Source organism: Arthrobacter sp. 2MCAF15, assembly GCF_052115605.1.
In the GTDB taxonomy this organism is placed as follows: Bacteria; Actinomycetota; Actinomycetes; order Actinomycetales; family Micrococcaceae; genus Arthrobacter.
In genome coordinates this window covers 281,780-494,747 of record NZ_JBFRGZ010000003.1, presented here as the reverse complement: position 1 = coordinate 494,747, position 212,968 = coordinate 281,780, and the positions used below count along the sequence as shown (strand labels likewise).

At 67.8% G+C, this 212,968-nt stretch carries 192 protein-coding genes, 1 tRNA gene and 3 pseudogenes (1 of these 196 only partly in view); 112 read left to right on the top strand and 84 right to left on the bottom strand.

What is annotated here, in order from left to right:
* Positions 1-427: pseudogene (locus AB4089_RS05950) on the bottom strand (ABC transporter permease); the annotation flags it as partial.
* A 5-nt stretch (positions 428-432) separates the two neighbouring features.
* Complete coding sequence (locus tag AB4089_RS05945) at positions 433-1,365, bottom strand: ABC transporter ATP-binding protein (RefSeq protein WP_441408355.1); 933 nt, start codon at positions 1,363-1,365, stop codon at positions 433-435.
* A 234-nt stretch (positions 1,366-1,599) separates the two neighbouring features.
* Between AB4089_RS05945 and ykgO the strand changes: the two genes are divergently transcribed.
* The 4 genes from ykgO (at position 1,600) to AB4089_RS05925 (ending at position 4,167) form a co-directional block, all read left to right on the top strand.
* Complete coding sequence (ykgO, locus tag AB4089_RS05940; protein ID WP_011693081.1) at positions 1,600-1,722, top strand: type B 50S ribosomal protein L36; 123 nt, start codon at positions 1,600-1,602, stop codon at positions 1,720-1,722.
* A 254-nt stretch (positions 1,723-1,976) separates the two neighbouring features.
* On the top strand, positions 1,977-2,522 hold the full coding sequence (locus tag AB4089_RS05935; protein ID WP_441408354.1) for a copper resistance CopC family protein: 546 nt from the start codon (positions 1,977-1,979) through the stop codon (positions 2,520-2,522).
* Between the two features lie 91 nt (positions 2,523-2,613).
* A complete protein-coding gene (locus AB4089_RS05930) occupies positions 2,614-3,258 on the top strand; it encodes a hypothetical protein (protein ID WP_441408353.1) in 645 nt (214 codons plus the stop codon).
* A 126-nt stretch (positions 3,259-3,384) separates the two neighbouring features.
* Entirely contained in the window at positions 3,385-4,167 is a 783-nt protein-coding gene (locus AB4089_RS05925; protein ID WP_441408352.1) for a YcnI family copper-binding membrane protein, read from the top strand.
* A gap of 155 nt (positions 4,168-4,322) precedes the next feature.
* Here AB4089_RS05925 and AB4089_RS05920 read toward each other — a convergent pair whose 3' ends face one another.
* On the bottom strand, positions 4,323-4,832 hold the full coding sequence (locus AB4089_RS05920; protein ID WP_441408351.1) for a hypothetical protein: 510 nt from the start codon (positions 4,830-4,832) through the stop codon (positions 4,323-4,325).
* Positions 4,833-5,062: 230 nt separating this feature from the next.
* On the opposite strand from AB4089_RS05920, the gene AB4089_RS05915 reads away from it, so the two are divergent.
* On the top strand, positions 5,063-5,890 hold the full coding sequence (locus tag AB4089_RS05915) for a VOC family protein (protein ID WP_441408350.1): 828 nt from the start codon (positions 5,063-5,065) through the stop codon (positions 5,888-5,890).
* 24 nt (positions 5,891-5,914) lie between these two features.
* Here AB4089_RS05915 and AB4089_RS05910 read toward each other — a convergent pair whose 3' ends face one another.
* Entirely contained in the window at positions 5,915-6,727 is an 813-nt protein-coding gene (locus AB4089_RS05910; protein WP_441408349.1) for an alpha/beta fold hydrolase, read from the bottom strand.
* A gap of 57 nt (positions 6,728-6,784) precedes the next feature.
* Between AB4089_RS05910 and AB4089_RS05905 the strand changes: the two genes are divergently transcribed.
* On the top strand, positions 6,785-7,441 hold the full coding sequence (locus AB4089_RS05905) for a DUF998 domain-containing protein (protein ID WP_441408348.1): 657 nt from the start codon (positions 6,785-6,787) through the stop codon (positions 7,439-7,441).
* Positions 7,442-7,450: 9 nt separating this feature from the next.
* Positions 7,451-8,206: a phosphotransferase gene (locus tag AB4089_RS05900; RefSeq protein WP_441408347.1), complete on the top strand. Its 756-nt coding sequence runs from the start codon at positions 7,451-7,453 to the stop codon at positions 8,204-8,206.
* Between the two features lie 76 nt (positions 8,207-8,282).
* On the opposite strand, the gene AB4089_RS05895 is transcribed toward AB4089_RS05900, so the two are convergent.
* Positions 8,283-8,660 carry a MarR family winged helix-turn-helix transcriptional regulator gene (locus AB4089_RS05895; RefSeq protein WP_441408346.1) on the bottom strand — a complete coding sequence of 126 codons (378 nt, stop codon included), beginning with the start codon at positions 8,658-8,660 and terminating at the stop codon, positions 8,283-8,285.
* Between the two features lie 84 nt (positions 8,661-8,744).
* On the opposite strand from AB4089_RS05895, the gene AB4089_RS05890 reads away from it, so the two are divergent.
* Positions 8,745-10,226: an MFS transporter gene (locus AB4089_RS05890; RefSeq protein WP_441408345.1), complete on the top strand. Its 1,482-nt coding sequence runs from the start codon at positions 8,745-8,747 to the stop codon at positions 10,224-10,226.
* A gap of 73 nt (positions 10,227-10,299) precedes the next feature.
* On the opposite strand, the gene AB4089_RS05885 is transcribed toward AB4089_RS05890, so the two are convergent.
* Both AB4089_RS05885 and AB4089_RS05880 read right to left on the bottom strand, forming a co-directional pair.
* The gene (locus AB4089_RS05885; protein WP_441408344.1) at positions 10,300-12,531 is read right to left on the bottom strand and encodes a putative bifunctional diguanylate cyclase/phosphodiesterase; all 2,232 of its coding nucleotides are present in this window, start codon (positions 12,529-12,531) and stop codon (positions 10,300-10,302) included.
* Positions 12,532-12,875: 344 nt separating this feature from the next.
* Positions 12,876-13,346 carry a DUF4383 domain-containing protein gene (locus AB4089_RS05880; RefSeq protein ID WP_441408343.1) on the bottom strand — a complete coding sequence of 157 codons (471 nt, stop codon included), beginning with the start codon at positions 13,344-13,346 and terminating at the stop codon, positions 12,876-12,878.
* Positions 13,347-13,578: 232 nt separating this feature from the next.
* Between AB4089_RS05880 and AB4089_RS05875 the strand changes: the two genes are divergently transcribed.
* From AB4089_RS05875 to AB4089_RS05860, 4 genes are all read left to right on the top strand, one after another.
* A complete protein-coding gene (locus tag AB4089_RS05875; protein WP_441408342.1) occupies positions 13,579-14,562 on the top strand; it encodes a helix-turn-helix transcriptional regulator in 984 nt (327 codons plus the stop codon).
* A complete protein-coding gene (locus AB4089_RS05870; protein WP_441408341.1) occupies positions 14,555-15,478 on the top strand; it encodes an SDR family oxidoreductase in 924 nt (307 codons plus the stop codon). The genes AB4089_RS05875 and AB4089_RS05870 overlap by 8 nt, the downstream gene beginning before the upstream one ends.
* A gap of 200 nt (positions 15,479-15,678) precedes the next feature.
* Complete coding sequence (locus AB4089_RS05865; protein ID WP_441408340.1) at positions 15,679-16,443, top strand: SDR family NAD(P)-dependent oxidoreductase; 765 nt, start codon at positions 15,679-15,681, stop codon at positions 16,441-16,443.
* Positions 16,444-16,598: 155 nt separating this feature from the next.
* Positions 16,599-17,825, top strand: coding sequence for an MFS transporter (locus AB4089_RS05860; protein WP_441408375.1), 1,227 nt, complete (start codon positions 16,599-16,601; stop codon positions 17,823-17,825).
* A gap of 66 nt (positions 17,826-17,891) precedes the next feature.
* Here AB4089_RS05860 and AB4089_RS05855 read toward each other — a convergent pair whose 3' ends face one another.
* Positions 17,892-18,353, bottom strand: a complete 462-nt coding sequence (locus AB4089_RS05855; protein ID WP_441408339.1) for a hypothetical protein — start codon at positions 18,351-18,353, stop codon at positions 17,892-17,894.
* Positions 18,354-18,790: 437 nt separating this feature from the next.
* On the opposite strand from AB4089_RS05855, the gene AB4089_RS05850 reads away from it, so the two are divergent.
* A complete protein-coding gene (locus AB4089_RS05850) occupies positions 18,791-19,693 on the top strand; it encodes a GAF domain-containing protein (RefSeq protein WP_441408338.1) in 903 nt (300 codons plus the stop codon).
* Here AB4089_RS05850 and AB4089_RS05845 read toward each other — a convergent pair.
* Positions 19,690-20,283 (bottom strand): NADPH-dependent FMN reductase, encoded by a 594-nt coding sequence (locus tag AB4089_RS05845; RefSeq protein WP_441408337.1) that lies wholly within the window; start codon positions 20,281-20,283, stop codon positions 19,690-19,692. The genes AB4089_RS05850 and AB4089_RS05845 overlap by 4 nt on opposite strands.
* Positions 20,284-20,402: 119 nt before the next feature.
* On the bottom strand, positions 20,403-21,428 hold the full coding sequence (locus AB4089_RS05840) for an acetylxylan esterase (RefSeq protein ID WP_441408336.1): 1,026 nt from the start codon (positions 21,426-21,428) through the stop codon (positions 20,403-20,405).
* Between the two features lie 185 nt (positions 21,429-21,613).
* Here AB4089_RS05840 and AB4089_RS05835 point away from each other — a divergent pair, with 185 nt between their 5' ends.
* Positions 21,614-22,345 carry a FadR/GntR family transcriptional regulator gene (locus AB4089_RS05835; protein ID WP_441408335.1) on the top strand — a complete coding sequence of 244 codons (732 nt, stop codon included), beginning with the start codon at positions 21,614-21,616 and terminating at the stop codon, positions 22,343-22,345.
* Between the two features lie 61 nt (positions 22,346-22,406).
* Entirely contained in the window at positions 22,407-23,189 is a 783-nt protein-coding gene (locus AB4089_RS05830) for a glucosamine-6-phosphate deaminase (RefSeq protein WP_441408334.1), read from the top strand.
* Between the two features lie 81 nt (positions 23,190-23,270).
* Here the strand turns inward: AB4089_RS05830 and AB4089_RS05825 are convergent, their stop codons facing one another.
* The 15 genes from AB4089_RS05825 to glyA all read right to left on the bottom strand — a co-directional run bounded on the left by AB4089_RS05825 (position 23,271) and on the right by glyA (position 42,086).
* Positions 23,271-24,509 carry an N-acetylglucosamine-6-phosphate deacetylase gene (locus AB4089_RS05825; protein ID WP_441408333.1) on the bottom strand — a complete coding sequence of 413 codons (1,239 nt, stop codon included), beginning with the start codon at positions 24,507-24,509 and terminating at the stop codon, positions 23,271-23,273.
* Between the two features lie 11 nt (positions 24,510-24,520).
* The gene (locus AB4089_RS05820) at positions 24,521-25,207 is read right to left on the bottom strand and encodes an N-acetylmannosamine-6-phosphate 2-epimerase (RefSeq protein ID WP_441408332.1); all 687 of its coding nucleotides are present in this window, start codon (positions 25,205-25,207) and stop codon (positions 24,521-24,523) included.
* A gap of 71 nt (positions 25,208-25,278) precedes the next feature.
* The gene (locus tag AB4089_RS05815) at positions 25,279-26,217 is read right to left on the bottom strand and encodes an ROK family protein (RefSeq protein WP_441408331.1); all 939 of its coding nucleotides are present in this window, start codon (positions 26,215-26,217) and stop codon (positions 25,279-25,281) included.
* A 42-nt stretch (positions 26,218-26,259) separates the two neighbouring features.
* Complete coding sequence (locus AB4089_RS05810) at positions 26,260-27,189, bottom strand: dihydrodipicolinate synthase family protein (protein WP_441408330.1); 930 nt, start codon at positions 27,187-27,189, stop codon at positions 26,260-26,262.
* A gap of 45 nt (positions 27,190-27,234) precedes the next feature.
* The gene (locus AB4089_RS05805; RefSeq protein WP_441408329.1) at positions 27,235-28,041 is read right to left on the bottom strand and encodes an ATP-binding cassette domain-containing protein; all 807 of its coding nucleotides are present in this window, start codon (positions 28,039-28,041) and stop codon (positions 27,235-27,237) included.
* Positions 28,038-30,149: a dipeptide/oligopeptide/nickel ABC transporter permease/ATP-binding protein gene (locus tag AB4089_RS05800; protein WP_441408328.1), complete on the bottom strand. Its 2,112-nt coding sequence runs from the start codon at positions 30,147-30,149 to the stop codon at positions 28,038-28,040. Before AB4089_RS05800 ends, AB4089_RS05805 begins: the two co-directional genes overlap by 4 nt.
* Positions 30,150-30,152: 3 nt before the next feature.
* Positions 30,153-31,109 carry an ABC transporter permease gene (locus AB4089_RS05795; protein ID WP_441408327.1) on the bottom strand — a complete coding sequence of 319 codons (957 nt, stop codon included), beginning with the start codon at positions 31,107-31,109 and terminating at the stop codon, positions 30,153-30,155.
* Between the two features lie 125 nt (positions 31,110-31,234).
* Positions 31,235-32,881, bottom strand: coding sequence for an ABC transporter substrate-binding protein (locus AB4089_RS05790; protein ID WP_441408326.1), 1,647 nt, complete (start codon positions 32,879-32,881; stop codon positions 31,235-31,237).
* A 403-nt stretch (positions 32,882-33,284) separates the two neighbouring features.
* Entirely contained in the window at positions 33,285-34,160 is an 876-nt protein-coding gene (gene purU / locus AB4089_RS05785; RefSeq protein WP_441408325.1) for a formyltetrahydrofolate deformylase, read from the bottom strand.
* Positions 34,161-34,162: 2 nt separating this feature from the next.
* On the bottom strand, positions 34,163-35,578 hold the full coding sequence (locus AB4089_RS05780; RefSeq protein WP_441408324.1) for an L-serine ammonia-lyase: 1,416 nt from the start codon (positions 35,576-35,578) through the stop codon (positions 34,163-34,165).
* Positions 35,578-36,213, bottom strand: coding sequence for a sarcosine oxidase subunit gamma (locus tag AB4089_RS05775; protein ID WP_441408323.1), 636 nt, complete (start codon positions 36,211-36,213; stop codon positions 35,578-35,580). The genes AB4089_RS05780 and AB4089_RS05775 overlap by 1 nt, the downstream gene beginning before the upstream one ends.
* Entirely contained in the window at positions 36,206-39,172 is a 2,967-nt protein-coding gene (locus AB4089_RS05770; protein ID WP_441408322.1) for a 2Fe-2S iron-sulfur cluster-binding protein, read from the bottom strand. The genes AB4089_RS05775 and AB4089_RS05770 overlap by 8 nt, the downstream gene beginning before the upstream one ends.
* On the bottom strand, positions 39,169-39,498 hold the full coding sequence (locus AB4089_RS05765) for a sarcosine oxidase subunit delta (RefSeq protein ID WP_441408321.1): 330 nt from the start codon (positions 39,496-39,498) through the stop codon (positions 39,169-39,171). The genes AB4089_RS05770 and AB4089_RS05765 overlap by 4 nt, the downstream gene beginning before the upstream one ends.
* Positions 39,499-39,528: 30 nt before the next feature.
* The gene (locus AB4089_RS05760; protein WP_441408320.1) at positions 39,529-40,749 is read right to left on the bottom strand and encodes a sarcosine oxidase subunit beta family protein; all 1,221 of its coding nucleotides are present in this window, start codon (positions 40,747-40,749) and stop codon (positions 39,529-39,531) included.
* Positions 40,746-42,086 (bottom strand): serine hydroxymethyltransferase, encoded by a 1,341-nt coding sequence (gene glyA, locus AB4089_RS05755; protein WP_441408319.1) that lies wholly within the window; start codon positions 42,084-42,086, stop codon positions 40,746-40,748. Before glyA ends, AB4089_RS05760 begins: the two co-directional genes overlap by 4 nt.
* 159 nt (positions 42,087-42,245) lie before the next feature.
* On the opposite strand from glyA, the pseudogene AB4089_RS05750 reads away from it, so the two are divergent.
* The 4 genes and pseudogenes from AB4089_RS05750 to AB4089_RS05735 form a co-directional block, all read left to right on the top strand.
* Positions 42,246-42,734: pseudogene (locus AB4089_RS05750) on the top strand (GntR family transcriptional regulator); the annotation flags it as partial.
* A 666-nt stretch (positions 42,735-43,400) separates the two neighbouring features.
* Complete coding sequence (locus tag AB4089_RS05745; protein ID WP_441408318.1) at positions 43,401-44,810, top strand: MFS transporter; 1,410 nt, start codon at positions 43,401-43,403, stop codon at positions 44,808-44,810.
* 59 nt (positions 44,811-44,869) lie between these two features.
* Positions 44,870-46,126 (top strand): aminopeptidase P family protein, encoded by a 1,257-nt coding sequence (locus AB4089_RS05740; RefSeq protein WP_441408317.1) that lies wholly within the window; start codon positions 44,870-44,872, stop codon positions 46,124-46,126.
* Positions 46,127-46,285: 159 nt separating this feature from the next.
* Positions 46,286-47,098: an IclR family transcriptional regulator gene (locus AB4089_RS05735; protein WP_441408316.1), complete on the top strand. Its 813-nt coding sequence runs from the start codon at positions 46,286-46,288 to the stop codon at positions 47,096-47,098.
* Positions 47,099-47,134: 36 nt separating this feature from the next.
* On the opposite strand, the gene AB4089_RS05730 is transcribed toward AB4089_RS05735, so the two are convergent.
* On the bottom strand, positions 47,135-48,688 hold the full coding sequence (locus AB4089_RS05730; RefSeq protein WP_441408315.1) for a PucR family transcriptional regulator: 1,554 nt from the start codon (positions 48,686-48,688) through the stop codon (positions 47,135-47,137).
* Positions 48,689-48,796: 108 nt separating this feature from the next.
* Here AB4089_RS05730 and AB4089_RS05725 point away from each other — a divergent pair, with 108 nt between their 5' ends.
* Entirely contained in the window at positions 48,797-50,332 is a 1,536-nt protein-coding gene (locus tag AB4089_RS05725; protein ID WP_441408314.1) for a purine-cytosine permease family protein, read from the top strand.
* A gap of 14 nt (positions 50,333-50,346) precedes the next feature.
* Positions 50,347-51,309, top strand: coding sequence for a polysaccharide deacetylase family protein (locus AB4089_RS05720; RefSeq protein ID WP_441408313.1), 963 nt, complete (start codon positions 50,347-50,349; stop codon positions 51,307-51,309).
* A gap of 130 nt (positions 51,310-51,439) precedes the next feature.
* On the opposite strand, the gene AB4089_RS05715 is transcribed toward AB4089_RS05720, so the two are convergent.
* Positions 51,440-52,300 carry a M20/M25/M40 family metallo-hydrolase gene (locus AB4089_RS05715; protein ID WP_441408312.1) on the bottom strand — a complete coding sequence of 287 codons (861 nt, stop codon included), beginning with the start codon at positions 52,298-52,300 and terminating at the stop codon, positions 51,440-51,442.
* 10 nt (positions 52,301-52,310) lie between these two features.
* Between AB4089_RS05715 and AB4089_RS05710 the strand changes: the two genes are divergently transcribed.
* From AB4089_RS05710 to AB4089_RS05685, 6 genes are all read left to right on the top strand, one after another.
* On the top strand, positions 52,311-52,538 hold the full coding sequence (locus tag AB4089_RS05710) for a hypothetical protein (protein ID WP_441408311.1): 228 nt from the start codon (positions 52,311-52,313) through the stop codon (positions 52,536-52,538).
* A gap of 697 nt (positions 52,539-53,235) precedes the next feature.
* Positions 53,236-54,330 (top strand): extracellular solute-binding protein, encoded by a 1,095-nt coding sequence (locus tag AB4089_RS05705; protein WP_441408310.1) that lies wholly within the window; start codon positions 53,236-53,238, stop codon positions 54,328-54,330.
* Between the two features lies 1 nt (position 54,331).
* A complete protein-coding gene (locus AB4089_RS05700; protein ID WP_441408309.1) occupies positions 54,332-55,219 on the top strand; it encodes an ABC transporter permease in 888 nt (295 codons plus the stop codon).
* A complete protein-coding gene (locus AB4089_RS05695) occupies positions 55,206-56,033 on the top strand; it encodes an ABC transporter permease (protein ID WP_441408308.1) in 828 nt (275 codons plus the stop codon). The genes AB4089_RS05700 and AB4089_RS05695 overlap by 14 nt, the downstream gene beginning before the upstream one ends.
* A 9-nt stretch (positions 56,034-56,042) precedes the next feature.
* Positions 56,043-57,191 carry an ABC transporter ATP-binding protein gene (locus AB4089_RS05690; RefSeq protein ID WP_441408307.1) on the top strand — a complete coding sequence of 383 codons (1,149 nt, stop codon included), beginning with the start codon at positions 56,043-56,045 and terminating at the stop codon, positions 57,189-57,191.
* Between the two features lie 452 nt (positions 57,192-57,643).
* Positions 57,644-58,063 carry a DUF7793 family protein gene (locus AB4089_RS05685; protein ID WP_441408306.1) on the top strand — a complete coding sequence of 140 codons (420 nt, stop codon included), beginning with the start codon at positions 57,644-57,646 and terminating at the stop codon, positions 58,061-58,063.
* Between the two features lie 84 nt (positions 58,064-58,147).
* On the opposite strand, the gene AB4089_RS05680 is transcribed toward AB4089_RS05685, so the two are convergent.
* On the bottom strand, positions 58,148-59,050 hold the full coding sequence (locus AB4089_RS05680; RefSeq protein ID WP_441408305.1) for a helix-turn-helix transcriptional regulator: 903 nt from the start codon (positions 59,048-59,050) through the stop codon (positions 58,148-58,150).
* Positions 59,051-59,194: 144 nt separating this feature from the next.
* Here AB4089_RS05680 and AB4089_RS05675 point away from each other — a divergent pair, with 144 nt between their 5' ends.
* On the top strand, positions 59,195-60,238 hold the full coding sequence (locus AB4089_RS05675) for an NAD(P)-dependent alcohol dehydrogenase (protein WP_441408304.1): 1,044 nt from the start codon (positions 59,195-59,197) through the stop codon (positions 60,236-60,238).
* A 57-nt stretch (positions 60,239-60,295) separates the two neighbouring features.
* Positions 60,296-60,703 (top strand): (R)-mandelonitrile lyase, encoded by a 408-nt coding sequence (locus AB4089_RS05670; RefSeq protein WP_441408303.1) that lies wholly within the window; start codon positions 60,296-60,298, stop codon positions 60,701-60,703.
* Between the two features lie 170 nt (positions 60,704-60,873).
* Here the strand turns inward: AB4089_RS05670 and AB4089_RS05665 are convergent, their stop codons facing one another.
* The 3 genes from AB4089_RS05665 to AB4089_RS05655 form a co-directional block, all read right to left on the bottom strand.
* A complete protein-coding gene (locus tag AB4089_RS05665) occupies positions 60,874-61,482 on the bottom strand; it encodes a hypothetical protein (RefSeq protein WP_441408302.1) in 609 nt (202 codons plus the stop codon).
* 25 nt (positions 61,483-61,507) lie between these two features.
* Positions 61,508-61,795, bottom strand: a complete 288-nt coding sequence (locus AB4089_RS05660) for a DUF4190 domain-containing protein (RefSeq protein WP_441408301.1) — start codon at positions 61,793-61,795, stop codon at positions 61,508-61,510.
* A gap of 141 nt (positions 61,796-61,936) precedes the next feature.
* Entirely contained in the window at positions 61,937-62,257 is a 321-nt protein-coding gene (locus AB4089_RS05655) for a GYD domain-containing protein (RefSeq protein ID WP_441408300.1), read from the bottom strand.
* Positions 62,258-62,488: 231 nt separating this feature from the next.
* On the opposite strand from AB4089_RS05655, the gene AB4089_RS05650 reads away from it, so the two are divergent.
* Positions 62,489-62,818, top strand: coding sequence for an antibiotic biosynthesis monooxygenase (locus AB4089_RS05650; RefSeq protein WP_441408299.1), 330 nt, complete (start codon positions 62,489-62,491; stop codon positions 62,816-62,818).
* Between the two features lie 11 nt (positions 62,819-62,829).
* Here AB4089_RS05650 and AB4089_RS05645 read toward each other — a convergent pair whose 3' ends face one another.
* The gene (locus AB4089_RS05645) at positions 62,830-63,432 is read right to left on the bottom strand and encodes a DUF6919 domain-containing protein (protein ID WP_441408298.1); all 603 of its coding nucleotides are present in this window, start codon (positions 63,430-63,432) and stop codon (positions 62,830-62,832) included.
* Positions 63,433-63,996, bottom strand: coding sequence for an SRPBCC family protein (locus AB4089_RS05640; protein WP_441408297.1), 564 nt, complete (start codon positions 63,994-63,996; stop codon positions 63,433-63,435).
* Between the two features lie 284 nt (positions 63,997-64,280).
* Between AB4089_RS05640 and AB4089_RS05635 the strand changes: the two genes are divergently transcribed.
* A complete protein-coding gene (locus AB4089_RS05635; RefSeq protein ID WP_441408296.1) occupies positions 64,281-65,264 on the top strand; it encodes an ABC transporter substrate-binding protein in 984 nt (327 codons plus the stop codon).
* Between the two features lie 225 nt (positions 65,265-65,489).
* Here AB4089_RS05635 and AB4089_RS05630 read toward each other — a convergent pair whose 3' ends face one another.
* Genes AB4089_RS05630 through AB4089_RS05600 form a run of 7 tightly spaced genes read right to left on the bottom strand, consistent with a single transcriptional unit; the run spans position 65,490 to position 73,288 of the window.
* The gene (locus tag AB4089_RS05630) at positions 65,490-66,923 is read right to left on the bottom strand and encodes an NtaA/DmoA family FMN-dependent monooxygenase (RefSeq protein WP_441408295.1); all 1,434 of its coding nucleotides are present in this window, start codon (positions 66,921-66,923) and stop codon (positions 65,490-65,492) included.
* A gap of 10 nt (positions 66,924-66,933) precedes the next feature.
* Positions 66,934-68,133, bottom strand: a complete 1,200-nt coding sequence (locus tag AB4089_RS05625) for an LLM class flavin-dependent oxidoreductase (protein WP_441408294.1) — start codon at positions 68,131-68,133, stop codon at positions 66,934-66,936.
* Entirely contained in the window at positions 68,130-69,089 is a 960-nt protein-coding gene (locus AB4089_RS05620) for a DUF1684 domain-containing protein (RefSeq protein ID WP_441408293.1), read from the bottom strand. Before AB4089_RS05620 ends, AB4089_RS05625 begins: the two co-directional genes overlap by 4 nt.
* Positions 69,073-70,233, bottom strand: a complete 1,161-nt coding sequence (locus AB4089_RS05615) for an LLM class flavin-dependent oxidoreductase (RefSeq protein WP_441408292.1) — start codon at positions 70,231-70,233, stop codon at positions 69,073-69,075. The genes AB4089_RS05620 and AB4089_RS05615 overlap by 17 nt, the downstream gene beginning before the upstream one ends.
* Positions 70,230-71,279 carry an ABC transporter substrate-binding protein gene (locus AB4089_RS05610; RefSeq protein WP_441408291.1) on the bottom strand — a complete coding sequence of 350 codons (1,050 nt, stop codon included), beginning with the start codon at positions 71,277-71,279 and terminating at the stop codon, positions 70,230-70,232. Before AB4089_RS05610 ends, AB4089_RS05615 begins: the two co-directional genes overlap by 4 nt.
* Before the next feature lie 9 nt (positions 71,280-71,288).
* The gene (locus AB4089_RS05605; RefSeq protein ID WP_441408290.1) at positions 71,289-72,149 is read right to left on the bottom strand and encodes an amino acid ABC transporter ATP-binding protein; all 861 of its coding nucleotides are present in this window, start codon (positions 72,147-72,149) and stop codon (positions 71,289-71,291) included.
* Positions 72,146-73,288: an amino acid ABC transporter permease gene (locus tag AB4089_RS05600; RefSeq protein ID WP_441408289.1), complete on the bottom strand. Its 1,143-nt coding sequence runs from the start codon at positions 73,286-73,288 to the stop codon at positions 72,146-72,148. Before AB4089_RS05600 ends, AB4089_RS05605 begins: the two co-directional genes overlap by 4 nt.
* Before the next feature lie 244 nt (positions 73,289-73,532).
* Here AB4089_RS05600 and AB4089_RS05595 point away from each other — a divergent pair, with 244 nt between their 5' ends.
* Both AB4089_RS05595 and AB4089_RS05590 read left to right on the top strand, forming a co-directional pair.
* Positions 73,533-75,581, top strand: coding sequence for an FAD/NAD(P)-binding protein (locus tag AB4089_RS05595; protein ID WP_441408288.1), 2,049 nt, complete (start codon positions 73,533-73,535; stop codon positions 75,579-75,581).
* Positions 75,578-76,138, top strand: a complete 561-nt coding sequence (locus AB4089_RS05590; protein ID WP_441408287.1) for a GNAT family N-acetyltransferase — start codon at positions 75,578-75,580, stop codon at positions 76,136-76,138. Before AB4089_RS05595 ends, AB4089_RS05590 begins: the two co-directional genes overlap by 4 nt.
* On the opposite strand, the gene AB4089_RS05585 is transcribed toward AB4089_RS05590, so the two are convergent.
* Positions 76,135-77,160 carry a bile acid:sodium symporter family protein gene (locus AB4089_RS05585; RefSeq protein WP_441408286.1) on the bottom strand — a complete coding sequence of 342 codons (1,026 nt, stop codon included), beginning with the start codon at positions 77,158-77,160 and terminating at the stop codon, positions 76,135-76,137. The two genes, AB4089_RS05590 and AB4089_RS05585, sit on opposite strands and share 4 nt — an antisense overlap.
* A 269-nt stretch (positions 77,161-77,429) precedes the next feature.
* Between AB4089_RS05585 and AB4089_RS05580 the strand changes: the two genes are divergently transcribed.
* Positions 77,430-78,953 carry a SulP family inorganic anion transporter gene (locus tag AB4089_RS05580; protein WP_441408285.1) on the top strand — a complete coding sequence of 508 codons (1,524 nt, stop codon included), beginning with the start codon at positions 77,430-77,432 and terminating at the stop codon, positions 78,951-78,953.
* An 86-nt stretch (positions 78,954-79,039) separates the two neighbouring features.
* A pseudogene (locus AB4089_RS05575) lies at positions 79,040-80,272 on the top strand (IucA/IucC family protein); the annotation flags it as partial.
* Between the two features lie 579 nt (positions 80,273-80,851).
* Here the strand turns inward: AB4089_RS05575 and AB4089_RS05570 are convergent.
* Entirely contained in the window at positions 80,852-81,958 is a 1,107-nt protein-coding gene (locus AB4089_RS05570; protein ID WP_441408284.1) for a GTP pyrophosphokinase, read from the bottom strand.
* 245 nt (positions 81,959-82,203) lie between these two features.
* Here AB4089_RS05570 and AB4089_RS05565 point away from each other — a divergent pair, with 245 nt between their 5' ends.
* The 11 genes from AB4089_RS05565 (at position 82,204) to AB4089_RS05515 (ending at position 93,176) form a co-directional block, all read left to right on the top strand.
* Positions 82,204-83,001, top strand: coding sequence for an alpha/beta hydrolase (locus AB4089_RS05565; RefSeq protein ID WP_441408283.1), 798 nt, complete (start codon positions 82,204-82,206; stop codon positions 82,999-83,001).
* Positions 83,002-83,135: 134 nt separating this feature from the next.
* A complete protein-coding gene (gene nhaA / locus AB4089_RS05560) occupies positions 83,136-84,488 on the top strand; it encodes a Na+/H+ antiporter NhaA (RefSeq protein WP_441408282.1) in 1,353 nt (450 codons plus the stop codon).
* Between the two features lie 143 nt (positions 84,489-84,631).
* The gene (locus tag AB4089_RS05555; protein ID WP_441408281.1) at positions 84,632-84,934 is read left to right on the top strand and encodes a rhodanese-like domain-containing protein; all 303 of its coding nucleotides are present in this window, start codon (positions 84,632-84,634) and stop codon (positions 84,932-84,934) included.
* Between the two features lie 29 nt (positions 84,935-84,963).
* Positions 84,964-86,325, top strand: coding sequence for an MBL fold metallo-hydrolase (locus tag AB4089_RS05550; RefSeq protein ID WP_441408280.1), 1,362 nt, complete (start codon positions 84,964-84,966; stop codon positions 86,323-86,325).
* A gap of 71 nt (positions 86,326-86,396) precedes the next feature.
* Positions 86,397-87,350 (top strand): carbohydrate kinase family protein, encoded by a 954-nt coding sequence (locus tag AB4089_RS05545; protein ID WP_441408279.1) that lies wholly within the window; start codon positions 86,397-86,399, stop codon positions 87,348-87,350.
* A gap of 13 nt (positions 87,351-87,363) precedes the next feature.
* A complete protein-coding gene (locus AB4089_RS05540) occupies positions 87,364-87,876 on the top strand; it encodes a YbhB/YbcL family Raf kinase inhibitor-like protein (RefSeq protein WP_441408278.1) in 513 nt (170 codons plus the stop codon).
* Between the two features lie 257 nt (positions 87,877-88,133).
* Positions 88,134-88,952 carry an HAD family hydrolase gene (locus AB4089_RS05535; protein WP_441408277.1) on the top strand — a complete coding sequence of 273 codons (819 nt, stop codon included), beginning with the start codon at positions 88,134-88,136 and terminating at the stop codon, positions 88,950-88,952.
* A 179-nt stretch (positions 88,953-89,131) separates the two neighbouring features.
* Complete coding sequence (locus AB4089_RS05530; RefSeq protein WP_441408374.1) at positions 89,132-89,380, top strand: hypothetical protein; 249 nt, start codon at positions 89,132-89,134, stop codon at positions 89,378-89,380.
* A gap of 100 nt (positions 89,381-89,480) precedes the next feature.
* A complete protein-coding gene (locus tag AB4089_RS05525; protein ID WP_441408276.1) occupies positions 89,481-90,323 on the top strand; it encodes a glycerophosphodiester phosphodiesterase in 843 nt (280 codons plus the stop codon).
* Positions 90,324-90,374: 51 nt separating this feature from the next.
* Complete coding sequence (locus AB4089_RS05520) at positions 90,375-91,499, top strand: glycerate kinase (protein WP_441408275.1); 1,125 nt, start codon at positions 90,375-90,377, stop codon at positions 91,497-91,499.
* A 132-nt stretch (positions 91,500-91,631) separates the two neighbouring features.
* The gene (locus tag AB4089_RS05515; RefSeq protein ID WP_441408274.1) at positions 91,632-93,176 is read left to right on the top strand and encodes an MFS transporter; all 1,545 of its coding nucleotides are present in this window, start codon (positions 91,632-91,634) and stop codon (positions 93,174-93,176) included.
* A gap of 56 nt (positions 93,177-93,232) precedes the next feature.
* Here AB4089_RS05515 and AB4089_RS05510 read toward each other — a convergent pair whose 3' ends face one another.
* Positions 93,233-94,588 (bottom strand): uracil-xanthine permease family protein, encoded by a 1,356-nt coding sequence (locus tag AB4089_RS05510; RefSeq protein ID WP_441408273.1) that lies wholly within the window; start codon positions 94,586-94,588, stop codon positions 93,233-93,235.
* Positions 94,589-94,852: 264 nt separating this feature from the next.
* On the opposite strand from AB4089_RS05510, the gene AB4089_RS05505 reads away from it, so the two are divergent.
* The 3 genes from AB4089_RS05505 to AB4089_RS05495 all read left to right on the top strand — a co-directional run bounded on the left by AB4089_RS05505 (position 94,853) and on the right by AB4089_RS05495 (position 97,524).
* Positions 94,853-95,458 (top strand): malonic semialdehyde reductase, encoded by a 606-nt coding sequence (locus tag AB4089_RS05505; protein WP_441408272.1) that lies wholly within the window; start codon positions 94,853-94,855, stop codon positions 95,456-95,458.
* A gap of 223 nt (positions 95,459-95,681) precedes the next feature.
* Positions 95,682-96,221 carry a hypothetical protein gene (locus AB4089_RS05500; protein WP_441408271.1) on the top strand — a complete coding sequence of 180 codons (540 nt, stop codon included), beginning with the start codon at positions 95,682-95,684 and terminating at the stop codon, positions 96,219-96,221.
* A gap of 148 nt (positions 96,222-96,369) precedes the next feature.
* Positions 96,370-97,524 (top strand): GGDEF domain-containing protein, encoded by a 1,155-nt coding sequence (locus tag AB4089_RS05495; RefSeq protein WP_441408270.1) that lies wholly within the window; start codon positions 96,370-96,372, stop codon positions 97,522-97,524.
* Here AB4089_RS05495 and pgm read toward each other — a convergent pair.
* Positions 97,521-99,182, bottom strand: a complete 1,662-nt coding sequence (gene pgm, locus AB4089_RS05490) for a phosphoglucomutase (alpha-D-glucose-1,6-bisphosphate-dependent) (RefSeq protein ID WP_441408269.1) — start codon at positions 99,180-99,182, stop codon at positions 97,521-97,523. The genes AB4089_RS05495 and pgm overlap by 4 nt on opposite strands.
* Positions 99,183-99,331: 149 nt before the next feature.
* Between pgm and AB4089_RS05485 the strand changes: the two genes are divergently transcribed.
* Positions 99,332-100,162 (top strand): DUF4190 domain-containing protein, encoded by an 831-nt coding sequence (locus AB4089_RS05485; RefSeq protein WP_441408268.1) that lies wholly within the window; start codon positions 99,332-99,334, stop codon positions 100,160-100,162.
* A 44-nt stretch (positions 100,163-100,206) separates the two neighbouring features.
* Here the strand turns inward: AB4089_RS05485 and AB4089_RS05480 are convergent, their stop codons facing one another.
* The 4 genes from AB4089_RS05480 to AB4089_RS05465 form a co-directional block, all read right to left on the bottom strand.
* Positions 100,207-101,061, bottom strand: a complete 855-nt coding sequence (locus AB4089_RS05480; RefSeq protein ID WP_441408267.1) for a phosphotransferase — start codon at positions 101,059-101,061, stop codon at positions 100,207-100,209.
* Between the two features lie 4 nt (positions 101,062-101,065).
* A complete protein-coding gene (locus AB4089_RS05475; protein WP_441408266.1) occupies positions 101,066-102,571 on the bottom strand; it encodes a peptide MFS transporter in 1,506 nt (501 codons plus the stop codon).
* A gap of 151 nt (positions 102,572-102,722) precedes the next feature.
* Entirely contained in the window at positions 102,723-103,844 is a 1,122-nt protein-coding gene (locus tag AB4089_RS05470; RefSeq protein WP_441408265.1) for an alcohol dehydrogenase catalytic domain-containing protein, read from the bottom strand.
* Between the two features lie 575 nt (positions 103,845-104,419).
* Entirely contained in the window at positions 104,420-105,862 is a 1,443-nt protein-coding gene (locus AB4089_RS05465; protein WP_441408264.1) for an amidase, read from the bottom strand.
* Positions 105,863-106,149: 287 nt separating this feature from the next.
* On the opposite strand from AB4089_RS05465, the gene AB4089_RS05460 reads away from it, so the two are divergent.
* The 3 genes from AB4089_RS05460 to AB4089_RS05450 all read left to right on the top strand — a co-directional run bounded on the left by AB4089_RS05460 (position 106,150) and on the right by AB4089_RS05450 (position 107,794).
* Positions 106,150-106,476 (top strand): rhodanese-like domain-containing protein, encoded by a 327-nt coding sequence (locus tag AB4089_RS05460; protein ID WP_390201660.1) that lies wholly within the window; start codon positions 106,150-106,152, stop codon positions 106,474-106,476.
* A gap of 18 nt (positions 106,477-106,494) precedes the next feature.
* Positions 106,495-107,478, top strand: a complete 984-nt coding sequence (gene pheA, locus AB4089_RS05455; protein ID WP_441408263.1) for a prephenate dehydratase — start codon at positions 106,495-106,497, stop codon at positions 107,476-107,478.
* A 94-nt stretch (positions 107,479-107,572) separates the two neighbouring features.
* Positions 107,573-107,794, top strand: a complete 222-nt coding sequence (locus tag AB4089_RS05450; protein ID WP_390201662.1) for a hypothetical protein — start codon at positions 107,573-107,575, stop codon at positions 107,792-107,794.
* 23 nt (positions 107,795-107,817) lie between these two features.
* Here the strand turns inward: AB4089_RS05450 and AB4089_RS05445 are convergent, their stop codons facing one another.
* A complete protein-coding gene (locus AB4089_RS05445) occupies positions 107,818-108,882 on the bottom strand; it encodes a diacylglycerol/lipid kinase family protein (RefSeq protein ID WP_441408262.1) in 1,065 nt (354 codons plus the stop codon).
* 78 nt (positions 108,883-108,960) lie between these two features.
* Between AB4089_RS05445 and serS the strand changes: the two genes are divergently transcribed.
* Positions 108,961-110,241 carry a serine--tRNA ligase gene (gene serS / locus AB4089_RS05440; protein WP_441408261.1) on the top strand — a complete coding sequence of 427 codons (1,281 nt, stop codon included), beginning with the start codon at positions 108,961-108,963 and terminating at the stop codon, positions 110,239-110,241.
* A 162-nt stretch (positions 110,242-110,403) separates the two neighbouring features.
* Positions 110,404-111,324, top strand: a complete 921-nt coding sequence (locus AB4089_RS05435) for an HAD family hydrolase (protein ID WP_441408260.1) — start codon at positions 110,404-110,406, stop codon at positions 111,322-111,324.
* 43 nt (positions 111,325-111,367) lie between these two features.
* Here the strand turns inward: AB4089_RS05435 and AB4089_RS05430 are convergent, their stop codons facing one another.
* The 3 genes from AB4089_RS05430 to AB4089_RS05420 all read right to left on the bottom strand — a co-directional run bounded on the left by AB4089_RS05430 (position 111,368) and on the right by AB4089_RS05420 (position 113,410).
* Positions 111,368-111,967 (bottom strand): hypothetical protein, encoded by a 600-nt coding sequence (locus tag AB4089_RS05430; protein ID WP_441408259.1) that lies wholly within the window; start codon positions 111,965-111,967, stop codon positions 111,368-111,370.
* Between the two features lie 92 nt (positions 111,968-112,059).
* A complete protein-coding gene (locus AB4089_RS05425) occupies positions 112,060-112,818 on the bottom strand; it encodes a DUF429 domain-containing protein (protein WP_441408373.1) in 759 nt (252 codons plus the stop codon).
* A 100-nt stretch (positions 112,819-112,918) separates the two neighbouring features.
* Entirely contained in the window at positions 112,919-113,410 is a 492-nt protein-coding gene (locus tag AB4089_RS05420; protein WP_441408258.1) for an inorganic diphosphatase, read from the bottom strand.
* 151 nt (positions 113,411-113,561) lie between these two features.
* On the opposite strand from AB4089_RS05420, the gene dacB reads away from it, so the two are divergent.
* The 15 genes from dacB to AB4089_RS05345 all read left to right on the top strand — a co-directional run bounded on the left by dacB (position 113,562) and on the right by AB4089_RS05345 (position 129,021).
* On the top strand, positions 113,562-115,091 hold the full coding sequence (gene dacB, locus AB4089_RS05415) for a D-alanyl-D-alanine carboxypeptidase/D-alanyl-D-alanine endopeptidase (RefSeq protein WP_441408257.1): 1,530 nt from the start codon (positions 113,562-113,564) through the stop codon (positions 115,089-115,091).
* A gap of 96 nt (positions 115,092-115,187) precedes the next feature.
* Complete coding sequence (locus AB4089_RS05410; RefSeq protein WP_441408256.1) at positions 115,188-116,339, top strand: zinc-dependent metalloprotease; 1,152 nt, start codon at positions 115,188-115,190, stop codon at positions 116,337-116,339.
* A 98-nt stretch (positions 116,340-116,437) separates the two neighbouring features.
* Positions 116,438-117,475 carry a tRNA lysidine(34) synthetase TilS gene (tilS, locus tag AB4089_RS05405; protein WP_441408372.1) on the top strand — a complete coding sequence of 346 codons (1,038 nt, stop codon included), beginning with the start codon at positions 116,438-116,440 and terminating at the stop codon, positions 117,473-117,475.
* A gap of 30 nt (positions 117,476-117,505) precedes the next feature.
* Entirely contained in the window at positions 117,506-118,057 is a 552-nt protein-coding gene (gene hpt / locus AB4089_RS05400; protein WP_091255514.1) for a hypoxanthine phosphoribosyltransferase, read from the top strand.
* 199 nt (positions 118,058-118,256) lie between these two features.
* Positions 118,257-120,323 carry an ATP-dependent zinc metalloprotease FtsH gene (ftsH, locus tag AB4089_RS05395; RefSeq protein WP_441408255.1) on the top strand — a complete coding sequence of 689 codons (2,067 nt, stop codon included), beginning with the start codon at positions 118,257-118,259 and terminating at the stop codon, positions 120,321-120,323.
* 9 nt (positions 120,324-120,332) lie between these two features.
* Positions 120,333-120,977 (top strand): GTP cyclohydrolase I FolE, encoded by a 645-nt coding sequence (gene folE / locus AB4089_RS05390; RefSeq protein WP_441408254.1) that lies wholly within the window; start codon positions 120,333-120,335, stop codon positions 120,975-120,977.
* Between the two features lie 11 nt (positions 120,978-120,988).
* Positions 120,989-121,933: a dihydropteroate synthase gene (folP, locus tag AB4089_RS05385; protein WP_441408253.1), complete on the top strand. Its 945-nt coding sequence runs from the start codon at positions 120,989-120,991 to the stop codon at positions 121,931-121,933.
* Between the two features lie 13 nt (positions 121,934-121,946).
* A complete protein-coding gene (gene folB, locus AB4089_RS05380; protein WP_441408252.1) occupies positions 121,947-122,306 on the top strand; it encodes a dihydroneopterin aldolase in 360 nt (119 codons plus the stop codon).
* Positions 122,303-122,869 carry a 2-amino-4-hydroxy-6-hydroxymethyldihydropteridine diphosphokinase gene (gene folK / locus AB4089_RS05375; protein ID WP_441408251.1) on the top strand — a complete coding sequence of 189 codons (567 nt, stop codon included), beginning with the start codon at positions 122,303-122,305 and terminating at the stop codon, positions 122,867-122,869. The genes folB and folK overlap by 4 nt, the downstream gene beginning before the upstream one ends.
* Positions 122,866-123,390: a DUF3180 domain-containing protein gene (locus tag AB4089_RS05370; RefSeq protein ID WP_441408250.1), complete on the top strand. Its 525-nt coding sequence runs from the start codon at positions 122,866-122,868 to the stop codon at positions 123,388-123,390. Before folK ends, AB4089_RS05370 begins: the two co-directional genes overlap by 4 nt.
* Positions 123,371-123,883: a PH domain-containing protein gene (locus AB4089_RS05365; protein WP_441408249.1), complete on the top strand. Its 513-nt coding sequence runs from the start codon at positions 123,371-123,373 to the stop codon at positions 123,881-123,883. Before AB4089_RS05370 ends, AB4089_RS05365 begins: the two co-directional genes overlap by 20 nt.
* Positions 123,884-123,901: 18 nt before the next feature.
* On the top strand, positions 123,902-125,533 hold the full coding sequence (locus tag AB4089_RS05360; RefSeq protein WP_441408248.1) for a PH domain-containing protein: 1,632 nt from the start codon (positions 123,902-123,904) through the stop codon (positions 125,531-125,533).
* Positions 125,526-126,446 carry a Rossmann-like and DUF2520 domain-containing protein gene (locus AB4089_RS05355; RefSeq protein WP_441408247.1) on the top strand — a complete coding sequence of 307 codons (921 nt, stop codon included), beginning with the start codon at positions 125,526-125,528 and terminating at the stop codon, positions 126,444-126,446. Before AB4089_RS05360 ends, AB4089_RS05355 begins: the two co-directional genes overlap by 8 nt.
* A gap of 1 nt (position 126,447) precedes the next feature.
* Entirely contained in the window at positions 126,448-127,350 is a 903-nt protein-coding gene (gene panC, locus AB4089_RS05350; RefSeq protein ID WP_441408246.1) for a pantoate--beta-alanine ligase, read from the top strand.
* A 183-nt stretch (positions 127,351-127,533) separates the two neighbouring features.
* Entirely contained in the window at positions 127,534-129,021 is a 1,488-nt protein-coding gene (locus tag AB4089_RS05345; RefSeq protein WP_441408245.1) for a DHA2 family efflux MFS transporter permease subunit, read from the top strand.
* Positions 129,022-129,105: 84 nt separating this feature from the next.
* Here AB4089_RS05345 and AB4089_RS05340 read toward each other — a convergent pair whose 3' ends face one another.
* The 3 genes from AB4089_RS05340 to AB4089_RS05330 form a co-directional block, all read right to left on the bottom strand.
* Entirely contained in the window at positions 129,106-129,939 is an 834-nt protein-coding gene (locus AB4089_RS05340) for an alpha/beta fold hydrolase (RefSeq protein ID WP_441408244.1), read from the bottom strand.
* Between the two features lie 139 nt (positions 129,940-130,078).
* Positions 130,079-130,705, bottom strand: coding sequence for a thymidine kinase (locus AB4089_RS05335; RefSeq protein ID WP_441408243.1), 627 nt, complete (start codon positions 130,703-130,705; stop codon positions 130,079-130,081).
* A 46-nt stretch (positions 130,706-130,751) separates the two neighbouring features.
* On the bottom strand, positions 130,752-131,663 hold the full coding sequence (locus tag AB4089_RS05330; RefSeq protein WP_441408242.1) for an alpha/beta fold hydrolase: 912 nt from the start codon (positions 131,661-131,663) through the stop codon (positions 130,752-130,754).
* Between the two features lie 111 nt (positions 131,664-131,774).
* Between AB4089_RS05330 and lysS the strand changes: the two genes are divergently transcribed.
* From lysS to dhaM, 9 genes are all read left to right on the top strand, one after another.
* A complete protein-coding gene (gene lysS, locus AB4089_RS05325; protein WP_441408241.1) occupies positions 131,775-133,307 on the top strand; it encodes a lysine--tRNA ligase in 1,533 nt (510 codons plus the stop codon).
* A 2-nt stretch (positions 133,308-133,309) separates the two neighbouring features.
* The gene (locus AB4089_RS05320; protein ID WP_441408240.1) at positions 133,310-133,492 is read left to right on the top strand and encodes a hypothetical protein; all 183 of its coding nucleotides are present in this window, start codon (positions 133,310-133,312) and stop codon (positions 133,490-133,492) included.
* Between the two features lie 154 nt (positions 133,493-133,646).
* Complete coding sequence (locus AB4089_RS05315) at positions 133,647-133,973, top strand: histone-like nucleoid-structuring protein Lsr2 (RefSeq protein ID WP_390201687.1); 327 nt, start codon at positions 133,647-133,649, stop codon at positions 133,971-133,973.
* Between the two features lie 413 nt (positions 133,974-134,386).
* Complete coding sequence (locus tag AB4089_RS05310) at positions 134,387-136,879, top strand: ATP-dependent Clp protease ATP-binding subunit (RefSeq protein ID WP_441408239.1); 2,493 nt, start codon at positions 134,387-134,389, stop codon at positions 136,877-136,879.
* 214 nt (positions 136,880-137,093) lie between these two features.
* Complete coding sequence (locus AB4089_RS05305; RefSeq protein WP_441408238.1) at positions 137,094-139,217, top strand: prolyl oligopeptidase family serine peptidase; 2,124 nt, start codon at positions 137,094-137,096, stop codon at positions 139,215-139,217.
* Positions 139,218-139,333: 116 nt separating this feature from the next.
* A complete protein-coding gene (locus tag AB4089_RS05300) occupies positions 139,334-139,867 on the top strand; it encodes an amino-acid N-acetyltransferase (protein WP_441408237.1) in 534 nt (177 codons plus the stop codon).
* A gap of 546 nt (positions 139,868-140,413) precedes the next feature.
* Positions 140,414-141,415, top strand: coding sequence for a dihydroxyacetone kinase subunit DhaK (gene dhaK, locus AB4089_RS05295; protein ID WP_441408236.1), 1,002 nt, complete (start codon positions 140,414-140,416; stop codon positions 141,413-141,415).
* Between the two features lie 2 nt (positions 141,416-141,417).
* Positions 141,418-142,044: a dihydroxyacetone kinase subunit DhaL gene (gene dhaL, locus AB4089_RS05290; protein ID WP_441408235.1), complete on the top strand. Its 627-nt coding sequence runs from the start codon at positions 141,418-141,420 to the stop codon at positions 142,042-142,044.
* On the top strand, positions 142,041-142,724 hold the full coding sequence (dhaM, locus tag AB4089_RS05285) for a dihydroxyacetone kinase phosphoryl donor subunit DhaM (RefSeq protein WP_441408234.1): 684 nt from the start codon (positions 142,041-142,043) through the stop codon (positions 142,722-142,724). The genes dhaL and dhaM overlap by 4 nt, the downstream gene beginning before the upstream one ends.
* Positions 142,725-142,749: 25 nt before the next feature.
* Here the strand turns inward: dhaM and AB4089_RS05280 are convergent, their stop codons facing one another.
* On the bottom strand, positions 142,750-143,247 hold the full coding sequence (locus tag AB4089_RS05280; protein WP_441408233.1) for a hypothetical protein: 498 nt from the start codon (positions 143,245-143,247) through the stop codon (positions 142,750-142,752).
* Positions 143,248-143,263: 16 nt separating this feature from the next.
* The gene (locus AB4089_RS05275) at positions 143,264-144,100 is read right to left on the bottom strand and encodes an A/G-specific adenine glycosylase (protein ID WP_441408232.1); all 837 of its coding nucleotides are present in this window, start codon (positions 144,098-144,100) and stop codon (positions 143,264-143,266) included.
* 404 nt (positions 144,101-144,504) lie between these two features.
* On the opposite strand from AB4089_RS05275, the gene AB4089_RS05270 reads away from it, so the two are divergent.
* The gene (locus tag AB4089_RS05270) at positions 144,505-145,092 is read left to right on the top strand and encodes a hypothetical protein (protein ID WP_441408231.1); all 588 of its coding nucleotides are present in this window, start codon (positions 144,505-144,507) and stop codon (positions 145,090-145,092) included.
* A gap of 32 nt (positions 145,093-145,124) precedes the next feature.
* Here AB4089_RS05270 and disA read toward each other — a convergent pair whose 3' ends face one another.
* On the bottom strand, positions 145,125-146,201 hold the full coding sequence (gene disA / locus AB4089_RS05265) for a DNA integrity scanning diadenylate cyclase DisA (RefSeq protein ID WP_441408230.1): 1,077 nt from the start codon (positions 146,199-146,201) through the stop codon (positions 145,125-145,127).
* Positions 146,202-146,586: 385 nt separating this feature from the next.
* Between disA and AB4089_RS05260 the strand changes: the two genes are divergently transcribed.
* The gene (locus tag AB4089_RS05260) at positions 146,587-148,200 is read left to right on the top strand and encodes a peptide chain release factor 3 (protein WP_441408229.1); all 1,614 of its coding nucleotides are present in this window, start codon (positions 146,587-146,589) and stop codon (positions 148,198-148,200) included.
* Between the two features lie 174 nt (positions 148,201-148,374).
* Positions 148,375-149,736 (top strand): protein kinase domain-containing protein, encoded by a 1,362-nt coding sequence (locus AB4089_RS05255; RefSeq protein ID WP_441408228.1) that lies wholly within the window; start codon positions 148,375-148,377, stop codon positions 149,734-149,736.
* Between the two features lie 66 nt (positions 149,737-149,802).
* Here AB4089_RS05255 and AB4089_RS05250 read toward each other — a convergent pair whose 3' ends face one another.
* Positions 149,803-151,011 carry a helix-turn-helix domain-containing protein gene (locus tag AB4089_RS05250; protein WP_441408227.1) on the bottom strand — a complete coding sequence of 403 codons (1,209 nt, stop codon included), beginning with the start codon at positions 151,009-151,011 and terminating at the stop codon, positions 149,803-149,805.
* 97 nt (positions 151,012-151,108) lie between these two features.
* Between AB4089_RS05250 and AB4089_RS05245 the strand changes: the two genes are divergently transcribed.
* Together AB4089_RS05245 and AB4089_RS05240 are read left to right on the top strand one after the other, a co-directional pair.
* Entirely contained in the window at positions 151,109-152,191 is a 1,083-nt protein-coding gene (locus AB4089_RS05245; RefSeq protein WP_441408226.1) for a ferredoxin reductase, read from the top strand.
* Between the two features lie 13 nt (positions 152,192-152,204).
* On the top strand, positions 152,205-153,422 hold the full coding sequence (locus AB4089_RS05240; RefSeq protein ID WP_441408225.1) for a fatty acid desaturase family protein: 1,218 nt from the start codon (positions 152,205-152,207) through the stop codon (positions 153,420-153,422).
* A 139-nt stretch (positions 153,423-153,561) separates the two neighbouring features.
* Here AB4089_RS05240 and AB4089_RS05235 read toward each other — a convergent pair whose 3' ends face one another.
* The 6 genes from AB4089_RS05235 to AB4089_RS05210 form a co-directional block, all read right to left on the bottom strand.
* The gene (locus AB4089_RS05235; protein WP_441408224.1) at positions 153,562-154,197 is read right to left on the bottom strand and encodes a class I SAM-dependent methyltransferase; all 636 of its coding nucleotides are present in this window, start codon (positions 154,195-154,197) and stop codon (positions 153,562-153,564) included.
* Positions 154,198-154,213: 16 nt separating this feature from the next.
* Positions 154,214-156,394: a copper-translocating P-type ATPase gene (locus tag AB4089_RS05230; RefSeq protein ID WP_441408223.1), complete on the bottom strand. Its 2,181-nt coding sequence runs from the start codon at positions 156,392-156,394 to the stop codon at positions 154,214-154,216.
* Positions 156,395-156,479: 85 nt separating this feature from the next.
* Entirely contained in the window at positions 156,480-157,961 is a 1,482-nt protein-coding gene (locus tag AB4089_RS05225; protein ID WP_441408222.1) for a multicopper oxidase family protein, read from the bottom strand.
* Complete coding sequence (locus AB4089_RS05220; protein ID WP_441408221.1) at positions 157,961-158,287, bottom strand: SHOCT domain-containing protein; 327 nt, start codon at positions 158,285-158,287, stop codon at positions 157,961-157,963. The genes AB4089_RS05225 and AB4089_RS05220 overlap by 1 nt, the downstream gene beginning before the upstream one ends.
* A gap of 157 nt (positions 158,288-158,444) precedes the next feature.
* Positions 158,445-159,818, bottom strand: a complete 1,374-nt coding sequence (gene radA, locus AB4089_RS05215; RefSeq protein ID WP_441408220.1) for a DNA repair protein RadA — start codon at positions 159,816-159,818, stop codon at positions 158,445-158,447.
* Between the two features lie 77 nt (positions 159,819-159,895).
* Complete coding sequence (locus tag AB4089_RS05210) at positions 159,896-161,023, bottom strand: FUSC family protein (protein WP_441408219.1); 1,128 nt, start codon at positions 161,021-161,023, stop codon at positions 159,896-159,898.
* Between the two features lie 346 nt (positions 161,024-161,369).
* Between AB4089_RS05210 and pstS the strand changes: the two genes are divergently transcribed.
* The 4 genes from pstS (at position 161,370) to pstB (ending at position 165,560) form a co-directional block, all read left to right on the top strand.
* The gene (gene pstS, locus AB4089_RS05205; protein WP_441408218.1) at positions 161,370-162,491 is read left to right on the top strand and encodes a phosphate ABC transporter substrate-binding protein PstS; all 1,122 of its coding nucleotides are present in this window, start codon (positions 161,370-161,372) and stop codon (positions 162,489-162,491) included.
* Between the two features lie 198 nt (positions 162,492-162,689).
* Positions 162,690-163,622 carry a phosphate ABC transporter permease subunit PstC gene (pstC, locus tag AB4089_RS05200; protein WP_441408217.1) on the top strand — a complete coding sequence of 311 codons (933 nt, stop codon included), beginning with the start codon at positions 162,690-162,692 and terminating at the stop codon, positions 163,620-163,622.
* Positions 163,623-164,732 (top strand): phosphate ABC transporter permease PstA, encoded by a 1,110-nt coding sequence (gene pstA / locus AB4089_RS05195; RefSeq protein ID WP_441408216.1) that lies wholly within the window; start codon positions 163,623-163,625, stop codon positions 164,730-164,732.
* 48 nt (positions 164,733-164,780) lie between these two features.
* Positions 164,781-165,560 carry a phosphate ABC transporter ATP-binding protein PstB gene (gene pstB / locus AB4089_RS05190; RefSeq protein WP_441408215.1) on the top strand — a complete coding sequence of 260 codons (780 nt, stop codon included), beginning with the start codon at positions 164,781-164,783 and terminating at the stop codon, positions 165,558-165,560.
* Between the two features lie 12 nt (positions 165,561-165,572).
* Here the strand turns inward: pstB and AB4089_RS05185 are convergent, their stop codons facing one another.
* The 3 genes from AB4089_RS05185 to AB4089_RS05175 all read right to left on the bottom strand — a co-directional run bounded on the left by AB4089_RS05185 (position 165,573) and on the right by AB4089_RS05175 (position 168,187).
* Entirely contained in the window at positions 165,573-166,586 is a 1,014-nt protein-coding gene (locus AB4089_RS05185; protein ID WP_441408371.1) for an anion permease, read from the bottom strand.
* Positions 166,587-166,590: 4 nt separating this feature from the next.
* Positions 166,591-167,208, bottom strand: a complete 618-nt coding sequence (locus tag AB4089_RS05180) for a DUF47 domain-containing protein (RefSeq protein ID WP_441408214.1) — start codon at positions 167,206-167,208, stop codon at positions 166,591-166,593.
* 325 nt (positions 167,209-167,533) lie between these two features.
* Positions 167,534-168,187, bottom strand: coding sequence for a hypothetical protein (locus tag AB4089_RS05175; protein WP_441408213.1), 654 nt, complete (start codon positions 168,185-168,187; stop codon positions 167,534-167,536).
* A gap of 204 nt (positions 168,188-168,391) precedes the next feature.
* Between AB4089_RS05175 and AB4089_RS05170 the strand changes: the two genes are divergently transcribed.
* From AB4089_RS05170 to AB4089_RS05160, 3 genes are all read left to right on the top strand, one after another.
* Positions 168,392-168,464: transfer RNA gene (locus tag AB4089_RS05170), tRNA-Lys, on the top strand.
* 146 nt (positions 168,465-168,610) lie between these two features.
* The gene (locus AB4089_RS05165) at positions 168,611-169,102 is read left to right on the top strand and encodes a MarR family winged helix-turn-helix transcriptional regulator (RefSeq protein WP_441408212.1); all 492 of its coding nucleotides are present in this window, start codon (positions 168,611-168,613) and stop codon (positions 169,100-169,102) included.
* 341 nt (positions 169,103-169,443) lie between these two features.
* Positions 169,444-170,403, top strand: a complete 960-nt coding sequence (locus AB4089_RS05160; protein ID WP_441408211.1) for a serine/threonine-protein kinase — start codon at positions 169,444-169,446, stop codon at positions 170,401-170,403.
* Here AB4089_RS05160 and AB4089_RS05155 read toward each other — a convergent pair.
* The gene (locus AB4089_RS05155) at positions 170,387-171,481 is read right to left on the bottom strand and encodes a lactonase family protein (protein ID WP_441408210.1); all 1,095 of its coding nucleotides are present in this window, start codon (positions 171,479-171,481) and stop codon (positions 170,387-170,389) included. The two genes, AB4089_RS05160 and AB4089_RS05155, sit on opposite strands and share 17 nt — an antisense overlap.
* A gap of 240 nt (positions 171,482-171,721) precedes the next feature.
* On the opposite strand from AB4089_RS05155, the gene AB4089_RS05150 reads away from it, so the two are divergent.
* The gene (locus tag AB4089_RS05150) at positions 171,722-172,606 is read left to right on the top strand and encodes a putative protein N(5)-glutamine methyltransferase (RefSeq protein ID WP_441408209.1); all 885 of its coding nucleotides are present in this window, start codon (positions 171,722-171,724) and stop codon (positions 172,604-172,606) included.
* Positions 172,607-172,643: 37 nt separating this feature from the next.
* Here the strand turns inward: AB4089_RS05150 and AB4089_RS05145 are convergent, their stop codons facing one another.
* The 5 genes from AB4089_RS05145 to AB4089_RS05125 all read right to left on the bottom strand — a co-directional run bounded on the left by AB4089_RS05145 (position 172,644) and on the right by AB4089_RS05125 (position 175,733).
* On the bottom strand, positions 172,644-172,931 hold the full coding sequence (locus AB4089_RS05145; RefSeq protein ID WP_441408208.1) for a YtxH domain-containing protein: 288 nt from the start codon (positions 172,929-172,931) through the stop codon (positions 172,644-172,646).
* 90 nt (positions 172,932-173,021) lie between these two features.
* Positions 173,022-173,285, bottom strand: coding sequence for a GlsB/YeaQ/YmgE family stress response membrane protein (locus tag AB4089_RS05140; RefSeq protein WP_441408207.1), 264 nt, complete (start codon positions 173,283-173,285; stop codon positions 173,022-173,024).
* A gap of 153 nt (positions 173,286-173,438) precedes the next feature.
* Entirely contained in the window at positions 173,439-174,410 is a 972-nt protein-coding gene (locus AB4089_RS05135; protein ID WP_441408206.1) for an aldo/keto reductase, read from the bottom strand.
* 98 nt (positions 174,411-174,508) lie between these two features.
* Positions 174,509-174,718, bottom strand: coding sequence for a dodecin (locus AB4089_RS05130; protein ID WP_441408205.1), 210 nt, complete (start codon positions 174,716-174,718; stop codon positions 174,509-174,511).
* 52 nt (positions 174,719-174,770) lie between these two features.
* Positions 174,771-175,733, bottom strand: coding sequence for an SGNH/GDSL hydrolase family protein (locus AB4089_RS05125; RefSeq protein ID WP_441408204.1), 963 nt, complete (start codon positions 175,731-175,733; stop codon positions 174,771-174,773).
* Between the two features lie 137 nt (positions 175,734-175,870).
* Between AB4089_RS05125 and AB4089_RS05120 the strand changes: the two genes are divergently transcribed.
* Positions 175,871-176,128 carry a metal-sensitive transcriptional regulator gene (locus AB4089_RS05120; protein ID WP_441408203.1) on the top strand — a complete coding sequence of 86 codons (258 nt, stop codon included), beginning with the start codon at positions 175,871-175,873 and terminating at the stop codon, positions 176,126-176,128.
* Between the two features lie 68 nt (positions 176,129-176,196).
* Here the strand turns inward: AB4089_RS05120 and AB4089_RS05115 are convergent, their stop codons facing one another.
* Entirely contained in the window at positions 176,197-176,907 is a 711-nt protein-coding gene (locus AB4089_RS05115; RefSeq protein ID WP_441408202.1) for a FadR/GntR family transcriptional regulator, read from the bottom strand.
* 203 nt (positions 176,908-177,110) lie between these two features.
* Between AB4089_RS05115 and AB4089_RS05110 the strand changes: the two genes are divergently transcribed.
* From AB4089_RS05110 to AB4089_RS05070, 9 genes are all read left to right on the top strand, one after another.
* Positions 177,111-178,610 carry a four-carbon acid sugar kinase family protein gene (locus AB4089_RS05110; protein ID WP_441408201.1) on the top strand — a complete coding sequence of 500 codons (1,500 nt, stop codon included), beginning with the start codon at positions 177,111-177,113 and terminating at the stop codon, positions 178,608-178,610.
* A 31-nt stretch (positions 178,611-178,641) separates the two neighbouring features.
* Complete coding sequence (locus AB4089_RS05105; protein WP_441408200.1) at positions 178,642-179,541, top strand: NAD(P)-dependent oxidoreductase; 900 nt, start codon at positions 178,642-178,644, stop codon at positions 179,539-179,541.
* A gap of 125 nt (positions 179,542-179,666) precedes the next feature.
* Positions 179,667-181,133, top strand: a complete 1,467-nt coding sequence (locus tag AB4089_RS05100; protein ID WP_441408199.1) for a GntP family transporter — start codon at positions 179,667-179,669, stop codon at positions 181,131-181,133.
* Complete coding sequence (locus AB4089_RS05095) at positions 181,133-181,993, top strand: class II fructose-bisphosphate aldolase (protein ID WP_441408198.1); 861 nt, start codon at positions 181,133-181,135, stop codon at positions 181,991-181,993. Before AB4089_RS05100 ends, AB4089_RS05095 begins: the two co-directional genes overlap by 1 nt.
* A 107-nt stretch (positions 181,994-182,100) precedes the next feature.
* Positions 182,101-183,441 (top strand): acyltransferase family protein, encoded by a 1,341-nt coding sequence (locus AB4089_RS05090; protein WP_441408197.1) that lies wholly within the window; start codon positions 182,101-182,103, stop codon positions 183,439-183,441.
* Complete coding sequence (locus AB4089_RS05085) at positions 183,438-183,782, top strand: GNAT family N-acetyltransferase (protein ID WP_229995895.1); 345 nt, start codon at positions 183,438-183,440, stop codon at positions 183,780-183,782. The genes AB4089_RS05090 and AB4089_RS05085 overlap by 4 nt, the downstream gene beginning before the upstream one ends.
* Before the next feature lie 127 nt (positions 183,783-183,909).
* Positions 183,910-184,602, top strand: coding sequence for a hypothetical protein (locus AB4089_RS05080; RefSeq protein WP_441408196.1), 693 nt, complete (start codon positions 183,910-183,912; stop codon positions 184,600-184,602).
* Between the two features lie 25 nt (positions 184,603-184,627).
* Complete coding sequence (locus AB4089_RS05075; RefSeq protein WP_441408195.1) at positions 184,628-185,410, top strand: SDR family NAD(P)-dependent oxidoreductase; 783 nt, start codon at positions 184,628-184,630, stop codon at positions 185,408-185,410.
* A gap of 167 nt (positions 185,411-185,577) precedes the next feature.
* A complete protein-coding gene (locus AB4089_RS05070; protein WP_441408194.1) occupies positions 185,578-188,334 on the top strand; it encodes a hypothetical protein in 2,757 nt (918 codons plus the stop codon).
* Here AB4089_RS05070 and AB4089_RS05065 read toward each other — a convergent pair.
* Together AB4089_RS05065 and AB4089_RS05060 are read right to left on the bottom strand one after the other, a co-directional pair.
* The gene (locus AB4089_RS05065; RefSeq protein ID WP_441408193.1) at positions 188,331-189,422 is read right to left on the bottom strand and encodes an FUSC family protein; all 1,092 of its coding nucleotides are present in this window, start codon (positions 189,420-189,422) and stop codon (positions 188,331-188,333) included. The genes AB4089_RS05070 and AB4089_RS05065 overlap by 4 nt on opposite strands.
* Positions 189,423-189,584: 162 nt before the next feature.
* Positions 189,585-191,186 carry an MFS transporter gene (locus tag AB4089_RS05060; protein WP_441408192.1) on the bottom strand — a complete coding sequence of 534 codons (1,602 nt, stop codon included), beginning with the start codon at positions 191,184-191,186 and terminating at the stop codon, positions 189,585-189,587.
* Positions 191,187-191,556: 370 nt separating this feature from the next.
* Between AB4089_RS05060 and AB4089_RS05055 the strand changes: the two genes are divergently transcribed.
* On the top strand, positions 191,557-191,814 hold the full coding sequence (locus AB4089_RS05055) for a hypothetical protein (RefSeq protein ID WP_441408191.1): 258 nt from the start codon (positions 191,557-191,559) through the stop codon (positions 191,812-191,814).
* 36 nt (positions 191,815-191,850) lie between these two features.
* On the opposite strand, the gene AB4089_RS05050 is transcribed toward AB4089_RS05055, so the two are convergent.
* Positions 191,851-194,505 carry an ATP-dependent DNA ligase gene (locus AB4089_RS05050; protein WP_441408190.1) on the bottom strand — a complete coding sequence of 885 codons (2,655 nt, stop codon included), beginning with the start codon at positions 194,503-194,505 and terminating at the stop codon, positions 191,851-191,853.
* A 40-nt stretch (positions 194,506-194,545) separates the two neighbouring features.
* Here AB4089_RS05050 and ku point away from each other — a divergent pair, with 40 nt between their 5' ends.
* On the top strand, positions 194,546-195,538 hold the full coding sequence (ku, locus tag AB4089_RS05045) for a non-homologous end joining protein Ku (protein WP_441408189.1): 993 nt from the start codon (positions 194,546-194,548) through the stop codon (positions 195,536-195,538).
* 32 nt (positions 195,539-195,570) lie between these two features.
* Here the strand turns inward: ku and AB4089_RS05040 are convergent, their stop codons facing one another.
* From AB4089_RS05040 to AB4089_RS05015, 6 genes are all read right to left on the bottom strand, one after another.
* Complete coding sequence (locus tag AB4089_RS05040) at positions 195,571-195,858, bottom strand: DUF7218 family protein (RefSeq protein ID WP_441408188.1); 288 nt, start codon at positions 195,856-195,858, stop codon at positions 195,571-195,573.
* Positions 195,859-196,091: 233 nt separating this feature from the next.
* Complete coding sequence (locus tag AB4089_RS05035) at positions 196,092-196,373, bottom strand: HPr family phosphocarrier protein (protein WP_018774864.1); 282 nt, start codon at positions 196,371-196,373, stop codon at positions 196,092-196,094.
* Positions 196,374-196,442: 69 nt separating this feature from the next.
* On the bottom strand, positions 196,443-198,524 hold the full coding sequence (locus tag AB4089_RS05030) for a PTS fructose transporter subunit IIABC (RefSeq protein ID WP_441408187.1): 2,082 nt from the start codon (positions 198,522-198,524) through the stop codon (positions 196,443-196,445).
* Positions 198,525-198,526: 2 nt separating this feature from the next.
* Positions 198,527-199,513 (bottom strand): 1-phosphofructokinase family hexose kinase, encoded by a 987-nt coding sequence (locus AB4089_RS05025; RefSeq protein ID WP_441408186.1) that lies wholly within the window; start codon positions 199,511-199,513, stop codon positions 198,527-198,529.
* Complete coding sequence (locus AB4089_RS05020) at positions 199,510-200,328, bottom strand: DeoR/GlpR family DNA-binding transcription regulator (RefSeq protein ID WP_441408185.1); 819 nt, start codon at positions 200,326-200,328, stop codon at positions 199,510-199,512. The genes AB4089_RS05025 and AB4089_RS05020 overlap by 4 nt, the downstream gene beginning before the upstream one ends.
* A gap of 535 nt (positions 200,329-200,863) precedes the next feature.
* A complete protein-coding gene (locus AB4089_RS05015) occupies positions 200,864-201,127 on the bottom strand; it encodes a DUF6458 family protein (protein WP_390201757.1) in 264 nt (87 codons plus the stop codon).
* Between the two features lie 273 nt (positions 201,128-201,400).
* On the opposite strand from AB4089_RS05015, the gene AB4089_RS05010 reads away from it, so the two are divergent.
* The 8 genes from AB4089_RS05010 to narH form a co-directional block, all read left to right on the top strand.
* Positions 201,401-202,018 (top strand): alpha/beta hydrolase, encoded by a 618-nt coding sequence (locus AB4089_RS05010; RefSeq protein ID WP_441408184.1) that lies wholly within the window; start codon positions 201,401-201,403, stop codon positions 202,016-202,018.
* A 101-nt stretch (positions 202,019-202,119) separates the two neighbouring features.
* Positions 202,120-203,211 carry a LacI family DNA-binding transcriptional regulator gene (locus AB4089_RS05005; protein ID WP_441408183.1) on the top strand — a complete coding sequence of 364 codons (1,092 nt, stop codon included), beginning with the start codon at positions 202,120-202,122 and terminating at the stop codon, positions 203,209-203,211.
* A gap of 165 nt (positions 203,212-203,376) precedes the next feature.
* The gene (locus tag AB4089_RS05000) at positions 203,377-204,120 is read left to right on the top strand and encodes an HAD family hydrolase (RefSeq protein ID WP_441408182.1); all 744 of its coding nucleotides are present in this window, start codon (positions 203,377-203,379) and stop codon (positions 204,118-204,120) included.
* A gap of 60 nt (positions 204,121-204,180) precedes the next feature.
* Positions 204,181-206,511 (top strand): glycoside hydrolase family 65 protein, encoded by a 2,331-nt coding sequence (locus AB4089_RS04995; protein ID WP_441408181.1) that lies wholly within the window; start codon positions 204,181-204,183, stop codon positions 206,509-206,511.
* Positions 206,512-206,681: 170 nt separating this feature from the next.
* Positions 206,682-207,569, top strand: a complete 888-nt coding sequence (locus AB4089_RS04990; protein WP_441408180.1) for a hypothetical protein — start codon at positions 206,682-206,684, stop codon at positions 207,567-207,569.
* Positions 207,560-208,309 carry a 5-oxoprolinase subunit PxpA gene (locus AB4089_RS04985; protein ID WP_441408179.1) on the top strand — a complete coding sequence of 250 codons (750 nt, stop codon included), beginning with the start codon at positions 207,560-207,562 and terminating at the stop codon, positions 208,307-208,309. The genes AB4089_RS04990 and AB4089_RS04985 overlap by 10 nt, the downstream gene beginning before the upstream one ends.
* 174 nt (positions 208,310-208,483) lie before the next feature.
* On the top strand, positions 208,484-212,194 hold the full coding sequence (locus AB4089_RS04980) for a nitrate reductase subunit alpha (RefSeq protein WP_441408178.1): 3,711 nt from the start codon (positions 208,484-208,486) through the stop codon (positions 212,192-212,194).
* Positions 212,194-212,968: the beginning of a nitrate reductase subunit beta gene (gene narH, locus AB4089_RS04975; RefSeq protein ID WP_441408177.1), read on the top strand. Its footprint extends 926 nt past the window's final position; the window shows 775 of its 1,701 coding nt (coding positions 1-775); it begins with the start codon at positions 212,194-212,196; its stop codon lies beyond the right edge, outside the window. Before AB4089_RS04980 ends, narH begins: the two co-directional genes overlap by 1 nt.

Here is a 212,968-nt window from a genome sequence, read left to right as displayed (position 1 = left end):
AGACCTTCACCGGCTGCGTGGCCGGCTCGGCGGGGTAGGCGAAGTACGCATCCGTCGTGCCCGTTTTCACGTCCTGCAGGGCCTGTTGCGGGTCGGCCGCTTTCCGCCCGCCCATGGCCGTCGCGATGCCATCCGAGATCAGCCCGGAGTCATCGGTGTAGGTGAAGGACATGGCCGCGGTCTTCTGGGCGTCCTCGCTGGCCGCGGATGAGGAGTTGCTGAGGTAGACCAGGCCGAACACGATCGCCATCAGCACGGGAATCGCCAGGGTGGCGATCCAGAAGCGGCGTTTTTTGACGGTGCGGGTGAATTCGAACCCGACCACCGTGCCGAGGTTGTGCCGGGCGAACGGGCGGCCCGCCGGTGCCGGCGGCGCGGGCGGTACCGGCGCGGGAGCGGTGGGCTGTGTTGAGGTGTGCTGGGTCATGGGGTTCAGGCCTCCGCCATGTCGTGGGACTCGCCGTAGACCTTGATGAAGACCTCGTCCAGGGATGTCCTCGCGGTGGTGAAGGACTGGACGGCTACGCCGTTGCCGACGAGCTCGCGCAATACTGCCGCCTCGTCAGCGCCAGGGCGGGGTGAGAGTTCGGCAGCGCCGCCGGCGTCGATGACGACGTCGTACAGGGCCGAGGGCGGCAGTACCCCGGCGTAGGAGAGCCGGTAGACGGTTCCGCCGAACTGTTCCTGGACTTCCGCGACGGTGCCGTAGGCGCGGGAGGTCCCGTCTTTGAGCAGGATCACCCGGTCGCAGAGCCGTTCGACTTCTTCCATCTGGTGGGTGACCATGATGACGGTCGCGCCGGCGAGTTTTTGTTCCTCGATGATGTCCATCAGCAGGCGCCGGTTGACCGGGTCGAAGCCCTTGGTCGGCTCGTCCAGGATCAGCAGCTCTGGGTCGTTCATGATGGTCACGCCGAGCTGGATTTTTTGCTGCTGGCCGCCGGAGAGCTTGTCCAGCCGTGTGGTGGCCTTGTCGGCGAGGTCGACCCGTTCGAGGTAGTCCCGGGACCAGGTTTTTGCGTGGGTTTTATCCAGGCCTTTGAGGCGGCCGAAGTAGACCATCACGTCCAGGACGGACTCTTTCTTGTACAGGCCGCGTTCCTCGGGCAAATAGCCGAGGCGGGCCCCGTCCTGCGGGGCGAAGGGTTTGCCGCCGATGTGCAGGGTCCCGGCGGTGTGCTGGTAGATGCCCAGCAGCGCCCGGAGCGTGGTGGTTTTCCCGGATCCGTTGCTGCCCAGGAACCCGAATGTTTCCCCGGCCCGGACATCGAAGGAGAGGTCTTTGATGACCGTCGTGTCCCCGAAGTCCATCCGGAAGTCTTTGATGTGTACCAGCGGCTCGGCGGCCGGGTCCCCCAGATTCATGGCACCACTGTATCCGGCCCACCGCCGGGACGGCGGCAACCGGCTGACAGTGCCGAAGCGGCGATCCCGGGTCCAGGGGGAGTTCATGGTCTCCCGAAGTCAGCGCCTCCGGTTCCTTGTAATTGAGAATGATTCTCATGTAGAATTGCTGCCATCGGATGGACTCACACAATCGTGCTTCCCGACCCCCTTCCGCCGATTCCACCCACACCAAACACCACCAAGGAGCCACCCATGAAAGTCAGGAATTCGCTGCGGGCACTCAAGAAAATCCCGGGAGCCCAGATCGTTCGCCGCCGTGGGCGCACCTTCGTCATCAACAAGAAAAACCCGCGAATGAAGGCCCGCCAGGGCTGATTCCCGGCGCGGCGTTGCCGACGGCGGGATGCCGACCCGAAATCTGGACGTCACCGGCCCTCTGGTGGCGTCCAGATTCACGTCGAGGCGGTTCAAGGTTTACTGCGGGTGGGCGGGGATACTCTGTGGTCGGCCACCGGTGCCGGGTGTTCGGCCGGAGAGTGTCACCCGGCATCATTGGTTCCACCTTGGGGCAGGGACGTCGTTGAGGGCAGGGGGTGGTTGGCGTGGACGCCGGCTTCGCACGTGCATTCATGCGGTCTGCTGCCGCTGCGGCGCTCGTGGCCGCCCTCGGGACGGTTCTCGCGCCCGCTTCACCGGCAGCGGCCCACGACGTGCTCGAGGCCACCGAGCCGGTCGCCGGAGCCACCGTCGCATCGGTTCCGCCAACCATCCGACTGACGTTCCTGCACACCCCGATCGCCTTGGGCTCGCAGATCCTGATCCGGGACGAGGCGGGCACGAACCAATCTGACGGCCCGGTCGCCGTCGTCGACAATCACGTCTCCCAGCCCGTCAAGGCCGGCGCACCGGCCGGCCACTACACGGTGGCGTGGCGGATCGTGTCCGCGGACTCCCATCCGATCGAGGGGACCTTTTCCTTCACCGCCGGTGCGGGCCAGCCGGCTGCCTTGTCCGTCCAGGCAAAGCCGGCTCCCGCTCAGACGCCCGGGGGAACGGGTGCGCCGCTGTGGGGACTGGCCGCCGGCGGTGCCGTGCTGGCCGCGGGACTGGCCGGGACAGCGCTCCACGTCCGCCGCCGGCTGTCCGTGAACGACGCCGACGGTCCAGAGTCATGAATGCCCTGCGCGGGTGCCCTGTCGCCGGCCGGCCCGTAGAATTTGTAGCGCATCCCCGTCTGCCCCTGGATTCCGGAAAGGACCGCTCTCGATGACGCGTGCTCCGTTCCGGTTGTTCCGTACCGGGTTGATCGGTTCTGTGATTGTGGCGCTGGCGGCCGGCGGGCACCTGGCCGGCGGGGGCCAGCTTCCGGGGCCGGGGATCCTGGCGGCGGTGTGTGCGGTGGCGCTGGTGCCGGTGGCGGTGCTGACCCGGTTCCGGTTGTCCTTCCCTGTTTTAGCCGGGCTGCTCGGCGTGGGGCAGCTGTGGCTGCACTGGTCGTTCGACGCCCTCTCCGCTGCGGTACCGGTGAGGATTCCGGCGGGGATGTCCGGCCATGCCCATGCGGTCTCGGGCCTGGCGCCCGGACTGGCGGGCCAGGCGGCGGCTCCCGGTTCCCTTGATGCGTCCTTTGACGCGGCCATGGCCGGCCCCGGTGCGGGGATGGACGCGGCGATGGTGGCCGCGCACGCGGTCGCGACCCTTCTGACTTCGCTGCTGCTGGCCCGCGGCGAGCGGGCCCTGTCCGCGCTGGCGTCCTGGCTGCGCCCCCTGGTGGACCTGCCGGCGCCCGTCACGATCGTGCCGGCCCGGGTCCCGGGTCCCTGCACGGTGCATCTGATTCTTCCCCTGGAGCGGCCGGGCCGGCGCCTGCCGACAAGGCGCGGACCGCCCGCACCGGTGCCCGCCGCCTGAGACCGCCCTTTCCTTTCACACACGGACCGGGGAGCGCGGGCGGCCACCGCTGCTTACCGCCGGGCCGGCATCCGTGCCGGCCGGCACCTCTATGACCCGTTATTTTTTGTGAAAGGCCCTCTTGCCATGAAACCCTCCCTTCGCCGCACCCTCACGGGCGCCGCTGCCGCCACATTGACCGCCGGGCTGCTCGCCGCCGGCGCCGCGGCCGCGTCCGCGCATGTCCATGTCGACTCCGATGACCCGGCCGCCGGCGGCTACAGCCACCTGACCTTCAACGTCCCGAACGAATCCGCGACCGCCAAGACCAGCAAACTCGAAGTCACCCTGCCCACCGAGACCCCGCTGACCTCGGTCTCGGTGAAACCGGTCGAGGGCTGGACCGCGGTGATCACCATCGCCGAGCTGCCCACGCCGGTCACCATCGCCGGGGCGACCGTCACCAAGGCCCCCCGAACGGTGGTCTGGACCGCCGACGCCGCCCACCAGATTGGCCCGAACGAATACCAGGCCTTCTCCCTCTCCGTGGGCGTCCTGCCCGAGGCCGGCACCACCGTGACCCTGCCCGCCACGCAGACCTACACCGACGGCACCGTCGTGGCCTGGGACCAAAAAGCCCTCGAGGGCCAGCCCGAACCCGAACACCCCGCACCCTCCTTCGTGACCACCGCCGCAGACACCGAACCCGCCCACGGCGCGGCCCCGGCCACGGCGTCCCCCGCGGCCGTGGCGGAACCGGCAGCGTCCCCGGCCCCGGCCGCCGCTCCGGCCACGGCGGCGAGCACCACCGATAACAGCGGCTCCATCGCCGGCTGGATCGGACTCGCCGCAGGCCTGGCCGGACTTGCCGCCGGCGTCACCGCACTGGCCCGCACCCGCACCGCCAAGGGCAAAACAACCGCCAAGTAACAAGGCAAGCAACACACCGGCCTGGTAGCCACCGATTAGCCAGGCAACAGACGTCCCGGACAGGCTGCGCTTGTCCGGGACGTCTGCCTCGGAGCACAAGACGCCGCCTTTGGAAGACAGGACTTTCCTGGGTGGGCTGGGGGTTGCCGGGCGGCCTAGCGTCTGTTCCGGGGCGCAGCCGGCGGCATCTCCGCGCCCGCGCGGTGCAGCAGGGCCAACGCCCTCGAAACAGACGTGTCCGTCTTGGCAACGAGGAGCGCGGTCAGCAGGGCGGCGGCGACGTGGGTGTCCAGCATCAGTTCCTGCCCGTGCCCGTGCCCGGGCACGCCCGAAAGGACGGCGGTCAACTGCCCCGGCTGCAACGCTGCCGCTGCGTGATGACCGGGCGGCAACGTCCCGGAAAACGTCCCGGTGAACCGGTCGAACGCCAGGTGCAACACCTGCTGGGCCAGGCCGCAGAGGACCACAAGCAACCAGCCGGGGAGCCTCGCCCGGGCGGCCAATGAAGCGCACATGCTCAGCAGCGCCATCAGGGCTACCAGAACTGGGACCGGAGGGGCGCCGCCACCCGAGAGAAGGTGGGCGGCCAGACCCAGCCCGACCGACACCGGACCCACTTCCCAGGCCGCGAAGCCGCGCCCGCGGACGAGTCTCAGCTCTTCCATGCCGGCACCTCGCCGCGGCCCTGGATGGATTCCTCCATGTCAACCACAAGAATCGCCAACCCCTCAGGAGCGGAAAGGGAGAACGTGCGCCTTTCCCCTCCATCGTGCCGCGGATTCGCGCCCAAAGAAACAGCTATCACAAGCCAACCCCCAGACCACCGGTATGCCAAGGACGGGGTACCCGGCCGGATCCCGGCTCGCTAGGCTGTCTCCATGGACGGGAGCGAGAGATGACCCAACGAACCTACCCGCAGGGCGTCCCGTGTTGGATCGACACCGAGCAGCCCGACCTCGAGGCGGCCGCCGAGTTCTACGCCGGAATCTTCGGCTGGACGTTCGAAGACGCGATGCCGGCGGGAGCGCCGGGCCGTTATTTGATTGCAAAGCTCCATGGGCAGGATGTCGCCGGGATGGCCAGCACCCAGGCGGGCCCGGCGGCATGGAGCACCTACGTATCCGTCGATAACGCTGATGCCGCGGTCCAACGGATGGTTGACGCCGGCGCTACGCTGCGATCGGCACCCGCGGATGCGGGAGAAGGCGGACGCAGCGCGGCGCTGGCCGATCCGGAGGGAGCCGAGTTCCGCATCTGGCAGGCCAGGCGACGCTTGGGGGCACAAGTGGCCAATCAGCCCGGCGCCTGGAATTTCAGCGACCTTCACACGCCCAACCCAAGCGCAGCCATTGCGTTCTACGAGGACGCGTTCGGCTGGCAGGTCGACGACCTCGGCTTTGCGATGATGATCCGCAGGCCCGGTTATGGTGATCACCTTGAGGCGACAGTCGATCCGGGCATCAGGGCGAGGCAGTCTGGGGTGGCCGCCCCACCTGGCTTCGAGGACGCGATCGCCTGGATCGCGACCACCGCCCCCGACAAACTGCCGCGCTGGCACGTCTCGTTCACGGTTGCCGACCGGGACCAGACGGCGGCTGATGCGCGGCGGCTCGGCGCCCAAGTCCTAAGCCAAGGCGACACCGAATGGACGCGCACGGTACTGATCCGGGACCCGCAGGGAGCCGAGTTTACGGCGAGCCAGTTCACGCCGCCGTCGGGGTGAACGGCCCTTCGAAGGACGGCTACGTCATGTCGCGGAGTGCTCACGCACCCGGGCGAGCCATTCGACCACCAGGGCGTGCGTGAGGGTGGGTTGCTCGTGCAGCAGGGCGTGGCCGGCACGATCGAGCACAGCAAAGGTGGCGCGGGGGTAGTGCTCGATCAACTCCCACGAACCTGTGAACCCGGCCGTGGCATCCTGTCGCCCCGCCAGAATCAACACGGGATGAGGATACGTCTGCGCAGACTCCGGGCGGTCCCGCAATTCCCACTGCGAAAAGATTCGCATCAGGCCCGGCTCGTCAACCAGTGACGCTGCAGGTGACACAACCTCCTGGAACCGGCCTAGCGTTTCAGGTGTCTGCACAACGAAGTAGCTCCGGTAGGAAGCCTCGGGCTCCGGCTCCAGCCCGGCGGTCAGACCGGCCGACGAAACAAGGACCTCATGCTCAGGCACGTTCCGGGTATGCGCGCCAACCGGGCAGATTAGTGCCAGCCCAACAACCTGCTCAGGTCTAAGATTGGCTACCGCACGGGCAAGATACCCGCCGTACGAATGGCCCAAGACGAGCATCGGTTCATCCCCGATGGTCGCGTCGATCACGCCGAGCAGAAGGTCCAGGACGTCATCATTGCTCGCGATCGTCCCGGGCGCCGGGGTGCGGCCCATCCCCGGCAGGTCCGGATAGAGGCGCCTGAAGCCGGAAACGTTGGCGAAGATCGGTTCAAGGGCGCCCGCGATCTCGCGATGATCCACACCGGCGCCGTGCAGAGCGAGAACCGGTGTGCCGCTGCCGTGCTCGGCGTAATGCACAGGGACTCCGCTGACCGTGGCCTCCATCCAGACAGTGTAGATCGCAACCGGACGACGAGGCTTTGACGCACTAGGCTTCAGGTTGTGACTTCGAGTTCTGTCCCCGGCCGCGCTGCCGCTGGACGTCGGCGCGTGGAACTGGCCGCCGTGGCGGGCATGGTGTGCCCAGTCCTTTTTGTCACCGTTTTCACCGTCTACGGGTGGCTGTGCCCGGGTTACTCCCCGACGAGCATGTTCGTCAGCGAGCTGTCCCTTGGCCCCTACGGCTGGGTCCAGATGCTCAACTTCGTCCTGACCGGTGCCTTGATGGTTGTCTTCGGTCGCGGCCTCGCGGTGCACTTCACTACCGGGGCGGCTTCCCGGGCCGGGCCGGTGCTTGTGCAGTGCATGGGGGTCAGCCTGATGGTGTCCGGACTGTTCGCCACCGATCCGTCGGCGATGTTCGACCAGGCCAGTGCGCATGGTGTGGTGCATGGAATCTTCGGGGCGATCTTCTTCACGCTCGCGCCCGTAAGTTGCTTCGTTTTCTACCGGCGCTTCCGTAGCGACCGGCCCTGGCGCCCACTGGCCGCGTGGACCCTGGCCGCCGGCATCATCCTGACCCTCGGAATTGGCGTGCTCAAGTTCAGCCAGCAGCCCGGGGGCGTGCTGTTCGACTGGAAGGGCCTGGTGCAACGGGTCATCCTGATTGCTTTCATGGCCTGGATTTTCGCGGTCGCCTCCCGGCTGCGCACCCAGTAGCGTGATGGGATGGCCGACGACGAGCAGGAACTGACAGGTGGCAATGCGTCGGAAAGTGTTGTGCGCATTGGCGGCACCGTCCGAAAGCCGTGGTTGGAAAACTCCTCCGCGGTGCAGGGCTATCTAGGTGCCCTCCGGTCCGCCGGGGTGGATGTTCCGCAGCCCCTGGGCCGGGATGACGACGGCCGATGCGTGGTCGAATATGTTGAGGGCGCACTGGCGATGGACCGGCTGCCGCTCGGGCTGGCGGATTTGCTGCGGGTGGGCCGGATGATTCGGCAAATCCACGATGCCAGCGAATCGGTAGTGATCCCGAATCCGGGCGACGCAAAGATGCTGCTGCCGGCAGAGAATCCGGACCTGATGTGCCATAACGACCTCGCCCCGTGGAACCTCATCATGGGAGAGCGCTGGGTATTCATCGATTGGGATGGTGCCGGCCCCAGTACGCGATTGTGGGATCTGGCGTACGCCGCGCAGTCCTTCGGCCTACTGTTTGAAGGGCAGCCGGTGGACGACGCCGCCTTGAGATTGCGTGCCGTGGTTGACGGTTACGAAGCTGACGACGCACTGCGCAAGGCGCTGCCGGCCGCCATGGCGAGACGGACCGAGGCGATGTTCAGTCTCCTGATGTCCTCGAACGAGACCGGGTTCCAGCCGTGGGCCGACATGTATGCCAACGGACACGGCGAGCACTGGCGCGCCGCGGCTCAATACGTCGTACGGAATCTAGCGGCCTGGGAACAAGCCCTCGCGCAGGAATAAGAATCGGGAAGGCCGCGGCCCTCGCCGCGTCGGCGCCCGCCTGATTGTGTCGCCGCCTCAAGCGACGGCGCAACGGTCAGGCCAGGTTTTCCTTGAGCAGGGCGCGGTGTTCGATGGCGGCTTCCCGGTGGAGTGCGCGGCCGGCGTCGGTGAGTTCCAGGAAGAGCGAGCGGCGATCATCTGCGCAGGAGTGGCGGGAAATGAGTCCGGCCTTGTCGAGCCGGTCCACCACCTTGGACATGGCGCTTTGGGTCATGGGCGTCCGCTCGCCAAGCTGCTTCATCCGGCACGCGGCATCCGCGCTTTCGGCCACGAGATCCAGGATTTCAAACTCCGTCAGGCCGATGCTGAACCGCGCTTCCAGGGCACGGTCGATCGCGCCGGCGGTACGGAAGTAGGTGCTCTGGATGTTGCGCCACTGCTCAACCAGCTGTCGGTCCTGCGCTGTTGCCATGCAGCGATTCTAGTTGATGCCGCATTAAAAGTCCACGTCATAATATTCCTTGTCATTCAATGACGCGTCATATAAGTTGGTGTCATGACCTCAACTTCCACCCTCGAAAGATCCGCCGGCGAACGGCTTGACCCGGTCCGCTGGACCCGTGCGCAGTGGATGCTTCTCATGGTCCTGTGCACCGTGCTGGCGCTCGACGCGCTGGACGTTTCCATGGTCGGCGTGGCCCTGCCCTCGATCGGCACCGAACTCCACCTGGGAACCGAATCCCTCCAGTGGATCGTCTCCGCCTATGTGCTCGGTTACGGAAGTCTGCTCCTGCTGGGCGGCCGGATGGCGGACCTCCTCGGCCGGCGGCGCATCTTCCTGATCGCACTGAGCGTCTTCGCCGCCGCGTCCCTGCTCGGCGGGCTGGTGGATGACCCGGCCCTGCTGATCGCTACCCGGTTCGTCAAGGGGCTGGCCGCCGCGTTCACAGCTCCCGCCGGCTTCTCCATCATCACCACCAACTTCGCGGAAGGGCGCGAACGAAACCGCGCCGTCTCCATCTTCACCACCTTCGGCGCAAGCGGCTTCTCACTCGGCCTGGTCGTCGGAGGCCTCATGACGGCCATGAGTTGGCGCTGGACCTTCCTGGTCTCCGTGCCGGTGGCAGTCGCCGTCGTGCTTCTTGGCCTCAAGTTCATCCCCCGGGACGGCGCCGCAGGCAAGGAACAAGGCAAAGAGCAGGACAGCGGGCACGACGTTTGGGGCGCCGTGACACTCGCGGCAGGCATGCTGGGGCTCGTCTACACGCTCGTTTCGGCACCCGGAAACGGCTGGGGATCTGTGGCAACTATCGCCGGATTCGTGGCCTCTGCAGTGGTGCTGGCAGCCTTCGCGGTGATCGAGAACCGAGTCAGGCATCCCTTGATCAGGTTCAGCATCCTCAGGGAAGGCTGGGTGGCGCGGGCGAACCTCAGCGCCGTCGGGCTTTTCGGCTCATACCTGAGCTTCCAGTTCATCCTCACGCTTTACCTGCAGTCCGTGCTGGGATGGAGTCCCCTTGGCATGGCCCTCGCGCTGCTTCCCACGGGCCTGCTGGTGGCTTCGAGCGCGCCTTTCGCGGACCGGCTTATCGACAAGTTTGGCGCCCCGCGGCTGATCCTGACCGGGTTGGCCTCGCTGGCGCTCGGCTACGTGCTGTTCCTGCGGGTGGGCACCTCGCCGAACTACGTTACGGACATTCTGCCCTCCGTTCTGCTACTGGGTGTCGGCTTTGCCCTGGCCTTCCCGTCCATCAACGTGCAGGCCACCGCGGGCATCCGGAACTCTGAACAAGGCCTGGCGGCCGGCCTGATCCAGACCAGCACCCAGGTGGGGGCAGCGCTGGTTCTCGCCGTCACCACAGCCATGGTCAGCGGTCACGGCGGTGCGTCCGACGGCGGCGCCAATGCGGCGGCCATGCTGGAACAGTACCGGCCCGGCCTGATCCTGAGCGCAGCCGTGGCGGTTGCGGCCCTGATCGTCGCCGCGATGCCCACCCGCAGCCGGAAGCGGGCGGAAGCAGAGCTCCAAACGGCCTGAGACTGATCACGGGTGAATACGGATCCCGTGGCGGGAGCATTCGGCGCTCCCGCCGGCCGGGGTGAGGGCGTGCCTAGGTGGCCGACGAGCCGGGGTAGAGAATCGAAAACAGGCCCGTCCGGGGCGGGTGATGGCGGCGGACCGCGAGCCAGGCGTCCAGTTCTGCGGCGGGGACCGGCCTGGACATGAAGAAGCCTTGGGCCACGTCGCAGCCGTAGTCGCTGAGGGCACGGAAAGCGTCCTCGCTTTCCACGCCTTCGGCCGTCATGTCCAGCCCCAGGCTGTGGGCCAGATCGATCGTCGAAACCACCAGGGCCGTGGCGCGGGAGTCATCGGTCATGGACAGGATGAAGGACTTGTCGAGTTTGAGCTCGTCGATGGGCAGTTCGCGCAGGTAGGACAGCGAGCTGTATCCCTTGCCGAAATCGTCGACGGCGATCCGGACACCCATGCCGCGCAGCGCCGTCAGCACCTCGCAGGCCCGGTCGCGGTCACCCACCAGGACGTCCTCGGTGATCTCCAGTACGAGGACGGAGGGTGAGAGTCCGCGTTCCGCGGCCATGGCGCCGATTTGGTCCGGCAGGCCGGAATCGATGATTGAGGGCGCGGAGAGGTTCACCGCGACGGACAGCGGCCGGCCCGTCTCTGCCCAGGCGGCTGCCTGGTCCAGTGCCTTGCCCAGGACGATGCCCGTCAGGTCCGGCATGAGCCCGGCTTCCTCGAACCTTTTCAGGAAGTCGTCGGGCTGCAGGAGCCCCAGGTCCGGATGTTGCCAGCGGACCAGGGCCTCCACGCCCCGGACGTCGCCCGTGCCCAGATCGATCTTTGGCTGGAAGTGCAGGAGCAGTTGGTCCTTGCGCAGGGCCTGGTTCAGCATCTGGACGGGGTGGGACTGGGTGGTACCGGAGATGACCTCCCCGCCGTCGTAGACGCATTGGCCGCCGTGCGTCGATTTTGCCGTGTACATCGCCATGTCTGCCCGGCGCAGCAGCATGGTCAGGTCCTGCCCCTGGTCCGGGCAGCAGGAGATTCCGATGCTGGCGTTCACGTGGACGGTGACGCCGCCCAGATCATAGGGTTCGGCCAGCGCAGCCCTCAACTTCAGGGCCACGGCCTGCGCCTCCTCGACTCCGCAGTTATCGATGTGCGCGACGAATTCGTCGCCGCCCATTCGGGCCAGCAGGTCCGTGGGCCGCAGCTGACCGGACAGGCGCGCCGCGACCTGGATCAGGAGGGCGTCGCCCACATCGTGGCCGAGGCTGTCGTTAATCTCCTTGAACTTGTTGAGGTCCAGCAGCAGCACCGCACTGTGCCGCCGGCCGTTTGAGGCAAGACGCCTCGGCACGTCGGTGTAGAGGGCCCGCCGGTTCGGGAGCCCGGTCAGCTCATCAGTCCTCGCCTGGCGCTGCATATCGGCCAGCCGGATCCGCTGCCGAAATACCAGCGGCAGCGCCGCCAGTGCCAGGGTCAGGCTCGCCAGGACAACGGCGAGCATGGCCACGCGCACCTGCGTTCCCAATATCAGGACCACCAAACTGGCGACCGTAGCCAGGGCAGGAACGGCCTGGGACGGAACGGGCCGTGATTCGTTGCCGGACGCGTCGTTGCGGGCCTGCGTGACAACCCAGATCCCGATCAGGGCGATGCCCAGCGCCCAGGCGGCGTCCAGGGGCGTTCCGACGACGTAGACACCGTTCAGCTCCAGCAGGGCGTAGCCGATGTCGGCGCCGGTGAACATGAGAAGCCCCAGGACCAGAAGGCCCCATCCGCGGCCAACGCTGTGTCCCGTGCTGGCTGCGATCCCAATCACTGCAGCCACCAGCAGGAGGTCCAACAGGGGATAGGCGGCACCCAGAGCCATGGCCACGGAATGCGGACCGTCGAGGACCGAGCTCAGGATGGGGTCCAGGACGACAGCGAGCATGGCGGCTGCCCCGAGGGCTCCGACGGCACTGTCGAGGACCACCGCCCAGGTCATGTCGGGCAGGCGGCGGCGGATGACCACGGCCAGGGTGGCCAGCATCAACAGGTAGAAGCCCAAGTAGCCAACGTCGGCCGGCGAGGGCAACGGAACGTCCTCGCCGGCGGCTGATTTCACCACGTAATAGGTTTCCCCGGCGGCCTGGAAGGACAGCGCGCCCGCGGCGAGGATGATCTCTGGCCGCCTGCGCCTGGTGCGGTGCACCATCAGCCAACCGACGACGGCGGGCACCCAGACTGTAAGCAGGTCAAGGAATCCGTCCACCAGCGGGCTGAAATCCCCACTGGAGCGGAAGGCAAGACCGGCCGAATAGGCCGCGGCCACTGTAAGGAGTCCAAAGCTCAACAACCGGGAGAGACGCCCGTCAATCCCGGGGGCTCCCGGGATGGAAGGTCGGCCAGCGGGCTCTTCGGTAACCATGGATCCCCATCTCGTTCCTGCCCTGCCTCCGCTGTTCGAGGACAGGAACCGATGGAGTGCAACTGGAGACCATCGATTGCACTGTCCACTATGCATTAGTGAAGGCGCAGGTCACAGTCACAAGGTAACGACGCGCGGAGCCGTCAGCCTGCTGGCCGGGCGCAGGAACTGGCAATGCCGCTGACACAGGACATGGCGGCGCCGCCGGCGCAGCCGACGGCGTCCGCTCTACGAACCTGGGGTAGACGCTAGGAGGTGCTTGCCCCAGCCTCGGCTTTGACGTCCCGGCCTAGCCAGACGCCCAAGCCGATCATGGCGGCGCCGAGCAAAAGATGGAGCCAGTTGTCGGCAGAGTTAAACGGGACAAAATTGGCGCTGGTGTTCATGCCGATTATCAGGCCGTAGATCCAGAGCACGAGGTACACGATGCCGCCACCGAGCAGGAAAACCCGGGCCAACCGGTCTGTGCGGGCCATCAGAATGCCTGCCACGCCGAACAGCATGTGGACGATGTTGTGGAGCACGGACACCTGGAAAACGCCAAGCAGCAATGCCCCTGACTCGGGTCCCGCGAAACCCATTGCCACGTAATTTGTAGTGATGCCCGGAATGAACCCGAGAATTCCAACCAGAAGGAAAACCCCGCCAATTGCCAGGGTGGTGTTGTGAAGCGTCAGCCCCATCGCGTGGTGCTGGGCTGGGTGTGAAGCGGTAGTCATGGCCTTCCCTTTCACGCAGAATACCGGCTCTTCGGGTGGAAAACCGGCCACTCGGCAGGGAGTCGCAGGAACCCTCCCGACGCCCACATTTTACTCCTGATGCTCGTCAGTGAGCAGGGAACCTGTGCACCAACTGCCCTGTCCGCGGCAGCCGGCGGGCGAGAATTCACGTGGTTTGGGGGTGTCTGATAGACACTGCCACCGGCGTCTTTGCCTGCGTAGCGTGAAGGGTGTGGACGGAAAAGCAGAAATTCGAGAGTTCCTGATCTCGCGACGCGCGAAGATCAGCCCTGAGCAGGCCGGTATACCCACTTACGGGGAGCTGCGCCGTGTGCCGGGCCTGCGCCGTGAGGAAGTGGCGCAGCTCGCCGGGGTGAGCACGGACTACTACACGCGGCTGGAGCGGGGCAGCTTGCGCGGGGTCTCGGACGCGGTGCTCGAGGCCGTCGCCACCGCACTTCAGCTTGACGAGGCCGAGCGGGCGCACCTGATGGATCTGGCACGGACGGCCAACATACCGTCGCGTCGGGTGCCGGGGCGGCCGCCGCAGCAGCGGGTCCGTCCCGGGGTGCTGCGTCTGTTGGACGGCATGACCGTAGTGGTCGCGCTCGTGCAGAACGGCCGTTCGGACGTGCTGGCAGCCAACCTACTGGGCCGCGCGCTGTACGCGCCCGTGTTCAGCTTCGCCGCACAGCCTGGGCCGGACACGCCAGGGCGGCTGCCGAACCAGGCGCGCTACCTTTTCCTCGATCCGGGCGCGGCAGACCTCTACCCGGATTGGCGGGCGATCGCGGCCACCACAGTGGCGATGCTTCGTTCCGAAGCCGGACGGAACCCGCACGACAGGGCGCTGAACGAGCTGGTCGGGGAGCTGACCACCCGCAGCGGCCTGTTCTCCGCGCTGTGGGCCGGGCATGACGTACGCATCCACACCGCAGGGACCAAACGCTTCCACCACCCCGTCGCGGGCGACCTGTCCCTGCAGTACGAGACGCTCGACCTTCCCGGTGACGAGGGACAGACCCTGTCCACCTTCACCGCGGAGCCCGGCTCTGCGTCCGAAAACGCGCTGGCGTTCCTCGCCAGCTGGGCGGCATCGCCTCCCGAAACTACGACCGCCGGCGGCCCTGCCGGCGGATCCACAGTCCCGGGGATGCGCCCCCACGCGCGACCGGGAACACGTAACCCAGGAAAGACAGAACCAACACATGACTGAACAGCACGAATCTGAACGGCACGACTCGGAACAGCACGACTCTGAACAGCACGACTCCGACCAGCACGAATCGGTGCAAGGGAAGAAGGTCTGGTTCATCACCGGCGCCGGCCGCGGCATGGGGACTGACATTGCGAAGGCGGCCCTGGCCGCCGGCCACGCAGTGGTTGCCACCGGCCGCAACCCGGAGAAGGTCGCTCAGGCCGTGGGCGAGAACGAGAACCTGCTGGCCGTGCAACTCGACGTCACCGACCCTTCGGCGGCGGAAGCGGCCGTGCAGGCCGCCGTCGACCGGTTCGGCCGGATTGACGTCCTCGTCAACAACGCCGGCAATTTCTACGCCGGGTTCTTCGAAGAAATCACTCCGGAGGACTTCCGGTCACAGATCGAAACCACCATGTTCGGGCCCATGAATGTCACCCGCGCGGCCCTGCCGGTCCTGCGTGCCCAGCGCTCGGGGCTGGTGGTCACGATCTCCTCGACCGCCGGCATCGCGGGAGGGGAGTTCTTATCTGCCTATGCCGCGTCGAAGTTCGGCGTCGAGGGGTGGGCGGAGTCCCTGGCCCCCGAAGTCGCCCCGTTCGGCATCCGCACCATGCTCGTGGAGCCGGGGTTCTTCCGCACCGAGCTGCTCACACCGGAATCCACGCGCTACGCCGAATCCACAATCGAGGACTACGCCGAGCGCACGGAACAGACCGTCGCGGCCTGGCAAAGCATGGACGGACAGCAGGGCGGGGACCCGGCCAAGCTCGCCGATGCCCTGATCCACCTGGCCGAACTGGACGAGCCGCCGCTGCGCTTTGCCGCCGGCTCCGACGCCGTCGGGGTCTTCGAGACCCGGGCCAAGGAACTCCGGGACCAGGCAAACGCCCATCGCGAACTCTCCAGCAACCTCGCCCACGACGACGCCTGACGTAACGCAAACGGACGACGGCGGGAGATCCCGCCGTCGTCCATCAAACCCCACCACCAAGTCCGCCACCACCAAGTCCGCCACCACTAAGTCCGCCACCACTAAGTCCGCCACCACTAAGTCCGCCACGACAGCTAAGCCGGACGCCGAGGACTTGCCCCGGCCCACAACCGGCCCATCGTTTTGAGGAAAAAACACTCATGACACCACCACTGAACGGGACCGTCGCCCTCGTTACCGGGGCGAGCAGCGGCATCGGCGCGGCCACTGCCCGCCAGCTTGCCGGCCTCGGCGCCTCTGTGGCGCTCGTGGCCCGCCGCCGCGCCCGCCTGGAAACCCTCGCCGCCGAGATCGCAACGGTTGGCGGCACCGCACTGGTCATCGAGGCCGACATCACCGACCGCGCCCAGGCGCAGTCCGTCGTCGACCAGACTGTTGAACGCTTCGGACAACTGGACATCCTGGTCAACAACGCCGGGCTGATGCTGCTTGGCCCGGTGGTTGGCGCCGACCCCGAAGAGTGGGACCGAATGATCGCCATCAACGTCCAGGGCCTGCTCCACACCACGCACGCCGCTCTGCCGCACCTGCTCAAGGCCGCCGGGGGCAGCCCGCGCCGAGTCGCCGATATCGTAAACATCAGCTCGATCGCCGGCCGCGTGGCCTGGAACGGCTACGGTGTTTACAACCTCACCAAGTTCGGCGTCAACGGATTCACCGAAGCCCTCCGTCAGGAAGTCACCCAGCGGCACGTGCGCGTCGGCGTCCTGGAACCCGGCGGCGTCGACACCGAGCTCGGTTCCCACAACACCCCCGATATCCGGGGCGAAATGATCGACCCCTTCTATGAACAGACCGAAGTGCTCGCACCCGGGGACATCGCCGACGGCGTCGCCTATATGGTCACCAGGCCACGCCACGCCTCTGTCGCCGAGCTGTGGATCATGCCCACCGACCAGGCCTGACGGCCGCGAACCGACCCCTGTCCTAAGCCCGCCGCCCCACCGGCCGAACCCACCCGGACACGAATGATGAGGACGCCCCCTTGACGCCAGATCCTTCCATTGCCGAGACACCGGCTGCCGCATCGCCGCAGTCCGCAGCGGTACAGACCGCATCGATGCCGACCGTATCGACGCAGTCCGCATCGCCGCAGTCGCCGAAGTTCCCGCGGGGAGCCCTCCTGATCCTCGCCGCGGCGGGCTTCACCGCCGTCACCACCGAGCTCCTGCCGTCCGGTTTGCTGCCGCAGATCAGCCGCGACCTGGGCGTGGAGGAATCAGCCGTGGGCTCCCTGACGGCCGCCTACGCCGCCGTCATCGTGTTCACCGCACTTCCCCTGTCCAGGCTGCTTGGCGGCCGGGTTCCCCGCAAAACCCTGCTGATCGCTACCGTGCTCACGTTCGCCGTCAGCAACGTGCTGCTGGCCTGCAGCCCGGTCCTGGGCCTGGCCATTGCCGCGCGGCTTCTCGGCGGCGTGGCCCACGGGATGCTGTGGTCAAACATGGCCCCGTATGTGGCGCGGATCGTTCCGGCGCACTCGGTCGGCAAGGCAATGGCCATCGTCTTCAGCGGCAACAGCATCGCCCTGGCCGTCGGTGCCCCGATCGGCACGGCAATGGGCACAGTGCTGACCTGGCGTGACTCGTTCCTTGTCCTGGCAGGGGTCGGGGCTATCCTCGCGTTGCTGGCGATGTGGTTGCTTCCGGCCGCTCCGGAGAGCGGCGGGAATGTCACGCCCTCGCTTCGCGGAGCCCTCAAGTTGCCGGGCGTGGTAGCCGTGGCCACCGCCTGGCCGCTCCTGCTCCTGGGACACTTCACGCTGTTCACATACATTGCCCCGTTCCTCCAAAGCATTGGCCTGCCGGGTGCCTTCACGGGAATTTCCCTCTCCGTGGTGGGGGTCGCCAGCCTGGTGGGCATCTGGATCGCGGGTCTGACGGCGGATTCCCGTCCGCGGCGCTCCCTGCTGTGCGCGGTTGCCCTGCTCGTCGGCGCCTTCGGCCTTTTGCCCGTGCTGGGCGGCAGTTGGGCGGGCGAACTCGCGCTGGTGACGCTGTGGGGAGCCGCATTCGGGGCCATCGGCATCTACAACCAGGCAGCGATCCTCCGGGCCGGTGGGGAGCACAAAGACGCGGCCAACGGCCTGACGGTCGTGACGATTCAGCTGGGCATCGCCGTCGGCGCCGGGTACGGCGCCCTGGCCCTGACCACCGTCGGTGCCCAGTTCGTGCCGCTGGCCGCGGCGGTCCCGACGGCGGCGGCCCTCGTGATCATCCTGGCCAGCCGGCGCGGCGGCTACCCCGCCGGTCCCCGCGAGCTGAGGGCCGCGGACCGTCCTTCATAAACCCGGTGAATCGGCGCCGGACCGGGACAGGCCAGCGCGCCGGCACATGGGGTCGGGACTAGGGCCCTAGCACTTGACCTCGGCGCGGACGTCGCGGATCGCGGCCTCGACGTTGGAGGCTTCGTCCCGGAGGGAATCGGCTGCCTGGGTCAAGGTGGCGTTGTCAGGTACGGCCGCGACGGCGGCATTGAACTTGGCCTCGGCGGCCTTGACGGCATCCGCCCGTTGTTGCGCGAGGTTCGCGGTCTCCTTTTCGAGATCCGCGTAGGTCTTCGCGACTTGCTCTTGTGCCGCGCGGACCTGATCGACCGTGGCGTCAGGCTTCAGCGTGTTCTTGAAATTTGCCAGGGCCGCGGCATGGGCATCCACGGCGGCGCAGAGCTGCGAGACACTCGCGGGCGGGCTCGACACGGCCGAAGTGGGGCTGGACGTGCCAGCCGGCGGGTTTGCGGGGCTGCAGCCCGTGAGCAGTGCGACGGCGGCGCCAAGCGCGATTGTTCCGACGAGTATTGCATGCGGTCTGGACATTGGAAGTTCCTCTCCAGCTGGGCTGGCCCCCGAGCATCCGAGCACCGGAGAGCATTTCCATCCTGTGCCCTGGCGCGGTCGCGGGGCCTCATCCGCCGGGGGTGAAATGACAGGGTGAATTGAGGTCTGAAATGGGTGGACGCGCCGCACCGGGCGGCAGGGGCCAAAGGTCTCTTTTGGGTCCGGGCGAACGCGGGTATTAATAGGTTTGCCACGGCGGACGGGTCCTCCGCGACTGGTGTTGGAGCCGGGGCGGGCGGTCCAGGGCGGTTCGTTGGAACTTCCCTGGGCCGCTGCGGAACCGCGGGGGTTGAGCCAGGCTCCGCGGGCGCCGCAGCGTTCCCGGCAAGATGAGTGGTGCCGCGATTTCCGCCCGGACGTATGCTGTTTTCATCGGTTCAGCAGTGAGCTGCGTGCTTTGATCTCGAGCGTGGAACATGACCCAAGGAACTGCAGGAGAGGGCCGGCCGGATCGGCATGACTCCTTCTGGGAGCTGCACTTCAACGACCCGGATATCGGTGCCTTCCTCAGCGCCGCCGTGGGTGAGTTCGTCCACGACATCGACGGTCCCGCCCGCGGGATCAGCTGGGCCATCACTCTGCTCGGGTCCGGGGAGGCCCTCACCCTTACGGCCGGCAGCGCACCGGCGCGGGCCGCGGACGAGGCGCAGCGCTCCTTCGACGACGGCCCGGCCCGCACGGCTGTCCGCGGCGGTGAATTTGTCTCCGTGGGCGACACTTCCCTCGAGCGCCGATGGCCCGGGTATGCCAGCGCCGCCGCGGCTTTCGGTGTCCGGTCGGTCCTGTCTGTGCCGCTGGTCCCCGAAGCGGTCTTCCAGGCTTCCGTGAATCTGTATGCGCCGTGGCCGCATCTGTTCACCAGCGCAGACATCACGGCAGCGGCTCGACTGGCCCGGCACGTGTCCCGCGCACTGCTTCTGGTCCAGCAGTTGGCCCTGAGGTCCGGAAGCGGTGCCGATCTCTCCTCGGCCCAACTCTCCCGGGCGCTGGCCGGCCTGGCGATGCGGACGCTCGTGCGGGAGTATGGATTTACTGAAGAGGGAGCCCTCGACTATCTCCGAAGCGTCGCGGGCGGCGCCACAGGCGAAGCGTCCGGAGGCTCCCGCGGGACAGTCGGCGCTACCCGGGAAGCGGTTGGCGTGACGCGGGAAACCGGCCGCGCCACGCGGGAACCCGGCGGCGGCACGGTCCATGTGCTCGTGCCGGATTCGGTCCAAGGCCCGAGAGAGCCCCCGCCCGGCCCCTATGCCCCGGCGCCACACGCCGGGGACGCACCTCCTGCCCGTCGACGGCGGCGGAGGACGGAAACCCCGGCCTAGGCGGCGCTGGCGTCGTCTGTCCGGTGGGCGTGGTCCGGGCGGAGGGTCTTCAGGGCGCCGGCCCACGCAACCACCTGGTCAAACAGGATCTGCAGTTTCTGCTCCGCGGACTCAGTCGGGACGAAGGCGCGGTAGTGCACGAATTCCGTGGCCAAAGGCAGGGCGACCTGCGCCCGGACATCTGCCATCTGCAGTTCTGCGGCAACTCCGCGGAAGTGCTCGACGGCGCGGATCCCGCCGCTGCTGCCATAGCTGACAAACCCGGCGGCCTTGTTGTTCCACTCCTTGTAGAGGTAGTCCACGGCGTTTTTCAGCGCCCCGGGGATCGAGTGGTTGTACTCGCCGGTGACGAAGATGTAGCCATCGAATCCGTCGACAGCCTCGGACCAGGCCTTCGTGTGCCCGAGGCTGTACCGGCCCAGGGATGGCGGCAGCGGCTCGTCGAGCAGCGGCAGGTCGAAATCGGCGACGTCGAGGACGTCAAAGGTGGCATCGCCGCGCTCTGACGCCCGTGACTTGACCCAGTCGGCGACCGGCTTTCCGAGGCGTCCGGGCCGGGTGCTCCCGAGCACGATTGCAATGCGGATCATGGCGGACTCCCTTCCGGATGGTGTATCTGCCTACAATCAGAACAACAATCCGGACGCCCCGAAACTTCCGCACCCGCGGCCCCCGGCCCTGACTCAGTAGGCCCCGTCTGAACCGGCCCTCAGCGGCCCAGTCGGTCCGCCACGTAGCGAAGCTGCTTCACCCAGTGATGTTCCTGCCCGCCTTCATGGTTGTTGAAACGGTAGACCTCCATGGCTTTCGCCGGGACAGCCTGCGGGGCTGCCGCGCCGGCTCCCGTGCCATAGGCGTTGAAGGCGGCGAAGACGGTGGACGGCGGGCAGACATCGTCCATCTGCGCCACCGAGAACAGCGCCGGCGCCGTGGCGCGCCGGCCCAGGTGCACGCCGTCGAAGTAGTTCAGCACGGCAAGGGCGGGCTCGTAGCGGTCGCGGTGGCGGCCCAGGAAGGCTGCGATTTCCGGGTAAGGGCCGCGCGGGGTGATGTCGATGGCACGGGCGAAGTCCTGCAGGAAAGGCACGTCCGCCAGGGTACACAAGATGCCGTCCAGGCGCGCGGCCGCCAGTCCGGCGGCCGCGATGGCCAGGCCGCCGCCCTGGCTCACGCCCGACAGGATCACCTTGGTGGCATCCACCTCGGGATGAGCCTGCGCGGCCTCGATGGCCCGGAAGGCGTCAACGAAGACGCGGCGGTAGTAGTAGTCCTCCCGGGCGGAAATCCCGCGCGTCATCAGCCCGGCGTAGGCAACGTCGCCGGCCGACGGGTGCGGATCCGCGGTTTCTCCGAGGCTGCCGCCGTAGCCCTGGCCGCGGGTGTCCATGATGAAGTGCGCGTACCCCGCCTGCGCCCACCTCGTGTCCTGCTGGACCAGGCCGCGGCCGCCGGAATAGCCGGCGAACTGCACCACCACGGGCAAAGGGTGGCCGGTGATCCGGTTCGCCGGCAGGTGCAGCCAGCCCTTGATCCGGGCTCCGCCGAATCCCGCGAACGAGACATCGAAACTGTCAATGACGCTGAGGTGGTTCTCCACCGGTGCGTAGACATCGTCCAGCGGGAAGTCCCGGGCTTCGGCAAGGGTCCGGTCCCAGAACTCGTCGAAGTCTTCGGGTTCGACGGCGGCCGAGGTGTACGTGCGCAGCTGATCCAGCGTCAGGTCAAAGAGGGGCATGAGGTCTCCGGGGGAGTGAGGCGGGCTGTCAGTAGGTGATCCTACGTCCGATATTCGAATCAGCCGAGCACCACCGGGAAAATTCTCGCCGACGCGCAACAAGAAACCCAGACATTGGACATCCCATCTCCTGTACGCTTGAATCAGGAGTGGCCATGTCCGGCTGCGGCCAGAAGGAGAGAGTCATGAGCATAGAATCCCGCGTTGTGTCGCCGGCCCGTTTCAGCGCTCAAATCAGGTCCCATGTGCTGCAAACGCGCATCATGGACCTCATCCTGGAACAGGGTCTGGACGTCGGTGACGCCATGCCCACCGAGACTGAACTTTCTGCCGTGCTCGGCGTCGGGCGCAACACTGTGCGGGAGTCCTTGAAGGTCCTCCAGGCGCTCGGCGTGATCGAGATCCGCCACGGCTTCGGCATGTTTGTCGCCCCCAACAACTTCAGCGCGCTGACCGACGGCTTGGCCTTCCGGGGACGGCTGTCCCTCCGGCACCGGGGTGAGGAAGCGATGGAGCTCATTGACGTGCGGCAGGCGCTGGAATCCGGCCTGATTGGATCTGCCATCGACCTCATGACAGAGGAGCACCTCAGTGATCTCCGCAGCACCCTGGAACAGATGGAAACAGCCGGGGACGCCGGGCAGGCCTTTGCCGAACTGGACGCGGAATTCCACCGTGGACTCTATGCACCCCTGAATAACGAGCTGCTGATCGATCTCATGGATGTCTTCTGGAAGGTCTACCGGCAGATCCACCAGGCCCTTGGAACGGGTCCGGTGGACCTGCCGGAACTGGCCCGTGTCCACCGGGAAATTTATGAGGCCGTTGCGGACAAGGACAAGACGCTGGCCTCCGAACGCCTGCAGCGCCACTTCGACGGCATCCGCCAAAAACTCAAGGACGTCGCCGCCCGCTAGGCAGGCCGCCGCGGGCGAGCCGCCACGCACCACGCCAGACCCACAGAAAGCGCCTCCCGTGATGGAAATTTTTGTAGTACCCAACGCTGAAGGAACCGGGGCCGTCGCCGCCGGAATCCTGGCCGCCGTCGTCCGCAACAGGCCCGACGCCGTCCTGGGCCTGGCCACCGGCGGCTCACCGCTGCCGGTGTACGAGGCCCTCGCCGGCCACCGGCTGGACATGTCCGGTATTCGCGGATTCGCCCTGGATGAGTACGTGGGGCTGCCGGCCGGCCATCCGCAGAGCTACGCGGAGGTAGTGCGGAGGGAAGTGACGGAACGGCTGCTCCTAGACCCGGCCAACGTCTTCATTCCCGACGGCGGCTCGGAAAATCCCGAAGCGGCGGCGCGGGACTACGACCAGGCGATTGCGCGGGCGGGCGGGATCGACGTGCAGATCCTCGGGATCGGGCACAACGGGCACCTGGCCTTCAACGAACCCGGCTCACCGCTTGATTCCCGTACCCGGGTTGAGGTGCTCACAGAGCGTACCCGGCAGGCGAACTCCCGCTATTTCGACAGCGGCGAAGAGGTCCCCGAGCGGTGCATCACCCAGGGCCTGGGAACCATCCTTGAAGCGCGGCAACTGCTGCTGGTGGTCAACGGGGCGGACAAGGCCGAGATCCTCCGCGAAGCGCTTGCCGGACCCGTTTCGCCGGCGTGCCCTGCTTCGGTACTGCAGCTGCACGGGCACGTGACGGTGGTCGCGGACGAGGCTGCTGCCGCCCGGCTCGCAGCCCTCCCGGCAGGATCAGTCCACGGGACCGGAGCAGTCAAAGTGCGTGCCGGAGCAGCCGCCGGCTGAACCCGTGCCCTGACCGGCCCTGACCGGCCCTGACCGGCCCTGACCAGCCCTGACCGGCCCTGACCGGTGCTCGTGCGCGGCTCAGGCGGGGGCGGCCAGGACCCGCCCGCCGCGCAGGACGGTCACCAGCTCGAAGCCCGGTCCGACCGCGACGATGTCGGCGCGCATTCCCGCCCGGAGGCCGCCGACCTCGGATTCCAGGCCCAGGATGCGGGCGGGGACCAAGGTCGCGGCCAGGACGGCGTCGGCGGGACTCACGCCAGCCGCGATCGTGGTGCGGACAACGTCCAGCAGGGTCGCCGTGCCCCCGGCGAGGGCGCCGCTGCTCCTCAGGGTGGCCACGCCGTCGAGCACCACCACCTCCGAGGGGCCGAGTTCGTAATCGCCGTCGGGCAGCCCGGTGGCCGCCATGGAGTCCGTCACCAGCGCGATGCCCCCGGCCCCGACCAGATCAAAGACCATCCGGACCGTCTCTGGATCGAGGTGGACGCCATCGCCGATCAGCTCGACCGCCACGGTGCCCGCGGCCGACATCCGCAGGCATGCGGCGACCGGCCCGGGACTGCGGTGGTGCAGGGGCGGCATGCCGTTGAACAGATGGGTGACCGTGGGCCGGGCATGCGGCCCGAAGCCCCTGCCCTCTCCGGCGCTGCCGATCAGCTCCGCGGCCTCCGCCAGCGAGTCAGCCATCAGCCGGGCGTCGGCATCGGTATGGCCCAGCGAGGGGGTGACCCCGTGGTCGGTGAGCACCCGGAGCAATTCACTGGCTCCCGGCAGTTCGGGGGCGTAGGTCATGGTTCGCAGTGCGCCCCCGGCGGCCGCGAGCATCTGCCGGAGCAGCTCAGGATCGGGGTCCCGCAGCCAGAGGGGGTTCTGTGCGCCGCACCGGACGTGGGAGAGGAAGGGCCCCTCGGAATGGATGCCGGCGATCAGCCCCTCGGCCGCCAGGACCTTCAGGACGCCAAGGGAGCGCAGCAGCTCCTCGGCGGAGGCCGTGACCAGGCTGGCGAGCAGGCTGGTGGTCCCGCTGCGGTGCAGGAAGTCCACCGCGTCCCGGCAGGCCCGGTCATCGCCCGTCGGGAACCCGCCGCCCGCGGCGCCATGGCAGTGCAGGTCAACGAGCCCGGGAAGCAGCGAACTCCCGGCCGGCAGCGGGAGCTCCTCCGCGCCCGGGAACTGCGCGGCGTCAAAGCCGCTGTCGGGTCCCGCGTAGGCGATCCGGCCGCCCTGCACCGCCACCACGGAGTCGGCGGTGGCAGTGCCGTCCGCGACGAGGGTGCCGCGCAGGACGTAGGCGGGGGCTTCGCGGGATTCCGGCATCGGGACAGTCCTCAGGAGTGCAGAGCGGCGGCGAACCAGCCGCTGATGGTGGCCGGGTGGGTGATGGCGGTGCCGACGACGACGGCGAACGCGCCGGCGTCGAGCGCCTGGCGGGCCTGGACAGGGGTGTGGATGCGGCCCTCGGCAATGAGCGGCTTGCCGAGACCGGCAGCGGCGATCTTTTCCAGCAGGTCCAGATCGGGGCCGGGAGTCTTGGGGCGTTCACCGGTGTAGCCGGCCAGCGTGGTGCCGATCAGGTCGGCGCCGGCCTCGACGGCGGCTGCGGCGTCCTCAAGGGATCCACAGTCGGCCATGACCAGGGCATGGGAGCCGGCATGGATGCCGGCCACCGTCGCGGCCAGGCTCAGGCCGTCCGGGCGTTGGCGCCGGGTGCCGTCAATGGCCACCACATGCGCCCCGGCGTTGGCCACTGCCAGGGCATGGCGCAGCGTCGGGGTGATGAACACGCCGTCGTGGCCGTCCTTCCAGAGCCCGATCACCGGGACCTCGACGGCGGCGCGGGTGTGCTGGATATCGGCCAGCCCCTGGACCCTAACGGCCGCTGCGCCCCCGATGACGGCCGAAGCCGCGAACTGCGCGGTGGTGCGGGGATCCCGCATCGGTTCGCCGGGGTAGGCCTGGCAGGAAACGATGAGCTGGGAGCGGAGGGATTCGAGGCCCTCGGGAGTCAGGAGCATGGTGCCTGTTTCTGTGGTTCTGGGTGGTTCGCTGTGGTTCTCTGTGGTTCGGTATTCGCGGACAGAAGCGGTCAGTTGAAGACTAGCCTTGCGGCCCCGACGATGGCCGCGGAGTTCGCCAGCGAGGCCCGCAGGACCGGCACACGGACCAGCGGGTCCAGCAGTTCCCGGCGCAGGGCGGCCTTCATGGGTTTCCACCAGAGCTCTCCGGCGTCGGCCAGGCCCCCGGACACCACCAGGACCTCGGGGTCCAGGACGTTGACCAGGCCGCCGGCCGCCTGCCCGGCGGCCTCGGCGGCGGTGTGGACGGCGCGGTTGGCCGCAGGATCGCCGTCGCGGGCCAGCGCGAATACCGCACGGGTGTCCGGTACGGCGGGGGATCCGCCCAGGCGGAGGAATGCCGCGTGGATGCCCGGGCCGGAGGCCGCTGCCTCCACATGGCCCGAGCCCCCGCAGGAACAGGGCAACGCCCCGCCGTCGGCGTACGCGTAAGGGGAGGCGGTGTGGCCGACGTGGCCGCCCACGTACCGGTGGCCGAGGACCGGCCGGCCGGCCAGCACGAAGCTTCCGCCCACACCGGTGCCGAAGGCAACCAGCAAGGAGCTCGCCGTCCCGGCAGCTGCCCCGCGCCAGGACTCGCCGAGCGCATGGGCGTGGACGTCGTTCACGGCGCTGACCGCGCCGGGCGGAAGGCCCAGCCGACGGGACAGGCCTTCGGTCAGCGCGGTCCCGGCCCAGCCGTGGATGGCGTCCGTCGCGGACACCACGACGCCCCGGCCGGCGTCGATCACGCCGGCCGAGCCGACGCCGATGCCGGCGACGGCGAGGCCCTCCGCCTGCGCCCGCGCCCGGAGCCCGGCGACCAGGGCTGCGGTGGCGTCCAGGACCGCCTCGCCGCCGGCGCGGCTGGGGGTCGGGGCGGTTTCCGAAAACAGCAGTTCGCCGTCCTCCGAGACCACCCCGGCCGCCGTCTTGGTGCCGCCAAGATCGACCCCAATAGCGTGGGCCATGTTCCTCCTCCGTCGGGTATCTGCGGGCGTGGTGCCCGGAGCCTAGATCAGGCCGTTGCGTTCGAGGATGACCTTGATGGCCGTGGTTTCGTCCTCATTCAGGGACGGCATGGGCGCGCTCATGGTGTTGGATTCGATGACGCCCATGAGCTGGAGGGCGGTCTTGAAGGCCCCGAGCCCCGCGGCGCCGCCCGAGACCCTGCCGTTGGGGGTGTAGACGATCTCGAAGAGGTCGGCGAGGCGGTCCTGCTCTGCGGCGGCCTTGGCCCAGTCGCCGGCGGCCGCGGCGTCCATGAGGTTCCGGTAGCCGCGGGGGTCCACGTTGCCGAGGCCCGGGACGACGCCCTGCGCCCCGCCGAGGAGGGCGCCGTCGACCACGACCTCGTGGCCGGTGAAGATGTCGAAGTTGGGGATGTCGCGGGCAGCCAGCAGCAGCTGGCGGAAGCCGACGTCGTCACCGGAGGAGTCCTTCACGCCGGCGATCACGCCGTCCCGGCCGAGCCGGACCAGCAGGTCCGTGGGCAGCTTGAAGTGGGTGCGGACCGGGACGTCGTAGGCGAAGATCGGCGTGCTGACGGCGTCGTGGATGGCGCGGAAGTGGGTTTCCGTCTCCTCGGCGTTGCCGATCGCGTAGTACATCGACGTCACGACGATCGCGTCGGCGCCGAGGTCGATCACCTTCCGGGCTTCTTCGATGACGCGGTTGGTGGTCTGTTCGTTGGCGCCGACGATCAGCGGAACGCTCGCTGCGCCAGCAGCAGCATTCTCGGCGGCGATGGTGCTGACGACGAGTTCGCGCTCGGCGTTGCTCAGGTAGGGGACTTCGCCGGAGGAGCCCAGGACGAAGAGCCCGGACACGCCGCCGTCGAGGAGGTGGCGCGTGAGGTTCTTCAGCGAATCGGTGTCGACGCTGCCGTCGGCGTGGCGGGGGGTGACGACCGGGGGAATGACGCCCTGGAATTGGGTAGGCACAGGTAACTCCAATGATGGTTTCTTGAATGCGGAAAAGTGTGGGAATCAGGGGTGCAGCAGGCTGGGAGCGGCGCCGAGCAGTTTCTTCGTGTAGTCGTTGGACGGGTTGTCGAAGACCTGTCCGGCGGGTCCTTCCTCGACGATTTCGCCGAAGTACATGACGCAGATCCGGTCCGAGACGTAACGGACGGTCTGGATATCGTGCGAGATGAACACCATGCCCAGGTTCAGCTGGGTCTTCAGGTCCGCGAGCAGGTTCAGCACCTGTGCCCGCACGGAGACGTCCAGCGCAGACGTGGGCTCGTCCGCCACGATGATGTCCGGGTCCAATGCGAGGGCCCGGGCAATGGCGACACGCTGGCGCTGGCCGCCGGAGACCTGGGAGGGCGTGACCTCGGCGGCGGAGTACGGCAGCCCAACGAGGGCCAGCAGATCCTTGACCTTCGCCGCCCGGGTGGCCGCGGTGCCGATCCCATGGATCTGGAGCGGATCGGTGAGGATGTCCTGGATGGTCATGCGGGGGTTCAGCGCGGTGGACGGGTCCTGGAAAACCACCGAGACGGCGCGGCCGAATTCCTTGCGCAGGGCGGCATTGCGCCTGCCGGCGGGCTTGCCGTGGAACAGGACCTCCCCCGAGGTGGGGGCCTGCAGGCCCACCAGCACCGAGGCCAGGGTGGACTTGCCGCAGCCGGATTCGCCCACGATCCCCACGGTCTCCCCGCGGCTGATAGTGAAGTCCACCCCGTTGACGGCCTTGACGAACGTGGGGCGGAACAGCCCGCCGGTACGGGCCCGGTGGTGGACCTTGACGTTCTTCAGTTCAATCACCGGTTTGCCGGTTGATGTGCTCACTTGGCGTCCTCCTTGAGGTGGCTGGCCCAGTAGTGGTCGCTGTCCGGGTCAAAGGGGGTCAGGACGAGCCGCTGGTCCGGGTCGGCGTCGGGCCGCAGCGAGCGGGCGGCGAACCTGTCGCCGGCGGCGAAATCCCGGGGCGAGGGCACGGTGCCGGGGATCTGGTGCAGCCGGTCGGCGTCGGCCTCGATGGAGAGGACGGCGCCGAGCAGGCCGCGGGTGTATTCGTGCTGGCGGTTCTGCAGCAGCGCGGACGCCTGGGCGGATTCGACCACCTGTCCGGCGTACATCACGGTGATGCGGTGCGCGAGCGAGGCCACCAGGGCCAGATCGTGGCTGACGAACACCATGGCGAAGCCCAGCTGTTCGCGCAGTTCGTTGAGCAGTTCCACCACCTGGTGCTGCACGGTCACATCCAGCGCCGTGGTGGGCTCGTCCGCGACCACGATCCGGGGCGAGCGGGAGAGCGCCATGGCGATCAGGACGCGCTGGCGCTGGCCGCCGGAGAGCTCATGCGGGTAGCTGGCCAGTGTGCGGACGGGATCCAGCTTGACCATTTCCAGGAGCTCCGCGGGGGTCTTGCGGCCGCCGCGGCGGGTGAGCTGCTGCAGCTGGTCCTTGATCTTCATGGAGGGGTTGAGCGAGCTCAGCGCGTCCTGGTACACCATGGCGATCTGCTGGCCGCGGAGCCCCTCGTAGGCTTTGGCGCTGCTGTTGCCGGTGGAGGGGTCCAGCAGTTCCTTGCCGTCGAACGTGATGGAGCCGGAGATCACGGCGGTCTTGGGCAGCAGGCCCACGATGGCCAGCGACGTGATGGACTTGCCGCAGCCGGATTCGCCCACCAGGCCCATCGTTTCGCCTTCGCGGACGCTGAACGAGACGTTGTCCACGATCGCGGTGTCGCCAAAGCGGCCGGGGAAGCGGATGGACAGGTTCTTGACCTCGAGGACTGTGGGGGCGGTGTCCGGGACCTGGGGGAGGCGGTCCGTGCGGCCGGCCTCGACGGCGGTCAGCAGGTTCAGCCCCTCCTCCAGCAGGGCATGGTGGCCGGCGTTCTTGTCCTGGGGGTAGCCGGCCGGGGGGAATCCGGCCTGCGGGAATCCGGCTTCCGGGACCGCATCGCCAGCGGCGGCGCGGACGCCGTCGAGTTCGTGCAGCTCCACCACGGAGCCCTGGGCCACGGACGTGCCGATCTCGGCGTCGACGGCGGCGATGGGGGAGGAGAAGCCGTCGTCGTCCTTCACTACCGGGGCCTTGCGGAGTTTGGGGTTGACCATGGCATCCGTGAGTCCCTCGGCCAGGATGTTCAGGGCGAGCACTGTGAGCAGGATGGTCAGGCCCGCGAAGGTAGTGGCCCACCAGCCGCCGGAGAGGACCAGGTTGCGGCCGTAGGAGATCACGTTGCCCCACGACGGCGCGGGATCCTGGACGCCGGCGCCCAGGAAGGAGAGCGAGGCCTCCAGGATGATCGCGTCCGCGACCATTACCGTGGCGAACACCAGGACGGGAGCCGCGGTGTTGCGGACAATGTGCTTGAGCAGGATGTAGGAGCGGCCGGCGCCGATCACCCGGGCGGCCCGGACATAGTCCTCGCCGTACTGGGAGAGCACGTTGGCGCGCACCACCCGGGCCAGCTGGGGCGTGTAGATCACCGCGATGGCCACGATGATGGTGGGCACGGTGTTGCCGAAGACGGCCAGCAGCACAGCGGCCAGCGCGATGCCCGGGAAAGCCATGAGGATGTCCATGAGGCGCATGATGACCTCGTTGACGCCCTTGCCGGAGGTCGCGGCGAGGGCGCCAAGCACGGCGCCGGCGATCACGGCCAGCGCCACCGCGCCCAGGCCGATCATCAGGGAGGACTGGGCGCCGTAGAGCAGGCGCGAGAAGATATCGCGGCCCAGCCGGTCGGTGCCGAACAGGTTCTCACCGCCCGGAGGGGTCGCCGGAATGAAGGACTCCAGCGGGTCGTGCGGGGCGATGACGGGCGCAAAGACGGCGGCAAGGGTGATGGCCGCAAGGAAGACGAGGGCGAGCCGGGAGCTCCAGGGGAGGGCCTTGAACCGGATCCCCGGGGCGCTGAGGCGTTCAGCGAGTTTGCTGCGCATGGGTCAGACCGTCCTGATTCGGGGGTTGATGAGCAGGTACAGAAGGTCGACGGCGATGTTCACGAGCACGAAGGTCACGGAGATGGTCAGGACCACGCCCTGCACGAGGTTGACGTCGAGGTTGGTGATGCCGTTGAGGATCAGCTGGCCCATGCCGGGCAGGGCAAAGATCATCTCGATCACGACGGCGCCGCCCAGCAGGTAGCCGATCCGCAGTCCCAGCACGGTCACCGGGGTGACCAGGGCGTTGCGGAGGACGTTGCGGGACACGACCTCGCGGTAGGGGACGCCATTGCCGATCGCGGTGCGGACGTAGTCCCGGTCCAGTTCCTCGACCATCGAGGTGCGGACCACCCGGATCAGGGAGGCCGAGACCGGGATGCCGAGGGCCAGGGCCGGGAGCGTCATCGAGTTCAGCCAGCCGCCGAAGCCCGATTCCGGCGTTGCGATGCCGCCGGAGGGGAAGAGCGGGTTGGCGCCGAGGGCGAACCACTGGATGAGCAGGATGCCGAGCCAGAACGAGGGCGTCGCTACCGCGGCGATCGAGAAGACCCGGACCAGCTGGTCGGGCCACTTGTCCCGGTAGAGGGCCCCGGCGATGCCGAACGGGAGCGAGACCGCGACGGCGATCAGCACGCCCAGGAACGTGAGTTGGAGGGTCAGCGGGAAGGCCGCGGCGATCATGTCGGCCACGGACTTCGCCGGCGGGGTGGTGACTCCGAGGTCAAACTGGAGCAGCTTGCCCAGGAACCGGAAATACTGCAGGACCACCGGATCGTTGAGCCCGTTGCTCTGGCGGTACTGTTCCTTGGCTTCCGCGCTGGCTCCGTCGCCGAGGGCGCTGCTCGCCTGGTCACCGGGGGCGGCCTGCAGGACGAGGAACACCAGCAGGGTAATGCCCAGGATCATCAGGGGCAGCGCCGCCAGCCTGCGGCCCAGCAGGCGCAAAATTGTGACCAATGTTGTCTCCGGAATTCGTGGAAGGTTGTCCCGGCCTCAGCCGGCACGGGTGGCAGTGCAGGCCGGTCCGGGCGGGAGGGGGACCCGCCCGGACCAGCGGTTGGCAATACTTAGATTGGCATGCCTCAGGCAGTGCGGCCGACGCCCACGAGGCCGATGCCGGTGGTGGGCAGCGGCTTGAAGCCGCTGAGCTTCTTGGCATCCCACGCGCTGGGCAGCTGCCGGTGGAAGATCGGGTACAGCGGGAGCTCCTCGGATACCAGATCCACAATGTCGCCGGTCAGTTTCTTGGCCTCTGCCGGGGCGGACTGGCCGGCCTTGGCCATGAGGTCCACCAGCGTGGCCCGTTCCGGTGTGGCGGCCCAGTAGGCGCGGCCCTTCATCCACGTGTCGCCGGCGTAGAACCAGCTCAGCAGCAGGTCGGCGTCGTTGCCGAAGACGGACGGGTCGCCCGGGGCGGCGACCACGGAGAAGTCGGCCTTGCCCACGCGGTCGGTGTACAGCGCGCCGGACTGCAGGTTCTTCAGGGTGACCTTGACGCCGGGGATCTTGTTCCAGGATTCCAGCATCAGCGGGGCCACATCCTTGACCCAGGCGGTGTCTGTGGTCAGGAGTTCGAATTCCAGGTTCGTGACGCCGGCCTGCTTCAGCAGGTCCTGGGCCTTGGTGGGGTCGTAGCCGTAGACGTTCTTGGCCTTGACGTAGTCCGGGTGCCCCTCCTGGAAGTAGGAGCTGGAGGCCTTGGCGTTGCCGAACAGCGCCTTCTTGATGATGGAGTCCTTGTCCAGGCCGTAGTGCAGGGCCTGGCGGACCAGCTTGTTGTCGAACGGGGCCTTGGCGCAGTTGAACATCAGGAACAGCATGCCGAAGGACTGGACGGATTCCACGGTGGCCTTGGACTTCAGCCCCTCGATGTCCAGGTAAGGGACGTCCTCGATGGCCTGCACGCGGCCGGACTGCATCGCCGTGACGCGGGCGGCGGCGTCGGAGAGCAGCAGCCAGGTCATGCCCTTGGCCAGGGCGGGCATCGGTCCGTTGTAGTCGGCGTTCGCCTCGAACACGATCTTGTCGTCCTTGACAGCGGAGATCAGCTTGTACGGGCCGGTGCCGACGGGCTTGGCGTCGAAGGCCTTGAGCTGGTCCGAGCCGAGGGGGAAGTTGGCGAGGGCCTTGGGCACGATCTTGACCACGGAGATGCGTGAGGGGAAGGCGGGGAAGGCGTACTTCAGCGAGAACTCGACGGTCTTGGCGTCGACGGCCTTGACGTCCTTGATGAACGGGATGAACTGCGAGAACAGCGACTTGTTGGCCGGGTCCAGGACGCGGGTGAAGGAGAAGACGACGTCCTCGGCGGTGACCGGGGAGCCGTTGTGGAACTTGGCGGCGTCCCGCAGCGTCACCCGGTAGGTGGTGGCGTTGACCATCTTGGGGTCGGCCGCGGCGAGGGCGTTGTACGGTTCGCGGGTGGCGGGGTGCAGCTCCACGAGGCCCTCGTAGACGTGCAGGTTGGCGGCCAGCGGGGTCGCCCCGGAGCTGGAAAGCGGGTCGAAGCCAGTGGACAGGGCGTAGGAGATGCCCGCTTCGATGATGAGGTCCTTGTTGATCGGCGCGGTGTTGGCGGCCGCCGCTCCCGTGGTGGTGCTGGCGGGCCCGCCGCACGCGGCAAGGGACGTGGTGAAAGCCGCGGCAACGCCCAGCGCGCCTGACAGCTTGAGGAAGCTCCGGCGGCTGGCGTCGTTCACCAGCGGCAAGTTCTTTAGTGTCTTGCTCATTATTTGCCTCACCATTCGAGTCTATTTATCGGATGTAGGACGTCCGATGCTTAGAAGAACTGTAAGGGCCATCACACCGGCCCGTCAAGCGGGGCGGCGGAGCCGCGTCAGGGCACCCCGGGAGCCGCGTCGGGGCACCCCGGGGGCCGGGTCCGGGCAGCGTTCCTCGGCGAGCGGGGGGAGACCGCCGCCGGATTCCCCCACCTTTGCCGGGCCATGGCGGCGTGTCCTCCCAGAACGACGGCGCGTCCCGGCGAAATTGCGGCAAAGGTGGGGAAACTCCGCGCAGCCACTAAGCCGGTCATTAAGACGGCGAGGCGAGGACCTCCCGGCTGACCGGCTGGGCTTAACGGCCCAGATCGGCACGGGAGTTCCTCGCCTCGGCCCCACCAAGGAGTTGCGGCTAGCGCAGGACGACTGTTCTGTTGCCCTGGAGGATGACGCGTCCCTCGCAGTGCCAGCGGACGGCGTTGGAGAGCGCCTTGCACTCGGTGTCGCGTCCGGCGGCCACGAGGTCCTCGGACCCGAAGGTGTGGTCTACTTCCACCACCTGCTGGGCGATGATCGGCCCCTCGTCCAGCTCGGCGTTGACGTAGTGGGCGGTGGCGCCGACCGTCTTCACGCCCCGGGCGTGCGCCTGGTGGTAGGGCTTCGCGCCCTTGAAGCTGGGCAGGAAGGAGTGATGGATGTTGATGGCGCGGCCATCCAGCTGGCGGGTGAGGTTGTCGCTGAGGACCTGCATGTAGCGGGCCAGGACCACCAGTTCAACATCCATCCGGTCGATCAGTTCCAGGAGCCGCTGCTCGGCCGCGGGCTTGGTGTCCGGGGTGATGGGCACGTGGAAGAAGGGGATTCCGTGCCATTCGACGGTCCGGCGGTGGTCGGGATGGTTCGAGACGACGCCGACGATCTCGATGGGCAGTTCACCGGTGCGGGACCGGTACAGCAGGTCGTTGAGGCAGTGCTCGAATTTCGAGACCATGATCAGGACCCGCCGTTTGCTGCCGTGCCGTCGCAGGTCCCAGCGCATGCCGAATTTATCGGCGACCGGAACGAAGGCTTCCCGGAGCGTGTCCAGGGTTGTTTGGTCTCCGGCCGACGCGAAGTGGAGCCGCATGAAGAAGTGGCCGTCCAGCTGCGAGTCGAACTGTTTGCTCTCCAGGATGTCGCAGCCCTGATCCAGCAGGAATCCGGACACGGCGTGGACGATCCCGCGCGTTTCCGGGCAGTCCAGGGTCAGGATGTGCTCCACGGTTTCGGTGCTCTGGTTCTCGGCCATGGTCAGCACTCCACGACATTCACGGCGAGGCCTCCGCGGGAGGTTTCTTTGTACTTGGTTTTCATGTCTGCTCCTGTTTCACGCATGGTCTTTATGGCCTTGTCCAGCGAGACTTTGTGGCTGCCGTCCCCGTGCAGGCACAGGCGGGCGGCGTTGATGGCTTTGACGCTGGCAATGGCGTTGCGTTCGATGCAGGGGATCTGCACCAGTCCGCCGACGGGGTCGCAGGTCAGGCCAAGGTTGTGTTCGATCCCGACTTCGGCGGCGTTTTCCACCTGTTCCGGGGTGCCGCCCAGCACTTCGCAGAGCCCCGCCGCAGCCATGGAGCACGCCGATCCGACTTCACCCTGGCAGCCGACCTCTGCTCCGGAGATGGAGGCATTGATCTTGAACAGGATCCCGACGGCGGCCGCGGCCAGCAGGAAGCGCACCACGCCGTCGTCGTCGGCTCCCGGGACGAACTTGACGTAATAGTGCAGCACGGCCGGGACGATTCCGGCGGCGCCGTTGGTGGGGGCCGTGACGATCCGTCCGCCGGCGGCATTCTCCTCGTTGACGGCCAGGGCGAACAAGTTCACCCATTCCATGGCCAGCAGCGGGTCCGCGGGCGCCTGGACCAGGGTGGAGGCCCCGCCACCGCTTCCGGCGCTGGCGGCGGTGGCTGTCAGCGTCCGGAACAGGGAAGGGGCGCGGCGTTTGACGTTCAGCCCGCCGGGAAGGATGCCCTCGGCGGCGCAGCCATTCTCCACGCACTGGCGCATGACCGCCCACAGGTCCAGGAGTTTTTCCCGGAGTTCGGCCTCGCTGCGCCAGACGAGTTCGTTGGCGAGCATGACGTCGGAAATCGACATATTCTCACGGGCGCATATATCGAGGAGCTCGTCGGCTGTGGTGAAGGGGTAGGGGAGCACGGTGTCGTCTGCCACCACGTGGTCAGCGCCCTGGGCGTTGCCGTCGACGACGAAGCCGCCGCCGATCGAGTAGTAGCTGCGTTCCTTCAGCACCGCCCCGGTGTGGTCCAGCGCCCGGAACGTCATGCCGTTGGGGTGGGCCGGCAGCGACTTGCGGCGGTGCAGGACCACGTCCTCGTCCCAGTTGAAGTCCACCCGGTGGTGGCCGGCGAGCCGCAGTTCGGCATCCAGGGCCGCTGCCGCCACCTGGTCATCGGCGGTGCCGGTGTCCACGGTCTCGGGGTCCTGGCCCTGCAGGCCCAGGACCACGGCCTTGTCCGAACCATGCCCCCGCCCGGTCGCCCCGAGCGAGCCGAACAGCTCGGCCTGGATCCGCGCCGTTGAGCTCAGCTGCCCGTCACTTTTCAGCCCGTCGGCGAAGCGTTTTGCTGCCCGCATCGGGCCGACCGTGTGGGAGGAGGACGGCCCGATGCCAACAGAAAACAGATCCAGGACGCTGAGCGCCATCAGGGGACCTCGGGAGTCGCAAATTCGCGCATGGCGTCCAGGAGCCAGCGGCCGAGGAACTCCGCGAAGGATGCCCGCGGGAAGATCCGGTAGGTCTCCTCTGCGGTCTTCCACAGGATCGCCGGGATGCCGCCGATTTCCGTGGACAGGGCCGTTCCGGTCTGGAAGACGCGGGGGTGCAGGTCCAGGGCGCAGCCCTTTTCCAGCGCTGCCCGGGCCCGGGGGCCGGAGAGTTCGAGCGTGGTGCGGTTGGCGGAGAGGTCCACCACCTGGCCCTCGGCGTCACCGAGTGCGTCGGTGAGCGCCCCGGGGAGCTCGCCGCCAAGGCTTTCATGGGATTCCGCCGGTGCCACCAGCAGGAATTCTTCCGGGCCCAGCCACAGCACCGCGGTGCCGCCGCTGCTGCGGACCTGCCCGGAAGCGGCGGGAAGGCCGCCCGTGCGGGTGCCCAGCCGCTCCCCGGCAGCGCCGGCGGGGTCGACCCGGATCCCGGCCATGGTCAGGAACGGCTCCTCGCGCAGTTCCACCGTGCCCGCAACGGAGCCGGCTTCAAAAGCGCTGCGCAGGAGCGCGGCCGGGCTTTTCCGGAGGCTCTGGATCTTCTTGGAATTTTCGAGTGCTGCTGTGTCAGCCATCTTTACGGGCCCCTTCGGAGTCAAAAAGTACGGTTTCTGCGACGACCACGTCCACCAGCTGGTCTCCGGCGGCGGCCACCAGGGTTTCGCCGATGCGGTTGCGCCCGTTCTTGATCAGGGCCAGCGCAAACGACCTGCCCAGCGCGGCGCTGTGGTAGCTCGAGGTCACGAACCCCTGCATGGGCACGGGGCCGTAGGCGGGGTTGACGGTGATGCCCTGCTCCACCAGCTGGGTGCCTTCCGGGAGCCGGATGCTGCCGTCTACGGGGAGGACGCTGACCAGGTGCTTGCGGTCAGCGCGGGCGGCGTCCTTGCGGGCGTAGGAGCGTTTGCCGATGAAGTCCTTGACCTTGGACACCACCCATTCCATCCCGGCGTCCTGCGGGGTGACGGTCCCGTCGGTGTCCTGGCCGACGATCGGGTAGCCCTTTTCAGCCCGCAGCACGTGCATGGTTTCGGTGCCGTACGGGGTGATGTTGAACTCCGCGCCGGCCTCTGCCACGGCTTCCCAGGTTGCCAGCCCGTACCAGGACGGGACGTTGATTTCGTAGGCCAGTTCGCCGGAGAAGGAGATCCGGCAGATCCGGGCCTGCACGCCGGAGGCCAGGGTGGTCTCGCGGAACGTCATGAACGGGAAGGCCTCGGCTTCGAGGCCGCCGTCCGCTGCCAGTTCCGGAGCCACTTTGGCAAGCACGGCGCGGGACTTCGGTCCGACGACGGCGATCGTGGACCACTGCTCCGTGACGGAGGTGCAGTGCACATCCAGCTCCGGCCATTCGGTCTGCAGCCATTCCTCCAGCCAGTCCAGGACCTTGGCCGCGCCGCCGGTGGTGGTGGTCATGAAGAACCGGTCCTCGTCCAGGCGCAACGTGACGCCGTCGTCGAAGATCATCCCGTCCGGGGTGCACATGACGCCGTAGCGGGCCGAGCCCGGTGCCAGTTTCTTGAACGCGTTGGTGTAGATCCGGTTCAGGAACTCGCCCGCGTCCTTGCCCCGGATCTCGATCTTGCCCAGGGTGGTGGCGTCCATGAAGCCCACGGACTCCCGGACCGCTGCGCATTCGCGCAGGACCGCGGTATCCATGTCCTCGCCGTCCTGCGGGTAGTACCAGGGCCGCTTCCACTGGCCGACATCCTCGAACAGCGCACCCTGGGCGGCATGCCACGGGTGGATCGAGGTCAGGCGGGCGGGGTCGAACAGCTCGCCGCGCTGGCGCCCGGCCAGTGCCGCGAACGCCACGGGGGTGAACGGTGCCCGGTACGTGGTGGTCCCGATCTCGCCGATACTCCGTGTGCCATCGGCAGATGCTTCGCCGGCCGTGCGGAGTGCGGCGACGATGACGCCGATCGCGTTCACCCCGGAGGTCTTGCCCTGGTCGTTCGCGGTGCTGATCGAGGTGTAGCGCTTGACGTGTTCCACCGAGCGCATGCCGGCGCCCGTGGAGCGCAGGACGTCGGCCACGGTCTGGTCGCGCTGGAAGTCGACGAAGTGGTGGTGCCACTCCTCCGGGCTGCCCTGCTGTCCGGGTACCAGCCAGAGCTGGCGGGTGGGGGCGGACGCCACCGGTTCGCCGATGGCTGAAGGTGCGACGGCGGACTCGAAGCCGGCGGCGAGGACCGCCGCTGCCCCGGCGGAGATGCCTTCGGCCACGCAGTCGTCCAGGGCGAAACTGCCGCGGCCGGAGCCTGCCACCTGCTGGTTGGGGACCACGCTGTGCGGGACGAAGGCGGCGAGGTCCTCGTCCCAGCGGAGCTTGCCCTGCCGCTGGGAGTGCAGGTGCACCACCGGTGACCAGCCGCCGGAGACGGCAAGCAGGTCGCAGGCGAGCTGTTCGATGCCGGAGGTGAGTTCGCCGGCGTCGTTGATGCTCCGGACGGTGACGCCAAGGAGCCGGCCATCGCCGGACTCGGCGGCGGTGGCATCGGCGACGGCGCTGCCGATCAGCACCCGGGTTCCGGCCGCGGCCGCTGCCGAGGCTGTTTCGCTCAGCTGGGCACGGGCGTCCACGACGGCTTCGACCTTGATGCCGGCGGCGCGGAGGTCCGCGGCCAGGGCGTAGGCGCTGTCGTTCGTGGTGCTGATGACCACCCGGGATCCGGCGGCGACGGCGTAGCGGTTCAGGTAGGTGCGGACCGCGGAGGCGAGCATGATGCCGGGCCGGTCGTTGTTTTCGAATACCAGCGGGCGTTCGTGGGCGCCCGGGGCCAGGATGACCTGGGCGGCGCGGATGTGCCAGATCCGCTGGCGGGACACCCCGGGCGCGGCCGGGGTGAGGAGGTGGTCCGTCCGGTTCTGGGCCGCGATGACGTAGTTGGAGTCATAGGAGCCGAAGGCGGTGGTGCGGTTCAGCACCGTGCATTCGGCCGCGGAGATCAGTTCGGCTTCAACGTTGGCCACCCAGTCCAGGGCGGGCTGTCCTTCGATGCTCTCGGCGAGGGCTGCATCGGTGGAGCCGGACAGCAGCGAGCCGCCGAGCTCGGGCTGGTCGTCAAGGAGAATGACCCGGGCGCCGGCGCGGACGGCCTGCCGTGCGGCGGCCAGGCCGGCGGGGCCGCCGCCGACCACGAGGACGTCGGTGTGGACGTACTTCTTGTCGTACTCGGCGTGGTCCTCGGCCGGGTCCAGCTTTCCGAGCCCGTTGAGGTATTCCGCGCTGAGGCCGTCCACGAGGGACACGGTGGTGGCGGGGAGCATGGATTCGGCCACGTGGCCCGGGAACCGGGCGGCGACCTTGACCAGGGCGTTGGATTCCTCGACGCCGGCGGACATGATGCCGCGGGCCCGGTCCTCGTAGAGGGAGTTGCCCGCCGTTAGCCGGCCGGTGGCCAGCAGCGCGGAGGCGAGGGTGTCGCCGGGGTGGCCCGTGTACTCCCGGCCATCCAGGGTGAAGCGCCAGGTGACGCTGCGGTCGATGCGTCCGCCGGTGCTAAGGCGCGCGGACTGCGGCTGAGCGCTCATTTGATTGCTCCTTCCGGGGAGACGGGGCTGGTGACGGTGGGGGCTGTCGTCCCCGTGGCTGGGCGCATTTGGCCCATCGGGTAGACCGCGTGGATGTCGTAGGTGTTCGTGTCGCGGAGCATGTTGAACCATTGCCGGCAGCCCGTGCTGTGCAGCCAGCGCTCAGCGAAGGCGCCCTTGGTGTTGTCGCGGTAGAACAGGTACTCGGCCCATTCGCGGTCCGTGAGCTCTGCCGGATTTTCGGGGTAGGCCACGTGGGCCTGGCCGCCGTAGTGGAATTCGGTCTCGTCGCGAGGACCGCAGTTGGGGCAGGGAATCAGGAGCATGTCCGCACCTCTTTCTAGTGGGCAGGTTGTCTAGTGGGCAACGGCAGCGGCGCCGTGTTCATCGATCAGGGCGCCGGTTTCGAAGCGCTCGAGGGCGAAGGGCTGGTTGAGTTTGTGCGGTGTTCCGGTGGCGATGGTGTGCGCGAAGGTCAGCCCGGCCGCCGGTGTGCCCTTGAATCCGCCGGTTCCCCAGCCGCAGTTGACGAACATGTTTTCCACCGGGGTGGTGCCCACGATCGGGGAGGCATCCAGGGTGGTGTCCACGATCCCGCCCCAGGTCCGGAGCACGTGGGCCCTGGCGAAGATTGGGAAGAGCTCGACGGCGGCGGCCATCTGCTGCTCGATCACGTGGAAGGATCCGCGCTGGCCGTAGCCGTTGTAGGAGTCCACGCCGGCGCCCATGACCAGTTCGCCTTTGTGCGCCTGGGAGACATAGACGTGGACGTGGTTGGACATGACCACGGTGGGGTGGACGGGCTCGTGGAGTTCGGACACCAGTGCCTGGAGGGGGTGGGACTGGATGGGGAGCCGGAACCCGGCCATTTCGGCCAGCACCGAGCTGTGTCCGGCGGCGCAGAGGCCGACCTTTTCGGTGTTGATGGTGCCGCGGTTGGTCTTGACGCCCACCACACGGTTGCCGTCCTTGACGAAGCCGGTGACTTCGCAGTTCTGGATGATGTCCACGCCGAGCTCATCGCACTTGCGGGCGAACGCCCAGGCGACGTGGTCGTGCTTGGCGATGCCGGCGCGCGGCTGGTAAGTGGCACCCATGACCGGGTAGCGGATGTTGTCGTTGATGTTCAGGATGGGGCAGAGTTCCTTGACCTGCTGCGGGTCCAGCCACTCGGCGTCGACGCCGTTGAGCTTGTTGGCGCCTACGCGGCGGACGCTTTCGCGCACGTCGCCCAGGGTGTGGGCCAGGTTCATGACCCCGCGCTGGCTGAACAGGAAGTCGTATTCGAGTTCCTCCGGCAGGATCTCCCACAACTTCAGGGCGTGCTCGTAGATCGCCGCGCTCTCGTCCCAGAGGTAGTTGGAGCGGATGATGGTGGTGTTCCGGGCCATGTTGCCGCCGGCGAGCCAGCCCTTTTCCAGGATGGCGATGTTGGTCATTCCGTGGTTCTTGGCCAGGTAGTACGCCGTCGCGAGTCCGTGTCCGCCGCCGCCGACGATCACGGCGTCGTAGGAGGACTTGGGCTCGGGATTGCGCCAGAGGAAGTCCGGGTGTTCCGGCAGGTGTTCGGTGGTCATTGTGCTGCTCCAATCAGTTCTGCCTCAAGCCCGGTTGCCGCTGTGCTGGCGCCAAGGTGCGGGTAAAGGGGGAATTGTGCCGCCAGGGCGCTGACCCGGCCGCGCAGTTCGGCGGCCGTTTCGCTGCTGAGTTCGTTCCCGGGCGCCTGTGCGGTGAGGGCGGAGGCGATGATGTCTGCCACCTCCGTGAACTCCGCGGCACCGAAGCCGCGGGTGGCCAGGGCCGGGGTGCCGATCCGCAGGCCGGAGGAGACCATGGGCGGGCGCGGATCGAACGGTACGGCGTTGCGGTTGACGGTGATGCCGATCCGGTGGAGGCGGTCTTCGGCCTGCTGGCCGTTCAGTTCCGAGTTCCGCAGGTCCACCAGGACCAGGTGCACGTCGGTGCCGCCGTTGACCACGGAGATCCCTGCCGCCGCCACGTCGTCCTTCAGGAGCCGGGACGCGAGGATCTTTGCGCCTTCGAGGGTGCGTTCCTGGCGTGCCTTGAATTCGGGGGAGGCGGCGATCTTGAATGCCACGGCCTTGGCCGCCACCACGTGTTCCAGCGGGCCGCCCTGCTGGCCGGGGAACACGGCGCTGTTGATCTTGCGCGCGTATTCCTCCCTGGCCAGGATCACGCCGCCGCGCGGGCCGCCGAGGGTCTTGTGCGTGGTGGTGGTGACGACGTCGGCGTAGGGGACCGGGTTCGGGTGCAGCCCGGCGGCCACCAGGCCGGCGAAGTGGGCCATGTCCACCATGAGGTAGGCGCCCACGAGGTCGGCGATGCGCCGGAACTCCGCGAAGTCCAGCTGCCGGGAGTAGGCGGACCAACCGGCCACGATCATCTTGGGCCGGTGTTCGAGGGCCAGGGCCTCCACCTCGGCCATGTCCACCAGGTGGTTGTGTTCGCTCACGTGGTACGGGACCACGTTGTAGAGCTTGCCGGAGAAGTTGATGCGCATGCCGTGGGTGAGGTGCCCGCCGTGGGCCAGGGCCAGCCCCATGATGGTGTCGCCGGGTTCCAGGAGGGCGAACATGGCGGCGGCGTTGGCCTGGGCGCCGGAGTGGGGCTGCACGTTGGCGTACTCGGCGCCGAACAGGGCCTTGACCCGGTCGATGGCGAGCTGCTCGATCACGTCCACGTGCTCGCAGCCGCCGTAGTAGCGCTTGCCCGGGTAGCCCTCGGCGTACTTGTTGGTCAGCACCGAACCCTGTGCCTCCATAACCCCGGCGGGGGCGAAGTTCTCTGACGCGATCATTTCAAGGGTGGACTGCTGGCGGCTCAGCTCCCTTGCCACGGCCTGTTCGACCTCGGGATCGACTACGGAAAGTCGCTCGTTCAACTGCTCAACCACGTTCGCTCCTTTGAAATACCACTGTTGCAATGACTGATATATCAGTGTGATGACAATGGTATGATTGGGATCACACCAGAGTCAATAGCAGGAAGCCAAGTGGAACCGGGTTTCCGTTTGGAATCCAGAAACGTTGAAATCCAGAAACGGAGCCGAGCCGTGAATGCACTGACCGTCCTGCCGCCCGCAGAGGACGAAGCGCTCTCCCAGGCGGAGGCCGCGTACCGGCAGCTGCGCGACAAGCTGATCATGCTCGAAATCCGGCCGGGCGAACCCATCAATGACGGGCAGCTGGCTGCCGAGCTCGGCTTCGGCCGCACTCCCGTGCGCGAGGCCATCAAGCGGCTGGAAGTGGACCACCTGGTGGTTTCGTACCCGCGCCGGGGAACCTTTGCCACCACCGTGGACTTCACGGAACTGGCCGACGTCTCCGAAATCCGGGAACTGCTGGAGCCGCTGGCGGCGCGCCGGGCGGCAACCAGGGCCAACGCCGCCATGCGCCGCGAGCTGCTGGACGTCGCGAACACCATTGCGGAGCTGGCCCCGAGCCCTGCAGAGTCCAGGGAACTGATGCGCTATGACCTGACAGTGCACCGCCTGATTTACCGGGCCGCGGCCAATCCGCATCTGGAAGACACGCTGATCCGCTAGGGTCGCCGGAATCTTCCGGCGACCCCGCACGCTTCCGGCGACGTGGACGACGGCGGGAGGCCGCGCAGGGCCACGGCTGACCGCCTCGTGCCTGGCGATGCGGAAAATACCTATCGACGCCCGAATGCCGGTCGCGTCAGGTATTTCCCGCGTCGCTAAACGGAATGCGCCTCGGGGCTAGCCGTTTTTCTTCCAGCGCTTCGGCCACTTCACGTTCATCAGAAGCATGCCAAGCAGGAGCCCGTCGACTGTCATGACTCCCGCCATGAAGTAGGCCCAGCCGGCCATCATGGCGTGCCCGCCGCCTGCGGGATCGAAGTGCGCGTGTGTACCAGAATGCCCATGACGATCTCCTGACCTGGCCCCCCAGTCGCTCGATAGTTCCCCAAGTGTGACACCGTGCATCCCCCGAGGGAACCGCAGTGCTGCCCGGCCCAAGCTTTTTGCAAGGCATCCGAATGGACCCTTTTGAGCGCAACACTGTCTCAGTCAATGCAACCGACATGACCCAAGCTGGCCACTTGTCGAACCGCCATCCCAGGGCATCTGCACCGAATTGATTTACGGACCGGAACAAAAAAGCATTGACTGTGTCACGCGTCACCCCTAATCTGGTGCAACAGCGTTGCATTGGTTGCAACTCCAAATCACTTTGGTGGACACATGAGCAATGAAACTTCCTCCCCCGCCACCCTTGCGGGACCAGCCGGCCCGGAGTCGAATAACGGGCATGGCAGAACTTCCTCCGGGCAAACCACGTTGAGCGGCCATGCGGGCCCGGTCGGGCACGATCCCGGCGTCAGCAGGGAAACCCGACGCCGGGTAGTCGCCGCCAGTTTCATCGGCAACTTCGTGGAGTGGTTCGACTACGCCGTCTACGGCTACCTGGCCGCAACCATCGGCGCCGTCTTCTTCCCCGAATCCAACCCCCAGACGGCGCTCCTGCTGACGTTCGCCCTGTTCGCCATCTCGTTCCTGGTCCGGCCGCTCGGCGGCTTCGTCTGGGGCCACATCGGCGACAAGGTGGGACGCCGGACCGCGCTGTCGCTGTCCATCCTGATCATGTCCGGAGCAACCTTCTGCATCGCCCTCATCCCGGGGTTCAACTCCATCGGGATCTGGGCGCCGATCCTGCTGCTGGTGGTCCGCGTAGTCCAGGGCTTCTCCGCCTCCGGGGAATACGCAGGCGCCTCGGCCTTCCTGGTGGAGTACGCCCCGGCCAACAAGCGCGGCCTGTACGCGGCTGTGGTCCCGGCCAGCACCGCCGCGGGGCTGTTGCTCGGCTCCCTGCTCGCAGGGCTGCTGACCATCCTGCTCAGCACCGAGGCGATGCAGAGCTGGGGGTGGCGCCTGCCGTTCCTGCTCGCGGCCCCGATGGGCCTGATCGGACGCTACATCCGCACCAAGCTGGAAGACACCCCGGTGTTCCGCGAACTGGCAGAGGAGGACCAGGCCATCAAGGCGCCGGTATCCAGCCTCTTCCGGAACCACTGGCGGATGCTACTGAAGGCGGTGGGAGCCGTGCTGCTCAACGCCGTCGGCTTCTACGTGATCCTCAGCTACATGCCGACCTACCTGTCCTCGGAACTGGGCCTCGGCGCTGCCGAATCGTTCCTTGCGACCACCATCGCGCTGGTGACGTACATCGGGTTCATCTTCCTGACCGGGATGCTCTCGGACCGCTACGGCCGCAAAAAGGTCCTCATCGCCGCATCCCTGAGCTTCATTGTGCTGACTGTGCCGGCCTTTGCCCTGCTGGGCACCGGGAACTTCCTGGTGATCGTCCTGGTCCAGATCCTGCTGGGCGGCATGCTGACGCTCAACGACGGCACCCTGCCCAGCTTCCTGGCCGAAATGTTCCCCACCCGGGTCCGCTACAGCGGCTTCGCCGTCAGTTTCAACCTCTCCAACGCGCTCTTCGGCGGCACCGCCCCCTTCATGGCGACCCTCCTGATCGCCGCGACGGCCAATGAGCTGGCCCCGGCCTGGTACCTGGCCGGCGCCGCGGTCGTCTCCCTGGTCGCCGTCGTCCTCTCCCGCGAAACCAGCAAGGAACCACTCAGCCACGAGTAGCCCTGCCGGCCCCACATCTTCCCTCCCAAGAAACCGAACCGCAGAAAGGCACCACCACCATGACCATCACCACCTCAGGAAACGCCTCGTCCATCGCCGAACTGGAGCGCCTGAAAGTCCTGCACAACGGGCAGAAGGAAAAGCTGACGTTCTCCAACGCCGAATTTGAGCGCCGGCTCGCCGGGCTGCGCCGCATCATGGCAGAGAAGGACCTCGACGCCGTCGTCCTGACCAGCTACCACTCCATCAAGTACTACTCCGACTTCCTCTTCACCTACTTCGGCCGTTCCTACGCCATGGTGGTCACCAAGGACGACACCGTGACCGTCACGGCGAACATCGACGCCGGCATGCCGTGGCGGCGCAGCTACGGCGCCAACGTGGTCTACACCGACTGGCGCCGGGACAACTACATCTTCGCCATCCAGGAGGCCCTGCGCACCCGCGGCATCGCCCCCCGCCGGCTCGGCGTCGAAGACGACTCGCTCCCGCTGGACAACCGGAACAAGATCCAGGCGGCGTTTGCAGGGGCCACCCTGGTGGACGTGGCCCAGGCCGCCATGCGCCAGCGGATGATCAAGTCGGCCGAGGAGATCGAGGTCATCAAGCACGGAGCGCGCATCGGCGACCTTGGCGGCGAAGCCATCCGCAACGCCATCACCGCCGGTATCACCGAATACGAGGTCGCCCTGATCGGCACCGAAGCCATGGTCCACGAAATCGCCCGGACGTTCCCGGATTCGGAAATCCGCGACACTTGGGTGTGGTTCCAGTCCGGCATCAACACCGACGGCGCCCACAACTGGGCCACCACGCGCAAGATCCAGGAACACGACATCTTGTCCCTGAACTGCTTCCCCATGACCTCCGGCTACTACACCGCACTGGAACGCACCCTGTTCTACGGCGAACCGGACGCCCGCTCCCTGGAACTGTGGAACATCAACGTCGAGGTCCACAAGCGCGGCCTCGAGCTCATCAAGCCCGGAGCCGTCTGCAAGGACATCGCCGCAGAGCTGAACGAGATCTACGTGGGCCACGGCCTGCTCGCCAACCGGACCTTCGGCTACGGACACTCCTTCGGCGTCCTGAGCCACTACTACGGCCGCGAAGCCGGACTGGAACTCCGCGAGGACATCGACACCGTGCTGGAGCCGGGCATGGTGGTCTCCATGGAACCGATGATCACGGTCCTGGACGGCCAGCCCGGCGCCGGCGGCTACCGTGAGCACGACATCCTGGTGGTCGGCGACGACGGAGCCGAGAACATCACGAAGTTCCCCTTCGGCCCGGAATTCAACATCGTGGGCGCCTAAGGCGCCACGCCCACCCCTAAAGGGGCATCCCTGAAGGGCCGGTCCCCTAAAGGGGCGGTCTCCTGAAAGGACGCTCTCTGAACGGGATAGCCAGCGAAGCGGCGCCACGTCCACCGTGGCGCCGCTTTTCGGCCCCCATGCGGAATGATGGTAGACACCATGACCCCAGCAGAATCTCCCGAAACCACCGGAAACGGCGACACCAAGGGCACGTCCGTCATCGTCAACGCCATCGCCGTGCTGCGGACGTTCACACCTGATGAACCGCTGCTCGGCGTCACCGAGATCGCCAACCGGGTCGGGCTGCACAAGAGCACTGTTTCGCGGATCCTTGCCACCTTCGAGCAGGAACACCTGGTGGAACGGGACCCGGAGACCCGCCGCTTCCGGCTGGGACTGGGGCTCATCGCCGTCGCCGGACCCCTGCTGGCCGAACTGGAAGAACGGCGCGTGGCCTACCCGGTCCTGCGTGAGCTGACCGAACAGACCGGCGAAACCAGCGCCCTGATGGTGTGGAACGGCGCCGAGTCAATGTGCGTGGAGCAGATCGCCAGCCACCAGCAGATCAAGCACGCCACCCCGCTGGGCGCCCGGTACACGGACGCCATGAGCGCCTCCGTGCAGGTCTTCCTCTCCGCCGAGCCGGCCGAACGTGTCCGTACGCTCCTGCGCAGCGGAGCCATCAGCTACCCGGGCCTGGACGACGCCGGCCTGGACGGCTACCAGATCAAGCTCAAGGACGTGGCCGCCCGCGGTTGGGCGATCAACTACGGCGAATCCTCCATCGACGAAGTGGGCGTGGCGGCCCCCGTCTACGACCACCGCGGCGACGTCGTGGCCGCTGTCCTGATCTCGGCACCCCGGTTCCGCGTCTCCCGGGAACGGCTGCAGGGGCTGGGCGAAGCCTGCGCCACCGCGGCAGGGAAGATCACCACGCGGCTGGGCGGACGCGCGCCCCGCAGTACGGACTAACCCGCCACCGGCCGGCGCAATACGGACCCAGGCGCCTCAGCCGAGCCGGGCCAGCCGGGCGGCCAGGTGCAGCGCCGCGAGCCGGCCGCTGCCCCGCGGGTCGCCGCCGCACAGTTCGAAGATCCGCTGCAGCCGTTGATGCATCGACTGCCGTTCCACGTGCAGCTCCCTGGCCGCCTGGGCGGTGTTGCAGCCGGAATCCAGCCAGGTGGCCAGGGTGCCGAGCAGCCGCGAATTGCGTTGCGCATCGTAATCCAGGACCGCGCCCAGCTGCTGCCGCACGAAGTTGCGCCGCTGATCGGCGTCCAGGCTCCCCACCGCGAGGCGTTCGACGGCGAATACCTCGGAATCGATCACGGGGCAGTGCTGTTCGGACGCCCCTGCCTGCGACCGTCCCAGCGCGCCCGCCAGCTCCAAGGTGAGCCGGGTTTCCGAGAGGGACAAGGGGGCATTCTCAATCCCGTCAGCCAGCGGACCAACGGCAACGAGCGTCCCTGCCAGTGCCGGAAGCGCCCGCAGCCCGGCCAGGAGCGCGTGCCGGCTCTCCCGCGGGCTGTCGCCGGAGAGGACGGCCACCGCCAGAAGCTCCGCGTTATCGACATACGTGGCGCTCGGCTGCGCCCCCCGGGACAGCAGCTGCTCCACGGACGCCCGCAGCTGTTGGAGCATGTCGGACCGGACCACGAGCGCCACGAGAGGTGCGGCGGGCGGAATTCCCGCCGCGGAAGCCAGCTGCTGGAGCCGCCAGGCCTGGCTTCCTGAATCGACCGCGCGCAGCAGCGCCGCCCCGGCGACTTCCTTGAGGCCAGGGGACATCCGCTGCAGCAGGGCGAGGGCCAGAATGTCCACCGAGCGGTTCCCCGCCGTACGAGCGAGGTTCTCGTCCTCGCCCGCGGGAACCCGGAGCAACAGCTGCGCCGCAAGGATGCCACGGATCGGAACGTCGATGCGGATCAGGCGGGCCTGCTCCTGGGGCCAAATGGCTGAGCTGCCGGTCCCGGCGGAGTCGGCGGCCTCGCCCTGCCCCGGCGCTGCGCCGGCCAGGGTGGCACCCGTGGTGGACGTCAAGGTCACCTCGGCATTGGCAATGCCGGCCAGCACGGCGAGAATCCGGTCCAGGCTGCCGCCGTGCGCCAGCTCGACGGCCATGGCGTGGCTGGCCTCGTCCGCCCGCCGCAACTGGGACACGGAGTCACTGACCAGCATGGAGTTGATGGCCTGCATGACACCAACGAAGGGCACCACCCTGCGGAGTTCGATCAACGGCAGTCCTGCCGCTTCGGCGGCCGCCACCATGGATGACGGGAGTGACGGAAGGGCGTCTCCGGTCTCGATGGCTACCGCCGCGACACCACGCTCGGCCAGCTGGCGGACGTAATGGACCCGCCGCTCCTCAGAGGCGAGGGCCAGGGCTTCCCCGCCGGTCAGCAGCAGCTCCCCGCCGGCAAGCAGGGGAGCGATGTCGATAATTTCACTGGAGTGGATCCACCGCAGCTGGGCTTGGGCTGCGGCCCGTGCCCCGGCCCGGATGACGGGGTCGGCTGCGGCCAAGGTCGGATGGGTCAGGGCGTCTTCAAGGCGAATGGACATTACACTCCGTCGCATAGCTCTACGTTTGTTTAGACACATTGTATATAGTGTGATGTGGCCTGCGACACATATTCTTGAGGAATCCCACACACCCCTCGGAGGCTCCCAATGCGTCAAAAAACCCCAGCGGCCCCCGCCGGCACCGCGCCGGTGGCCAGCGAAGACCACGAAGCCTGGCTTCACCCCATCCCCGAATCCGAGCGGACCCGCAAAGTCTCCGGCCAGTTCTGGATCTGGGCCGGCGCCAACCTCGCCCCGATCAACTGGGTGCTCGGAGCGCTCGGCATCCAGCTCGGCCTGGGCTTCGCCGACACGGTCACCGTCCTGGTCCTCGGAAACCTGATCGGGATGCTGCTCTTCGGGTGCTTTGTCCTGCTGGGACAAAAGACAGGAGCGACCGGCATGGTGCTGGCCCGCGCCGCCTTTGGCCGCCGCGGGAACTACCTGCCGGCAGGCATCCAGGCCCTCCTGGTGATCGGCTGGTGCGCGGTCAACACCTGGATCATCCTGGATCTGGTCATGGCGCTGTTCGGAACCCTGGGATGGGTTGACCCGGAGGCCCACAACTACGTATGGAAGATCGGCATCGCCACCTTCATCATGGCGACCCAGGTGGCCATTGCCTGGTTCGGCTACAAGGCAATCGCCGCGTTCGAGAAGTGGACCGTCCCGCCCACCATCATCATCCTGACCGTGATGTCGGCCGTGGCTTGGTTCGGCATGCAGATCAACTGGACCTACGCTGGCCCCGCGGGCCACATCCTGGAAGGCTCCGAACGAATCGCCGCGATGAGTGCCGTCATGACGGCGATCGGCATCGGCTGGGGCATCACCTGGTTCACGTACGCCGCAGACTACTCCCGCTTCGTAAGCACCTCTGTCCCCAAGCGCAAGGTCTACCTGGCCTCGGTGCTGGGCCAGTTCATCCCCGTCGTCTGGCTGGGCATCCTGGGTGCCAGCCTGGCCACCAACACCGGTGAAATCGACCCCGGCAAACTCATCGTCCTGAACTTCGGTGCGCTGGCCCTTCCCGTCCTGCTGATGGTGCTGCACGGCCCCATCGCCACCAACATCCTGAACATCTACACCTTCTCCGTCGCCACCCAAGCACTGGACATCTCCATCAGCCGGCGCAAACTGAACCTGTTCGTCGGCGTCTTCTCCCTTGCCGCGGTGATCTTCTTCATCTTCCAGGAAGACTTTGCCTCCGTGCTGGACGCCTGGCTGATCGGGTTGGTCGCCTGGGTGGCCGCCTGGGGCGGGGTAATGCTGGTCCACTACTTCTGGATCGAGAAGCGCTGGCCCGGCAACCCGGCCAGGCTGTTCGACGCCGTCGGCACTAAGCGCCTGCCGGGCGTGAATCCGGCAGGCATCGCCTCGCTGATCATCGGCATCTTCGCCACCTGGCTGTTTATGTACGGGCTGGTGCCGGTCATGCAGGGACCCATCGCCGTCGCCCTGGGCGGATGGGACTTGTCCTGGCTCGCCGGGGGACTGTCCAGCGCCGCGACCTACGCGGTTCTCGGCCCGCGGTTCCACCGCAAGTTCCTTGACGCTGCCGCCCCCAGCGAACAGGCCATGGAAGCTTCCGAGCCTCACGCGACCGACCTCCCGGTTACGTCCACCACCCGCGCCGCCATTTAGCAGGAGACCGACCCGTGAACTTCCCCGCTTTCGCCGACACCGCCCACCCCATCACCTGGCCTGAGGGCCATCGAGCCGCAGCGTCCTTTACCTTCGACGTCGACGCCGAATCCTGCACCATTGCGCACGACCCGAAGAGCACCCGGCGCATGTCACTGATGACGCACCAGTCCTACGGGCCGAAGGTCGCCGTCCCGCGGATCCTGCAGATCCTCGAGCGCCAGGACATCCAGGCGACGTTCTTCGTCCCGGGTTTCACCGCCGAATGTTACCCGGACGTGGTCCGCCGGATCGCGGACGGCGGCCACGAGATTGCCCACCATGGCTACCTGCACGAACACATGCAGGGCATCGACGCCGCCACCGAAGCGCGGTACCTGGACCGCGGCCTGGACGCGCTGGCCAAGGCCGCCGGCGTCCGGCCGACGGGCTACCGCGCACCATGGTGGGAGCTCAACTGGCACTCCGCAACACTGCTTGCCGACCGCGGATTCCTCTATGACTCAAGCCTGCTCGACGGCGACGCCCCCTACCGCTTCAGCGTTGCCGAGGGGGACTCCCGCGACCTCGTGGAGATCCCTGTCGACTGGGCCCTTGACGACTGGGAACAGTACGCCTTCTACCCCGGCGTGACCGGCAGCGGGGTCATCGAAAGCCCCGCCAAGGTCCTCGAAATGTGGACGCTCGAAGCCGAGGCGCACCACGCCGCGGGGAGTTGCTTCGTCCTGACCAACCACCCCTTCATCTCCGGCCGGCCGTCCAAGGCCGTGGCCCTGGAACAACTGATGGAGCGGGTTAAATCCATGGACGGCATGTGGGTTACCACCCTGGAGAAGATCGCCCAACACACCCGCGACTCCGTCGAGGAAATCCACAGCCATGCCCGCATTGCCGTACCGGAATTCCCGGATACCGGCGCACGATTCACTCCCGCGACAGTGCGGCAGCCGCAGGGTTCCACGGGCGGCTCGAAGTAAATCAAGGCAGCCGACATCCAGGCAACCTAAATCCAAGGGGCCGGTCTCCAGGGGCCGGTCCGGCCCCGGGAAGCACGTGTCCCCGGCACGTCACCTCATCAGCAGGTGGCCGCGCCGGGGACCTGTGCATTTAACCGGTCTTGGCCATGGCGTAGGCGGCGGTGGCGTAGGCCAGGGCGCCTGACATTTCGGTGAGCAGCTCGGGGTTGGTGTTGGCGATGGTGTCGCAGGCCTCGTGGTAGCAGGGGTCCAGGTCCTTGCCGGCCGTCCCGCCGTAGGCCTGGGCCTGGGCCTGGGTTTTCCGTTCCACGTCGCCGGTGAAGAGGCCGCCGCCGGGAATGCCGGCGGAGAGGAAGGCGTCGTAGTCGGACCCGCCGTCAAAGGGCGTGGTCTCGGCCGGCAGGGCGTTTTCCCGGAAGTAGCGGAAGAAAATCTCCTCCATCGCCCCGGACCCGTCCGGGCCAGCGTGGCCGTAGTCCGAGCCGTCCCCGTCGTGGACGGAGCGCACGCCATTAGGCGAGGCCGCCATGTCCACGTTCAGGTTCGCCGCGGTCTGGCGGACTTCGGCCTGGCTCAGCTCGTCGACATAGTGCTGGGAGCCGTAGAGGCCGTCCTCCTCTCCGCCCCAGAACGCGAACCGGACCCGGTTGGCCGGGCTGATCCCGGCCTCCTTCAGCCACCGCGCGGTTTCCAGGACGGCGGCCACCCCGCTGGCATTGTCATTGATCCCCGGGCCCTCCTTCACCGAGTCCAGGTGCGCGCCGACCACTATTGTGCGCCCGGCATCGCCGCCCGTCTCGGCCAGGATGTTGAAGGACTCCACCCGCGGTTTGCCCCGGCCCTCGCCCCGGAACGAGATCGCCTGCCGCGCAGGGGCGTACCCGGCCGCGCGCAGCTGTTCCTCGACGTACCGGGCCGACTCCTCGTACCCGGACGTCCCCGACGCCCGGGTTCCGCCGTTGGCGTCGGCCACCCGCTGCAGCGCCTGCATGTGTCCCACCATGTCCCGGGACCTGAACGCCGCGAGCACCGTCCGAGCATCCACCGCGCCCACAGGATCCAGCCGCGGCACGGAAACACTGGGACTGGCGGACGCGCTGGCGCTGGCCGATGCACTGGGCCCGGCGGGCGTGGCGGTCTTGCTCGTCGGGCTGCCCGGCGGCGTGCCGGCCGCGGTCTCTGAAGTACAGGCCGACGTCGTAAGCACCATCAGGGCCAGAAGCGATTGAATCAAGGGCTTGCGTGGGGTGGACTTGCGCAGTCCGACATTGCCGCGGGTGATCTTGGGTCGAGCGGTTTTACTGAAAGTGATTTTGCTGAGTGTGATTTTGCTGGGGGTGATCTTGTTGCGGGTCATCATGCTGGGAGCCCATCACTAGTCGGTCCACGTTCGCTGGCTTTCGGCTCGATTGGCAAGACGCTCGCCACTGGCGCTCCAGTAAGTCGCGGCCACCATCGCCCGGCAAATACTCCTATCAGGTCGAACCATTGTCGGTCCTAAGGCGCCATCTCCCATAGCTTCCAAAGCTGTGAATATGCCGAGGAAACCGGTTGCCGGTCCCGCCGGTGCAAGGAAGGCGCGTACGCCGGCGGCGGAACAGGGGCGTTCGCGTGCCCGGCGAGGCATGCCCGAATGCCACCCCCGGGCCGCAGAATTCCGGGGAGGGCGTGGGCCCGAAAAACAGGTGTTTCTTAATGCAATACACCTGTTGACTAGTGAGCAACTTCACAGTTAGAGTTGCGAAACCGAAAAGCCGCCGGAAAGCGGATTCGAGAGTTCCAAGTGGAATTGATGGCGTGCGCGAACCGCCGCTGTCAGTTCTTCCCGCTTCCCCGCGCTACACGCAATCGCACGCACCGCACCACTCCCGCAATCCCGACACGCCGTCTTTCGGCGTGCCCGCGTCCATGAGAGGCACTTCCCCCATGACAGCATTCCGATCCACTCCCTTTGACCGCAGGCAGCTCCTCAAAGCGGCGGCGCTGACGCCCTTTGCGGGCCTGGCGCTCTCCGGCTGCGGGACGAAGCCCGCCGAAACTGCGGCCGCAAACAAGACGGTGACGGTCACGTCCTATGGTGGCTCCTACAACGACCAGCTGACCCAGACCATCCTGGATCCGTTCTCCAAGCAGTCGGGGATCCAGACCACGCTGCTGGCCAACACCAGCCTGGCCGCGCTCAAGGCCCAGGTTCAGTCCGGCGACGTGCAGTGGGACCTCGTGGAAATCACCGCGCCGGAGTATGAGGTGGCCGTGGCCGAGGGGCTGCTGGAGAAGTTCGACTACGACATCATCAGCGACAAGGGCCTGCCCGGCTACGCGAAGGCCGAGTACGGCATCAAGTACCTGAGCTTCCTGTTCGTCATGGCGTGGGACCAGAAAGTCATCTCGGACGCGCAGGCCCCGAAGGACTGGGCCCAGTTCTTTGACCAGGGCAAGTACAACACCAAGCGTTCGGTGTACAACCAGCTCTCCGACAGCTCCGTCCTGGAAGCCGCGCTGCTTGCCGACGGCGTCCCGTTCGACAAGATCTACCCCCTCGACGTCGACCGGGCGCTCAGGGTCCTGGGCCTGCACCCGGGAAAGGACCGGCTGCTCTACCACGCCGCCAACCAGGAGCCCATCCAGCAGCTCACCTCCGGCGAGGTCTCCCTCTCCACCAGCTTCAACAACCGGATCAACGCGGCACGCAACGACGGCGCGAAACTGAACTTCTCCGCCGAAAACGCAGTCCTGGCGGGCGACTACTTTGTGGTGCCGAAGGGGGCCAAGAACAAGGAAGCGGCCTTCAAACTGATGAACTTCATGTCCAACGACGCCGAGGCCGGCGCCGCGTTCGACAAGGTCACCAACCTGACCCTGGCCAACACCCCGGCGCTGTCCAAGCTGCCGAAGGAAATCGCCGACACCCTGCCCACCAGCCCCCGGCTCGCGGACAAGATCCTGGTCCGCGACGACAAGTGGTGGTCGCAGAACCTGAAGAAGACCGAGCAGCAGTTCAAGCTCTGGCAGGCCAGCTGAAATGACCAACGCAACCCTGGAGCGGACCCGGCCGCGCGGCCGCGGCGCGCCGCCTTCCGCCGAATCAGCACCACGACGGCGGCGCACCGGCTGGTGGCTGCTGCTGGCCCCGATCCTTGCCTTCGACGTCGTGCTGTTCCTGACGCCGCTGGGCAAGCTTGTCGGCGCTAGCTTTGCCGACAACGCCTACCAGCGGGTCCTCGAGGACCCGCTGGTGCTGCGCGCACTCGTCAACACCCTGACCATCAGCCTGGCGAGCACCATAGTGACCGTGGTGCTCGGCTACATCATCGCCATGGTCCTGTGGCGGGCCGGCAACGTCACCCGGGTGATCCTGTTCGCCGTCGTCCTCCTGCCGTTCTGGACCGGCATCCTGGTGAAGAACTTCGCCTGGGCGGTCCTGCTGCAGGACAACGGCATCGTGAACGCCTTCCTACAGGGAATCGGGCTGACGGGTGCGCCGATCCCGTTGCTGCACAACCGGTTCGCCGTGATCGTCGGCATGGTGCACTGTCTCCTGCCGTACGCGGTGTTCCCGATCTTCTCCTCGCTGGCATCCATCGATGACCGGCTGGGACTGGCGGCCCGCTCGCTTGGGGCGCGGGAAGGATCGGTCTTCCGGAGGATCACGCTGCCGCTGAGCATGCCCGGCGTTTCCGCCGCAGGGCTGCTGGTGTTCATCATCAGCACGGGCTTCTTCATCACTCCCGTGGTGATGGGCGGGCCCGGCGACATGATGATCGCCAACCAGATCGACTACTACGCCCGACAACTCACGGACTTCTCCGGGGCCGCTGCACTCGCCGTCATCCTGACTGTGATGGTCAGCATCCTCGTGGCGCTCTACCAGCGCGTCCTCAAGGCAGGAGGCCAACATGAAGACAACTAATCCGCAGCACCGGCTGCTGGTGCTGCTATCCATCCCGGCCTTCCTGTTCCTCGTCGTTCCGACGGCGATTGTGGTGCCGGTGGCATTGAACGACAGCCGCTACATCACCTTCCCGCCGGAGGGGATCTCCTTCGCCGCCGTGGCCGGGTTCTTCGCCGACCGGGCCTGGACCTCCGCCCTGACGGCAAGCCTGCAGTCGGCGGCGATCGCCGTCGTGATCGGTGTCCTGCTGGGCGCCACGGCGGCGATCGGCCTGCACGGGCGCAAGTTCACCGGCCAGCCCGCGGTAGTGGGCCTCATCCTCGCCCCTATGATCGTGCCCACCGTGGTGCTCGCGCTGGCGTTCTACCAGTTCTTCATCTCGGTCGGCATGGTGGGCAGCATTGTTCCCATCGGCCTGGCGCACGCTGTCATCGCGACCCCGTACGTGTACCTGACCACCCGCGCCAGCCTCGCAGGCCTCAACCCGGCCCTGGTCCGGTCGGCGCAGAGCCTGGGGGCCGGCCCCCTCGCTGTCCTGCGGCACGTGTACCTGCCCATCATCCTGCCCGGCCTGGTCTCGGGGGCGCTCTTCGCGTTCTCGGTCTCGATCGACGAGACAGTGATGTCCCTGTTCATGCAGTCCCCGGGGGCCACAACCTTGCCGGTGAAGATGTTCACGGATATCCAGTTCAACCTGACCCCGAAGATCGCGGTGTCCTCCGCCCTGCTGGTCAGCGTCGCCACAATCGGGCTCCTGCTACAGGTCCTGTTTGTCCTCAAGCGCCGTTCTACAACCCGGATGCTGCCGCTGGCCGTGTCCGCCCAAACGTAAGGAAAGTCGATGACCGCTTCAGTGATTTCCGCGGAGTCAATTCCCGGAACGGGGAGGGCCGCCCAGGGCGCCATTGAGCTCCGCCAGGTCAGCAAGCACTACGGCGACGTTGTTGCCGTAGACCATCTGGACCTGACCGTCCAGCCCGGCGAGTTCGTGACCCTCCTGGGGCCCAGCGGTTCCGGCAAGACGACCACCATGATGATGGTTGCAGGGTTTGAAGAACACAGCGCCGGAACCGTCCTGATTGACGGTGCGCCCGTGGACTCGCTGCCGCCACGGGACCGCAACCTCGGTGTGGTGTTCCAGAACTACGCCTTGTTCCCGCACATGAGCGCACTGGAAAACGTGGAGTTCGCGCTCCGCATGAGGAAGGTGCCGCGGGCCGAACGGCGCCAGCGCGCCTCTGATGCCCTGGACCGTGTGGGCCTGGGCAAGATGGGCGACCGGAAGCCCCGGCAGCTTTCCGGAGGGCAGCAGCAGCGGGTGGCGCTGGCCCGGGCGCTGGTCTTCAACCCGGCGGCCCTTCTGCTGGATGAGCCGATGGCGGCCCTGGACAAGCGCCTCCGCGAGCAGATGCAGGAGGAGATCAAGACCCTGCAGAAGAGCCTGGGCATCACCGTGCTGTTCGTGACCCACGACCAGGACGAGGCCATGGCCATGTCCGACCGGATCGTGGTGATGAAGGACGGCAAGATCGTCCAGTCCGGCCCGCCGGAGGAGGTGTACAACCACCCCACCACCGACTGGGTGGCCAGTTTCCTTGGCGACACGAACCTCATCCCGTGCACTGTTGTCGAGCGGAACGGCGAGGAGGCCGTGGTCGATCTCGGCGGCCTGGGCCTGGCGCGGGTCCGGGACCGCGGGGCAAGCGGCGAGAACTATGCCGTTTCCATCCGTCCCGAGCACCTGAAATTCAGGACGCGGGCCTCTGCGGGCAACGGATGCGCCGCGACCCTGGTGTCCTCGACGAACCTGGGCGCCACGGTCCGCCACCGCCTCACGGCCGGCGGCCACGAACTCCAGCTTCGTGAACTGAGCTCGGACCGATCGGACCGGTCTGCCCGGGGTGACGGGGGTGCCGGGATCCTGCCGGATGAGGAGCTGTGGGTGGGCTGGGACGCAGATAAGGCCCAGCTGCTGGTCCTGGAGTCCTGATCGCCGGGGGACATGTCCATTCCGGACGGGGGGCATGTCCGTTCGAGCCCCACCCAGCCACCGGACATGCCCTCCTCTGGTGCCCGGGGATGGACATAAACCCACTATGTCCATGCCTGGGCCACTCCGGGGGACAAGTTCCTTCCCAGACGGGGGGCATGTCCGTTCGAGCCCAGTCCTTGAAGGGGACATGTCCGGTTGAGCTTCACCAAGCCACGGGACATGCCCTCCTCTGGCGCCCGTGGATGGACATAAACCCACTATGTCCATCCCTGGGCCACACCGGGGGACAAGTTCCTTCCAGGCGGGGGACATGTCCACTCGAGCCCATCCTTGAGGGGAACATGTCCGTTCAAGCTCCACCCAGCCCGGGGGACATGTCCACTCCAGGCGCCACGCGCACCCTCGCCGCAAAGTCCGTCCTCAACAGGGCCGGCCCTACAATTGTCACAATGATGCCAGGACAAATATCCGCTGCCGACGGGAAGAACGTGCTCAGCGTCGGCGCGGGCATCATCACATCGGTCTGGCAGCCCGGCTCCTTCGTTGACGTCGACGACGCCAAAGACGCCATGCGGGCCGTGGCACAGATCAGCGGCGGAATCCCGATGCCGATGCTCTCCGAAATGACGGACGTTGAAATCAGCGCGGCCGCCAGGTACGAGTTCGCACAGACCACGGGGGTGCTGGCCATTGCAGTGCTGGGATCCAGCACCGTGGATCGCGTCGTCGCCGCGGCCATGAGCCGGCACACCCGGTATCCCCACGAATTCTTCACGTCCAGGGACGAGGCCATGGCCTGGCTGCACAACTTCATTTCCGGCCGTGGCGAACCCGGTGGCTACGGGGACGGCATTTCCGCCCTGGCGTGAGAGACCACCACCGTGAGAGACCCCTAGCCTGAATGAACACCGGCCTGAGACACCCGGGTGAGCGTTCCGGCCGGTCAGGTGCGCTTAAGCCTTCTCCGCCGTCGTGACCGTGGTAGCCGCCTCGGCCTCCTTGACCTGCCGGTCGGTCGCGGCCCAGCTGGCCAAGAGATGAAGTGCGTCCTCCGTCGCTGAGCCGGGCTCGGCGGTGTAGACCAGCAGTGACAGGCCGGCGTCGGCCGAGACGTCCAAGGCCTCGAACATCAGGTGCAGTTCCCCGACCACAGGGTGGCGGAAATGCTTGAGGCCCGTGTAGTGCTGGCGGACGTTGTGCGCGGCCCACAGCGTGCGGAATTCCTCGCTGCGGGTCGACAGTTCGCCCACCAGGTCGCTCAGCCCGCGGTCGTAGGGGTCCCGGCCGGCCTCGGTGCGCAGGATCGCGACGGTGTCGTTCGCCGCACGCTCCCAGTCCGGGTAGAAGCTGCGCGAACGGTGGTCCAGGAAGATGAACCGGGCATGGTTCGCGGGGCGGACCGGACCGGCATACATGTCCGAATACAGGGCGTAGCCCAGGGGGTTCGCTGCGATGATGTCCATGCGCCCGTTCCGGACAAACGCCGGCGCGTTGGTGATTGCGTTCAGTGTCAGCTGCACGCTGCGTCGAACGGATTCAGCGGGACGGGGACGACGGCGGGTTCGGCTTCCCGGGGCAGCTGCCCGGGCCAGATCGAAAAGGTGGGCCCGTTCGGCGTCGTCGAGTTGCAGGGCCTTCGCCACAGCATCCAGCACGTTCTCCGAAACCCCTGACAGGTTTCCCCGTTCCAGCCGCGTGTAATACTCGACGCTGACACCGGCCAGCATCGCGACCTCCCCGCGGCGCAACCCCGGGACCCGGCGCTTGGCGCCGTAGACCGGCAGCCCCGACTGCTCGGGGGTGATCTTGGCCCGGCGCGAGGCAAGGAATTCGCGGGTCGCGTCTCGATTGTCCATGCCATCAACGTTAGGCCTTGCCGCCCACTGAGGGAGACCCTGCCAGTACCCCTATCAGCAGGGACTCCCTCTGTGCTGCGATGACGGGTTTGATGGATGGTGTTCCGTTGAACAACCTCCAACGATCAACAAGCAGGAGATTCATTGCTTACCGTCAACGCTTACGCATCACCGTCCGCGATCGAGCCGCTCGCCCTCACCACCATCGAGCGCCGTGACGTGGGCCCGCACGATGTCCTGATCGAGATCAAGTACGCCGGGATCTGCCATTCGGATATCCACACCGTCCGCGGCGACTGGGGTCCGCAGTCCTACCCGCTGGTCCCTGGCCATGAGATCGCCGGGATCGTCACCGAGGTCGGCTCCGCGGTGACCAAGCACACCGTCGGCGACCGCGTCGGCGTCGGCTGCATGGTCAATTCCTGTGGCGAGTGCGTCAACTGCCGGGCCGGCGAGGAACAGTACTGCCTGGCCGGAAACACCGGCACCTACGGCGCCGTCGACCGTGACGGCACCATCACCCAGGGCGGCTACTCCACCCACGTGGTGGTGGCAGAAGACTTCGTGGTCACCATTCCCGAGGGCATCGAGCTCGACGTCGCCGCGCCGCTGCTGTGCGCCGGCATCACCACCTACTCGCCGCTGAACCACTGGGGCGCGGGCCCCGGCAAGAAGGTCGCAATCGTGGGCCTGGGCGGCCTGGGCCACATGGCCGTCAAGATCGCCCACGCCATGGGAGCCGACGTCACTGTCCTGTCCCAGTCGCTGAAGAAGCAGGAAGACGGGCTGCGCCTGGGCGCGGACCACTACTACGCCACGAGCGACGAGAACACCTTCACGGACCTCGCCGGCACCTTTGACCTGATCATCAACACGGTCAGCGCCCCGATCGACATCAGCGCCTACCTGCAGCTGCTCTCCCTCGACGGCGCCCTGGTCAACGTCGGCGCGCCCGCCGAACCGCTTCCCGTCAACGTGTTCTCCCTGATCATGGGCCGCCGTTCCTTCGCCGGCTCGGCCATCGGCGGCATCCGCGAAACCCAGGAAATGCTCAACTTCTGCGCCGAGCACGGCCTGGGCGCCGAGATCGAGGTCATCCCGGCCGCGAAGATCAACGACGCCTACGAGCGCGTCCTGGCCTCCGACGTCCGCTACCGCTTCGTGATCGACACCGCGACCCTGAACTAGGACGCGGCGTCCCGTCGCGTCAGCGAAATAAACACCGAGCACACACCCTGTGAGGAAATGACAGTGGAAATCCAAGCCAAGAAGCCAAGCGTCAAGGGGCCGGCGCAGATGTTCACCGGCGACGTCTGGTTTGACGTCATCGCGGCCCCGCAGCCCGAACCGTCCCGCATGCGCGTCAACGCGGTGCACTTCGCCCCGTGCGCCCGCACGGCCTGGCACTCGCACGCCGTCGGGCAGACCCTGCACGTCACCGAAGGCGTCGGCCTGATCCAGGCGCGCGGCGGCGAGGTGACCGTGATCCGCCCCGGCGACACGATCTACACGCCCCCGGGCGAATGGCACTGGCACGGCGCCGCGCCGGAGCATTTCATGACCCACCTCGCGATGTGGGAAGCTCCCGTCGACGGCGCCGAGTCAGAGTGGGGCGACCTCGTCACCGACGAGGAATACAACGGCACCAAATAACACGGCTGAGCTAAAACCGCCGGCACTGCCGGTGTGGAGCCCAACCGCCCCTGAGGGGCCGGGCCCGCACCGGCACGCCGGGGGGTTTTGCGCGGTTGCTGCCTGGCCGGAGGTTTAACGGGCGGCGGGTCGGCCCCCCCGAAAGCCGGGCGCTTTAGGCGGTGCCGCGGCTAGGACCCCGGCGCGGCCGGTACGATCCAGAAACCCGCGACTTCACCGGTCCCGGGTCCGGTCATGGCGCGTTCGGCCTGGGCATGCACCGGGCCGGCCGCAAGGTTCACCTGTGCTTGCGTGGCCTTCCCGCATTCGATGGTCAGTTCAAGGTTCCCGCCGTCCCGAAGTTCGTCCTGGGAGATCGAAATATAGCCTTTAGGCGCGCCCATGCAGGCGGCCGTCACCGTATAGGTCCCCTTCGCCAGCGCGCTGACCGACTTGCGCACTCCCGCGCCGCCCATCCCGCCGGCACCTTCCAGGACGATCCCGTCCGGCCGGGCACCGAGCACTGCTTCGAGCTCATCCAAGTTGCGCGTCTCCACGGTGGCGATATCCGGGCCCGCCGGGACCGGCGGAGGTGCGGCCCGGCCGGTCCTGCTGGGGGCCGCCGTCGGCTCCGTTACGTCGTCGGGATACTCACACCCGGCCAGGCCCGCTGCCGTGCCCGCCACTCCCAGCAGCAGCACCGCGGCGCGTATCCAGCGGGTTCCCTGGCCGGCTGCCCCGCCGAATCGCCTGCGCCGTGACTCCCGCTGTGATTTGCCCAGTGGCTTCCCCAGTGACATGCCCCGAGCCTACTGGCAACCGGGGCTATCGGTGCTGAAAGGAGAAGGCTGTCACGTAGTAGATCGTGGACGCGAGGGCCAGTGCGGCGAGGCTGTAACCGATCACGAGGGCGGTGAGCGCCAGCCCGCGTCCCCTCTCCCCGCGCAGACTGATCTGGTTGAGCGACGCATGCCCGGCACCGACGGCGAAGACGGCGAGAACCGCCACGCCCGCGACGGTGCCGAGTACCGCCAGTGCGGCCAACGCCAGCGAGGCAACAGCCAGACGGTTAATGCGCGTGCCCTGACGCATTTGCAGCTCAGGCAATCCCATGTGGCCCTCGATTCACGTAGTTGGACCGAGTCTAGCCCCCGGCCCACAGCGGGCGCGGCGCCATGGATGCGCGGCCCGTCCGGTGTTGGTGGGGTGGGATCGTGCGTTCGGGAGATTGCGGTGGGGGACGCGGCAGGGGAATTACTGCCCCGGCGCCCGGTACGACGGCGTCTTGCTGACCGCCTCGTCGAGGTCCTCCGGCGTCATGAGCGGCTTAAGGTGCAGGTCCACCGCCCCGGTGGAATTGATCATCAGCGACAGTGCGACAGCGCTGGACTGCTCGGGGATGTCGAAGACCCCCACGACATCGGTCTCGCCGAAGGCGTAGTAGAAGCTGTCGAGTGAGCCGCCCACCGATTTGAGGGCTTCGACAACCGCGTCACGCCGCTTGGTGCCGCCCTCCCGCATGAGGCCCTTGATACCGTCGCCAACGTAGTTCGCTTCGAACAGATATTTGCTCATGGTCATTTTCCTATCCTGTGACGCCCAGGACGTCGGCCTCCCGAATGCATGGCCGCTCCCGACGGAAGGTCCGGGGCTGGTCCCCAGAGTGGGGCTCTGCCCACATGCTAGGCCTTCCGCTGCACCCGTACAACGGTTCATTTGCAGGCCTCAGCGGCGCTGCGGGCAGTCCGGCCCTACCGCTGCCCGGGGGGGCAGGAACATAATCGCGGTATCAACCCCGTACGGACAATGGAGGCGATCGACGTGTCTGTTTATACGCTTGGAATCTGGCTGGTGCATCCCGGTCGCGAGAACGATTTTGTGCAGGCCTGGCGGGATCTGGCCAGGAAAACGAAGGAGGATTTTCCCAACGCGAAGGCCGTGCTGATGCACGACCGCGACGTCAAGAACCGGTTCATCAGCACCGGTCCGTGGGATTCCCTGGAACAGATTGAGCAGTGGCGGGATTCCGCACTTTTCAAGCAGAGCGTCGAGGCAATGAATGACATGCTGGAGCATTTCGAGTCACGCACCCTGGACGAGGCAGCAAGTATCGGCTGGGACGCAACCGACATGTGACGTCCCGCAGGCTAGCCGGCCTGGAGCGCCTCATAGACGGCGGCCAGCAACACATCGTTCCGGCCCCAGACGGGATCGAAGATTTCCACGTACCAGGCATCCGCAAGGACCAGGGCCAACGTCTCATTGGACTCCGCCGCCCAGTCCCGGAGCTGGTCTTCGCCGTCGGGCCCCTCGCTGCTCCCCAGCACAGTGACGACGGCGTCGTCCTGCACGGTCACCGGGATGGAGGCGCTGCTCGCCTCGCCAGGGGCATGGGCGACCGTCACCAGGCCGCTCCGGGTGGACAGCGCCAGGAGCGCCGATGCCGTCTCCGGGCTGCAGAATGCCGTCACGTAGGCGCGCTGCGCGAGGCCACCGACCTGAACACCGGGCTGCGATTCCTTGGTGAAGAGCCCGTTCCGGTTGAGCCGGGCAAGCTCTCCGGCGATCGCCGAGGTCTCGTCGTCGAACCCGGGCGTGAAAACTCCCGGCTGGTATTCGCTGTTGCCCTCCAGCCAGCGGGCGGTCAGTTCGCCTGCTGCCGGGATGGTGGTGGCCTGCCGCCAGACTTCGCGGTCCGCGAGAAGCCGGCCGAAGCTGTCCCGTTCCGTCGTGAACCTGTCCTCTGACATTCAGGCCTCCTTTGCGGCGGGCGGCGGGGTGGGCGGCGGCGTGGGCTGGGGCGTGGTTTCCGCTGTGGAATGGGGTGTGGGCTGCGTCTGCGGGGCGTGATGCTGCAGGAGCAGGGACAGCCGTTCGCAGCTGACCCGGAGCGCCTCCAGTTCACGCCGGCTGTAGTCCTCGATGATCGCGTTGACCCGCCCGGCGAGGTCCTCGTCGTCGACCTCGAACTCATGGTGCAGCGTGACCTCGGTGAGCCCGTCGGCCGGCCGGACCTCCCAGTCGCCGCCTAGTTCCCGGAGCGGGGTTTCGAGTTCCAGCTGGTGGAACTCGGCACGGTGGCTGGAGGCATCGAACACGCGCCAGCTGTGGCTTGAACTGAGCGAGCCGTTGGAAACAACCGACGTACGGAGCTCGTGGGCCACGTCGTCGCCGCTGACACGCTCGGAGTAAACCGTCAGTCCGTCGAGGTACGGCCAGTGCGAGGCATCGCGCAACATGCTGAAGACAAGGTCGGCCGGTGCGTTGATGCTGAGCCGGTGCGTGGTCCGGTGCGTCCTCTGGTGCGTGCTCACTGACAAGTTCATCCCTCCTTTGTCGTGCTGTCACCGTGCAGGTCTTCTTAGCAGGCTAGGCCAGTTGGGGCCCGCCGGGAACAATTCCGTCCCCCCGCGTCACGCAGGGCAATCTTCGGTAACACTGGGGCCTCCGCCGGCCGCTTCCGTGGACGCCGGATGAACAGGTATTACCGCCTGTATCCCTTGGTTTCACCGGGTTTCACGGCGCTTTGACCGGGTTTCCGGCGCCCCGGATAGTTGCTGGCATCAGCACCACAGACCACCCCTTTCAAGGAGAATACATGTCCGGTCTTTCATTCAAGTCAGGCGTCAGCCTCGCGTTGGCGGCCAGCGCCGTCCTGGGCCTTGCGGCCTGCTCCGATCCCGGTGCCGCCGCTGCCGGCGGCACTGCGGCGGCGCCGTCGTCCTCCTCTGGTGTGAAGCAGTTCAACCTCTCGCCGCAGCAGGACCGGATCAAGGCAACGGTGGATTCCGCGGCCGCCGCGCTGGTCCCGGAGGCCGTAAAGAAGGACGGGAAACTGACGGTGGCTGTGAGTCCGTTCGCCGCGCCGCTGGCCGTTTACGCCACTGACAACAAGACCCCGGTGGGCAACGAGGTGGATCTCGCCGTCGCACTGGCCGAGTCGCTGGGCCTAGAAGCGGACATTGTCCCCACCGCGTGGGCCGACTGGCCGCTCGGGGTCGATTCCGGCAAGTACGAGGCGGTGCTGTCCAACGTCACCGTCACGGAGGAGCGCAAGCTCAAGTTCGACTTCGCCAGTTACCGCGAGGACAAGCTCGGCTTCTACGCCAAGGCGGACAGCAGCGTCACCAAGGTCGAATCGGCCCCGGACGTCGCCGGCAAGCGCGTGATCGTAGGCTCGGGCACCAACCAGGAAGCGATCCTGCTGCGCTGGGATGAGGAGAACAAGAAGAACGGGCTCAAGCCCGTGGAATTCCAGTATTACGACGACGACTCCGCGTCCCAGCTGGCCATCCAGTCCGGGCGGGCGGACCTCACCTTCGGCCCCAACGCCACGGCAGCCTACAAGGCGTCCTCCGACGCCAAGACCAAGCTGGTGGGACTGGTGGACGGTGGCTGGCCGCTGAAGGCCAGCATCGCCGCCACCACCAAGAAGGGCAACGGATTGGCCGCCGCGGCCCAGGCGGGGCTGAACCACCTGATCCAGGACGGCACCTACGCCAAGATCCTGGACCGCTGGGGGCTGTCCGCGGAGGCCGTGGCGAAGTCGGAGCTGAACCCGGCCGGCCTGCCGAAGAAGTAGCCAGCCAATCGATTGCTCCGTAACCGCCCTTCTGGGGGCTGAAAACGGCGGTTACGGAGCAATCGATGGTGCTGAAGCCAAAGAATCCCCGCCGGGAACGTCTCCGGCGGGGATTTCTTTGTGGCTGCGTGCTGATTCTGGAAAGTCGGTTGTTCCGTAACTGCCGTTATGGGCGCTGAAAACGGCAGTTACGGAGCAATCGATGGTGTTTGGACCTGAGCTTCCCTAGGCCTGTGCTGGGACGGAGTTGGCCTCGGCGACGGCGGCTGTGCGCACCGGGGTGGACAGGCCCAGGTTCTCCCGCAGTGTGCTGCCCGCGTACTCCGTTGGGTACACGCCGCGTTCCTGCAGCTCCGGGACCAGGTGGGTGACGATGTCATCGAGTCCGGACGGGATGAGCCACGGCGAGATGTTGAAGCCGTCGACGGCGCCGGTGCGGGCGTATTCGGCCAGCCGGTCAGCGACCTCGATGTAGGAGCCGGTGAAGGTGGAGTCGCCCCGGCTGGTCTTGGCCGAGACGAACTCGCGGATGGACAGGCCCTTTTCCTTGGCTTCGGCGCGCCACTGGTCGGCCAGTTGGCGGGCCTTGGCGCCGTGGAAGCCGCTGCCGCGGGTTTCGGAGGTTTCTTCCACCACGGGATCGATCTCCGGCAGCGGTCCGTCGGGATCGTAGCCCTGCAGTTCCCGGCCCCAGAACTGCTCGAGGTACGCGATGGCCTGCTGCGGGCCAATCTGCAAGCTGCGGACCCAGGCCTTCTTCTCGAGGGCCTCCTGCGGCGTTGCGGCGAGGATGAACTCGCTGGCGGGCATGATCTTCACATCGTTGGCGCCCCGGCCGGCCCGGAGCGTGCGCTCCACGATGTCGCGGCGGAACGCCAGTGCGTCCTCCAGCTGCGGGTGAGCGGAGAAGATAACGTCCGCCTGGCGGGCGGCGAAGTCCCGGCCCGCGGGCGAATCTCCGGCCTGGAACAGCACCGGGCGGTACTGGGCGCTGCGCGGCAGCCGCGGGGTGACGTCCACGGTGTAATGCTGGCCCGCGTGGCGCACCCGGCGGACGGCACCCTTAGCCGACCACCGGGGCGCCGAGGCTGACGGGGCGATGGCGGCGTCGTCCCACGCATCCCAGATCCGCTTGGCCGTTTCCACGAAGGCCTCGGCATGGGTGTACCGGTCCGCGTGGTCCAGGTAGCCGCCGCGGCGGAAGTTGGCGCCGGTCCAGGCGTTGTCTGTGGTGACGATGTTCCAGGCCGCGCGGCCGCCAGAGAGCAGATCCAACGTGGAGAGCCTGTGGGCCAGGTCTGCGGGGTCGTTGTAGGTGGTGTTCTGGGTTGCGACCAGACCGATCTTCGTGGTCACCGCGGCGAGGGCCGCCAGCGCCGTCTGTGCGTCGGGGCGGCCGGCGACGTCGAGCGCGTGCGGGCGGCCGAGGTGCTCGCGCAGCCTCAGGCCCTCGCCGAGGAAGAACGCCGCGAACAGGCCGCGCTCGGCAGTCTGCGCGATGCGACGGAACGACTCGAAGTCGGTCTGGGAGCCGGACTCGGCCGCCTTCCAGACGGTCCCGGAGTTGACGCCCTGGAAGAAGACGCCCAGCTGGAGCTGGCCGGACGGTTTGAATTCAGAGTGCGTGAATTCGGTGGCGGGGTTGGTGCTCTGGCTCATGATGGGCTCCTTAGTTTTCCTGGCCGGCGGCGCTGGTTGCGGCACTTGCCCCGGCGGCATAGCGGCTGGCGGGCCGCGCCAGCCCCAGCTGATCGCGGAAGGTGGCGTCCGGGGTGTTGGCGGCCAGGAGCCCGCGCCGGCGCAGCTCAGGCAGCACCCGCTGCGAGAGTTCCTCGATATCCGTGTCCAGCACGGCCGGGTGCAGCCGGACGCCGTCGGCCCAGGCCAGCACCTCGGTGAGCAGCTCGGTCAGCTCGGCCGCCGTTCCGACGAACCGCGCCCGCGGGCTTTGCCACACCGCGTGGCTGTCCAGTCCGGCCAGCCTGTCGGCGGCGGCCTGGCCGCGGGAGTCCAGCACGACGTCGAGCTCGGCGATCAGCGCAGGCTCGCTCCCGCCGGCGGCGAGTCCTGCCCGCGTCTCCGCGAGCTCGGCGGCCAGCAGCTCGGGAGCCGGGGCCGAGACCAGGAGCGCATCGGCTGCCCCGGCCGCGACTGCCTCCGGGCTGAGGAGCCCGGCCGGGGCCAGCACCGGAAGCTGGCCCTGGAGCGGCCGCGGAATGATCGACGGTCCCTTGACGGAATAGTTGCCGTTGTCGACGTCGATGTAGTGCAGCTTGTCGACGTCGAGGTAGCGCCCGGTGGCGACGTCACGGATCACGGCGTCGTCCTCCCAGGAGTCCCAGAGTCCGCGGCTGACCTCGATCGAATCGGCGGCCTCCCGGCCGAGCCCGTTCCCGCGCACAGTGTCCCGTCCGACGGCGGCGGCATCGGCGGCACTGGTGGAGGAGGCCACTAGCCAGCCCGCCCGGCCGCCTGAAACGTAGTCCAGGCTGGCCAGCTGGGTTGAGACGTGGAATGGCTCCGTGTAAACCGTGTCCACCTCCGGAATGAGGGCGAGGGAGCGCGTTACGGGACCGGCGAACGCGGCGCGCTGCAGGGCGTTGAGCCGGGCTGCCGTGTCGGGACGCTGTCCCGGCTGGTCGGGCTGGCCCGGCAAGGCTTCCGGAAGGCCGGGGTCGGAAAATGTCGCCGCGTGGAACCCGGCAGACTCGGCGGCGAGGACGGTGCCGCGGAGGTGTTCCGGGGTCAACACGGAGGCGGGTGCCGTGCGGGAAAACCGCCACGCGGACGGGTGGCTGCCGGCGCCGTCCAGCTCCAGCAGCAGGAGGCCGCGACCCCGGGGCTCGTTTTTGGTGGGCTGAGTGCTCATGAGGCGTCCTGACGTTCGTGGGGGATCTGCTCGCCGGCTTCGATGGCCACCGGCAGGCGGTTCTCGGCCGGCGGAAGCGGGCACGTGGCGAGGTCGGTGTAGGCGCACGGCAGGTTCACGGCCCGGTTGAAGTCGAGCAGGACCGTGCCGTCGGCGCGCGGTGCCGGGACGGTGAGCGAGCGGTTGGCCGCATAGGTGGTCTTGCCCGACGTCGCGTCCGTGAACAGCACGGACAGCGTCCCAGGTGCGTGGCCGTTGAAGGCGGTGAGGCTCAGGTCCTCACCGTGCAGCCGGAAGCGGATTTCCCCCGGCGCCTCGTAGACGTGCTGGATTCCCTCGACCGCCGCGCCCACGGTGGTGGCCCGTGGTTCGGCGAACGGAACAAATATTCCGAAAACGGCATATTCGGTGCTGGGGGCGTAGGCCGGCGTGCCGCGGTAGCCTGTGAGCAATGGGTTCAGGGGATGCCGCGGCCGCACGACATAGCGGCCGCCGCGTTTGGCGAGCTCGATCACCGTGTGCCCGGCGCCGTCGTCCTCCACGCGCAGATTCAGGCCCTCGCGCTCGGGAACCGGGCCGAGAAACACGGTGGCCCCCGTCCCGTCGGGGTTTAGTTCCTGCCCGTCACGGAGGACGCGTTCGCCTGCCCCCAAAACCAAGCGGACGGCGTCGTCCTCAACGCTCCACGTGCCCGGCGCGCCGTCCAGCCGGGCGGGTGCGGAGTCCAGCCAGTGCAGGTGCGTGACGGCGAGGAAGCCGTGGGGGTCGGCGCGGTGCCGTTCGTGCGCGGCGTGCCAGTCCGCCCAGACGGCTTCGAATGCACGGGCGGCTTCGAATTCCCGCTCGGCGCTGAATTCCCGCTCGGCGCCGCTGCCGGGAATGGTCCGGCTCTCCGGGGTACCGGCGCCCGGGAATTCCAGGTCAGAGCGGCCGTCGGTGTCAGTGGGTGTAGACATGGGAGCTCCTGTGCTTGTTGTGGTCGGCGGCGACGCGGGCCGCGGCGTCGGGTTCGGTTGAGCCGGCTGCCTCAGGGCGGCCGGCGTACGGGTCGCCGTCGGCCCACAGCGTGGTCGGCGCTGCGGCGCGGACGGCCGGAATGACCTCGAGGGCGAAGCGTTCCAGGATGTCCAGCTGCTGGCCGAAGGGCAGGGTGGTGGGCAGGGAGATCGACTGCAGGTCGTGGCCGTAGAGCGCGTGGTAGCTGAGGATCTTCTCGATCACCTGCTCCGGGCTGCCCACCAGGGCCGGGCCTTCGGCGACCGCGTGGTCGATGTCCCGGTAGGGGGAGTTGTTGCCGGGGACGTTCCGCCCGGTCGTGAGGGCCTCGTAGACCGGGCCGAACTGCCGCTTGGCCTCCTGAGTGGTGTCCGCGAGGAACACCCCGCCTGCGCCGGAGCCGGAGCCGAGGTACTGGTGCCGGGGATCGTGGCCGTGGCGGTCGTATTCTTCGCGGTAGTGATCGATCAGAACCTTGTAGTTCTCGCGGGGCTGGATCGCGTTGGCAGTGAACAGCGGATCGCCCCACTGTGCCGCCAGGGCCGCCGAGGCGAGGCTGGTGGCGGATCCGTGCCACACCCGGGGCGCTCCGGCGAAGGGCCGCGGCGTTGTGGTGGTGGGCTCGGTCAGCGCGGAGCGGAACCTCCCGGACCACGTGACGTTCTCCTCGGTCCAGAGCCGCCGAAGCAGCCCGTACTTTTCCGCCAGGAGCTCCCACTGGTCCGCCAGGTCCAGGCCGAACAGCGGGTACTGCAGCACCTCGTTGCCCTTGCCGATCACCAGTTCCAGCCGGCCGCGGCTGAGCTGGTCGATCGTGGCGTAGTCCTCCGCGACCCGCACCGGATCCAGCACGGAGAGCACGGTCACGCCGCTTTGGAGCCGGATCTTGGTGGTGACCGCGGCGATGGCCGCGAGCACGGTGGTGGGGGAGGAGGAGATGAACTCGCCCGCGTGGCGTTCCCCCACCGAGAAGCTGTCGTAGCCGAGTTCTTCGGCCCGGCGCGCGGTCTCCACCACCTGGTTGAGCCGGTCCGCGGTGGAGACGATTTCCCCGGTGACGGGGTTCTTCAGGTGCGGGATGATGTCGAGGACCTGGAACTTCACTGTGTTTTCCCTGCGGGCGCAGTCCCGAAGTTGGCCTCGGTGACGGTCTTGGACTCCGGAAGTGCTTCTTCGGAGAGTCCCCAGCGGTCCAGGACCTTGGCGTAGGAGCCGTCCTTGATTGCGGAGTTCAGCGCGTCCGTGATGGCCGGGGCCAGGCCGTTGCCCTTCAGCGTGGTGGCCGCGACCAGGGTCTCGGACGGCCAGCCGGCGTTGACCTTGCCCACCACCTTGAGGTCGTCCCGGGTGTTTTCGCGGTACGTGACAGACGGGTAGGGCGCGAGGTTCAGGTCGGTGCGCCCGGAAGACAGTGCCAGGATGGTGTCGGCGTCGGAGGAGTAGTACTGCAGCGCCGCCGGTGCCTTGCCCTTGGCCTCCAGCTCCTTGTTCCAGGCGATCAGGATCTTCTCCTGGTTGGTGCCCGATCCCACCGAGATCTTCAGGCCGGAGATGTCGTCGGAGCCCTTGATGTTGTAGCTGGAGCTCTTCTTGGCCTCGAAGCCCATGTACGCGGCGCGGTAGCTGGAGAAGTCGAAGAGCTTCACCCGGGCGGCGTTGATGCCCACGTTGGAGAACACGGCCTCGAAGTCGCCGGACTGGGTCTTCAGCGGCCAGTTCTCCCAGGAGGTCACCTGGACATCCAGCGTCAGGCCCAGCTTGTCCGCGACCAGCTGGGCCAGGTCCACCTCGACGCCGATCGGGGTCTTGTCGTCCGTGGCGTGGAAGGACAACGGAATCGCGCCTGCGGTGGTGGCTACGGTCAGCTTGCCGTCCTTGCCGATCAGCTCGGGCACCTCGGCGGCCAGGGCCGCATCCTTCGTCGCCCGGATCCGCTGTTGGTCCGGTGAGGTGTTGTAGACGACGCCGTTGCGTGCCGCCGTCGTAGCCGGCTGCCCTCCTGAAGCGGCGGAAGCGCCGGGATCTGAGCAGGAGGTCAGGGCCAGCGAGCCGGACAGGGCACCGATGAGGACGACGGCGGGAAGCGCCGAACGCTTCCGCCGGGGACCAGTACTGGGGCGGGCGGAGCGGAGGGCGGTGCGGATTGCCATGGATGTTCCTTAGATGTTGAAAGCGGGTTCGATCACTTTGGAGAAGAAGCTCCGGGTGCGCTCTTCCCGCGGGTTGGTGAAAATCTCTTTGGGCGTGCCTTGCTCGACGATCTGGCCCTGGTCCATGAACACCACGGTGTCGGCGACGTCGCGGGCGAAGCCCATCTCGTGCGTGACGATGATCAGCGTGGTGCCGGACTTGGCGAGCCCGCGGATAACGTCCAGGACCTCGTTGACCAGCTCCGGGTCCAGGGCCGAGGTGGGCTCGTCGAAGAGCAGGATCTTGGGGTCCAGGGCAAGTGCCCGGGCGATCGCGACGCGTTGCTGCTGGCCGCCGGAAAGCTGGCGCGGGTAGGCGCCGGCCCGGTCCTTCAAGCCCACTCGGTCCAGCAGTTCCAGCCCGCGTTCGCGGGCCTCGGCCTTGGTCAGCCGGGGCTTTCCGGCCCGCGGCGCGACGACGGGCGCCTCGGTGACGTTTTCCAGCGCGGTCAGGTGCGGGAACAGGTTGAAGTTCTGGAACACCATGCCGATCTCGGTGCGCTGCTTCAGGATCTCTTTTTCGCGCAGCTCGTGCAGGCGGTGGCCGCGGACCTCGTAGCCCACCAGCGTGCCGTCGATCGCGATGAACCCGGCGTCGACCTTCTCCAAGTGGTTGATGGTGCGCAGGAGGGTGGATTTGCCGGACCCGGACGGGCCGACGATCACGGCGACGCCGCCGGGTTCGACCGTCAGCGTGATGCCCTTGAGGACTTCCGTGGTGCCGAAGGACTTGCGGACCTTGGTGATCTGGACCAGGCCCCGGGTGGGCTCGGCGGTCCCGGTTGGTCCGGTGGAGCCGGCGATTTCCGCCGTGAGGACTTCGGTGCTCATCGGGTGCCCCTTTCCTGGGTGGTTTCCCTTGTGGCGGGCGCATGCGTGGCGAGGAATTTGCGGGCCTTCTGCAGCGGGGTCAGCGGCAGGGTGCGGACGGCGCCCTTGGAGTAGTGGCGCTCGATGTAGTACTGGAAGACGCTCAGGACCGAGGTGATGACGACGTACCAGAGGGTGGCCACGAGCAGCAGCGGCAGGACCTGCTGGGTCCGGTTGTAGATGACCTGGACGGTGTAGAACAGCTCGGAGTAGGCCAGGACGTAGACGATCGAGGTGCCCTTGACCAGGCCGATTACTTCGTTGAACGCGGTGGGCAGGATGGCCCGCATGGCCTGCGGCAGCACGATCCGGGTGGAGCGCCGCCAGGCCGGAATGCCCAGTGCGGCTGCCGCCTCGAGCTGGCCCTGGTCCACGGAGAGGATGCCGCCGCGGATGATCTCGGCGGAGTAGGCGGCCTGGTTCAGGGTCAGGCCAAGGACGGCCGCGGCGAACTGGCTGATCAGCGTGGTGGTCTGTGCCTCGAAGAAGCGCACGTCCGTGAAGGGGATGCCTAAGCTGATTTTCTCGTAGAGGTAGCCCAGGTTGTACCAGAGCAGCATCTGCACCAGCAGCGGTGTGGAGCGGAAGATCCAGGAGAAGGTCCAGGAGACAGAGACCAGCAGCGGGGACGCGGAGAGCCGCATCAGGGCCAGGATGAATCCCAGGATGAAGCCCAGCGCCCCGGAGATCGCCGTCAGCTTGAGGGTTTCCAGCAGGCCATTCACGATCGACTGCGCGGTGAACCATTGCGCCACCACGCCCCACTCCCAGCGCGGGTTGGTGGCCAGGGACCAGGCGATGCCGGCCACGCCCAGGGCGACGACGGCGGTGCCCACCCAGCGCCACGGGTGGCGGGCGGGGACCAGCCGGTAGTCGGCGTAGTCGGTGGCGGCCTGCCGGCCCGCCGAAACGGTGCCGGAGGTTTCGGTGCCGGAGGTTCCGATGCCGCCTGCGCCGGAGGGTTCCGTGGCCTCGGTCCCGGGTGTTCCGGCGGCCTCGGGCGTTCCGGCAGCGGCCGGTGTGGTGTCGGGTACGGATTCGATGCCGGCGGACGCCGGCTCGGGGGTGGACTGCGCCACCGGGGTTGCTGTTGAACTCATGCGCCACCTCGCTTCTTCCAGTTGCTGTGGGGGTACGGTTGGCTGCCAATCTAGGGCCGTGCGAAAACGCGCAGCAAGGCGGCAAGTTGCATACGTTCACGCAGGTTCGCACGGCGTCACACGACGAATTCTTGCCCCGATTTACGCCGCGTTACGCGCGGTGAACGGCCGTGACCGGCGCCTCGACCGGCCCGGATTCCGGTGCCTAGCATGAGGGCTCCGCACCAGAGCCGAGGAGAGCGCCATGCCAGTGACAACCCCATCCGTGGTCCTCATCGGCGGCGGCCCCCGCACGGCAGGGTTGCTGGAACGCCTCGCCGCGAACCGCCCGGAACTGCTCGCCGGCGCGCTCCAGATCCACGTCGTGGAGCCGCACACCCCGGGCGCCGGCAGGATCTGGCGCTACGAGCAGCATCCCGGGCTGATGCTCAACTCCGCCGCGGCGGACGTCACGATGTTTACCGATGCCTCTGTCCAGTGCGAGGGACCGGCGGTCGAGGGCCCCGGCCTGGCAGGCTGGGCTGCCGGTGTCCTGGCAGGCTCCATCACCGATGTTCCGGAGCTGCCGCACGAACTCCGTCGCCAGCTGGCGGCTCTCACCGGCTCGACCTTCCCCACCCGGCAGCTGCAGAGTGTCTATCTGGAATGGTTTTTCCGCCGTTCCGTCGCCGCCCTCGGTCCGGATGTCACCGTCACGGTGCACCGGGACACGGCCACCGCCGTCGAACCTGTGCAGGGCGAGCCGGAGCCGGCCAGCCGTCAGGGCACCGAAGGCTACCGCGTCCGGTTGGCCGGCGGCGCGGTGCTGCGCGCCGACGTCGTGATCGCCGCCCTGGGGCATACGGATTCGCGGCCGGATGAGGAGTCTGCCGCGTGGGCCGGTTTTGCCGCCCGGCACGGCGCGTTCCACGCGGCACCCAGCTACACCACCGACGTCGACTACTCACCTCTCGCCGCCGGCCAGGACGTTATTGTCTCCGGCATGGGCCTGGCCTTCGTGGACCTGCTGGTGCTCCTGATGGAGGGCCGCGGCGGCAGGTTCGAGGAGCTGCCCGACGGCGGCCTGCGCTATCTGCCCTCCGGCGCCGAGCCGAGGCTGTGGGCAGGGTCCCGCCGCGGCGTGCCCTACCACTCCAAGATCACCTCGGCGCTTCGCGGCGATGCCGCGGGGGAGCCGGCGTTCTTCACCGCAAACGCCCTCGCCGGGCTGCTGGATGCGCCCGGCGAGCTGGACTTCCGCGCCCAGCTGTGGCCCCTGATCGCCAAGGATGCCGGCTACGCGTATTACCGCGAGCTGTTCACCGGCTACCCGGAGCGGGTCCGGATCGGCTGGCAGGAATTCTCCGAACGGTTCTCCGCCGCGGACTGGTACAGCCAGGACCGCCACCGGCTCGTCACCGAGTCCGTCCCGGACACCGGGCTCCACCTGGACCTCGAGCGGCTGGACCACCCCTTCGCCGGCCGCGCCTTCACCGGCCACGCGGACATCCAGGCCGCGGTAGCCGCGTACATCGGCCGCGACCTCGAATTGCGCACCGGGCCGGACCATTCGGAGACCCTGGCGCTGTTCACTTCCCTGCTCAAGTCCTACATGGACCTGGGCCGGCTGGTGCCGGCCGAGCGGCTGAATGCGCGGTCCCAGCGCGAGGTCCAGGGCTGGTGGCACGGCTTCTTCAGCTTCGTCGATTCCGGGCCGCCGCCGCGCAGGCTGCGGGAGATGCTGGCGATCCACCGGGCCGGGCTGCTGCAGTTCATTGGCCCGGGGCTGGAGATCGACGCCGCGGAGTACTCGGGCCGGTTCGTGGCCCGCTCGGCCCAGGCCGGCATCACCGTGTCAGCGACAGCCCTGATCGAGGCCCGGCTCCCGGCGCCGTCGGTGGCCCGTTCCGCGAACCCGCTGCTGCACCAGTTGCACACCTCCGGGCTCGGCACCGAGCAGCAGCTCCTGACCGCGGACGGTACGCACGCGACCGGGCGGCTCCTGGTGTCCGCCCACAACGAGCTGGTCAGTCCGGTCGGGGAGCGGCGCGAGAGGCTGTTCGGCGTCGGACCTGGCACCTCCGGCTGGGGCGCCGGCGCCTTTGCCCGGCCCGGCACCAACGCCGCGCCGTTCCGCGAAAACGACGCCCTGGCCCGGCGTATCCTGACCCTGCTGGGCGGCGACATCAAGAACCAGGACATCAACGGCCAGGACATCAAGAACCAGGACGCCACCCGCCAGGACATCACCCATCGAGCGGCAAGCGAGTCGGCGGTGCCGCAGGCTGCCGCCCACGGAAAGGACCGGGCATGACCCCGTCATCCCTACACGCCACGCCCATTGACGGCCGTCCGCTGGACAGCTCCAGCCTGACAGTCCTCAATCTCCCCATGGACGATCCGCGGGTCCGGCCGCTCCTGGACGAGCTCGCGCTCGAATATGACACCCGCTACGGCAACCTCTTTGGCCGGGGAGCCGCCGCGGAGGAACTCAACCGCTACCCGGCCGGGGAATTCGCCGGGCCGGGCGGGGCCCTGCTGATTGTGCGCGAGAACGGTGAATCCGTGGCAGGCGGCGCGTTCCGCCGGCACGGCCCACAGACCGCCGAGTTCAAACGGATCTGGACGCATTCGGCGCATCGGCGGCGCGGACTCGCCCGGATTGTCCTGGCCGAGCTGGAGGCGCTGGCCGCCCGCCGCGGCTACCGGAAGGTCTACCTGACCACCGGACCCCGCCAGCCGGAGGCGAAACACCTCTACCTGAACACCGGCTACGAGGCACAGTTCGATATCTCCGCCGATCCGGAGACCATCGGAGCGCTGGCATTCACCAAGGACCTGCCCCTCAGTTCCCCGAGGAGCTCTGCCTAGGCTTCCTGTGCCGCGGCATCCCGGAGGGGGCGCCGGGCCAGCCACGCCGCCACGATCGCGCCGGAGATGTTGTGCCACAGCGAGAACACGGCGGAGGGCAGCGCGGTCAGCGGGCTGAAGTGTGCCGTGGCCAGGGTGGCGGCCAGGCCCGAGTTCTGCATGCCGACCTCGAAGGCCAGCGCCCGGCGGGCCTTGTCATCCAGGCGCCCCAGCTTGCCGGCCAGGTACCCCAGGCCCAGGCCGAAGCCGTTGTGCAGCACCACGGCGAGGAACACGATCCCGCCGGCGGCGACGATCTTGCTGGCACTGCCTGCCACCACGATCGCGACGATCAGTGAAATCACGACGGCGGAGGCCCACGGCAGAGCCGGCAGCACCTTGGCGACGAGCTTCTTGAGGAACAGGCGGGCCAGTAGGCCCGCGATCACCGGCAGGAGGACGGTCTTGACGATGTCCTGGACCATGGCTCCGGCGTCAATCTGCAGGTAGGAACCGGCCAGGAACAGCACCAGCAGCGGCGTCACCACAGGGGCGATGAGGGTGGAGACCGACGCGACGGCAACCGAGAGGGCGACGTCGCCCTTGGCCAGGAAGGCCATCACGTTGGACGCCGTGCCCGAGGGGGCGCAGCCCACCAGGATCAGGCCCACGGCCAGTTCGGGTGGCAGGTTCAGGGCGACGGCGATCAGCCAGCCAGCCCCGGGCATGATGACATAGTGCGCCACGATGCCGAGGACCACGGCCCAGGGGCGCTTGGCCACTGAGGCGAAATCAGGCGGGGTCAGGGTCAGGCCCATGCAGAACATGATGATGCCCAGCAGGAAGGGCACGCTGGGCGCGAGGGGTTTGAACGCCCCGGGGAGCAGGAAGCCGGCGAGCCCGGCCACCACCACCAGGATCGGGAAGATGGTCACGGCGATCCGGGCGATCTTTGCCTCGGCGGCGAGGGCGGGATTGGCCAGGGCGTCAGTGACAACGCTCGCGTCCGGGGCGGTATTCGGAGTTTTAGTTGCCTCAAGCATCCAAGAATGGTGCCACCGGGGTGCGCGGGCTGGCGACTTCGTGACCACCCGTCAGACAAATATGTCAGATTTTTGGCCGACGGTGAGGTGCCCGGCCGGTAGGGTTCATGGGGTGGGTGAGCCCTAAAAAGGCGAACTCCCGCCCGGGTGCGACGCCGCCCGCATTCTCCAAAACCCCCACATTCCTGAACTGCCGCAGTGCCTTTAACTGCGACAGCAGCTGTGCCTTCTTCACCGCTGTGCCTTTTTGACCACGAACGGAGCCATCTATGGCCACCAGCACCGCAACGGGGGCCCTGGCCCTCACGCCCGAGCAGCTGAAATCGGTCCGCGGCGCCCTGGCGTCGCCGCGCCGGCTCAAGACCGAGGTCCTGGGCGGGCTTGTCGTGGCCCTGGCCCTGATTCCCGAAGCGATCGCCTTCTCGATCATCGCCGGCGTGGACCCGAGGGTTGGCCTCTTCGCGTCCTTCACCATGGCGGTGACCGTCGCCTTCGTCGGCGGCCGGCCGGCGATGATCTCTGCGGCCACCGGCGCCGTCGCCCTGGTGACTGCCCCACTGGTGAAGTCGCACGGCCTGGATTACCTGGTGGCGGCGGTGATCCTGGCCGGAATTTTCCAGATCGTCCTGGGCCTTTCCGGCGTGGCCAGGCTGATGCGCTTCATCCCGCGCCCGGTCATGGTGGGCTTTGTGAACGCCCTCGCCATCCTGATCTTCATGACGCAGGTGCCCGAGCTGATCGGCGTGCCCTGGCTGGTTTACCCGCTCACTGCGCTGGGCCTGCTGATCGTGTTCGGCCTGCCCAGGCTTACCAGGGCCGTTCCCGCACCGCTCGTGGCCATCGTGGCCCTGACGCTCATCACGGTGAGCGCCGCCGTCGAGGTTCCCACGGTGGGGGACAAGGGCGCGCTGCCGGATTCGCTGCCCACCCTGTTCGTGCCGAATGTCCCGTTCACGCCCGAAACGCTGCAGGTCATCTTCCCGTTCGCGCTGGCCATGGCCTTCGTGGGGCTGCTCGAATCCCTCATGACCGCGAAGCTGGTGGATGACATCACGGACACGCGCTCCTCGAAGACCCGTGAGGCCTGGGGACAGGGTGTGGCGAATATCGTCACCGGAATCTTCGGCGGCATGGGCGGCTGCGCCATGATCGGCCAGACCATGATCAACGTCAAAGCTTCCGGCGCCCGCACCCGGATCTCCACCCTCCTGGCCGGCGTCTTCCTGCTCATCCTCGTGGTGGCCCTCGGCGATCTCGTGTCGCTGATCCCGATGGCCGCGCTCGTGGCGGTCATGATCTTCGTCTCAGTCGCCACCTTCAACTGGCACAGCATCCGGCCCGCCACGCTCAAGGCGCTGCCCAAGAGCGAAACCGCGGTCATGGCGGCCACCGTGGCGGTGACCGTGGCCACGCACAACCTGGCGATCGGCGTCGGCGTCGGCGTCAATGTCGCGATGGTCCTGTTCGCCCGGCGGGTGGCCCACTTCGTAACGGTGGAGCGTTCGGTGACGCAGGACGACGGCGGCCCGCTCGCCACCTACCGGGTGGATGGCGAGCTGTTCTTCGCCTCCTCGAACGACCTCTACACCCAGTTCGAGTACGCCCTGGACCCCGAACGCGTGGTCATCGACATGCGCGACTCCCACCTGTGGGACGCCTCCACGATCGCGGCCCTGGACGCCATCACCGAGAAGTACCGCCAGCACGGCAAGCACGTGGACATCGTGGGCCTGAACGAGGCCAGCATCCTGATGCGCCAACGCCTGGCCGGGAAGCTCGGCGCAGGCCACTGACCGGCGCGGCGATACCGGCCGGGCCCCTCAATTAGGTCAAACGATTGGGTCTTTTTGTTTGCCCGGGGGCGTCCTAGCGTGGACCTAAGTGGATCGCGGTGCACCGGAACCAGGCCGTTTTCACGTCCGCCGAGGGGCTCGGCTACCGGGACCACCTCGACGCCGAACTGGGGACGTCCGCCGTCGAGCACTTCGAGGCCGGGCTGCGAGCCCAGGGCCTGGACCCGGCGGAGTATTTCCTGATGCCGGTCCATCCGTGGCAGTGGGCGAACAAGCTTACCGTGACGTTTGCCGCCGAAATAGCGCAGCAGCACATCGTCCACCTCGGGACCGGGGCGGACGACTACCAGGCCCAGCAGTCCATCCGGACGTTCTTCAACACGGTTTCGCCGGAAAAGTGCTACGTCAAGACGGCCATGTCGGTGCTGAACATGGGCTTCATGCGGGGACTGTCACCGCAGTACATGAAGGCCACCCCAGCCATCAACGACTGGCTCCGGGATCTGATCCTCGGCGACGCCGCCCTGCAGAAGCGCGGGCTGGGACTGATCCGCGAAGTCGCCGCGATCGGCTATCACAACGGCTACTACGAGGCCGCTGCGGCGAAGGAATCGCCGTACCGGAAAATGCTGTCGGCGCTGTGGCGGGAAAGCCCATTGCCGCTGCTAAAGGAAGGGCAGCAGCTGGCCACCATGGCGTCCCTGCTCCACGTCGACGGCGCGGGCAAGCCGATGGTCTCCGCGCTGATCGAGCGTTCCGGCCTTGAACCCGTGGAGTGGCTGCGCCGCTACCTCGAGGCCTACCTGGTCCCGCTGGTTCACTGCCTGTGCGCCTACGAACTGGCGTTCATGCCGCACGGGGAGAACGTCATCCTGATCCTGGAGAACGGCGTCCCGGTCAGTGCCATCATGAAGGACATCGCCGAGGAAATCGTGGTGATGGGTGACCGCCTGGACCTGCCCGAAGAAGTGGCACGAATCAAGGTCGAAATCCCCGACGAGGAGAAGGTCCTGGCCATTTTCACGGACGTCTTCGACTGCATTTTCCGGTTCCTCAGCGCGTTGCTGGAGGAGGACGGCAAGCTCAGTGGCGAGGACTTCTGGCGCACGGCCGCGGACGTCGTGCGCGACTACCAGGCTGAGCATCCCGAACTCGCGGCCCAGTGTGCCCGGCACGATCTGTTCGCCCAGGATTTCCCGTTGTCCTGCCTGAACCGGCTGCAGCTGCGCAACAACCAGCAGATGCTGGACCTGAGCGACCCGTCCGGCGGACTGCAGATGGCCGGCCGGCTGCGGAACCCGCTGGCACGGTTCGCCTGACCGGGCGGGCCTAGCCTGCTTCCGTGCCGCACTCCGCCGCCGCCTCCTGCGCCGCCGGAATTCCCCACCCGGCGAAACCAGGGATTCCCACTGGTGTGCCCGCCTTCGACGCCGTAATTCCCCACCTTTGAGGTTGGCGCCCGGCGTGTCTCGCCGAACCGCCGGGGAGTCGCGGCGTCAAAGGTGGGGAATTTCCGCGCCCAGATGGAGAGACTCGGCAAGGTGGCGAGACGCGGAGAGGTGGAAGGCGGTGCCAGGCGAAACCAGGGATTCCCACTCGTGTGCCCGCCTTCGACGCCGTAATTCCCCACCTTTGAGGTTGGCGCCCGGCGTGTCTCGCCGAACCGCCGGGGTGTTCCGGCGTCGCGGCGTCAAAGGTGGGGAATTTCCGCGCCCAGATGGGGAGACTCGGCAAGGTGGTGAGCATTCGCGGAGGCAGGGAGGCAGGGAGGCAACGGAAGTGGGGCACACGGGTCCGCAGGCGCCGGGGCAGCGGGTGCGGGCGGGTCGCAGGCTTGCAGAAGGCACGTCGCGGCACCCGCTGCTTTCTGCCCCCTGCCCGCGCTAGCCCTGCCCGCGCTAGCCCTGCGTGAGCCGGTACCGCTCGATCTGCTTGAGTCGGCGGAGGAGGCTGTCGCGGCGGGGGTGCGGGACGGCGTCGGCCGGCTCGGCGGTGAGTTCGATGTGCTCGGTGCCGTACTGCCACAGCAGCAGGTCATCGAGGAGCCGGTCCGGGCCGGGGGAGTATCGGTGGTCCAGTGCTTGGCGGACCTCGGTGATCCGGTTGGCGCTGAGGAGCCCGGCGAGCTGCATGGTCTGGTTGAGGCCATGGGCGGCCATGAGCTCGGCGGCCCAGCCCCAGTCGTCGTCGACCTTCCGGTCCACGTGTGGCAGCAGGGTCCGCCAGACGTCGCGGATCCGGTTGGGCGTCAGCGGCGCGGCACCCTCGCCGTCCACATCCCAGTAACCGCGGACCTCTTCGTAGCGCTCGTGCAGGTCCGAGAACGCGCTTTCCACGGTCTCCAGCATGGCGGCAGTGGCGGTGAACTGGCGGTCGAAGTGCGGGGTCCAGGCCCGGGGGTCCTCGGCCTTGAACCGGATGTCGTGCTCGATCTCGCTCCAGGCGTGCGCGAAGACCGTGCGGATCTGGCACTCGAAGAAGTAGCTGCCGTTCGGCGGGACCTCCGGGTTGAAGGCCTGCTGGTACTCCTTGACGGCCTCGTTCTGGATGGTCCGCAGGATCAGGTGCCGGCTGGAGTAGCCGTAGGTGCCGGACTCGATCGAGCCGATGTCCTTTTCGCGGTCACCCCGGCAGTCAAAAAGCTGGCGCTGGCGCTTGATCAGGTTGGCCGCCACGGCGTTTTCCGCGGGCAGCTTGGTGATCACGCGGATGCCCACCATGTCGTTCAGCGTCCGGAACGGATCCGGGAATTTCAAAACTGGGGGACCGCCGGGCTCCAACGGTTTCTCCGTGCGGGAGATCTTCTCGCGGAAGGATTCCACGGTCTTGGTGCGGCCGGTGACGAACAGCGGCGTGACCTCGGTGTCCTTGAGCATGGTCCGCAGTGTCAGCAGGACCTCCCTGGTGACCAGCTTCAGGGCAGGCCGAACCCGCTCGTAGAGTTCCACGTTCTCCTGCACGGATTCGCGCAGGCTCAGGTCCAAACGGTCCCAGTTGCTCGCCATGGACCCAGCTTACGGGGCACCGCCGACACCGGCCCGCAAGCACTCCCGCAAGCACTCCCGCACGCTCTCCGGGAGCAGCCGTCACCGGGGGCGTGCAGGGGGCCCGCCTGCGGGGAGCCGCTTGGAGCCCAAGGTAGGCTCTGCACATGGCTGAAATGCGGCGACGGGCTATCATCGCTGCCGCAGCGGCGGTGACTCTGGGGGCAGTCTCCGCCGCCTGTTCACCGGGCCCCAAGGAGGACGCTGTGAAGAGGCAGAAGTACCAGTACGGCGAGGACCCAAGCCAGTGGGGTGAGCTCTTCCTGCCCGAGGTGGCCGCGCCCAAGGGTGTGGTGGTGGTGATCCATGGCGGGTACTGGCGTTCGCAGTACGGTGCGGAGCTTGGGGAGCCCCTCGCAAAGGACCTCGCCGCGCATGGCATGGCAGCCTGGAACCTGGAGTACCGGCGGGCCGGCAACGGCGGCGGCTGGCCCAACACTTTTGCCGACGTCCTGGCCGGAATCGACAAGCTGGGCGAGCTCGCCGGTGAGCACGGACTCGGACTTGACCGGGTGGTCGCCCTTGGCCATTCGGCCGGCGGCCACCTTGCGGTCTGGGCGGCCGGACGCAGCCGGCTCGCCGGGCTCGGCGCCCCGGATGCGGACCGGCAGCTTACGCGTCGTGGCGACGACGACGGCGCGGTGCAGCTGACCGGCGTCGTCAGCCAGTCAGGGGTGCTCAACCTCGCGGCCGCCGAGCGGCTCAACCTCAGCAACGGTGCCGTCAGCAACTTCCTGGGCGGGTCGTCGGAGAAGTATCCCAAACGGCATAAATTCGCGGACCCGATGAGCGCGGTGCCGCTGGGCGTGCCTGTATATGCCGTGCATGGCACGGAGGACGACACCGTGCCGGTCAGCCAGTCCGAGACCTACGTCGGGGCAGCCAAGGCGGCCGGCGCGCCCGTCCAGTTGCTGAAGGTCCCGGGCGACCACTTTGCACTTATTGATCCGAAGGCACCCGCCTACCGGAAGTGCCGCGAGCTCGTGCAGCAGCTGCTGGTCTGAAATCCGGCCCGGCCCTCCAGCCCGCAGGCAGCCCTCCAGCCCGGCCCGCGGGCCGCCGGAAGCGAATAGACTTGACGCAGGTGCGCCGGGAAGTCTGGTCGGCATAGTTCCGTCGACCCTACTTTGAGGACTCCATGAGCGCCCTGCCACCTACTCCCACACCCCGTCGCCTCTCGGTTTTTGGACGCGGCAGCTACGCCGAGGCCCTGCGGATCGGCGAAATCCTGCGGAAGGAAACCGTCGGTGGCGCCCTGCTGGTCGCCGCGGCGGTGATCGCCCTGATCTGGGCCAACTCCCCGGCGTCGGCGAGCTACTTCGCGCTCCGCGACTTCAAGGTCGGCTACGAGCCCTGGCACCTGGACCTGAGCCTGGGCGCGTGGGCGGCCGACGGGCTGCTGGCCATCTTCTTTTTCCTGGTCGGCCTCGAACTGAAGCGCGAGTTTGTCGCGGGCGACCTGCGCCAGCTGAACAAATCCGTGGTCCCGGTGGCCGCCGCCGTGGGCGGCGTCGCCATTCCCGCACTCATCTATGCAGCGGTTAATCTCGCCGGCCACGACGCCCTGGGGGGCTGGGCCATCCCCACTGCAACGGACATCGCCTTCGCCGTCGCGGTGCTGGCGATCATCGGTTCCCACTTGCCCAGTGCACTGCGGATCTTCCTGCTCACCCTCGCCGTCGTGGACGACCTCCTGGCCATCACCATCATCGCGATTTTCTACACCAGCGAGCTCCATCCCGTGCCGCTCCTGCTGGCCCTGATCCCGCTGGGCCTCTACACGTTCCTGGTCCAGAAATACCCCCGGTTCTTCGGTCTGCACGCACTGGCCGCCTGGGTGATCCTGCTGCCGCTCGGCGCCGCCACCTGGGCGCTGGTCCACGCCTCAGGCATCCACGCCACCGTGGCCGGCGTCCTGCTCGGTTTTGCTGTCCCCGTCCTCCGTTCCCAGGCCAGCGGCGGACCGGAGGCCGGGCCGGGCCTTGCGGAGACCTTTGAACACCGGTTCCGTCCCATCTCGGCCGGAATCGCGGTCCCGGTCTTCGCGTTCTTTTCCGCCGGAGTGGCAGTCGGCGGCCTGACGGGCCTCGTCGCCGCGCTGACGGACCCGGTGGCCGTGGGGATTATCCTGGCCCTCGTGCTCGGAAAACCCGCCGGAATCCTCGGCACCACCTGGCTCATCACCAAGGTCACGCGGGCCCGGCTGGACAGCTCCTTCAAATGGATCGACGTCTTCGGGCTCTCGATCCTGGCCGGCATCGGTTTCACGGTGTCGTTGCTGGTTGCCGAGCTGAGCTTCGGCCAAGGCACTGTCCATGATGACCATGCGAAGGTGGGGATCCTGGCGGCCTCCGTGATAGCCGCGCTCCTCGCGACCGCCGTGCTGCAGGCCCGGAATAAGCACTACCGCCAGACGGAGGCGGAAGAGAGGATCGACTCGGACCACGACGGCATCCCGGATGTGTACCAGCAGAACCCCGCCGCAGGATAGGTGTGGGGCCGGATTTAAGGGAGACTGGGGCGTAGGGGAAGGCGCTGCACGCAGCCCGTTGATACCCCAAGGGGTATCATGATCTAGCTGAAATACGCACTGAAATATGCACCGGCCTTCCGGTGCCCCCGAAAGGAACAGGCATGAAGAGCATCTCCGTAAAGGACCTGGCCGCCCTGGGCGACGACACCGAAATCGTCGATGTCCGCGAGGAAGACGAATTCGCCGCCGTCCGGGTTCCCGGCGCCAGGAGCATCCCGCTCTCGCGCTTCGTCCAGTCCCTTGCCGAGGTTCCGGCCAGCGGAACGGTCTACGTCATGTGCGCCGCCGGCGGCCGCAGCGCCCAGGCCACCGCGTACCTGGAGGACCAGGGATACGACGCCGTCAACGTCACCGGCGGGATCATGCAGTGGCACGACGAAGGGCACCCCGTCAACCGGGGCTGACCGTAGCGGGCTGACCTAACGGAGGGGCCATGGAAGTCATTGTCATCGAGACCCGCCAGCTCGGGGACCGCAGCTATCTGGTCCACGACGGCTCAGTGGCGCTGGCGATCGACCCGCAGCGTGACACGGACCGCATCGAGGCGGCCGCCCGCGACGCCGGGGTCGCCATCACGCACGTCGCCGAAACCCACCTGCACAATGACTACATCACCGGCGGGCTGATCCTGGCCCGCGCCCACGGCGCCAGCTATCTGGTGAACGCCGCCGATCCCGTGGCGTTCGAGCGCACCCCCATCACGGACGGCCAGACGGTCCGGGTAGGCTCGCTCACCGTCACGGCGGTCGCCACGCCCGGCCACACGCACACCCATATGTCATTCATCGTGGACGACGGCGAGAAGCGGGCAGTCTTTTCGGGCGGCAGCCTGCTGTACGGCTCGGTGGGCCGCACAGACCTTGTGGCCGAGGCGGACACCGTGGGCCTGACCCACGACCAGTACGCCTCGGTCCGGCGCCTCGCCGCGGAGGCCGGCCATGACGCCGCGCTGTTCCCGACCCACGGATTCGGCTCGTTCTGCTCCTCCGGACCCGCCACCGGAGCCCGGTCCTCCACCATCGCCGAGCAGCTCGCCGCCAACCACGCCCTCACGGACCCGGACGAGGACCACTTCGTCCGCCAGCTCATCGCCAACCTCACGGACTACCCCTCGTACTACGCCCACATGAGTCCGGCCAACGTCCGGGGCCCGGGCCCGGCGGATCTGGCCGTTCCCGCGTCGCTTGATCCCGCCGAGCTCACCCGGCGACTGGAGGGCGGCGAGTGGGTGGTGGACGTGCGCCGGCGCGTGGCGTTCGCCAGCAGCCACCTCAAGGGCAGCGTCAGTTTCGAGTACGGCTCCGGTTCCAGTTTCACCACCTACCTCGGCTGGGTGCTGCCGTGGGGTGAACCGTTGACCCTCGTGGGCTCGCGGGACGATATCGAGAACGCAATTCGCGACCTCTCCCGGATCGGCATCGAATCCCCGGACGCCGCGCTCGGAACTGAACCGCACACCCTGGCCCCGCAGGCCGCCCTCGCCTCGTACCCGCGTGTGGGCTGGGACGGCGTGCTCGTCGGCCGGGGCGCCGGTGACGCCATCCTGGACGTGCGCCGGGCCGACGAATTCGCCGCTTCCCGGGTGGTGGGCGCGGTCAACGTGCCGCTGCACGAACTGCTGCTGCGCCTTGACGAGGTTCCTGCCGGGAAGCTCTGGGTGCACTGCGGTTCCGGGTACCGTGCCGGGATCGCCGCCAGCCTCCTCCAGCGGGCCGGGCGGGACGTGGTCCACATCGATGCCCGGTTCGCTGAGGCCGCGTCCGCTGGGATCGCCCTGGACACCCCGGCGGCCTGAACGCCGGCATCCGGTCCGGCGGCTGGAGGTAACCAAACGACGCGGAACGGATTCTCTGGCAGAGTATGAGCATGCTCACAGTTATAGGCGAGGGGCTGGTTGATGTAGTCCAGCGATCCTCCGGCGTCCAGGCCCATGTCGGCGGCAGCCCCCTCAACGTGGCGGTAGGGCTGGCCCGGCTGGACCATCCGGTCCAGTTCATCGGACGCTATGGCCGCGATGCCTACGGGGAGGCCTTGGCCGCGCACCTGAAGTCGAGCTCCGTGCTGCTCCCGCTGGGTCCCGACGAGCTGCCCACCAGCGTGGCCGCAGCGTTGATTGACGACGCCGGCGCCGCCACTTACACCTTCGACCTCGCCTGGGAGCTTCCCGGCGTCGCAGCGCGCCTGCCCTTCCTGCTGCAGGGCACCACGCTGCTGCACACGGGGTCCATCGCCACCATGCTGGCGCCCGGCGCCGCCGACGTGCTGGCCGCCGTCGAACGCGCCCACCCGTCCGCCACTATCAGCTTTGACCCCAACTGCCGCCCCAGCATCATCCCGGACGTGGACTTTGCCCGCGCGCAGGCCGAAAAGTTCGTGACCCTCGCCGACGTTGTCAAAGCCTCCGACGAGGACCTCGAATGGCTCTACCCGGGTGCTGACCCGCTGGACTCGGCCCGCCGCTGGCTGGCCTTGGGCGGCTCGGAAGGGCCGGCCATGGTGGTGGTGACCCGCGGCGGCGAGGGCCCCTGGGGCGTCAACGCCGCTGGTGCCGCCCAGTTCCCCGCTCCCGAGATCAGCGTCGCGGACACCGTCGGTGCGGGGGATTCGTTCATGGCCGCCCTGCTGTCCGGCGTGGTGGACCTGGGCCTGGACGGGGCCCAGAACCGCAAGGCCCTGCGCGAACTGTCCGCCGAAAGCCTCCGCGATCTCCTCGCCCACGCCTCCCGGGCAGCGGCGGTCACCGTGTCCCGCGCCGGCGCCAACCCGCCCACGCGTGCGGAGATGGCACGGATGGAAACGGACGCGCAGCCCCAGCAGTAAGTGAAAGGCAGCCATGACACGCCACGATGTTCCGGTGTTCCCGGTCCGCAGTGACTCTTTCACGGAGGGCCAGACCCTCCCGCCTGCCCAGCGCAGCGGCCGGATGCGCGCCGGCGGCCAGGACCAGTCGCCGCAGCTGAGCTGGAGCGGCGCCCCGGCCGGCACCAAGGGCTACGCAGTGACCATGTTCGACCCCGACGCCCCGGGGCGCGGCGGCTTCTGGCACTGGGCCGTGCTGGACGTCCCCGCCGACGTCACGTCGTTGCCCGCCGGGGCTGGTGCCGAAGGCGGCAACGTCCTTCCCCCGGGGGCCATCCAGTTGAAGAACGACGGCGGGTTCCACGGCTACCTCGGGGCCGCACCGCCTCCCGGGCACGGGCCGCACCGGTACGTAATCACCGTCCACGCACTCGACGTTGCGCGGTCCGAGCTGAATGAGGGCACATCTCCGGCCAGCCTGGAAACGAAGCTGTCGGCTCACACCCTGGGCCGGGGCACGCTCACCGGCATCTTCGAACGGCACTGAGCCCACCGCGGGCGCCCGTCACTTCCCGCCGCTGCCACCGCGTGCCCAGTCCGCCGCTGCCACCGAGTGCCCCAGCCCGCCGTGGTCCGCCGCCTGCCGCTGCCCGCCCCAGTCCGCCGTCGGACTCGCCGGAAACTCTCCGGTTCGCCGGAAATTTCCGGCGAACCGGACGCGGTCCGGCGAACTCAACGTGGTCCGGCGATCCGGACGGATGCGGACGCGGGAGCCGGCCGCCGCGGTCCACGTAGACTGGCTCTATGCGGCTGGTAGCAAGTGACATCGACGGAACGATCCTGGGCCATGACGGCAAAATCAGTGAACGGACCGTCCGCGCGTTCCACGCCTGCCGCGACGCCGGGCTGGAACTGGTCTTCGTCACAGGTCGGCCGCCGCGCTGGCTCCACCCCCTGCAGGACCAGCTGGGGCACACCGGAACGGTCATCTGCTCCAACGGCGCCGTCGTGTGGGACCTCGAGGCAGACCGCATGCTCTCGGCGCGGACCCTGGACCTGGACGCCGTGTTCGAGATCCGGCGCATCATCAAGCAGCTGCGTCCGTCCGCCTTGTTTGCCGCCGAGACCCTCACCGGCTTCCACCTGGAACCGGGCTTCATTGAAAACGGCTCAAGCCAACTGCTCGCGGAATTCACGCCGGCCCCGCTGCACACCACCCTCGCCGAGGGGGACTCCGTGGTGAAGTTCCTGGCCATTCTCCGCGAGGGCACCGCCGACGAATTCCTCGCCGACGTGGCGCCCGCCGTCGCCCATCTGGCCGCCGCGACGCACTCGGCGCCGAACATGGCCCTGCTGGAGCTCTCCTTGCCCGGCGTGAACAAGGCCGTGACCCTCGCCGAATATGCGGCGTCCCTAGGCATCGGCGCGGCGGACGTGGTGGCATTCGGGGATATGCCCAACGACATCGAGATGCTCCGCTGGGCGGGGCACGGCTACGCGATGGCCAGCGGCCACCCCGAAGCGATCCGCGCCGCGGGCCAGCAGGCCCCGCACTTCGACGACGACGGCGTCGCCCAGATCCTCGAGGCCAAGCTGGCCGAACTCGGCGTGCGGCTGACCTAAGGGGCGCCACAGCCGACATCCCCGCCTGGGCCGAGGCCCACATCCCCCGGCGTGCCCCCGGCGTCCTGATGCACGTCCCGGCCGGACACCGGATTCCCAGCGGACGGTCAACTGGCGTTCACCTTGCCCTTCTAGGCTGAAGTCTCGCGACAGTTCGTATGACCGATAGTGGGGACATCATGGCCAGGCACCGCATCAACAACACGGACGATCAACCCCTGCGCCCGGCGGAGCCGGACCCGCACTGGAGGCAGCTGCGTCAGGGCGACCGCGTCAGCGTCCGGCTGGCCCCGGGCGTCGAGACCAGCGGCCTCGTGGACGCAGTGACGGCGGACCACAGCGTCGTCTGGGTGGACCTCGACGGCGGCCGGGGCCGCACACTGCTGCACTGCGCCGACGGCGTCGAAATCCGACCGCACGAATCCTGACACCGGCCCCGCCGAGCCCCTTTGCCCGCTGCCGTCCGGTCCCGCCTGCGGCCCGGTCGAACTCACGGGCCGCAGGTCCAGGCTCAGGTACGCTTCAGGAGTGACCAGCCCGCACCCGTACTTCGCCCCCCGCGGGAACCGCGACGCCAGCCCGAAGGACGCCGCTGCCCGTGCTCCCGGCGATTCCCTGGCGCCCTTGGCGATGGCCCACCGGGGCTTCTCGCTGGACGGGCTCGAGAACTCGATGGCCGCGTTCCGCGCCGCCGTTGACCTCGGGTACCGGCATCTGGAGACGGATGTCCACACGACGGCCGACGGCGTTTTGATGCTCTTCCACGACCCCACCCTGGACCGGATCACGCAGGGGAAAGGCCGGATCGCGGACCTTCCGGCGGAGACCGTGGAGCAGGCCAGGATCGGCGGAACCGAGCCGATTCCGCGGTTCGAGGAGCTGATTGCGGCCTTCCCGGACATCCGGCTCAACATCGACGTCAAGGACTGGCAATCGGTGGGCACCCTGGCCTCGGCGATCGAACGCCACGGGCTGCACGACCGCGTGCTGGTGGCCAGCTTCTCGGACCGGCGGCGCCGTGCGGTACTGAAGCGGCTGAGCCGTCCCGCCGCGAGCTCGGCCGGCATCATGTCCAGCGCCGTGTTCGTCCTTCTGGGCCCGGTGCTGCCGGCGCGGCTGATGTCCCTCGTGGCGCGTGGGGCACTGCGCGGGGTCCACGCCCTGCAGGTCCCGGTCCGCTATGGCGCGGTGCCCGTGGTGACGTCCGGCTTCATCCGGCGGGCCCACCGGCACGGCCTGCAGGTCCATGTGTGGACGGTCAACGAGCCCGCGGAAATGCACCGGCTGCTGGACCTCGGCGTCGATGGCCTTGTCACGGACCGCGCCGACCTGCTCAAGGCGGTCCTTCAGGAGCGCGGGACCTGGGCCTAAACACCGCGTCGTCTTGGTGCCGCGACCACGCCAGACTGGCAGGATAGTGCCATGCGCATCCTCATCGCCCCGGACAAATTCAAGGGCTCCCTCACCGCCACCGAAGCCGCCGCCGCCATTGCCGAAGGCGCCCTGCGCGTCTACCCGGACGCCGAGGCCATCCAGTTTCCGGTGGCCGACGGCGGGGAGGGGACCCTCGAGGCGGCCGTCGCGGCCGGTTATGAGGAAAGGCTCAACGCGGTCGTTGGCCCGATCCTGGCCCCGATCGGCGCCGCCTGGGCTATCCGCGCGGATGCCTTCGGCGGGGCCACCGCGGTGATTGAAACGGCCCAGGCATCCGGGCTGGCGCACATGGAGCCCACCCCGGCGAACGCGCTGCGCGCCCACAGCTATGGCTGCGGGCAGCTGATCGCCGCCGCGCTGGACGCCGGTGCCAACGAAATCGTCCTGGGCGTGGGCGGCTCGGCCATGAGCGACGGCGGCAGCGGCGCACTCCGGGCCCTCGGACTCAAGCCTCTGGACGCGGCCGGGAATGTCGTGCCCCTCGGCGGCGGATCGCTCGCCGACGTCGTGTCCGTGGACATCAGCGGCCTCGATCCACGGCTGTCCGAAGTAAAGTTCAGGATCGCCGTCGACGTCCAAAACCCGCTGTACGGCACCGACGGGGCCGCACACGTATTTGGTCCGCAAAAAGGCGCCGACGCCGATGCGGTGGAGCTGCTCGACGCCGGCCTGCGGAACTGGGCCTCGGTCCTGCGCGAGTCGACGGGCCGGGACGTCAATGTGCCCGGCGCCGGCGCGGCCGGCGGCTTCCCGGCGTCGTTCCTGGCCTTCAGTACGGCCGCCCTGGAAGGCGGCTTCGAACTGGTGGCCGGCCTCACCGGGCTTGCCGCGAAGCTCGCGGTGGCGGACCTGGTCATCACCGGAGAAGGCTCCATGGACAGCCAGTCGCTGACGGGCAAGGCTCCGATCGCCCTCGCCGATGCCGCCCAGGCCCTCGGCATTCCCGTGATCGTGGTTGCCGGCCGGATCCTCGTCACGCCCGAGGACCTGGCCCGTCACGGAGTGGTGGCCGGCGCGCAACTGCTGGACGTCGCCGGCAGCCCGGAGGACGCCGTCGCCAACGCCGCAAAATACCTTGCCTGGGCCACCAGCCAGGTCCTCGAAGGCGCGTAGGGCCGGACCGGGCCGCGACTGCGCCCCCGTTCCTCTGGTCCGGGTGGGCCCGCCCGGCTAAACTGGCCCAATTGGGGGCCCGTGACTCCCTGCCAGGGCCATGAGCACACATGGCCTTCCCAGGAGGACGATATGTCCACGAAGCACAACTCCCGCCGGGCGAAGCTCCAAGAGCGCCGGCTAGAGGTCGAACACATCAACGTCGTGGACCGGCGCGTCATGCGCAAGGCCCTCGGCGGCACCATCGTCGGGAACACTATGGAGTGGTACGACGTCGGCGTGTTCGGCTACCTGATCACCACCATGGGCCCGGTCTTCCTGCCGGAGGCGGACAAGACCGTACAGAACCTGTTCCTGCTCGGCACCTTCGGCGCGACCTTCATTGCGCGGCCGCTGGGCGGGGTGTTCTTCGGCTGGCTCGGCGACAAGATCGGCCGCCAGAAGGTCCTCGCGATGACCCTCATCATCATGGCGGCCTCGACCTTCGTGGTGGGTCTCCTGCCCGGGTACGCCGTGCTCGGAATCTGGGCGGCCGTTCTTCTGGTGGTCACCAAACTCATCCAGGGCTTCTCGACCGGCGGTGAGTATGCCGGTGCCACGACCTTTGTCAGCGAACACGCCCCGGACGCCCGCCGCGGCTACTTCGCCAGCTTCCTGGACCTTGGCAGCTACATGGGCTTCGCCATCGGCGCGGCCCTGGTAACGCTGCTGCAGGTGGTGCTCGGCAGCGACACGATGGAGGCATGGGGCTGGCGCATTCCGTTCCTGATCGCCGGCCCGCTGGGGCTTGTGGCCATCTACTTCCGCATGAAGATTGAGGAGTCCCCGACTTTCCAGGCCAGCCTTGACGCCCAGGCCGCCGGAGAAGCCGGCGCGGGCGGTGAGGCCGCGGCAAAGGGCCCGGTAGCGATCATCGCCTCGCATTGGCAGAGCATCCTGCTCGCCATGATCCTGGTCGCGGCCGCCAACATCGTCGGCTACGCGCTGACGTCCTATATGCCGACGTACCTGACGTCGAACCTGGGCTACGACGAACTTCATGGCACCCTGCTGACCATTCCCGTCCTCGTGGCGATGTCTGCGGCCATCCCGCTCACCGGCCGGCTCTCGGACCGGATCGGCCGCCGCCCGGTGCTCTGGATCGGTTCGCTCGGCACTGTGATCCTGGCGGCCCCGGCCTTCCTGCTGATTGGCGTGGGGGAGATCTGGTCCACCCTCCTGGGCCTGGCTCTCATCGCTTTTCCGCTGACGTTCTACGTGGCGAATCTGGCCTCTGCCCTGCCGGCGCTGTTCCCCACGGCCAGCCGGTACGGTGCCATGGGCATTGCGTACAATTTCGCGGTGGCAATCTTCGGTGGCACTGCCCCGTTTGTGATCGCCGCGCTCATCGCCGCCACCGGAAACGACATGATGCCGGCCTACTACCTCATTGCCACCTCGGCCGTCGGCGCGGTGGCCGTGTACTTCATCCGCGAAACGGCCGGACGCCCGCTCCTCGGCTCCATGCCGAGCGTGGATACCGTGGAGGAAGCCCATGAGCTGGTCGCAGGCCAGGACACCAACGACAACCTGAATCTCAACGAGATGCCTTTTGACCACACCTACGAGCCGGCGGAACCGGCCAGTGCGGAAGGCGGGGCAGGGGCAGCAGAGACGAAGGACCGGCCGGCGGAGTAGCCAGCCCTGAGTATCGGGCTATCGCCCGCCAGCGGTGGTTTCCCAGCAGTGCTTTCCTAGCGGCGCTTCTTGGGGGTGCGCTTGACGGCTGCCTTCACCGCGGCGGCCGAGGCCGCAGCCGGCGCCGGATCTTCGGTTTCCGGCTCCGCCACCGTGCCGCGCACCTTCGCGATCGCCTTCATGCCGTGGTAGATCACCAGGGCCGCGGCCGAGCCCAGCGCGATCCCGGTGAACTTCAGGTCGCCAATGGTCCAGGTGTAGTCCGCAATCCCGACGATCAGGGCCACGGCGGCCGTGGTCAGGTTGATCGAGTTGGAGAAATTCACCTTGTTCTGGACCCAGATCTTCACGCCCAGCACGCCGATCATCCCGTAAAGCATCGTGGCCGCGCCGCCCAGGACACCGGCAGGGACAGTGGCGATCAGCTCGCCGAACTTCGGCGAGAAGCTCAGGATCACGGCGAAGATGCCGGCCACCCAGTAGGCCGCCGTCGAATACACCTTGGTGGCGGCCATGACGCCGATGTTCTCCGCGTACGTGGTGGTACCGGACCCGCCGCCAAACCCGGCAAGCATGGTGGCGGCGCCGTCGGCCAGCAGCGCCCGGCCGGAGACGCCGTCGAGGTTCTGGCCCGTCATGGCCGACACGGACTTCACATGGCCGATGTTCTCCGCCACCAGCACCAGCACCACCGGAACGAAGAGGCCCACGACGCCGAGGTGGAATTCGGGAGTCTGGAAATGCGGCAGGCCCACCCACGCAGCACCCTCCATCTTGGAAAAGTTCACCTCGCCCCGGATCATCGCAACCAGGTAGCCCACCAGAACGCCCACCAGGATGCTCAGCCGGCCCAGCATGCCGCGGAACAGCACGCTGACCACGATGATGACGGCCAGGGTGATGAAGGCCGTGACGGGGGCCAAGTCGAAGTTGGCCTTCGCCGCGGGAGCCAGGTTCAAACCGATCAGCGCCACGATCGCGCCGGTCACGATCGGCGGCATGACCCGGTTGATCCAGCCGGCACCGAATTTCTGCACCACGGCACCGACGACGGCGAGCGTCGCGCCCGCCAGCACCACACCGCCCAGTGCCCCGGGGACGCCGAACTGCTGCTGGGAAGCCAAGATCGGGGCTATGAACGCGAAGCTGGAACCGAGGTAGCTCGGCACGCGTCCCTGCGTGATGACCAGGAACAGCAGGGTGCCGATGCCGGAGAAGAATAAGGTGGTGGCCGGCGGCATGCCCGTGATGATCGGGACCAGGAAGGTGGCACCGAACATCGCCACGACGTGCTGCATCCCGATCCCCACCGTCAGGGGCCAGGTGAGCCGCTCATCAGGCCGGACGACCTCACCGGGGCGGACGGACTTGCCGTTGCCGTGGAGCTTCCATTTGGTGCCGAGCATGCTCATAGCCGGGAGCCTTTCAGAGAATGTGGGGCGGGCGCGGAAGGAATCTTCCCGAGCAACTTTACCGCGCAGGGTTTTGCCGGCCGTCCGGCTCGGGACGGTTGGGGCCGGGCCAAGCGCGATGTCCGCCGGAGCAGTGTGTGCCGGAGGTCACAGGGCTTTGTGGGAAGCAGGCGCCGGAAGTTGAAGTTGCAAGTAGTGACCACAATTATGGACAGCAAAAGCCGGCCACCCAAAGGGCGCGCCGGCACAGCGAAAGGGATGCCAATGACAATCGCCCACGATGAAGCAGTAATCGAGGCAGCCGCCGTCGACGCCATCTTTGCCGAAGCCCGCACCGCGAACGCCTTTACCGGCGACGTTACCGAGCAGCAGGCCCGCGCCATCTACGAACTGACGAAGTTCGGACCCACCGCTTTCAACTCACAGCCGCTGCGCGTCACCTACGTGCGTTCCGACGACGCCCGGGCCACGCTCGTGGATGCCCTGTCCGCCGGAAACCGCGCCAAGACGGCCTCCGCGCCGCTTGTCGCCGTCCTGAGCTACGACACCGCCTGGCAGGAGCAGTGGGACACGTTCCTTCCCGGCTACAACGCCCCCAAGGCCATGTACGACGCCGCACCGGACCTCGCCGCGTCCACCGGCAACAACAACGCCCACCTGCAGGCCGGTTACTTCATCCTCGCGGTCCGCTCCCTGGGCCTGGCCGCCGGTCCCATGACGGGTGCCGATTTCGCCAAGATCGACGCCGCGTTCTTCCCCGACGGGAGCCAGAAGAGCTTCCTGGTGGTCAACATCGGCCAGCCCGGTGAAGACGCTTGGGGCGCAGCCAAGCCGAAGTTCGCCTACGAGGACGTCGTCCGTACCGTCTAAAGGCCTCTGTTCCGCGGAGGTGCCTCCGGCACTGCCCATCCGCGGAGGTGCCTCCGACACCATGGGGGACAGGCCGGAGGCACTCGGGATGTGATTCTGCGGTTCAGCGCACGGCCCACATCCAGGGCCACTTCTAATCTTAGTCCGCGCCTTTGTCTCCGGCACTGCGTGTTTGTGCAAAGTGCCACGGTCCGTGGCGGCCTTGGCGTGGCACACTTTTCCCATGCGGAACCTGATCGCGGTGGCCTTCGTGGAGCCGGTAGCCGAGGGGCTCGAGTTTCCCCGTGATGACTGGCCGCTGCACATCACATTGGTCAAGTTCGACGTTGTCGAACCCCGCCAGGACGCACGCCCCGAAGCCGAGCCGGGCGCAATGCCGGTCCACGACGATCCGCTCGCCGGGCAGATCGCCGCACTCATGGCGGATCCGGTGGCCGCGGTCCTGGGTTCCAGCCTGCGCGTGGCTGGCGAAGCCGGTTTTGGCCGCGCCGGCTCCATCCCGGTCAACCTGATCGAACCCAGCGACCAGCTGCAGTTTCTCCATAACCAGCTGGTCCGGATGGTGGAGCAGCTGCCCGGCAGGATTTCCACGCCTGCGTACACCCTGGAAGGGTACCGGCCGCACGTCTCCCACCACGGTGACAAACGGCTCCAGCAGGGCGACGCCGTCACGCTGGACCAGATAGCGCTGGTGGACATGGCCCCCGACGGCAGGCACGCCACCCGCCGGGTACTCAAATTGTGGACCGAAGCCCCGGCCTGAGCACCGGAACGGCCTCCTACGAGGTCCAACACGTCATATCCGTGACCCCAGCGGTGGATTCCCGCACGACCGGTGCCATACTAAGGGCAACTTCGACGATGAAGCGATGCATTCGGGCAAGTCAAAAGCGGACCGGGGGGGCCACTACATGATGCTTGACACCGCGACGCTGAGGGTTGCCTTGGCGCTGGTCGACCTGACACTGCTGCTGCTTTTCTACTTCATTACGTTCCGGCGCACGAGGTCCCCCTACAGCGGCTGGTGGTGCATGGCCCTCCTGCTGTTCCTGGTCGGCAATGCCGCGTATCTGATGGACGGAACGGTCCACCAGGCCTGGGCCATTCCGGCCGGCAACGTCCTGCTGGTCGCCGGCGCCGCAAGCATCTGGGCCGGTGGGCGATCGCTGCGCGCCCCTTCACCACGGTCCTGGCACCTCGCGGCCGGCCCCGCCGCCACCGCCGTCGCTTCAGCCTTGGACCACCCGGCCACCAACACGTGGGCGGGAGGCCCGGTGTACCTGGGATTCATGGCCCTGCTGATCGGCATGGGATCCCGGGAGCTGTTCCTGCTCGAACGCGACTACTCCCGTGTGCATCGTCCCCTCGCCGTCGGAGCCGGCATCCTGGCCGTTTTCTACCTGGGCCGCCTCGTCGTGTTCCTGACGAAAGGGCCGGACAGCGCAATCTTCACCACGGTCTTCGGCTCCGGCACCATGACCGTCTTCTCGATGATCACGCTGGTGGTCGCCTCCTTCACCATGGCCGAGCTGAGCTACGAACAACAGACCCAGGATCTGCGGTCCCGGGCCACCGTGGACGGCCTCACTGGTCTGCTCAACCGCTCGGCCTTCCTGGATCTCGCGGAAAATGAACTGCGGCGCCTGCGCCGGACCGGAACCACGGCGTCGGTCATCATTGCAGACCTTGACCATTTCAAGAAGATCAACGACCAGTTCGGCCACCCGGCCGGGGACTCTGCCCTGCAGGCGTTTGCCCGGGCCTGCACCGGAACCGTCCGCTCCACGGACCTCATTGGCCGCTACGGCGGCGAGGAATTCATCCTTCTGCTGCCGGGCGTCACACCGGAACGCGCCCGGGAAATCGCGGCCGACGTCAGCAGTCGGCTCCAGCAGTCCGGGTCCCGTGTCATTCCGCGCCTGCCGACCGTCAGCTACGGCATCGCGGCCGTCGACGCCGGCCCGGGCAGTCTCGACGCTGCGGTGGCCTTGGCCGACGCGGCCCTCTACCAGGCGAAGACGCTGGGCAGGGACCGCGCCGAACTGGCCGCCGGCGGTGGCAGCTAGGAAATGACCCCGTCCACCAGGGCCTTCGCCTCGGCCTGGACCTGCTTGAGGTGCTCGGCCCCCTTGAAGGACTCGGCGTAGATCTTGTAGACGTCCTCCGTGCCGGACGGCCGCGCCGCGAACCAGGCGTTCTCGGTGACCACCTTCAGGCCGCCGATCGCAGCACCGTTGCCGGGCGCCTCGGTCAGTTTGGCGGTAATCGTTTCGCCCGCCAGTTCGGTGGCAGTGACGTCCGACGGCGAGAGCTTGCCCAGGGCGGCCTTCTGTTCACGCGTGGCGGCGGCGTCGATCCGGGCATAGACGGGATCGCCGAATCGGTCGGTGAGCCCCTTGTAGAGCTGCGACGGCGACTGGCCGGTGACGGCCGTGATCTCCGAGGCCAGCAGTGCCAGCAGGATGCCGTCCTTGTCGGTGGTCCAGACGCTGCCGTCCATCTTATTAAAGGAGGCGCCCGCGGATTCCTCCCCGCCGAACGCACCCTCGCCGGACAGCAGGCCGGGAACGAACCACTTGAAGCCCACGGGGACCTCCACGAGCTTGCGGCCCAGGCTCTCGGCCACGCGGTCGATGATCGAGGAGGACACCAGGGTCTTGCCGATCACGGACTGCGGGTTCCACCCGGTGCGGTGCCGGTACAGGTAATCGATGGCGACGGCGAGGTAGTGGTTCGGGTTCATCAGCCCGCCCTGTCCATCAACAAATGGCGTCACGATGCCGTGCCGGTCGGCGTCGGCGTCGTTGCCGGTGGCGATGTCGAACTTCGCCCCTTCGGACATCCTCGTGATCAGCGAGGCCATCGCCGACGGCGAGGAGCAGTCCATCCGGATCTTCTCGTCCCAGTCCAGGGTCATGAAGGCCCACTGCGGGTCAACGGTCGGGTTAACCACCGTGAGGTTCAGGTGGTGGCGCTCGCCGATCTCGCCCCAGTAGTCCACGGACGCGCCGCCCATGGGGTCCGCGCCGATCCGGACACCCGCCTCGCGGATGGCATTCAGGTCCAGCACCGAGGGAAGGTCGTCGACGTAGCTGCTAAGGAAATCGAACTTGCCGGTGGTGTCTGCCGCGAGGGCTTCGGCCACGGGGATCCGCTTGACGCCGCGCAGGCCATTCTCGAGGAGTTCGTTAGCGCGGTTGGCGATCCAGCCGGTGGCGTCGGTGTCCGCGGGGCCGCCGTGCGGCGGGTTGTACTTGAATCCGCCGTCGCCCGGGGGGTTGTGGCTGGGGGTCACCACGATGCCGTCGGCCTGCGGTGCGCCGGGGGCGGCGTTCCGGTTGTGCGTGAGGATGGCGTGGCTTAGGGCAGGGGTGGGTGTGTAGCCGTGGCGGGCATCGATGAGGACATTCACGCCGTTGGCCGCCAGTACTTCGAGGGCGGAATTCTGAGCTGGTTCGCTCAGGCCGTGGGTGTCCTTCGCCATGTAGAGGGGGCCGGTGATGCCCTGGCCCGCACGGTATTCCACGATTGCCTGCGTGATGGCGAGGATATGGGGTTCGTTGAAGGAGGCCTTTAGGCTCGATCCCCGGTGTCCGGAGGTGCCGAAGGCCACACGCTGGCCCGGGTCCGAGAGGTCCGGCGAAACGTCGTAGTACGCATCCAAAAGCGCAGTGAGGTCAACAAGGTCCTGGGGTTGGGCAACTGTGCCCGCGCGGCTAGCCATGGCACCAGCATGCCAGACGACACCGGCGTGCAACACGGTTTCGCGTCAAAGCCGTTCCTATGACGAAAAGAAAACCCGCCGAAGGGCCTGGTCCCAAGCCAACCCCACGGCGGTACGCTGGACGCAGGGACTTCTTGAGGGGACATGCCATGACTGACCAGCCAAAACAAGGCAAAGACGAGACCCCGGAGGGCTACCAGCCGACGCTGCGCCTCCCGGACCAGCAGCCGGACGTTCCGCAGCAGCAGGCAGCGCCCGGTGGCCAGGACCAGGAACAATCGGCGACGCAGCAGTTCGCGCAGCCCGAGCCCCCGCGGCAAGCTGAGGCCCCGCAGCAGCCTGACGCCCCTCAACAGCCTGACGCCCCTCAACAGCCTGACGTCCCTCAACAGCCTGAGGCCCCGCGGCAAGCTGAGTCCCCGCAGCAGCCGTGGCAGGAACAGCCCTACACGGGCCAGCAAGCCGGCCAGCCGCTGCCCGGCCAGCAGCAGCCCGGGCAGCCGGCGCCGGACCAGGGCCCGTACTCCAGCCCTTACCCGCCGATCTACGGCGACTCCGGCCGCACGCCCTATGCCGCGGGATCGGCGGGCTACGGACAGCCTGCCTATGGCCAGCCCTCCTCGCCGTATGGCCAGCAGCAGTCGCCGTATGGCCAGCAGCAGTCGCCGTACGCCCAGCCGGGCAGCCCCAATGCCTACGGCCAGCCGGCGTACTACGGCGTGCCAGCAGCGCCCAAGAGCCTGAGCATCGCCAGCATGTGCTGCGGTATCGCCGCCCTGGTGGGCTTCGGATTCTTCCTGCTTCCGCAGCTGGCCGCCGTCATCCTGGGACACCTGGCCCTGCGGCGCGAACCGGCCGGCCGGGGCATGGCGATCGCCGGTCTCGTGATGGGGTACGTGGGCATCGCCGTCACGGTCCTGGTGCTGGTCATCTTTGGACTGGTCATCGGCACGGCGCGAAACAGCGGATACGGCACCTAACCGCCGCCGCGGAGGCCGTGGCCGGTCTGCATCAAAGCGTGGGCTCAGCGCGTCAGTGCGGCCACCAGCGGTTCGGCATTGGCCTCAAGCCACGCACGGCGGCGGTTGATGAGGCCGCCCACGCCGTCCTCCCACATCCGCGCCCAGCCGCCGCCCAGGACGGCGGCGTTGTGCCGCATCCGCTCGTAGCTCAGCGCGGCGGCATCGATCCCGGCGACGGGAACCCGGCGTCGTTCATTCTCTGTCCAGCCGTAGGCGTCGGCGAAAATGCGCAGCCGGCGGAATGGGTCTTGGTCTTCCCAGCCTGGCCAGGCGTCTGAGGGGTCGCGGAGCGGAACCCAGTGCATGGCAGTGTTGAGCGAATCGTGGAGTGCCGTGGCGGGTCCGGCGAGGTCGAAATCGACAAGTCCCGCGGCCAGGCCGCCCCGGACCACCACATTCTGGGGTGTGACGTCCAGATGGCAGATGAGCGCGGCGGCATCGGAGGGGTTTGGCCGGACCGGCCGGGGCGGGAACGAGTGGGCCCGCGGCACGAAGCCTGCCGACGCCGTGTGCAGGCGCCGCACCAGGCGGGCCACGGAGGCCAGCAGGTCCTCGGACTGCGTCCACTCTTCCGGCTGCGCCCCGGCGCACCGGCCCGGCACAAAGGTCAGGACGTCCCGGCCCTGTGCGTCGCGGCCGAGGAAGCGCGGGGAGCCCTCAAAGCCTGCGTCCTCCAGCCAGTCGAGGTACTCGGCCACGGCGAGGGATTGCGGTTGGTGCGGGCGGCGGATGGTTCCGCCAACCCGCACCACACCATCGGTCACGTCGCCCGCAGGCATGATTTCGACGTCGGACGCCTCGCCGGGGGCGGGAGCGTAGACGCGCGAATCAACCGGGACGCGACGTGCGGGGCTCATCGGGTCAGCGTACGCCGCCCATGAGCTTCTTGATCGCCGGCGAGGCGATTGCCAGGCCCACGGCCAGCAGCATCGCGGTTCCGCCGATGCCGATGAAGTAGGGCAGCTCGTCCTTCGGGTTGTACAGGCCGGACAGGATGCCGGCCAGTGTGGTGCCCAGGGAAACGGACAGGAAGAACAGGGCCACCATCTGGGTGTGGAAGGCCTTCGGCGCCAGCTTGGTGGTCACGGACAGGCCGATGGGGGAGAGGAACAGCTCTGCGAGGGTGAACAGCAGCAGGATTCCGACCAGGGCCAGCAGAGGGGTCTTGCCGCCGCCGGCCAGCGGGATGAAGGCCAGGAAGGCCAGACCCATGACGAACAGGCCTACGGAGAACTTCAGGGCCGAACCGGGCTGCTTCCGGCCGAGCCTGGTCCACAGGGCGGCCATGATGCCGGCAAAGATGATGATGAACACCGGGTTGATGGACTGGACCCAGGCGGCAGGCATTTCCCAGCCGAAGAGGTTCCGGTCCAGCTTCTCTTCCGAGTAGACGGCAATGAAGGTGAACTGCTGCTGGAACAGCGCCCAGAACGCGGCAGAGGCGATGTACAGCGGGATAAACGCCGTCACCCGGCCGCGCTCGACGGCGGTGACCTTCTTGCTGCTGAAGATCAGGGCGAAGTACAGCACCGACGCGCCGATTGCGGCGTAGGCCATGGACATGGCCAGGTTCTCGGGGTTCACGGTGCCGGTCACGAGCAGCGCTGCGATGATCACGGCGATGCCACCGAAGATCAGGCCGTAGCGGGTGCGCTGGGCAGCGGGAAGGGGATTCGGGACCCGCTGTGCTGCTTCGGGCAGCTTCTTGCGGCCCAGCGAGTAGATGACAAGGCCAATGGCCATGCCGATGGCGGCGGCGCCGAAGCCCCAGTGGAAGCCCTGGCTTTCCTGCAGCCAGCCGGTGACCAGCGGGCCGATCAGCGCGCCGGCGTTGATGCCCATGTAGAAGATGGAGAATCCGGCGTCGCGGCGTTCGTCCTTCTCGCCGTACAGGCTGCCGACGAGGGCGGTGGCGTTGGCCTTCAGCCCACCGGAGCCCACGCCCACCAGCACCAGACCGGCGATCAGGCCCGGTATGCCGGGAACGAGCGCCAGCCCAATGTGGCCGGCCATGATCAGGATGGCCGCACCGAACAGCACCTTCTCCGAGCCGAAGAGCCGGTCCGCAAGCCACGCGCCGAGGATCGTGGAGAGGTAGACGCCGCCACCGTAGGCGCCGACCAGGCCGGCGGCCATGGCCTGTGGGATCTCAAGGCCACCCTGGGCGGCCGTGAAGTACATGTAGTAGAGGAGGATCCCCTGCATTCCGTAGAAGGAGAATCGCTCCCACATCTCTACGGAGAAAAGGCTGGCCAGCATCTTTGGGTGGCCGAAAAACGAGGTGTCGCCCGGCGCCTTAGCGGAGGGACTGAACGAGGGATCGCCCGGCGTTGTAGCGGGGGGATTGGATAAATGAGTTGTGCTCATTTACTTAATGGTGACATTGTGACGCGCGATTGTCACATTCGAGCAGTCCGGAGGCAAGCAACCCGGATAGTGTTTTGCCTCTCTTTCGCCTCCCTTTCGCCGGATTTTCCGGGAGCCGGCCGCGGCGGGCGGCCGGGTCCCGGGGCGTGTGCTAGGCGGGCTCGCCGCCGTCGAACATGATGACCTGCCGGATGGCGTGGCCGTCAGCCAGCTGGTCCATGGCCTGGTTGATGTCGGCCAGGGCGATACGGTCCGAAATCAGCTCCTCGACCGGCAGTTTCCCGTCCCGCCACAGCTGGGCGTATTGCGGGATGTCCCGCGACGGTACGGCGGAACCGAGGTAGCTGCCCACGATCGTCCTGGCCTCGGCGGTGACCGTCAGCGGCGCCAGCTGGGCCCGGGCCTCGGGGGACGGCAGCCCGGCCGTGACGGTGGTGCCGCCGGGGGAGGTGGCGGCGAACGCGGTTTCGAACGCGCGGGCGTTACCGGCGCACTCAATCACGTACCTGGCTTTGACGCCCTCCTCGAGGACCTGCTGCGGGGTGTACGTTTCGTGGGCGCCGAGGCGGCGGGCGTGATCGAGTTTCTGCTCCAGCGTGTCCACGGCGATGATCCGCGAGATGCCCTGGGAGATGGCGGTGATGAGCGCCGCCATGCCCACGCCTCCAAGGCCGACGATCATGATGCTGTCCTGCGGGCGCGGCCGGGCCGCGTTCAGCACGGCGCCGCCGCCGGTCAGTACGGCGCAGCCCAGGACCGCTGCTATGTCCGCAGGGATGTCGTCGTCCACCGGCACGGCCGACGCGCGGTCCACCACGGCATGGGTCGCGAAACCTGAGACGCCCAGGTGGTGGTGGACCGGCGCGCCGTTGCGGCTCAGGTGCCTGGATCCGTGCAGCAGCGTTCCGTCGTTGTTGCTCTTCGAACCCGCCGTGCAGGGCAGCCGGCCGTCCTCGGCGCAGTTCGGGCAGCTCTCGCATCGCGGCAGGAAGGACATGACCACGCGCTGCCCGGGCCGCAGGTCGGCGACGGCGGAACCGACCGTCACGATCCGGCCCGCGGCCTCGTGGCCCAGAAGCATGGGGACCGGCCGGACCCGGTTGCCGTCGACGACGCTCAGGTCAGAGTGGCAGATCCCGGCGGCCTCCATGCGGACGAGGATCTCGGTGGGCCCCGGAGCCGCCAGCTCCAGCTCGGAGATGCTGATGGGCCTGGATTCCGCGAAGGGACGCGGGCGCCCGATTTCTTCAAGTACTGCACCGGTGATCTTCATCGATCCTCTTTCGCGGCCTGGTCGGGTTTGTGTGAACGATAGCCGCCGGCCGCAGCCACCGTCCATTTGGGCGGTGCCTTGAGCGTCCCGACGGGCGGCGCGAGGGGAGGAGGTGCAGACCATCGCCGGCGCCGCGGTACTTGGGGTTCTCCGGGACGGGCTGGTTTCCTCTGCGCCCCGCGGGACATGCCCATTCTTGGCGCCCATGCGTGGACATCATGGCATTATGTCCAGTCCTCCCGGCAAGGGGCGGGCATGTGCCGTTGCGGGTAGGAGGGGCGGACATGTCCGCAACGGTCAGTGCCGGGCATGTCCCGTGCCGGCGGGAGGGGTGGGCATGTCCTCTGGGTTCTCCGGGGCGGGCTGGTTTCCTCTGCGCCCCGCGGGACATGCCCATTTTTGGCGCCCATGCGTGGACATCATGGCATTATGTCCAGTCCTCGCGGCTAGGGGTGGGCATGTGCCGTTGCGGGTGGGAGGGGCGGACATGTCCTGTGTTCGGTCTGTGGCGTGGACATGTGCCGTGGCCGGTGGGAGGGGTGGGCATGTGCCCACGGCCGGGGCCGGACCGAGGGCTAGAACCCCAGCTGGGCGGCCACCTGCAGCAGCAGCCCCTCGGATCCCATCGGGCCGATCAGTTGTATGCCCATCGGCAGGCCGGAACCCGGGGCGCCGCCGGTCCAGTGCACCGGGATGCTGATGGCAGGCAGTCCGCAGACGTTCACCATGGAGGACCACGGCGCGTACTTGCATTGCTTGCGGTAGTCGCCGTCGGCGTCGCCCGCCCATTCCGCAGCCGGCCAGTAATCACCGCCGTGCGTCGCGGCGGTGAACCAGCCCACCGGGCGGGGCGTCTGCGCCAGGGCCGGGGTGAGGATGAGGTCCCATTGGCTGTACTGGGCGATCGTGTCGTGCTGGAACTGCCGTAGGAAACCGAGGGCTTCGTTGAGTTTCGCCGCACTCCGCTGCTGCGCCCGGCGCCGGAACGTCCTTGTGAGCGGGGTCAGGAGCGCCTCGCGCTGGGGTGGGATCCGCGCGCTGCCGATCCCGGCCGTCCAGGCTGTCGTGAAAGCGGCCGCGTAGCGGTTGTCATAGCGAATCGCGGCCTCCGAGGTCGCGTGTCCCGCGGCCTCCAGCCGCGCGACGCCGTCGGACAGTGCCTCGAGCGCCTCAGGATCCGGGGTGAAGGGGAAAGCGGTTTGCCACGGGCTGTCCAGGCTGATTCCGATCCGCAGCCGGCGCGGTTCCCTGGCGGTCAGGTCGAGATAGCTGGAGCCCGGTGGGGCCGCGGGGGCCGGCGCCACGGCGGGCATCAGGGCATCCAAAAGCAGCGCGGCATCGGCGGCCGAGCGCGCGAGCGGCCCGGCAACCACGAGCTGGGCCGGATCGCCGGAGCTTTCCCCGGCAGGCACCAGCCCTCGCCCGGGTTTCAGCCCGACCAGTCCGCACGCCGCCGCCGGAATCCGCACCGAGCCGCCGCCATCGGATCCGGGGGCGAAGGGCAGCAGCCCCGCCGCCACGGCGGCAGCGCTGCCGCCCGAGGATCCGCCCGAACTGCGGCTGGGTGCATGTGGATTGCGCGACGGCGGGGCGATCCGGTTCTCGCTGTACGCCGTCAGGCCGAACTCCGGGACCTGCGTCTTGCCCAATGACACCACACCCGCCGCCTTGAGCGCGGTGGCGAGGGCGCCGTCGGCCAGCGCGGGTTTGCGGTCGAGCGCGGCGCTTCCATGCGTGGTGACCACCCCCGCCACATCCGTCAGGTCCTTGAAGGCGACCGGCATCCCATGCAGCGGCGCCAGGGCTTCGCCGGTCCGGGTTCGGAGGGCGTGGACGTGGTCCGCTGCCGCGGCATCCTTCCGCGCCTGATCCGCGGTGACGGTGATGAATGCCCCGAGGCGCGGGTTCTGGGCTTCGATGCGGTCCAGGAAATGATCGGTGGCCTGCCTGGCGGAGAGCTCCCCGGAACGGAGCGCATCGCGGAGCTGGAGGGCGGAGAGCTCGTGGATTTCAGCCAAGGAAGCCGGACTCCAGCCGTTCGCGGGGCCATGCGGGTTCCGTGCCCGCCGGACATGCCCATTTTTGGGACCTGCGGGAGGACACCTTGGCATCATGTCCAGCGCTCGCAGCGAGGGGAGGGCATGTCCCGGGGCGGGGGCCGCGGACGGGCCGCTCCGCGGGGTGTTCGGCAGCCATGAGTCTCCTTTGCGGTCCCCAGAAGCGTAACGTGCCGGCAGCCGGGCACCGCTGCCGGCAGCGGGGGATACGCTGGGATCGGAGCTTGAATTCTGCGGAAAGGGTGAACATGAGCGACTTCCAGAGCGTAAGCGTGTCTGGCATCCCCGATGGTGCCAAGATCGTGGACGTCCGCGAGGACTATGAATGGGCCGCGGGACACGCCGAAGGCGCCCTGCACATCCCCATGGACCAGCTGCCGGCCCGGATCGAGGAACTCGACCCGGACGAGGACGTCTATGTCATTTGCCGCACCGGCGGCCGCTCCTACCGGGCCACCCAGTGGCTGGTGGGAATGGGATATTCCGCCGTGAATGTGGCCGGCGGCATGGACCAGTGGGTCGAGACCGGCATGCCGCTGGTCTCGGACAACGGCCTCAAACCGGTCGTCCTGTAACCGAAGAAGGAAAAACTGATGCCCGCACCCACCGTCACCTACACATTCCTCGGACCCGAGGGCACCTTCACCGAGGCGGCCCTGATGCAAGTCCCGGGCGCGGCGGACGCCGTCCGCATCCCGTCATCGAATGTGAACACGGCGCTGGACAAGGTGCGGGACGGTTCCGCCGACGCGGCCATGGTGCCGATTGAAAACTCGGTCGAAGGCGGTGTGACGGCCACCCTCGACTCAATCGCCACCGGCCAGGAACTCAGGATCCTCCGGGAGGCCCTGGTGCCCATCAGCTTCGTCCTTGTGGCCAGGCCCGGAGTGGCGATCGGGGACATCCGGCGCGTCTCCACCCACGGCCACGCCTGGGCCCAGTGCAGGCTCTGGGTCGAGGCCAATATTCCTCATGCGGAATATATTCCGGGGTCGTCCACCGCCGCGGCCGCCATGGGCCTGCTGGGCGGCGACGGCGCCCACTACGACGCCGCGATCTGCGCCCCGATCGTGGCCGCCGAGCAGCCGGGGCTGGCCGTGCTGGCAGATAACATCGGCGACAACCCCGGCGCCGTCACCCGGTTCGTGCTCGTGGGCCGCCCGGGCCAGCTGCCGGACCGCACCGGCGCGGACAAGACCACCGTGGTGGTGCCGCTGCCCGAGGACCGGCCGGGCGCACTGATGGAGATCCTGGACCAGTTCGCGACCCGCGGCGTGAACCTGAGCCGGATCGAATCCCGGCCGACCGGGCAGTACCTGGGCCACTACTTCTTCAGCATTGACGCCGATGGCCATGTGGCTGACGCCCGGGTGGCCGACGCGCTTGCCGGCCTCCACCGGATCAGCCCGGCCACCCGCTTCCTCGGCTCGTACCAGCGTGCCGACGGCACCCGGACCAGCGTGGCGCCGCATACCTCGGACCAGGCATTCCGGTCTGCGCATGCGTGGGTGAAAGACATACTGGGCGGAGCATCTGCCGAGGTGGAATATACGCCGGGGGCTTCGCCCAAAGCGTAGGCAAATGCCATCCGGTGCCCTTCCACCCCCTCCCAACTGTGCGTATGCTTGCCTGATCCATATTGGGGAAGTCCCCTAACGGAGGGAGCGGGTCATGTCAGGCACCAGCACAGACAACGACGGCCAGGGAATGATCGTCAATCCCAAGCCGACGGCTGACAACCAGGACTGGGACGGCGACGACGCCGACCGCGCGGACCGCCTGCGTTTCGAAGAAGAACAGGCAATGATCCGGGAGCAGTCCGAAGCCCGGGCCGCCAAGGCTGCCGCGGAAGCGAAGAAGGCCGAAGAGGCAAAGAAGGCCGCCAGCGCCTAGTCACCACTCCAGCCGCCGTCGGCCTAGCCGACTTCGGTGCCGTCCTTGACCCGGACCAGCAGGGATCCCGGGGCCACCTGGACGGTGACCTTCGTGGCCTCGCCGGAAGGGTCGCCGTCGACCTGGGTGGGCAGGGGTTCGGAGCTCCGGATGGTGATCTTGCCCGACCGGTAGTACGTCATGACCGGCAGTTCCTTCTTGTGCTTCAGAACAATCTTTGTGTACATGGCCAGCCAGCCGATTGCACTGCGCGGGCTCATCACCACGATGTCCAGCATCCCGTCATCGATCATCGCCTGGGGGATGAAATCGATGCCCCCGGGGATCAGGCCGCAATTCGCGAAGAGGACGCTGCGGATACTCCGGAACTGTTCGGGCTGGTCATCCAGGGCTATGGAAACCTTTTTGCGCCGCCCCACCAGGTGCCGGGCGCCGGCCTCCGTGTACGCGAGCCAGCCCACCGCCTTCTTCAAATCGTCGTTCGTATCATTGACCACTTCGGCGTCCATGCCGATGCCCGCGATCACCAGGAAGGTGTATTGCGCTGACTCTCCGGTGCGTGAATTGTCCAGAGTGAGCCGCGCCGTGTCGATAAACCGCTGGTGTCCGAACAAGGCGGCCTGCACATTGCCTGGGAGGTCCCCCACCTCCAGATGCACATTGCGGGCCAGGAGGTTGCCCGTGCCCAGCGGAATCAGGCCCATCGCGATGTCCGTCCCGGCGAGGATCTCGGCCACCACGCGCACGGTACCGTCGCCGCCGCAGGCCAGGACGACGTCGGCTCCGTAGGCCACCGCCGCCCGCGCCTGGGAAAAGCCGGGGTCCTCGGCGGTGGTTTCAAAGATGCGGGGCGGCTGCCAGCCTGCCTCGGCGCACGCCGCTTCAATCAGGCCCCGCGCCTCGGCGGACCGGGCCTTGATGGGATTCAGGACCACGGCAACTCTCTGATGGCCCAGGCCCGGGCTGTGGGTTTCCTCCCACACGGCCCTGCGGGTGTGCTTGGCCTTCAGCCGACGCACTCCCCACCAACTGGAGACGGCAAACGCCAGGACCCCAGCGATGACGAGGTACAGCAGCCAGTCGCGCATTGTGATCCAACAGTATCCCGCCAGCGCCCCCGCAACGGGTTGCCCGGGAACGGCGACCGGATTGGATACTCTTGTCTGGTGATCGACGTAAAAGACCTCAGCGAAAATCCGGACAAGTTCCGTGCCAGCCAGCGCGCCCGTGGCGCCGACGAATCCGCGGTGGACGCGATCATCGCTGCGGACTCGGCCAGGCGCGCGGCGCTGATCCGGTTCGAGAACCTCCGGGCCGAACAGAACGTCTTCGGCAAGAAGGTCGCGCAGGCCAAGGGCGAGGAAAAGCAGGCCCTCCTCGCGGACGTGAAGGTCCTGGCCGCCTCGGTCAAGGCCGCATCTGCCGAGGCGGATGTTGCCCAGAGCGCCCACGAGGAACTGCTCCGAAGCATCCCCAACCTGATCGAGGACGGTGTCCCGGCCGGCGGCGAGGACGACTACATCGTGGTCAAGACGGTGGGCACGCCGCGCGAGTTCCCCGACTTCGAGCCCAAGGACCACCTGGAAATCGGTGAGCTGATCGGGGCCATCGACATGGAACGCGGGGCCAAGGTGTCCGGCTCACGCTTCTACTTCCTGCGCGGAGTCGGCGCCCGGCTTGAGATGGCGCTGCTTCAGATGGCGATGGAACAGGCGATCGACGCCGGCTTCGTCCCCATGATCACGCCCACCCTGGTGCGTCCGGAAACCATGCAGGGCACCGGCTTTGACGTCAAGCACGACGCCGAGATCTACCGTCTCGCCGAAGACGACCTTTACCTTGTGGGCACCTCTGAAGTAGCCCTTGCCGGATACCACGCCGACGAGATCCTGGACCTTTCGGGCGGTCCGGTCCGCTACGCGGGCCAGAGCTCCTGCTACCGCCGCGAGGCCGGTTCGCACGGCAAGGACACCCGCGGCATCATCCGGGTCCACCAGTTCAACAAGGTGGAGATGTTCATCTACACCACTGTTGAGGAGGCGGTCGGCGAGCACGCCCGGCTCCTGGCGTGGGAAGAGGAGATGCTGGCCAAGTGCGAACTCCCGTACCGCGTGATTGACACCGCGGCCGGGGACCTGGGCAATTCAGCGGCCCGGAAGTTCGACTGCGAGGCGTGGGTCCCCACCCAGGGCGCCTACCGGGAGCTGACCTCCACGTCCAACTGCACCACGTTCCAGGCGCGCCGCCTGAACATCCGTGAACGGGTTTTCAACGAGGACGGTGCGCCCAAGGGCACCCGGGCCGTGGCCACGCTCAACGGCACCCTGGCAACCACCCGCTGGATCGTTGCCATCCTGGAGCACCACCAGAACCCCGATGGGTCCGTCAACGTCCCCGCAGCGCTGCAGAAGTACCTCGGCGGCATGACGGTGTTCCCCGTCCTATAACCACCGTCCTTTAACCACCAGCCAGGAACCGCCAGCCAGGCCTCCGGTGGCCGCCGGGTAAATATTCACACTGTGGACAGGCTGTGGGTGTTTACCACAAGTTAACGCCGTGCTGTGGCGTGTGTCCTAGCGGCCGTCGGGGGTGTCTGCTCTACTTGTGAGATGACAACCATGACTGAATCCTCAGTCGCCGGCAACGATGACCGGCGCACCACACACCAGAACATGACCGACCAGAACACGGCAGACCAGACCAGGAACGTCCGGGACCAAAGTGCCCTGAACGGCGCCGGCGGCAAGCTGCTGATCGCTCTCGACGTCGATGGCACCCTTGTGGACCACGACGGGCACATGTCGGTTCCTGTCCGCGAGGCCGCCCAGGCCGTGGTGGCCGCAGGCCACCACGTCATGATCGCCACCGGCCGCTCCCTCAACGCCACATTGCCCGTCATCGAGCACATCGGGATCGACACCGGTTACGCAGTGTGCTCCAACGGCGGCGTGATCCTGCGCATCGACTCGGGCCTGCCGGACGGCTACGAAGTCCTCCACAAGGCAACGTTTGACCCGGGCCCTGTGCTTCGGGCCCTGCGCAAGCGGCTGCCCACCGCAAAGTACGCCCTCGAGGACGAAGAAGGTAATTTCCTGTCCACGGAGCGCTTCCAGGACGCCAGCTTCGGTGTCGAGGCGGTGGGCGTCGACTTCCAGACCATGCTGGAGGCAACCGCTGTGCGCGTGGTGGTCTTCAGCTCGGAAAACACGCCCGAAGAGTTCAACGCCGCCATCCGCCACATCGGTCTCGCCGGCGTGACGTATTCGGTGGGCTGGACGGCGTGGCTGGACATTGCCGCGGCCGGCGTCACAAAGGCCAGTGCACTGGAGCACCTCCGCGACCGGCTGAGCATTGACACCCAACGCACGGTCGCCGTCGGCGACGGCCGCAACGACATCGAGATGCTCACCTGGGCACGCCGCGGCGTGGCCATGGGGCAGGCCCCGGTGGAAGTGATTGCCGCCGCGGATGAGGTGACGAAGTCGGTCTACGACGACGGCGCCGCGCACGTGCTTCGCAGCCTCCTCTAGCCGCCGGAGGGCGGACGGGCGGTTCCGGTGAGGGGCCGTCCGGCTAGCGGACGTCGAGGATGAGGCCCAGGAGACGGGCCGCAGCGGGACGGGCCGCGTACTCTTCGTTCCACTGGGACCTGGCCACGGCTTTGCTCACGGCCTGGGTTGTGATCCCGAGCTCCTCGGCTACCGCTTTCTGCTGACCACGCACGCCCGGGGTGAGCAGGTCCAGCACCCGCCATTCCGCCTGGCTCCGGTCGTGCACAATGTGGCCCAGGAGGCGCAGGACGGCCTCGGCCTCGGCCGCGAGATCGGCCAGCGGGCCCTCTACGGCCACGCGGACCCGGTCCTTGCCGTTGCGGAGGCGATCCACGGCGCGCCGGGCGTAGATCAGCCCGTGGCCCGAGGCGTCCTTGATCTGGTTCGGCAGGGGTTCATTGACCGGCCCAACCCCAATGCCCACGTACCAGCTGCCGCTGCGCAGGGCGATCATGGCCGCCTCCACCGCCTGGTCCGGACAGTCCAGGATGCCCTGGACCTCGTCCTCCACGGAACGGTCGAAATCGAGGCGCGCCGGAATGTGCCGCAGGTCCTTGAGGAGCTGCGGCACACGGTCGCCGTCGCGCCGGCTGTCGGTTTGATTGATGGTCAGCGTGAACATTCTGGATGACACACTACCCGGTGGCACTTGCCGGGCAAGTGCCCGGCGTGACCCGCAGGGCCGGGACCGTAACAGTGACGGTTACCGGGCGACTATCCGGCTGCCAGGTCGGAAAGCTGGCCGGAGGGCAGATGGATCCAGCCCTCGCTCAGGGCGGCCGCGGCGTGCCCGGCATCGGGGCGGAGCGTCCTGCCGAGAGCGACTGCCCGCGCTGTCAAGGAGGCAATGACGGCATCGAACATGTCATCGGACGCCGCAAGATCGCCCCGGTACTCCGAGAGGTCCAGCCACGGGGCCTTGAGGGTCAGATCCGCCACGGCCGAGGACAGCCTTTCGGCTTCCGGGGCCCCGCGTCCCTTGTAGCCGCGGGCGTGGATCCCCCAGATCTTCAGGGATGCCGCCGGATAGACCTCCGCGAGCCGGCCGGAGCCGTCCCTGGCCTGCGGCCCCGCGTCCCGGGCGATCTTGGCCTGGATGACGGCGCACCTCATGGCCGGGTGGGCCAGCCGGTCCGCGGAGACGCTGAGCGGAATCAGCCCGGTCTTGCCCGTGACGAACCGGTCGGTGTCACGGTAGGCGAGCAGCCGGCGGCCCTCGATCCCGTCGTGGCTGAGGACCGGCCCGGCGTCGAAAGCCAAATGCCCTGCAATGAAAGGCAGGAAGGCGTCAGGCCAGCCGAGGGGGCAGTCGATACCCGTCATGTCGCTGGCGCCGAAGAGGCTGATGATCTCCTCGTCGTCCACGTCCAGGGACAGATGCGCCAGGCGGGCCGCGCCGCCGTCGTCCCATTCGATGAGGGCAGCAGCCGTCTTCTTCGCGGCCGCAGCGAGGTCGACGCCGAGGGTCCTCACCGCTGCGCCCGCCAGCACTTAAAAAACGCGGGGTCACGTACCGCCCATTCCGGTGACCCGGATGGGCGGTACGTGACCCCGCGTTGGAGTGCAGAAACGGTCAGTGACCGGCCGCCGGCACGTAGCGCTTGATGGACGCTTCGAGCTCGGCCTCGGCGGCGGCGCGGTCGCCCCAGCCCTCTGCCTTGACCCACTTGCCCGGCTCCAGGTCCTTGTAACGGGTAAAGAAGTGCTCGATTTCCTTGATCAGGAATTCGCTGACATCGCTGATCTCTTTGATGTGGTCGAACCGGGCGTCGGTCGGGACGCAGAGGACCTTGGCGTCGCCGCCGCCGTCGTCGGTCATGTTGAAAACGCCGATCGGGCGGGACTCGACGATGACGCCCGGGTACAGGTCGAAGTCCTGCAGGAGCACCAGCGCGTCCAGCGGATCTCCGTCTTCACCCAAGGTGTTCTCGAAGAAACCGTAGTGAGTGGGGTACTGCATCGACGTGAACAGGACGCGGTCCAGGCGGACGCGGCCGGTCTCGTGGTCGACTTCGTACTTGACGCGCGATCCCTTGGGGATCTCGATGGTCACGTCATGCTTCATGGAATGCTCCTTGACGAATTCAGGGGTGCGCGGCACGCGTGACGAAGGCAAAAAGCAGTGTCGGTGCCGCCGACTACTATTGAGGATATAGCGAGAGGCGCTGGTTTCAGGAACTAGTGAGGACATTTCAGGACTAAGGACCAGCAGCAGCATGAAACCGATAACCAGCCGCGCCGGCACCGCACCGGGGCCCGGCAGGCTTCGCGGGATCCTCGCACCGCTGCTCCAGACCGTCCTGGTGGTGGCGGTGGCACTGCCGGCCGGGATCGCCATCGCCCCGGCTTTCCTCGGCCCGGACCAGCCCCGGAGCGCTTCTGCATCAACGCCTGCCTGGCAGCAGATTCCCGCGACGCTGAGCGGCCCCGGCAGCGATGCGGACGGAATCCGGCCACTCAGCGACGCCGCGCCAATCCCCGCCGGCGCAGCCCTCGCGGCACAGCTCAACGAGACCCTTAAGCCCGACGGCGCCGGCACCTTCACCGGGATCGTCCAGGACGCCGCCACGGGACAGGTGCTCTTTGAACGCGGGGCCGACGAGGCCCGCGTTCCGGCGTCGAACATGAAGCTCCTCACAGCCGGCGCCGCACTGCGTGTCTTGGGCCCGGACCGCCGCTTCAGCACCCGGGTGGTGGCAGGGCCTACGCCGGGCTCGGTGGTCCTGACCGGCGGGGGCGATGTCCTTCTGGGCGCCGGCGAATCCGCCCCCGGGGCCGTCCTGGGCCGCGCCGGGCTCGCCACGCTCGCCGAGGCCACGGTCCGTACCCTCAAGGCCGACGGCGCGAGCGGCGCCGTAAGCGTCCTGCTCGATGACTCCCTCTTCAGTGGCCCCTCGCTCAGCAAGGCGTGGAGCCCCGAGGACGTCGCCGCCGGGGAGACGGCCCCGCTGTTTCCGCTGGCACTGAACTCGGCCAGGTTCGATCCCGCCAAAACCACCGGACCCCGCCCGCAGGACGCCGCCATGACCGCCGCCGAGGCGTTCGCCGCCCGGCTTACCTCGGCAGCGGCGGCCGCTGGGCTCTCCGTGACCCCCGGGGTCGCCCGGGTCCAGCCCGGAGACGCGCATGACAGGGAACCCGGGAAAGCCAGTGAACACGGGAAAGACAGCGCCCCCGCCAAGGTCCTGGCCGAGGTCCAGTCCGCCACGCTGGGCCAGCAGGTGGACCTCATACTGCAGACTTCGGACAACTACCTGGCCGAGGTATTGGGACGGATGACCGCCCTCGGCGACGGCCGGGCCGGCAGCGGCGAGGACGCCATTACCGCCGTGCTGCAGCAGGTCCGGGGCATGGGCGTGCCCACTGATGCCCTCCGTGCCGCGGACGTCTCCGGCCTGACCCTGGCCAACCGGGTCTCGGCCCGGCAGCTCACGGACGTGGTCCGGGCCATGACCTCGGGGACGGACACCCGGTTGCGCGCCGCCCTTTCGGGATTCCCGGTCGCCGGGCTCACCGGAACCCTGGGGGGCCGGTATGTGGAGGGAGCCGCAGCCGCGGGCGCCGGTCTGGTCCGCGCCAAGACGGGCACGCTGAACACTGTCATTGCGCTCAGCGGTTACGTCGTCGACGCCGACGGCCGACTGCTGGTCTTTTCCTTCGTGGGGAACGGCCTGACTCCCGGCGCCGCGAACAAGGCCGCCTTGGACCGCTCCGCCGCCGTCCTCGCCGGCTGCGGCTGCCGCTGACGGACCCCGCCGGATCTAAACGAACGGGGACCACCCGGTTCGCCGGTCAGCGAAAATTAAGGCGCATTGTCCGGCCCCTGTGATCTGATGGATCCCATGGAGTCCTCTGCGCGCGAGACAACAAGCGAGCCATCACGAAAAACCTCGGGTGAGACCCCGGTCCAGGCCCAAGGTCTTATCAATTGGGAGCTCGCCGCGTCCACGGCGGCGCGCCTGACGCCCGCGGGCCCCGTCCTGGGCGCCGCCGAGATCGGCGCCGCGGTCGAAAACCTGCGGCTCATGGCAGACCTTTCGGTGCCGCACGTCCACGACATCACCGGGCTCGACGCCGCCCGGGACCTGCGTGATTCCGAGGTCCTCGTGGTGGACCGGGCCTCATGGGCCAAGGCCAACACCCAGAGCTTCGCCGTGATGCTCAAGCCCGCCATGGAAAAGCTGCTGGAGGGCCGCGCAGCCCTGAGCCCCGGAGCCACCAGCGTCAGCGCGGCCATCACCGGCAGCCAGCTCGGCGCCATCCTGGCCTTCCTTTCCAGCAAAGTCCTGGGCCAGTACGACCCCTTCTCGGCGCTGGCCGAAAACTCCACGGCCCCCGCATCCGGGCGCCTTCTGCTCGTCGCGCCGAACATCATCGCCGTGGAACGGGAACTGAAGGTCGCTCCCGAGGACTTCCGGCTCTGGGTCTGCCTCCACGAACAAACCCACCGGGTCCAGTTCGCCGCCGCCCCGTGGCTGCGGCACCACATGCTCCAGGAGATCGAAAACCTCAGCGGCATGCTGCTGGGCAACGTCGATTCGCTGATGGAACGGGCCTCCGCGGCCGCGAAGTCGCTGAAGGACCGGGCGGCGCCCGGCGCCGCGCCGGGACGGGGCGCCATCCTGGACCTGCTCCAGAACCCGGAGGAAAAGGCGGCCCTGTCCCGCCTCACCGCCCTCATGAGCCTGCTCGAGGGCCACGCCAACGTGGTCATGGACGCCGTGGACGCCAGCATCGTCCCCTCCGTGAAGACCATCCGGCAGCGGTTCAACGCCCGCGGCCAGGACCGCGGCATGATCGAGAAATTCATCCGCAACCTGCTCGGACTCGACGCCAAGATGCGCCAGTACAGTGACGGCGCCAAGTTCGTCCGCGAAGTGGTGGACGCCGCCGGCATGGCAGGATTCAACAAAGTCTGGGAGCAGGCCGGCCACCTCCCCAGCGAAGCCGAGATCCACGACTCGAAGCTCTGGCTCGACCGGATGGGCCTCTAGCCGCCATGACTGTCAGCAACGGTGTTGGTTCGACCTCCGTTTCCAGCGGACGACGCCGGCCCGGCCGCCTCGCGCCGGTGGTCGGCACGGCCCGGAAAATGCTGCAGGACACCCTTGCTGCGGCCGGCTACCCGGAACGCGTCCTGGTCGCCTGCAGCGGCGGCCCGGACTCCCTGGCCCTCGCCGCCGTCGCCGCCTATTTCGCCCGCCGCGCCCATGTGGACGGCCACCCCGTGTCCGTTGGCGCCGTCGTCGTGGACCACCAGCTGCAGCCCGGCTCTGCCGGGGTCGCCGCACTCACCGCCCGGGCCCTCGAGGACCTCGGACTCTCGCCCGTGCAGATCAGGACGGTCGACGTCGCCTCCACCGGCATCGGCCCCGAGGCGGCCGCCCGGGACGCCCGCCACGCGGCCCTGGAGGCAGCGGCCGACGAGACGGGTGCCGCCGCGATCCTGCTCGGCCACACGCTCGATGACCAGGCCGAGCAGGTGCTCCTGGGCCTGGCGCGCGGCTCGGGCACCCGCTCCCTGGCCGGAATGAGGCCCTCCCGGGGGCGGCTGCTGCGCCCGTTCCTGGGCCTGCGGCGGGCGGACACCCTGGAGATCTGCCGCGTCGAGGGCCTGGAACCCTGGCACGACCCGTCCAATACCGATCCCGCGTTCGCGCGCTCCCGGACAAGGGTTGAAGTGTTGCCCCTGCTGGAGGACAAACTCGGCCCCGGCGTCGCCGAATCCCTGGCCCGCACGGCCGCGATCCTGCAGTTCGACGCCGACTACCTCGAGGACGTGGCGAACGACACCTTCGGCCGGCTGCGGGAGCAGGCCGGTGAGGAGATCAGCCTTCCGGAGGCCGCGCTGCGGGACCTTGCCCCGGCCGTGAGGTTCCGGGTGATCGCCAAGGCCGCCGCCGCCGTCGGAGGTCAACAGCCCAGCTACCAGCGTCTGCTCGCCGCCGAAGCGCTGCTGCGCCGGCAGGGATCGGCGGGCCCGGTGGAGCTTCCCGGAGGCGTCAGCGTCTACCGGCTCTCGCTCGCGGAGCTCCTCGCTGCGGGGCTGTCCGCCTCCGCCGGTGTTCCCCGCGAAGCCGCCCGCTGTGGGAAGCTTGTATTCCGGCCTCAACGGCCGCCCCGAAATTAGTCGCACCCCGCATCTACACAGGAGCCATTGGTGGATTCAAACGACGTCCAGGCAGACCTCAAACACGTTCTCTACACCAAGGAACAGATCCAGCAACGGATCACCGAACTCGCGGCGCAGATCGACAAGGACTACGAGGGACGCGACCTCCTGATCGTCGGCGTCCTCAAGGGCGCCGTCATGGTCATGGCAGACCTGGCCCGTGCACTGCACAGCCACGTTTCCATGGACTGGATGGCCGTCTCCTCGTACGGCTCCGGCACCCAGTCCTCCGGCGTGGTCCGCATCCTCAAGGACCTCGACACCGACCTCATGGGCAAGGACGTCCTGATCGTCGAGGACATCATCGACTCGGGCCTCACGCTCTCCTGGCTCAAGACGAACCTGGAATCCCGCGGCACCGCCTCAGTGGAAATCTGCACCGCTTTCCGCAAGCCGACGGCCGCCAAGGTCAAAATCGACGTCAAGTACGTCGGCTACGACATTCCCAACGAGTTCGTCGTAGGCTACGGCCTGGACTATGCCGAGAAGTACCGCAACCTGGACTTCGTCGGCACCCTGGCCCCGCACGTCTACGAGTAGACCGCTCACGCAGAGGCACCCGCGCCCGGAACCCGGGCGGGGCAACGCCCGGCTCAGCTACGCCCACAGGGAACTTTTGCCCTTCACCGTGCGTGAGTTAGTGCGACGGTGTATAGCTAGAACCTGACGCAGCACCACACGCGCGCAGAACGGTCGCCGTGCAGCACTACCAGGAGGGACGGGGCCAGCCCCCGAACAGATGAAAGCTAAGAGTTTCTTCAAGGGCCCCGGCATCTGGATTGTCGTCGTGGTGGCCATGCTCCTGCTGGCATTCGCCACTCTGGCGCCCGGCGGCGCGAGCCGGATCGACACTGACAAGGGCCTTGAACTGCTGAGCACTAGCGGCAAGGTTGATCAGGCCAAGATCTTCGACGCCGAGAACCGTGTGGACCTGGTCCTGAAGGACAACCTGCAGGTCGACGGGCAGGACAAGGGCAAGAACGTCCAGTTCTACTTCGTCAACGCCCGCGCCCAGGATGTTGTCAAGGCAGTCACGGACGCCAAACCGTCCGGCGGCTTCACCGACCAGCCGATCGAAAACAACTGGTTCTCCGGGCTGTTCTCCCTGCTGGTGCCGGTGCTGCTGCTCGGTGTCCTGTTCTGGTTCCTGCTCTCACGGATGCAGGGCGGCGGGTCCAAGGTCATGCAGTTCGGCAAGTCCAAGGCGAAGCTCGTCAACAAGGACATGCCCCAGGTGACCTTCAGCGATGTCGCCGGCTCCGATGAGGCCGTCGAGGAACTCGAGGAGATCAAGGAGTTCCTGCAGGAACCGGCCAAGTTCCAGGCAGTCGGCGCCAAGATCCCCAAGGGCGTGCTGCTCTACGGCCCTCCGGGCACCGGCAAGACCCTGCTGGCCCGCGCGGTCGCCGGCGAGGCCGGCGTACCCTTCTTCTCCATCTCCGGTTCCGACTTCGTGGAAATGTTCGTCGGTGTGGGCGCCTCCCGCGTCCGCGACCTCTTCGAGCAGGCGAAGTCCAACGCGCCGGCCATCATCTTCGTCGATGAGATCGACGCCGTCGGCCGGCACCGCGGCGCCGGAATCGGCGGCGGCAACGACGAGCGCGAGCAGACCCTGAACCAGCTGCTGGTTGAAATGGACGGCTTCGACGTCAAGACCAACGTCATCCTGATTGCCGCCACCAACCGCCCCGACGTCCTGGACCCCGCACTGCTGCGTCCGGGCCGCTTCGACCGGCAGATCTCGGTCGAGGCCCCCGACCTGATCGGCCGCGACCAGATCCTGCAGGTGCACGCCAAGGGCAAGCCGATGGCTGCCGGCGTCGACCTCAAGGCCGTTGCCAAGAAGACCCCCGGCTACACCGGCGCTGACCTGGCCAACGTCCTGAACGAGGCGGCGCTGCTGACCGCCCGCTCCAACGCGAACCTGATCGATGACCGTGCCCTCGACGAGGCGATCGACCGCGTCATGGCCGGCCCGCAGAAGCGCAGCAGGGTCATGAAGGAACACGAACGCAAGGTCACCGCGTACCACGAGGGCGGCCACGCGCTCGTCGCCGCGGCCCTGCGGAACTCCGCCCCGGTCACCAAGATCACCATCCTGCCCCGCGGCCGTGCCCTGGGCTACACCATGGTGGTCCCGGAAAACGACAAATACTCCGTCACCCGCAACGAGCTGCTCGACCAGATGGCCTACGCCATGGGCGGGCGCGTCGCCGAGGAACTCGTCTTCCACGACCCGTCCACGGGTGCGTCCAACGACATCGAGAAGGCCACCGGGATCGCCCGGAAGATGGTCACCGAGTTCGGCATGAGTGAAAGGGTCGGCTCGGTGCGGCTCGGCCAGGGCGGCGGCGAGCCGTTCCTGGGCCGCGACGCCGGCCACGAGCGCAACTACTCGGACCAGATCGCGTACATCGTCGACGAGGAAGTCCGCCGCCTGATCGACGGCGCGCATGACGAGGCCTACGCCATCCTGACCGAGAACCGCGACGTCCTGGACGAGCTGGCCCTGGAACTGTTGGAGCGCGAGACCCTGAACCAGGCCGAAATCGCCCAGGTCTTCACCAACATCCGCAAACGCGACTTCCGCGACGTCTGGCTTTCCAAGGAAACCCGCCCGGTCCAGGACGCAGGCCCGGTGGAGTCACGCCGCGAAAAGGCGGAACGTGAAGCGCAGGAGGAAGCCACCCATGCCCGGCTCGAAGAGCCCCTGGATGCCCAGCCGCCGCATGCGCAGGGTGTTGGCGGGCAGGAGTCCTTCCAGGGCGGTGCAACAGATATCGGGACTGATGGTCATCCCCGCTAGGCTTCTTCTGTGACTTCTAACTTCGACGATGACGTAACCGCCCCCGCTGCCGCCTCGGCGGGGGACGGGGAATCCCAGCATTCCAAGACCAAGGTGGATCGCCCCAGGATCGAAGCCGCCGTGCGGGAAATCCTGCTCGCAATCGGCGAGGACCCGGATCGCGGCGGGCTCCTGGACACTCCGAAGCGGGTGGCCAAGGCCTATGCGGAAATGTTTGCCGGCCTGCACCACGACCCCGCCGAGATCCTGGCCACCACGTTCGACCTTGACCACGAGGAACTCGTGCTGGTCAAGGACATCCCGTTCTACTCCACCTGCGAGCACCACCTGGTGCCGTTCCACGGGGTGGCGCATGTTGGCTACATCCCGTCCCACGACGGCAAGGTCACCGGCCTGAGCAAACTGGCCCGGCTGGTGGATATGTTCGCCAAGCGCCCGCAGGTCCAGGAACGCCTGACCACCCAGATCGTCGAGGCCCTCGTCAGCCACCTCAAACCGCGCGGCGCGATCGTCGTCGTCGAATGCGAGCACCTGTGCATGTCCATGCGGGGCATCCGCAAGCCCGGCGCCAAGACCGTCACCAGCGCAGTGCGCGGGCAACTGCACGACCCGGCCACCCGCGCCGAAGCCATGAGCCTCATACTCGGAAGGTAAGAACACAGACTATGGACTCCCTAGCCGCAGCCCCGGGGACCGGCCCCGCAACCTCGCCCCTGCCCATCCTGCGCAAACCGCGCCCGGCGGCGAAGTTCCAGGACCTGCCCACGGACCGGACACTCGTAATGGGAATCCTCAACGTCACCCCCGATTCCTTCAGCGACGGCGGAGACCACCCGACGCCGGACACTGCGATCGCGGCGGGGCTCCGGATGTTCTACGCCGGAGCGGACATCATCGACGTCGGCGGTGAATCCACCCGCCCCGGCGCTACGGCAGTGGGCGTCGAGGAGGAACAGCGCCGGGTCCTGCCGGTCATCGAAGCCCTGGTCAAGGCCGGCGCCCTGGTCAGCATCGACACTACCCACGCCGCCACCGCCGCCGCGGCCCTGAAAGCCGGCGCCGCGATCATCAACGACGTTTCGGGCCTGACCATGGAACCGGAAATGGCCGAACTGGCCGCCCGCACCAAGGCCCCCTACATCCTGACGCACCGCCGCGGCGATGCCAGCACCATGAACTCGCTGACCGACTACCGTGACGTCGCGCGGGAAGTCGTCACGGAACTCACCGGTGTCCGCGACAAGCTCTACGCCGCCGGCGTCGCGCCTGAGCAGATCATTGTGGACCCGGGCCTGGGCTTCGCGAAGAACGACGCCCAGAACTGGGAGCTGCTGCAGCATCTGGATGTCCTGCAGGCCATGGGCCACAGGGTCCTGGTCGCCGGCTCCCGCAAACGGTTCCTCGGCAGCCTCCTGACAGTGGCCGGCAAGGCCGCGCAGCCGGTTGAACGCGACGCCGCCACAGCCGCCGTGACCGCTATCAGCGCCTTCCGCGGCGCCTGGGCCGTGCGCGTGCACGACGTCGGCCCCAGCCTGGACGCCGTCAAGGTCGCCGCACGCATGGTTCCGGCGGCGGCAGCGGCCGGCTCCGCCGGCGCCGGCACCAACTGATCCGGCCGGCACCATGGACCAGATCACGCTGAGCGGCGTCACCGCCGTCGGCTATCACGGGGTGTTCGACTTCGAGCGTCGCGACGGCCAGCCGTTTGTGGTTGACGCCGTGCTGCACCTGGACTTCAGCAAGGCCGCCGCTTCCGACGACGTACTGGACACCGCGCATTACGGCGAAGTGGCCGACTGCATCAAGGACTGGATCACAGGCGAACCGCTGAACCTGATCGAGGCCCTCGCGGTGCGGATTGCCGAGGACGTGCTGCAGAAATTCCCCGTGGCCGCCGTGGACATCACCGTGCACAAGCCCAAGGCCCCCATCGAGGTGGACTTCGGTGACGTTTCCGTCAGCGTGCACCGGAGGCGGCCGTGATCCCGCCCTACACCCGCGCCGTGATCGCGCTCGGCAGCAACCTGGGGGAGCGCAGCGACACCCTGTCCGCCGCCGTCGCGGACCTCGTCGACCCGCCGGAAGTGCGCCTGCTGGCCATCTCCCCGATCGTCCAGACGAAGGCTGTTGGCGGCCCTCCGGGCCAGCCTGACTTCCTGAACATGGTCATCGCCGTCGAGACGACCCTGCCGCCGCGCGAACTGCTGCAGCACTGCCACGCCGTGGAACAGAAGCATCTGCGCGTGCGCGAAGTCCGGTGGGGCCCGCGGACCCTGGACGTGGACATCATCACCTACGGGGACGTGGTCAGCTCCGACCCCGAGCTCACCCTGCCCCACCCCCGGGCCGCCGAACGGGCTTTCGTGCTCTATCCGTGGTCGCTGATCGATCCCGCGGCGGAGCTCAACGGCGAACGCGTCGGCGAACTTGCGGTCAATGCCGCCGATTTCGCCGACATTGCGACGTTTGACGGCTTCCAGAACCGTGCAGCGGAGGCCACATCCCCCGGGAGCACCGGAGCCTCCGGCGCAGTGGAGCGGCCGTGAAACTGACCAGCCCCCTGCTCCTGCTGGCCATTGGTGTGGTTGTGGCGATAGCCGGCTGGCTCACCACCGTCCTGACTGGCCGCTATTCGCTGGCCACCCCCGTGCTGCCCCTGACCGGGCTGGTGACCATGGGCGTGATCGTGGTGCTGACCCTGGTGCTGGGGATCCGGGTGCTCCGGTGGCGCAATGGCAAGAAGAAGAAAATCCTCAACCCGATCCTGGCTGCGTGGACCCTGGTCCTCGCCCAGGCCTGCGCCTACACGGGCACGGTCCTGCTGGGTTGGCACGCGGGAATCTTCGTGGAACAGCTGAGGCTGTGGAACCTGCGCAGCAACCAGGATCTTACCTGGCAGGCCCTCGCCATGGCCGGCGGCGGGCTGATCATGGTGATCGTGGGCCTCGTCGTCGAGCGGTTCTGCCGGATTCCACCGGAGGACGGCGACGCCGATTCCGGTCACGGCGCGCAGGGAAAGCGCAACAAGCCCTCGGCGGAAGGCGAATATGCCTACCGAAGCGATTGATCCTCCGGGCATCGACTGGCTCAGGGTGTCACCGAAGTACGTCACCGTGCGCCTCGTGGGTTGGGGGCTGGGAAACCTGGTCGCCGTTGCCGTGTTCTCAATTCCCCTGATCCTGGTGCTGGCCGGGGTCTGGACCTGGCCTCCGCTCTGGCTGGCCGCCGCCATCCCCGCCGTCTGGCTGGTCCTGGCGCTGTGGCGGCTGGTGCTGATTCCGCGGCAGGTCCGCTCGATCGGCTACGCCGAGCGGGTGGACGACCTCCTGATCCGGCGCGGCATCTTCTTCCAGCGCACCCTCGTGGTGCCCTACGGGCGGATGCAGTATGTGGACATCGCCGTGGGACCGGTCGAGCGTCCGCTGGGCCTGTGCACCCTGAAGCTTCACACGGCATCCGCCGGAACCAACGCCGAGATCCCCGGATTGCCCGCCAGCGAAGGAGCCCGGCTCCGCGAACAGCTGTCTGCCCGCGGCGAAGCCCGGCTGGCCGGGCTGTGAGGGGAAGGCCATGACGGGATGGCGCTGACACCGCAGGGTCCCGGAAGCGCCGCTGGCGCCGGTGCCGGCGGGGCGGGGGGAGCCGGCGGGGCCGGTAGCGAAGGAACCGGCGACGCCGGCTGGTTGCGCGTGCACCCGGCATCGCCCTTTGTCCGGGGCTGGGTGGCGCTGGCCGCGCTGTTGTTCTTTTTTGGCCGCGACAGCTTCGAACGGCTCCTCCAGGGCGGCCCGGTCTTTGACGAGCGGTTCACCGGACGGGCGCCATGGCTGCTGCTCGGCGGCGGCATCCTGCTGCTCCTGACCGTTCTCGGCTACGTCCTGAGCTGGTACTTCACCCGCTACCAGGTGGCGGGCGGCTACGTGCGCGTCAACACCGGATTCCTGTTCAGGCAGCAGCGGCAGGCCCGGCTGGACCGGGTGCAGGCAATCGACGTCGTGCAGCCCTTCCTGGCGCGGATCTTCGGGCTGGCGGAGCTGAGGTTCGAAGTCGCCGACGCCGGTGAATCCGCGGTGCGCCTCTCCTACCTGCGCGCGGACGAGGCCCGGCAGCTCCGGGCGACAATCCTGGCCCGCGCTGCCGGCTTTGCGCCGGAGCCGGGGCAGCCGGAGGCATCGGCCGTCGAGGCCCCGGAACAAGCAGTGCTGACCGTGCCGCCGCCCCGGCTGGTGGGCTCGTTGCTGCTGAGCGAACAAAGCGTCGCGATCGTAGCCGGCGGCATTGCTTCCGTGCTGCTCTCGACCTTCACCGAACACAAGAACTTCACGGTCTTCCTGATCCCCGCCCTGATCGGACTCGTCGCCTCCTACTGGTCCTCGTTCAACAAGGGCTACAACTTCACGGCCGCCGTATCGCCTGACGGCATCAGGCTGCGCTACGGCCTGTTGGACACGCAGGCGCAGACCGTGCCGCCGGGCAGGATCCAGGCGCTTAAGGTCAGCCAGCCGCCGCTGTGGCGGACGCTTGGCTGGTACCGGGTCCAGGTCAACGTGGCCGGCTACGGACTGGCCGTGAACAGCGGCGAAGGATCGGCCCGGACCACGCTGCTTCCGGTGGGCTCCCTCACCGACGTCCTGAACATCCTGGCCCTGGTGCTCCCGGATCCCGGTACCCGGGATCCGGTGGGGGTATTCACGGCGGGAATCACCGGCATTGCCGCTGCCGCCGGAACCCCGGAAACCGGAACCCCGGAAGCCGGCGTCCCGGAAGCCGGCGCCCCGGGAACAGGAACCCCGCAGCAGACCGACGGCGGGTTCGTCACCACGCCGCGCCGCGCCCGATACCTGGCGCCGCTGGGCTGGCGGCGCAACGGCTTCACCGCAACGGACACCGCCCTGCTCCTGAGATCGGGCCGGTGGTGGCGGAACTTCGTGGTGGTACCGCACCAGCGCACCCAGTCCATGGCGCTCCAGCAAGGGCCGCTCGCCCGGAGGTTCCGGGTGGCGGACCTGGTCCTGCACACCACGGCAGGTCCGGTGGTCCCGCGGCTCATCCAGGCCGGCCTCGACGAGGCCCGGGCTCTGCTGGATGCCCAGTCCGCCCGGGCCCGTGCCGCGCGCATGCTCCAGCGGAGCGAGCACTGGATGGAGCCGGCAGCCCAACCGGCACCGCCACCCACAGACCACCCCCAGGAAGGCCCGCATCATGGCTAAACCAGGACGCCTCGGCGTCGGAATCATTGGCGCAGGGAAGGTCGGTGCCGTCCTCGGGGCGGCGCTGCGCGGAGCCGAGCACGCCGTCATAGGCGCGTCCGCCGTGTCCGACGCCAGCCGCGAACGCGCCGAAACGCTCCTGCCGGGTGTTCCCATCCTGGACGTGCAGGACATCGTGGAGCGCGCCGAGCTCGTCCTGCTGGCCGTCCCGGACGATGCCCTCGGCCCCCTCGTGGACGGCTTGGCCAAGCTCGGCGCCTGGCAGCCCGGCCAGCTGGTGGCGCACACCTCCGGACGCTTCGGCGTCGGGATCCTGCACCCCGTCCGTGCCGCCGGCGCCGTGCCGCTCGCGCTGCACCCGGCCATGACGTTCACGGGCATGAGCCTGGACCTCACGAGGCTCCTGGACTGCACTTTTGGCGTTACGGCCGACGCCGCGATGCTGCCGATCGCGCAGGCGCTCGTCGTCGAAATGGGCGCGGAGCCCGTAGCGATCGCAGAGGCCGACCGCGTCCTGTACCACGCCGCCCTCGCGCACGGTTCAAACCACATGGTCACGCTCGTGGCGCAGGCCTCGCAGCTGCTCCGCGACGTTGGCGTCGAGGCCCCGGACCGGATGCTGGGCCCGCTCCTGCGAGCCACGCTCGAGAACGCCCTCGCGTCCGGCGAGTCGGCCCTGACCGGCCCCGTAGCCCGCGGCGACGCCGGCACCGTTGCCGCGCACGCCGGCGCCCTGCGCGAGTACGACGGCGGCGCGGCCGGCGATATTCTTGAGGCGTACCTGGCCATGGCCCGGGCTACGGCCCGCCGGGCAGGAAGCCGCGGGCTCCTGAAACAGGAACAACTCGACGGCATCGAACAGGCGCTCGGCGGGCCCGGCCAGAACGGGACGCACGCCCCGGAAGGACCCTGACATGGCAATCCAACTCGTCACCACCGCTGCCCAGCTCCGCGCCGCCAGCGCCCGGCTGCTGGCGCAGAATGGCGGCACGTCCCAGGGACTCGTGCCCACCATGGGCGCGCTGCACGAGGGTCATGCCCAGCTGGCCCGGACCGCCGTCGCTCAAAACGACGTCGTGGTGGCCAGCATCTTCGTCAACCCCCTGCAGTTTGGCGAGGCCGCGGATCTGGAACGCTACCCCCGGACATTGGATGCCGACCTCGCGCTGCTCGACGCTGAGGGCGTGGACCTGGCGTTCGCTCCAAGTGTTGAGGAGGTCTACCCCGGCGGGGCACCGCTCGTGCGGATCACGGCAGGACCCCTGGGCGACAAGTGGGAGGGCGCCTCCCGGCCCGGACACTTCGACGGCGCCCTGACCGTCGTCGCGAAACTGCTCCACTACGGAATCCCGGGGGCAGGGCTGCCGGGCGGTGGCCAGCCGGCGTACCGCGCCTACTTCGGCCAGAAAGACGCGCAGCAGCTGGCGCTGGTCCAGCGCATGGTGGCGGACCTGAATTTCCCTGTGGAGATCGTGCCCGTTCCCATCGTCCGCTCGGCCGACGGCCTGGCCCTGTCCAGCCGCAACCGTTTCCTGTCCGGGGACCAGCGTGAGGCCGCCCTGGTGCTCTCCCGTGCGCTGCGGCTCATCGAGGAGCGCGCCAACGCCCACGAGCCCCTGGACGTTGAATCCGCGCAGGCCCTGGTCCGCTCCCAGCCGCTCGTGGAACTGGACTATTTCGAGGTGGTGGATCCGAGCACCCTGGAGCCCCTCGCGGAAAACTGCAGGGACACCCCGTTCCGCGGCGAAGGGCTGGCGATCATCGCCGCCAAGGTAGGACCCGTCCGGCTCCTCGACAACGCGCCCCTGCACTCCTGACCCAGAGCTCCAACTAATAGCAACGCGGGGACACTTCGCGCCCATGGTGGGGCCCTCCATGGGCCGTGTCGGACCCCGCGTTGTTTTTTCGGTGACGGGAATGCGTCCGGGGCTTAGACTGTTGGAATCTGCAGCAGCGCCGACGCTCGCCGGACCCACACCAAGCTCCCCGAGGGAACACCCATGTCAACAGACGTCTCTTCCAACGCCTCTGGCGACCCCACAACGGGCGCTGCCCCCGTCATTCCCGCACCGACCGCGCTGGCTGCACCAACCGCGCCGGCCAAGATGTCCCGGGAGTCCGTGACCATCATCGTCACGCTGCTGGTGGCCACGTTCGTCGTGATCCTCAACGAGACCATCATGAACGTCGCCCTGCAGCGGCTGATGGTGGACCTGAACATCGACGCGCCCACCGTGCAGTGGCTGTCCACGGGCTTCATGCTCACCATGGCGGTGGTGATTCCGACCACCGGGTTCATCCTGCAGCGCCTTTCCACCCGTGCGGTGTTCATGCTGGCCATGGGGCTGTTCTCCGGCGGCACGCTGCTGGCCGCCGTCGCGCCCGGCTTCGGAGTCCTGCTGCTGGCCCGCATCGTCCAGGCCGGCGGCACGGCCATCATGCTGCCGCTCCTGATGACCACCATCCTCACGCTCGTCCCGATTGAACGCCGCGGGGCCGTCATGGGCAACGTCAGCATCGCCATTTCGGTTGCCCCCGCACTGGGCCCCACTGTCTCGGGCCTGATCCTCCAGCACTTTTCCTGGCGGTTCATGTTCGTTTTCGTTCTGCCGATCGCCCTCGTCGCGCTGGCCATCGGGGCCAAGTACCTGACCAACATCGGCGAAACCGAGAAAACCCGGCTCGACGCCCTCTCAGCGCTGCTCACGGTCCCCGCGTTTGGCGGCCTCGTGTACGGCCTGAGCCAGATCGGCGGGGGACAGGCCGGCTCCCGCACCCCTGCCGTGCTGGCACTTGCCATCGGCGTGGCAGCGTTGGCGGCGTTCGTGCTGCGCCAGCTGAAACTGCAGAAGGTCGATGCCCCGCTGCTGGACCTGCGCGCCTTCAAATTCCGGATGTTCACGGTATCCGTACTGCTGCTTGTCGTGGCGATGATTGCCTTGTTCGGCGCGGTGATCCTGCTGCCGCTGTACCTGCAGGAGATCCGCGGCCTGAAGTCACTCGAGACTGGCCTGGTGCTGCTCCCGGGCGGCCTCGCCATGGGCCTGCTGGGGCCATTCATCGGCCGCGTTTTCGACAAGGTGGGGCCGCTGCCGCTGACGGTGACGGGCTCGGTCATGATGGTGCTGTCCCTCTGGCAGTTCTCCATGCTGGACGCCGCCTCACCGGTGGGCTGGATCATTGCCTTGCACGTGACACTGAGCCTGGGCCTGGCATTGCTGTTCACCCCGGCCTTCACCACCGGCCTGAACCCGCTGCCGCCTCACCTGTACTCGCACGGCTCGGCCATCATGAGCACCCTGCAGCAGGTGGCCGGCGCGGCCGGGACTGCGCTCCTGGTCTCGATCTACGCATTCGTGGCAGAGTCTTCGGGAATGGTTGCGGGTATGCACGCCGCTTTCCTGACGGCTGCCGTCATAGCCCTCGCCGCCGTCGCGCTGTCCGCCATGATGCGTAAGACCGCAGGCGTGGCCCAGCCCGCCCACTAGGCCCCATGCAACGACCAACGCGGAGTCCCTTAGCGCCCATTCCGGACGTCCGGAATGGGCGCTAAGGGACCCGCGTTGCTTGGGTCAGCCCGCGTAGAAGGCGCTGAGCTCGGAGATGAGCTTGTCCGGCGCCTTGTTGACGCCGTCGTGGCCCATGCCCGGCAGGATGGTGTAGCTGGAGCCTGAGAGGACGTCGTGGATCTGGGCGCAGGCCACGCCGAAGTAGGCCGGGCTCTTCTCGCCCACGATGATCAGCGTCTCCAGCGGCAGTTCCAGGAACGGCTCGGCCGGCATGTCTGCGGCGATGATCGCCTTGATCTCCCGGACACCGGTCTGCATGAGGTCCCGCAGCTGCTTGCCCATCGGGGTGGCCGCGGAAAGCTTGTTCGCCAGCGTCAGCATGGACAGCGGCATCCGGGACAGGGCACTGCCGGTCTCCAGGCCTCTGAGCAGCACGGCGAGGGCGCGGTCGTCGTCGCCGGCGGCAGTGGCCCGCTCATATTCGGGTGTCCAGTCCGCCGTGACGCTGTGGTTGACGGAGACCGCGGGGTCGTACACGGCGAGCCGTTCCACCGGCAGGGTGCGGGCCGCGTGCAGGGCCACCGCCCCGCCGAAGCTGTGGCCAAAGACGTCCGTGCTGTTCGTTTTCTTCATGACCGCGTCGAGGTCGTGGATATCCACGTCCAGGGTGTAATCCTCCGGCTGCGGGGAGGACGAGCCGCGGCCGCGCCGGTTGAAGGTGTGCACCGGCCGGCCCAGCGATGCACTGAGTTTCTGCGCGAAACGCGTGTAGTCGGCGGCTGTCACCATCGAGGCCGGCACGACGACGATGCCCGAACCCGCCGAGGCGAGCTCGGCGCCCGTGCTGAAAAGCTCGATGGTTCCGCCGTCGGGGGTATTGATGTTCTCGCGGGTCATGCTCCGAGCCTAGCCGAGCCCACGCCGCGGTGCAGTAAGTGCCAGTTCACACGGCAGTTTACGAGCGGGTTCAGAATGCGGGTGCGTCGTACGCAGTACGCCGCAGGCCGAAAGCCCGCGGGAACGCGGGGAGCGGGCGCTAGCTGCCCAGCCGGCCGCCGGAGACCTCGAGGTAGCAGGCGCCGCAGAGCGACTCGTACCAGACGTCCTGGCCATCGATAGCGACCTGGTTTCCGTCGAAGACCACCTGGTCCCCGATCCGGCGGGTGTTGAAGATGGCCTTCCGCCCGCAACGGCAGATGGTCTTGAGCTCTTCGAGGGTGTGCGCAATCTCCAGGAGCCGGAGGGAACCGGGGAAGGCGCGGGTCCGGAAGTCTGTGCGGATGCCGTAAGCGAGGACGGGGACGTTGTCCAGGACCGCTATACGGAAGAGATCGTCCACCTGCGCCGGTTCCAGGAACTGGGCTTCGTCAACCAGCAGGGAAGCCACCGGCGCGGTGTCCACGTGCTGGAGCAGGGCGTCCGGATCATCCCCATGGGCCTGGGCGGTGAAAAGCCCGCGGGCCGACGCGCCGGCGGGGATCAGGAAGTCCACAGAACGGGTCATGCCCAGGCGGGACACGACGTCGGCGTCGCCTTTGGTGTCGACGTCCGGCTTGGCCAGCAGAACCCGCTGTCCGCGTTCCTCATAGTTGAACGCCGCCTGCAGCAGCCCCGTAGATTTGCCGGAGTTCATGGCGCCGTAACGGAAATAGAGCTTGGCCAAGGGGGTCCTTTCGAAAGGGTCGCCCCCGATTCTAGCGGTCGGACGCTTAGCCGCCGTCAGCGGCCGTGCCCGGTTCCGGGGACGGGGCAGCCGCCCCGCCGAGGAGGAACCGTGCCACGCGGAGGGCCAGCCGGTTGCCCGGCCGGATGGGTCCTTCGTGGAGCTGCCCCGGAACCACGGCGAAGCTGAGCGCGGGAACGGCGTCGGCAAGCTGGCGGCCCGTCCCGGCGAAGTAGGCAGGGCTCCAGCCGCCGCTGAGCATGAGAGTCGGGGCGGTGATGGCGGCAAAATCGGCGATTTCGGCGTCGGCGTCCAGTACGGCCCGCATCTCGGCAACAGCCGTGGGCAGCAGTTCGCGCATTTCCGCCCCCAGATTGGTGCGGGCAGAGAGGATGCTCAGCATGCGCAGCGCGCCCAGGGGCAGCCGGGACACCGGCCCCGCCGTCCCCAGGCCCTGCACCAAATGGGCCCAGGCGTCGTCGAGCTTGCCCGCGGCCACGGACCGCTCAAGCTCGGGCCGCCAGCGCCGGTTGAGGTTCCCGGAGAGGCTGACGGCCGCGTCGTAGGTCACCATCCGCCGGATCGGCACGCTCCGGGCCGCCTGCAGGGCCACAAACCCGCCGTAGCTGTGGGCCACGACGTCGCTGGCGCCGGTCTCACGGAGCACGGTGGCCAGGTCGGCCACCTCGGTGGCGGCAGAATAGCCGGCGGGCTGGGGCGAGGAACCCGCGCGCCCACGCCGGTTGTAGCAGTGCACCGGCTGGCCCAGCAGCCGGCCGAGTTTGCTGGCAAAGGGCCGGTAGAGCGTATCGGTCACCAGGGTTCCGTGCACGACGACGACGCCGGATCCGTCGCCGCGCGGTTTTGGGACCCGTTTTGGGCCCTGCTCCGCCGGACGGATGGTGTGCAACTCGAGGTGCCCCTCGCCGTCGTCGGTCCGCACAGTCCACGTCTCCACAGCCCCGAGTCTATTCCCGCGGCCCGTCCGCCCTGCTGCCGCCCGGGCAGAACCGGGCCGCGACCTGAACGGGACCTGACCGAGCGCAAATCGACGGTAAACTTGGGGATTGTGACTTCCCAAAACACCCCCGCCCCGACCAACGCCGCCGAGCCGCACGATGCCCCCGAGCAGACCCGCATCCGCATGGAGAAGCGCGCCAAGCTGATCGAACGCGGCGTCGAGGCATATCCGGTGGGTGTCGAGCGGACCCACTCACTCACGGAAATCCGTGAGAAATACGCCCACCTGCAGGCCGACGAAACCACCGGCGACACCGTCGGCGTGACCGGCCGCATCGTCTTCATCCGCAACACCGGCAAGCTCTGCTTCGCCACCCTCCAGGAGGGCGGTGTGGACGGCAAGGCCGTGCGGCTTCAGGTCATGCTGAGCCTGGCGAATATCGGCGAAGAGGCGCTCGCGGAGTGGAAGTCCCTCGTGGACCTCGGCGACCACGTCTTCATCAAGGGCGAGGTCATTTCCTCACGCCGCGGCGAGCTGTCCGTCATGGCGGACTCCTGGACCATGGCGTCCAAGGCGCTGCGCCCGCTGCCCGTTCTGCACGCCGGGCTGAACGAGGAAACCCGTGTCCGCCAGCGCTACGTGGACCTCATTGTCCGCGACGAAGCCCGCGAAATGGTCTACACCCGCGCCGCGATCACCCGGTCCATCCGCGAAACCCTGCACCGCCAGGGCTACGTGGAGGTCGAGACCCCCATGCTGCAGCTGGTTCACGGCGGCGCCACGGCCCGCCCCTTCGAGACGCACATGAATGCTTTCGACCAGAAAATGACGCTGCGGATCGCGACCGAGCTGTACCTCAAGCGCACGGTGGTCGGCGGGATCGACCGGGTCTACGACATGGGCCGGGTCTTCCGCAACGAAGGCGTGGACTCCACGCACAGCCCCGAATTCACCACCCTGGAGTCCTACGAGGCGTGGGCGGACCAGTTCGTCATGGCGGACCGGATCAAGGAGATCATCCTCGACGCCGCCGACGCCGCCGGGGTGGGCCGCGTGCTGCAGACCGAAGCCGGGGAGATCAACCTCGACGGCGACTGGGCCTGGCTGGCCGTCTACCCGGGCCTGTCCGACTTCGTGGGCCAGGAAGTGACTCCCGATACCCCGGTTGCCGAGTTGCTGGAACTGGCGGCCAAGCACGAGGTCAAGGTCGACGCCGGCTGGGACGCCGAGAAGCTCGTCGTCGAGCTCTTCGGCGAACTGGTGGAGCCCACGCTGCTCAACCCCACGTTCGTCTACGACTACCCGCCCTCTGCCCAGCCGCTGGCCCGCCAGCACCGCGAGGACGGCCGCCTGATCGAGGCCTGGGACCTCATCATCGGCGGCATGGAGCGCGGCACCGCGTTCTCCGAACTGATCGACCCGGTGATCCAGCGCGAACGCCTCACCGAGCAGTCCCGCCGCTCGGCCGCCGGTGACGTGGAGGCGATGCAGCTGGACGAAGACTTCCTCCGTGCGCTCGAGTACGGCGCGCCGCCCATGGGCGGGATCGGCCTTGGCATCGACCGCCTCGTCATGCTCTTCACCGGCGCGGGCATCCGCGAAACGATCCTCTTCCCACTGTTGAAGCCCGAAGGACACTGAGCATGGACTATATCGCCGTATTGCTGCCCCCCATCGTGGTGGGCCTGCTTTTCTGGTTTGCCATGAAATCCATATTCAATGCGGACAAATCAGAGCGGCAGGCAGAAGCACGCGCGCATGCTGAAGCGGAAGCGCGGGCGGAAGCTCAAACAGGGGAACAGGATTCCGGGGCCGTCGGGAGCTAATTGCCGGGGAATGAAGTAATAGTTCCCTATTGCGGGCTGTGGTTTTCCTTTGAACAGAGTTTTACGCTTTGACTCCCTGCTGTAACGCGGAGGATACTTATTCCAGATACATCCTGCTTTTCTTAACGCTCGATCTTTGGAAAGAGAGTCCTTTATGGCACAGAAAGTAAAAATCATCCTCGTTGATGATCTGGATGGGGGATCCGCGGACGAAACTGTCCGGTTTGGCCTTGACGGCGTGAGCTATGAAATAGATCTGTCGTCAGGCAATGCTTCGGAACTGCGCTCTGCGGTTGAACGATTTGTGGCGCATGCACGCAAGACGTCAAGCGGACGCGCCACGCGCACCAAAATTTCCAGCGGACGGAATCAGGACTCTGCCCAGATCCGTCAGTGGGCACGGGACAACGGCTATGCAGTAAACAGCCGCGGACGTATCCAGGCCGAAATTCAGGAAGCCTACCAAAAGGCCAATTCCTAGCCCGGAACCCGCTTCGGGCGCACTATCAAAGCCCCGCATCGAGCCGGAATCACGTCTCTCAGTCGAGCGTCACGGTCAAATGCCAATGCCTCCGTTATCTGACGGGGGCATTGGCATTTGACGGCCCCATGCCCGCCCCGCCGGCAACCCGGGAGGCCCGCGGGCAATCCAAGAAGGCCCCGCCGGCAACCCGGGATGCCCGCCTGCCCACGCGCGAAGTGCCCCGCGAAGGGCCCCGCCCCGGCGCCGACTGCGGCGCCGGCCGGCAGGCTTTCGGACGGTTCACGCCGCCGTCGGGGACGGTGTCCGGGCGGGGGCGCGCAACCCTCCGGTTTCCCCTGTGGCGAACAAGCCCCAAATCTGGAACCCGGCCACGTAGCATCAAAGTACGTCGTAGCTAGGAGTGTGGCGAAATGTTTGAGCGATTTACGGACCGTGCCCGTCGCGTAGTTGTGCTTGCCCAAGAAGAGGCACGCATGCTGAACCACAATTACATTGGTACCGAACACATCCTCTTGGGTCTGATCCATGAGGGTGAAGGTGTTGCCGCCAAAGCCCTTGAATCCTTGAGCATTTCGCTCGACGGTGTCCGCGAGCAGGTGCAGGAGATCATCGGCCAGGGCCAGCAGGCGCCGTCCGGCCACATCCCCTTCACGCCCCGTGCCAAGAAGGTCCTGGAGCTCTCGCTGCGCGAGGCCCTGCAGTTGGGCCATAACTACATCGGTACCGAGCACATCCTCCTCGGCCTCATCCGGGAGGGCGAAGGCGTGGCCGCCCAGGTGCTCGTCAAGCTCGGCGCCGACCTGAACCGGGTCCGCCAGCAGGTCATCCAGCTGCTCTCCGGCTACCAGGGCAAGGAAACCACCGGCGCCGGCGTCGGCCCCGGCCAGGCCGAAGGGACCCCCGCCGGTTCCGTCGTTCTGGACCAGTTCGGCCGCAACCTGACCCAGGCCGCGCGGGAGAACAAACTGGACCCTGTGATCGGCCGCGAGCAGGAAATGGAACGCGTCATGCAGGTCCTTTCCCGCCGTACCAAGAACAACCCGGTGCTGATCGGCGAGCCCGGCGTCGGCAAGACCGCCGTCGTCGAAGGCCTGGCCCAGGCGATCGTCCGTGGGGATGTCCCGGAGACCATCAAGGACAAGCAGCTCTACACGCTGGACCTCGGCTCCCTCGTGGCAGGCTCCCGGTACCGCGGTGACTTCGAAGAGCGCCTGAAGAAGGTCCTCAAGGAAATCCGCACCCGCGGCGACATCATCCTGTTCATCGATGAGATCCACACCCTTGTGGGTGCCGGTGCCGCCGAAGGCGCCATCGATGCGGCCTCGATCCTGAAGCCCATGCTGGCCCGCGGTGAGCTCCAGACCATCGGTGCCACGACGCTGGACGAATACCGCAAGCACATCGAGAAAGATGCCGCGCTGGAGCGCCGCTTCCAGCCGATCCAGGTCAAGGAACCCTCCGTCGCGCACGCGATCGAGATCCTCAAGGGCCTCCGCGACCGGTACGAGGCACACCACCGCGTCACCATCACCGACGGCGCCCTCGCCTCGGCCGCGGCCCTCTCCGAACGCTACATCTCGGACCGGTTCCTGCCGGACAAGGCGATCGACCTGATCGATGAGGCCGGTGCGCGGCTGCGCATCCGCCGCATGACCGCTCCGCCAGAGCTCAAGATCATGGACGAGAAGATCGCCGCCATGAAGCTGGAGAAGGAATCCGCGATCGACGCGCAGGACTTCGAAGGCGCCGCGTCGCTGCGCGACAAGGAGCAGAAGCTCATTGCCGAGCGCGCCGAGAAGGAACGCCAGTGGAAGACCGGCGGCATGGACGACATCTCCGAAGTCGATGAGGACCTCATCGCCGAGGTGCTGGCGAACTCCACCGGCATCCCGGTCTTCAAGCTGACCGAGGAAGAGTCCTCGCGCCTGCTGAAGATGGAAGACGAACTCCACAAGCGCGTGGTCGGCCAGGACGAGGCCATCAAGGCCCTGTCCCAGGCGATCCGGCGCACCCGTGCAGGCCTGAAGGACCCCAAGCGTCCGGGCGGCTCGTTCATCTTCGCCGGCCCCACCGGCGTCGGCAAGACCGAACTGGCCAAGGCCCTCGCGGAATTCCTGTTCGGCGAGGAAGACGCGCTGATCACCCTGGACATGTCCGAGTACTCGGAGAAGCACACCGTCTCCCGGCTCTTCGGTGCCCCTCCGGGCTACGTGGGCTACGAGGAAGGCGGCCAGCTGACCGAGAAGGTCCGCCGTCGTCCGTTCTCCGTGGTCCTGTTCGATGAAGTGGAGAAGGCGCACGCCGATCTCTTCAACTCGCTGCTGCAGATCCTGGAAGACGGCCGCCTGACCGACTCCCAGGGCCGCGTGGTGGACTTCAAGAACACCGTGATCATCATGACCACGAACCTCGGCACCCGGGACATCTCCAAGAGTGTGGCCACCGGCTTCCAGTCCGGGACGGACACGCAGACCGGCTACAACCGGATGCGCGCCCGGGTCACGGAGGAGCTCAAGCAGCACTTCCGCCCCGAGTTCCTGAACCGTGTTGACGATGTTGTGGTCTTCCCGCAACTGACCCAGGACGAGATCATCGAGATCGTGGACATGTTCGTTGGCCGGCTCGAGAAGCGCCTCAAGGACAAGGACATGGGCATCGAGCTCACGTCGGCGGCCAAGGTGCTCCTGGCAACCCGCGGCTACGACCCCGCCATGGGTGCCCGGCCGCTGCGCCGCACCATCCAGCGCGAGATCGAGGACCAGCTCTCCGAGAAGATCCTCTTCGGCGAGCTGCACGCCGGAGACATCGTGGTGGTGGATGTGGAAGGCGAGGGCGACACCGCGAAGTTTACCTTCGCCGGCAACGCCAAGCCGCGCATCCCGGAGATCGCTCCCAGCGTCTAGGCAGTAATTCCCAAAGGCCCCGTCCGTTCCGAAAGGAACGGGCGGGGCCTTTGCGTTGCGCGCTCGGCTCCATTGGTCAGGTGGCAAATGGCGCCGGCCGCGCAACGTCGCAGGTCAGCGCCATATGGGCCCGGCCCGGTGCCGGTCTGAAAGCAGTGGTTCACTCTTAGTGAACTTTTTGTGATCAACGCCACAGAGGGTGTTGAATCGGTGCATGGCTGCCAAGGACTCAGAGACCCTGAGCGAACAACCCGAGACCCCTTTCCATGATCTGGACCATTACCTCGCAATCCCCAAGGTGAGCGGTTTGGCGCTGAGCCCCGACGGCGCCCGGCTGGTCACCACTGTGGCCACGCTCGGCGCGAAGGGCACAGAGTTCTGCACCGCTCTGTGGGAAGTGGACCCGGCCGGAGTCAAGCAGGCCCGCCGGATCACCCGCAGTGCCAAGGGGGAGGCGGGCGCGGTGTTTGCCGCCAACGGCGACCTCTACTTCACCTCCGCCCGTCCTGATCCGGAGAGCCCCGACGCCGACCCCGTCAGCGCCCTCTGGATACTGCCGTCCGACGGCGGCGAAGCCCGGGTGGCGCTGTCCCGCGCCGGCGGAATCGGCGCGGTCCAGGCCGCCAGGGATGCCGACACGGTGGTGGTCACGGCCTCTGTCCTGGCCGGCTCCACCGACGAGGACAATGACGAAGAACGCCGCAAGACGCGCAAGGACAACAAGGTCGCGGCCATCCTGCACAGCGGCTATCCCGTCCGCTACTGGGACGCGGACCTCGGGCCGGCGCAGCCGCGGCTGTTCGCCGTCGAATCCGGAGGGCCGCTGGAGGCCGGAAAGCCGACGACGGTCGACGCTGCGCCGCCGCTGCAGCTCCGCAACCTGACGCCGGACGCCGGGGCCGGACTCCGGGACGCCGTCTCGGTGGTCAGCCCGGACGGCCGGACCATCTACAGCAGCTTCGCGAAGCCCCTGGCGAACGCCGATTCGCGTTTCGTGCTGGTCGCCGTCGACGTCGCCACCGGCACCCGGACCGTCCTGCTGGACACGGAAGGCATGAGCTACTTCCCGGGACCTGTCAGCCCGGACAACCGGAGCCTGGTGGTGGTCAGCGAAAGCGACACCACGCCGTTTGAGGCCCCGCAGGTCAAGCTGCACCTCCTCGACGTCGCCGGCCCGGCAGCAGGCGAGGGCACGCTCACGCCGCTGGCCCATGACTGGGACCGGTGGGCCCGCCCCGCCGCCTGGCTGCCGGACGGATCGGCCCTGCTGGTCACCGCCGACGAGGACGGCGCATCGCCGATGTTCCGGATCGCTGTGTCGGGCGAGGCGGGCGAGGCCGGCCAGGTGCTGCGCCTGACGGACGACGCCGCCGCGTACACCGACGTCGTCGCCGCACCGGACGGACGCAGCGCCTACGCCCTGCGCAGCTCGTACGAATTCCCCGCCGAACCGGTGCGGATCGACCTCGACGGCGGCGGCGTCGTCCGCCTGCCCGCGCCGGCGGAGCGCCCCGAATACAAGGGGACACTGGAGCGCGTGGAGACGACCGCTGCCGACGGCGCCAGGGTGCCCGCGTACCTGGCCCTGCCGGAGGGCGCGTCCGCGGCGAGCCCGGCCCCGCTGCTGCTCTGGATCCACGGCGGCCCGCTGGGATCCTGGAACGCCTGGACCTGGCGCTGGAACCCGTGGCTGCTGGTGGCCCGCGGCTACGCCGTGCTGCTCCCGGACCCCGCCCTCTCCACCGGCTACGGCCAGGACCACATCCAGCGCGGCTGGGGGGAATGGGGCAAGGCTCCGTTCACGGACCTGATGGCCATTACCGACGCCGTGGTGCTGCGCCCGGACATCGACGAGACGCGCACGGCCGCCATGGGCGGTTCCTTCGGCGGGTACATGGCCAACTGGGTGGCCGGGCACACGGACCGCTTCAAGGCAATCGTCACGCACGCCAGCCTGTGGGCCCTGGACCAGTTTGGCCCCACCACGGACGCCGCGCAGTACTGGCTCAAGGAAATGACGGCCGAGATGGCCCTGGAGAACTCCCCGCATCTGCACGTGGAGAACATCCGGACCCCCATGCTGGTCATCCATGGCGACAAGGACTACCGGGTGCCGATCGGCGAAGGGCTGCGGCTCTGGTACGAACTGCTCGCCAAATCGCAGCTGGCGGCCGACGCGAACGGCGAAACGGACCACCGGTTCCTGTACTTCCCGGACGAGAACCACTGGATCCTGCAGCCGCAGCACGCCAAGGTCTGGTACGGCGTCGTGGAGCACTTCCTGGCCAGGAACCTGCTGGACAAGGACATTCCCGTCCCCGACGAGCTGGGCCTCTGAGCCTGACCTTCCTGCCCAACCGACCCGCAGCAGGGGCCGTTATGAGCGCTGAAAACGGCCCCACCTGCGAGTCAGTTGGGTGGGGGAGCGGCCAGGGTCCCCCGTAGGATTGGGCTGTGACTGAGACCGTGACCGAGACCGCCACTGCGACGATCCGCATCCGCCCTGCCCGCACCAGCGACGTTGGCGCCATCAAGACGCTCGTCGCGCCGCTGGCCGACCAGCGGATCCTCATGGCCAAAGAAACCGTGGCCTACTACGAAAGCCTGCAGGAATTCCGGATCGCCGAAGCCGAAGACGGCGAGGTGATCGGCTGCGGAGCGCTCCACGTCATGTGGGAAGACCTCGCCGAGGTGCGCACCCTGGCCGCCTCGGATGCATGGCGCGGCAAGGGAGTTGGCCACGTGCTGGTGGAGCGGCTGCTGGAGGATGCCCGCGCGCTGGGGGTCTCGCGCGTCTTCTGCCTGACGTTCGAAGTGGATTTTTTCAAGAAGCACGGCTTTGAAGTCATGGCCGACCAGACCGCCGTCGACCCCGTGGTGTATTCGGAGCTGCTGCGCTCCCATGACGAAGGCGTGGCCGAATTCCTGGACCTCGCGCGGGTCAAACCGAACACACTGGGCAACACGCGGATGATCAAGGAACTGTAGCGCCCGCAGCATCCGTCGGACCGGGACTTCCCATCAATAAATTTGGTGGATAAACTGATCCCGGCCCAGGGGGTGGGCCGCAATACTTTTCGGAGGCAGAAAATTGCTTAACGACGTGATTTTTCCCGATTTCTCCGCTTTCCACAGAACAGCCGCCAGAGCCGCTGACATGCCGGCAGAGCCGCCGGGGTCACCAGTCCAGACGCCAAATCAGTTGCCCGCCCGGTTGCTGGAGGGCGCAGCGCCGGGACCCGCCAACCGCTCGTCGCCCGCCGCGCCGCCGTTCTCCTGGCTGGGCGTGGACGCCTGGCCGCACTTCCCGGCGCGGGCCGACAAGCAGGCCTGACGACGCTTCCGCGGGACGAAGAACGAACCGCATCAACCCCGCCGGCCGGAATTCGCAGCCCCGCCGCGTATTTGCGGCTTATCAGTGCACTTGCGGCTCCGCCGTGGAGCCCCGGGCCCGGGAAACGGGAGCCTACCGCCGGCCGTGCCCCGGTAGTAGGGTCTAAGCACAGCCAGGACAACCATCCAGGGAGCGCCGCCATGAAGAAACTCATCAATGATCCCAAGGCCGTGGTCGACGAGTCAGTGGAAGGGTTCGGGCTTGCACATGCCGACCTCGTGACCGTCTTCGCGGACCCGAAATACATCGTGCGCAAGGACGCGCCGGTGGCGGGGAAAGTCGGACTCGTTTCCGGCGGCGGCAGCGGACATGAGCCGCTCCACGGCGGCTATGTCGGGGTGGGCATGCTCGACGCCGCCGTTCCCGGCGCCGTGTTCACCTCGCCCACACCGGACCAGATCCTGCCGGCAACGCTGGCCGTGAACTCCGGCGCCGGCGTCGTGCACATCGTGAAGAACTACACCGGGGACGTCCTCAACTTCGAAACCGCCGCCGAACTCGCGCAGGCCGAAGGCGTCGAGATCCGCACAGTCCTGGTCAACGACGACGTCGCCGTGGAGGATTCGCTGTACACGGCGGGCCGCAGGGGCGTCGGCGGCACCGTCCTGGTCGAGAAGATCGCCGGCGCGGCAGCCGAGCGTGGCGACAACCTGGACGCCGTGGCCGCGATCGGGGACCGGGTCAACCAGAACGTGCGCAGCATGGGCGTGGCGTTGTCGGCCTGCACCGTTCCGCACGCGGGGGTTCCCAGTTTCGAGCTCGAGGAAAACGAGATCGAAATCGGGATCGGCATCCACGGCGAGCCGGGACGGCACAGGATTCCCATGGAAAACGCCGACGGCATCACCGACCGCCTCTTGGATCCTGTGGTCAGCGACCTCGGACTGAATTCCGGGGACAAGGTGCTCCTGTTCGTCAACGGCATGGGCGGCACTCCGGCGAGCGAGCTCTACATCGTGTACCGCCGGGCGGCCCAGAAACTCGCCGAGCAGGGCGTTACCGTGGCGCGCTCCCTTGTGGGCAACTACATCACCTCCCTCGAAATGCAGGGTTGCTCCATCACCGTCCTGCGCCTCGATGACGAAATGACGACACTCTGGGACGCTCCCGTGCACACTCCGGCCCTTCGCTGGGGCGTCTGACCGTGGGGCTGGATGTCGGCTGGGCCGTGCGCTGGCTGACGCTCTCGGCGCAGGCCATGGCCGATCACCGGGTGGAGCTGATCGAGCTGGACCGGCCCATCGGGGACTCGGACCACGGCGAGAACATGGACCGCGGCTTCAAGGCCGTGATGGACAAACTGTCCGAGGCGCCGCCGGAAACTCCGGGAGCGGCCCTGAAGCTGACGGCCATGACGCTGATGTCCAAGGTTGGCGGGGCCGCCGGCCCGCTCTATGGCACTGCTTTCCTGCGGGCCGCCACGGCGCTGGGTGACACGTCCGACGTCGACGCCGCCACCCTGGCAGCCGCGCTGCAGGCTGCCCGCGACGGGATTGTGGCCCGCGGAAAGGCCGAGCCGGGGGACAAGACCATGGTGGACGCCTGGACTCCTGCGATAGAGGCAGCCGCCGCCGAGGCCGGCGACGGCGATGTCCGGAAGGTGCTGCTCGCCGCGGCAGAGGCCGCCGAGGCCGGTGCCGTGTCCACGGATCCGATGCTCGCCCGCAAGGGCCGCGCCAGTTATCTGGGAGAGCGCAGCATCGGCCACCGCGACCCGGGAGCGGTCTCCAGTGCGCTGATCCTGCGCGCCGCGGCCGGAGCCACTGAATGACAGTCCGGCTGGTGGTCGTCTCGCACAGCGCCAAGATCGCCGACGGCGCCGCCGAGCTCGCCGCCCAGATGGCGCCGGACGTCCTCATCCTCCCCGCCGGCGGCACCGACGACGGCCGGATCGGCACGAGTCTGGAAAAGGTCATGGCTGCCCTGGAGGAGGCCGCCGGTGACGGGGCCGGTGAAGGCGTCGTGGTGCTCACTGACCTCGGATCCGCCGTGATGACGGCCGAGTCCGCAGTAGAGTTCGCGGCGGATCCGGGATCTGTGCTGCTCGCGGACGCGCCACTGGTCGAAGGACTCGTTGCGGCCGCCGTGGCTGCCCAGGCGGGGGCCGAAGCGGCGGCGGTCAAGGACGCGGCGGAGGCCGTCTACCGGCCCCCGGCCCATCCTGCGGCGGCCGAGCACGGACACCAGCAGCCCCCGGATGCCACGGGGGACTTCGAACTCGTCAACCAGGCGGGAATGCACGCCCGGCCGGCGGCGAAGATCGCCGGAGGCCTGTCCGCCATGGACGCCGACGTGACCGTCAACGGCGCCGATGGCGCCTCGATGACAGAGCTCATGATGCTTGCCGCCGGCAAGGGAACCGTCCTGCACGTGGAAGCCAGCGGCCCCGACGCCGCCAAGGCGGTCGGCTACCTCGAGCGCCTGGTCAGCTCGGGGTTCGGGGAACCGTAAGCGGGCCCGGGCCATCGGGTCCGGGCTATGGGGCCTGCCGGAGTCCGTCCGAGTCGAGCACCACGCTGGCTGTGATGAAAGTTCCGCACTGCTCCCCAAACGGATGCGCCGTACGGGGCGTGAAGGCGGCTGTGCGTGCCGGCAACGGATTTCCGGCGGTATCTGTGCCCGTAGCCGTAACTTCGATGCGGCTGGCCGTCAGCGTGTCCATCATCAGCATGCCGGTGAGGGTGCCGTTGGGGGAAGAAGTGGCCGAGCAGACGCCGTCGCCGCCGGAGTGGCCCGGCTCGCAGCCCTGGTCCACGGCGGTGCTCCCTGGAACGAGTTCCAGGTTAGCTTCCTTGCAGCGGCCGTCCTGGCAGGCCGAGAGGTGGATGGTCCGCACCGACGGGGCGTACTCCCGGGCCACGGTAAGGGAAACAACCGTTGCCTGGGCGATCGCCGGGCAAGCGACCTCCGCCCGGCACGAGGTGGCCACGACGGCGGTGAGGGCCAGTGCGGCCGCGGCCGCCTGCATTCGCATGCTCCAGCGTAGATCCTCAGGCAGGGAGCCGGAAGCCGCCCAGGTGCAGTTCCGCGAGGCCGTCGCCCAGCAGGCCGTCCAGCGCGCGTTCGAGCTGTTCGGGAGCGGCATTGAGCCGGTGCAGGGCCGCGAGCGGGATCCCGATCCCATGCGGTTCAAAGCCCAGGTCCGCCGGGGCCTCGTGGAACAGGACCGGAGCCACGGGGTCCTCGGCCACCCGCAGCACGGCCATGACGGCGCCGCGCACCTGCCGGTCGGTGCCGTGCCAGGACTGCCCCTTGGGTGTGTACGTTGGCGGCGGCTCGCCGGCCGCAAGCCAGGCGCAGGACTCGCGGACCGGGCATTGGCCGCACTTGGGGGCCCGCGCCGTGCAGACCAGCGCGCCGAGTTCCATGACGGAGGCGTTCCAGCGCACCGAGGCGCCGGGGTCGGCGGGGAGCAGCGATGCCGCCAGCCTCATTTCGGCAGCGGTGAGGGCCTGCGACGGCAGCGCCGAGCCGGAGACCAGCCGCGCATGGACCCGGCGGATGTTGGTGTCCACCACCGTTTCACGGCGTCCATACGCGAATGCCGCAACGGCAGCGGCGGTGTAGCTGCCCACGCCGGGGAGCTCCAGGAGCTCGGCGTAGGAGCCGGGGACGGCGCCGCCGTGGCTGTCCCTGATTGCTGCGGCGGCGGCATGCAGGCGCAGGGCGCGCCGCGGATAGCCCAGCCGGCCCCAGGACCTGACGGCTTCCCCGGCCGGTTCCCCGGCCAGATCGGACGGCTCCGGCCAGCGGCGCAGCCATTCCTGCCAGACCGGAAGGACCCGTACCACCGGCGTCTGCTGCAGCATGACCTCGCTGACCAGCACGCCCCAGGGCGTGCACTCCGCGGCCCGCCACGGCAGTTCCCTGGCGTTCGACGCGAACCAGCCATCCAGGGCGGCATGGAGGGCGGGGAGATCCGCGGCGCCATCGCACGGCCCGGCGGGCAGGGACTCCCGCTGTGCCGCGGCGGATACTGGGGGCGTGGGGGTTAGAGTTTCGATCCATCCAGCGTAGTAGATCGGGGTAACGGATCGGGACGGCGGCGGGTCCAGCGGCGTGGTCGGACGCCATAGCCCACGCGGTTCTCTAGGCTAGAAGAATGGTCAGGCAAGGCAGTTCAGGAACAGGCGGATCGCGGCCGAAAGGTTCCGGCGGAGGACGGCCCGGGCGAAAGCCCGGACGGCCCCCGCTTACCCGGGTCTACCGCCGTCGCCGACTGGTTGCCGGCGTGGTCCTGCTGCTCATCATCGCCGTGGGCTTCGGCGGCTTCGTGGCCATCTCCAACGCCATCGGCGGCGGCCAGCCGTCCGGCCAGCCGACCGGGGCAGGATCGGCTCCCGCGGGCCAGCCGACCGCCTCCGCATCGGAAAGTTCCGCGGCGTCCGAGGACCCTTCGGCTTCGCCCACGCCGTCCTCGGGGGACGGCTGCGAGCAGAATCTGGTGACCGTCACGGCCGCCACCGACAAGCAGGCCTATGCCGCCGGCGAGAAGCCGATGCTGAGCCTGAAGGTGACCAACAACAACAAGGTCCCCTGCGAGATCAACATTGGGACCTCGCAGATGGAATACATGATCACCAGCGGCTCGGACCGGATCTTCTCGTCCAAGGATTGCCAGGCCGAGAGTACGGACCTGATGAAGACCATTGCTCCGGGCAAGAGTGAAACGGCGAACTTCCCCTGGCAGCGCAACCGCACGGTGCAGGGCTGCGAATCCATCGACGCCAAACCCGGCGCCGGGGGCGCCTACTATGTCTTCACCGCACGGCTGGCGAACAAGACAAGCGCCAAGGGTGCCGTGTTCCAGCTCAACTAACCGGGGCGCCAGGCGTGTGCGGGGGTGAGGGTTTAGAGGAACCGGTCCAGCAGGCTTGCCTCGGCCATCCGGCTCAGACCCTCCCTGACGGTCCTGGCGCGCTGGTCACCGATCCCGTCCACGGTCATGAGGTCATCAATCGTTGCCGCCATCAGGAACTGCAGGCCGCCAAAGTGGTCCACGAGCCGGTCGGCGACTGCCTTCGGCACGGCTTTGAGGCCGGAGAGCAGACGGTAGCCGCGCGGCTGCACGACGGCGTCGAGGTTGGCTTCGCCGCCGGCAAAGCCAACGATCCCGGCGATCTTGCCCAGGTCGATCAGTTCGGTGGGGCCCAGGCTGACGAGGGCCTTGACCGCGTTGTCGATGTCCTCCGCGGAGGCGGCGGGGCCGGAGTAGTCGCGGATGATGACGTCGCTGCCCGGGCCGCGGCCCACGGTGAGCTCGTCCAGCTGCAGCGAGAGCAGGCGGCCGTCCTCGCCGAGTTCCAGGACATACTGGGAGATTTCCTCGGAGATCCTGCGCACCATTTCCTGGCGCTGGAGGGTGACCGCGACGTCGCGGACCGTCACCATGGCCTCGATTTCCAGGGCGGAGAGCGAGCTGGTCACCTGGTCCAGCCGCGAGCGGTAGCGTTCCAGGGTTGCCAGTGCCTGGTTGGCGCGGGCCAGGACCTTCTCTGAGCCCTCCAGGACGTGGCGCAGACCGTTCACGTACAGCGCGATGATCTGCATGGACTGGCTGACCGAGATGACCGGGACGCCCGTCTGGATGGCCACGCGTTCCGCCGTCCGGTGCCGGGTGCCCGATTCCTGCGTTTCGATGCTCGAGTCCGGGACGAGCTGGACGGCCGCGCGCAGGATGTTGCTGGCGTCCTTGTCGCAGACAATGGCACCGTCCATCTTCGCCAGTTCCCGCAGCCTGGTGGGGGAGAAGTCGATGCCGATCTCGAAGCCGCCGGAACAGATGGACTCAATGGTCCTGTCGATGCCCAGCACGATCAGGGCGCCGGTCCGTCCGCGCAGGATGCGTTCCAGGCCGTCGCGAAGGGCCGTGCCCGGTGCCACTCTGGCCAGGGTCGCCTTGAGCGCATCTTCAGGGCTCCGAGCCATAGATTTCCCTTCAAAGGTGCAGGCGCATGCCCGCAAGTGCGCCGGTTTCCAGGGTCTCCCGGCAGGATCAAAAGTACTCAGTTCCCCGCTCTCCCCATGATAGGGGTAAAGCAGGGCCTCTTCCGCACAAGCAAGCCTTAAAGTGGTCCATTGCGACGTTCCGCCGGAGCTCCCGGAAGTGCCGCCGCGGGGACCGTTCGCGGGGGCATTTTGCCGGTGCCGGACCGCCGCTTCGGGCTGCCTTTATTCCCCTGTCATGTCCCCTGCGAACCCAAGTCATGCCCGCTTCGTGCGCTGTCCGCGGCCTGCGATAAACTTGAACCCTTGGGTGTACCGCGGGTTCTCCGCGCCGTGACCCGTCCACAGCCGCAGCGAAAGTAGCATCGTGTCTCAAGAAGTCCTCAGCCCCGCCCGAGTCCAGGAGATTCACAAGCAGGCGGCCCGGCGTCGGACTTTCGCGGTCATCTCGCACCCCGACGCCGGCAAGTCCACCCTGACGGAGGCCCTCGCGCTGCACGCAAAGGTGATCGGCACTGCCGGCGCCTCCAGCGGCAAGGCCAACCGCAAGGAGACGGTCTCGGACTGGATGCAGATGGAAAAGGACCGCGGCATCTCCATCAGCTCGGCAGCGCTGCAGTTCGCCTACCGGGACACCGTCATCAACCTCCTGGACACCCCGGGCCACGCTGACTTCTCCGAGGACACGTACCGCGTCCTCGCCGCCGTGGACTGCGCCGTGATGCTGGTCGACGCCGCAAAGGGCCTGGAAACCCAGACCATGAAGCTCTTCGAGGTCTGCAAGCAGCGCAACCTGCCCATCATCACGGTCATCAACAAGTGGGACCGGCCCGGCCTGGACGCCCTGGCCCTCATGGACGAGATCACCGAGCGCACCGGCCTGCAGCCGATGCCGCTGACCTGGGCCGTGGGGATCTCCGGCGACTTCCGCGGCGTCTGGGACCTGCGCAATGACCGGTTCGCGCAGTTCAAACGCAACAACGCCGGCGCCAACATCGCCCTCACCGAGTACTTCACCCCCGACCAGGCCGCCGCCAGCCAGGGCGAGGACTGGACCAACGCCGTGGACGAGGCCGGGTTGGTCATCGAATCGAACCTGGCGTTCGACGTCGATGCCTTCCACGCCGGCCAGGCGACACCGATCCTTTTCAGCTCGGCAGCGCTGAACTTCGGCGTGAAGGAAATCCTGGACGCCCTCGTCGACTTCGCCCCGCCCGCTGCCCCGCGGCCCGACGTCGACGGCGATCCGCGCCCGGTCGATGCCCCGTTCTCCGGATTCGTCTTCAAGGTCCAGGCCGGCATGAACAAGGCCCACCGGGACCACGTTGCCTTCATCCGGGTCTGCTCCGGCATGTTCGAACGCGGCATGGTGGTCACCCAGGGGCGGACCGGGAAATCCTTCGCCACCAAGTACGCCCAGCAGGTCTTCGGCCGCGAACGCGAGGTGATCGACGAGGCCTTCCCCGGCGACGTCGTGGGCCTGGTCAATGCCTCCTCACTCCGCGTGGGGGACAGCCTGTTCCTGGACCAGCCCGTGGAGTTCCCCGCGATCCCGCTGTTCGCCCCGGAACACTTCCAGGTGGCCCGCTCCAAGGACCCCAGCCGGTTCAAGCAGTTCCGCCGCGGCATCGAACAGCTCGAGCATGAGGGCGTCATCCAGGTGCTCCGCTCTGACATCCGCGGTGACCAGGCGCCAGTGCTGGCCGCCGTCGGCCCCATGCAGTTCGAGGTGGTCGAAGACCGGATGGCGCACGACTTCAGCGCCCCAATGCGGCTGGAACGGCTCCCGTATTCCATGGCCCGGATCTCCACCGTCGAGGCCATGCCGGCGCTGGCCAACGTCCCGGGCGCCGAGGTCCTCCTGCGCTCCGACGGCGAATACCTGGCCCTGTTCAACGACGTCTGGGCCCTGCGCCGGATCGAAAAGAACCACCCCGACCTCACCCTGGTGCCGATCGGCACCCACAACCCCGCAAAATAGCGCAAGGCGCCGGACAGAAAGACCGTCGGGACGTCTTCCGGAATCCGGTTTCCGCGTTATCATAAGTAAGCTTGCTTATTATGCGGGTGCCGGGACGAGATTTCCGGCTTCGGACTGATCCGCCTGATTCCAGCGGCGGCCCCATTAGAGGGACCACGTAGAACTTTGACAACCATGGACCCCGGTTTCCTGCTCAGCGGGCGCTACCGGATCGAAGAACTCATCGGCCGGGGCAGCCAATCAAGTGTGTACCGTGCCACGGAGGAGGTCCTGAGCCGCGAGGTGGCAGTCAAACTTTTCCGCGACGGCACTGTGGACGAAGAACGGACCCGCAGGCAAAGCGAGGAAGTGCGGATCCTGGCGGGGATGGCCCACCACGCCCTCGTGACACTGTTCGACGCCGGGACAGAGCTCAGGGACCCGGACCGCCGGCTCAGCTTCCTGGTGATGGAACTGGTCCGCGGCCCCGACCTGCGTCGCCGCTCGGCCGAGGGACCGCTTTCGGCGGCCCACATGGCGCTGATCGGGCACGATCTCGCCGACGGACTGGCCCACATCCACCACCACGGCATCATCCACCGGGACGTCAAGCCGGCCAACATCCTGCTCGTTGACTACAGCGCCGAGGACCGGCGCCCGCGCGCCAAACTCAGCGACTTCGGCGTGGCCATCACCATCCGGGAAGGCCACCGCGGCGACCCGGACGACAGTTCCGGCACCCCGGCCTACCTCAGCCCCGAACAGGCCGCCGGCGAACCGGCCGGCCCTGCCAGCGACGTCTATTCGCTCGGGCTGGTCCTGCTGGAAGGTCTGACCGGGAAAATGGCGTACCCGGGCGCGCCTGTCCAGTCCGCCCTGGCCCGGCTGCTCCAGGACCCGCACATCCCCGAAGAGCTTGCGCCTCTGTGGGCGACACTGCTGACCTCCATGCTGGACAGGGATCCGGCGGCCCGCCCGCCGGCCCGCGAAGTCTCCCTGGCCCTGCGCCAGGAAGTCATCAATGGCGCGGGACGCCACCGCCGTGACCAGGCCGCGCTGCTGACCGACGAAGAAGGGCGCATGCAGGCGGTCGAGCGGTACCGGATCCTCGACACCCCCGCGGATGGCGCCTTCGACCGGATCGCGGCGCTGGCCGCACGCATGTTCTCGGTGCCCGTGGCGATTGTCAGCGTTGTGGACCATGACCGCATCTGGTTCAAGGCCCACCACGGCACGGACGTCACGGAGATCGGCCGGGATCCCGGGTTGTGCGCCTCCGCCGTCCTGCAGGGCGATGCCTGGATTGTCCGGGACGCCATCAACGATCCCCGGACGCTGACCAACCCCCTCGTAGCGGGCGAGTTCGGCCTGCAGTTCTATGCCGGGGTGCCGCTGCGCACTCCTGACGGCTACAACCTGGGCACCTTGTGCATCCTGGACCGTGAGCCCCGCGAGTTCAGCTATGAGGACACTGCTGCGCTGGAGGACCTGGCGGCGCTCGTGATGCACGACTTGGAGCTGCGGCTTCACAGCCGGCGGGCGCTCGCCGGGTTGTAAGAGACACGCCTACCGCCGCCCCCCGAAGTCAGGTGCCGGCGTCGGACCCTCCTCCCGCCGGGCCGCCTACCGCCGGCCGGCGTGCAGGGCCAGTTCGAGCTCGAAGCGCGCGGTGGGATCCTCAAGGGCGTCGCCGAAGAGTTCGCGCAGCTGCGCCGCCCGGTAGCCCACGGTCTGCGGATGGATCCCCAGTTCGGCGGCAACCGGCGCCCGCTGGCCCCAGTGGCGCAGCCAGGAGAGCAGGGTTTCGGCGAGCCGCTCGCGTTGTGCGGGACGGAGTCCTTCCAGGGGCGCCAGCCGCCGGTTCGCCAGCTCGGTGATCGCCGAGGGCTCCGCCGAGAGAATCACCTGGGCCAGGTGCTCGTCGGCCCAGATCGGGGGATCCTCGGGACCCTCACGCGGCGGCAGGGCCGCGGCGGCCAGCACGGCCAGCCGCAGTGAATCCGGAACCCTTTCCCAGCTGCCGGAGGGCCCCACGGATGCGCCGCGCCCCTTCAGGACGCGGTCCAGGTCCTCGCGGGCGGACGGCGACTTCCGCGCCGGCACCAGGGCCACGACGTCGGTCTCACGCTCAATCACCAGGGTTCCGGGACCAAGGCGCAGCCGCAGCCCGGCGGCCCGGTCCAGCGGCAGCGTCACCACCGCCATGCGCGCAGGCAGGGACCAGTCCGCCATCGCCGCCGTCTGGCGCAGCGCCGCCTCGTCGGCCTGGCCGAGCAGGAGCAGGTCCAGCAGCTCGGTCCGCCGCCTGTCCACCGCTCCGGCGCGCTCGGACTGTTCAAAGGCATAGGCCTCGGCGCTGACCGCCGACAGCTCATCGATGTACGCGAGGATAGATTCGCCCAGATCCACCACGACCCCCTGGCCCAGATGGTGTTCCACGGAGACCTTGGACATTTCCCGGAAGGTCACACGGGCACCCATCCGGTACGCGCTCAGAAGTGCGTCCATGCTCCGCCCCTGCCGGAACTCGCCGCTGCCCAGCCCGGCCACCAGCTCCCGGCTCTCTTCGGACAACGCCGGCAGCCGGGTCCCTGGCAGTTGCAGGAACCGGTCGAGCGCCGCTGCCACGCCCCTTCTCAGGCCACGGCCGAATCGGCCCTCAATCGGCCTGGCGTACGCCGGAACGAGCTGCGGGACGGCCTCGATGATGGCCTCGACGATGCCGGGCATCCGGGGGCGGAGCATATCGCTGACCTCCCGCGGCAGGGCCAGCCACGGAGGATCGTAGGCGGGGGCGGGGCCGGCGGCCTCCCGGGCGGGGGATATATTCATGGACAGTCCGTTGAGTTGTTGCGGCGGGATAGTTTTATCAAGTCGATCGTATGCCTTGGGTGAAGAAGTATGGCGCAAACTGACATAAGGTTGTTAGATGATCCGGCTCCGTAAGCTGGCGCGCGCCGCATCTCTACTGACCACCCCACTAGCTCCAGAAGACATTCTGTCGCTGTTCAATCCTGTGTTTTCCGCCCGCCAGTTGCGCGGCGTGGTCACCAGGGTGGTTCCAGAAACGGCCGATTCCGCCACCATTTTCTTCCGTCCCGGCCGCGGCTGGCAAGCACATCTTGCCGGCCAGTGGGCCCGTATCGGCGTCGAGCTCGACGGCGTCCGCCACTGGCGGTCCTATTCGCTCAGCGCCCCCGCGGGGCAGGACCCGGCCATCACGGTTACCGACATGGGCGCCGTCTCCGCGGCCCTCGTGCGCGGGACCAAACCCGGCGACGTGCTGTTCCTGGCCCCTCCGCAGGGCGACTTCGTCCTGCCCGAACACCCGCGCCCACTGCTCATGCTCACCGCCGGCAGCGGGATCACCCCGGTGATGTCGATGATCCGCACCCTCGTACCGCACCGTCCCGACGCCGACGTCGTGCTCATCCACACCGCCCGCTCCGCCGCGGACGCAATCTTCCGAGAGGAACTCGCCGAGCTCGCCGACCAGTTCCCCAACTTCCGGGTAACGCACTGGTTCACCGGTGACCAGGGACGGCTGGACTTCAGCTCAGCCGCTGACCTGGACCGGCTGTGCCCGGACTGGCGCCAGCGCGCAGCCTATGCGTGCGGCCCGGAAGACTTCCTCAACGACACCGAGGCGCTCTGGGAGGCCGTAGGCGAGGTGGATCTGCCGGAGGCTGACGCCCCCGCAGGCTCCCTTACTATCGAGCGCTTCAGCGCCAGCCTCGCCGGCGGCGCCGGGCACGACGGCGGACTGGTCACCTTCGAGGCCTCCGACCGCGAAGTCGAGGCCGACGGCGACACCCCGCTGCTCGACGTCGGCGAGGACGCCGGTGTCCTGATGCCAAGCGGCTGCCGGATGGGCATCTGCCACAGCTGCCTCATTCCACTGCGTGCCGGCCATGTCCGGGACCTCCGCACGGGCGAAGTGCACGGCGAGCCCGGCCAACTAATCCAGACGTGCGTGTCGGCAGCCGCCGGCCCCGTTAACCTCGACCTCTGAGGAGTATCACCGCATGACGATTGTTTCCAGCAAACCGGATCTATCCGACATCGACACCACTGGCGGCGCCTCCGCAGACGGCGCCCCGGCAGCAACGGTGGTGACCGCCGCGAAGACGCGGCCCGGCGCCCTCGCCGAGACCGGCAGCCCGCTGCTGCGTCCGCCCGCCGCTGCCCACCTTTCCGACGAGCAGGTCGCTGAGCTGGGGAGGGAACTCGACGCCATCAAGGACGACATCCTCGCCAAGCGCGGAGCGTCGGACGCCGCCTACATCCGCCGCATGATCAAGATCCAGCGTGGCCTGGAACTTTCCGGCCGTGCCGCGCTCCTGGTCAGCAAGAACAAGCCCGCCTGGATCGCCGGCACCGCACTGCTGAGCTTCGCTAAGATCCTGGAAAACATGGAGCTCGGGCACAACATCCTGCACGGCCAGTGGGACTGGATGCGGGACCCGGACATCCACTCCACCACGTGGGAATGGGACTTCGTCACCCCCGCGCGGTCCTGGCAGCACACCCACAATGACCTCCACCACCGCTGGACAAATGTGGTCGGCAAGGACAACGACATCGGATACAACCTGTTGCGGATGGATCCGGAGCAGAAATGGGTGCCGTTCAACATCGGCAACCCGGTCTACAACGCGCTGCTGGCACCGGTGTTCGAGTGGGGCATAGCGATCTACGACCTCGAACTCGTGGACTACAAAGAAGGCCGGAAGTCGAAGGAAGCCCTGAACAGGGACTTGAAGGCCCTCGGCCGCAAGGCGCTGAAGCAGTTCACCAAGGACTATGCCGCCACGCCCGCCGTCGCCATGCTGACCGGTTCCGGCAAGCAGGCCCTGTACGGCACCCTGACCGCCAACGCCGTCCGCAACGTGTGGGCGCACGCGGTGATCTTCTGCGGCCACTTCCCCGAAGGCACCGACACTTTCACCGAGGAAATGGTCGAAGGCGAGACCCGCGGCGACTGGTATGTCCGGCAGATGATTGGCTCGGCCAACATCTCCGGCTCCAAGTTCATGCACCTCATGACCGGCAATCTCTCGCACCAGATTGAGCACCACCTGTTCCCGGACCTGCCCTCTAACCGCTACGCGGAGGTGGCGCCGAAGGTGCAGGAAATCTGCAAGCGCTACGGGCTGCCGTACACCACCGGCCCGCTGCTGAAGCAGGTCGGCTCCACGTGGGCGAAGATCTTCAAGCTGGCCCTGCCGCCGAAGAAGGCCTAGCCAGGCAGGCCCGACTTCAGGGTCAAACCACCCGTTTGAATGGGTTTGAATGGGTTTGAAGGATTAACCAGAGGGGCGTCTGCCATCGCGGCAGGCGCCCCTCGCGTCCCCTAAAGGGCTTCGGTGACCGGCGGCCGGCTCAGGACTTGCCCGCCGCACCAAGGATGTGGGCCAGCCGCGGGTTGCCGGGGAGGACCGAAAAGCCGAAGCGGTCGATGCGCTGCACGGTGAGGCCGGCCTGGACGATCATGGCGGTGGTGTCGCGGTTCGGGTGGCATCCGCCTGCCAGTCGGGTCCACAGCGGTGTGAGGAGGTCTTCGGCGGCCGCCAGCACGCGGTGCGCGGAGCGGACGTGTTCATAGAACAGCAGCGAGCCGCCGGGGCGCAGGACCCGGACCATCTCCGCGAGGGCGGCGGACTGGTCCGCGACGCTGCACAGCACCAAACTGGAGACGACGACGTCCACCGAGGCGTCCGCGGCCGGCAGCGCTTCGGCCACGCCGTCCTGCACGGTGACAGGCACAGGTGCCTTCGCGGCGGCCGCGCCGGCCAGCCCCCGGAGTGTGGGGTCCGGTTCGAGGGCTAGCACGGAGGTTACCGCGGCAGGGTAGAACGCGAAGGTGGCCCCGTATCCCGCGCCGATTTCGACGACGACTCCGTGCGCAGGTTCCACCAGGCGCCGGCGGTGCTCCATTGCCCCGCGGGCGTCCATCCGCGGGCCCACCCGGGCATAGGATCGCCCGAATGATGAATCGCGGCGGCTGGTTTCCGGCATGGGGGGCTCCTTACGGTCAGCCGACCGCGGCCGGGTTGAGCTTTAGCCTGCGCAGCAACTGCGCGTTCAGGGCAACCACAATGGTCGACGCCGACATCATCACCGCGCCCGCGGCGGGGGAGAGGACGATCCCTGCGAAGGCGAGGACGCCGGCTGCCAGCGGCACAGAGATGATGTTGTACCCGGTGGCCCAGACGAGGTTCTGCCACATCTTCCGGTAGCTCGCCTTGGACAGATCGAGCAGCGACAGCACGGCCCGGGGATCGTCGCCGGCCAGGACCACCCCGGCCGATTCCACCGCCACATCCGTCCCCCCGCCAATCGCGATCCCCACCTCCGCCCGGGCCAGCGCCGGGGAGTCGTTGACGCCGTCGCCCACCATGGCCACCTTCAGTCCGCGGCCCTGCAGCTGCGCGACCTTCTTGTCCTTGTCGGCCGGGAGGACCTCGGCGAACACTTCATCGATGTTGAGCTCGGCGGCGACGGCGCCCGCCACCTGCCGGGCGTCGCCGGTGACCATGGCCACCGTGATGCCGCGCGCCTGGAGGGCCCGGACGGCCTGGCGTGACTCGGGCCGAACTGCATCCTCCAGGCTGACCGCTCCCACCACGGCGCCGCCGTCCACGACGTGGAGCACTGCCGCGCCGCGAGCCAGCCAGGCGCCGGTCGTGGCGGCCAAATCCTCCGGTTCCTGCAGACCGAGTTCGCGGAGCAGGGCAGGACCGCCCACCTGGACTACGCGGCCATCGACCGTGGCCCGGGCCCCGCGGCCCGTCAGCGCGGTGAACCCCTCCGCCGTCGGAATCTTCAATTCCCGTTCCCGGGCGGCGGCCACGATCGAGCGGGCCACCGGGTGTTCGCTGTCCACCTCCACAGCGGCGGCGAGAGCCAGCACCGCGTCCCGGCCTGCGGCTGAGGCCGGCCCCATGCCCACCGTCGCGGCAACTTCCTTGAGCTCGGGCTTGCCTCTGGTCAGGGTTCCGGTCTTGTCGAACAGCACGACGTCGACCGTGCGCATGCGCTCCAGCGCCATCCGGTTCTTGATCAGGACACCGGCCCGGGCGGCCCGCTCCGTGGAAATGGCGATAACGAGCGGGATGGCAAGGCCAAGGGCATGGGGGCAGGCGATCACCAGGACCGTCACGGTGCGGGTGACGGCCTCGGTGACGCTACCCATCAGGGTCCAGACGACGAAGGTCAGGGCGCCGGTACCTGCGGCGAAGTAGAAGAGGAACGCCGCTGCCCTGTCGGCCAGGGCCTGGGCCCGGGAGGAGGATGCCTGCGCCTCCGCCACGAGTCGCTGGATCCCGGCCAGGGCGGTGTCCTCGCCGATGGCGGAGACTCTGACCCGCACGGAGTTGTCCGTGGCGATGGTCCCGGCCACCACGGGATCGCCGGGCGCCCGCAGGACCGTCCGTGACTCGCCGGTGATCATCGATTCGTCGAATTCCGCCCGGCCGTCACTGACCGTGCCGTCGGCCGGCATCCGTCCGCCGGGGCGGACCAGGATGGTGTCTCCGGCGCGGAGCATCGAGACGCTGACGGTCTCCGTGCCGGCGCCGGTGACGCGTTCCGCCTCGTCGGGCAGCAGCGCAGCCAGGGCGTCCAGCGCGCCCTGGGCCGAGCCGAGGGCGCGCATCTCGATCCAGTGGCCCAGCAGCATGATCGGAACCAGCAATGCCAGCTCCCACCAGAAGTCGAGGTCGAAGCCGCCCAGGCCCAGGCTGGTCACCCATGAGGCAATGAATGCCACGCTGATGGCCATGGCGATCAGCAGCATCATCCCGGGCTTGCGCGTCCTCAGCTCACTGAGGCCGCCCCGGATGAACGGTTGGCCGCCGTAGATGAAGATCGCCGTGCCGAATACCGGCGGAATCCAGGCGGAGCCCGGAAACACCGGCGGCTGGTAGCCCAGGAGGTCCGCGAACATGGGGCTGAAGAAGACCACGGGAACGGCCAGGGCCAGTGACACCCAGAACCTGTCCCTGAACATCGCGACGCTGTGCCCGGCATGCTGGCCGTGGCTGTGGACAAGGTGGTCATCCGCGGCGGAGCCGGCAGCGGCGCCGGAGCCTGCGGGATGCCCTGCCCGGCCGCCCTGCGGCGTCCCGTGGATGCCGTGATGGTGGGTGCTATGAACGCCGACGGCGGGATCTATGCCCCGATCGAGGTCCCGACTGCTGTGCCGGTGGTCCATGGTGTGCGCTCCTGGAAGGTGTTCAGTGATCTGAAGCTATGGCAAAGATACCCCCAGGGGGTATTTCTGGCAAGAGCTTGATTTCTCAGCGGACCTCGATGACGCCCATCATCCCCAGGTCCTCGTGGTCCAGGATGTGGCAGTGGTAGGCCGATTTTCCAGTGAAGTCCTTGAAGGAAATCCTGACGGTCACCCGTCCGTTTGCCGGGACATTGACCACATCCCGCCAGACCGGTGAAGCGGCCGCCGCACCATTCACGGAGATCAGTTGCATCGGCCAGACGTGCAGGTGGAACGGGTGGTCCATGGGACTGGTATTGACCACCGTCCACTCCTCCATGCTGCCGGCCGCCACCGTGGTGTCGGTCCTGGCCGCGTCGAATTCCCGGCCGTTAATGGTGAACGCCATCATGCCAGCGCCGCCTCCGCCCATGGGTCCTGGGCTCATGCCGACCGCCAGGAGGAACTGCCGGCGTGCGGCGACGGAGAGCTGGCGCAGGTCCATTGGGGCCGGCTGGGGCGGCAACCCTGCAGGACCGGCGGCCGGTTCGCCTGAAACCTGGAGGGTCGCGAGGGCCACACTCGGGGACGGGGTCGCCGCTGCGTCTGGACCGGCGGAATCCCGGCCCATCATTGCGGGCATGCTGCCGCGGTCATAGTAAGCGGCCCTGAGGACTGACTCGCCGGCCACCGCAGTCACCAGAAGATCGGCCCGGTTGCCTGGGGCCAGCAGGACCTCGTTGACCGATGCGGCCGACTGGAAGCGCCCGGAGTCGATGCCGAGCAGCTGCATGAACTGGCCGTCGAGCTGCAGCCGGAGGAAGCGGGCGACGCAGGCGTTGACCAGCCGCCACCGCTCCCGTTGCCCGGGGAGGGCGCTGATGAGGGGCTTGCTTTGGCCGTTGACCAGCACGAGCCGGCCCTCCCTGCCGGCCATGCGTTCTGCCTGCGGAGCGCTCCGGATGCTTCCTGCCGCGTCCAGTTCCGTGTCGGAGACGATCAGCAGGCGCTCCGTGGCGGCCGGAATGGGTTCCGTGTCCTCGACGATGATTGCCCCGAACAGGCCACCGAAGATCTGCCCCGCGACCAGGCCGTGGTGGTGCGGGTGGTACCAGTAGACGCCGGGCGGGTGGTCCGGCGGTAACCGGTATTCATAGTCAAAGCTGCCTCCGGGTTCCACTGTGACAAACACGTTGTCCCCGGCACCCTGCGGGGACACGTGGAGCCCGTGCATATGCAGGTTTGTGGGCTCGGCCAGGCGATTCAGCACCCGGATGCCGAGCGCGTCCCCGGCCTGCAGGCGCAAGGTGGGTCCGGGACTGGCTCCGTTGTAGCCAAGGGCCGTGACCTGGCGCCCGGCCAATTGCATTGGGCCCTCGCCCGCCTCCAACTCGAGCGCCAGGCTGCCGCCGGTGCTGCGCAGCTCGGCCGGGTGGGTCAGTGCGGCCCCGGTGACCGGCGCGCTGCGGGATGCCAGTGTCCAGGTGAGCCCCGCTGCGCCCGCCGCGGTTGTGGCCACACCGAGGCCGGCCAAGAGCAGGGCATGGCGGCGGCTGAGGGGCTGCACTAGGACTCCTCGCCCAGCACCTTCAGATTCTCGCGGTACTGCTCGGCCGTGAGCTCGCCCCGCGCAAAGCGTTCGTCAAGGATCAGGCGGGCCTGGGATCGTCCGGTCGGCACTGGCGGCTGTGGAGAAACGGGGGTTGGACCGGGAGGCCCGCCCTGCCCCTGTGGAGGAATCTGCCCCTGGCCCGGCGGCAGACCAGGACCGTCATGACGAAGGCCTCCAGTGAGGAGCCGGACGGCCAGGATGACCAGCACGGTAATTCCGGCCAGCAGGAACACGCCCCACAGCCACATCCAGCCGAGTTCGTACCCGTAACCCCACATCATGTCGCACCCCTCTAGTGCGGCCGGCGCGGCTGGGACGGTTGGATCGGCCGGCCGCATCCGCCAGCCACTATCCCATCGTGCGGCCGCCTGGGCGGCGGCGTTAGGGTCCTAAGTCGCTTCTGTGTACGCCGACGGCACGTCCCAGGCCTTCGGGCGGTCAGCTGATCAGCAGCCCAAGGGCCTCGGCAAGGTGGCCCACCTCGCGGACCGAGAACCCCGCGGGAACCGGCCCGTGCCCGTTGGGGCTGGCCGGCACCACTGCATGGGTGAAGCCGAGCCGGTGCGCCTCCTGGATGCGCTGGTTGATGCCGGGAACCGGGCGGACTTCGCCGGCCAGGCCTACCTCGCCGAAGGCAATCAGCCGCTGGGGGAGCGGCTTCTTGGCTTTGGCGGAGGCCACCGCCAGGGCCACGGCGAGGTCGGTGGCGGGTTCGCTGAGCTTGACCCCGCCAACTGTGGCCACATAGGAGTCGTCCTTATGCAGCAGGCAGCCGGCGCGCTGCTGCAGGACGGCGAGCAGCATCGCCACGCGCGAGCTGTCCAGTCCGCTGGTGGCGCGGCGGGGCTGGGAGCTGGCGCTCTCGGCGAGCAGCGCCTGGACCTCGGCCAGCAGCGGCCGGCGGCCCTCCAGCGTGACCGTGATGCAGGTTCCCGAGACGGGCTCCTTGGTCCGCGAGACGAACAGCCCGCTGGGATCGGCGAGGCCCTCGATGCCGTCCTCGTTCAAGTCGAAGCAGCCGACGTCGTCGGTAGGTCCGTAGCGGTTCTTGACGGCGCGCAGCAGCCGCAGCCGCGAATGCCGCTCGCCCTCGAACTGGCAGACGACGTCCACGAGGTGCTCCAGGAGCCGGGGCCCGGCGATGGAACCGTCCTTGGTCACGTGCCCCACCAGCAGCGTGGTCATGTTGCGGCGCTTGGCCGCGGCAATCAGGGAGGCCGCAACCTCGCGCACCTGGGAGACCCCTCCGGCGCTGCCCTCGACGTCGGCGCTGCTGAGGGTCTGCACGGAGTCCACCACCAGCAGCCGCGGCTCCAGCTTCTCCACCTGCCCCAGGGCTTGCCCGAGGTCAGTTTCGGCGGACAGGTACAGGGACTCGGCTACGGCGTCGATCCGGTCCGCACGGAGCTTGACCTGGGCGGCGGATTCCTCGCCGGTGATATAGAGGACGTCCTGCGCGGTGCGGGCGAACTTGGCCGCCACGTCCAGCAGCAGCGTGGACTTGCCCACCCCGGGTTCGCCCGCGAGGAGGATGACGGCGCCGGGCACCAGCCCGCCGCCCAGGACACGGTCCAGTTCGTCCACGCCGGTAGGCAGGAAAGCCGCGGTGGTGGCGTCGATGTCGGCGATCCGGCGGGCCGGTTCAAGGACCGTTGTGGCCGCCGTCGTGCGGGCGACGGCGGCGCCGGTCTCCTCCACGCTGCCCCATGCCTGGCATTCGCCGCAGCGGCCCACCCACTTGACCGTGGTCCAGCCGCATTCGGCGCATTTGTAGCCGGGCGCCTTGGGCCCCCGGGAAGTCTTCGTAGCCATTGGTCCACACTATCGGGGGCCGGCGACAATGAAGCGCGCCGGCCGGGCCATGTGGGCCTGCGCGGCACCTGCGGCGGCTACAGCGGGGGAAGGATGTCCCGGGCTTCCTTGGAATCCACGCCGGCGGCCTCCAGGAGGTCCACCATGAGCGGTCGGAACAGCATGACCACCGTTTCGCCCTCGAGCAGCTGGACGTCCAGCATCCGCGGATGCAGCCGGATGGCAATCTCCCGCAGCTCGGACCGGGCAGTGCGCAGATGCGCGCGGCGGGCGCCGTCGTGCACTTCCGCCAGGCCCAGCGACAGCTCATCGACGGCGGCGGCCGTCTCCTGCAGGACGTCGGCGATGTTCTGGGTGGCCTCGTCCGAGAGGGCCGCATGGTTGATGGCGCTGGTCAGGCGGCGCGCAAAAACCCGGCTGTTGCGCAGCGCGAGATCGATGTAGTCCAGTGACTGTTCCATCTGGTCCAGCTCTTCCCGGTGCCTTCGGTATGCGGGGGCCAGGGTGGCCACCTCGCCGGAGGCGCGCAGCGTCTGGCGCATGGCATCGACGAGAGGCTGGCAGTTCCGCCCCCGGATGAGGGCGTGCCAGGCCTGGGTGGAATCGCTGTAGCTCAGCGCCGAGGCGCATTCCCGCAGCACCTCGGCGAGCTCGTGGAGCAGCTTCTTGACGTCGTTGCGGGGTTCACGCCGGGGATCCTTGGGAACCAGGACGGTCATCAGCAGCGCAAACACCCCGCCCACTACGGCGTCGATGCTGCGCGTGAACGGCCCCCCGATCGGCGCCGGCAGGAGCACCACGAGCACTGACTGCAGGCCCAGCTGGGTGGTGAAGATGGTCCCGCTGTCCAGGAACCTGGCCAGCAGGATGGAGAAGAGGAGAACGACGGCGGCCTGCCAGATCCCGGAACCCAGCCAGTGCAGCAGCAGGTCCCCGACGACGATGCCGAGCGTGCAGCCCAGGCCCACCTCGATGACGCGGCGCAGCCTCGGGTCCCGGGAAAAACCGAGGGCAATCAGGGACGATGTGGCCGCGAACAACGGCCCGTTGTGGCCCAGGACGTATTCGGCGAACGCGTAGGCGCCCACGGCGCACGTGGTCATCTGGATGGCCGGCCCCAGGGAGTTCCGGCTCCGGACAAAGCCGGTCCGGACCCGGCCGCGCAGGAATCGTGCGCTTGCGGAGAGTCCAGTCGCGGAGGCCATGCCCTCCAGTCTATTTGCTGCCCCGGGCCGGCCGGCACGGCAGACCTGCCCCTCCCACCCGTTGCGCTATCAGTTGTGGTCCCCATTCTCGGGTTTTGGCGGGCCTTGGCGCGCGGAAGTGATAGCGCAACGTGGAGGGGCATGACCGATACGACTGTGACCCACAGAACACAATGGCTCCCCGGCAGATGTAAGCCAATGGCCCAGTGTCGTTAACCGGCCGTTCACCTTGGTCCGCAATTCTCTTCACCTGGGCCACTTACCGTCGGTAAAGGTACAAATCCGTACGCATCCCTGCTGGCCTTCTCCGGCCCAGCACGCAAAGCCCTGAAAGGGGTACATCTAAGTGAAGGCTCTCCGCTTCGGCCGCAACGCGGCTATCGCTGTTATCGCCGCCGGCGCACTCGCGCTGACCGCTTGCGGTTCGGACAATGCAACCAACACGGCCCAGACCGCGGCTCCGTCCGCGTCCGGCCCCAAGGTCACCGGCACCCTGACCGGCATCGGCTCTTCCGCCCAGGGCGCAGCCATGGACGTCTGGAAGACCAACTTCGCTACCGCGAACCAGGGCGCCACTGTGCAGTACTCCCCGGACGGCTCCGGCGCCGGGCGCAAGGCGATCCTCGACGGCTCGGCACAGTTCGCCGGCTCCGATGCCTACCTCAAGGATGACGAGCTCGCCAGCTCCAAGGACAAGTGCGGCCCCGACGGCGCCCTCGACATCCCGGTCTACATTTCCCCGATCGCCGTGGCCTTCAACCTGCCGGGCATCACGGACCTGAAGCTCGACGCTGCCACCGTTGCCAAGATCTTCCGCGGCGAGATCGCCAACTGGAACGACCCCGCCATCGCGGCCCTGAACCCGGACGCCAAGCTTCCGGACCTCAAGGTCACCCCGGTGAACCGTTCGGATGACTCCGGCACCACCTCGAACTTCACGGACTACCTGTCCGCCGTCGCCCCCTCGGTGTGGACCGACAAGGCCGCCGGCGTCTGGCCCGCGAGCCTGAAGGGCGAGAACGCCAAGGGCACCTCCGGCGTCGTCAAGACCGTCACCGACACCCCCGGTGCGGTCACCTACGCCGACGACTCCGCTGTCAGCGGCAAGCTCGGCACGGCGCAGATCAAGGTCGGAGACTCCTTCACGAAGATCTCCGCCGACGCTGCTGCCAAGGCAGTGGACCAGGGCAAGCCGGTTGAAGGCCGCAACGCCAACGACCTCGCCATCAAGCTGGACCGCACCACCACCGCCGCCGGCGCCTACCCGATCGTCCTGGTGTCCTACCACATCGTCTGCAGCACCTACGACACGCAGGCCACCGCTGACCTGGTCAAGGCCTTCGTCAAGTACGCAGCCTCCGACGCCGGCCAGCAGGCCGCCGCAGACGCCGCCAAGTCGGCGCCGCTGTCCAAGGCCCTCCAGGACAAGGCAATCGCTGCCGTCGACGCCATCAAGGCCAAGGCCTAGGGATAACGCCGCACCGCGAGGCATAGTGGAAACACGAGCCTGATCAAAGGTTCCCTGCATCATGGCGGCCGTCACCGGCGGCCGCCATGGAGCAGGGAACCGACGCGTTTGTTCCAAACACCAAGATTTGCCGGAAGCCGGCCGCGGAGGCCTCCGCAGCCGGCGCCCGGACCTCCACCCAAACCGAAGGACCGTGAAGTGACCACCACCTCCCTGACCAAGTCCCGGGGCGCAGGCCACACCGGCGACAAAGTCTTTTCCGCAGCCGCCTTGGCGGCAGGGTGTCTGATCCTCGTCGTGCTCTTCGGCGTGGCACTGTTCCTGGTCATCCAGGCGTTCCCGGCCCTCGTGGCATCGCCGGACAAGATCCAGGGCGGCGAAGGGTTCTTCACCTACATCTGGCCGCTCGTCATCGGCACCCTCATCGCCTCCGTGATCGCCCTGGTAATCGCGACGCCGATCGCGATCGGTGTCGCGCTGTTCATCTCGCACTACGCACCGCGCAAGCTCGCCTCCGGCCTGGGCTACGTCATTGACCTTCTCGCCGCGATCCCGTCCGTGGTTTACGGCGCCTGGGGCGTTGCGTTCCTCGCCAAGGAAATCTCCCCGTCCTATAACTGGCTGGCCAACAACATGGGCTGGCTGCCGATATTCCAAGGTCCCGCCTCGGCCACCGGAAAGACCATCCTCACGGCCGGGATCGTCCTCGCCGTCATGGTCCTGCCGATCATCACGTCCCTGACCCGCGAGATCTTCCTGCAGACCCCCAAGCTGCACGAAGAGGCCGCGCTGGCCCTCGGCGCCACCCGCTGGGAGATGATCCGGATGACCGTCCTGCCGTTCGGCCGGCCCGGCATCATCAGCGCCGTGATGCTCGGACTCGGCCGGGCCCTCGGCGAGACCATGGCCGTGGCGCTGGTGCTGTCCTCCGGAGCCCTGACCGCCAGCCTGATCCAGAGCGGAAACCAGACCATCGCCGCCGAAATCGCCCTGAACTTCCCCGAGGCCAGCGGACTGAAGGTCAGCACGCTGATCGCCGCCGGCCTGGTGCTGTTCGTCATCACCCTCGGCGTGAACATGATCGCCCGCGGGATCATCACCCGGCACAAAGAATTCTCGGGAGCCAACTAAATGACCTCCACCCTGACCCCCGTGCGCAAGCGCTCGGCACTGACCAAGGGCCAGCTGCCCAAGGCCGCGCCGTACATTGTCCTGGCCGTAGCCCTGGTCCTCGGTGCCGCCATCCTGGCCCTGATCGGCTTCAACGCCTTCGGCTGGGGGCTGGTCTCCGGCATCCTCTTTGCCGCCGGACTGGTCGGCTGGAGCCTGGTTGTGGAAGGCGCCCGCAAGGCCAAGGACAAGTTGGCCACCTGCCTGGTGGTGGGCGCCTTCCTGGTCGCCCTGCTGCCCTTGTTCTCGGTGATCTGGACGGTGCTGGTCAACGGCCTCCCCGGCCTCCTGGATCCCGGATTCCTCACCACCTCCATGAACGGCGTCACCGGCGCCTTCGATAACAAGACCGTCGAGGAAGGTGCGCCCCTGCTCGGCGGCATCTACCACGCGCTCGTGGGCACCCTGCTGATCACCGTGCTCGCCACCCTCATCTCGGTCCCGGTGGGCCTGCTGACCGCGATCTATCTCGTTGAATACGGCGAGGACCGGGCGCTGGCCCGGGCCATTACCTTCTTCGTGGACGTCATGACCGGCATCCCCTCGATTGTCGCGGGCCTGTTCGCCGCGGCCGCCTTCTTCGCGCTGGTCGGCCCGGGCACCAAGACAGGCGCCGTCGCCGCCGTCGCACTCTCTGTCCTGATGATCCCGGTGGTGGTCCGCTCCAGCGAGGAAATGCTCAAGATCGTGCCCAACGAACTCCGCGAGGCCGCCTACGCCCTCGGCGTCCGCAAATGGCGGACCATCCTCAAAGTGGTCCTTCCGACGGCGATCTCCGGCATCGCGTCCGGCATCACCCTCGCGATCGCCCGTGTGATCGGCGAAACCGCGCCGATCCTGGTCACCGCCGGATTCGCGACCACCATCAACACCAACGTGTTCAGCGGCTGGATGGCCTCGCTGCCAACGTTCATCTACACGCAGATCCTGAACCCCACCTCGCCGTCCAACCCGGATCCGTCCTCCGAGCGGGCCTGGGGTGCGGCCCTGGTGCTCATCATCCTGGTGATGCTGCTCAACCTCGGCGCCCGCCTGATCGCCCGCGTCTTCGCCCCCAAGGCCGGCCGCTAGGCCACCGCCGCGCCCGCCGAATAAACCTCCAGCAAGTGAAGGAACACCATGTCTAAGCGCATCGACGTCAAAGACCTGAACGTCTACTACAGCAAATTCCTGGCCGTCGAAGGCGTCAACATCAACATCGAGGCCAAGTCCGTCACGGCCTTCATCGGCCCGTCGGGCTGCGGCAAATCCACCTTCCTGCGCACCCTGAACCGCATGCACGAGGTCATCCCCGGGGCGAGGGTTGAGGGCGAGGTGCTGCTGGACGGGGACAACCTGTACGGCCCCGGCGTCGACCCGGTCACCGTGCGTTCCCAGATCGGCATGGTGTTCCAGCGGCCCAACCCGTTCCCCACCATGTCCATCCGGGACAACGTGCTGGCCGGCGTGAAGCTGAACAACAAGAAGATCTCCAAGGGCGAGGCTGACGTCCTGGTGGAGCGCTCCCTGCAAGGGGCGAACCTGTGGAACGAGGTCAAGGACCGCCTGTCCAAGCCCGGCTCCGGCCTCTCCGGCGGCCAGCAGCAGCGCCTGTGCATCGCCCGGGCCATTGCCGTAGAGCCCCAGGTGATCCTCATGGACGAGCCCTGCTCCGCCCTGGACCCGATCTCGACGCTGGCCATTGAGGATCTCATCAACGAGCTCAAGGACCAGTACACGGTGGTGATCGTGACGCACAACATGCAGCAGGCGGCCCGCGTGTCGGACAAGACGGCGTTCTTCAACATCGCCGGCACCGGCAAGCCGGGCAAGCTGATCGAGTTCGGTGACACCCCGACCATCTTCAGCAACCCGACCGAGAAGGCCACCGAGGACTACGTCTCCGGCCGCTTCGGGTAAACGGCAAGTCCCTTACAGGCGGGCCACCGGCGTGAGCGCCAGCTGCAGGACGAACGCGGCGGTGGCGGTTACAACCGGGGTCAGGACCCAGAACGCCAGGATGCGGATCACCAGCCGGCGGTCCGTGCCCGGGAAGGACTGGTTGGCGCCGGCGCCCAGCGTTGCCGCCGTCACCGTGTGGGTGGTGGAGACGGGCCAATGCAGCCCGATCGCGCCCACCAGCAGCATCACCGAGCTGTACATCTGGGCGACGAATCCACGCAGGGGGTCGATCCGGGTCAGCCGGTAGCCGATGGTGTAGGAAATTCGCCAGCCGCCCGCCAGCGTCCCCGCCGACAGCAGGACGGCCGTCATCACCGCCACCCACACCGGCACGGACCCGCCGTCGGAGAGCCCGGCCGCCAGCAGCGCCAGGATCACCACGGCGCTGGTGCGCTGGCCGTCCTGCAACCCGTGGCCGAAGGCGACGGCGCCGGCTGCAATGGCCTGGGCCCGCCGGGACCGGGTGTTGACGACGTTGGGCGGCGTGTAGCGGGCGGCCCAGCTGGCAGGCCAGACCAGCAGGAACGACCCGACATAGGCGATCACCGGGGAGACCAGCAGCGGCAGAGCCACCTGGTACAGGAGCGAGTTGTCAACGCCGGTGACGGGGTTGCCGCCGACGGCGACGCTCGCCACGCCTGCCCCGGCGAGGCCGCCGACCAGGGCGTGCGTGGAGGAGGCCGGGATGCCCCGCCACCACATATAGATACCCCAGAGGATGGCGCTCACCAGCGCGGCGAGGAGAATCGTCAGGCCGTTCGTGCCCGTCGGCAATGTCAGCCACGTCTGGCTGACGGCCAGTGCAAGGGCGGCGCTCAGTCCGGCGCCGATGAAGTTGAACAGGCTGGCCAGCAGTACCGCCACGGTTGGGGTCAGCGCCCGCGTCCGCACGGCCAGGGCAACCGAGGAGGACGCGTCCCTGAAGCCGTTGAGGAATGCGAAGGCCCCGGCGCAGAGGAGCACCAGGGCAAGGAAGAAGAACACCACGTCAGGATTCCTTGACGATGATGCTGCCCACCTGGGTGGCGATCCGGCGCATGTCCTTCGTGACTTCGACAAGCTGGTTCGCGATGTCGCGGTTGCGCGCGTACTGCATCGCCTTCATCTCGTGGAGCATGTCCGCGACCCAGACCCGGTGAGTGCGTTCGGCGCGTTTGGCCAGCCGGAGGATCTCGATCCAGTAGTCCTCGAGTTCGTCCAGGTTGTTCAGCTTCCGCATGGCATCGACCGTGAGCTCGGCCTGCCGGCTGATGATTTCCAGCTGGTCCGCTGCGCGCTTGGGCAGCCGTTCGAGCTTGTACAGGGACACGAGCTCGGCGGCGGCGTCGAGCTTCTCTATGGCCTCGTTGAGGAAGCGGGACAGCGTGTACATGTCCTCGCGCGGCAGGGGATTCACGAAGCTGGTGCGCATATGGGTCAGGAGGGCAAAGTGCAGCTCCGCCGATTTTGCCTCATGGTTGTGCATGTCCTCCACCAGCCGGGCATGCTCACTGGCCGGGGCGCCGAGGATCTCCGAGAGTGTTCCAGTGGCCAGCACGATCTGGCGCGCCATTTGGGAGAGCAGGTTCAGTCCGGCGGACTCCTGCGGGAACAGGCGCAGCTTCACGTGGTGTCACCGGTCTTCCGAGGAGTGGGTCGCGGGTAGGCTCGGCCGCCTGTGTGACTTGACGGAGACCAGCGCATGCGCCTTACTTTACCGTCCGCGCCGGGCCCGGACTGGCCGGACGCGGCATATGACAGCGCCGGTACGCCCTCAATTAAAAAGGGGCATAAAAATGGTGCCGAACCGGATACGCCTCTCGGCGGTAGGCCGCTCTAGGCGGCTAAATGTTGAAGCCCGGGGGTTTCGCGGTTCGGCACCGCTTTTAGTTTTCTACGTAGGTTCTTTCAAGTCAACATTGACAGCCTGCCCAGGCCGTGCGTGGTGGCCCTTAGTCCAGCTCGCCCAGCCGCCACGCGTTGGCTGCGTGTTCGAGGTCTTCGGCCGTCTTGACCAGCAGGTGGGAGTTGCGGGTGAGCTTGCTGGCGTGGTTCTCGTTGCTGTGCTCGGCGTTGTCCGCAATCGTTGCCTGGCCCAGGGCAACCACGCGGCAGAACGCGGCAGAACGTTCAAGCGCGACGTCGAAGTCGCCGTCGAACGCCCCGGAGAGGATGGCGTCCGCCATGGATTTCATCTCATCCGCGCCCGGCGGTTCGGCCGCGCCGGCCACCACATGCGAAACCTGGGCCGTGTCCTTGCCTGCCTTGAAGTAGACGGAGATCCGTTCGGGGTCCTGGATGGTGGCGGCCCGCAGGGCGTAGAGGCGCCACAGGGCGCCGGGGAGGGACCGTGCGGGGCTTTCGGCCCACATTTCGGCGATCGCCTCCAGTCCCTGCTCATCGGCGAGCTTGACCAGCCGCTTGGTGACTTTGGGGTCATCGCTGTCGCGGCCGCGGCGCACCAGCGCCTGCGCGGCCAGATGGGCCGCCTCCGAGACGCGGGCGGGATCGGCCCCGCCGGCGAACGGCTCAAAGTCGATCGGCGCGAAGGGTTTCGGCTTGTGGTGCCGCGGGCCGGGGGCGCTTGATCCTGCTTGCTCGCTCATGCCCCCACGCTACTCCAGTGCCGCCGGGGAATCGAGGATCGGGCCGGCGGCGCTGCCGCTGACGCCGGTGACGGGCGACGCCGGTCCCGGCAGTGTGAATAATGTCGGCCCAGGTCTGGGGTACAGTAATTAACGTCCAGAAATGGACTGGGCTGAAACGCGCCGCAGCGACGGATTTATCCGCTGTTTCGGAGCTATCAGTTGGGGCCTTTAGCTCAGTTGGTAGAGCATCGGACTTTTAATCCGTGGGTCGTGGGTTCGATCCCCACAGGGCCCACTCTTTTAGCGAAGAGTGGAAATTCCCCGGCTTCCTGGCAACAGGAGGCCGGGGATTTTTTGTGTCCCCGGGCCTTTTGGTGCTGAGGGGCCCTAGCCGCTGCGATTGCACGGCGGGCTAGTTATCAGTTCGGCTAGGCTTGCCGGATGGACTCCCACGGCGCCTCCGGATACTGGTACGGCCCCGATGACAGCCTTGACCCGCCTGCTGCCATCCTGCAGGCCCTTCGCGATTACAGGATCTCGGAGGTGGCAACGCGGCGGTCCACGCGCGATTCGATGGGGATGGGCGAGACGGACCTGCTGGCCCTGCGCTACCTGCTGCGGGCCAAGGCCACCGGAGAACGGGTCGGCCCCAAGGACATCAGCCGTGTCCTGGGCATCACCACCGCCTCCACCACCTCGCTGATCGACCGGCTGGTGGCCAGCGGACACGTCCGGCGCGAGCCGCACCCGACCGACCGGCGCTCGCTCGTGATCGTGCCGACGGTCTCCACGGACTCCGAAGTCCGCGCCACGCTGGGCCACATGCACCGGCGAATGATGGAGGTGGCCGAGTCCATGAGCGCCGAGGACGCCCGCGTGGTCATCACCTTCCTGCGCCGGATGGGCGAGGCGATTGGCGAAAAGCGGCACTAGTTTTACCTCGCACAACCGGGAAACTAGCTTGTTTAACTAGTTAGTTATTCTATTTATATGTATGCTTATTACTTGTTTTCCGGCCATCAAACGAGAGTAGGCGTCATGCCTGAATCCGCAACCTTTGCCGGGGGCACAGGCGGCAGTCCCCTTCTCCCGCGGCACTGCGGCGCCCCCATGGAGTGGCACACCCCGGAGCCGGCTGCGATGTCCTCCTACTCGTTCGGGCCCGCTGAGCGTTCCTTGGCCCTCCCCGCTTTGTGGCGTTGCCGCTGCGGTTTTCAGCTGGACGACGTCGGGCAGGGCGCCGCGGAGCCGGTGGCAGCCTACTCGCACAGTCATTGACGACTCAGTCGGTGACCCGGCCGGCGTTCGCGGGCAGTGTTCTCCCGGCGCGCAGGCCCGCGGGCGGGCAGGGCGCCTTCCTGATCCACGGCCTCCTGGGCAGGGGCGCCACGGCCACCGTTTATCGCGGCACTGATCTGGCAAACAAGCGTCCCGTGGCGGTCAAGGTCGCTGAGGGGCCCGACGATCGGCATTCGCGCAGGATCCATGACGAAGCCCGGATTCTGTCCAGGCTGGACCACCCGGCGGTTGTGGCCTTTGTGGGCGAGGGGCGCGTGCCGGACGGACACCCGTGGGCGGGCCGTCCCTTCCTTGTGGAGGAATTTGCCTACGGCGGGAGCCTGGCGGAACGGATCCATGCGGGTCCGAACGAGCCGCAGGACGTGGCCGGCTGGGCCGCGGCTGCCCTGTCCGGGCTCGGCCACGTGCACGCCGGCGGCTTCGTGCATCAGGACATCAAGCCCGCCAACATCCTTCTTAGCTCGCTGCGCAGGTCCCCGGTGAGGATTGCGGATTTCGGGGTTGCCGTACCCGCGGGAACTGTCCTCGTACCGGGATCGTCGTCGGGCACCGTGCATTACATGAGTCCGCAGCAGGCCAACGGGGGACCGGCGGATCCGGCGGCGGATGTCTACGCCCTGGGTCTGGTCCTCCTGGAATGCCTGACCGCGGCCAAGGCGTTTCCGGGGACGCCGGTGGAGTCGTTGGTGGCACGGACCCTGCGGAGCCCGGTGATCCCGCCCGGTCTCGGGCCCCGCTGGGTGTCGCTGCTGGGTGCCATGACGGCTATGGACGCCGCGGACCGGCCCCCGGCCGATGTGGCCGCCGCCGAGGCCGCGGCGATCATGCGCCGCCCCGTACCGCCGCTGCGCGGTCTGGCGGCCGGGTTCTTTTTCGGCGCCCCGGGGACGGCACCTCAGGCGCCGGGGCGTCAGCCCCTCAACCCCGTGGCGTGAGCCCAGCCGGCACCAGCGCGGTGGGGGAGGCCACGTCCAGCCGGTCCAAGGGGGTGCCCGGCACCCCTGTTTCGGGGTCCAGGGGGAAGGTCACGACGTCGCCCGAGCGTTCGTGGGCGACGTGGAGCCATCCCTCGCGGACCACATGGTGCCGGGGCCAGTTGCCGCCGCTGTGAACGTCGGCCACCGGGCGCAGCGCCGCGCCTCCGGCCACCACCTCCAGCACGCTGATCCGGTTCGAGCCGCGTACGCCCACGTAGGCGTGCCTGCCGTCGGCCGCCAGCGCGATTTCTGCCGCCGAATCTCCCGGTACGGCGCCGCCGGCGGTGGCCGGCCCGACGAATCCGAGCCGGAAGTCCCCGGAGTCCGGCGACAGCGAGGCCGCGACCACCTCAATTGAATACTCGGTCACCACAAAGACGTCTCCGCCCGGGTGCTGGACCAGGTGCCGGGGGCCGCTGCCCTGCGGCAGGACTACCTCATGGTCCAGGACCGGCCGCAGAGCCGGCCCCGGCCCGGAGCGGACGGTCCAGATCCGCAGGAGGTCGTGGCCCAGGTCCGTGGTCATCACCCGGCCGTCGGCCAGCATGAGCGCGGCATGGGCACGGCTGGGCCGCCCTGGTTTTTCGGGGGCTTCCGCGTCGGGAGCGTCGCCGTAGGGGTCGCGGGACTCCGCGGCGGCGGCCCGGCCCAGGATTCCGCCGTCGGCACCGAGTTCGTAGAACAGCACCTGGCCGTCGCCCCAACAGCACACCACCAGGAAACGCCCGGCAGGCTCGACGGCGACATGGCAGGCCGCGTCACCGGCCGGCCACGCGGGTCCCGCAGGCTCCAGGCCAAACTCGCCATCCCGGCGGTAGGCCCGCACGGTCCGCGCATGCTCGGCAACGGCGTAAACCACAGGAAGTGAGGGGTGGACCGCCAGGAAGGACGGCGAGCCGGCCTCCGCCGCAAGACCGAGCCATCGCAGGGTGCCGTCGGCCGCCGCGGCGACGGCGCCGATCCCCGAACCGCTGCCGCCTGAGTCTGCAGTGTAGGAGCCGGTCCAGATGAGGTCGTGTGCAGGGATGGATTCCATGCTGACATCCTGCCAGCCGGGCCTGCCACGTGATGGCAAACCGCCGTGGCAAGAGGGCGCGCAAACCCGGCGGGCCCCATCGCGGCGGCTGGGGGCCTTGGGTAGCATGGGATTCCGGGCAACTGCAGCAGAAGGAGGTGAGTCCCGTTCACGCAAGTCCAGAAAGGGTGCCCTCCCAGCGGTGCCGGCCGCGGCCAGCTCACGGTGAGGGCGTCTGACACCAGACCGAAAGGCGCTCCCATGCCACTAGTTGGCCAAGATTCCCCGCACCAGAGACTCACGGCCAGGCTCCGCGCCGCCGGCTGCGTGTTCGCCGAAGACGAGGCCAGCCTGCTGATCGCCGCCGCCCCGACGCCGGCCGAACTCGATGAGATGGCCCGCCGGAGGGTTGCCGGCCTCCCGCTTGAACACATCCTCGGCTGGGCGGAATTTTGCGGACTCCGCATCGCCGTGGACACCGGAGTCTTCGTGCCGCGGCGACGCACGGAATTCCTCGCCCGGCAGGCCGCCGCGCTCCTGGACACCTGGCGGCAGGAGCCGGCCGGGGCAGGCCGGCCCGCGCCGGTCGTCGTTGATCTCTGTTGCGGCTCCGGCGCGGTCGGGACGGCGCTGGCCGCGCTCGCCCGCCCCAACGGACGGCACAGCGCTAGCGACCTGCCCGGCCCCATCGAACAGCACAGCGACATCGAACTTCATTGCGCCGATATCGACCCTGCCGCCGTGGCGTGTGCGCGCACCAACGTGCTGCCGTGGGGCGGGGAGGTCCATGAGGGCGACCTCTACGATCCGCTCCCGGCGGGACTCCGGGGCCGTGTCCGGTTGCTGGCCGTCAATGCCCCCTACGTTCCCTCGGCCGACATCGAAACCATGCCGCAGGAGGCGCGCGTGCATGAGCCGCGGGCCTGCCTCGACGGCGGCGCCGACGGGCTGGAGGTGCAGCGGCGGGTCGCCGCCGGCGCACGTCAATGGCTGGCGCCAGGCGGCCACGTGCTGATCGAGACCAGCCGCCGGCAGGCCGCACAGACGTCCGAGATCCTTCGCAGGCACGGACTGAGGCCACGGGTGCTGCGCTCGGAGAAGCTGGGGGCCACGGTGGTGGCCGGCGCGTTGCCGTTTTCCAGCTGAGGGCGGCAGGCCCGGTTAGGCGTCCTGCGCAGGGCGCCTAGGGCAGCTTGTCCGCCGCGGTGGTGCTCCCGTGTCCGGCCTCGCGGTGGACGGCGGAGCTGATGACGGTACCCGCGCGGCGGGCGGCCTCGCTCAGGTGGTCGGTGACCTCTGGGGCTTTGTCCTTGACCGTTTCGGCCGCGGCGGCCACCTTGTCCTGGACAGGCTTGCTGTGCCACAGTTCGGTGCCCCGGGCCTTGAGCTTCTCATAGGCGGCGCGGCCCGATCGTGAGCCGAGGACATACCCTGCGGCCAGTCCGGTGGCGAAAAGAAGTTTGCCCTTCATTTTGTGCTCCTTCTCCATGCGGTACTTGAAGATAATGCAAAAAACCGGCCCCGGGTATACCCCAGGACCGGTTTCCCGCCAGTCTCCGTATTAGCGGACTGAGCGCTTGCTGATCATGCCGTAAACCAGCAGCACGACGATCGCACCGCCGATGGCCAGCAGCCAGGTCGACAGCGAGAAGAACTCGTTGATGCCCACGCCGAACAGTGCGCTGCCGATGAATCCGCCCAGGAGGGCGCCAACGACGCCGAGGATCAGGGTGATGATGATGCCGCCACCCTGACGTCCCGGAAGGATAGCCTTAGCGATTGCTCCGGCGATGAGGCCCAGAATCAGAAATGCGAAAAAACCCATTTTTATCGTTCCTTCTTCTTTCATAGAGGAGGCACCTGGATCGTCAGGTGCGCTTCATCCTTCTGCCTCAATAGTAATCATGCTTAGTATCAAAGGCCACCCGGCGCCCCGTGGGTGGGACGGGCGGGATGCCAAAGATCAGCCACATCCGGCCTACCAGGCGTAGTCTTCCGGTGCAGTGCGGTGGCCCGGGAAAATCTCGTCAAGGCGCTTCAGCGCGTCGGCGTCGAGCTTCAATTTGTGCGCCCTGACGGAGGATTCGAGCTGCTCGAGGGTGCGCGGGCCGATGATCGGAGCGGTGACTGCCGGCTGGTGGAGCAGCCACGCGAGTGCAACGTCTGCCGGGTCCTGGCCCAACTCTGCGGCAAAGTCCTCATAGCGCCGGATCTGTTTCTGGTGCGCTTTGAGCGCCTCGAGGGCGCGGCCCGCGATGCGGCGGACGCCGTCGCCCTCCTTCTGCAGCACTCCGCCCAGCAGGCCGCCGTGCAGCGGCGACCACGGCAGGATTCCCAGGCCGTACTGCTGGGCGGCGGGGATGACTTCCAGTTCCGCGTCCCGGGTCAGCAGGTTGTAGATCGACTGCTCGCTGACCAGCCCGTAGTAGTTGCGGCGGGCGGCGGTTTCCTGGGCGCGGGCGATGTGCCAACCGGCGAAGTTGCTGCTGCCGGTGTACAGGATTTTGCCCTGCTGTACCGCGACCTCGACAGCCTGCCAGATCTCTTCCCATGGCGTGTTCCGGTCCACGTGATGGAACTGGTACAAATCGATGTAGTCCGTCTGCAGCCGTTTCAGGCTTGCATCCAGGGCCCGGCGGATATGCAGTGCCGAAAGCTTGGACTCATTGGGCCGGTCCGTCATGGTGCCGAACAGTTTGGTGGCCAGTACCGTGCGCTCCCGGCGCTCCCCGCCCTGGGCGAACCAGCGGCCAAGTATTTCCTCGGTCCAGCCGCGGTGGCTCGAACCGCCGTACACGTTGGCGGTATCGACGAAATTGATGCCGGCGGCCTGCGCGGTGTCCAGGATGGTGAAGGCCTGCGTCTCCTCGGTCTGCGGGCCAAAGTTCATGGTCCCCAGGCACAGGCGCGAGACGGTCAGGCCGGAGCGGCCCAGATGCGTGTAGCGCATGAAGCGCTCCTCTCCGTCCTGACCTCCTCCGCCCTGACGCGTTGCGGGTTTTCTCCGAAGGCGGGCCGGTCTGTGCCGTCCGCGCTCCGGAGCGGGCGTCAGCGCTCCAGGCGGAACCCGAGCTTGATGGTGACCTGCCAGTCCGCGACCTGGCCGTTTTCAAGGTGCCCCCGGATTTCCTTGACTTCGAACCAGTCAAGGTTCCGGAGGGTCTTGGCGGCCTCCGTGATGCCGTTCCGGACCGCCGCATCGAGGCCTTCGTTCGAGGTTCCGACAATTTCAGAAATGCTGTAGGTGTGATTAGACAACTTCGCTCCTCGTGATCGCCATCGATGACCGGCTGTGGGCCGTTCCTGCAGACTAGCCCACGGAACCGGGCCGGACTAGGGGGAGGGGGCCGGAATCCGGGCCCCCGGGGGGCGGACCCGGCAGCGGCCGCTTTGCCTGCCGGGGAAAGGCGTCGGCCCGCGGCCTGATCCTGCTCACCATCCAGGGCAGCATGTAGTGGGCCACCCAGGCCAGATCGCTGGCCCGGGTTTCCCGCCAACTCCCCGGCGGCATGGGCTTGGGTTCGAGGGGGCGCAGGCGGTGTGGCACGTTGAGCGTGTCCAGGACCATGGCCGCAATGGTGTGGTGACCCAACGGCGAGAAGTGCAGGCGGTCCGGATCCCACATTCGGGCATCGCCCAATTGCCGCAGTGCCCATAAATCAGCAATGAGGACATCGTGCCGGGCGGCGATGACGCGGATGTTCTCGTTGAAGACCGCAACCTTGCCCCTGATGTGCCCGAACACGGCGGTCTCGCCCCAGTCCGGCCCGGTGAACAGGACCACGGTGGCCCCGGTGGCCGAGAGCACTGTCACAGCCGCGTCGAGGGAGGCGGCCATCCGGTCCGGATCGCCGCGATGGAACACGAGGTCGTTCCCGCCGGCCGAGAGGGTGACGAGGTCCGGTTTCAGGTTCAGGGCCGGCTCAAGCTGCTGGTCGAGGATTTCGCGCAGGACCAGGCCGCTGATGGCGAGGTTTGCATACCCGAACTCTCCGCGGCCCTCGCCGAGTTCCTCGGCTATCCGGTCCGCCCACCCCCGCATGCCGCCGGGGCTCAACGGTTCCGGGTCGCCGACACCTGCCGTGAACGAATCGCCGAGGGCGACATACCGGCTCCAGGGCGGTGAACGCCATGCACCGGACTGACCTCGTGCGGAGCCCTGAATCCCCGGCTGCCGCCGCCCCGCCGCGGGAATATTGTTGCCGGTATGGCCGGCGTCCGGCTCGAGGAACCTGGCGGCGTTCACATCACCACCAATACGCCGATAATCCATGCCGCGCTAGGTACTTATGCCCCTAGCGAGGCGCCGAGGCGGCGTTCCCTCCGGAGCGGAGACCCACTTGCCCTCGGGGTCGAAAATACTCAGGGGGGTATGATGTGGAACCTGACGCGCCGATCCCGGAGGTACCAATGGAACTCGATCCCACCGACATGAAGCCTGTCATCAACCGGCTTCGCCGCGCGCAGGGGCAGTTGGCGGCCGTCACCAGGATGATCGAGGAAGGCCGCGACTGCAAGAGCGTCGTGACCCAGTTGGCGGCCGTCTCCAGCGCCCTGGACAAGGCGGGATTCGCCATTATCGCCACCGGCCTGCAGCAGTGCATGCAGCAGGAAGACCCCAGCCTGGACCGGGCAGAACTGGAAAAGCTCTTCCTCTCGCTGGCCTGAGCAGCTCCGCCAAGCGCCTGCCTAAGCAGCACGCCTAGGCGCCTAAGCGCCCGTCGGTCGTTTGGGCGTCAGGCGGTGCCTTCGGCCAGGACGAAGGTCTTCAGGTCATCGAGGGTCTGCTGCATGTGCGCGTCCATGGCGTCCCGGGCCCGGTGCGGGTCGCGTGATGCCAGTGCGTCCGCGATGTTCTGGTGGTGCCCGATCGCGTGCTTCTGGATGTCCGGCACCTTGGACGTCTCGGTCCGGCGCTTTTCCAGCACCCGGTGCAGCGGTTCGAACAAAACGGCGACGAAGACGTTTTCAGATGCCTGCAGGATGAGGTCGTGAAAGGCGAGGTCAGCCTCGACGAACGCGGCGAGATCGTTGGTCTCATGGGCCTGCCGCATCCTCTCGACCTGCGCGCGGAGGGCCTGGATGTCAGAATCCGCCATCCGACCGGCCGCAAGTTCGCATGCCCCCGTCTCCAGCATCCGCCGCAGCTCAATGAGCTGGATGGCGGCCGAGGCGTCATTGGTGCCCTCTGAGGCCGCCCGCAATACGGCGTCCAGGGAGCCCCAGCGGTTGATCGGGTTCACGAACGTGCCGCGGCCCCGTTCCACACTGAGGATCCGCTGGGCTTCGAGGGTCTTCATGGCCTCGCGCACGGTCATCCGGCTGACTTCGTGCCGGGAGCTGAGCTCAAGTTCGCCGGGGACGCTCGCGCCGGGCGGGAACTCGCCGGCAATGATCCGGTCCAGCAGTTCGTCGGCCACTACGCCGACCAGCGATTTCCTAGCCAATTCTCCCCGTCCAGCGACTGCACTCAGCCTGATGACTTGCCTGATGGCGTGCTCCTGATGGCCAAGTCTACTTGCGCGTCCTTGTGCCATATGCCACACTAGCATCCAGATATAAGATGTCTGACATCTTACATTTAGCCCCTTCTGCGGCTCCCGGAGTACCGCAGGTTTCCACCGATCGATCCCACACAATGGAGTGCATAGTGCCCCTCGAAGCAGACGTGCTGGCCGCTTTCCCCGCGGAAGTACAGATCCCCGCCCGGCTCGTGGCAGACAGCGTGGCGGCCTCGTCCGAGGCATCCCCCCGCGTCCTGGTAGTCCTCGACGACGACCCCACCGGCACCCAGTCCGTGTCGAACCTGCCGGTCCTCACCCGCTGGGAAGTGGCGGACTTCGCCTGGGCGTTCGGCTACGAAGTCAACGGCCAGCGCCAGCGCGCGGTCTACGTGCTGACCAACACCCGCAGCCTTGACCCCGCCGAGGCAGCGGCCCGCAACGAGGAGATCGTCCGGAACGCCCTCGCGGCCGCCGCATCAACTGCCGGAACGGCTGAGGGAGCCCTGCGGCTCAGCTTTGTCAGCCGGAGCGACTCCACCCTCCGCGGCCACTACCCGCTCGAACCGGACGTCATCGCCGCCACCGTCACCGCCGTCAACGGCGAGACGACCGACGGCGTCGTGATCGTTCCCGCATTCCCCGACGCCGGCCGCGTGACGATCGGCGGCGTGCACTTCACCCGCGGCACAGGCGAGGACGCCGGACGGCTCACCCGCGTGGCAGAGACCGAATTCGCCCGGGACGCGAGCTTCGGCTTCGCCAACTCGGAGATGGCCAAGTACGTGGAAGAGAAGTCGAACGGCCGGTTCCCCGCGGACTCGGTGATCGTGCTGGACCTGGACATCATCCGGGCCTCCACGGATCCGAGCATCTCCGCCAAGGCGATCGCCGACGCCATCGACGCCGCCACGAACTCCACCCCGATCGTGGCGGACATCGTCACCGAAAACGATCTGCGCGCCCTGTCCCTGGGCCTGGAGGAAGCAGAACGCCGCGGCAAGAAGCTCCTTTACCGTGTGGGCCCGCCGTTCGTCCGGGCACGGATCGGCCAGGAAATCCCCACCGAACTCAGCGGCGAAGAAGCGTTTGCGGGCAACACCCCCTCGGAGGCCGGCGGCCTGATCGTCGTCGGCTCGCACGTCGGCGTCACCACCCGCCAGCTCAACGCCCTGACCGCGCAGCACAGCGCGGCACGGATCGTGGAGATCGACGTCGAAAAGCTGCTCAGCGAGAACGCGGGGGAGTACCTGGATGAAACCGTTGACACGGTGGTTGCCGCCCTCCGCGGCGGCGACGTCATTGTCCACACGAGCCGGCTCCTGATCAAGGCCTCCGACGCCGCCGAAAGCCTGCGGATCGCCCGGACCGTCTCGGCCGCCGTCGTCGCCGTCGTGAACCGCACGCTGAAGACCTTCCCGCCCCGCTTCGTGATCGCCAAGGGCGGCATCACGTCCTCGGACGTGGCCGCACACGGCCTGGAAATCCGGCACGCGATAGTCCGCGGGCCCATGCTGCCGGGCATCGTCAGCCTCTGGGAGCCGGTGGACGGCCCGGCCAAGGGCATCCCGTACATCGTCTTCGCCGGCAACGTGGGCGATGACCAGTCCCTCGCCGATGTCACGCGCAAGCTCAGCAACACTTTCTGATTCCACACCACATCATTCGATGGAGAACACCATGACCAGCACCTACACCATCACCGTCCTGGGCCTTGGCGCCATGGGCCTGCCCATGGCCACGCGCCTGGCCAGCCAGCTCAACGTCCACGGCTTCGACATCGCCGAGCCGCGCCTAAAGCTGGCTCAAGACGCCGGCATCCGCACGTTCGACTCCGCCCAGGAAGCCTCGAAAGGCGCCGACGCCCTGCTGCTGGCAGTGCGCAACGGCGAGCAGCTCAACGATGTCCTCTTCGGCGAGAACGGCGTGGCCTCCGTGCTCAAGCCGGGCTCCGTCGTGATCCTGGGCAGCACCGTGGGCACCGACGCCATCCCGGCCACGGTGGACCGCCTGGCCGAATACGGCGTCGAACTGGTTGATGCCCCGCTCTCCGGCGGACCCAAGCGCGCCGGCGAAGGCGACCTGCTGATCGTGGTGGGCGCATCCCCCGAGGCCCAGGAAAAGGCCCGCCCGGCCCTGGAGCTGCTGGCCTCCACCCTGACCGTGGTCGGCGACAAGCCCGGCGACGGACAGGCCCTGAAGACCGTCAACCAGCTGCTTTGCGGCATCCACATCGCCGCCGCCGCGGAGGCCATGGCCCTGGCCGACGCCCTCGGCCTGGACCAGGCCAAGACCCTCGCCGCCCTCGAGGCCGGCGCTGCGGGCTCCTTCATGCTCTCCAACCGCGGCCCGCGCATCCTGGAGGCCTACACCGAAAGCGGCGCGGAGGTCCTCAGCCGCCTGGACATCTTCGTCAAGGACATGGGCATCGTCGGCAAGGCCACCCGTGCCGCCGGCCTCGCCGCCCCTGTGGCCGCCGCCGCGGAGCAGCTCTACCTCCTGGGCCAGGCCCAGGGCCTCGCCGCCGCCGATGACTCCGCCGTCATCAAGGTCCTCGCGCCCACCAAGCGCACCGCCTAACCCGCCACCCCACCTCCGGCGACGGCGGTCCCCCCTCCGCCGTCGCCGGGCACCACCCCGCCACTCCACTTTTACCTCGCGGTTGAATCGTCGGAGAATATTCCTGTCAAAGGAGACATCCCCTCATGACCCCCCTGCTCAATTCCCTGATGGTGCGCGCGGCCGACGCGCCCGTCATCAAGCCTGCCGTGGAGCTGGGAACTCCGCTGCTGCTGACAATCGCTGCTGCCGGCGTTGCCCTGCTGCTGGTGATGATCATCCGCTTCAAGATCCAGGCCTTCGTTTCCCTGCTGACCGTGAGCATCCTGGTGGCCGTGGCCGCGCAGATCCCGCTCAAGGACATCTTCACCGTGGTGGCCGCCGGGGTGGGAGGCACCATGGGCAAGGTCGCGCTCCTGATCGCGCTCGGCGCCATCCTGGGCCGGATGATCGAGGTCTCCGGCGGCGTGCAGTCCCTCGCCGACCACTTCACCGCCAAGCTCGGCGCCCGGCGCGTGGCCGTGGCCCTCACCGCAGTCGGCTTCCTGGTCGCGATTCCGGTGTTCTTCGAAGTGGGCATCATCGTCCTGGTGCCGATCGTCTACGCCTTCTCCAAGATCGCCAACGTCCACCCGGTGAAGTTCGGCCTGCCCATGGCCGGCATCATGCTGGCCATCCACGTGGCCGTTCCGCCGCACCCCGGTATCGTGGCCGGTGCCGGCGTGCTCGGCGCCGACATCGGGCTGATCGCCCTGATCTCGCTGACGATCTGCGTGCCCTTGGGCTTCCTGTCCTACTGGGTCGCAGCCATCATGAACCGCAGGAACTACGAGCTGCTGCCCTCCGTCAAGGCCCAGGTGGATGAGTTCGGCTCCGCCACCATGGTCCGTGTTGGCCACGAGGGCCCGGGCAGCAAAGCCATTGCCCCGCCGCGTCCCGGTCTGATCATCTTCCTCATCGCCACCCCGATCGCGCTGATCCTCCTGGGCACCGTCGGCACCCTCGTGATCGACAAGAACGACTTCTGGTACGGCGTCGCCGCGTTCGTCGGCAACCCCGTCTTCGCCCTCCTCGTGGCCGTTGCCCTCTCCTTCTTCCTCCTCGCCGTCCGCCGCCAGTGGTCGCTCGTGGAAACCGGCGAAATCTTCGAAGGCGCCCTGCCCCCGATCGCCTCCATCCTCATGGTCGTTGCGGCCGGCGGCGTCTTCGGCGGTGTCCTGCAGGTCAGCGGAATCGGCAAGGCGCTCTCCGAATCCCTGGACACCCTGGGCGTTCCGCTGCTGCTGCTTGGCTTCATCATCTCCCTCGCTCTCCGCGCCGCCCAGGGCTCGGCCACCGTCGCGATCGTCACAACGGCAGGCCTGCTCTCCTCCGCCGTGGCCGGCGGCGGCTACACGCCGGCGCAGATTGCCGTGATCGTGATCGCCATCGGCTTCGGCGCCCTGGGCCTTTCACACGTCACCGACGCCGGGTTCTGGGTGGTTGTGCGCTACTACGGCCTGACCGTCGCCGACGGCCTCAGGACCTGGACCGTGCTCACCACCGTGCTGGGACTGGCCGGTTTCGCGCTGACGTTCGTCGCCTGGATCCTGGTGGGAGGCCTGAGCGCCTGATGCGTACCCAACTCGACACCCTGGTCGCAGGGGCCCTGCAGCAAGGCTCCGCGGTCCCTGCGTTCACCTGCTACGACTTCACCACCGCGCTCGCCGTTGTGGGCGCGGCCGAGGAATCCGGCCGGGGCGCCATCCTGCTGGTTGCGCCGAAGACCGCGGCCACGCCCAACGGGCTGCGGCTGATCGCGGCCCTCCGCGGACTCGCCGACGCCGCCGGCGTTCCGATTGCCGTGCAGCTGGACCACGCCGCCGACCCGCAGGTGATCGCCGACGCCGTCAGCGCCGGAGCCGACTCAGTGCTGGTGGACGGGTCCTCACTGCCGTACGAGGACAACATCGCCCTGGTCCAGGGCGTCCGGGCAGCCCTGGCAGCGCAGGGGAGGGCCGACGTCGTAATTGAAGCCGAACTCGGCGGACTCGCTGGCGACGAGGACCGGGCCTTCGGGACCGGCGTGGCGGACGAACCCGCCGGCCTCACCGACTCCGCCCAGGTGGAGGACTTTGTGGCCCGCACCGGGGCGCAGCTGCTCGCCGTGGCCGTGGGCAACGTCCACGGAAGGTACAAGGGGGAGCCCCGGCTGCGCTGGGACGTGCTGCAGGACATCGCCGTGCGGACCCGGATCCCGCTGGTCCTGCACGGTGCCTCGGGCATCCCGGCCGAGGAACTGGTCAAGGCCGCGGCCATGAACGTGGGCAAGGTCAACTTCAACACCGAGCTGCGCACCGGCGTCCTGGCGGTCCTTGAGGATCAGACCACCGCCCACCGGGCCGACGGCGAGAACCTCCAGGCGCTGCTGGGCCATTGGGATGCCGCGGCCAGGGCGTTCGCCGCGACCTCACTGGGCACGCTCTCCCGCTGACGGAACCGGCGGAACTCCGGCGCGGACCCGGGCCCAACTGCTCTGGCCGTCCGGCCGCCCCAAGGCCACAATGGACGCTTACACAGCAGGCCTTCCCAGGGGGCGTCATGGTTCCACAGCAGCGGTCAGCCGGCGGTCCGGCCCCGATGCCGGACCGCGACCCGGTGATCGACCTCGCCCGGTTCTTCTGCCTGGTCTTGGTGGTGGTGGCACACACCATGATGGTGAGCCCCGTCCTGCACCCTGACGGCACCGTGACCACGGAAAACATCCTGGGCAATCAGCGCTGGTTTGAGCCTGTGGTGTGGGTCCTGCAGATCATGCCGCTGTTCTTCGTGGCCGGCGGGATCACGGGCCTGCAGTCCTGGCGGCGGCTCCGGGCCCGGGGCGGCACAGGCGTCGATTTCATGCAGTGCCGGCTCCTGCGCCTGATCCGTCCAGCTGCCGTCCTGCTGGCCGCCATGTTCCTCGGGCTCTCGGCGGCACGCCTCACAGGGGTTGCCCCGCAGGTCATCGAGCTGGTCGCCAGCGGGGCGGGAATGCCTCTGTGGTTCCTCGCCGCGTACCTCGCCGCGCAACTGAACCTGCCCTGGCTGGCCGCCCTCCACGACCGCGCGCCATGGCTGAGCTTCGCCGGGCTCGCCGCCCTGGTGGTGACTGTCGATTGCCTGCGGGGGGTGCTGCCGCCGCTGGCCTACCTGAACATGGTGTTCCTGTGGTGCGCCGTGCAGCAGCTCGGATTCATCATCGCGGACGGCCGGCGCCTGCAGAGCGGCCGGCCGGCACGCTTCGGCATCATCGTTGCCAGCAATATGCTGCTGGGGCTGCTGGTCCTGCTGGGGCTGTACTCCGGGAACATGCTGGTGAACCTCAACCCGCCCAACGTGACGCTGCTGCTCCTGGGCATTTCACAGGCCGCCGCCCTGCAGCTCTTCCGTCCGGGGCTGTCCCGGATCGCGTCCCTGGCCTGGGTGCGCCGGATGATGGGCGTGGCCGGCCGGCGGTCCATGACGGTCTATTTGTGGCACCTGCCGCTGCTGGCGGCGATGTCCGGGCTCCTGCTGCTGACGGCTTTTCCCCAGCCGGTCGGCGGCAGCGCGGCCTGGTGGTGGGGGCGGCCCCTGGTGCTGCTGGGCGTCGTCGCGCTGCTGCTGCCGGTACTTGCGCTGTTTGGCAGGCTGGAGGAGCGGCCGACGGCGTCCGGCCCGTCGCGGAGCCGCCCGGCCGCCGCCGTGCTGCTGGCCGCCGTCGCCGTTTTTGTCCCGGCAGTCGACGCTGCCCTCAACGGGCTCACGCTCGGGCTGCTCGGCGGGGGCGCCGCCTGCTTCGCGCTCGCCGTCGTGCTCCTGGGCCGGATTCCGGCCCGGCTGACAACGCCAGCTGAGCCGTCCGGGGGATCAGAACCGCCATTGCCACGCCCGCCATTAAGTGCCAATGTCGAACCATGACGGAGAACTCTGCAACCACGGAAGACACCTTCGCCCCGGACGTCTCTACCATCCGGAACGACGAACTTCACCGCTACGAACTCCGCGTCGGCGGCAAGCTCGCCGTCCAGGTGCGCTTCATCGACAGGCCCGGCCATATCGACTTCATCCACACGGACACCGCAGAGCAGTTCCAGGGCCAGGGACTGGCCAAGGTGCTGGCGCACTTCGCCCTCGATGACGTGGTTGCATCCGGCAAACGGATCATCCCGAACTGCCCGTTCATGTACCGCTACCTGCGCAAGCACGAGTCCTACCACCAGTACGTGGACTGGCCGGAGCGGGTGCCCGAGGGAGCCTGACCGCCCTGCCCGGCGTCCCTGAGGGGCCCGCCGGCGAGGCCTGTCTTGTGGGCAGGACAACAACCTCGTAAGGTTTGAGCAGAGTTATGCAGTTGGCTCTTGGACAGGTCCTTTTTTGGAGAACCCCATGAACCATAAACTGCGTGTGTTTGTCCGCGTGGATGTCGATCCCGTGCACGTCACCCTCGAAATCACCGGTTGCGTTACCCCGTCGGATTCGGCTGCCCTCATGCACATCGTGCGTCGCGCCTGCCGCCTCGGTGCCGGTGCCGGGGTAGTCATCGACCTCCACGGCACGTCCCACCTGGACCCGGAAGTGCTGCTGGACCTCCGCAGGCTCGCCGATGCCGGACCCTTGCCGTCCGCGTCTCCATCGCCGGACGCCGAAGCGGCCGTGCCGTTCCACCTCACCCTCGACGAGCCGGCCGAGCTGCCAATCTGCCTCCTGCATGTCGGCGCCGAGGCCAGTGTCCTCGCCGGACTGGACACCGGACTCGCTTCCGGCTCCGGGCCGGACGCGGCCAACAGCCCGCTGGCCGCCGAAGCCGGAGGCGCCAGCAACGTTGGTACCAACGACGGCCTGGCGCTCTCGGAATACTTCGAGGGCACCCTGGACCCGGCGGCGACCGTCCGCGCCCTGTCCGACACCGCCCTGTGCAGGCTCGCCGACGCCCTGTACCGCCACCTCGACACCAGCAGTCCTTTGTACGGGGCATACACCTGGTACGAGCTCGCGGCCGAAGAGATCCAGAACCGCCACTTGGCGGACGGCGACGGCCCGGCCGGGGACGAAATGGCCCCGGACACTGCCTTGGCCTGAGCCGGTACACCGTTAGGCTGTCGCTATGAACCCGCAAACAGCGTCCACGCCGGGCACCACCGCCCTCATCACTGGCGCGACGGCCGGCCTCGGGGCCGAGTTCGCCCGCCAGCTGGCCGAACAGGGCCACCGCGTGATCCTCGTGGCCCGCGACGCCGGCCGCCTCGCGGCCACCGCGGCGGAGCTGGAAAACAGCTACGGGGCCACGGCGGAGACGATCTCCGCGGACCTGACCGACGACGCCGGGATCGCCGCCGTCGTCGCGCGCCTCAGCGATCCCGAACGCCCGGTGGAAATCCTGGTCAACAATGCGGGAATCGGCTTGTTGCGCTCTTTCGAGGACAACGGGATTGCCGAAGAAAAGAAGCACCTGAAACTTCATGTCGAAGCGGCCATGGAGCTCACCCATGCCGCCCTGCAAGGCATGCTCGCGCGCCATTCCGGCAGGATCATCAACGTCGCCAGCGTGGCGGCCTTCCTGCCCCGCGGGACCTACTCCGCAGCGAAGGCCTGGCTGCTGACTTTCTCGCGGTCGGCCAACATGGCCTACGCACCGCGCGGGGTGAAGGTCACCGCGGTGTGCCCGGGCTTCACCCACACCGAGTTCCACGACAGGATGGGGATGGACAAGACGGCGACGCCGCGCTGGCTGTGGCTGGACGCCCGGCAGGTTGTCAGCGAGGGCCTGGCAGACAACGCCAAGGGCAAGGCCGTCTCGATCCCCAGCAAGCGCTACAAGGTCCTGACCACGGTTTCGCGGGTACTGCCGTCCCGGCTGGTCGCCGGGCCGCCGCGGCGGGCCAAGTAGGCGCGCACCCGCACGCCCTCAGCAGCTGGAATACGCCGCCATGCGGCCGTAAATCGATTCTCAACTATCGTTTACAGCCGGCCGCCCCGGACCTAGACTGTCCCCAGTTGCAGCTGGCAGCTCATGGGGGAGAGCGGCCAGTGCCGCCGGTTTAGGAAGGCGGCAGCATGATGCTGCGGACCGTATTTCGACGTGGAACAGCCATGGCGGCTGGAATTCTCTTGGCGCTCCTTGCGTCTGCCGGAGGATCCGCCGGGGCCAACAACCCCAATATTCGATACGTCCAAGGGACCATTTCGGCGCCGCCGGGCACTCGGCTCGACCAACTGCAGGTGCAACTCTACGAGGCCTACAGTCCTGGCATATTCGGTTCCGCCGCGGTCGACGCAAGCGGCCGCTACCGGGTACCCCATGACGGGGCTGAACTGGTGCAACTCGTTGTGCTGGGACGCGGAACCGGGCTGGCTGATACCTGGTACGGGAACGACTCCCGCCGGGAGGGTGCCCGAATCATGTCTGTCACCTATTCGAACCTCGACAACGCGGACATTCAGATGAAGCAGGGGGCAACCGTCTCCGGCAGGCTTACCGTTCCTTCAGGGGTCGATGCGCGCAACTTGTCTGTGGCCGCGGACTATACGTACGCCGGGATTTCCCCCAGCACTGTACCCAAGACCGGAAGGACAGCCCCCGTCGCCGCGGATGGGAGTTATCGCATCACTGGACTCGGAGCGAATACCTACACGCTACGTGTTGTCCCGGGGGACACGGGGCTCGTGGAAACATGGCTCGGCGGCGCCACGGACAGGTTGGCCGCCCGTCAGATCAACATAGCTGCAGGCAGCAGGACTCAAGGCCTGGACATCGCGCTTCGGAAACCGGCCAAGCTGCAGGGGACCGCAGTCTTTCCGGCCGGCAGTGTCCCTGAGACTGGTTTCGTTGAGGTCTACTCTCCGGAAGGAAAGAGACTCGCCCGAACATCCTCCGGCGCAGACGGGTCGTTCGCTGTGCCGGCCTTTCCTGCAGGCGCTGTAAAGATCAGGTTCGGGCCCGATTCAGGGGCCTCTGCCATGGCTTCGACGTGGTATCCAACGGCCGGCGACCTGGCCGCGGGAGAGGCCGTGGTTATGGCAGAGGGGGAGCAGCGGACGGGATTCAAACTCAAAATCCAGCGTGGGGGGTCCATCACTGGAACCGTCTCGGGCGCTTCACCCCAGGATGGGGTCTCCGTCTCGGTGAGGGAGCCATCCGGGCGCCAGGTCAAGTCAGGGGTTCCCGACAAGACTGGCAGGTACACCCTGAGGGGACTGAACCCAGGAGCCTACAAAGTCCTCTTCACCGCATTCGACAACAAAACCAAGCTCATGCCGCAGTACTATCCCCAGGTCCCTGTGAACCTGGGCCCGTCTGCGGGTGCTGACGTGGTTGTCACGGCAGATAAATCAACTGCCGGCGTCAACGCACGAATGTTCGGCGGTGGAGAAATCACGGGAACACTTCGTGGGACCCATGGGGAGGAGTACCCCTTTGCCGCGGTGAACGTTGAGTCCACTTCGGCAGCGATTGCGGTGCGGTATGGGTTAAGCGATGAACACGGCCGCTTCACCTTGGCAGGGCTTCCTGACGGGGACTACACCCTGCGGATACCGCACCTGCACTACCCTGAGTCCAACTTTGACCCTGCTCCGCTTTACTCCGGCAATGTCAGGGATCCGGCCCGCGCCCAAAAGATCTCTATTCGCAACGGACAGTCCATCAACGTGGGAGAACTATCGTTTGCCGCCTCGAGAGCGTCGGCGGCGTCCGGCAAATTCACGCCCATTAAGCCGACACGGATCCTGGACACACGGACCACCGCGTTTCCGCTGCCAGATGAAACCATCCGTCTCGTGCAGGTTGGGGGCATAGCCGGACTGCCGGCGGACATCAGCGCGGTCGCCCTGAACCTCACGGTCACTGAGCCTTCGGCCGACGGATCCCTCTCCGCTTCGGCCTCAGGTGACCGCTACACCGCTACCTCCAACGTCGACTACTTGCGTGGGCAAACCATCCCCAACTATGTCGTGGTTGGCGTGCGGGACGGCAAGATCGCGCTTCGAAACGATATCGGCAGCGGATCTGCCCATGTCGTGGCAGATCTTGCAGGTTACTTCACAGGAGGCGTGCCACTCGATGCCGGAGCCTTTGCGGTGATGGAGCCTCAGCGTATTGCCAACTTTCAAGGCCAGGACGCGCTACCTGCGGGCGGGCAACGCGACATTCAAGTAACCGGAATGTCCGATATTCCAAAGCGCGTCAGCGCTGTGGTGGTCAACCTGACCGCCGCCCGGGCGTGGAAAAACGGTGCCTGGAGCACCTACGGGCATCTCACGGCTTTTGCCAGCGGCACGGCGCGGCCGGGCACGTCCACGGTCAACTACGACGCCGCCAGGGGTGATGCCAAAAACCTTGCCGTCGTGCCTGTAGGGGCCGACGGGAAAATCAGCATCACCAACACCTCACCGATGCATGTAGGGGTGATGGTGGACGTCATGGGCTACTTCCTCGCAGGCGATGCCACCGCGGCCGGCACTCTGCAAACGATCGCCCCGAAACGATTCCTCGACACCCGGACGAGCCAGGGGCCGGTGCGGGCCGGTGGTGAAGTCAGCGTGAAGCTGGGCGGTGCCCAGGGAATACCCAGTGGCGCGCGGGCCGCCATGGTCAACCTGACGGTCACGGAAGCGAAGTCGTTCGGCTTTGTGACTGCCTACCCGGCCGGACAAACGGCACCCGGAACCTCCAACCTGAACTACGGCAAAGGCCAGACGATCGCCAACTTCGCCATCGTACCGATCGGCGCGGACGGGAAGATCAACATCCGGAATACCTCCTCCGGGAGTGTCCAGGCGATCGTCGACGTCGTCGGGTACATCAGGGGCTAGCCGACCCTTCGGGAACTGACCGGGTGCCTGCGCCGGATCAGCAGCACCACGAGGATCCCGACGGCGGCGCCCACCCCCGTCTCGACGGCCCGTTCGGTGATCAGGACCTGCGGATCGGCCGGCGCCGCCAGCTGTCCGATCAGCAGGATCACCGGGGTGAAGGAGACCATGGCGAGGCCGTAATGCCGGGTCATGAACAACTCCGTGCTGAACTGTAGGCCAATCACCAGGAAGGCCAGCACGGCGGCCTCCTGGCCGGGGAAGGCCAACTGCGGCGACCCCGGCCACGGGAACAGGACGGCGGCGACCACCACGAGCCCCAGGAGTGTGCCGACGATCCGGTGGACGCCGCGGTACACGCTGCTGGGCAGATCCGCCCCTGCAAGCGGCACGGCCGCCGCGGCCATGGCCCAATGCGGGTGGCCGCTGCCGCTGAGGACCCCGACGGTCCCGGCGGCGCCGACGGCGGCAACATAGCGGGCGGCGTGCAGCCGCGCCGCCCGGCGGCTTGCACCGTGAACCAGGGTGACGTCCCGCCGCCACCCGCTCTTCAACCGGCTCCGCCACGTGCTCCGCCACGTGCGGCTCAGGAACCATCCGCCGAAGCCCACTACGATCGCGAATGCGGCAGATGCAGCGGCGATCAGGACGGCGCCATGCCACGGCACTGCGGCCGGAACGGACGCGCACGCGCCCAGGGCCAGGATCCCGAAGAAGGGGCCCGCGGGTTTCAGGGCTGTCCTGTCCGTGAACAGCGACCCCACGCCGGCAAACGCGGCCTCCGTGGCCACCAGGGCCCACGAATGGATGTGCTGGACGGAGAGGAAGACGCCGACTCCCACGCCGGCGAGCAAGAGGACGGCCGCCTGGCCTTGGTGGATGAGCCGGAGCTGGTGGGGCTCGGTGCGGCCGTACATGCCCGTCAGCGCGCCGAAAACGGCGTAGCCGATCAGCTCCGGACGGTCGGCGGCCAGGAGCACCAGGGTCGGCACGGCCACGCTGATCGCCACCCGCCAAGCCGACACGTGGTCCTTGTTGGCCGGGGCCAGGCGGTGCAGCGAACGGAGGTGGTGCAGCAGGGCTGTCACAACTGCCTCCGTTTCCTGGGACTGATAAGTGGTGCGGACACGCCTAAGGCCTGCCCCGTACGCTTCCCCCAACGGGTAAGCATACGGAACAGGCCTCAAAGGGCGGGGCTATGGGCTACTGAGCCCGGATTAGTGCTGCCGGGTCCGGTGGGACCGGGCGGCTCAGGCTGGGGTCGGAACCTTTTCGGCTTCCCCGCGCCCTGCGGTGGAAGTTGCAGCCGCTGCGACCATGGGCATGTCCATGTGATCGAGATCGATCAGCGGGTTCTCATCCTGGGTCGCGACCAGTTCGCGGGCCTCGGCCTGTGTGTCCACGCTCGGCATGGAGCCAGGCAGCGGCATCTGGGCGGATTCCTTGAGGAAGTAGATCGCCACAGCGCCGATCGCCGAGGTGGCCATCAGGTAGTAGGCCGGCATCATGTCATTGCCGGTTGCGTTGATCAGGGCGGCAACGATGAACGGCGTGGTTCCGCCGAAGATGGCCACCGAGAAGTTGTACGCGATGCCCATGGCGCCGTAGCGGCTGGCCGTCGGGAACTGGGCCGGCAGGGCCGAGGCCAGGTTGGCCACGTAGAAGGTCACCGGGAAGGCAATCAGGGACAGGCCGGCCAACGTGGACCAGATTTCGCCGATGCCGATCAACAGGAACGCGGGGGTGGCCAGGACGACGGTGCTGATGGCGCCGATCCACAGCACGGGGCGGCGGCCGATCCGGTCAGAGAGCTTGCCGGTCAGCGGGATGCAAAGGCTCATGATGACCAGCACGGGGATGGTCAGCAGGGTGCCGTGCAGCTCGTCGTAGCCCTTGGACTCCGTGAGGTACGTCGGCATGTAGGAGGTCAGAGCGTAGCCGGCGGTGTTTGCGGCCGCCACCAGGATCATCGCGACGATGATGGAGCGCCAGTAGGCCTTCACGATGCCAACCGGACCCTTGGAAGCTGCAGCGTCCGAGGCGGATGCGTCCTTGGTGAGGCTCTCCTGGGCATCCAGGGTGGCCTGGAACTGAGGGGATTCCTCGATCTTGCTCCGGAAGTACACGGCGATCAGGCCAAGCGGACCGGCCAGGAGGAACGGAATCCTCCAGCCCCACTGCTCCATGGTGTCCTGGCCGAGGGTCAGCTGCAGCACCGAAACAAGTGCGGCACCGGCTGCGAAGCCGAGGTAGCTGCCCATGTCCAGGAAGCTGGCGAAGAAGCCGCGGCGTTTGTCCGGGGCGTACTCGCTCACGAACGTCGTGGCACCGGCGTACTCGCCGCCGGTGGAGAAGCCCTGGATGACCTTGAACAGGACCAGCAGGACTGCGGCCCAGATGCCGATCTGTGCATAGCCGGGCAGGAGCCCGACGGCGAAGGTGCTGGCAGCCATGATCATCAGGGTCGCGGCGAGAACCTTCTGGCGGCCGATCTTGTCGCCAAGCCAGCCGAAGATGACTCCGCCGAGGGGGCGGGCGATGAAGGTGGCGGCGAAAGTTCCCAGCAGGAACAGGGTCTGGACGGACTTGTCCGCCTCCGGCAGGAATACCGGTCCCATGGTGGTGATCAGGTAGCCGAACACGCCGACGTCGTACCATTCCATGGTGTTACCCACGATGGTGCCGCCGAGCGCCTTCTTAAGCATCGGCTGGTCGACAACGTTCACGTCGGACTCACGGAGTCGACGGCGACGCAGCTTCGGTTTCTTCGCACCCTTTGGTGCAGCTTGGTTGGTTCCGCTGGCGTTTATAGCGCCTGCTGAAGAGTCGGTCATGCTTCGGTCTGTGGGCATTTGGGAAGCTCCTAGGGAGATCATTTGCTTGCGACTTGTAGCTGCCCCGCTCTGGGCAGGCTTTCAATTTTACGGGATTTCTCTGGAGTTTCCGAGTTCGGTGCCGTATGATCCCTCATTTCGGGTGGCATATAGGGGCAACCCGCAGAATTCTTTTGCCCGATTTCGCCGCGTGGTTACTGGGAAACGGTGAGGTTCGCGGCGCCGCGGCTAGAAATTTCCGCATCGGCCCCCGCAGGCGCGGGTTTTCGGGCCGGATTCGCGCCGCAGGAGAGCCCGCCACGGCCACTGCAGACAACTCATCCCGGCCGTCCTACGATTGATGGACACTTCATTTCAAAGCGGTAATTTACAGCGGAAAGGAAGATCAATGGCGGACCATCAATTCGGAGAAGATATCGAGCCCGAGGTCGCGAGCCATCTCGCGCAATCCATGGCTGAAGCCCCCGGACCGGAGACCCTGCACCATGCTCCCCCCGGGCCGGGCCAGGGACAGCAATGGCCGGACGGCAGCGGCAAGCAGCGTCACCCCAAGGACCGCGATACCGCCCGCGGGCGGCAGAGCCAGCAGGTGGCCGCCGGGGCCATGCACCGGCAGAGCCGTCCGCAGTTGCCCCACCACGATTAGCCCCATCACAACCGGTCCCGTGGCTGGGTTACGCAGCTAGGGGCCGGGGGCCGGGTCGACCACGACGTCGGCTGGCGCCTTATCCAGGCGCCAGCCGCGCCACACCGGGTGCCTGAGCTTCCCGGTGCCGGTCCATTCCCCGAAGGTGACCTCGCCGACCAGTTTTGCGCTCACCCAGTTGGCGTCAGCGGCGTCCGCGCGGGGCACGTCCCGGAACGGGGATGTCTTCCGTGGCAGGGCATCCAGTTGCTGCCTGAGTTCCTTGAGCTCACGGTCGCTGAAGCCGCTGCCCACCCGCCCCACATAACGGAGTTTCGAACCGTCCGGAATCCCCAGCAGCAGCGAGCCCACGGAATCCCCGCGTTCGCCCCTTCCGGGCCGCCAGCCGCCCACCACCACCTCCTGGGTCCGCTCAATCTTGAGCTTGAGCCAGGACCGGCTGCGCTGGCCGACATAGCGCCCGTCCCGGCGCTTGGCCATGACACCCTCCAGCCCCAGCTCGGCGACGCTTTCCAGGATGTGCGAGGCGTCGCCCTCGATCACGCCTGAGAGCTCCATCGGGCCGGCGGAGGGGTGGAAGAACAGCTCGAGCCGGCGCCGGCGCTCGCCGAGCGGCAGGCGCCTCAGGTCCTCTCCGGTCTCGGAGAGCAGATCGAACAGCATCAGCCGCACCGGCGTTGAGGCCTGCGCCTTGCGGACGTCGGCGGCTTTGCTGAGTTTCATCCGTCCTTGAAGAAGGCCGAAGTCGGGCCGGCCGGAGCGTCCGACGGCGATGATCTCGCCATCGGCGACGAAGTCCTGTTCCGGCCAGCGGGACCGGTCCGTCAGTTCGGGGTAGCTCACGGACATGTCGATGCCGTTGCGGCTGATGAGCCGGATGCCCGTGGCGTCGCCGATGACCAGGGCCCGCACGCCGTCCCATTTGAGCTCGAACTGCCAGTCCAGGTCCGGCAGATCCGCCAGGGTCCCGGCGCTGGCAAGCATCGGACTGAACGCGGTCGACGACACAGTCGCGGAGAAACGTGTGCCGCCGGTTGTGCCGCCGCCGGCGGCCCTGCCGGTTCCCGGCCCGCCCTCGCCGTGGCCGCCGTCGTCGTGGCCGCCGTCGTCGTTTACGTCGGCTGCGCCTGCCTCGGCTGCGTCTGCCTCGTCGTCGTCGTCCGGTGCGCCGGCTGGGCGCCGGGCGCCAGGATGGGCTTTCGTCGAACCCGGCGGGTCCATCAGGTGGATGAGCCATTGGTCGTTCGCCTGGCCAGTGTGGATCAGGGCGAATCGTTGGGCCCCGCCCAGGCCCCCGCCCCCCGCGCCGGTTAGGGTCGCGATGACCTCCTTGCCGGCGACCCACTTTTCGCAGTCATAGGTTCCGTGGTCCCAGATGCTGACTGTCCCGGCACCGTACTGGCCCTTGGGAATGTCGCCCTCGAAGTCGGCATAGTCCATCGGGTGGTCTTCGGTCTGGACCGCGAGGTGGTTCGTGGCCTTGCTGGTCGGGACGCCCCTGGGCAGCGCCCAGGACACCAGCACGCCGTCGCGTTCCAGCCGGAAGTCGTAATGCATCCGCCTGGCGTGGTGCTCCTGGATGACGAACTTCTCCCGCCGCGCCCCGCCGCCGTTTTCAGCGAGGTGACGTTTTGCAGTGAAGGGTTCGGGCGTGCCTGCCTTGTCCCGCTTGGTGCGGTATTCCTCCAGGCGGGGGTCGGTGTCGCCGCCGTCGCCGGCTTGCTCGGGAGGCGTTTCAGCCCCTCCGGCGAGGCGGCCCGCCCGGTGGCCGGCCGCGTGGCCCGCCGCGGCGCCGGCGTCGTGCCGCCCGCCGGAAACCGGGGCGAACGGATCCTTGCCGGCCGCCACGCGCTTCATCACCTCATGGAAGTCCAACTGGTGAAGGGCCGGGGAGCTGAGTTCGCGCCACGTGCGCGGCGCGGCCACTGTGGGCCGGAGCTTGCCGCGCAGCGAGTACGGCACAATCGTGGTCTTGGCGGCGTTGTTCTGGCTCCAGTCGACCAGCACCTTGCCTGTGCGGAGCGCCTTTTTCATGTCGCTGACGGCCAGGCCAGGGTGGTCTGCTTCGAGTGAGCGGGCCAGTTCGTGGGCGAATTCGGAAATCTGGTCCGAACTCTGGGAGCCGTCCAGGGCCGCGTAGAGGTGGATGCCCTTGCTGCCGCTGGTCACGGGCACGGGGTCGAGGCCCACATCCTGCAGGATGCTGCGTGCCAATTTGGCCACCTCGACGCACTCCGCTAGGCCCGCGCCTTCGCCCGGGTCCAGGTCCAGCACCAGCCGGTCGGGCGGCAGCGCATTGCCGTGGGAGTCCACCCGCCACTGCGGCACGTGGATCTCCAGGGCCGCGCTCTGGGCCAGCCAGATGAGCGTGGCGGGATCATTGACCAGGGGATATTGGATGGTCCGGTCTTTGTGCGTGATGGCGGCCCGGAGCACCCAGCCGGGGGAATGGTCCAGGTTCTTCTGGAAGAACATCTCGCCCGGGGCGTCGGCTGTCCCGACGCCGTGGACCCAGCGCTTCCGGGTGGCTGGCCGGTTGAGGGATGCCGGGATCAGCACCGGCGCGACGGCGGCGTAGTAGGCAATGACGTCGGCCTTGGTGGTGCCCGTCTCCGGATACATGATTTTTTCCAGGTTGGTGAGCGCCAGTTCGCGTCCGGCCACGCGGACGCGCTCTTTACCGTTGGCCAAAACCCTTCACCTCCGCGCCGCCGTGATGTTCACTTGATCCATGAGAGCCATCTGGAAAGGCGCAATAGCGTTCGGGCTGGTCAACGTGCCGGTGAAGGTCTACAGCGCCACCGAGGACCACGACATCAGCCTCCACCAGGTCCACAACGCCGACGGCGGCCGGATCCGCTACCAGCGCCGGTGCGAGGTCTGCAGCAAGGTCATCGACTACGAGGACATCGACAGGGCGTATGAGGACGATGGCCGCACGGTGGTCCTGACCCGCGAGGAGCTCAAGTCCATCCCGGCGGAAAACAGCCACGAAATCGAAGTGGTCCAGTTCGTTCCCGCCGACCAGCTCGATCCCATGATGTTTGAGAAAAGCTACTACCTTGAACCGGACTCCAAGTCGCCCAAGGCCTATGTGCTGCTGCGGCGCGCCCTGGAGGACACGGACCGGGTGGCGATTGTGCAGTTCGCGCTCCGGGACAAGACCCGGCTCGGCGCGCTGAGGATTCGCGACGACATCCTGGTGCTGCAGTCGCTGTTGTGGTCCGACGAGGTCCGCGAGGCCAGCTTCCCCGCCCTCGAGACCTCCATCCGGATTTCGGCGCAGGAACGGGAGATGTCCGCCGCCCTTGTTGACTCGATGGCCTCCGACTTTGAGCCGGATCAGTTCACGGACGAATACCAGGAACAGTTGCGCCAGCTGATCGAGGCGAAGCTGGACAAGGGGGAGTCCCTGGATACGGAGGAGACCTTCGGCGCTCCGGCCGAGACTGGCGAGGGCGAAGTGATCGACCTGATGGAAGCCCTCAAGCGCAGCATCGAGAAAAAGCGCGGAGGGACCGCCGAGGCCCCGGCCAAGGCCTCCGGTCCTGCGGCCAAGGCCGCCCCGAAGGCCGCCCCCAAGACGGCGGCTAAGTCCGCCGTCGCCGATTCGGCCGCCACCAAACGGGCGCCTACCAAGACCGCTACAACCAGGACGGCGTCCACCAAGACCGCAGCGGATTCCAAGGCGCCAGCCGCGAAGACAGCCCGAAAGGGTGCCTGAGGCCGGGAGCGGGGAGGCCGCGGCCATCGCGGTCAGGAGTTCCGCAGGGCGGAGATAAGCTCGCTCTTTTTCTTGGCCGAGTAGCCGGTCAGGCCGATCTCCTTGGCTCGTGCCTTCAGTTGCGGCACGGTCCAGTCCTCATAGTCGCCGGCCTTGCCGCCCTTGCGGCCCACCTCGGAACGCCCGCGCTTGGCCGCGGCGTTGGAGACCCTTGCCGCCTTTTGCTTGGAGGCGCCGTCCTCGAGCAGCTTCTCGTAGAGCTCGGAATCCTTGATGCTGGGGCTCTCGGAACCTCTCGGTTCGCCCTTCTTCGCTGGCATGGCTACGCGTTCATCTCCTTCGGCACGAACACCTCCGAGGCGGCCCGCGGACAGTACGGCCGCGGATTCCAAACTAGCGGCGCCGCCGGCCGGTGACAAGCACTTACTAAGGCCCCTTACAAAAGTTGCCCTGACGCTCCGCCGGCAGGCAACGCGAAGGCCCGGCCGGCCCCTGATCGGGGGCGGCCGGGCCTTCGCGTTGCCGGTGTTCCGGCGGGCGCCGGAAGGTGGGGCTATTCGGCGTCGTGATCCGTCTCAAGGATCTGCACGAGGCGGTCCAGTGCCGCGTCGGCGCCTTCGCCCTCGGCACGCAACACCACAACCTCGCCGTGGGAGGCGCCCAGGCTCATCAGCGACAGGATGCTGGCGGCGTCCATGGCCTCGTCCTCCGGCTCGCCCAGGCGGGCAATCGTGATCTCGAGGTTGTCGAACTCGCCTGCAGCCTCGGCGAAGATGGCTGCCGGACGGGCATGCAGCCCAACGCGGCTGGCAATGGTGGCGTTACGTTCGGTCATTTCTGCTCCTTGAAGTCAGCTTGGGTGTATATCAGCTGTGGGTATCTGCTTGAAAAATCGTGCACCAGTTCAGACGGCTACGGGAACCGTTTCCACCGTATCAACCGGCTTCTTGACTGCCCAGCGCTTGAGCGCGATCACTGCGAAGGCACTCACGACGGTACCGGCCGCAATGGCGACGACGAACATCAGGAAGGGATCGATCGCGAAGAAGACGAAGATTCCGCCGTGCGGGGCCTTGGACCCCACGCCCGCCGCCATCGAGATGGCGCCGGTCACGGCTCCGCCGAGCATGCTGGCGGGGATGACGCGCAGCGGGTCGGCGGCGGCGAACGGAATCGCGCCTTCGGAGATGAACGAGGCTCCCAGCAGCCAGGCGGCCTTGCCGTTTTCCTGTTCCGCGAGGCTGAAGAGCTTCTTGTTCAGCACGGTCGCAGCCAGTGCCATGGCCAGCGGCGGGACCATGCCGGAGGCCATGACGGCTGCCATGATCTGCCACGGTGCCTGGTTGGTGATGGAGGCGGCACCCAGGCCGGCCACGGCGAAGGAGTAGGCAACCTTGTTGACCGGACCGCCGAGGTCGAAGCACATCATCAGGCCGAGGACAATGCCCAGGGCGATGGCGCTGGCACCGGTCAGGCTGGACAGCCAGTTGTTGAGCCCGACGGTGACCGCGGCGACGTACCTGCCCAGGAAAATGAAGAGCAGGCCGGACGACGCGATGGACGCCACGAGCGGGATGATAACCACCGGCATGAGGCCGCGCAGCCAGCGGGCCACGGTGAGCTTGCCGATCTCATGTGCCACGTAGCCGGCGATCAGGCCGCCCACGATGCCGCCAAGGAACCCTGCGCCCATGAAGACGGCTACGGCGCCGGACACGAAGCCCGGGGCGATGCCCGGCCGGTCAGCGATGGCGTAGGCGATGTAGCCGGCCAGTGCGGGAACGAGGAAGCCGAGGGACAGGGCGCCGATCTTGAAGAACACGGCACCCAGGAAGGCGCCCAGCGGGCCCCACGCCAGCGCCGGGTAAACGGTGGGCAGGTTGAAGAGGCTGTTTTCCGCCAGGATCTTGTCCGCGAAGGCCGTGATGTCGTAGCCGCCCAGCAGGAAGCCGAGGGCGATCAGCAGACCGCCGCCCGCCACGAACGGGATCATGTAGCTGACACCCGTGAGCAGCGCCTTCTTCAGTTTCGTGCCGATATGTTCGCCCTTTTCCTCGGCGTTGTGTTCGGCCTGGTCCTCCGCGAAGTGCGGGACGCGGCGGGCGTGCGGGTTGTCCGCGGCCGCCAGTGCTTCCGCAACCATCTTGTCCGGTTCGTCAATGCCGCGCTTGACCGGCGCGTTGATCACCGGCATGCCGGCGAAGCGCTCCTTGCCGCGCACATCCACGTCCACGGCGAAGATTACGGCGTCGGCGGCGGCGATCACGGCGGGGTCAAGGGCCTTGGCGCCGGAGGATCCCTGGGTTTCCACCTGCAGGTCCACGCCGACTTCTTTGGCCGCGGCGACGAGCGAGTCGGCGGCCATGTAGGTGTGGGCGATGCCGGTGGGGCAGGCGGTGACTGCGACCAGGCGCTTGGGCCCCTTGGCCTTCCCGGCACCTTCCGCACCTGCGCCCGCGGCGGCTCCTGCTGCGGCACCCACAGCACCCGCGGAGGCTGCCGCAGCGGCCTCGGCAGGGGCGTGGGCGGCCGGCTTGTCTGCCAGGGCGGCTTCGACGAGCTCCACGATCTCCGCCGGGGAGGTCGCGGCACGCAAGCTGGCCGTGAAGTCCTTCTTGATCAGCGACCGCGCCAGCTTCGAGAGCAGCTTCAGGTGCTCCTGGTCCGCGCCTTCAGGGGCGGCGATGAAGAAGATGATGTCCGCGGGGCCGTCCTTGGCGCCGAAGTCCACCGGCTGGGACAGCCGCGCCATCGCCAGCGTGGGTTCGGTGACCGCCGTCGAACGGCAGTGCGGGATAGCGATGCCGCCCGGTACGCCCGTGGCGGTCTTCGATTCCCGGGCAAAGGCGTCGGCGAAGAGGCCCTGGGCCTCCGTGGCGCGTCCGGTGGCGGCAACTCTGCCTGCCAGATGCCGGATCACGTCCTCGGGCGAGCTGCCCAGATTCTGGTCGAGCTCGACCAGTTCGGTAGTAATGAGCTGTGTCACTGTCAATCCTTCCGGAGGGCCGTGATGGTTACGGCATCAGGGGTGGTTTGGTTGACTGCCGGGACAGTGGAGCCAGGCAGGGAAGCGGCGGCGGCACCATGGGCCACCGCCTGTCGGAGACAATCGACCGGGGCGGCGCCCTGGCTGGATGCGAGCAGGTATCCGGCCAGCGAGGAATCGCCGGCGCCGACAGTGCTGACCGCGGTGACCGGCGGATGCGTGGCCAGCCACGCGCCGTCGGCCGTCACAAGAACGGCACCCTTTGAGCCGAGGGTGGCCAGTACAGCACCCACTCCGGAGCGCACGACGGCGGAGGCGGCCGCTGCTGCAGCCTCCGGGTCCGCTTCGAGCTCCTCGGCGGATTTGTTCGTGGCGAACCCGGCTGCGGCAGCCAGTTCCACCAGTTCCTCGGCGTTGGGCTTCAGGAGGTCCGGCTTGCCCGAGGTATCGCCGGAGACCGCTGCGGCGAGGGGTTCGCCGGATGAATCGACGGCGACCCGTGGTGCGGCCTCGCCGTCGAACATGGAACGCAGCCGCCGGGTGACGGTCGCGTAGAAGTCGGCGGGAACCCCGGGTGGGAGCGAGCCGGCAAGGACCACCCAGGCGGCGCCGCGGGCGTGGTCCAGCAGGAGGCTGATCAGGGCCTCCTGCTGGTCCCCGCTGAGGACCGGTCCGGGTTCGTTGATCTTGGTGGTGACACCGCCGGGCTCGGTGAGGGCCACGTTGCTTCGCAGCGGCTCGCCGATCGGGAGGGCCGCGAACGGCACCTCGGTCTCCCGCAGGCCGGTCAAGACCGGGTCGGCCTCGGCGCCGGGGAGGACGGCGATTGTCTTGAGCCCCGAGGCGACCAGGGCACGGGAGACGTTGACTCCCTTGCCTCCGGATTCCTGGCGGACGGAGATGGCCCGCTGGACTTCGCCGCGGAGGAGGGGGCCGGGCAGCGCTACGGTGCGGTCCAGGCTGGGGTTGGCGGTGAGGGTGACAATCACGCGACCACCACCTCCACTCCGGCTTCCGCAAGGGCATCGGCGAGTTCCCGGCTGGGTTGCGTGTCTGTGATCACGGTGTCCAGATCTTTCAACGAGGCGAACTGGACAAGCGTCTCCGCGTCCAGCTTGGAGGAATCAACCAGCACCACAATGCGGCGCGCTGATTGGACGAAGGCAGCCTTGACCGCGGCTTCTTCAGGATCGGGTGTGCTCAGCCCGAAGGCTGCATGAATGCCGTTGGTGCCGATAAAGGCGATGTCCGGGCGGATCCGGCGTGCGGCCTCCACGGTGGACTGGCCGACCGCGGCCTGGGTCAGGCCGCGGACCTTGCCGCCGAGCAGGTGCAGGGCGATGCCGGGCTCACCGGACAGCCGGGACGCGATGGGCAGGGAGTGGGTGATAACGACGAGTTCGGCGTCTGCCCCGGACGCCGGCAGGCTGCCTGACGCGGCGGCTCCGGCGGCCCGGGCGGATAGGAGTTCGGCGAGGGCCTCCGTGGTGGAGCCGGCGTCGATCAGGATGCTGCCTGTGAGGCCCGGGGGCATGAGGGCCAGGGCGGCCTCGGCAATGCGGATCTTCTCGGGCTGCCGCTGCACGGTCCGCTCGAGGATGCTTTCCTCGGTGGTGCTGAAGCGGTCTGCGGAGACGGCGCCGCCGTGCACCCGGCGCACGCTGCCCGCGGCTTCCAGTGCGGCGAGGTCCCGGCGGACAGTTTCGGTGGTGATGCTGAAGCGCTCGGCCAGGTCAGTGACGCTGGCGCGGCCGCTGGCGGAGATGAGCCCCACGATCAGCTGCTGGCGTTCTTCGGCGAACACTTACCCTCCATTGCGTACTGCGTCTGTCCCGGTTATTGCCCTGGTGCCGGGGCGTTGGTTCTGCGGATCGTGCTGCCGCGGAATTCGCCCCTGCCGCTTCGGTGACTCCCGTCACATGAAGTGGAATTGTTTGACTTTATCTTCGTTCGTGTTGGTTTGTCAATGAAAAACCACATGAACGCAGAAATCTGTCCCTGGACCGGGGGACATGTCCAGTGGTGGGGCCGGGCGCCGGGGGACATGTCCAGTGGTGGGGCCGGGGGATGGGCTGGTTGGGGTTATGTCCATTGTTGGCTGCGGGGGCTGGGCATGTGCCGTGCGGGGCGGGGAGTCGCGGACTGGGTGCCGGGGGACATGTCCAGTGGTGGGGCCGGGGGATGAGCTGGTTGGGGTTATGTCCATTGTTGGCCGCGGGGGCTGGGCATGTGCCGTGCTCGGGGGGTGGCTTAAATGGCGGAAGCCGGGACCGGACAGGAGGCCCGGCCCGGCTTCCGGGTCGTCGAATTCCACGCTGCGACGGGAGCGCGGGTGGGGCTCAGATGCCCGCGTCGCGGCTCTCATTGCGAGTGATGGTCTCGCCGGTGTTGGGGTCCACAACCGTCCGGCTTTCGCTGACCCGGCGCGTGCGGCCGCGTCCGGGGGAGGCGAGGACCAGGGATGCGATCAGTCCAATCACGCCGACCGCCATGAGGATGTAGCCGATCATGGCCTGGTTAACGTTGGGAATCAGCCCGGGGGCGACGGCCCAGGCGAGGATCGCGCCGATGGCAATGAGGAAGATTGCGGAACCGATTCTCATAACGTGCTCCTTGGTGCCCCCCGGGGGCCGATTCGGTGATGATAAGCATGCTGTCCAGCGTCACGCTACAACCCCGCCCCCGCCGATTCAATGAAACGGCCTCCGACTGGCCGGGATTTCCGCACCGATTCCAGGCATCCGCCCCGGTTTCGGACGGCCGCGCCGCGGATCCGGGGGCAGGAGTCCGTTTCCGCCGCGGAACCGAGGCAGGCCAGGGATCCCGCGCCGGGCCTGCTGCGCGGAGGGCGCGGCCGGGCTGGATAGGCTGTGCCCATGGAGACGGTCGTCTGGTCAAAACCCGAACACGAACGCGCCGGCACGCCGCTGCTGGTGATGCTGCACGGCTACGGCACTGACGAGTCCCGAATGTCCAAGCTGTTCAGCGCCCTGCCGCCGGAGTTCAGCTGCGCCGCCCTGCGAGGGCCCAAGGACATTGGGGACCACCACGGCTGGTTCCTGCTGGACTACTTCCTCACCCACGACTTCGCCGACGTCATCGCCTCCACGAACGCGGTTTTCGCGTGGATCGAGTCGGTCAAGGCCCGGCACAGCAGCGTCAGCCTGTTCGGATTTTCGCAGGGGATGGCCATGGCCAGCACGCTTCTGCGGCTCCGGCCGGAACAGTTCCGCGCGGTGGTCGGGCTCTCGGGCTTTGTCCTGGACAACGAACTGCTGGCCACGAGCGAATCCTTCACATCCCGCCCACCGTTCTTCTGGGGCAGGGACAAGGGCGACGTCGTTATCAACGACGCCGCCACCGAACACACCGAGGAGTGGCTGGAGCGGAACACCCAGCTCACAGCCCGGAGCTACCCCGGTATGGGGCATTCGATTTCGAAGGCCGAACTTATAGACGTCAGTGCCTTCCTGCGGCACTACATCCTGCGCTGACCTGCAAGGACCTGCGTCCCCCCGCCGGCTCCCGCGCTGCTCAGGCGCCGGATCATCCACTTGCATGCCTAATTTGTAAGCGTTTACAATCGACCTCGGCCATGAACACCGGGCCCACTACTTCGGGGGGAGAAAGGGCTGAGCCCGTGCCGCAGGCCAAGACCCCGCGCGTCACCATCCAGGACGTCGCCGCACTCTCCGGGCTCTCCATCTGCACCGTATCCCGGGCGCTCCGCCAGCTTCCCAACGTCTCCGCGCAGGCCAAGGCGCGGGTCGGCGACGCGGCGGCCCAGCTTGGCTACAAGGCCTCGTCGGCAGCCTCCCGGTTGGCCGGCGGCAACACCGGCTCCGTGGCCATCATCGCGCCGTCTGCCACGGCATGGTTCTTCGCCCGGGCTGTGGAAGCTGCCGAGGAAGTCTTCGCTGACAGCGGCTATGACACCGTCCTGATCAGCCTCCGGAACCGGGCCAGCGTGCGGCAGAAGCTTTTCGGCGACCTCGCGGCATTGGCGCAGCGCGTGGACGGCGTACTGCTGCTCAACATCGCCCTCGGTGAGGCCGACATGGCCGCGCTCGCCGCGTCGGGGCTCGCCGTGGCCAGCGTCGGGATGCACGGCGTGCCGTGGGACAACGTGGGCATCGACAACGCGGAAGCCGCCCGCACCGCCACCAACCACCTGTTGGATTTGGGCCACAGAGACATTGCCATCCTCGCCGGCAGCGAGACCGGGGCGCCCTCCCTGGTGACCGCCGGCGAGCGGCGGCGCGGCTTCGAACTGGCCCTGGCCGGCCGCGGGCTCGCAGCTGATCCGGACCTCGTGCTCGACGCCGGCTCCAGCATCGAAGGCGGCAGGCTGGCCATGGTGGAGCTCGTGGAAAACCGTGGAATGCCGTCCGCGATCTTCGCCGGGTGCGACGAAACGGCCTTCGGCGCGCTTATGGCCCTGAGGGAGCTCGGTTTGTCAGCGCCGGAAAACGTGTCCATCATAGGAATAGACGATCATCAAATGAGTTGGTTCCTGGGCCTGACCACAATTGCCCAGCCGGTGGCCGACCAGGGCGCTTTCGCGGCCAACCTGCTGATTGACAGACTTCATCGCTCCGGACTTCCCAATCCACCGCTTGCCAGCCCGCCGTCGAACCATGTGCTGGATACCAAACTGGTGGAGCGCTCGAGCACCGGCCGCCGTTGATTCGGGCGGCTGATTCGGGCGGCGCCCGCCGCGGAACGGCCCAAACCGAGCAGCGATCACCACGGCCGCCGTCGCGCCGGAAAATGATGCCTTGACCTACAGCCCCAAACCACAGCTTTGAACAAAACCCTCTTGCCTGCCCGTCGTCTGAAAGGACCTTGACTCATGACTGCAGCACCCGACACCTCCGGCCTCGCCGGTGCGCTCTCCGGCGCGTCCGCCATCCTTTTTGACCTCGACGGCGTACTGACGCCCACCGCGGTGGTGCACGAGCAGGCCTGGAAGCAGCTCTTCGACGGCTACCTGGCCTCGGTCCCCGGGGCGGCGCCGTACAGCGAGAGCGACTACTTCGACCACATCGACGGCAAGCCGCGGTTCGACGGCGTCCGGGACTTCCTGGCCTCCCGCGGAATCGTGCTGCCCGAGGGCCCGGCAGATGACGAGCCGGCGCATGAGACCGTCCACGGACTGGGCAACCGCAAGAACAAGGTCTTCAACGACATCGTGGAGGCCGGCGGAGTCCAGCCCTACGAGGGCTCCGTCCGGCTGGTCGACGCCGCGCTGGCCCGCGGACTCAAGCTCGCCGTCGTCTCCTCCTCCCGCAATGCCCCGGCCGTGCTCAAGGCTGCCGGGCTGTCCGATTACTTCCCCGTCGTCGTTGACGGCGTTGTCGCGGTCGCCCAGGGGCTGCCCGGCAAGCCCAGCCCTGCCACCTACGAATATGCCGCCCGGCTCCTGGACCTGCCGAGCCAGGACTGCGTCGTGGTGGAGGACGCCGTCTCCGGCGTCCAGGCAGGCAGCGCGGGAGACTTCCGCTCGGTGATCGGCGTCGACCGCGGCGCCGGCCGCCAGACCCTGCTCGACGCCGGTGCCACGGTAGTGGTCAACGACCTCGCCGAACTGCTCTAGCCCGGCGCACCCGCCGCCCACCTGCACTGCCCACACCCGCCGAAGGAACCCCCCCAAACCATGGCTCTCATCACCTCGGACCGCGCCCGGTTCCCCAACGATCCCTGGCAGCTGGTCGAAACCGTCCATCTGCCCGGCAACGCCGGCACCCTGGAGACCCTGTTCAGCCTCGGCAACGGGCACCTGGGCATCCGCGGTGCGCACTGGGGTGCCGCCGACGCCGAACTTCCCGGCAGCTTCATCAACGGCTTCCACGAAACCTGGGACATCAAGCACGCGGAAAACGCCTACGGCTTCGCCCGGACCGGGCAGCGGATCCTCTACGTCCCGGACGCCAACAACTTCACCGTCATCATCGACGGTGAGCCGCTGAGCCTGGAGGAGTCCACCGTGCTGGACTACCGCCGCAGCGTGGACTTCGCCACCGGAATCTACGAGTGCCGGATCACCTGGCAGTGCCGCTCCGGCGCCACCGTCACCACCACCGAACGCCGTGCGGTGGGCTATGAATCCCGCGGCGCGCTGGGCATCAGCCTCGAAGTGGCAGCGGACCGGGATATCTCCGCGGATGTCACGTCCTCGGTCATCAACCGCCAGGACCAGCCGGTGGAGGACCACTCCGCCCACGATCCGCGCCGCGCCGGACGGCACGCCGGGCGGGTGCTGCTGCCCTTGCGGCTCGACGGCGGGGACGGCTCCCTGCGCCTGTCCTGGGAAGCCTCGGAATCCAAGCAGCGGCTCGGGATGGCCGTGGACCACTGGACCTCGGCCGGTGTGCAGCCGTTCGACACCCAGGTGGACCAGGACGACAGCAGCGTCCGCTACGTCCTCGCCGTCAGCGCGGACGCACCGTTCGTGCTGGAGAAGAGCGTCAGCTACGCCGTGGGCCAGGCCGTCGAGGACCTCGCGGACAGCGCCGAAGCCGGCCTCAAACCGGTCAGCGAAATCTTCACCCAGAGCGAGGACCACTACCGCGCCTACTGGAGCACCAGCGACATCGTGGTGGCGGGCCAGCCCGAACTCCAGCAGGGCGTCCGCTGGAACCTCTTCCAGCTCGCCCAGGCCACGGCCCGCGCCGATGTGGCCGGCATCCCGGCCAAGGGCGTGTCCGGCTCCGGCTATGAGGGACACTACTTCTGGGACCAGGAAGTGTACCTGCTGCCCTACCTGACCTACACGAACCCGGGCAACGCCCGCCAGGTCCTCGAATTCCGCCACAACCTCCTGCCCGAGGCGAAGATCCGCGCCAAGGAGCTCAGCGTGGACGGCGCCCTCTTCCCCTGGCGCACCATCAACGGGCTCGAGGCCAGCGCCTACTACGCGGCCGGCACCGCGCAGTTCCACATCGCCGCCGCGATCGCCTTCGCGACCAACCGGTACATCTGGGCCAGCGGGGACAGCGAATTCCACGAAACCCTGGGCTCCGAACTGCTGATCGAAACCGCGCGCATGTGGGTGTCCCTGGGTTTCTTCGGCAAGGACGGGCTCTTCCACATCCACGGCGTCACGGGCCCGGACGAATACACCGCGGTGGTCAACGACAACCTCTATACCAACGTCATGGCCCGCTTCAACCTCCGCGCCGCCGCCGCGCTGGACCACTCCGAGATCGGCGACGCCGAGCGCGAGCTCTGGGAACAGGCCGCCACCCGCATGCACATGCCCTATGACGAGGACCTCCAGGTCCACTCCCAGGACAACGACTTCATGACCCTTGAACCGTGGGACTGGGCCACGCCCCGGTCGGAGTACCCGCTCCTGCTGCACTTCCACCCGCTGGTGATCTACCGGCACCAGGTCCTGAAGCAGGCCGACACCGTGCTGGCCATGTTCCTGCAGTGGCAGGACTTCACGGCCGAGGAAAAGCGCCGCGCCTTTGATTTCTACGATCCCATCACCACCGGCGACTCCACCCTGTCCGCCTGCGTCCAGGGCATCATGGCCGCCGAGGTCGGCTATGGCAAGGCCGCGCTGGACCACTTCACCCACGCCCTGTTCATCGACCTCGACGACACCCACGGCAACACGATCGACGGCGTCCACATCGCCTCCACCGGCGGGGTGTGGAGTTCGCTGGTCAGCGGCTTTGCCGGGCTCCGGGACCAGGGCGCGGTACCGTACTTCGATCCGCGCCTGCCCGCCGAATGGGACGGACTCGAGTTCCACCTGAAGATCCAGGGCCGGCTCCTGCACATTGGGCTGGAGCAGGGATCGATCACACTGACCGTCCGCGAAGGTGCACCGCTGGAGGTCGACGTGCGCGGGGAACTGCTGACCGTCGACGCCGGCCCGGTCCGGGTCGCGCTGGCGCCCGTAACGGCACCCGAGCCCACCATCTTCCCCAGCGGCCTTCCGACGGCGTCTATCCCGGTGGTGCGCGCCGCAGTCTGAGGCGCCCCCCAAAGTAACGCGGGGTCACCCAGTGCCCATGATCCCCACGGACATGGTCGCTACGTGCCCCCGCGTTGCTTGGGACCTACCAGGCCTGCGGGAACCCGGCATGCCCGGGCCGTGCCCTAGTGTTAAGTGAACTTACTTTCCGGTTCCGACGAGAGGCGATCATGGCCAAGCGCAGCAACCCGGCAATCAAGGTTGCCCAGCAGACAGCCCACAGCGCGATGTTCGACGCCGCAGGCCGGCCCCGGCCAGGACTCCACAAGGTGCTCCTGCGCGCCGTTGAAGTCCAGCGGCCGCTGGTGCTCGCCAATATCCGCAGGCTCCAGCGCAGGCACCCGCAGGCCACGGCGGCGCAGCTCGCGGCCATCCTGGAGCGCGACTACCTGTTGGCCGTCACCGGCGGCGGGGCCCTGGTGGGCGGAGCGGCGGTGATCCCGGGCGTCGGAACTGCCGCCGCGCTCGGCCTGTCTGCCGCGGCGGCCGTCGGGTTCCTCGAAGCTACCGCCCTGTTCTCCACGGCGCTGGCGGAACTGCATGGCGTGAGGATGGTTGATCCGGACCGGGCCAGCACGCTGGTCATGGCGATCATGCTGGGCGAGGAAGGAACCGAGCTTCTGAGCTCGTTGAGCGGGCAGGTAGTCGGCCGCGGCAGGGGGCCGTCCCAGGCCTGGACCGCGGCGTTCACCCGCAGCGTCCCCTTCGCCGGCTTCGGCGCGGTGCGCGCCAAGATCCAGACGATGTTCCTGCGCTCCCTGCTCAAGACCCAGGGCACAGCCTGGCTGGGCCGCGCGCTGCCATTCGGCATCGGCGCCGTCGTTGGCGGCGTCGGCAACCGGGTCATGGGCCACGCCGTCGTCGCGAATGCCAGAGAAGCGTTCGGCCCCATGCCGGACACCATTCCCGGAGAGTTGCGTGCCCTCGCGAAGACCACCGGGCCGCTGGCGCTCTACGACACTGAACCGGACCCGGCCCCGGGCCCGCCGGTGGTGACGCCGCCAGGCAGCGGCGCCCCGAAGGCTACAACGAAGGACGGCGGCACGTTTTGGATCTGAACGCGGACCTGGGGGAGTCCTTCGGGACCTGGACCAAGGGCGAGGATGCGGCGATGTTCCCACTCGTCACGAGCGCCAGCGTGGCCTGCGGGATGCATGCCGGCGACCCCGTGACCATGCTGGACACCTGCCGGGCCGCCTACGAGCTTGACGTCAAGGTCGGCGCCCACCTTGGCTACCCGGACCTGGCCGGCTTCGGCCTGCGCTCGCTGGAGATGACCTTTGATGATCTGTTCGGCGCGGTGCTGTACCAGCTCGGCGCGCTCGACGGCGTCGCCCATGCCGTCGGCGCCTCGGTGGACTACGTCAAGCTGCACGGGGCGCTCTACGACCGCACCGTGCGCGACCCCGAGCAGGCCTCCGCCGTGATCGCCGCCATCCAGGCCTACGATCCCGGACTGCCCGTCCTGGGTTTCCCCGGCTCAGCGTTGCTGGACATCGCACGGGAGGCCGGGCACCCCGTCTTCGCCGAGGCCTTCGCCGACCGCGCCTATCTCCCGGACGGGACCCTGGTGCCGCGAGCTGAGGAGGGTGCCGTGCTGCTCGACGCCGGCGAGGTCACCGAGCGGGCGGTCCGGCTCGCGACCAGGGGTGAGGTCGTGGCTGTGGACGGCTCCGTGATCCCGGTGCGGGCAGATTCGCTGTGCCTGCACGCGGACACACCCGGCTCCGTCGGCGTGGCCGCCGCCGTGCGGGCCGGGCTGGCGGCTGCCGGCGTGGAGCTGGAGAGCTTCGCCTGAGCACTGAACGTGCAGCACTGAACATGCAGCACTGAAGATTCAGGACTGAATATGCAGACGCCCGAATACTGAATCCTAAACACGGCGCCCGGGGACCGTATCCGGTACCGGGCGGGGTCCCCCCAGTGTCATAAGGCCCTATCTAGCCGGGAAAGTGCCTCATAGCTTGAAGGCATGACTGCCGGAGGCGCCGCGGGGTTGGACGGACCCGCCTCGGATGCAATGTTGAAGCTGGGCCGATTTTTCACGAAATGGGACCAGACCGGCGACGGCAGGGCGGTGTTCCGGGAAGGCGGCCGCAAGGGCGACATCTTCTACCGGGACCGCTGGAGCCACGACAAGGTGGTCCGGTCAACGCACGGGGTGAACTGCACCGGCTCCTGCTCCTGGAAGGTGTACGTCAAGGACGGCATCATCACCTGGGAATCCCAGCAGACCGATTACCCGTCGGTGGGTCCGGACAGCCCGGAGTACGAGCCGCGGGGCTGCCCGCGCGGGGCGGCCTTCTCCTGGTACACCTATTCGCCCACCCGGGTGCGCTTTCCCTATGCGCGCGGCGTCCTGATCGAGATGTACCGCGAGGCAAAGGCCCGGCTGGGTGACCCGGTGCTGGCCTTTGCCGACGTCGTGGGGGACCCGGAACGGCGCCGCCGCTACCAACAGGCGCGCGGCAAGGGCGGCCTGGTGCGCGTCTCCTGGCAGGAGGCGATCGAAATCGCCGCCGCAGCGCACGTGCACACCATCAAGGCCTACGGTCCGGACCGCTGCGCCGGCTTCTCGCCCATCCCGGCCATGTCCATGGTCTCGCACGCCGTAGGGACCCGATTCATCCAGCTGATCGGCGGGGTGATGACGTCCTTCTACGACTGGTACGCGGACCTGCCCGTGGCCAGCCCGCAGGTGTTCGGGGACCAGACCGACGTCCCGGAATCGGGTGACTGGTGGGATGCCGGGTACCTGATGATGTGGGGCTCCAACGTCCCGGTGACCCGCACCCCGGACGCGCACTGGATGGCCGAGGTGCGGTACCGCGGCACCAAGGTGGTCACGGTCAGCCCGGACTATGCGGACAACACGAAGTTCGCCGACGAATGGCTGCCCGCCCAGGCCGGAACTGACGCCGCACTGGCGATGGCCATGGGGCACGTGATGCTCAAGGAATTCTTCGTCGACCGTGACGTGCCGTTCTTTTCCGACTACGTCCGCCAGTACACGGACCTGCCGTTCCTGGTCCGGCTCGAACGGCGCGGCGACGGCTCCCTCACCCCGTCGAAGTTCCTCACCGCGAAGGACCTCCCGCTGGAGTCCGGGGCCGAGGACGCGGCCTTCCGCACCGTCCTGTTCGACAAGAAGACCGGCCTGCCGGCCGTGCCCAACGGGTCCATGGGGTTCCGCTACTCCGGCAGCGGCGAGGGCAAATGGAATCTGGACCTTGAGGGAATCGAGCCCGCACTGTCCCTCCGCGAGGTCTCCGGGGACAGCGCGGAGATCCTGCTGCCGTGCTTCGAGGACGCCGGCGGGGCCGGCAGCGTGCTGAGGCGCGGCGTGCCGGTCCTCGAGGTGGAGGGCCAACTGGTCACCACCGTGTTCGACCTCATGCTGGCCCAGTACGGCGTCGGCCGCGATGGGCTGCCGGGGGAGTGGGCCGCTGGCTACGAGGACGCCTCGACGCCCTACACCCCGGCCTGGCAGGAGGAAATCACCTCCGTCCCGGCGCAGGCCTGCATCCGGGTGGCCCGGGAATTCGCCCGCAACGCCGAACAGTCCAAGGGCCGGTCCATGATCATCATGGGTGCCGGGATTTGCCAGTGGTTCCACGGCGATACCACCTACCGGGCCGTGCTTGCCCTCGTGATGCTGACCGGCTGCATGGGCCGCAACGGCGGCGGCTGGGCGCACTACGTCGGCCAGGAAAAGACGCGCCCGGCCACCGGCTGGGTCTCGCTGGCCAATGCGCTGGACTGGTCCCGGCCGCCGCGGACCATGATCGGCACCGGCTACTGGTACATGCACACGGACCAATGGCGGCAGGACGGCTACTCCGCCGACGCACTGAAGTCCCCGCTCTCCACCGGAAGCCTGGACGGCATGCACACCGCCGACGCGCTGGCCCAGTCCGCACGGCTGGGCTGGATGCCGTTCTACCCGCAGTTCGACCGGAACCCGCTGGACCTCGCGGACGAGGCGGAAGCCGCCGTCGCCGCCGGCACCGCCAAGGACACTCCCGCCTACATCGCCGACGCCCTGAAGAACCGCACCCTGAATCCGGCGATCGAGGACGTGGACGCCCCGGAAAACTGGCCGCGGACCCTCGTGCTGTGGCGCTCCAACCTGTTCGGCTCCTCGGCCAAGGGCAACGAGTACTTCCTGCGGAACCTGCTGGGCACTCACAACAACGTCCTGGGCCCGGACCATGCCGAGGGGCTCAAGCCCAAGGACGTGAAATGGCACCAGCAGGCGCCGGAAGGGAAACTGGACCTCCTGGTCTCCGCGGACTTCCGGATGACCTCCACCACACTGCTGTCCGACGTCGTGTTCCCGGCCGCCACTTGGTACGAGAAGCACGATCTGTCCTCCACCGACATGCACCCGTTCGTGCACGCCTTCAGTCCCGCAATCGACCCGCCGTGGGAGACCAAAACGGACTTCGACGCCTTCCACCTGCTCGCCCAGGAGTTCTCCCGGCAGGCCAAAACGCACCTGGGCGTCCGCCGGGACCTGGTGAGCGTGCCGCTGCAGCACGACACCCCCGGCCAGCTCGCCCAGCCGGGCGGGATCGTGCGGGACTGGCGGGACATGTCCATCCCGGCGGTCCCGGGGCAGAACATGCCCATTTTTTCCGTGGTGGAACGGGACTACACCGCCATCGCGGACAAGCTGGCCGCCGTCGGGCCGCTGGCCGACAAACTGGGCTTCACGGTCAAGAACGTCACCTACAAACTTGCCGGACCGCTGGAGAGGCTCAGCCGCTCGAACGGGGTGATGCTCGGCGGCGCCGCGGACGGCCGCCCCGCGATCGACACCGACGCGAAGATGGCGGAGGCCATCCTGGCTTTCTCCGGCACGACGAACGGGGCGCTGTCCGTGCAGGGCTTCAAAGACCTGGAGATCCGCACCGGGAGGAAGCTCGCGGACCTGGCCGAGGGCTCCGAGGAAAAATTCATTACCTTCGCCCAGACCCAGGCCGCCCCGGTCCCGGTGATCACCTCGCCGGAATGGTCCGGCTCCGAGACCGGCGGCCGCCGCTACGCACCGTTCACCATCAACATCGAGCGGCTCAAGCCCTTCCACACGCTGACCGGGCGGATGCACTTCTTCCTCGACCACGACTGGATCCGGGACATCGGCGAGGCCCTGCCGCTCTACCGGCCGCCGCTGGACATGCACCGGCTCTTCGGCGAGCCCAGGCTCGGCCAGGACGGGTCAATGGAGGTGGTGGTCCGCTACCTGACCCCGCACTCCAAGTGGTCCATCCATTCCGAATACCAGGACAACCTGCTCATGCTTTCGCTCTCCCGCGGCGGGCCCACCGTCTGGATGAGCCCCGCCGACGCGGCGGCCATCGAGGTCAAGGACAACGACTGGGTGGAGTGCCTGAACATCAACGGCGTCCTGGTGGCCCGGGCGATCGTCAGCCACCGGATGCCCGCGGGCGTGGTCTACGTACACCACGCGCAGGAACGCACCATCGACGTGCCGAAGTCCGAGGCCACCGGGCGGCGCGGCGGGATCCACAACTCCGTGACCCGGCTGCTGGTCAAACCCTCGCACCTGATCGGCGGCTACGCCCAGCTGGCCTACGCGTTCAACTACCTCGGCCCCACCGGAAACCAACGCGACATGGTGGCCACCGTCCGTCGTCGTTCCCAGGAGGTGCAGTACTGATGCGTGTCATGGCTCAAATGGGCATGGTCATGAACCTGGACAAATGCATTGGCTGCCACACCTGTTCCGTGACCTGCAAGCAGGCCTGGACCAACCGTGCGGGCACCGAATACGTCTGGTTCAACAACGTCGAAACCCGCCCCGGCCAGGGGTATCCGCGCCGCTACGAGGACCAGGACAAGTGGCGCGGGGGCTGGGTGCTGAACAAACACGGCAAGCTGGTCCTCAAGGCCGGCGGCCGGGTGAAGAAGCTGCTCGGAATCTTCGCCAGCCCGGTCCAGCCCGAGCTCAAGGACTACTACGAGCCGTGGACCTACGACTACAAGACCCTTGTGGACGCTCCGCTGGGCGATGATTTCCCGGTGGCCCGGCCGAAGTCCCTGATCACCGGTGAGGACACCAAGATCACCTGGTCGGCGAACTGGGACGATGACCTGGGCGGTTCCGCCGAGAACGGTCACCTGGACCCGATCGTGGAAAAAGTCCGCCGCGAATCCGAAGACAAGATCAAGTTCGCCTACGAGCAGACCTTCATGTTCTACCTGCCGCGGATCTGCGAACACTGCCTGAACCCCTCCTGCATGGCCTCCTGCCCATCGGGAGCGATCTACAAGCGGGTCGAGGACGGGATTGTCCTGGTGGACCAGGACAAATGCCGCGGCTGGCGGCAGTGCGTCACGGGCTGCCCCTACAAGAAGATCTACTTCAACCACAAGACCGGCAAAGCCGAAAAATGCACCTTCTGCTACCCGCGGGTGGAAGTGGGGCTGCCCA

Coding starts and splice junctions, on each gene's coding strand:
- AB4089_RS05070 (WP_441408194.1), top strand. CDS start 185,578: ATGATGCTGCGGACCGTATTTCGACGTGGAACAGCCATGGCGGCTGGA.
- AB4089_RS05495 (WP_441408270.1), top strand. CDS start 96,370: ATGATGCTTGACACCGCGACGCTGAGGGTTGCCTTGGCGCTGGTCGAC.
- AB4089_RS05055 (WP_441408191.1), top strand. CDS start 191,557: ATGGCGGACCATCAATTCGGAGAAGATATCGAGCCCGAGGTCGCGAGC.
- dacB (WP_441408257.1), top strand. CDS start 113,562: ATGAAACCGATAACCAGCCGCGCCGGCACCGCACCGGGGCCCGGCAGG.
- AB4089_RS05630 (WP_441408295.1), bottom strand. CDS start 66,923: ATGAGCCAGAGCACCAACCCCGCCACCGAATTCACGCACTCTGAATTC.
- AB4089_RS05780 (WP_441408324.1), bottom strand. CDS start 35,578: ATGGCGCTCAGCGTCCTGGATCTGTTTTCTGTTGGCATCGGGCCGTCC.
- AB4089_RS05310 (WP_441408239.1), top strand. CDS start 134,387: ATGTTTGAGCGATTTACGGACCGTGCCCGTCGCGTAGTTGTGCTTGCC.
- AB4089_RS05175 (WP_441408213.1), bottom strand. CDS start 168,187: ATGAGCGAGCAAGCAGGATCAAGCGCCCCCGGCCCGCGGCACCACAAG.
- AB4089_RS05590 (WP_441408287.1), top strand. CDS start 75,578: ATGACCCCGTCATCCCTACACGCCACGCCCATTGACGGCCGTCCGCTG.
- AB4089_RS05850 (WP_441408338.1), top strand. CDS start 18,791: ATGACCCAAGGAACTGCAGGAGAGGGCCGGCCGGATCGGCATGACTCC.
- AB4089_RS05820 (WP_441408332.1), bottom strand. CDS start 25,207: ATGCTCCTGACTCCCGAGGGCCTCGAATCCCTCCGCTCCCAGCTCATC.
- AB4089_RS05890 (WP_441408345.1), top strand. CDS start 8,745: ATGACCTCAACTTCCACCCTCGAAAGATCCGCCGGCGAACGGCTTGAC.
- AB4089_RS05365 (WP_441408249.1), top strand. CDS start 123,371: ATGCCTACCGAAGCGATTGATCCTCCGGGCATCGACTGGCTCAGGGTG.
- AB4089_RS05605 (WP_441408290.1), bottom strand. CDS start 72,149: ATGAGCACCGAAGTCCTCACGGCGGAAATCGCCGGCTCCACCGGACCA.
- AB4089_RS05705 (WP_441408310.1), top strand. CDS start 53,236: ATGACAGCATTCCGATCCACTCCCTTTGACCGCAGGCAGCTCCTCAAA.
- AB4089_RS05435 (WP_441408260.1), top strand. CDS start 110,404: ATGACAACCATGACTGAATCCTCAGTCGCCGGCAACGATGACCGGCGC.
- pstA (WP_441408216.1), top strand. CDS start 163,623: ATGACCTCCACCCTGACCCCCGTGCGCAAGCGCTCGGCACTGACCAAG.
- AB4089_RS05135 (WP_441408206.1), bottom strand. CDS start 174,410: ATGCGCTACACGCATCTGGGCCGCTCCGGCCTGACCGTCTCGCGCCTG.
- AB4089_RS05740 (WP_441408317.1), top strand. CDS start 44,870: ATGACCATCACCACCTCAGGAAACGCCTCGTCCATCGCCGAACTGGAG.
- radA (WP_441408220.1), bottom strand. CDS start 159,818: ATGGCTACGAAGACTTCCCGGGGGCCCAAGGCGCCCGGCTACAAATGC.
- ykgO (WP_011693081.1), top strand. CDS start 1,600: ATGAAAGTCAGGAATTCGCTGCGGGCACTCAAGAAAATCCCGGGAGCC.
- AB4089_RS05545 (WP_441408279.1), top strand. CDS start 86,397: ATGCTCACAGTTATAGGCGAGGGGCTGGTTGATGTAGTCCAGCGATCC.
- tilS (WP_441408372.1), top strand. CDS start 116,438: ATGCTGCAGGACACCCTTGCTGCGGCCGGCTACCCGGAACGCGTCCTG.
- AB4089_RS05770 (WP_441408322.1), bottom strand. CDS start 39,172: ATGAGCGCTCAGCCGCAGTCCGCGCGCCTTAGCACCGGCGGACGCATC.
- AB4089_RS05840 (WP_441408336.1), bottom strand. CDS start 21,428: ATGCCCCTCTTTGACCTGACGCTGGATCAGCTGCGCACGTACACCTCG.
- AB4089_RS05470 (WP_441408265.1), bottom strand. CDS start 103,844: ATGAAGATCACCGGTGCAGTACTTGAAGAAATCGGGCGCCCGCGTCCC.
- AB4089_RS05420 (WP_441408258.1), bottom strand. CDS start 113,410: ATGAAGCATGACGTGACCATCGAGATCCCCAAGGGATCGCGCGTCAAG.
- AB4089_RS05880 (WP_441408343.1), bottom strand. CDS start 13,346: ATGACTACCGCTTCACACCCAGCCCAGCACCACGCGATGGGGCTGACG.
- AB4089_RS05460 (WP_390201660.1), top strand. CDS start 106,150: ATGAGCGACTTCCAGAGCGTAAGCGTGTCTGGCATCCCCGATGGTGCC.
- AB4089_RS04995 (WP_441408181.1), top strand. CDS start 204,181: ATGGCTCTCATCACCTCGGACCGCGCCCGGTTCCCCAACGATCCCTGG.
- AB4089_RS05860 (WP_441408375.1), top strand. CDS start 16,599: ATGCCGACCGTATCGACGCAGTCCGCATCGCCGCAGTCGCCGAAGTTC.
- AB4089_RS05155 (WP_441408210.1), bottom strand. CDS start 171,481: ATGGAATCCATCCCTGCACACGACCTCATCTGGACCGGCTCCTACACT.
- pstB (WP_441408215.1), top strand. CDS start 164,781: ATGTCTAAGCGCATCGACGTCAAAGACCTGAACGTCTACTACAGCAAA.
- AB4089_RS05305 (WP_441408238.1), top strand. CDS start 137,094: ATGGCTGCCAAGGACTCAGAGACCCTGAGCGAACAACCCGAGACCCCT.
- AB4089_RS05095 (WP_441408198.1), top strand. CDS start 181,133: ATGCGTACCCAACTCGACACCCTGGTCGCAGGGGCCCTGCAGCAAGGC.
- AB4089_RS05125 (WP_441408204.1), bottom strand. CDS start 175,733: ATGGATTATCGGCGTATTGGTGGTGATGTGAACGCCGCCAGGTTCCTC.
- AB4089_RS05790 (WP_441408326.1), bottom strand. CDS start 32,881: ATGAGCAAGACACTAAAGAACTTGCCGCTGGTGAACGACGCCAGCCGC.
- AB4089_RS05650 (WP_441408299.1), top strand. CDS start 62,489: ATGGAGGCGATCGACGTGTCTGTTTATACGCTTGGAATCTGGCTGGTG.
- AB4089_RS05165 (WP_441408212.1), top strand. CDS start 168,611: ATGGACTCCCACGGCGCCTCCGGATACTGGTACGGCCCCGATGACAGC.
- AB4089_RS05485 (WP_441408268.1), top strand. CDS start 99,332: ATGACTGACCAGCCAAAACAAGGCAAAGACGAGACCCCGGAGGGCTAC.
- AB4089_RS05930 (WP_441408353.1), top strand. CDS start 2,614: ATGACGCGTGCTCCGTTCCGGTTGTTCCGTACCGGGTTGATCGGTTCT.
- AB4089_RS05725 (WP_441408314.1), top strand. CDS start 48,797: ATGCGTCAAAAAACCCCAGCGGCCCCCGCCGGCACCGCGCCGGTGGCC.
- AB4089_RS05645 (WP_441408298.1), bottom strand. CDS start 63,432: ATGTCAGAGGACAGGTTCACGACGGAACGGGACAGCTTCGGCCGGCTT.
- purU (WP_441408325.1), bottom strand. CDS start 34,160: ATGGCCGAGAACCAGAGCACCGAAACCGTGGAGCACATCCTGACCCTG.
- AB4089_RS05250 (WP_441408227.1), bottom strand. CDS start 151,011: ATGAATATATCCCCCGCCCGGGAGGCCGCCGGCCCCGCCCCCGCCTAC.
- AB4089_RS05320 (WP_441408240.1), top strand. CDS start 133,310: ATGGACTATATCGCCGTATTGCTGCCCCCCATCGTGGTGGGCCTGCTT.
- AB4089_RS05830 (WP_441408334.1), top strand. CDS start 22,407: ATGGAAATTTTTGTAGTACCCAACGCTGAAGGAACCGGGGCCGTCGCC.
- AB4089_RS05680 (WP_441408305.1), bottom strand. CDS start 59,050: ATGGACAATCGAGACGCGACCCGCGAATTCCTTGCCTCGCGCCGGGCC.
- AB4089_RS05360 (WP_441408248.1), top strand. CDS start 123,902: ATGGCGCTGACACCGCAGGGTCCCGGAAGCGCCGCTGGCGCCGGTGCC.
- nhaA (WP_441408282.1), top strand. CDS start 83,136: ATGAGCGCCCTGCCACCTACTCCCACACCCCGTCGCCTCTCGGTTTTT.
- AB4089_RS05815 (WP_441408331.1), bottom strand. CDS start 26,217: ATGGCCCACGCTATTGGGGTCGATCTTGGCGGCACCAAGACGGCGGCC.
- AB4089_RS05685 (WP_441408306.1), top strand. CDS start 57,644: ATGATGCCAGGACAAATATCCGCTGCCGACGGGAAGAACGTGCTCAGC.
- AB4089_RS05450 (WP_390201662.1), top strand. CDS start 107,573: ATGTCAGGCACCAGCACAGACAACGACGGCCAGGGAATGATCGTCAAT.
- AB4089_RS05510 (WP_441408273.1), bottom strand. CDS start 94,588: ATGAGCATGCTCGGCACCAAATGGAAGCTCCACGGCAACGGCAAGTCC.
- panC (WP_441408246.1), top strand. CDS start 126,448: ATGGCAATCCAACTCGTCACCACCGCTGCCCAGCTCCGCGCCGCCAGC.
- AB4089_RS05540 (WP_441408278.1), top strand. CDS start 87,364: ATGACACGCCACGATGTTCCGGTGTTCCCGGTCCGCAGTGACTCTTTC.
- AB4089_RS05920 (WP_441408351.1), bottom strand. CDS start 4,832: ATGGAAGAGCTGAGACTCGTCCGCGGGCGCGGCTTCGCGGCCTGGGAA.
- AB4089_RS05665 (WP_441408302.1), bottom strand. CDS start 61,482: ATGTCACTGGGGAAGCCACTGGGCAAATCACAGCGGGAGTCACGGCGC.
- AB4089_RS05040 (WP_441408188.1), bottom strand. CDS start 195,858: ATGCCAGCGAAGAAGGGCGAACCGAGAGGTTCCGAGAGCCCCAGCATC.
- AB4089_RS05475 (WP_441408266.1), bottom strand. CDS start 102,571: ATGAGCACAACTCATTTATCCAATCCCCCCGCTACAACGCCGGGCGAT.
- AB4089_RS05150 (WP_441408209.1), top strand. CDS start 171,722: ATGCCACTAGTTGGCCAAGATTCCCCGCACCAGAGACTCACGGCCAGG.
- AB4089_RS04980 (WP_441408178.1), top strand. CDS start 208,484: ATGACTGCCGGAGGCGCCGCGGGGTTGGACGGACCCGCCTCGGATGCA.
- AB4089_RS05120 (WP_441408203.1), top strand. CDS start 175,871: ATGGAACTCGATCCCACCGACATGAAGCCTGTCATCAACCGGCTTCGC.
- AB4089_RS05635 (WP_441408296.1), top strand. CDS start 64,281: ATGTCCGGTCTTTCATTCAAGTCAGGCGTCAGCCTCGCGTTGGCGGCC.
- AB4089_RS04990 (WP_441408180.1), top strand. CDS start 206,682: ATGGCCAAGCGCAGCAACCCGGCAATCAAGGTTGCCCAGCAGACAGCC.
- AB4089_RS05710 (WP_441408311.1), top strand. CDS start 52,311: ATGTCCCGGGACCTGAACGCCGCGAGCACCGTCCGAGCATCCACCGCG.
- AB4089_RS05845 (WP_441408337.1), bottom strand. CDS start 20,283: ATGATCCGCATTGCAATCGTGCTCGGGAGCACCCGGCCCGGACGCCTC.
- AB4089_RS05610 (WP_441408291.1), bottom strand. CDS start 71,279: ATGGCAATCCGCACCGCCCTCCGCTCCGCCCGCCCCAGTACTGGTCCC.
- AB4089_RS05625 (WP_441408294.1), bottom strand. CDS start 68,133: ATGAGCACTCAGCCCACCAAAAACGAGCCCCGGGGTCGCGGCCTCCTG.
- pgm (WP_441408269.1), bottom strand. CDS start 99,182: ATGGCTAGCCGCGCGGGCACAGTTGCCCAACCCCAGGACCTTGTTGAC.
- AB4089_RS05855 (WP_441408339.1), bottom strand. CDS start 18,353: ATGTCCAGACCGCATGCAATACTCGTCGGAACAATCGCGCTTGGCGCC.
- AB4089_RS05910 (WP_441408349.1), bottom strand. CDS start 6,727: ATGGAGGCCACGGTCAGCGGAGTCCCTGTGCATTACGCCGAGCACGGC.
- AB4089_RS05245 (WP_441408226.1), top strand. CDS start 151,109: ATGATCCGGCTCCGTAAGCTGGCGCGCGCCGCATCTCTACTGACCACC.
- AB4089_RS05100 (WP_441408199.1), top strand. CDS start 179,667: ATGACCCCCCTGCTCAATTCCCTGATGGTGCGCGCGGCCGACGCGCCC.
- AB4089_RS05915 (WP_441408350.1), top strand. CDS start 5,063: ATGACCCAACGAACCTACCCGCAGGGCGTCCCGTGTTGGATCGACACC.
- disA (WP_441408230.1), bottom strand. CDS start 146,201: ATGGCTCGGAGCCCTGAAGATGCGCTCAAGGCGACCCTGGCCAGAGTG.
- AB4089_RS05075 (WP_441408195.1), top strand. CDS start 184,628: ATGAACCCGCAAACAGCGTCCACGCCGGGCACCACCGCCCTCATCACT.
- AB4089_RS05550 (WP_441408280.1), top strand. CDS start 84,964: ATGGAAGTCATTGTCATCGAGACCCGCCAGCTCGGGGACCGCAGCTAT.
- AB4089_RS05090 (WP_441408197.1), top strand. CDS start 182,101: ATGGTTCCACAGCAGCGGTCAGCCGGCGGTCCGGCCCCGATGCCGGAC.
- AB4089_RS05870 (WP_441408341.1), top strand. CDS start 14,555: ATGACTGAACAGCACGAATCTGAACGGCACGACTCGGAACAGCACGAC.
- AB4089_RS05220 (WP_441408221.1), bottom strand. CDS start 158,287: ATGATGTGGGGTTACGGGTACGAACTCGGCTGGATGTGGCTGTGGGGC.
- AB4089_RS05515 (WP_441408274.1), top strand. CDS start 91,632: ATGTCCACGAAGCACAACTCCCGCCGGGCGAAGCTCCAAGAGCGCCGG.
- AB4089_RS05445 (WP_441408262.1), bottom strand. CDS start 108,882: ATGCGCGACTGGCTGCTGTACCTCGTCATCGCTGGGGTCCTGGCGTTT.
- AB4089_RS05060 (WP_441408192.1), bottom strand. CDS start 191,186: ATGCCCACAGACCGAAGCATGACCGACTCTTCAGCAGGCGCTATAAAC.
- AB4089_RS05010 (WP_441408184.1), top strand. CDS start 201,401: ATGGAGACGGTCGTCTGGTCAAAACCCGAACACGAACGCGCCGGCACG.
- AB4089_RS05865 (WP_441408340.1), top strand. CDS start 15,679: ATGACACCACCACTGAACGGGACCGTCGCCCTCGTTACCGGGGCGAGC.
- AB4089_RS05015 (WP_390201757.1), bottom strand. CDS start 201,127: ATGAGAATCGGTTCCGCAATCTTCCTCATTGCCATCGGCGCGATCCTC.
- AB4089_RS05595 (WP_441408288.1), top strand. CDS start 73,533: ATGCCAGTGACAACCCCATCCGTGGTCCTCATCGGCGGCGGCCCCCGC.
- AB4089_RS05580 (WP_441408285.1), top strand. CDS start 77,430: ATGGCCACCAGCACCGCAACGGGGGCCCTGGCCCTCACGCCCGAGCAG.
- AB4089_RS05430 (WP_441408259.1), bottom strand. CDS start 111,967: ATGTTCACGCTGACCATCAATCAAACCGACAGCCGGCGCGACGGCGAC.
- AB4089_RS05825 (WP_441408333.1), bottom strand. CDS start 24,509: ATGCCGGAATCCCGCGAAGCCCCCGCCTACGTCCTGCGCGGCACCCTC.
- AB4089_RS05760 (WP_441408320.1), bottom strand. CDS start 40,749: ATGACCACCGAACACCTGCCGGAACACCCGGACTTCCTCTGGCGCAAT.
- AB4089_RS05315 (WP_390201687.1), top strand. CDS start 133,647: ATGGCACAGAAAGTAAAAATCATCCTCGTTGATGATCTGGATGGGGGA.
- AB4089_RS05280 (WP_441408233.1), bottom strand. CDS start 143,247: ATGCGAATGCAGGCGGCCGCGGCCGCACTGGCCCTCACCGCCGTCGTG.
- AB4089_RS05410 (WP_441408256.1), top strand. CDS start 115,188: ATGGAGTCCTCTGCGCGCGAGACAACAAGCGAGCCATCACGAAAAACC.
- AB4089_RS05355 (WP_441408247.1), top strand. CDS start 125,526: ATGGCTAAACCAGGACGCCTCGGCGTCGGAATCATTGGCGCAGGGAAG.
- AB4089_RS05700 (WP_441408309.1), top strand. CDS start 54,332: ATGACCAACGCAACCCTGGAGCGGACCCGGCCGCGCGGCCGCGGCGCG.
- ku (WP_441408189.1), top strand. CDS start 194,546: ATGAGAGCCATCTGGAAAGGCGCAATAGCGTTCGGGCTGGTCAACGTG.
- AB4089_RS05935 (WP_441408354.1), top strand. CDS start 1,977: ATGCGGTCTGCTGCCGCTGCGGCGCTCGTGGCCGCCCTCGGGACGGTT.
- AB4089_RS05535 (WP_441408277.1), top strand. CDS start 88,134: ATGCGGCTGGTAGCAAGTGACATCGACGGAACGATCCTGGGCCATGAC.
- AB4089_RS05895 (WP_441408346.1), bottom strand. CDS start 8,660: ATGGCAACAGCGCAGGACCGACAGCTGGTTGAGCAGTGGCGCAACATC.
- folP (WP_441408253.1), top strand. CDS start 120,989: ATGGACTCCCTAGCCGCAGCCCCGGGGACCGGCCCCGCAACCTCGCCC.
- AB4089_RS05745 (WP_441408318.1), top strand. CDS start 43,401: ATGAGCAATGAAACTTCCTCCCCCGCCACCCTTGCGGGACCAGCCGGC.
- AB4089_RS05555 (WP_441408281.1), top strand. CDS start 84,632: ATGAAGAGCATCTCCGTAAAGGACCTGGCCGCCCTGGGCGACGACACC.
- AB4089_RS05500 (WP_441408271.1), top strand. CDS start 95,682: ATGCGGAACCTGATCGCGGTGGCCTTCGTGGAGCCGGTAGCCGAGGGG.
- AB4089_RS05945 (WP_441408355.1), bottom strand. CDS start 1,365: ATGAATCTGGGGGACCCGGCCGCCGAGCCGCTGGTACACATCAAAGAC.
- AB4089_RS05140 (WP_441408207.1), bottom strand. CDS start 173,285: ATGGGTTTTTTCGCATTTCTGATTCTGGGCCTCATCGCCGGAGCAATC.
- AB4089_RS05480 (WP_441408267.1), bottom strand. CDS start 101,061: ATGAGCCCCGCACGTCGCGTCCCGGTTGATTCGCGCGTCTACGCTCCC.
- AB4089_RS05230 (WP_441408223.1), bottom strand. CDS start 156,394: ATGGACCACCGGCACAGCAGTCGGGACCTCGATCGGGGCATAGATCCC.
- AB4089_RS05255 (WP_441408228.1), top strand. CDS start 148,375: ATGGACCCCGGTTTCCTGCTCAGCGGGCGCTACCGGATCGAAGAACTC.
- AB4089_RS05145 (WP_441408208.1), bottom strand. CDS start 172,931: ATGAAGGGCAAACTTCTTTTCGCCACCGGACTGGCCGCAGGGTATGTC.
- AB4089_RS05925 (WP_441408352.1), top strand. CDS start 3,385: ATGAAACCCTCCCTTCGCCGCACCCTCACGGGCGCCGCTGCCGCCACA.
- AB4089_RS05655 (WP_441408300.1), bottom strand. CDS start 62,257: ATGAGCAAATATCTGTTCGAAGCGAACTACGTTGGCGACGGTATCAAG.
- AB4089_RS05585 (WP_441408286.1), bottom strand. CDS start 77,160: ATGCTTGAGGCAACTAAAACTCCGAATACCGCCCCGGACGCGAGCGTT.
- AB4089_RS05695 (WP_441408308.1), top strand. CDS start 55,206: ATGAAGACAACTAATCCGCAGCACCGGCTGCTGGTGCTGCTATCCATC.
- AB4089_RS05105 (WP_441408200.1), top strand. CDS start 178,642: ATGACCAGCACCTACACCATCACCGTCCTGGGCCTTGGCGCCATGGGC.
- AB4089_RS05600 (WP_441408289.1), bottom strand. CDS start 73,288: ATGAGTTCAACAGCAACCCCGGTGGCGCAGTCCACCCCCGAGCCGGCG.
- AB4089_RS05005 (WP_441408183.1), top strand. CDS start 202,120: ATGAACACCGGGCCCACTACTTCGGGGGGAGAAAGGGCTGAGCCCGTG.
- dhaK (WP_441408236.1), top strand. CDS start 140,414: ATGAAGAAACTCATCAATGATCCCAAGGCCGTGGTCGACGAGTCAGTG.
- AB4089_RS05505 (WP_441408272.1), top strand. CDS start 94,853: ATGACAATCGCCCACGATGAAGCAGTAATCGAGGCAGCCGCCGTCGAC.
- AB4089_RS05660 (WP_441408301.1), bottom strand. CDS start 61,795: ATGGGATTGCCTGAGCTGCAAATGCGTCAGGGCACGCGCATTAACCGT.
- AB4089_RS05900 (WP_441408347.1), top strand. CDS start 7,451: ATGGCCGACGACGAGCAGGAACTGACAGGTGGCAATGCGTCGGAAAGT.
- dhaM (WP_441408234.1), top strand. CDS start 142,041: ATGACAGTCCGGCTGGTGGTCGTCTCGCACAGCGCCAAGATCGCCGAC.
- AB4089_RS05670 (WP_441408303.1), top strand. CDS start 60,296: ATGACAGTGGAAATCCAAGCCAAGAAGCCAAGCGTCAAGGGGCCGGCG.
- AB4089_RS05345 (WP_441408245.1), top strand. CDS start 127,534: ATGTCAACAGACGTCTCTTCCAACGCCTCTGGCGACCCCACAACGGGC.
- AB4089_RS05035 (WP_018774864.1), bottom strand. CDS start 196,373: ATGACCGAACGTAACGCCACCATTGCCAGCCGCGTTGGGCTGCATGCC.
- AB4089_RS05530 (WP_441408374.1), top strand. CDS start 89,132: ATGGCCAGGCACCGCATCAACAACACGGACGATCAACCCCTGCGCCCG.
- folB (WP_441408252.1), top strand. CDS start 121,947: ATGGACCAGATCACGCTGAGCGGCGTCACCGCCGTCGGCTATCACGGG.
- AB4089_RS05240 (WP_441408225.1), top strand. CDS start 152,205: ATGACGATTGTTTCCAGCAAACCGGATCTATCCGACATCGACACCACT.
- AB4089_RS05800 (WP_441408328.1), bottom strand. CDS start 30,149: ATGCGCAGCAAACTCGCTGAACGCCTCAGCGCCCCGGGGATCCGGTTC.
- AB4089_RS05690 (WP_441408307.1), top strand. CDS start 56,043: ATGACCGCTTCAGTGATTTCCGCGGAGTCAATTCCCGGAACGGGGAGG.
- AB4089_RS05210 (WP_441408219.1), bottom strand. CDS start 161,023: ATGGCCTCCGCGACTGGACTCTCCGCAAGCGCACGATTCCTGCGCGGC.
- AB4089_RS05620 (WP_441408293.1), bottom strand. CDS start 69,089: ATGTCTACACCCACTGACACCGACGGCCGCTCTGACCTGGAATTCCCG.
- pheA (WP_441408263.1), top strand. CDS start 106,495: ATGCCCGCACCCACCGTCACCTACACATTCCTCGGACCCGAGGGCACC.
- AB4089_RS05730 (WP_441408315.1), bottom strand. CDS start 48,688: ATGTCCATTCGCCTTGAAGACGCCCTGACCCATCCGACCTTGGCCGCA.
- AB4089_RS05765 (WP_441408321.1), bottom strand. CDS start 39,498: ATGCTCCTGATTCCCTGCCCCAACTGCGGTCCTCGCGACGAGACCGAA.
- AB4089_RS05340 (WP_441408244.1), bottom strand. CDS start 129,939: ATGACCCGCGAGAACATCAATACCCCCGACGGCGGAACCATCGAGCTT.
- ftsH (WP_441408255.1), top strand. CDS start 118,257: ATGAAAGCTAAGAGTTTCTTCAAGGGCCCCGGCATCTGGATTGTCGTC.
- AB4089_RS05235 (WP_441408224.1), bottom strand. CDS start 154,197: ATGCCGGAAACCAGCCGCCGCGATTCATCATTCGGGCGATCCTATGCC.
- AB4089_RS05080 (WP_441408196.1), top strand. CDS start 183,910: ATGAACCATAAACTGCGTGTGTTTGTCCGCGTGGATGTCGATCCCGTG.
- AB4089_RS05715 (WP_441408312.1), bottom strand. CDS start 52,300: ATGCAGGCGCTGCAGCGGGTGGCCGACGCCAACGGCGGAACCCGGGCG.
- AB4089_RS05000 (WP_441408182.1), top strand. CDS start 203,377: ATGACTGCAGCACCCGACACCTCCGGCCTCGCCGGTGCGCTCTCCGGC.
- AB4089_RS05775 (WP_441408323.1), bottom strand. CDS start 36,213: ATGGCTGACACAGCAGCACTCGAAAATTCCAAGAAGATCCAGAGCCTC.
- AB4089_RS05735 (WP_441408316.1), top strand. CDS start 46,286: ATGACCCCAGCAGAATCTCCCGAAACCACCGGAAACGGCGACACCAAG.
- AB4089_RS05570 (WP_441408284.1), bottom strand. CDS start 81,958: ATGGCGAGCAACTGGGACCGTTTGGACCTGAGCCTGCGCGAATCCGTG.
- AB4089_RS05835 (WP_441408335.1), top strand. CDS start 21,614: ATGAGCATAGAATCCCGCGTTGTGTCGCCGGCCCGTTTCAGCGCTCAA.
- AB4089_RS05520 (WP_441408275.1), top strand. CDS start 90,375: ATGCGCATCCTCATCGCCCCGGACAAATTCAAGGGCTCCCTCACCGCC.
- AB4089_RS05085 (WP_229995895.1), top strand. CDS start 183,438: ATGACGGAGAACTCTGCAACCACGGAAGACACCTTCGCCCCGGACGTC.